Here is a 226435-nt window from a genome sequence, read left to right as displayed (position 1 = left end):
CCAGTCGGGGACGAGTCCGGGGGCGTCGAACAGGTCGGCGGCGGTGGCGAGGAGTCCGGGGCGCAGCAGGACGGCCGCGGCGGCGAGGTCCTCGCGGGCGGCGGGTCCGGCGTGGGCGAGGTGCCGTCCGGCCAGCCGCAGGGCGCGCTGCTGGAGGGCGGTGTCGGCGTGTCCGAAGACATCGCCGAGGGTGGGCAGCAGGACGGGGGCGTCGTCCCGCGTGCGGCGCAGGGCGGTCTCCAGCCAGGAGAGCTGGGTGCGCACGAGGTGCTTCTCGGTGCGGAAGAACACCCCACGGGCGGTCTCGGCGAATTGCGGTGTGCTGAGCCGCCCGGCGTCCCACAGGGCGCGCAGCCCGTCCAGGGCGTACCCGGCGGCCACGGACGGGGCGTCGGCGGCGACGCGTATCCAGTCGCCGGTGCGCTCGGTGTGTTCGTCGGCGGTCAGGTCCAGGGCGCGCAGCAGGGCGACGCAGAACCGGACGCCGCCGAGCGGCCAGGTGCCGCGCAGCAGGACGGCGACGGAGGCGTCGGTGAGGGCGCGGCGGTCCAGGACGCCGTCGGCGGCGAGGGCCGCGTAGGTGCCGTGCCAGGTGTCGATCAGGTGCCGGCCGTCGCGGCAGGCCGCCCACACCAACTGCCCGGTGAGTTCGGGGGTGTCGAGGATGAAGGGCAGCATGCGCGGGGTCAGCGGGTCCTCGCGGAGCGCGGCGAGCAGCCCGCCGCAGGGCGCGTCCGGGTCGGGGGCCTGGGCTCCGCGGCGGCGGTTCGCACGGTGCGGGCAGCGCTCGTAGTGCCGGTCGTACGCCTCGTACTGCCATTGGGCGCCGGTCGCCTCGGTGAGGGGCAGCGGGAGGTCGGCGATGTCGGCGAGGGTGCGCAGCAGCAGGAAGTCCCAGCGGCCCATGTCGGGGACGGCGGCCAGCCGTTCCAGCACCGTGCGGAGGAACTCCGGGGGGCGTCCGGCGAGTACCGCGCCCACCAGGTACGGGTCCTGTTCATGGCTGTACGGGCGCTTGAGCCAGGTGGCGCAGGCGACGGCGCCGGTGTGGCAGCCGGCCGCGGCGAGGTAGGCGGCGCGGCGGGTGTCGGTGGGCGCGGTGCCGTCCTCCCGCAGCCGTTTGAGGTCGGGGAGCAGGGCGCGGCGGGCCCGGTCGTCGAGGTCGGCCAGCAGGACCGGGATCTCGTTGCGGGCGCCGGACTCGACGGCCCGGAGCAGTGCGGCGGCCGGGTCCTTCCCCGCCTCGTGGCGGAACCGCTGGATCTTGGCGGGGCTCGCCGGGCGGGTGGAACGGGCGGGCCAGCGGATCATCGGTGCTCCAGGGGTGCGCTGTCACGGCGGTGGGCGATACGGACGGCCAGGGCGTGCTTGCAGGGTCCGCGCCCGCCCCGGTGGTCGGACCACCAGGGGCAGGTGCAGCTCAGCCCGGGTCCGTCCGGGGCGGGCCGGACGAGATGGGTACGGTCGCCGGAGCGGACGTCGGCGACCGGGCCGCCGGGGTGGCCGGGGGGCTCGCGGAAGGTGACGGCGCCGTCGGCGACCAGGGCGCGGGCGGCGACGAGGCGGGGGTTGTGGCGCTCGGCGCGGTCGGCGTCGTAGGGCAGTTCGCGGTGGAAGTAGGCGGCTTCGGCGCAGTCGTAGCCGACCCGGCCCGCCGTGCCCAGCCGGGTGAGGGCGGCCCGGACCCGGTCCCGGGTGAGGCCCGCGCGGGCGGCGAGGTCGGCCGGGTCGATCCGGGGCTCCCAGGCGAGGAGGACGCCGACGAGTTCGGCGTCGGCGGCCGTGTCGTCGCCCGCGAGCGCCTCCAGGACGCCCCCTTCGCCGCTGAAGCCGCGGCTCACGGCGGGCGACAGGACCAGGGTGAGCCGCATACCGGGCAGGTCGACCTCCCAACCGGAGGCCAGCGGGGGGCTGTCGGCGGCGGCGGGCGGGCCGTAGAGGCGCAGTCCCGTGGCGTGGCGCAGGACGCGGTGCAGGGTGGCGAGGCGCCAGGGGCCGGGCAGGCAGACCGCGCCGGGCGCGGGGCGGCTGGTGGGGCGCAGGGCGCGCCCGGCGAGCAGCAGCCACTGGACGGCGGCGCCGGGGCGTCCGGTGCGGGGCAGCCCGCGCAGGAAGCGGAGGGTCTCGGCGGCGCCGAGTTCGGCACGCGGCTCGAACGCGGCGGAGATCACCTGGGTCTCGGCGAAGCCGCGCAGCCAGCGGTCGGGCAGCGGCACCTTCTTCTCCACCACCCGGCCGCCCAGGGTGGTCACCGCCAACTCCTCCGGGCCGACCCGCAGATGGAGCGGGTCGTCGGCGCCGATCCTGGTCAGGGCGTCCCGCAGCGGGTTGTTGACGTCGACATTGGTCGTGCCGTGCAACACCTCGCCGCCGTCGAGACCGTCGCCCAGGACGTCGAGCCGGGCGTAGACCCCGCAGCAGCCGGAGAACGACTCGAACCGCAGCCGGTCGCCCTGCGCGGTGACCACCGGGTCGAGCAGCCGGGCCAGTTCCGGCCGGTAGTAGCGCGCGCCCGCCACGTCGGCCACCGCCAGCAGTCCCGCCGCGGCGGTCCACGGGCGGGTCAGGAAACCGGAGAAGAACCGCGGCCGGGCCACGGGTCCGGCGGGGGTCAGCCCGCCGGAGGTCTCCAGTCCGAGTGCCGTCCCCCGTGCGGTCGTCCGCACGGCGGAGGGCTGGGCGTAGGTGTACGCCTGAAGATTCGACGCCATGCCCAGAACGCTACGGGCTGCCACTGACAACGCCGTTCGACCTGCGGATCTACGCCGGTGGCGACGGGATCGCGGTGGTCGTCACGCCGGGAGCCGGGCACCTCGCCGACACGGGCGGCCGGCGTCGGCGGAGGCGTACGCGTCCTTCTGCGGCCCGCGGAGGCGTACGAGTCCCCCCTTTCCCCACGGCACGCTCGCCCCGCCCCTCACGCCGACTCCCGTGGGATCAGCCGCTGGGCCAGGATCACCTCGCGGGCGGCGCCGTCCTCCCCGTCCTCCAGGCGTTCCAGCAGGAGGCGGGCCGCCGCGCGGCCCATGTCGCGGCCGGGGTTGAAGACCGTGGTGAGGGCCGGGGAGACCAGGGACGCGGCCTCGATGTCGTCGTAGCCGGTGATCGCGAGGTCGCCGGGTACGGTCAGACCGCGCTCGCGGGCCACGTCCAGCGCGCCGATGGCGATCAGGTCGTTGGCGCACACCAGGGCCTGCGGGGGCGAGTCGGCGGCGAGCAGCGAACGCGCTCCGGTCCGGCCTCCCTCGCGGGTGAAGCCGGTCCAGGCCACCAGGTCCTCGGGGACGTCGAGCCCGGCCTCGGTGAGCGCCCGCCGGTAGCCCTCGTGGCGTTCGCCGCCCGGCTCCACGCCGGGTTCGCCGCCGATGAAGCCGACCCGGCGGCAGCCGCGGGTGCGGATGAGGTGCTGGACGAGGGTGCGGGTGCCCTCGGTCTCGTCGGCGCGGACCACGTCGCCGGGGCCCTCGGACAGCCGGCGGCCGAAGCGGACCAGCTTGGTGCCGGTGGCGGCGATCCGGTTCAGGTCGCGGCGGGTGGCGCCGTACCGGCCGAGGACGATGCCGTCGACCCGGCGGTCGGTCAACTGGCGCAGCACATCGGGCAGATGGCGTCCGTTCATGGGGGCCTCGCACACCACGGTCAGGTAGTCGCGGGCCAGCGCCACCTCCTGCATCCCGGCGGCCACCTCCGTGTTGAACGGGTTGGTGATGTCGGGCACGACCAGCGCGAGGGTGGCCGTGCGCCGGGTGCGCAGACCGCGGGCCGTGGGGTTCGCCTGGTAGCCGAGGCGCCGTATGACGTCCTCGACGCGGGCCCGGGTCGTCGGTGAGACCGGGCGCCGGCCACTGATCACATGGGAGACCGTGGTCACGCTGACGCCCGCTTCGCTCGCCACGTCGACGATCTTGACGCGCCCCGAGTCCCGCACATCCACCTCCCCGGCCGCCGGACGGCCCGCTGCGGCCCGGTCCGGCTGAACTCTACCCAGAATACAAATCGTTTTGTATTCTTCCTCGCCATCGGGTCCGATGCCCTGGCCCGCCCTCCCAGTCTGACGCGCCCGTCCTCCCGTGCGACACATCGCAAAACGATTTGCTAAGTGATCTGGATGTGCTCATGCCCCTCTCCTCGAAGTACCGGCCGTGAACGGCCGCCTCAGCCATCCCGGCCATCCCAGCCGCCCCACCCGACCGACCCGCAGAAGCGTGGCGCGCTCGCCGGTGCCGCGGGGGTGGCCCTCGCCGGGTGCGGCGCGGACGGCGGCGGCTCCGGCGGCCGTAGCGCCGTACGGTTCCTCGGGCCCGAGACACCGGCCACCTTCCAGCCGGTGATCAGCGCCTTCGAGCGGGCCCATCCCGGGCTGCGGGTCGCTGCATCTCGCGGTCGGGTGCACTGACACCGTGGTGACGTGGGAGGTCGCCCCGTAGCCGACCGCCGTATCGCCCCTCTCGCCTCCGGGTGGGAGGGGCGCAGTCCTTGTTCGTGCGACGCTATCCGAGCGGCACCCTGGCGAAGGGTTCCCATTCGTACATGAAGTTGTCGCGATTGATCAGAATCAGTTCGGCTGCGGTGATACGGGCGCGGGCAGGCGCCACTTCGGCCGCATCCAGGGCACCGCTGATGAGTGCCGCAGGGTCGTCGCTCGCGCTGTACGCAACAGAGATGTGAGGGGTGAAGCCCTCGGCGCGTTCTGGTACCGCGTCCAAGACGTCACCGATAGCCGCACGAATCGAATCCCTGACGGCCCTCACAGGCTCGTCGGGGCGGACGGGCAGCAACACCGCCTCGGGGTCGAGGATCGCGGGCCCGATCTCCAGGTCGAAGGCGGGTACGTCCGCCATGCGGGAACGGGCCGCCTCAGTGATCGCGTGTACGTCGACTTCCTTCACCTCACCGACGAAGCCGATTCCCTGCATGGTCAGATGCAGCCACTGATCAGGGATGAGAGTCAGTGCCTTCCCCGCAGGGGCGAGAGCGGATCGATAGTCGGCAGCCAGACGATGCACGTCGGGCTGGCCCTCGAAGGTGAGATGCCAGGTGTAGAAGCGACGGCCGACGCTCCAGCCAGGGCGCCACCACCAGTGGTTCCGCATCGTCTCGGGATGAGTCGTCATGCCCGAGATCCAATCAGGGCCGACCATCTCCTGACGAGAGGGCAAGATGCCGTGGAGCGGAGTCCAGGCAGAAATCCTCGACGGCGGCACGAAGCGTCGCCGCGTGCCCGGATTCGGAGGGTCGCAACGATGTGATGGGGAGCTCGCCAAGTCGTTGGATCACCGGCGCGAGCCGCTGGTCGGGGGGCAGCGCGAGCACTGGGGCCAGTGCTTCAATCGCACCCTCGATTTCGCCAGCGTCAAGGTGCGCGGCAGCCTCACTGATGTGGATCTGCGCCTCTGTTCCGTAGGCTCGGACCGGCTGTGACGAGAGTAGAGCCGTAGCGCGTACTGCGGAGGACAGCGCGTCGGCTGAGCGGCCGAGGCGCAGGTAGACGGCTGCCGCATAGTTCTCCTGACGGGCTGGCGCGCAGGCAAAGATGCCACCGATCTGGTCCTCACCGCTCATGGCGTCGCGGGCGTCGTGGGTGCGGGCGAGGGCGGACAGGGCCTCGTCGTTGGCGCCGAGCTGGGACCATGCGTCGGCTTCCTGGCAGGCCAGGAGGACCGTGACGGTTCCTGAGGGCCGGTAGGTGGCACCGTGCCGGGCGTAGTTGATGGCGTCCCGCATGCGCCCGTCCCAGAACGCGACCTTGGACCGGGTGGACAGGACCCAGGCGCGCAGGTCGTTGTGTCCGGAGAGTTCGGCGCAGAGCCACGCCGTGCGGCCCTGGGTGTCAGCGTCGCGGAGGTGCCCGAGGTCGGAGGACATCCATGCAAGCAGTCCGCACAGGTATCCAGCTGCCTGATACAGGTCAGCTGACTGACGTGGGTACTGCTGACCTTCGAGTAGTGCGAACACCCGGTCGCGGAGAGTCCGGGTGCGCAGGAACAGCGGGACAGGGTCCGAGGTGAGGTAGTCGGAGGCGAGCGCGCGGGTGTCCGCCAGGATCTGCTCCAGCGCTATGTCGCCGACGTTGGAGGCTTCCGCCCACCGGGCCCACATGGCTGATTCGTCCGCGGCCAGCCGTACGAGCTCACGGCCGGTCGGTGCCGGGGGCGCCGGTGCTGAGCCAGATGGAGTTGGACTGAGTTCACGCTCCGGGGACTTCAGCGCAAGCAAGTCTGACGGCGAGAGCTCGCGTCGGTCCTCCAGGTCCAGGAGGTCATCCACCTGGCACCCGAAGGCGGCCGACATCGCGACCAGGACCGGCCCGGTGGGGCGCCGGGAGGATGGGCCGGGCCATTTCTCCCACTTGCCCGCCAGGGACGCGTCTGCGGCGACGAACTGTCGTCCGGGCCCTTCACTGCTGGCTTGCGTGAAGTGATCCGCAGCCTCTTGCAGCGTCCATCCATGGGCGTGCCGCCACGCCTCGCGGGGGCGCATCCGGAATCGGGTCCGCATTTCGACGGCGATGTCGGCGGCCGTGCATCCAGCGGCTGCCATCTCGCGGCGAAGAGCGTCCCGGTCTGCCTTGGAGCCGGGCTTGGGGAGGGCGTTCATAGGGCGGACTCCCTGTGCGGTGTCGTGGACTCACCGTAGCCGCGGTGTCGCTGAACCGGGCGACGCGTGCCGAAGCAGCAGCCTTCAGGACGCCCATGGTCCTGCCCAAAAGCGACTGCCGTGCCTGATCGGAGTGCTGAGCCGTGTCCATGAAAGTTGGTCACGGCCGCCCGTGACGGTGGCGTCCGACGCTGAAACCCTCTAGGTGACTCGGAGGGCGCACAGGCCAGGACCACAAACCCGGCGACCGTGCAACCGGCCCCGGGTGTGGACGACGCTGTGAAGGAGCGCCGACGTGAAACACGGTACCGCCCGGCCGCCCGAGGGGGCGACGGCATGAGCAGCATCGTCCACGCCATCCCGCCCGACGTGCTCGACCTCCTCGCGCTCCCGCTGCTGGAGTCCCTGACGCCCGACCAGGCGCGCGGCGCGGTCTGCGTCTGGGGCCCCACCGAGGAACCCCTCACCGCCGAAACCGCCATCGACCTCGGCGAGCAGCACGACGACGGCCGCCACTGGTTCCCCCGCGCCTGCCGACAGCACACCGGGAAGCACGCCTACCGGGCACTCCAGGACCACGCACCTCAGTGCCAGCCCTGCGTCCACGACGCGGGCGGCTGCACGACCGGCGCGGCACTCCGCTACCTCATGCGCGGATGGCGGCCGTGAGCCCCCGCAGATTCCAGGAGCCGCCGGTCACACTCGGCCTGCCCCTGCCCCCGGTCGACCCGCCCCCCGACTGCCAGGAGTGCGTGCAGCGGGCCGCCGACCGGGACCGCGCGACAGCGGCCGGGGATCTGGCCCGCGCGATCGACATGACCGTCCTCATCAAACGCCACCACCCGCGGGGGCCGGCATGAGCCCTGCCGTCTGGGAGTGGCGAGACGGCAGCGGGGGCGGCGCCGGCTACCTGCAGCGCGTCGGCGCGGACATCGAGTACACCGCCACCCAGCGGGCATACCTCGCCTACGGCGATCACCTGCGGGACTGCCCGGTCTGCGCGGTGGACGGCGAGGTGTGCGCGACGGCCGAGCAACTGTGGGAGGCGTACCGGGCGGCGAAGGACCCGACGGCCGCCCCATGAACGCCGTCCGCCCCTCAGGTCGGCGAGGGGCGGACGGTACCGACAAGCCTGAGCTGTGTTGGGGAGAGGCCGCAGCCGACGCGGGTGTCGCGGATGCATGCCCCGGTGGCCCAACGGCGGGGTTGTACCCAGTCGGGCACACGGTCACCGACTTCCTGGTCTTCGCCCCCGGCCAGGTGCCTCACCGGAGGCGGACCGGAGGGCTCCACGAACCTGCTGATGTACGTGGACCGGTTTCACCGGGGAGGGCTGAAGCGTCCCGCACGGCCCCATCACGGTGCTGTCCCTGCTGCGCCCCGGCCTGTACGAGACGCGGCGCGGCCGGGTGAAGGTCACCGACGCCGGGGTCACCCACTTCCACCCGGACGCCGATCTCAGGGTGGCGGCTCCGCCCCCGAGGGCAGCCGCTGCTCGGTCCAGATGATCTTCCCGTCCGGGGTGTAGCGGGTGCCCCAGCGCTCGGAGAGCTGGGCGACCAGGAACAGTCCGCGTCCGCCCTCGTCCGCCTCCTCCGCCCGGCGCAGCCGGGGGGACGTCCCGCTGCCGTCCCGGACCTCGCAGATCAGGGCGTTGTCGTCGCGCAGCAGCCGGAGCGAGATGGGCTCGCCGCCATAGCGGATGGCGTTGGTCACCAGCTCGCTGACGACCAGCTCGACGCTGAAGCCGTACTCTTCGAGGCCCCACTCCTCCAGTTGCTTGAGGACCCGTTCCCGGACCGCCGAGACCGCCGCCGGGTCGTCGGGGACCTCCCAGCCGGTGCAGTGGTCGGCGGCGACACCCAGGGTGCGGACGACGAGCAGGGCCACGTCGTCGCGGGAGCGGCTGTCCGGCATCGCCGCCATGACCCTCCGGCAGGTCTCCTCCGGGGAGGCGTCCGGGACGCTCTCCAGCGCCTGGCGGAGCAGGTCCATCCCGGTGCCGAGATCACGGTCGGGCCCCGCGACGAGGCCGTCGGTGTACAGCACCAGCCTGCTGCCGTCGGGCACGGGGATCTCGACCGGCTCGAAGGGCGCCCCGCCGACGCCGAGCGGGGGCGCGGCCGGGACATCGGGGAAGCGCACGGTGCCGTCGGGCAGGACCAGGGCGAGCGGCGGGTGACCGGCGGAGGCGAGGCTGATCCGGCGGGCGACGGGGTCGTACACGGCGTAGAGGCAGGTGGCGATGTACTCCCCGTACGTCTCGTACGTCTCGTACGTCTCGTACGTCTCGCGCCCCGGGCCCGCCTCCGCGCCCTCGGGTCCCTCGGGTCCCTCAGCGGCCTCCGGCCCCTCCCGTACCACGTATCCCTCGGAGCCGAGGCGGCCGACGAGGTCGGCGAGGTGGGTGAGCACGTCCTCGGGCGGCAGGTCGAGGGCGGCGTAGTTGTGGACGGTGGTGCGCAGCCGTCCCATGGTGGCGGCGGCGTAGACGCCGTGCCCCATGACGTCCCCCGCGACCAGCGCCACCCGGGCGCCGGAGAGCGGGATGACGTCGTACCAGTCGCCGCCCGCCCCGGACTGGGCGGGGAGATAGCGGTAGGCGGCCTCGACGGCGCTCTGCTCGGGCAGGCCGGACGGCAGCAGACTGTGCTGGAGGGCCAGGGCGGTGAGGTGTTCCCGGGCGTAGCGGCGGGCGTTGTCGACGCAGACCGCGGAGCGTGCCCCGATCTCCTCGGCCAGCAGCAGGTCGTCGGCGTCGAAGGGCGCCCGGCCCGCCTCGCGGACGAAGGTCGCGGCACCGAGGGTGATGCCCCGGGCGCGCAGCGGTACGACGAGCGCCGAGCCGCCGCGGTAGGCGGCCGGGACGCCGAGCCCGGCGAAGCGGTGGCCGATGCCGTCCGTGTCGGTGATCGTGCCGTGGGCCGGGCGGCCGGAGAGCAGGGCACCGCCGGGCAGGGACCCGGGCGGGTAGGTGTGCGGTCCGCCGGTTCCGGGCGCGGGGTCCTCGACCGGTGCCGGTCCGCCCGTTCCGGACGCGAGGTCCTCCACCGGTCCCGGTCCGGCCGTTCCGGGCGTGAGGTTCTCGGCCGGTGCCGGTCCGGTGGCGACGCAGGCGACCCGTTGGAGGGTGACCGGTTCGGCGGTGGGCATGGCGGGCGGTTCGTCGCCGGACAGGATGGTGCCGAAGAGGTCGACGGCGGCGGCGTCGGCGAACCGGGGCACGGCCACATCGACCAGTTCCCGGGCCGTACGGGTCACGTCGAGGGTCGAGCCGATCTGCTCCCCGGCGGCGGTGAGCAGGCTGAGCCGGTCGCGGGCGATCATCAGCCGCTGGATACGGCTCTCGTGGTCGAGGCGGATACGGCAGACCAGGAGGCTGGCGCCGGTGCCGAGCGCGACGAGCAGGATCGTGACGACGCGCTGGAGCGCCGGGACGTCCGGGATGACACCGCCGTAGACGATCACGACGGCCGCCATGGTGAGCGCGCAGATGATCAGCGCCCGCCGGTACGACAGCAGGGCGCTGGCCACCAGGGGGGCCAGGAGGGAGAACCCTCCGAGCCGGATCACCCCGCCCTGCGAGGTGGGGATCTGAGCGGCCGAGACCACGGCGATGTAGACGATGAGGACGACGAAGACCCCGGTCCTCCCGCCCGGCTGTGACCGGGCCACCTCCGCTCACCTCCCCGGACCGGGCCGCGCACCCGTCCGGGTCCGGACCGGGGTGCGAGGCCGGGGCCTCTTGGAGTTCACTGTGGATCAACCGTAACGCGCATATCGGAAGGAATGACCTCATTCAGGGACGCCGACACGCGGTCCGGGCCTCCTCCCCCGCCCCGCCGCCGGGGAAGTCCGTAAAGAATTCGCCAACCCGGACGGCCGGGTGTCGATCCGGCGGCCGTCCCGTTCGACGTACGTGACGCACGGCCCCCACCGGGCGGCGGTGCACCGTACGGATGAGAGAGCGAGCAGGCACATGGATCAGTTGCTGCGTTTGATGAACTTCTCCGTCTCCGAGGACGGGACCGCCGCCGGGGAGGACCAGACCCTGGAGCGGCCGTTCGGCTTCGAGAACCCCGAGCGGCTGTTCTCCTGGGCCGGGGCCACGGCGAGCTGGCCCCGGCGTACGGAGCCCGGCGGCACCCGGGGGCTGGACGACTACTTCACCCGGGACTTCGACCACAACATCGGCGCCGAGATCATGGGCCGCAACAAGTTCGGACCCCAGCGCGGGCCCTGGCAGGACCATGAGTGGCAGGGCTGGTGGGGTGACGAGCCCCCCTTCCACACCCCGGTGTTCGTGATGACCCACCACCACCGGCCGTCGTTCTCGCTGTCCGACACGACGTTCCACTTCGTGTCCGGGGACCCGGCGACGGTCCTGGCGCAGGCCCGGGAAGCGGCCCAGGGCAAGGATGTCCGGCTGGGCGGCGGGGTCACCACCGTCCGGCAGTTCCTCGACGCGGACCTGGTCGACACCCTGCATGTGGCGGTCTCACCGGTACGGCTCGGACCGGGGCTGCGGCTGTGGGACTCCCCCGACGAGCTGCTCGACCGCTTCCACCTGGAGGTCGTCCCGAGCCCGAGCGGGGTACGGCACCACCTGTTCTGGAGGAGGTGAGCGGAGGCGGGGCGAGGGGGCTGGGTGTCCTCGATCGCGGGCGTCTTCTCCCTGCCGGGCCTCGGGATCCACCACGCCTCCACGTACGGCCTGGAGGGATTCACGGGGCTCATGACGCGGCGCCGGGCCGCCCGGCGGTGGGCGGCCCGGCGCGTACGTGGGGGTCGGTGCTGCGTGGGGGTCGGTGCTGCGTGGGGGTCAGGTGTCGCGTCCCCGAGGGTCAGTCGGCGAAGTTCGCGCCGAGGTACGGGGTTCCGGCGGCCGAGACGCCCGCGGCGGCGACGGTGATCAGCCGGGCGCCGGTCGTCGTGATCCGGGAGCCGTTGGACGGGAGGTAGGTCACCGCTCCGTCGCCGCCGTCCTCGCCGGAGCCCACCACCAGGTCGGCCCGGCGGTCGCCGGTGACGTCGTCGAGCTTGACGTCCATGCCGAACCGGTCGTGGTCCTCGTTGACGCCGGGGACGCCCGGCGCGTCCTGGGTGAACCACTGGCCGCCGCTGGTCCGCAGCCCGCTCGCGCTGCCGTACAGGACGGTGACCATGCCGGTGTCGACATCGTCCTTGACGTTCTCCAGGACGGTGCCGATGGCCAGGTCCAGATAGCCGTCGCCGTTGATGTCACCGAGGTCCAGCTCATGCCCGAACCGGTCCTGGCTCTCGGCGGCGTCGGGGATGCCCGCCGTGTCCTGGGTGATCCCGGTGCTGCGGCCGGGGCCGGTCGCCGTGCCGTACGTCACCCAGACCCGGCCGCCCTTGGCGCTGCCCTCGGGATGGACATAGCCGTCGGCGGAGTCCCAGATGGCGCCGCTGACGATGTCGCCGTAGCCGTCCTTGTCGATGTCGCCGATGGCGGTGACGACACCGGCCTTGATCAGGCGTCCGGTGTTGTTCACCAGGCCGTCCGGGCCGCCCTGGAAGTAGTAGTTGCGGTTCCAGCCCTGGCTGCTCGCCGTCTCGAAGCCGTCGACCACCAGGTCGGTGACCAGGTCGCCGTCGATATCGCCCGCGGTGAGGTTGACCGGTCCGAGGCCCGTGCCCGACAGGATGGGGGGCGTGAGGGTGGTGCGTCCCTTGCCGGGCTTACCGGTGGAGCTGAAGCCGCCCTTGAAGATGTGCACGGTGGCGGAGGTGCTGCCGACGACGAGGTCGGCGCGGCCGTCGCCGTCGAAGTCGCCCGCGGCGAGCGTCTCGCCCCAGCGGTCGTGGGAACCGGGCGCCGGGTCGGCGATGGTGACGCTCCGTCCGGTGAGCCCGGCGGCCGAGCCCCACAGCAGGATGACGGTCCCGCCGTCCTTGTCGGCGCCCATGTCCTCGCCGGGGGCGTTCACCACGAGGTCGTGGTAGCCGTCGCCGTTGAAATCGGCGTAAGCGCTCCGCGTGCCGAACCCGTCGCCCGCCTCGGCCGAGCCGGGGACACCGGTGGTGTTCTGGCTGATCACCGAGCGCTTGGCGCCGGTGACACCGGTGGAGGTGCCGTACAGGACGACGAGTTGCCCCGCCTCCTTCTTGCCCGCCACATACGCGGCCTGGGCCGAGGCGGCCAGGTCGGCCCTGCCGTCCTTGTTGAAGTCGGCCCCGGGTACGTGCGTGGCGTCCGCGGCGACCGCCGGGCCCGCCGCGAAGGTGAGCAGACCGCCGGTCAGCGCCGCGGCGGTGGCCGTGGCGAGGACGAGTCTGGCGTTCTGTCTCGGTCTCGGTCTTGGATGCATGCTTCTCCTGCTGCACGGGGGGACGCCTGGCGGGGCGTCCACGAAAGGTGGGTCACGAACCATGAGCGCGGACCGCGGCACGCGTCCACCGGGACGACTCCCGAATGCCCGGCGCGGTCGGCGATCAAGAGACCAGCATGGGGGGTCAAGGGTTGTACGCGACAACGGATTTACTGGGGGGACGGGTATGCGGGTGACGGAGCCGGGATCGGTGACCCTGAGCGGCATCCGGCCGGCGGACTGGCGAGCCGTCCACTCCTGGGCTTCGCTGGCCGAGGTCGGTGGCGGCACATGAACCACCCGGGCTCACCGGGCTAGTTGGACAGCCAGTACCGCCGAGGTGATCCGTGAGGTGGGCCATGAGGTGGGGTCCATGAGGTGGGTCCATGAGCTGGTGTCCCTTTGCCGCAACCCCCGCACCACCCCCCGTCGTCCTGACCCTCTGGAGCGCACCGACGACCATGGTGGGTGCGCTCCCGTCCCGGCGTGCGCGCCGGCTCTGCCAGAAGGGACCGACGGGTGCGGAAAGCGGCGAGGAACGAACGGGAACGGCTGCCCCACTGGCTGCGGGGCCTGATCCTGCTCATGGTCGCCTGCGGAGCCCTGCTCTGCGGCCTGCGCGCGGCCGACGGGTACGGCGCGGCCATGGCGCACCATGACGCGCCGGTCTGCGCGGCCGGGGACGACGGTGGGACATGTGTGCGGCGCGAACAGGGCACGGTGGTCGACCGCCGGACGGGCCAGGACTGCTCGGGCGAGGACGGCACCTGCACGACGTACTACGAGGTCTCCGTCCGGTGGCCCGACCGCACCGCCTGGCTGGAGGTGGGGTCGGGGATGTACGCCGAGGTCAGGACGGACGACCGGGCGGAGGTCGGTCTGTGGCGGGACGAGGTCGTGGAGCTGGAGGTGCGTGATCGCACCCGTTCCTACGCGACCTCCGCGCAGGACGGGGTCCTGTGGTGGCTGGCGCTGGGCTCGCTGCTGCTGGCGGTGGGCGCGTGGGCGGTGCTCAGCGGACGGCCCGCGACACTCCTGCACCTGTCCGTCCTCGGCTGGCCACTGGCGGCGGTCGGTCTCGGATGGCTCGGCTCCATGGCCCTGTTCGGCGGACATCCGGCGCTCTGGGCCTTCGCGATCGTGTGGACGGGGTTCGCGATCCTGTGGTCGGTGGGCGCGCGCCGAGTCCGCTGAGGAGCAGACGGCCGGGCTCAGCCGGTGCCCGAAAGCCCCTGGCTGAGCGGTCGTGTCCGGCCGTACCGTGGCGCCATGAACGATCACTCCCCGGTTCCCGCCGCGGCTCCTCTCACGCCGATCGGGGTGTTCGAGCCCCCTTACCACATCGTCGTCTTCTCCACCGTGCGCACCGAGCGGCAGGACGGGTACGCCGAGACCAACGCCCGGATGGAGGAGCTGGTGAAGGAGATCCCCGGCTTCCTGGGCCTGGACCACGCCCAGACCCCGGGCGGACTGGGCATCACCGTGGGGTACTTCCGTGACGCCGACGCCATCGCGCGGTGGCGGTCCGACGACGAGCACCGCGCGGCGCAGCGGCGGGGGATGTCCGAGTGGTACGAGAGGTACACCGTGCAGGTGGCGAAGGTGGAACGGAGCCAGGAGTTCCAGCGGCGGTAGGCCGCACGGCGGCATGGGAGTCCAGGCCACCGGCGGCCCCGGATCAGGCGACGGCGGTCGCCTCCAGCTCCACCAGTTGCCCGGGAACCGCCAGCCGTGTCACCCCGAGCATCGTGGTCGTGGGCGCCACTCCGGCCGCGCCCAGCCGGGCCGCGAGCACGCCGTAGTGCTGGAGGAGCAGATCGACGTCGGTGGTGTAGACGTTGAGGCGGACGACGTCGGGGAGGGACATCCCGGCCGCGGCGAGAACGCCCTCCACGTTGTCCAGGCTCAGGGCCACTTGGGCGGCCATGTCACCGGTGTGCAGGGGCTCGCCGTCCTCGCTCATCGCGGTCTGCCCGGAGCAGTACAGGGTGCGGGTCTGTCCCGAGACGACCTCGCCCTGGTTGAACCCCCTCTCCACCGACCACCGCACCGGGTTCACCACGGTTCGCTGCACTGCCACTTCGGTTCCCTTCCGTAGCGGCGGAGGCGCTTCCCTCGTCTCGGTGGCGCCCCGCCTCCGACCTTGTACGGAAAGCCTCTCAGCGATACATGACACCCTGTGTCATGTATGAGGGACGGATGATCGAGGAAGGCGTTTCCCGTGCGTGCCGACCGACTGGTCTCGCTGGTGCTGCTCCTTCGGCAGCGCGGCCGGCTCTCCGCCGCCACGCTCGCCGACGAGTTGGAGGTGTCCACCCGTACGGTGCTGCGGGACATCGAGGCGCTCTCCGCGGCCGGGGTCCCGGTCTACGCCGTACGCGGCCGGCACGGCGGGTTCGCGCTCCTGCCGGGCTTCCGGACGGAACTGACCGGGCTGAGTCATGACGAGGCCCTCGCCCTGCTGATCGCCGGAGCACGGCGCGGCGCGCAGGTGTTCGGGCTCGGCTCGGCCCTCGCCTCCGCCATGCTCAAGGTGGTCGACGCCCTGCCCGACGGTCACCGGGACATCGCGGCCGGTGCGGCACAGCGCCTGCTCATCGACCCGGAGACCGATCTCCTCGCGCGCCGCGTCCCGGCCGGGGAACTGCCCGACGCGGTGGCGGCGGAGGTCAGACGGGCGGTGTTCGCCGGGCACAAGCTCCGCATCCACTACGCCTCGGCCGCCGACCGGGCCCCGAAGTGGCGCACGGTGGACCCGATCGGCCTGGTCACCGTACGCGGCCAGGGCTATCTGCTGGCGACGCGCTCGGGCGAGGACCGCACCTACCGGCTGGACCGGGTCCGGGCCGCCGAGGAACTCGGCGAACCCGCCGAGCGCCCGGACCGGGTCGACCTCGGCCGCGCCTGGCAGGACCGCGGCACCCGCTTCCGTACCAGTGGCGACCAGGTCGCCGTGCTGGTCCGGGTACGTCCGGCACGGCGTGCGGAACTGGTCGGCACCGCGCTGGCCGTCCGGTCCGAAGAACTCGAGGAACCCGAGGAACCCGAGGGCGCCGACGGGAACGGCGGCTGGCTGCGGCTTGAGGTGACCTTCCAGGACGCCCGGCACGCGGAATGGGCCCTGTGGCAGCTCACGTCGGACGCGGAGGCCCTCACCCCGGGGTGGCTGCGCACCTCGTTGCACGACCGCGCCGCGGCCTTGGTCGACCGCTATCGAGACGGGCGGTGACCTGCGGGGACGCGGGTGCCTAGGTGTGTCCGGGGGAATCCGGCGATCAGGTCCGCCGTGGTGGTCGTGGTCCGCCCGTCGGCTGCCCGGAGTGCTCTCCGGCGGAGGGGCAGGCGGTGCCGTCAGGCGGGGCCCGGCGTGGTGAGGAACGTGTCGAGGAGGTGGTTGACCGCTTCGGGGCGGGTCGCGAAGGCGAAGTGGTCGGCGCCGGGGAGCTCCGCGAGCCGGGCGTCTGGGATGGTGTCGCGCATCCAGCGGGCCACGCCCGTGGGCACCTCCTGGCCCAGCGCGCTGGCCAGCAGCAGCGTCGGCACGGTGATCCGGGGCAGCAGCGCGCGGTCGTCGTCCCGGGCGATGCTCTCGAAGAAGCCGAGCAGGGTGTCGACGCCCGCCTGACGGCTCATCTCCCGGAACCAGGCGCCCAGATCCTCGGCACGCCGCTGCGGGACGTCGGCGAAGACGACCTTGGGGTCCAGCAGGGCGTCGGTGAGCGCCTCGATGCCGCCGTGCGCGGCGAGCGCGGTGAACCGCTCGATGGTCGGCTCCTGGAAGCCGTACGGCCAGTCCGGGCCGGTCAGGAAGCGCGGGGAGCCGTTGATGACGGCGAGGCGGCCGAGCAGGGCGGGGTGCTGGGCGGCGAAGCGCAGGGCGACATGCCCGGCGGAGGCGAAGCCGACCACCATCGGCCGGTCCAGGCCGAGATGGCGGATCAGGGCGGCGAGGTCGGAGACGTACAGCGCGGTGACGCTGGAAGCGCTGGCGGGCAGTTTGTCTGAGGCGCCGTAGCCGCGCAGGTCGAGGAAGACATTGCGGGCGCGGGGGTCGAAGAAGTCCTGCTGGGCGGCCCAGGAACGGGAGTCGAGCGGCAGTCCGTGGACCCAGACGATGGTGTGGTCGCCGCCGCCTGTCTCGTAGTAGGCGATGCGGCCGTCGTCTAGGTCGAGGAAGCGGGCCTGGTTCAGGGTGAGTGTGGACATGGGTGGGCGCTCCGTGGGCGGCTTACAGGTCGGTGGGGTAGGTGACGCCGTCGAGGCCCGGCACCACGACCTTGGCGGGATGGTTGTCGGCGGCCACCAGTTGGCTGACCGCGTAGTCGGTGACACAGCCGGACAGCAGTTGGCGGGGGTCCTCCAGCACCATCCGCAGCCGGGTGACCAGGGCCCGCCAGTCGTCGGGGCCGTGGATGACGGGCATCTCGCCGATCTCGGTGACGGCGGGGTCGCTGACGTCCGGGGCGTGGGTGCCGTCGGGCGTGTAGCGGGGGTAGCCGGTGAACATCAGCTCACCGAGTACGACGGTGGCGCGGGTGTGGCTCCAGATCCGGCGCAGCGGCTCCTCCAGCGCGGCCACCGCCGACAGGTCGCCGTCGACGGGGGTGTCGAAGGTGGGCGCGTGGGGGGCCATGTACAGCCGGTCCAGGGCGAGTTCGTAGCGGGAGGCGCCGAGGAGCAGGGCGGCGACGCTGGAGGTGTTCCAGGTGACTCCGGCGGTGGGGCGGCCCTGCTGGCCCGCGACCACCACCATGGCCCGGGACCAGTCGACGCGCTGCTCGGCGAACCAGCGCAGGACGCGGTGGGCGACATCCATCCCGGCCAGGAAGAACGTGGCGATCATCAGCGCGTTGAGCGGCACCGGCGGAGGTGCGCCGCCACCGCCGTCCAGGTAGTCCTCGCGCAGCGTACGGGCGCTGAGGTAGTCGCGGTCGGCGAGCGCGGCCCGCAGATAGCGGGCGGTCATGGCACAGCCGTAGTCGACCATGTCGGCGATGGCCTGCTCCCGGCCCTCGTACGCCTCGACGGCGATGACGTCCCGCCACAGCTCCGCGCTGTTGGCCGCCCGGCTGCGCTCGACCTGGCCCAGCAGCCGTGCGGCCGAGGCGCGCCAGGTGTCGTCGCCGTATGTCTCGGCCAGTTCGACCAGGGTGGCGAGGGCGGGTCCGAGGTGGGAGATCCCGGCGAGTTCCTTGAAGCCGCGGGTGGAGAGGCGGAATCCCTCGACGGTGGGCGGTCGGCCGCCGCCGGGGTACAGGGCGAAGTCCCGGGCGGTGGCCACGATCAGCGGATCGTCCGCCCGCCGCCGGGAGGTGACGGCGGTGAGCCGCGCGCCGATGCTGTCGGCGGAGGAGGTGTAGGTGGTGAAGAGGTCGACGAGTTCGGGACTGGCGTGCGCGGTCATGGCTGCTCCAGCGGGGGGGGAGGGGCGGGGGGCGTCCGGCTTCCAGCCGTGGAAGACGACTCGGCCGTCAGCCGTGGAAGCGGTAGAAGACGGTCCGGGCGGCGAACCGGACGTCGGCGGTGAGGCCCTGCGAGACGGCGACCAGTGGCCCGTCCCGGTCCCGCAGGACGGCGGCGTCCGTGGCCCCGGTGGTCGGGAACTCCTGGACGACTTCCAGCCGCCCCCGCCGCCAGTGGTAGACCTGGGAGTCGAGTGCGGTGGTGGGGTCGGCGGGTGTGCCCCGTACGAAGTTGACCCGGATCACATACAGACCCCGCTCGCCGCGGGCGACGGCGAACTCCCGGCCGCCGGGCCCGTGCAGCGTCTGGTGGGCGGCGAACCGCTCACCGTCCCAGCGCAGCAGCGCGGAGTCGCCCGGGAGCCGCGCCACCAGCAGATACGTCCCGCCGTCGGCCGTGAAGTGCGCGAACGCCCGCCCGCCGAAGCCGGTCAGCTCCTGGTGCGGCGTGAACGACCGCCCGTTCCACCGGTACAGCAGGGACGGCTGTACATGGTCGGCGTGGGCCAGGAAGTGCCGGCCGTCGACCTCGAACGCGTGCCAGTTGTAGGCCCACCGGGAGTCGATGTCCTGGAAGGGCGCGAACCGGGTGCCGTCCCAGGCGTAGATCCGGGACGGCCGGTTCTCGTCCTCGTGGCCGGGTACGGCGACGCCCTGGGCGAGGGCGAGGAAGTGCCGTGTGCCGACGGTGAAGTGCGTCCACTGCTTGGCCGCGAACCCCTCGAACTCCTGGAAGACCTCGAAGGAGCCCCCGGTCCACTCGTAGACCCGGGAGTACGTGGTGAAGTCGTACGCCCCCGTGCGGGAGCCGGTGCGGATGCTCGCCACGGCGAGGAAGGCGCGGTCGCCGACGCGGAAGAACTCGGCGTCCTCCCCGCCGGGGGCGTTCAGCGACCGCCAGCGCCGGTAGCCCTTGCCGTCGCGGTGGTCGCGGAGCAGCAGGAGTTCGGTGTCGCTGTCGCCGCCGTTCATGTCGGCGGGGGTGCCGGGCACGTCGTAGGCGAGCTGGGGGACGGCGAGCAGGTGCATCCCGTCCAGGGCGAAGGGTTCGACGGCGCGGGCGCCGGAGGTCGGGACCGAGGCGGACTCCGTCAGCGGGTCCGGGTGCACCGGCGGTGTCGCGTTCATCCGCGCGCCTCTCTCCATCCGAACAGCCCCGAAAAGTGAAGGTGAATTCAGCTTTACTTCTATGGGCGTGGATGTCAAGCGCGACGGGGCGCAAGGGCGGGCGCCGACTGGACGGTCGGCCGGGTGGCTCATGTGGTGGCCGCCGACGGCACCCGCAGCCCGGTGCGGCGCACTCTGGGCATCACCGAGGACGCGGGCCCGGTGTTCGGCGAGTCCGTCAATGTCTGCTTCCGCAGCGCGGCGCTCACCCGCTCGATGGCGGACTCGCCGCACATGACGCACTGGGTCGTCGACGCGGAGCTGAGCGGCGCGGTCTACATCACGGGCCGTGACGACCGCTGGATCCTGAACGTCGAACGCGATCCCGCCCTCCCCGACTCCGCGTACGACGACGCGCGCCGCGTCGACATGGTCCGCCGCGCGGTCGGCGACCCGGATCTGGACGTGGAGGTACTCACCACCCTGCGCTGGCTGCACGAGTCCGCGGTGGCGGACACCTGGCGGGTGGGCCGGGTGCTGCTGGCCGGGGACGCGGTGCGCCGCTTCCCGCCGCACGGCGGTTTCGGGATGAACAGCGGCATCCAGGACACCCACAACCTGGTCTGGAAGCTGGTCCGGGTGCTGCGCGGCGACGCGTCCGACGGACTCCTCGACACCTATGAACAGGAGCGCAAACCCGTCGCCGTCCACAACCGCGATCAGGTCATGCTCAACACCGAGCGGCTGGCGGAGACCGGCTGGCTCGCCGACGCGGCGGAGGAGATCGCCGGGATCGAACTCCCGGAGGGCGAGGCCATCCGGCGGCGCATCCGCGACGGTGTGCCCGCCCAGCGTGAGCAGTTCTGGACCAGCGGACAGCAGTTCGGCTACCTCTGCACCTCCTCCGCCGTCATCGCGGACGGCACCGCTCCCGAGGTGTCCACCGTCAGCGACTACCGGCCCACCGGCCATCCGGGCGCCCGCGCGCCGCACCTGTGGCTGCGGGACCGGCAGGACCGGCGGTGCTCCACCGTCGATCTGCCCGCGGCCGGCTTCGTGCTGCTGACCGGCGCCGAGGGCGAGCCGTGGCGGGAGCCAGCGGACCGGCTCGGCATCCGCCGCGTGGTGATCGGGCGGGACCTGGTCCCCGAGCGCGTCGACCTCCATCGGCATCCGCCGCGTGGTGATCGGCCGGAACCTGGTCCCCGAGCGCGTCGACTTCCACGCGCTGTACGGCATCGGGCCGAAGGGAGCCGTTCTGGTCAGGCCGGATGGCCACATCACCCTGCGCAGCCCGGATGGGGAGACCGCACGCGGACGCTTGTCGACGCCTGGAACCGTGTGCGCCGCTGACACCCCGGTCGCCCCGCACGGCCGGGAGGAGCCGACTGGGACGGGAGGGCCGCGTGCTCGATGTGCGGAAGCCTCTGATGCTGCGGGAGGAGGTGGTCCGGAGCGGCTCCATCGCCGCGGCGGCACGGACCATGAACTTCGCCCGGTCGGCGGTCTCCCAGCAGATCGCCGCCCTGGAGACGACCGCCGGGGTGCCGCTGCTCCAGCGCCAGGGGCCGGTGACCACACCGACCCCGGCGGGCGAGGACCTGGTCCGGCACACCGAGCGGGTGCTCGACGGACTCCGGGCGGCGGAACTCTCCCTAGCGGCCCGGCGGGGCAGCATCGAAGGCTCGGTCCGCATCGGCCTCCCGGTGCGGGACAGCGCGGCCTCCCTCGGCCAGGCCCTGGCCCAGGTCCGTGAACGCCACCCGGGGCTCACCATCGAACTGCGGGCCCTGCCACCGGCCGACGCGGTCGGTGAGCTGCGGCGCGGGCTTCGAACCCCGGGTGATCGCCTCGGCCGACGACCTCGTCACCGCGCTGCGCCTGGTGAACAGCGGCTGGGGGTGAACCTGGCCCCGGAGGGCACGCCCCGTCCGCCGGACGCCCGGCTGGCGCACCTGCCGGTGACGGATCTCCACATCCGGCGGACGGCACAGATCCTGATCCGCGAGGAGGACCGAGCCACACCGCGGATCGGGGTCGTGGTGACGGCGGTCCAGGAGACCAACCGCCTCCCGGACGACCCGGTGGGCGACGGCCCAGGGGAGGCGGCGCGCCGAGGAACCGTCCGTTCCTCGCCCTGAGCGAGCGGCGTCCCCGCCCCGCACGACCCCTGCGCATCCCGCACACTTCTGCCCACCCGCACACCATCGAACTGAGCATTCTGCTTCATCGAAGGTCCGACTCTTGCCCGGAATGGCAGATCCGCGCTCCCATCGTGGCCGACCCCCTTCCACGACAGGAGGCGTCCACGATGCCCCTCACCCCCGGTGAAGCCCTCACGCTCGCGGAACTCGAACACGACCCGTACCCGGTCTACGCGCGGCTGCGGGCCCACCAGCCGGTGGCCTGGGTGCCGGTGGCGCACGCGACCTTCATCACCCGGTGGGACGACGTGGTGCGGGTGGCCCGGGACGCGGAGACATTCAGCGCCGCCGTCCACGACTCCCCGCTCACCGAGGCCATCGGCCCGAACCTGCTGCACAGCGACGGCCCTTATCACGCCACCCGCCGGGCGCCGCTGACGGCGGCGCTGCGGCCGTCGTCGCTGCTGCTGAACGCCGAGCCCGTGGTGCGGTCCCTGGTCGCCGGGCTCGTCGACACGCTGCGCTCCGGTCCCCGGCGGGGGGCCGATCTGATCGCCGACTTCGCGGTGCCGCTGTGTGTGCGCACCCTGTGCGCGGTCACGGGGCTGCCCGCCGATCTGCCCGAGGAGCGGGTGTGGGGCTGGATCACCGCGATCACCCGGGGCGCCGCCAACTACGAGCGGGACCCGGCGAAGAAGGCCGCGGCGCTCGCGGTCCGCGCGGAGATCACCGCCGTGGTGCGCGAGGCCCTCGCCGCGGGCCCACCGCCCGGCTCCCTGCTCGAAGGACTCGCGGCGACCGAGACCGAATCCGGCGCGATGACCCTCGCGGAGATCGTCTCCACCGTGCAACTGCTGGTCATCGGCGGAATGCAGGAGCCACGCGACCTCTTCGGCATCGCCCTGGGCGCCTGTCTGGCCGACCCCGCACTCATGGCGGAGACCCGCACCGGGCCGGACGCCGTCACCCGGCTCGTGGAGGAGTCCCTGCGCTGGGGCTCCCCGGTGGGCACCCTGACCAGGCGGGTCGTCCACCCGGTGGAGATCGCGGGCGTACGGCTGTCCGAGGGCACCGTCGTCGCGGCGGTCCTGGCGTCCGCCAACCGGGACGAGGCGCACTGGGAGTCCCCCGACACCTTCGACCCGCACCGGCGCCAGAGCCACCATCTCGCCTTCGGCGGCGGGGTGCACGCCTGCGTCGGCGCGCCCCTCGCCCGGACCGTGGTCACCACGGCGCTCACCGCACTGCTCGACGCGTTCCCCGCCCTGCGCGGCACGGCCGAACCGCCGTACCACGGCTGGGAGTTCAGAGGCCCGACCAGCCTGACGGTCGACTGGTCGGGACCGACACCGGCACCGGCACCGGCACCGGCTCCGGCGCGCGCACCGGCACCGCGTCCCGCCGCGCCACTCCGCCGGCAGTCGGCCGAGCCGCTGCGCCTGACGGTGAGCCAGATCACCGAGGAGGCGCCCGGTGTCCGTTCCCTCTGGCTGGTCCGGCCGGACGGCGGCGACCTCCCCGCATGGCAGCCCGGCGCGCACATCGACGTCCAGCCACCGGCCGAGGGAGGCGAGCCGCCCGCCCGCTCGTACTCCCTGTGCGGGCCGGTGGGCGACCCCGGCCGCTGGCGGATCGCCGTACGGGTCGACGAGGGCGGCCGGGGCGGTTCGCGCCGGATGCACCGGCTCCGGACCGGGGACACCGTACGGGTGCGCGGACCGCGCCGGCACTTCGCGCTCCCGGACCGCCCCACGTACCTGTTCCTCGCGGGCGGCATCGGGATCACTCCGCTGCTGCCCATGCTGGAGACGGTGACGGCGGCGGGACGCCCCTGGCGGCTCGTCCATGTCCTGCGCGACGCCGCGCGGGCCCCGTTCCGGGCGGAACTCGCGCGCTACGGCGACCGGGTGCGGTGGTGGGACACGGCGGAGCGGGGCCGCCCGGACCTGGCGGGGCTGCTCACCGACGGGGGCGGGGCGGTCCTGTGCTGCGGTCCGGAGAGCCTGATGAGCGCGGTGGAAAGACTGGCCGAGGCGGGACCGGAGCGCTGGCGGTCGAGCGAGGTCCGCACGGAACGGTTCCGCCCCCGGCCCCGGACCCCCGGCGCCCCCGACCGCCCCTTCGACCTGCTCCTCGACCGCACGGGTCAGGTCGTACGCGTGCCGTCCGGCCGTTCCGCGCTGGCCGCGCTGGAGGAGGCGGGGGTACTGGTGCCGTCCACCTGCCGCGAGGGCACCTGTGGATCGTGCGAGGTCCGGGTGCTGGCCGGGGACGTCGACCACCGCGACAGCCTGCTGACCGCGCGGGAACGGGCCGACGGCGCTCTGATGCTGGTCTGTGTGTCACGGGCGGCCGGTGCGGAACTCGTCGTGGACCTGTGAACCCCACCGGCGCCCGTGGCACATTGCCGCACCGGTTTCAGCCGCGCGCCCCGATGCTGAGGGCGCTGGCGAGCTGCTCGGTGTTCTTGGCGAAGGACGGGTCGAGGTTCTGCACCGACCGGAAGACATCGACGGTCTTCTCGTCGTCGTAGGTGACCTGCAACTCCGCCGCGAGGGACAGCCAGGTGGTGAAGTTGACCCCGTACCGGCCGAGGGTGGTGAGCGCGGTGTCATGGCCCACCTGGGTGGCACCAGCGCTGGCGTCCACGACGACGGTGACACCGTAGTCCCGCTGGAGCGCGCCCACCGAGGTGCGCAGGACGCAGCCCTCGGTGGTGAGTCCGGCGAGGACCAGGTGACGCACGCCGAGATCGGCGACGGCCCGCTCGAACCCGGGGTCGCCCGGCACCGACGATCACCACATCGTGGTCTGTCCTGTTTTCATGCATCTTTTCATGCATCGAGAACCTCACTTCCGTCGGCACTGACGGTGGGTGACGGCGGCTAGCACTGGGCGAAACATGAGACATGAGATTTCATTTTCACGTTACTCATGTCTTACTTCTGTTTAGACGTGGTTACGGCGGAGCGTCAAGGGGGGTGGCGTGTTTCGATCGGTGGGAGGTGGGTGGGGAGGGGTGGGGAGCGGTGCGTAGGGTCCGGGGGACGGGGGCCGGGGCGCGCGGGGCTGGGGTCAGCTCTCCGGGTCGGTGTCCTCGATCATGCGGGCCCAGCATCGGTTCGCGTCCCGTTCGACGCGGGCGGCGAGCCGCGCGTACACGGCCGCCGGAGGCTCACCGGTCCACTCGGCCGGTTCGTAGTCCCGGGGCAGACCGGGGTCGCGCAGGGGCAGATGGCGCCAGGCGTGGACGATCCTGGTCCGCGCGGCGAACGGGTCGTCGTCGCGGGCCGCGCACTCGGCCTCCGCGACGAACGACCGGCGCGCGGCGGCGATCTCGTCCAGATCCCACGCCTGCTCCACCAGGGCCCGGGGATCGCCGATCGCCCCCAGCCGGGACTGGAAGGAGGCGGCCCGGTCGCGCAGCCCCAACTCGTCGAGGGCGATCACCGCCTGACCCTCCGCACGGCGGTCGAAGCTGAGGTGCAGCGACGGCGACAGCTGGCCGAAACCCGACCACCGCAGCCGGTTGCGGACCTCCTCCCGGCGGGCGGGCGCCATGCCTCCGGTGTCCAGGGACAGCAGGGTGATGTTCCCGTCCCAGCGGTCGGCCTGCCGGGCGAACTCCGCGAGCCGGTCGTTGCCCTCACGCAGCAGTTCCGCCCCGCCCGGGGTGAGCGCGAGCAGGACCCTGCGGCCCACGGGGGTCGTGATGATCCAGCCGTCGGCCCGGGTCCGCGTGATCGCCTGCCGGGCGGACGTCTCGTCGAAGCCGAGCCGCTCCAGGGCCGTGATCATCGTGCGGGCCCAGATCGGCTGACCCCAGGGCAGTGCGTACTCGCCGAGCACGGTCAGCAACATGCTGCGGGCACCGCTCGCGTTCAGCAGCCGACGGCCGGGGCGGTGCCCGGCCGAGGCCAGCATCTCGGACCGCGCGCTGAGCACGGCACGCGCGGTCGGATCGGCCTGCGGCCCGCAATCGGACGCTTGCGAGTCCGGCCGCGAATCCGGCCGCGAGTCCGGCCGCGTGTCCGGCTGCGAGTCCGGCCGCGTGTCCGGTCCGTTGCTGCTCAAGGCCGTGCCCCTTCCCGTCTCGTGCCGAACCCACCCTACGGGCCGCCACCGGAGGCGGTGATCTTCGCTCCACCCGCGCCGACCAGCGCGCCTCCGCCAACCAGTACGGCTACTCGTCGCTCTCGGCCGTCTCACGGAGCAGCGGCGCCATCCGCAACCGCACCACCTCCACCATGGACAGCATGGTGTTCGACCGGACCACACCACTGCACGACAGCAGCGCCCGGGTCACCCGGTACAGATCCTCACTGTCCCGCGCCACCACACGCACCAGCAGATCCGCGCCCCCCGTGATCGCGTGCACCTCGCACACCTCCGGCACGGCCGAGATCTCCCGGAGTGTGCGCCGCCCCTCCACCTGCCCGATCTCCAGCGTGACGAAGGCCAGCACCGGCCGACCTAGCCGGTCCGCCCGCACCCGCACACTCGGTGCGGCCAGCGTGCCGTCCGACTCCATCCGGCGCTGCCGGTTCTGGACCGTGTTCCGGGCCAGCCCCAGCTTGTCCGCCAGCGCCACCGTCGTCGCCAGCGGGTCGTCGTCCAGAGCGAGCAGAATCCTCGCCCCCGTACGGTCCACACCGCGCATCGCGCACCTCCCTGCCCACCACACGCCACTGAGCATTCTGCTGCATCGGCCCGCTCCATCAGCGAAGGTGCGCCCTCGACCTCGGGACGTCAGGCGCATGACGGATTTACGGGGCCGTTTTCATCCGGGCGGACGGGTCCGGCTCACGGCGGACCCTCCGCCCGAACCGCCGTAGCCCGACCGCCGAAACAGCCCCGGTCACCAGTCACCATCACCACGGACCGCTGGAAGAACCTTCCGCTGGGGCTCGCCGGATTCCAGTCGGCGAACAGCACCAACACGCCGTTGCTGATGGCCGCCACGCTCGTGGTGACCCTGCCGTGCGTGCTCATCTTCTTCGCCCAACGCCACATCATCGGCGGCATCTCCTTCTCGGGAAACAAATGACCGCCCCCCCGGAGACACCGATCGCCCTCGGCCCGTCCGCGACGGCCCGCGGTCTGCGCCTCCAGATCACCGCACCGGACGGCACGACCGGGACCCCGACCGTCAGCGAGATCGGGGACGGCGTCTGGCAGACAGCCCTGCGGACCGACCGTCAACCCTTCACCTTCACCGCGGTGGTGCCCGCCGTGGACGCGGTCACCTGGTGGAGTCCGGGCAGCACCGTCCTGCACGCCACCATCCCGCCGTCCTGGGCCGATCCGGTCGACACCACCGCGCTCTCCGGCATCCCGATCGGCGCGCTGCTGCTGCGCGGCGACCGTCCGGGCCTGGATTACGCCCTGGACGCGCGCACCGCCGCCACCTCGGTGCGCGCCGGACTGGTCGAGGAGACCGCCTCGTTCGTGGTCGTGGGAACCGTCTCGGACACGGTGCTGGAACAGGCCGACCGGGCCGCCGCGCTGGGCTTCGGCACGGTCATCGTCGACGACGGCTGGCAAACCACGTCGTCGGCGCGCGGCTACGGCACCTGCGGCGACTGGGAGGTGGCCACGGAGAAGTTCCCCGACCCGGCCGCCCTGGTGGCCGGACTGCGGGCGCGCGGACTGCGCACCCTGTGGTGGATCGGCACCCCGTTCGCCGGCCACTCCTCCCGACTACGCGCAGAGGGCCTGCCCACCCTCTACGGCGAGCCGGGCCTCGACGCGGACGTCCTCGACCCCCGCTCCCCCGCCACCCGCCGCCACCTCGTGGACCGCATCACCCATCTCATCGGGCACACCGGCGCGGAAGGCCTGAAGCTGGACTTCCTGGAGCGCTTCGCGGGCCCGACCGGCACACCCGACGACTCCACGATCACCGCGACCGCACAACTCCTGGACGAGATAGTGACCCAGGTGGCGTCGGTCGGCCAGGACCCCCTGATCGAGTTCCGCGAGCCCTACGTCCATCCGGCGGTCGCCCGTCACTCCACCATGCTCCGGGTGGGCGACTGCCCGCTCAGCGCCAGCCAGAACCGGGTCGGCATCCTCGACCTCCGTCTGGCCCGGCCCGGCACCCCCATCCACAGCGACCCCATCATGTGGGCCGACGACGACTCGGCGGAACGCGTCGCCCACCACCTGATCAACGCGCTGCCGGGCGTGCCGCAGATCTCCATGGACGTACTGCGCCTGAGCACCGGCCAGGACGAGGCGCTGGAGTTCTGGCTGGGCGTCTGGACCACTCACCGCGAGGTCCTCCTCCACGGCGACCTGACCCCCGAACGCCCCGACCTCCTCTACCCCCTGGTCACCGCCAGCGCGGCAGGCCGCACCTTCGTCTGCCGCTACGCCCCGCAGCCGGTACGGCTCCCCACCGGAACCTGGCGGGACCTGCTGATCGCCAACGGCGACGACAGCACCCCGCTGCTCCTCGACGGCCCTCCCGTCGCCGTCCACATCCAGCTCCGCGACGCCCGGGGCCGCGTCACCCAGGAGTCGGACACCCACCTCCCCGAGCGCCCGACACCGCTCCCGGTCCCGTCCGGGGGTCTGGCTCACCTCACCCGGGCCGAGCGGGAGTCCTGAGGCGGACGGCGGTGGTGGGTGCGCGCGGCAGGCCCCACCACCGCCGTGCGACCGCCGCCCCGGGACGACTAGCGAGGGTCGGAACGATCCGGGTGCTCAAGGCCGTCGAGACGTCCCCTCAGCTCCCTCACCTCGGCCTGGAGACTCTCCACGAGGCGCAGCAGTGCCTGCACCGCGACGACGGAGACCCCATTGGCGTCGACCGACTGGATGGTGCGGTCGTCGGCGCCGACCCCGAGTGCCGCCTGCCAGTCCTGGGCCATCGGCCCGATGTGCCGGACGTGTTCCTCACCCCGGTAGCTCCATGTACTGACCGGCATCGAGGCGACGGCACGCAGGACTGCGAATCCGTCTACCTCATGGCTGGGGGGAGTCACTGTGCCTTCCGGCGGAAGCGGGTCCCTCTCAGCGCCGGGCCGCGAACTCCACCTCACCGGAGTGATCGCGCATTTCAGAGCCCGGTCGCTCGCAGAACCCTCGCCACCGCCGCCGCCCGAGAAGGTGTGGTAGCCGGTGCTCGATCGAGTCGCGGCACCGTGGCCGACCGCGCTGGAGTACCGCGATTCGATGTCCGTATGGAGGTTCTGCGCCCACACGGTGTCCGGGTGCTCGCTCCCCAGCACCCGGCGGAGCGAGTCGAAGGCCGCGAAACACAGCCTCCGGGCCGTACCGGGGCCCGTGGCGGACATCGTGGCGAGGGCCAGGTTCACTTGGATACGCAGCGTCTCCGGGTGTTCCCTGCCCAGCACGCGGCCCATCTGCTCGTACAGCTCGGTGAATCGCTCGACCGCCAAGGCCGGCCCCTCGACGGCGCTCAGCACCACGGCGTGGTTGGACGCCGTCTGCAAGGTGTCGGGATGCTCGGGTCCGAGAACGCGCTCCCTTCGGCCGCGAATGTCGGCCAACGCCTCCAGCGCCGCTTCCTTCTCCCCTCGTTCGAAGCGGCACAGAGCCTCGGTCTCGGCCGCGTTGATACTGACCGGGTCGTCCAGTCCCAGGAGGACCGCGCAGTCCTCGCGTGCCTCGCAGGCCAGCGAGAACGCCTCATCCGTGGCACCGCTGTACAGGGCCCAGCAGGCCAGGGCGATGCCGATACGCAGCGTGGAGTGGTGCTCGGACCCCAGCGCGACGACAGCCCGGTCGTGGAGTTCCTTGAACAGGCGATGCGCGGCGTCGGGATCGCCCGCCACTCCGACGGCGCGTGCGTGGGCACAGCCTGCCGCGAGAGCTGCCGGGTGATCCGGTCCGAGGGTCTCGTTCATCCTCGGGAGCAGTTCTTCGAGTTCGGCGTGGGCATGGATCCAGTTGCCCGACCGGCCCCCGGTCCGTGCCATGCCCCAACGGGCGAGCAACCAGAGTGCCTCGTCATGGTCCGGCTGGGCGGCTTCCGCCCGGAGTGCCTCGGCGTAGAGCCGGTTCGCCTCCCGCCACTGCCCCATGTGGCCGGTCCACCACGCCTGACGCAACACGGCGAGCCGGCTCAGGACATGGTGCGCACCGAGATGCTCTCCGCAGTCTCCGCGCAGGTCGGACGTCAGCTCCAGCGCGCGGGGGAACTGGCCGCTCTGACCGGTCCAGAAGGCGAGTCCATGCCGCGCCGCCAGCGTCCTGGGATCGGTCTCACCGAAGTTCTGGGTCGCCTTGGTGACGAGATCCACGGCGGCCCGTCGGGCGGCCTCGATATCCGATGCCCGGCTCGCCGCGGCGGTCTTCCTGCGCCGGGCGATGACGCCGGGCAGTTCCTGCCCGGGGAACCACTCCGTGAACTCCCGTGCCGAGAGATGGAAGAGGACGGCGTCGCCGACTCCGTCCGACCCTCCGATCCAGTTGTCGGACGTCAGATGGAGATCAAACCGGCTCAGGCGCCATTTTGCGTCACGGAGCCGCTCCCAGGCGCCGCACGCCTTGGCGTAGTCGATGAAGACGGGCTTGTCTCTCCGTCGAGCCAGCTCTTCGATGCAGCGCAGAAGATTCCTGGTCTTCTCCCAGTCGTCGCTGACCGCGCTGTCGCTGTCCTGGTTCAGCCACTCATAGACAGTGGTCCGTGCGAGGGCGCCGAAATCCGGGGTGCCGTCGGCGCCGGTCCTGCCCCGCTGTCCGTGGGCACGCTTGGCCTTGGCCGCTTTCGAGGCAGCGAGCAAGTGCTTCTTCTCGACGCCTCCCCTCTCCATGAGCCGGTTCAGCGCCACCCGGTACTGCCGCCATGTGCTCACGCTGTCCCACGGAGTCACGTGTCCCCCCGACCTCTCCAGGACCGGCGTCCATGATGTCCGGGCGTTCCGGAGGGTGTCCAGCGAAGTCCGGGAACCCGGGCCCGGGTCACCGGACTTCCGGGAATACGGTCCCGCCGTCCGGGAATCCCCCGAGGCCCACCGTCGGGGCCTGTAATCGGATCAGTCGCTCGATCGGCTCCTCGACACGGTTCCGGGAGGTTCCCGTGATGTCTTTCTTCCTTCGCCTCGCAGACCCGTGGGCGCTCGTGGGTCTGGCGATGCTCATCGTCCTGGCAGCCCCCGTCCTGCTCCGGCAGTTGCTGCTCTTCCTCGGCTACCAGCGGGCGCTGCGCGGAGTGCTCAGGTCCTCGGACCGGGTGTCGCTGTTCACCGCGTTCTCCGCGGCGCTGGGCCCGCACCAGGGTCCGGACCGAGGCAGCGGCCCACCAGCGCGGCGCCCCGCCCGGACCCGCACCCCGGGCGCCCGCCGACCCGCTGATCCGTGAGCGGGCCACGGGCCCGACGGCCAGGCGTCCGCGTCGCTCAGCGCGTCCTCCCCCGCCGCTTCAAGCGAACCGCCGGCAGCTCAGGCGCCGGAAGCGGTGCGCCGTCGTAGCCCTTCACCTCGCCGAAACGTGTCCCCTCCATCCAGTCCCGGCGTGCCTCCTCGATCTCCTCCTGGGACCGCCCGATCCAGTTCCAGAACATGATCAGCTCCTCCTCGAACGGCTCGCCGCCCAGCAGCATCAGCGCCGCGTCCGTGTCCGTGCGCAGCGGGAGTTCGGTGCGTCCGCAGCCGAGGTAGAGCATGGAGCCGGGGAGGACGGGGACGCCGTCCACATGCGCCTCGCCGGACATCACCAGGACCGCGTACTCGAAGTCCCGTTCCAGCGGCAGTCGTACGTCCGCTCCGGCGGTCAGGGTGAGATCGGCGCCGACGAGGGGGGTGTAGGTCGTCCCGGGGGAGACCGCCCCGTCGAGGCTGCCGAGGATCAGCCGGGCCGTCAGGCCGGGTGCGGTGACGACCGGCAGGTCCGGGTGGTGTTCGAAGTGCGGGTCCGTGTTCCGGTGGGCGTCGGGCAGGGCCACCCACAGCTGCGCCCCGTGCAGGAGGCGGGCGTGCGAGCGGGGGCTCTCCTCGGAGTGGCTGATCGCCCGGCCGGAGGTCATGAGGCCCAGCTCGCGCGGGCGGATGGTCTGGAGGCTGCCCGTGGAGTCGCGGTGCAGCACCTCCCCATCGTGCAGCCAGCTCACCGTCTGGAGCCCCATATGGGGGTGCGGCGGCACCTGCATGCCGGGCTCATCCGCGATGTCGTCGGGGCCGTAGTGGTCGACGAAGCACCACGCGCCCACCATCCTGCGGCCCAGGTTCGGCAGCAGTCGGCGGACCTCCGTGGACTCTCCGAGCTGGACGCGGCGGGGGCTGAGGAGTTCGCGCACCGGCTCCGCGACGACGAACCCACGGCCGCCGCACACGGCGGGCACCGCCTCGCGATCAAGATTGCTCATGGCCGACAACCTAGTCCCGCCGGGGACGCCACGTCAGTCCGTCGGTACGGCCTTACCGGCGCACTTGACTCAGTCGCGGCGCACTCCCCCGGCCGCCACGGACCGCCTCACTCGTTCGGCTCTTGCGCGGACGGATCGGCGGTCCGGGCCGCAGGGGCGCATCGGCGCCCGTCAAAAATAGTAGCCATGTACATAATCGCCATGTACTGTATCCGTCATGAGCCCCCCGATGAGCCCGAAGAGCCCGAAGAGTTCGATTCCCGAGCGCGCCACCCCCGGCTTCCTCGTCTGGCGGCTCTCCATGAAGTGGCGGGTCGCCGTCGACCGCGCGGTCGCCCCGCTGGGACTGACCCACGCCCAGTACTCCCTGGTCGCGTCGCTGTACGGCATGCAGCGCGCCGGGGTGCGGCCCAGTCAGCGGCAGCTCGCCGACCACACCGGACTCGAAGCGCTCTATGTGTCCAAGCTGGCCCGTGCCCTGGAGTCCGCCGGGCTCCTGGAGCGCACCCGCGACCCCAAGGACCCCCGCGCGGTGCGGCTGGCGCTCACCGACGCGGGGCGGGCGGTCACCGCGCAGGCCATCGAGGTCGTCCAGGGGCTGTTGCGGCAGCTCCTCGCTCCCCTCGGCGGCCTCGACAGCGACCGTACCCAGCACTTCGTACGGGATCTTGTCGCGCTGCTCGACGCGCCGCTCGACGGGGACGACCGGGAGGCCGAGGAGGAAGCCAGCAAGGGAGCCGCGCAGGAATAGGGCCGCAGGCACAGACACCGGCACAGACACCGGCACCGGCACGCATAGGAACACGCAAAGACACAGGTCCAGGAACCCGCAGCAACGCGAACAGGAGCACTCCCTCATGACCCGTCACACGACAACCGCACCCTCCACATCCCCCGCCCCCCTCCTCGACGCCCGGCTCATCGGGCTCGCCCACTACGCCGGGCGCGGGATCCTCGAAGCCGTGCTGGCGCGGCACGGGATCGCGTTCCAGGAACAGATCACCCTGCGGCCGGTCGCCCTCGCCGAAGGGCCCGTGGAGCGGGACGCCCTGGTCCGGCAGATCGTCGGCGCGCTCAAGGTGACCGAGGCCGAGGTCGGGGCCACCGTCGACGCACTGATCGGCAGGGGGCTGCTCGCCGCCGAGGGGGCCTGCGTGCGGCTCACCGACGACGGGCGGGCGCTGCACGAGACCGCCACCGCCGAGGTCCGGCCGATCAGCGAGCGGATCTACGCCGGGCTCCCGGCCGAGGATCTCGCCGTCGCCGGGCGGCTGCTCACCCTCATCACCGAGCGGGCCGACGCCGAGCTGGCCGCACTGCGCTGAATCCGGCGGCACCGGCCGCAGGTCATGGAATATTCAACTAACCACTCATGGTTCTCCCGGGCGAAGGAGGTCCCGCAGTGAAGACCACGACGAACACGAGCACGAAGACCACCAGGACCGACACCCACGCCTACTACGACCGGGGGACACCGGCCGAGCGCTGGACCCGCGCCGAGGCGTACTTCGAGGCCAAGGACTACACCGCCGCCGCGCGGGTCCTCAGCCGGCTGGTCGAGGAGGTGCCGGAGCAGACGGGACCGCGGCTGCTGCTGGCGCGGGCCTACTACCACTCCGCCCAGCTCGGCCGCGCGGAGCGGGAGCTGCGGGTGATCGTCGAGCGTGACCCGGTCGAGCACTACGCCCGGCTCATGCTGGGCCGCACGCTCGAACGGCAGGGACGGCACGACGAGGCCGGGCCGCATCTGCGGCTGGCCTCCGCGCTGAACGGCGACTTCGCCGCCCTCTGACAGACAGCCGTCCATATGGGGCGGGTCCCCGGTGCTTGCGCGCACCGGAGACCCGCCCCGCGTCATGCCGCCGCGCCCCTCCGGTGGGCCACCGCCCCCAGGATCACGTCCACCGCCAGGAACACGGCCAGCGGGATGCCCAGCAGCGGCACGAAGTAGCCGACGACGGCGACCACGGCGAGGAGGGGGACCAGGACATACGGGGGGACGTGCGCCCAGGCGCCGCGCGGGATGGGGCTGCCGAAGGCGTTGCCCCGGCCGCGCTGCCACCACAGGCGGTAGCCGAGGACGATCAGGACCATCAAGGCGAGCGCCAGCAGCATCAGGGCGATCTGGTTGGCCAGCCCGAACAGGGAGCCGGTGTGCAGGTCGATGCCCCAGCGGGTGAGCTTGGCCAGCACCGGGTAGTCGGCGAACCGCAGGACGTCGAGGACCTGGCCGGAGCCGGGGTCCACGGCGACCGAGTCCTGCTTCTCCGGCCAGCTGCGCTGGATCTGCTTGACCACATACGCGGAGGACGCGTCGGCGGGCGGGATGATCTCCACCGGGTCGCCGAGCCCTTCGGCGCGGGCGGCGGCGAGGACGCGGTCGAGGCCGACACCGTGGTCGGCGTCACCGCCCGCCGCGGCACCGTGGCCGCCGTGGTCATTGCCCGCCGACGCGGCGACGGAGGGCGTGGACTGGCCCAGTGAGGTGCGCAGTTCGTCGATGTTGGCGCCCGCGTACTGGGACCAGGTCAGTCCGGTCGCGGAGAGGAAGACGAAACCGGCGGCGGCCCAGACGCCGATGGTGCCGTGCAGTGAGAGGACCCGGCGGCGCCCGCTGGTGCCGCGCAGCTTGCGCAGGGCGCGGCGGCGGGAGAACCAGAGGACCACACCGCCGAGCGCGATCACCCACAGCCAGCTCGCGGCGAGTTCGCTGTAGAGGCGGCCGGTGTCACCGAGGTGCAGATCGCGGTGGAACTCGTCGATCCAGGTGCGCAGCGGCAGCGCCCCGGTCGATCCGTACTGCTCCAGCGCGCCGCGCACTTCGGCGGTGTAGGGGTCGACGAATACGGCGAGGGTGTGGGTGGGGTCGACCCCGTCGACCCCGGCGAGCAGGACGCGGGTGGAGGCGTCGTCGGCCGGGGAGGGGCGGACCGCGCTGACCGAGCCCTCGGGGTGGGCCTCGCGGGCGGCGGCGACCTGCTGGGATATGGGGAGTTTGGTGTCGCCCACGGGGACGGTGAGTTCGTCGGCGTAGACGAGCTTCTCGACCTGGAAGGAGGCGGCGTAGAGGAATCCGGTCAGGGCGGCGATCAGGAGGAACGGGGCGACCAGGAGTCCGGCGTAGAAGTGCAGGCGGAGGATCAGGGGGCGCAGGGCGGCGCCGGGGGCGGCGGGGGACGGGGGCGCGGTGGGGGACGGCGCCTCGTCCGTGCGGTTCGGCGGAGCGGTGGTCATCGGGCGGTCTCCGGGGATCGGCGGAAGGGACGCGGGGGGGCGGTGCAGTGGTCGGCCCGTCCCCGCGCCGAGTTCCCTGCGCCTCTAGTGACCCCCGTCACACCGTGGGGTCTGGCATTCTGGCGGGATGCCCGCACTTCCCGAGCCCGGTACCGGCTCCGCGCATGTGTCACTCGTCGACCGGGTCGAGGAACTCCTCGCCGCCGACGGCCCGTTGCCGATCGTCGCGGCCGGTGATCCGGTGCTGCGGCACACCACCGCACCCTACGACGGAGAGCTGGGGCCCGCGCTGCTGGCCCGGTTCGTGGCGGCACTGCGGCTGACGATGCGGGCGGCCCCGGGGGTAGGACTGGCGGCGCCGCAGGTCGGGGTTCCGCTGCGGATCGCGGTGATCGAGGACCCGGCCCCGGTGCCACCGGAGATGGCGCTCGTACGGGGGCGGGTGCCGCAGCCGTTCCGGGTGCTGGTGAACCCGTCCTACGCGCCTCTCGGGGCGGAGCGGATCGCGTTCTTCGAGGGGTGTCTGAGCGTGCCGGGGTGGCAGGCGGTGGTGGCCCGGCCCACCGAGGTGCGGCTGACCGGGCTGGACGAGACGGGGAACGCGGTCGACGAGGTGTTCCGGGGATGGCCGGCCCGGATCGTGCAGCACGAGACCGACCACCTCGACGGAGTGCTCTATCTCGACCGCGCGGAGCCGCGCTCGCTGGCCTCCAACGAGGCGGTGGCGGAACGCTGGTCGCAGCCGACCCCACGGACGGCGGCCGAGGCACTGGGGTTCCCGCTGCCGCCGGGGCCGGTGACCGGCTGAGCGTTCGCGCTACCGCCGGGGCGGGAGTCACGGCCGGTGAGCGGCTGACGGCTCGCGCTGCCAGAGCCACGACCCGTCAGCGGCCGACGGTTCGCACTGCCACCGGAGCCGGAACCGACGCCGACGCCGACGCCGCTCAGCAGCTGAACACCCCCGAGAACTCCCCGTAGTTCTCCAGCGTGGCGCTGGTCGTGGCGGTGCTGGTGCCGCTGCCGCGGGCGTGCGCCAGGTGGCCGGTGCCGGAGCCCGGGACGATCCGCCAGGTGCCGCCGTCCATGGTGTGGCCGGTGCCGGTCCAGGTGAACGAGCCCGTCCCGCATCCGGCGACCTCGCCGGTCAGGGTCTCGGTGCCCTCGTAGGTGTACTCGTCGGGGGTGTCCGTGGGGTAGAGGCAGAAGTCGTAGGACGTCGTGCCGCTCCAGCGGTCGCCGGGCTCGGTGCCGAAGGTGGCGGTGCCCTCGATCGCCGTACCGCCGGGGTCGCACACGATGTCCGTGGACGGGACGATCTCCTGGCCGGAGTCGTAGTAGTGGCCGAGGACCTCGGGGGTGGTGGCGGTGGCGGGGGCCGCCGTGAGGGCGGGCCCGATCAGGGCGGCCAGCAGGGGGGCGATCATGAGGGAGCTGCGGTGCATGGGGTCACGACCTCGGTACCGATAGCCGGAGGGGGGAACTCCACTATGCGCGCGGGCGCCGCGCGCGGTGAAGTCCCGCCGTCCGGACTGCCTCTCCGTGCACCGGTAACTGCCCGTCAGGGCAGTCGGGTTCAGCCCCGGTACGCCTCCAGCAGCCGCAGCCACACCTCGCTCAGCGTCGGGTACGAGGGAACGGCGTGCCACAGGCGGGAGATGGGGACCTCTCCGGCCACGGCGATGGTCGCCGAGTGGATGAGTTCGCCGACGCCGGGGCCGACGAAGGTGACACCGAGGAGGGTCTCCCGGTCGAGGTCGACGATCATGCGGGCGTGGCCGTCGTAGCCGTCCGCGTAGAGCCCGGCACCGGCGACCGAGGAGAACTCGACGTCCACGGCGCGGACCTGGCGGCCCGTCCGTTCCGCCTCGGCCAGGGAGAGGCCGACGGCGGCGGCCTCGGGGTCGGTGAACACGACCTGCGGTACGGCGGCGTGGTCGGCGGTGGCGGTGTGGGCGCCCCAGGGGTCGGTCTCCAGCAGGGGGACGCCCTGGGCGCGGGCGGCGATGGCGGCGCCCGCGATCCGGGCCTGGTACTTGCCCTGGTGGGTGAGGAGCGCCCGGTGGTTGGCGTCGCCGACGGCGTAGAGCCAGTCGCTGCCGGTGACGCGGAGGCTGTCGTCCACGGGCAGCCAGTCGCCGGGGGTCAGTCCGACGGTGTCCAGGCCGATGTCGTCGGTGCGCGGGGCGCGTCCGGTGGCGAACAGGATCTCGTCGGCCTCGACGCGGTCGCCCTGGTCGGTGTCCACCAGGACGGTGCCGCCGTCGCGGGCTACGGCGGTGACGCTGGTGCCGGTGCGCAGGTCCACGCCGGCTTCGGTGAGCGCGCGGGCGACGAGTTCCCCGGCGAACGGTTCCATCCGGGGCAGCAGGCCCTTGCCGCGCACCAGCAGGGTGACCGTGGAGCCCAGTGCCTGGTAGGCGGTGGCCATCTCGGCGGCGACCACTCCCCCGCCGACCACCACCAGGCGGTCCGGCACGGTCGGTGAGCTGGTGGCCTCCCGGCTGGTCCAGGGCCGTACGGCGGCCAGGCCCGGCAGGTCGGGCAGCAGGGCGCGGGTGCCGGTGGCCACGGCGACGGCGTGCCGGGCCCGCAGGGTGGTCTCGGTGCCGTCGGGGCCGGTCACGGTGACCGCCCGGGGTCCGGCGAGGCGGCCGTGGCCGCGGTACAGGTCGGCGCCGATGCCCTCGATCCAGGCGACCTGGCCGTCGTCCTTCCAGTGGGAGGTGTAGTCGTCGCGGTGGGCGAGCACCGCGGGTGCGTCGAGGTCGCCCTGGACCAGCTGGCGCAGTCCGGGCACCTTGCGGGCGTCGGAGCGGGCGATGACCGGGCGCAGCAGGGCCTTGCTGGGCATACAGGCCCAGTAGGAGCATTCGCCGCCGACCAGTTCGCTCTCCACGACCGCGGTGGAGAGTCCGGCCGCCCGGGTGCGGTCGGCCACGTTCTCCCCCACGGGACCGGCTCCGAGCACCACGACGTCGTACAGGTTGGCTTCCGTTTCCGTCATGGGGCCAGTCTGGTGGGTGGTGTGCGCGGTGGCCACATGGGTACGCGGGCCGGTACGTGCGGGTACGCGCGTGGGGCACGGGCGGGCAGGTCGAACCTGCCGGGCGCGTGCCACCGTGGAATAAGGCGACGGTCCGGCGGTGTTCCCCCGGGCGACCCCCCGACCCCAGGAAGCAGGGATTCAGGCCATGAGCAGCACTGTCGAGCTGACCAAGGAGAACTTCGACCAGACGGTCACGGAGAACGAGTTCGTGCTGATCGACTTCTGGGCGTCGTGGTGCGGGCCGTGCCGTCAGTTCGCGCCGGTCTACGAGCGGGCCGCGGCGGACAACCCGGATCTGCTGTTCGCCAAGGTGGACACGGAGGCCCAGCCGGAGCTGGCCGCGGCCTTCGAGATCCGTTCGATCCCGACGCTGATGATCGTCCGTGACCAGGTCGCCGTGTTCGCGCAGCCCGGCGCGCTGCCGGAGGCCGCGCTGAAGGACGTCATCGGCCAGGCGCGGCAGCTGGACATGGACGAGGTGCGCAAGGCGGTGGCCGCCGAGCAGGCGAAGGCGGCGCAGCAGAGCGACGGCCAGTAGGTCGCCGGGCGGGCGGCGGCCGGGTCCGGCCGCCGTCAGCTGGAGTCGCGGTGCACCACCGCGGCTCCCAGTACTTTGCGGGTCTCGGGCGCGGTGCCGGGGTCACGGACCGCGCGGTCGACGAGTTCGGCGATGATCCGCCCGGCGGGCAGATCGATGTGCACGGTGCTGAGGCGGGGCCGCAGCAGTCTGCCGAGCATCAGGTCGTCCGCGCCGATCAGCGCGGTGTCCTCGGGGACCCGGACGCCTTCGTCCTGGAGGGCCCGCATCAGCAGCATCGCGTATTCGTCGTTGTAGGTGAACACGCCGTCCAGGCCGAGGGCCGCCCAGTCGGCGGCGAGGGAGGCCGCGGACTCCTCGGTGTAGGCCAGCGGCAGGGCCGTGACGGTCGCTCCGCTGCCGTCGAGGGCGCGGCGGACCCCGGCGAGCCGGGGCCGGGCGAAGCCGTCGAGGCCGGGTTCGGCGGGCACCACCACCCCGATCCGGCGCCGGCCGCGGGCCAGCAGATGGGCTCCGGCCGCGTGGCCCACCTCGTCCTGGTCCATCAGCAGCGCGTGGGCGCCCTCGACGGACTCCGGTCCGAGGGTGACGACGGCACGCGCCCCGGCCCGTTTCAGGATCGCCACCGCCTCCGGTCCCAGCGAGGTGTCGGGCACCAGGACGGCGACCGGCCGCAGCTCGGCCCAGGCGCGGGCGGCCTCGTCGCCGCCGAGGCCGAGCGTGCCGTACTGGACGACGGTGTAGTCGAGACGGCTCACCGCCCATTGGAGTTCGCTGAGGAACTGGCTGTAGAGCGGGCCGACCGGGATGGTCGGGGCGGGCATCAGGACGATCCGGCTGTGTCCGGCGCGCAGGCTGCGGGCCGCCGCGTGCGGGACATAGCCGAGTTCCTTGGCCGCCTCATGCACCCGGCGGCGCGTGGGCTCGCTGATGCGGACGGCACTGGTGTTGTTGAGTACGTACGAGACGGTCGCTCGCGAGACTCCGGCGAGACGAGCCACGTCGGCACTCGTCGGGACGGATCGAGGCGTGGGCGTATTCGGTATCTGCACCATGACGTACGGCATCTTGGCAGAGGCCGGAGGCCGGGTTTCGCGCGGGATCGAGTTGTTTTCCCTTGGACTTTCCACGCGCGTAAACGGGGTGTCATCCGCCGGGAACGAGAGGTTCGTCCGCTCTGGGAGGGGCGGGTCCGGCCAGGATTGGTTTAGTCCCGAACTACTTCTCCACTGTAGAGACACAACAGAAGGCGCGGCCCGGGACGGCTCCGGTCAGGAGGCGCTGCCGAGGTCCACCGAGGCCGGGAGGTGCTCCAGGCAGGGGCTCCCGGTCACCGGCTCGCCGCCGGCCACCCGGGACACCAGATCGCTCCAGCCCGCCTCCAGCCGCTCCAGCGGCATCCCGCGCTCACGGGTCAGATGGTGGATCAGCCCGGGGGCGAGATGGGCCAGCAGGACGTGGGCCAGCAGATCGGCGTCGCCGTCGGGGACGGTCTCGCGCAGCAGCAGGACGAGGTGGCCGTGCAGCAGCCTGCGGGCCGGTACCGCGTAGCGGCGCTCGGGGCTGGGGGGCTCGGCGGCCAGCTGGAGGTCGAGTTCATCGACCGCGCGGCGGAGCAGGGCGAGGCCGAAGGCGTGCAGCCGCTCCTCGGCGGGGGCGCCGGGGCCGAGCGGCGGCGGGCCGCTGAGGAAGGCCGCCTGGAACTTCTTCTCCGAGTGGTCGAGCAGGGCGTTGAGCAGTCCGGTGCGGTCGCCGAAGCGGCGGAAGACCGTCCCCTTGCCGACCGAGGCCGCGGCGGCGACCGCCTCCATGGTGAGCCCGGCCGCACCGTGCTCGGCGACCAGCCGGGCGGCGGCCTCCAGCAGCCGGGCCCGGTTGCGGGCCGCGTCGGCGCGCAGACAGGGCTGGTCGCCGACCGGCCCGAGCTGGAGCAGTTCGGCGTCGTCGGCGGTGCGCTCCGGAGGCGCCCCGAAGGGCGGGGTGGTGGCGGACATGAAGCCAGCGTAAAGCATCGGGAATGAAACTGGACCGTGGTCCGCTTAGGGTGCTACAACATAAACGGACCTCGGTCCGGATATGACAGCAGTGTTTCCACCGCGTTACGCCCCCATGGAGTTCCCCATGTCCGTTCAGTTCCTCGCGCTCGTCGGCAGCCTCCGCGCCGGCTCCCACAACCGCCAGCTCGCCGAGACCGCGGTGAAGCTGGCCCCGGCGGGCAGCACCGTCACGCTGTACGAGGGTCTCGCCGACGTCCCGTTCTACAACGAGGACATCGACGTACCGGGCAGCGTCCCCGCCGCCGCCCAGCGGCTGCGGGACGCCGCCGCCGAGGCGGACGCCTTCCTCTTCTTCACCCCCGAGTACAACGGCACGATCCCGGCCGTGCTGAAGAACGCCATCGACTGGCTGTCCCGCCCCTACGGCGGTGGCGCGCTCAGCGCGAAGCCGGTCGCCGTGCTCGGCACCGCCTTCGGACAGTACGGCGGCGTCTGGGCGCAGGACGAGGCCCGCAAGGCGGTCGGCATCGCGGGCGGCAAGGTGCTGGAGGACGTGAAGCTGTCCATCCCCGGCTCGGTCACCCGGTTCGCCGAGACCCACCCGGGCGACGACGCCGAGATCGTCGCCCAGCTGACCGAGGTCATCGAGCGCGTCCACGGACACGCGGGGACGGCCGCCGCCGCGTAACCCACGCCGGGCGCGGGACGGGAGAAGGGCCGGAGTACGCCGCTCCGGCCCTTTTCGACGTGCCGTCACGCGTCAATCACCGCTCGGGGAAGGGCAGTTCAGGCACCTCTGTGACCGAGGTCACGTCTGCGAAAGCGAACTCATCGGGGGATCGGGCGTCTTGTGGGCGTCCCTCGCTCACAGACGTTAGAAATCAGCAGAAAATGCCTGAATTGCAGAGACTCACTCCGTCCCCCCGCCGGGCGTCACGCCCCGACCGGCCCCTGCCCGACCGGCACACCCGCGGCGGCGACCGCGGCCCTCGGAAGGGATAGGCGCATGTTCCACCGAGTGGCAGAACTGGCCGTCCGCCGCCCCAAGGCCATCCTGATCGTGGCGGCGCTGCTCGTCGCCGCCATGGCGGCGGTCGGCGCGGGCGCGTTCGGCAAGCTCGTCGGCGGCGGCTTCGACGACCCCGGCTCCCCGTCCAGCCGCGCCCGGCAGATCATCGACGACCGGTTCGGCGGCGAGACCAACCTCGTCCTGCTGGTCACCAGCCGCGACGGCCGGGTCACCGCGGCCACCGCCCGGCAGGACGGCGAGAAACTCGTCGCCGCCCTGCGCGCGGAGGACGCCCTCTCCAACGTCATGTCGTACTGGGACACCGGCGGCGAGGCCCTGCTGTCCACCGACGGCACCGCGGCACTGGTGCTCGCGCATGTCGAGGGCGACGAATCCACCCGCGACCAGCACGCACGGGACGTCATCGACACCTACACCGGCCAGCGCGACGGCCTCACCGTCCGCGCGGGCGGCGGTACGGCGGTCAGCGCGGACCTGTCCGACCAGGTGCTGGAGGACCTGCTGATCGCGGAGATCATCGCGGTGCCGCTGACCCTGCTGTTGCTGCTGATCGTGTTCGGCGGGGTCGTCGCCGCGCTGCTCCCGCTGGTGGTCGGCACCATCGCGGTGGCCGGCACCTTCGCCGAGCTGTCACTGCTGGGCGGCGCGACCGATGTGTCGATCTTCGCCGTCAACCTCACCACCGCGCTCGGACTCGGCCTCGGCATCGACTACGCACTGCTCATGATCAGCCGGTTCCGGGAGCAGCTGGCCGCCGGGGAGCCGGTGGCGGACGCGGTCCGGGCGACCGTGCACACCGCCGGACGGACCGTCATGTTCTCGGCGGCGACCGTGGCCGTGGCGCTGACCGCGCTGCTGGTGTTCCCGCAGTACTTCCTGCGGTCGTTCGCCTACGCCGGGGTCGGGGTCGTGGTGATCGCCGCGATCGGCACGCTGTTCGTGATGCCGGCGCTGCTGATGCTGCTGGGCCACCGGATCAACAAGGGGCGCGTCCCGCTGCCCCGCCGGTCCGCCAGCCGCCATCGGGCGCCGTTCTGGGGCCGTCTCGCCGGTGCCGTGATGCGCCGCCCCGCGCTGACCGGGCTGCCGGTGCTGGCCGTGCTGCTGCTGGCCGCCGCCCCGCTGCTCGGTGTCACCTTCGGCACCCCCGACGAACGTGTGCTGCCCGAGGACGCCGGGAGCCGCCAGGTCTCCAGCGCCCTGCGCGACGGCTTCGCCGGGGGCGACGAGTCCGCCGTCCAGATCGTCGCCGACGGCACGATCGGCTACCAGGCGCTCGACGCCTACGCCGAGTCCCTCGTCGCGCTGCCCGGAGTACGCCGGGTCGAGGCGGCCACCGGCACCTACACCCCGGACGCCTGGCAGCCCCCCGGCCCGGCGGCACAGGCCCTGGAGCGGCCGGACGCCATGCGGATCAGCGTCGTCGGCACCGCCGCCCCCGCCTCCGAGGACGCCCAGGACCTGGTCGGCACGGTCCGCGCGCTCCCCGGCCCCGAGGGCGCCACCCGCACCCTGGTGGGCGGCGACGACGCCGAACTCGTCGACACCAAGGACTCCATCGCCGGACGGCTGCCGCTCGCCGCCGGGCTGGTCGCGCTCACCACGTTCGTCCTGCTCTTCCTGTTCACCGGGAGCGTCGTCCAGCCGGTGCGGGCGCTGCTGCTGAACATCGTCAGTCTCGCCGCCGCGATCGGCGCGATGACCTGGATCTTCCAGGACGGTCATCTCAGCTCCCTGCTCGGCTTCACCCCGCAGCCGATGGACACCTCCATGACGGTGCTGCTGTTCTGCATCGCCTTCGGTCTGTCCATGGACTACGAGGTGTTCGTCACCAGCCGGGTCAAGGAACTCCACGACCAGGGCGCGGACACCCGCACCGCCGTCGTCGACGGTCTCGGCCACACCGGGCGGATCGTCAGCGCCGCGGCCTGTCTGCTCGCCGTCGGCTTCTTCGCCTTCGCCAGCGCGAAGGTCAGCTTCATGCAGATGTTCGGCCTCGGCAGCGGACTGGCCATCCTCATCGACGCGGTCGCGGTGCGCGGGGTGCTGCTCCCGGCGGCGATGCGGCTGCTGGGCCGCACGGCCTGGTACGCGCCCGGCCCACTGCGCCGGTTCCACGCGCGGTTCGGCCTCAGCGAGGGCGGGCCCGTGGCGGCCGGTCCGGACGGTCGGGGTTCGGACGGGCACGGTCCGGACCGGCGGCAGCCCGAGGTCCCGACGGGGGTGTGACGCCGGGCACGGCCCGGACCGGCGGCAGCCCGGCGTCCTGACCGGGGTGTGACGCACGGCGGCCGGGCGTCGCGACGGGAGTCCGACCCACCCCCACCTCCATCCCGCCCCACCTCACCTCACCTCACCTCATCTCACCTAGCTCACACGGGCGGCGATTCCGCACGCCCTCGACCACCCGGAGATCTCTCCCATGCGCAAGTCGACCCTCCTCGCCCTCGCCACCACCGGCCTCGGCGCCCTGCTGCTGACCGGCTGCGGCGGTGACTCCACCGAGGACACCGCGGCCTCCTCCCCCACGCCGACGGCGTCCGCCGAGAGCCCGGCCGCCTCGCCCAGCACCCCCGCGTCCCCGGCGTCCCCGGCGTCTCCCGCGGCGACCGGCGCCAGCGGTGCCGCCGCCCTGGACGGCGGCTGGCTCGGTGAGTCGGACGTGGACCAGGTGGCCATGATCATCCAGGCGGGCACGGTGATGCTGGCCTACCAGAGCAACGACGGCACGGCCCGGCACGCCTGCGACGGCACGCTCAAGGACACCGCGATCAAGGTGAGCTGTGTCGACAAGAACAGCACCGACCGGACCACGGGGACGGTCGAGATCTCGGACGGCGAGAAGATCGCCATCTCCTGGGCCTCGGGGAAGAAGGACCTGCTGACCAAGAGCGGTGACGGACAGCTGGACTACTCCCAGTGGGGTCTGCCCTCGCCGCCCGCCGCGAGCTGACGGACGCGGGCGAAGCACCGGGGCTGGCCGGGCACGGGAGCGACGACTCCCGGCCCGGCAAGGCCGTTTGACGGACACTCACCCTATTGTGTGATGCAGTTCACAGGAAATTCGCCGAACTTTCTCCCTCCTCCACCGTCCTGTCGCCGAACCAGCTCGACCACGACGGGAGGCGCCATGTCGTCCCATTCACCGTCGGCCACGGCGGACGGCCGGTGCGGCGCCCCGGCCACCGGCGCCGACGACACCGACGGGCCCGCCGTGCCCACGGCGGTCCGGCTGGTGGGCCGCGCGGCGGAACTGGCCCTGTTCGACACGCTGCTCGGCTCCGCCGCCGTACGGGGAGCCGCGCTGCTGCTCACCGGGGAGGCGGGGGTGGGCAAGAGCGCGCTGCTGGACGCGGCGGCGGTCCGCGCCGACCGGGCCGGTTTCCGGGTGATGCGGGTGGTCGGCACGCAGTTCGAGCGCAGCGTCAGCTTCTCGGCGCTCAACCAGCTACTCCAGCCCCTCGCGGCGGGGATCGACGCGTTGCCCGAACGGCAGGCGCGCATTCTCCAGGCGATCCGCGGACTGTCCGACGAACAGCCCGCCGAACTCCTCGCGGTGGCCAACGCCGTCCAGGTGCTGCTGTCCCGCAGCGCCGCCGCCGACCGGCCGCTGGCGCTGGTCATCGACGACGCGGCCTGGCTGGACCGGCCCAGCGCGGCCGTGCTGGCGACGGTCGGCCGCTACGCCCGCTCCAACGCCATGGTGCTGTTCGCGGCGGCCCGCAGCGGCGACGAGTCGTTCCTCAGCGGTTCCGGCATCCCCCGGCACGAGGTCCGGCCCCTGGACGAGCACGCGGCACACACGCTGGTCGAGGAGCGGTTCCCGGCGATGACCGCCCGGGTCCGGCACCGGCTGGTCACCGAGGCGGGCGGCAATCCGCTCGCGCTGCTGGAGCTGCCGGTCACCCTCAACGAGGCGCAGCAGACCGAGCGCGGCCCGCTGCCCGCGGTGCTGCCGCTGACCGAACGGCTCAAGGCGGTCTTCGCCGTACGGGTGGGAGCGCTTCCCGAGGCCACCCGCAAGCTGCTGCTGCTCGCCGTGCTGGACGGCTCCGGCGATCTGCACACCCTGGAGCGGGCCGCGCGGGGCGGTGCCGGTCTCGCGGCGCTGGGCCCGGCCGAGCGGGCGGGTCTGGTGCAGGTGGACGTGGTGACCGGACGGCTGGTGTTCCGGCATCCGCTGACCCGCTCGGCGGTCATGGAGTGGTCGACCAGCGCGGAGCGCCGCTGGGGGCATCTGGCGCTGGCCGGGGAGTTCCCGGAGGGGTCCGAACGCCGGGCGCGGCATCTGGCCGACGCCGCGGTGGGCCCCGACGACGAGGTGGCGGCGCTGCTGCACGAGGTCGCCTACAGCACCCTGCGCCGGGGCGACGCGGTCGGCGCCATCACCACGCTGCTGCGCGCGGCCGAACTGTCCAGCACGGGCCCGCTCAAGGGGCGCCGGCTCGCCGAGGCGGCCTGTATGGGCGTTAACATCACCGGTGATCTGCGCAGTGTCCGCGCGCTGCTGGACAACGCGGCCCTGGCCGACCCGGTGGGCGCCGACTCGCTGGCCGCGGCGGTCGCGGCGGCCGGTCAGCTGCTCAACGGCGAGGGCGACGCCGACACCGCCCACCGGCTGCTCGTCGTCGCCATCGACACCCATGTCCAGGGCGGTGGCGGGGACGACGACGTCGTCCGGGACGCCTTGCATGTGCTGCTGATGCTCTGTCACTTCAGCGGGCGGCCCGAGCTGTGGGAGTCCTGGGAGAACGCGGTGTCCCGGATCGGGCCGGTGTCCTCGGACACCTTGCTGCCCGTGGTGTTCGGCGCGTTCGGCGACCCCGCGCACAGCGGGTCCGCCGTGCTCGCCGACCTCGACCGGCTGATCCCCGGCCTGTACCGGGAGACCGACCCGCGCCGGATCGTCCGTACGGCCGTCGCCGCCTCGTACGTCGACCGGCTGGCGGGGTGCCGCAGCGCGCTGCGCCGGGTCATCGACGACGGGCGGGACGGCGGGGCCATCACCCTGGCGATCGAGGCGCTGTTCCTGCTGGGCAACGACGCCTACCACACCGGGCAGTGGGACGAGCTGACGGAGACCGTGGACGAGGGGCTGCGCTGGTGCACGGCGTACAGCTATCGCATGACGGGCCATGTGGGGCACTATCTGCGCGGGTTGCTGTGCGCCGCGCGGGGCGGGGAGCAGGACGCGCGGGAGCTGGCGGACCGGCTGGTGTCGTGGGGCAATCCCCGGGGGCTCGGCGCGCTGCGGCTGTACGGGGCGCACATCCGGGCGCTGTCGGCGCTGGGCGGCGCGGACTTCGAGACGGCCTACCGCCAGTTGCGGTCGGTGATCACGCCGGGTGAGGTGCCCCGGCATCTGGCGCACGCGCTGTGGCTGTTCTTCGACTTCACCGAGGCGGCGGCGCGGACCGGACGGCACGGCGAGGCGCTCGCGCACATCACGGCGGTCAGGGAGAGCGGTGTTCCGGAGCTGTCGCCGCGGCTGGCGATGCTGACCGCCGCCGCCGAGGCGATGGCCCGGCCGGACACCGTCGACCATGAGCGGTTCACGGCCGCCATCGGCTCCCCCGGCGCGGAGCGCTGGCCGTTCGACTGGGCGCGGATCTGTCTGGCGTACGGGGAGCGGCTGCGCCGGGCGAAGGCGGCGGTGGCGGCGCGCACCCATCTGGACGCGGCGCTGAGCACGTTCCAGCGGCTGGGCGCGGAGCCGTGGAGCGCGCGGGCGGCGGGCGAACTGCGGGCCACCGGGGTGGCGGTGCGGACGACGGAGCCGGGCGCGGAGCGGCTGGCGCTGCTCACTCCGCAGGAGCAGCAGGTGGCGCAGTTGGCGGCCACGGGGCTGACCAACAAGCAGATCGCCGCGCAGTTGTTCCTGTCGCCGCGCACGGTGGCGGCGCATCTGCGCAATGTGTTCCCCAAGCTGAATGTGACGTCCCGGGCGGGGCTGCGGGACGCGCTGAGCGGGCAGCGGGGGTGAAGACGCGAGAATACACGAACAGACGCGGACAGACGCGGACAGACGCGGACAGCCCGTCCGGTGGACGGGCTGTCGTGCGGGGGGGGTGTGGGGTGTCAGCGGGTGGCGCGGTCGGCGGCCTTGATGACCTTGGTGACGGTGCCGGGGTTGCTGATCATCACCGAGTGGGAGGCGCCCTTGACCTCGACGGTGTCCCGGGCGTCGGCGCGGTCGTACTCGAAGCGCTGGAGGGCCGGCGGGATGGCCTTGTCGGCACCGGCGACGATGCCCCAGGAGGGGATGTCGTGCCAGGCGGCGGCGCCGGTGACATCGGTGAACGAGGAGGCGCTGAACGGCCGCTGGGCCGCGTGCATGACATTGGTGACCGAGCGGGGCAGGTCCGCGGCGAAGGCGCTGCGGAACTTGTCGGCCTTCAGATAGAGGTCGGTGCCGGTGGTGCCGTCGGGGAGGGGGAAGGGCACCTCGTCGACGGCCTGGGGGATCTCCGTGCCCGGGTACTTGCCGATCAGCGCGCCGAGTTGCTCGCCCTCGTCGGGCACGAACGCGGCGACGTACACCAGCGCCTTGACCTGGGGGTTCCCGGCAGCGGCGTTGGTGATGACCGCGCCGCCGTAGGAGTGTCCGGCGAGCACGACCGGGCCCTTGACGGACTTCAGGACGCTCTGGAGGTAGGGCACGTCGGTGGGCAGTCCGCGCAGCGGGTTGGCGGGTGCGATCACCCGGTAGCCGTCGTCCTGGAGCCGCTCGATCACGCCCTGCCAGCTGGCCGAGGCGTCGGCGAAGCCGCCGTGCACCAGGACCACGGTCGGCTTGGTGCCGGTGTCGTGGCCGGTCGCCGGGGCGGCCGAGGCCGTGGTGCCCAGCAGGGCGGCGACCACGGCGGCGGTGGCGCCGGTGGCGATGAGGCCGTTGCGTACGACCGTTCTTCGCATGTCGTTCTCTTCTCGTTCCGGGGGTTGCGGGTGGGGCGGGGAGGGCTCAGCCCTGGGCGGTGGCGGCCTGCTTGATGATCTCGGCGACGGCCTCGGGCCGGGAGACATAGACCGCGTGGCTGCCGGGGACCTCGGTGACGGTGGCACCGGCGCGCTCGGCCATGACGCGCTGGACGGGCGGCGGGATCATGCGGTCGTCGCCCGCGACCAGGTACCAGCTCGGGCTGGTGTGCCAGGCCGCCTCGGTGACCGTGCCGTTGAGGGCGTCGAGACCCCACGGCACCTGGGAGTCGGCGAGGAACCTGGCGTCCTCGGCGTCGAGATCGGCGGCGAACGCCTCGGCGAACTTCTCCCGGTCCAGGAACAGCTGTCCGTTGCGCGGAGGCAGGATCGGCGGCACCGGGGCGCCGGGGGGCGGGTCGGCGATCAGGCTGCCGACGGACTCGCCCTTGTCGGGGGCGAACGCGGCGATGTAGACGAGCGCGGCGACCTGGTCGTGCCGTCCGGCCTCGGTGACGACGACACCGCCGTAGGAGTGGCCGACGAGCACGACGGGCCCGTCCTGGGCCTCGATGACCTGGTGGGTGGCGGTGACATCGCCCGCGAGGGACTCGGTGGGGTTCTGCACGACACTGACGGTGAACCCCTCGCGGGTGAGGATGCGGTGCACCCCCTGCCAGCCGGAGCCGTCGACGAATCCTCCGTGCACGAGGACGATGTTCTTGACGGTTGACATGAGATGGCTCCTTTGTGCGGTGAATCGGTAAAGGCAGGAACAAGTTAGGACCCGCCGACTGGGAAGGCTTCGTCAAAATGGCCTAGTTGAGCGGCCGAAATACGCCGGTCGATTCCGCGTTCTGTACGGCGGCTGAACAATGGCCCAAGAACTGGCAAAACCGATCCAGTCCATGCCGTCCGCTCTCTCCGTGCGTACGGTCTACGCGTTCCAGCCGCCGTCGACATCGAGATCGGTACCGGTGATGTACGACGCCTCGGGACCGGCCAGGAACCCCACGGCGGCGGCCACTTCGGCGGGCCGGGCATAACGGTGGAAAGGCGCGAGGGAAAGCAGTACCTTTCCGATCTCGCTGTCCTGTGGAATGGCCATGTCGGTGAGCGCGAAGGCGGACACCACGGTGTTCACGGTGATCTGACGCGGGGCCAGTTCATGCGCCCAGGAACGCCCGTACGCGCTGATGGCGGCCTTGGTCGCGGAGTAGTCGCCGAATCCGGCGGCGAACGCGCGCCGGGCGGTGATGGTGCCGATGGAGATGATCCGGCCGCCGTCCGGCATATGTTTCAGCGCCTCGGTGGTGGTGGTCACGACACCGTGCACATTGATGTCCCACAGGCGCCGCGACTCCTCCTGGCCCAGCGATCCCAGCGGACCGCCGCCGAGGAACACGGCCGCGTTGTTGACCAGGATGTCGATGCGCCCGAAACGCTCGGCCACATCGGCGACCAGTGCGACCACCTCGTCCCGGTTGCCCTGATCCGCGCGCCGGGCGTGGGCCCGTACGCCGAATTCCTCGATTTCCTCGGCGACGGCCGCCGCCTTTTCCGCGGACCGTTCGTAGCTGATCGCCACATCCGCTCCGGCGGCGGCCAGCCGTCGCGCCGCAGCCGCGCCCAGCCCACGGCTTCCGCCGGTGACGAGGGCGGTCTTCCCCCGCAGATTCTGTTCCATGGAATGCCTCGGACTTTCGCATGTGGCAACGGGCCGCGCGGAACCGCTCCGCGCCCCTCCCATGCTCGGCGGCGGCCCGTCGGCCGTCTTTCGTGGCGGCGCGCGGACCTTGTCCTGCCGCGCACCCGGCCAGAACCGGCGCCCGCCGAACAGCCGTTCGCTACGATGAGGTGTGTACTCCTGTGATGAGAGAGCGGGGATCTCCTCGGTCGGCGACTGGGACGAGGTCTTCTCCGCGGTGCACGGCGCGGGCCGGATCAGCGTGTGTGATCCGGCGGCGCCCTGGTCCGGACGTCTGGACTGGCAGCGGTCCGGCGCCTACGGTCTCGCGCTGTGCGCCAGCGGCCAGGCGAAGGTCGTCCGCGACACCCGGCACATCCGCACCGACCCCCGGGGCACGTACGAACTGCTGGTGCCGCTCGCCGGAGCGGCGTGGGTGGAGCAGGGGGACGCCGCCACCGAGATCGGCGCGGGCACCATGGTGCTGTGCGACATCGACCGGCCCCTGACGTTCGCCCATGACGCCGGTTTCCGGTCCGTCTCGCTGATCATGCGGGGCGACAGCGTCACCCGGCGCAGTGCGGCGGTGGCCCGCGAGCCCCGGGCGATCCTCGGCGACCGCGGCCTCGGGCGGGTCGTCCGGCAGGTGGTGGCGACCCTCCAGGAGGAGCGGGCCGCGTTCTCGGAGGCCACCTTCGACCTCGCCTGCGACCGGCTGCTGGACCTGGTCTGCCTGGCCGCCGAGGGCGGCACCGACTCGGCGCCGGTGGGCCAGCGAGCCCTGGTGGAGGCGTCGATCCGGCGCCATGTGCGCGAGCACGCGACCGAGGACGGCCTCGGCGCCACCGGTATCGCGCGGGCGCTCGGCTGGTCGACCCGCTATGTGCAGCAGGTGCTGCGCGACGCGGGCACCACCCCCCGGGACCTGATCCGCCAGGAGCGGCTGAACCTCGCCAGGACCCGGCTGGCCAGCCCGGAGTGGGGCGCGCACTCGATCGCCCGGATCGCCCACTCCTGCGGCTTCGGCAGCCATGCCTCGTTCGCCACGGCGTTCCGGCAGGAGTTCGGCACGACACCGACGGAGGCCCGGCGCGGGGCGGGCGGCCCACGGCCGGATGGGGCGGGGAGAGCGGGGGCGGCGCTGAGCTGACACCTGGCCACGTGGACCGGGGGAACCTTATGGGGACCGACCCCACCTTGGCCACGTCGACCGGGGGGGGGAATCTCATGGGGACCGACCCCACCTTGGCCACGTCGACCGGGGGAACCTCATGGGGACCCACCCCACCTTGGCCACGTCGACCGGGAGGGGGACGCCCCGCGCCCCGCCGAAACGCCCCGCCCAAGCCCCCACTTCACCAAACCCCACCCCCACGCCCCCCTTCTGACGTTACCGTTCGGTAGAACCCGTGCTACCGGAGGTAACCCCATGTCCCTCACCCCCACCGACCGCGCCGCCGGACTCCAGGAGACCGCCCGTGCCCTGGCCGCCGGTGAGGTCACCGCGCGGGCCCTGGTGGAGCGGACCCTCGCCCGGATCGAGGCGAGTCAGGACACGCTGAACGCCTTCCGGATCGTGCGGGCCGAGGCCGCGCTCGCGGAGGCGGACGCGGCCGACCGCGCACGCGCCACGGGCGACCGGCGTCCGCTGCTCGGGGTCCCGCTGGCGGTCAAGGACGACATGGACGTGGCCGGCGAGCCCACCGCGTTCGGCTGCCCGGGACCGTTCCCGCCCGTCGCCGAGGACGGCGAGGCGGTGCGGCGGCTGCGCGCGGCCGGGGCGATCGTGGTCGGCAAGACCAACACCTGTGAGCTGGGCCAGTGGCCGTTCACCGAGGGACCCGCGTTCGGCGCCACCCGCAACCCCTGGCACCCGGGGCACACTCCGGGCGGCTCGTCGGGCGGTTCGGCCGCCGCCGTCGCCGCCGGGCTGGTCCCCGCGGCGCTCGGCTCGGACGGCGCGGGCTCGGTACGCATCCCGGCCGCCTGGACGGGGCTCGTCGGCATCAAGCCGCAGCGCGGACGGATCTCCACCTGGCCGCGCGGCGAGTCCTTCCACGGCGTCACCGTCAACGGCACCCTCGCCCGCACGGTCGCGGACGCGGCCCTGCTGCTGGACGCGGCGAGCGGCAACCACCGGGACGACCCGCACCGCCCGGCGCCCATCGGGGCGTTGGACGCGGTGGGCCGCGACCCCGGTCGGCTGCGGATCGCGCTCGCGCTGAAGCCGCCGTTCACCGCGCTCCCGGCCCGGCTGCACCCCGAGATCCGCGCCCGGGTCACCCAACTCGCCCAGACGCTGGCCGGGCTTGGCCATGACGTGACGGTGGCGGACCCGCCGTACGGGCAGATCGGGCTGACGTTCATGCCACGGGCCACGGCGGGGATCGCCGAGCGGGTGCGGGAGGTGCCCGCGCCCGGACTGCTCGACAAGCGGACCCGGGACGCCGCCCGGCTGGGCCGGTTGCTCGGCGGGGCGGCGCTGCGGGCGGCCCGCCGGGCGGAACCGGCCCTGCACCGCCGGATCGGGAGGTTCTTCACCGGGTACGACGTGGCGCTGGCGCCGACCACCGCCATTCCGCCGCCGCAGATCGGCGCGATCCTGGGGCTCGGCGGGACGGCCACCAACCGGGCGATCGTCGCCGCGTGCCCCTACGCCTGGCCGTGGAACGTGCTGGGCTGGCCCGGGGTGAACGTCCCGGCCGGATTCACCGGGGACGGGCTGCCGGTGGGGGCGCAGTTGCTGGGGCCCGCCGGGAGCGAGCCGCTGCTGATCTCGCTGGCCGCCCAGGTGGAGGCGGAGCTGCGCTGGCACGAGCGGTGGCCGGGCGCCGGGATCAGCTCGGATTCCCCGGCCGTCTGAGCGAGTTCGCCCCTTAGGGTGTGACCATGGACGATACGTCGATGGTCGGGCTCATGGGACGGGTCACCGGCACGATCGGTCCCGGGCTCGTCGGCGAGGTGATCGTCCGGGTGCGCGGCGGCGCGGAGCACTTCCTCGCCTACCCGGCCACCGGCGCCGACCGGATCGAGCCGGGCACGGTGGTGACGGTGGTGGAGTATCTGCCGCCGCGCACGGTGTATGTCTCGGCCATGTACGGGAGCTGACCCGCCCGGCCGGTTCGCATCAAGGGGCACACAACTGTGTCCCGAGCGCGCAACAGCCTCAACCCCCTTCTAGGCAGGGCGCGTTGGGCGGCTTCACACTCCCCTTACATCCGGTGCCCCGACCTGGGCGCCACCCGGCACCTGGGGGGTGCTTTGCCGATGTCCGTCGGCCTGCTGGCGGGGGCGGCGTTCGCCGTCGTCGTCGTCCTGATCGTCATCTTCAAACTGATGTGGCGTGTCGCCGAACCCAATGAGGCGCTCATCATCTCCGGCTCCCAGCACGCTCTGGAGGGGCTGGAGGAGGGAATGGGATTCCGTATCGTCACCGGGCGGGGCACGCTGGTGCTGCCCGGGGTGCAGGCGGTGCGCAAGTTGTCCCTCGACCTGAACCAGACCGAACTGCATGTGGACTGCGTGACCCATCAGGGCATTCCGCTGAAGGTGCGGGGTGTCGTCATCTTCAAGGTCGGCGACGACTTCGTGTCCATCGCCAACGCCGCCCGCCGCTTCCTGGACCAGCAGAAGCTGATGGCGGAGCGGGTGCACACGGTGTTCGCCGGGCATCTGCGGGCCATCGTCGGCGGGCTGACCGTCGAGGACATGATCCGCGACCGGGAGAAACTGACCGGTCAGGCGCGGGCGGCCTGCGGTACGGAGATGGAGAAGCTGGGGCTGATCGTGGACTCGCTCCAGATCCATGAGATCGAGGACCCGACCGGCTACATCAAGAACCTGTCGGCGCCGCACACCGCCGCCGTGCAGCGGGACGCCCGGATCGCGCAGGCGCACGCCGACCGGCTGGCCACCGAGGCCGAGCAGCAGGCGTTCGCGCGGATGGCGGAGGCGACCCGGGACAGCGAGATCCTGAAGGCGGGCTACCAGGCCGAGCAGGACAAGGCGGCGGCGACGGCCCGGCAGGCGGGGCCGCTGGCCGAGGCCGGGGCCCGGCAGGAGGTGGTGATCGAGGAGACCAAGGTCGCCGAACTGGAGGCCCGGCGCCGGGAGCAGCAGCTCCAGGCGGACGTCCGCAAACCGGCCGACGCCCGCGCCTACGAGCAGCGCACACTCGCCGAGGCCGAGCGGGACGCGATGATCTCGGTGGCCGAGGCACGGGCCAAGGAGACCCGGGCGACCGGTGAGGCGGAGGCCGCCGCCGCCCAGGCCAAGGGGCTCGCGGAGGCGGAGGCGATGCGGGCGAAGGGGCTCGCCGAGGCCGAGGCGATCAAGGCGCGGGCGGCGGCGCTGGCCGAGAACCAGGAGGCGGTGGTCGCCCAGCAGCTCGCCGAGAAGTGGCCGGAGATCGTCCAGGCGGGCGCGTCGGCGTTCGGCAATGTGGACAACATGGTGCTGCTCAACGGCGCCGACGGCATGGGCGAGTTGTTCGCCAAGGCCCTGACCATGGGCGGTACGGGGCTGGGTCTGGCCAGGCAGTTGCTGGCGACGATGAACCAGAACCCGCCCGACGGGCCCGCCCTGAACGGCAGTTCGCCCGGCACCCCGCCGGTCCAGAAGGTGAGCGTGGACGACGTGTGACGGGGTGAGCGGGTGAGCGGGTGAGCGGGGGCGCCCCTTAGGGTGCCCCCGTGACTGCGTACACCGACGAGAACGTCCCGGGCCGGTACGGGCCCTTCGCGACCATCGAGACCGATCCGCACGCCATCGGGCCGGTGCGGACCGAGTACTCCCCCGCCCACGACGGCGACCCCGACCCGGGTGAGGTGGTGTGGACCTGGGTGCCGTACGAGGAGAACGACGGGCGGGGCAAGGACCGGCCCGTGCTGGTGGTGGCGCGGGAGCCGGGCGGGAGTTTTCTCGCCGTGCGGCTGTCCAGCAAGCGGCATGACAGCGAGCGGGACTGGGTGCCGATCGGGAGCGGGCCGTGGGACCGGTCGGGACGGGAGTCCTGGGTGGATGTGGACCGGGTGCTGCGGCTGTTCGAGGCGGGGATGCGCCGGGAGGCGTGCGCGCTGGACCGGATGCGTTTCAACGCGGTACGGCGCAGGCTCCAGGAGCGGTATGGGTGGGACTGACGGTGACCGGGGGGCGCCGGGTCGGTCGGGCGAGGGCCGTCTCTGAGGCGGCCGGGGCGCCGGGCCTCTCGGGCGAGGCCCGTCTCCAATGCGGCCGGAGCGCCGGGTCGGTCGGACGAGGGCCGTCTCTGAGGCGGCCGGAGCGCCGGGCCTCTCGGGCGAGGCCCGTCTCCAAGGCGGCCGGGGCACGGGGCCGGTCGGGCGCGGGCCGTCACGAAGGCGGCCGGGGCGCCGGGCCGGTCAGCCTAAGGCCGCTTCGGAGGCGGCCGGGGCGCCGCGCCGGTCAGGCGAAGGTCGTCTCGAAAGCGGCCAGGGTCGACCGGCCCTTGGTGCGGTCCAGGACGGCGAAGGTCACCGTGGCGAAGCGGTCCTTGAAGGGGCCGTCGAGCAGCAGGGCGCGGAAGGTGCCCGCGACCGTCGCCGGGTCGTTCTGGAAGACTCCGCAGCCCCAGGCGCCCAGCACCAGACGGCGGTGTCCCCCGGCCGCCGCGACCTCCAGGACCCGTTCGGCGCGGACGGCCAGGGCGCGCGGGATCCGGTCGGCGCGGTCCGGGGCCGTACGGCGGATCACTCCCGCGTTGGGCGCCGGTGAGGTGAGGAAGCTGGCGGTGAACGGGGTGTCCAGGAGGGCGCCCCGGTCGTCGCGGAAGACCGGGACGTCGGGGGCGTGGATGACGCGGTCCGTGTAGAACGGGTCCCGGTGGGCGCGGTGGTGGTCGTAGTACGCGGGGGCGCGCAGCAGACAGGTGTGGAGCGCGGAGGCCCGGCACAGGGCCTCCTCCTGGGCCTGGGCGCCGTTGAGATAGCCGCCGCCGGGGTTGCGGGCCGAGGCGAAGTTCAGCACCGCCGTGCCGTCACCCAGGCGGCGGGCGGCCTCCAGGCTGCTTTCGCCGGTCACCTCGATGGTGGTGGCGGTGGCGGGCGCGGCGGGTACGGCGACCGGTTCCGGGCCGTGCAGCCGGGTGCCTTCGGCGGCGCGGGCGACCAGGTCGGCGAGATCGATGTCACGCCCGGTCGCCGTGCGGTAGCCGCCCGCGGCGACGATCCGCTCGGTCTCCCGGGCCAGGGCGCGCAGCCGGGCGCTCATGGCGCCACCCCCGTGGACGCCATGACCGCGCAGGCCGGTGCCCGGCCGTACACACCGTGACCGGTGCCGTACTCCCCCGTCGTGCTCATGGACCGATCCTGAGCGATGCTGGGAGGCGCTGCAACGGAGTTTCCCGCCCGGCGACGGTGACCCGACCCAGGGACACCAGCACCCGAACGGCGCGATACGCACTCTTGTGCGAGACGCCGGAAAGGTTTTGGGTGGGACGGGTGCGCCGCGCCGGGCGAAGGGTCCGGAGCGGCGTGTTGGTGAACATCTCAGGAGGATCACCACATGTCCGATTCGGTAAGTGACTGTACGGAGACCCATACCGCGGTCACGGAGGCCGACGTCGAGGCATTGGTCCGCGGTATCTGTTTCAAGACCGGACCGCCCCGGACCATCGGCGTCGAAGTGGAATGGCTCGTCCACGAGCTGCGCACCCCGTGGCTCCCCGTGACACCCGAACGACTCGAAGCGGCCTACGCCGCACTGCGGACCCTGCCTCTGAGGTCGGCGCTCACCATCGAGCCCGGCGGTCAGCTGGAACTCAGCTCACCGCCCGCCGCCTCCCTGATGGAGTGCATCGGTACCGTGTCCGCCGATCTGGACGCCGTCCGCGCGGTCCTGCGCGAGGACGGTCTGGCGCTGATCGGCTTCGGCAGTGACCCCTGGCATCCCCCGCGGCGCTTTCTGCGCGAGGCGCGCTACGACGCCATGGAGACCTGTCTCGACCGCACCGGCCCGGCGGGCCGGGCCATGATGTGCACCTCGGCCTCGGTACAGGTGTGCCTGGACGCCGGGTACGAGGAGCCGGGGCCGCTCGGCCACGGACGGCGCTGGTGGCTCGCCCACCAGCTCGGCGCGGTCCTGGTGGCGGCGTTCGCGCACTCCCCGCTCGCCGGGCGCGAGCCCACCGGCTGGCGCTCCACCCGGCAGCGGATGTGGATGGAGATCGGCGCCGGACGCGCGGGCGCCCCGCCGCCGGACGGCGCCCCGCGCGCCGCCTGGGCCCGGCATGTGCTGGACGCCCCGGTGATGTGCGTACGCCGGGACGGCGGACCGTGGGACGTCCCGGAGGGGCTGTCGTTCCGGGAGTGGACCCGGTCGGCGGCGCCGCCCACCCGCGGCGACCTCGACTACCACATCTCGACGCTGTTCCCGCCGGTCCGCCCGCGCGGCCATCTGGAGCTGCGGATGATCGACGCGCAGCCCGGCGACGACGGCTGGCGGGTGCCGCTGGCGGTGACGGCGGCGCTGTTCGACGACCCGGCGGCGGCCGAGACCGCCTACCGGGCGGTGAAGCCGCTCGCGGAGCGGACCCTCGGGCTGCCCGCGCCGCACAATCCGCTGTGGACCGCCGCCGCCCGGGAGGCGCTCGCCGATCCCGAGCTGCACGAGGCGGCGCGGATCTGCTTCGCGGCGGCGCTGGAGGCACTGCCCCGGCTCGGCGCCACGACCGCGCTCACCGACGCCGTACGGGCGTACCAGGACCGTTATGTGATTCCGGGCCGTACCCCGGCCGACGAGCTGCTCGCACGGGAGGGCGGCGCGGCGGACGGCCCGCACGGGGAGGACCACCGACCATGACCACCGAACCCGCCTTCGATGTGGAGGCGTACCGCGAGCGCGCCCTGAACTCGCTGCTCACCGCCCGGGACCGGACCACCTTGCTCACCTCGTGCGTGGAGGAGCCGGAGCTGACCGCGCAGCACTCCCCGCTGATGTCGCCGCTGGTGTGGGACCTGGCGCACATCGGCAACCAGGAGGAGCTGTGGCTGCTGCGGGCGGTGGCCGGGCAGGACGCCATCCGCCCCGAGATCGACAGCCTGTACGACGCCTTCGAGCATCCCCGCTCGGCGCGTCCGACGCTGCCGCTGCTGGCGCCCGAGGAGGCCCGGCGGTACGCGGCCGAGGTGCGCGGACGGGCCCTGGACGTGCTGGGGTCGGCCGCGTTCCACGGCACGACCCGGCTGACCGAGGCCGGTTTCGCGTTCGGGATGATCGCCCAGCATGAGCAGCAGCACGACGAGACCATGCTGATCACCCATCAGCTGCGCCGGGGCCCGCGGGCCCTGACCGCGCCCGACCCGGCGCCCGCGCCGCTGGCGACCGGCCCCGCCGAGGTGCTGATCCCCGGCGGCCCGTTCACCATGGGCACCTCCACCGAGCCCTGGGCGCTGGACAACGAACGCCCCGCGCACCGCCGCGAGGTGCCCGCCTTCCACATCGACACCGCGCCCGTCACCAATGGCGCCTACCTCCGCTTCATCGAGGACGGCGGCTACGACGACCCGCGCTGGTGGACACCGGACGGCTGGACCCACATCCGCCGCCACGAGATCCACGCCCCGCTGTTCTGGAGACGGGACGCCGGACACTGGCTGCGCCGCCGCTTCGGCACGGTCGAGCCGGTGCCGCCCGAGGAACCGGTCGTCCATGTGTGCTGGTACGAGGCGGACGCGTACGCCCGCTGGGCCGGGCGGCGGCTGCCCACCGAGGCCGAGTGGGAGAAGGCCGCCCGCCACGACCCGGCGACCGGCGCCTCCCGGCGCTACCCGTGGGGCGACGCCGACCCGGCGCCCGAGCACGCCAACCTGGGGCAGCGGCATCTGCGCCCGGCACCGGCCGGGAGCTATCCGGCCGGTGAGTCGCCGTACGGGGTGCGGCAGCTGATCGGGGACGTGTGGGAGTGGACGGCGAGCGACTTCCTGCCGTACCCGGGCTTCAGCGCGTTCCCGTACAAGGAGTACTCGGAGGTGTTCTTCGGGCCGGACCACAAGGTGCTGCGCGGCGGTTCGTTCGCGGTGGACGAGGTGGCCTGCCGGGGCACCTTCCGCAACTGGGACTATCCGATCCGGCGGCAGATCTTCTCCGGGTTCCGCACGGCCCGCTCGGGGGCCGTCTGATGTGCCGCCATCTGGCCTATCTGGGCCCGCCGGTGCCGCTCAAGGCGCTGCTGAGCGAGCCGGAGCACAGTCTGCTGCGCCAGTCGTGGGAGCCGCGCCGCCAGCGCCACGGGACCGTCAACGCCGACGGTTTCGGGGTCGGCTGGTACGCGGACGGCGACCCGGTCCCGGCCCGCTACCGCCGGTCGGGGCCGATCTGGGCGGATGTCACCCTGCCGGACCTCGCCCGGGTGGTCCGGACGACCGCGCTGATCGGCGCGGTCCGGGACGCCACCCTGCCGGGCCCCGACGGGGAGGCCGCCGCCGCTCCGTTCGCCGCCGGGCGCTGGCTGTTCAGCCACAACGGGTCGGTGCCCGGCTGGCCCGACGCGCTCGCGCCGCTGGCCCGCGCGGTGCCGCCGGTGGCGCTGCTGTCGCTGGAGGCGCGCAGCGACTCGGCGTTCGTGTGGGCGCTGGTCCTGGACCGGCTGCGCGCCGGACGGAAGCTGGGCGCGGCGCTCACCGAGACAGTCCGGGACGTCGCCGCGGCGGCGCCCGCGGCCCGGCTGAACCTGCTGCTCACCGACGGCACCGCGATCGCCGCGACCGCCTGGGGCGACAGCCTCTGGTACCTGACCCGGCCGGGCCACGGCACGGTCGTCGCCTCCGAGCCCTACGACGACGATCCGGGCTGGCGGGAGGTGCCCGACCGGACCCTGCTGGTCGCGCGCCGCGCCGATGTGCTGCTCACCCCGCTCAGGGAACGGCGGCCGGGCCCCGAGCCCGGCGCCGCCTCCGCACCCCGCAAGGAGTCCCGCACGTGAGTCCGTTCACTGTCACCCGCGTCCTGCCCGAGGACGCCACCGGGGCCGCGCTGCGCGCGGATGTCCTGCACGGTCTGACCGGCACCCCGAAGACCCTGCCGCCGAAGTGGTTCTACGACGCCCGGGGCAGCGAGCTGTTCGACCGGATCACCGAGCTGCCCGAGTACTACCCGACCCGTGCCGAGCGGGAGATCCTGCTCGGCCGGGGCGGCGAGATCGCCGCCGCGTCCGGCGCCCGCACCCTGGTGGAGCTGGGCTCGGGCTCCTCGGACAAGACCCGCCATCTGCTCGACGCGCTCACCGGCGTCGAGGTGTACGTCCCCGTCGACGTCAGCGAGAGCGCGCTGACCTCGGCGGGTCAGGCGCTGGTGGCCGAGCGGCCGGGGCTGCGGGTGCACGCCCTGATCGCCGACTTCACCGCGGCGCTGACCCTGCCGGACACGCCGGGGCCGCGGCTGCTGGCGTTCCTCGGCGGCACCATCGGCAATCTGCTGCCGCCGGAGCGCGCGGAGTTCCTGGCGTCGGTACGGGCGATGCTGGCGCCGGGCGACGCCCTGCTGCTGGGCACCGACCTGGTGAAGGACGAGGGCGTCCTGGTCCGCGCCTACGACGACACGGCCGGGGTGACGGCCGCGTTCAACAAGAACGTCCTGCTGGTCGTCAACCGGGAGCTGGGCGCCGACTTCGACCCCGGCGCCTACGACCATGTGGCGCTCTGGGATCGGGAACAGGAGTGGATCGAGATGCGGCTGCGGGCCCGTACCGCGCAGACCGTGAAGCTGCCCGCGCTCGGCCTCGCCGTGGACTTCACGGCGGGCGAGGAGCTGCGTACGGAGGTGTCGGCGAAGTTCCGCGAGGACGGCGTCCGCGCGGAACTGGCCGCCGCCGGGCTGGACCTGACCCACTGGTGGACGGACGAGGAGGGCCGTTTCGCGCTGTCGCTGAGCGTGGCGCGCTGAGCGGAGCCCGGTGAGCCGGGGGCGCACCGCGCCGGAGTTCTCACGGCGCGGTGCGCGGATCGGGTCGGGGCGGATCGGATCGAGTCGGGTCGGGTCGGGTCGGGTCAGGTCACCCGGGGCTGGAGAGCGACTCGGTGATCTCGTCGGACGCCTGCTTGGCGGCGGTCTCCGGGTCGGTGCCGGTGAGCACCTTGGTCATGTACGTCTTGATCGGGTTGTCCGCCTCGACCTTGGCCCACTCCGGGGTGGAGGGGGTCGCCCGGCCCTGGGCGGCGCCCTCGGCCATCGCGGCGGCGCCCTCCTCGCCGGACAGCGCGGAGGCGAGCTTGGCCTTGTTGGGCACGTAGTTCATGGTGTTGGCCAGTTCGGTGTTCCACTTGGCGCCGGCCAGCGCCTCGATCACCGCGATGGCACCGTCCCGTTCGTCGGCGTGGCGCGGGATGATCAGGTCGGAGCCGCCGGTGAACACCGCGCCCGGCGTACCGGCCTCCTTGCCCGGCACCGGGAAGTAGCCCAGCTTGCCCTTCAGCTCGGGGTTGGTGTCCAGGATGGCCTGGGCGCTGCCCGGGACGGCGATGATCTGGGCGACCTGGCCCTTGGCGAACACATCGGTCAGCGGCGGGGTCTGCTCGTCGGCGTCCACCGGACCGGCGCCGAGCCCCTGCAACTCCTGGTAGAACTCCATGCCGCTGAGCGCGGCGTCGGTGTGCAGGGAGCCCTCCCAGACGGCGCCGTTCTCGACGGCGAGGTCGCCGTCCTCGTCCCAGATGAATCCGGCGAGGGTGTACCAGTCCTGTCCGGCGAGGTAGATGCCCTGGTTGCCGTCGGTGTTGAGTTCCTCGGTGGCGGCGAGCCACTCCTCACGGTCCTTGGGCAGGTCCTCGATACCGGCGGCCTCGAAGAGGTCCTTGCGGTAGATGACCACCCGGTTGGCCGCGTACCAGGGGATGCCGTACTGGTGGGAGCGGAGCTGGCCGGGCTCGGCGAGACCCGGCAGCCAGTCCTTGCTGCCCCAGTCGCGCACCGACTCCAGCGTCAGGTCCAGCAGCCGTCCCCCGTCGACGTACTGCGGTACCTGGGTGTTGCCGACCTCGATGACATCGGGCCCGTCCGTGGCGTCGGAGCCGGCCTTCAGCGCCTCCTCCACCTTGGGGCCGATGCCGGTCCACTGCTGGATCTGGATGTCCAGGTCGAAGTCGGGGTGCTGTTTCTCGAAGTCCTCGCTGAAGCGGTCCAGGAACTGCTGTGACGCGCTGTCCTTCATCAGCCACACGGTCACGGTGCGGCGGTCTCCGTCGGAGCCGGGCAGCAGACCGCAGCCGCTCACCAGGGAGGCGGATACGCACACGATGGCCAGTAGGCGTCGTCTCACGGGGGTCGTGTCCTGTTCTTTCTGTCACACAGGGGAAAAGACCCGACGTGGGGGGACGAGCCAGGCTCGCACGGGCGTGGATGGATTTTGGTATGTACCAATGCCGAGGTCAAGTGGCGTTTGGTATCGATCCGATGTCTCGCGCTCCGCACCAGCTTGCGGGAGTGTGGAGTGACGCGTGACACATCCGTCACGGCCTCCACAGCGCCGAGAGGAACACTCTCATGTCGGACCACACCTACCGCATCACGGAAATCGTCGGCAGCTCGCACGAGGGCGTGGACCAGGCTATCCGCAACGGGGTCGCCCGCGCAGCGCGAACGCTGCGCAATCTCGACTGGTTCGAGGTGACCCAGGTCCGGGGGCAGATCGCCGACGGACGGATCGAGCACTGGCAGGTCGGCCTCAAGCTGGGCTTCCGACTGGAGGACCCGGACGGCTCGTAGACGGCTGTACAGGGCTCAGGGCACGGATGACCCCCCTCAGGTCCGGCCCTCGCGTTCCTGTGCCTCGCCCAGCGCGGCGGACGGGGCGGTCCAGCGGGCCCGGACGACCCGGAAACCGGCCTGTTCGGCGGCGTCGCAGACCAGTTCGTCGTCGTCCACCAGCATCCGCACCTCACGGGTACGGGCCAGCCGGCGCAGGGCCTCCAGCTTGGTGACCCGGGCCGGGCGACGGTCGTCGTTGCGGCGCATGTGGACCTTCCCCTCGGGCAGCCCCTGCGCGGTCAGCCAGTCCAGGGTGTCCCGGCGGCAGCGCTCGGGCCGTCCGGTGAGATAGACCACCTCGCACTCCTGAGCGCTCGTCAGCGCCAGCGCCACCCCCTCGGCGATCGGCGGGTCCTGGGGCGCGGCGTCGAAGAACCCGGCCCAGTCACGCGGCCGGGCCTCCAGGAAGTGCTGGCGGTGGGCGGTGTCGGCCAGGGTGTTGTCCAGGTCGAACACGGCGAGCGGGGGTCGGCTGTCGGCGGTCACGCCCCCAGGGTAGAGCGTGCGGTGAGCGGACCCGGCGCCGGGAATGCCCTGGCGTCCCAGGCGTTGAACCCGCTGTGACCTCGCTGCTTTCGCGTATCCCGTTCTCCGTCCTCGACCGCTCCCGCACCCGCGAGGGGCGTCCGGACGCCGAGGCGCTGCGGGACACCGTGGACTTCGCGCGGGAGGCGGAGCGGCTCGGGTACCACCGGTTCTGGGTGTCGGAGCACCACGGGGTGCCCGGGGTCGCCGGGTCCGCGCCGACCGTGCTGGCGGCGGCGGTCGCGGCGGCCACCACCGCGATCCGGGTCGGCACCGGCGGGGTCATGCTGCCCAACCACCAGCCCCTGGTCGTCGCCGAGCAGTTCGGGGTGCTGGAGTCGCTGTTCCCGGGGCGGATCGACATGGGACTCGGCCGGTCCGTCGGGTTCACCCCGGGCGTGCGCAAGGCGCTGGGCCGGGACAAGGACGTGGCCGAGGACTTCGAGGGGCAACTCGGCGAGCTGCTCGGCTGGTTCCGCGGCACCTCGCCGACCGGGGTACGGGCCCGGCCGTCCGACGGGCTGACCGTGCCGCCGTTCGTGCTGGCGATGGGCGAGGGCGCGGCGATCGCCGCCCGCGCGGGGCTGCCGATGGTGATCGGCGATCTGCGGGACCGGGACCGGATGCGGCGGGGCGTCGACCAGTACCGCGCCCTCTTCCGCCCCTCGGACTGGTCCGCCGAGCCCTATGTCGTCGTCTCGGGCACGGTCGCCGTGGCCGGGACCCCCGAGGAGGCGCGGCGGCTGCTGATCCCGGAGGCGTGGTCGATGGCGTACTCCCGCACCCATGGCACCTTCCCGCCGCTGCCGCCCGCCGAGCGGGTCGAGGCGCTGCGGATGACGGACAAGGAGCGCGGCTTCTACGCGTCCGGGCTGACCGGCCAGCTCGCGGGCACCGAGGACGAGGTGACCCACGCGCTGGAGACGGTGGTGAAGGAGACCGGCGCGGACGAGGTGCTGGTGACGACCAGTACGTACGACCGGGGCGCGCTGCTGGACTCGTACCGGCGGCTGGCCCGGCTCAGCGGGCGGACGGGCCGGTGAGCCTGGTCGGGCGGACGGAAGGGGCGGGGAGCCCGGTCGGGCGGACGGAAAGGGCGGGGAGCCCGGTCGGGCGGGTGGCACGGGCTGTGAGGTGCGCGCCCGGGTGCTCCAGGTCGGAGGCTTACCGTGCGCCCGGCGTCGTAGGCTCGCGGGCTGACCGGGCGCCCGGCGGCATGGCTTCGCGGGGCGAACGCGCGCCCGGCGTCTCAGGGGCGCGGGCGGAACGCGCGCCCGGCGTCACAAGGGCGCGGGCGGAACGCGCGTCCGGTGTCATAGCTTCGCGGGCTGCTCCGCCGTCACCTCCAGGGCCCCGTCGACCGCGTCCACCCGGGCCCGGTCGCCCTCGCTGAGCTGGCCCGACAGCAGCAGGTCGGCGAGCCGGTCGTCGACCTCGCGCTGGATGGTGCGGCGCAGCGGACGGGCGCCGAAGTCGGGCTGGTGGCCGAGGTTGGCCAGCAGGTCGGCCGCCGCGTCGGTGATCTCCAGCTCCACGTCCTGGGCGCGCAGCCGCCGCCGGGTGTGGTCGAGGAGGAGTTCCACGATCTGCCGGAGCTGGGCGCGGTCGAGGCCGCGGAAGAGGATGATCTCGTCGATGCGGTTGAGGAACTCGGGGCGGAAGTAGTCGTTCAGGACCGGCAGCACCTGCTCGCGCATGATGTCGTAGTCCTCGACCCCGGCGGCCAGGATGCGGTCGGCGCCGATGTTGGACGTCATGATGATCACGGTGTTCTTGAAGTCGACCGTGCGGCCCTGGGCGTCGGTGAGCCGTCCGTCGTCCAGGATCTGGAGCAGCGCGTTGAAGACATCCGGGTGCGCCTTCTCCACCTCGTCGAACAGCACCACGGAGTACGGCTGTCTGCGCACCGCCTCGGTGAGCTGACCGGCCTCGTCGTGGCCGACGTAGCCGGGCGGGGCGCCGACCAGCCGGGAGACGGTGTGCCGCTCCTGGAACTCGCTCATGTCGAGGCGGATCATGCGGTGTTCGTCGCCGAACAGGGCGGCGGCCAGCGCGCGGGCCAGCTCGGTCTTGCCGACGCCGGTCGGGCCGAGGAAGAGGAAGCTGCCGACGGGGCGGTCGGGGTCGGCCATCCCGGCGCGGGCGCGGCGCACCGCGCGGGAGACGGCGGTGATGGCCTCGTCCTGGCCGACGACCCGCTCGTGGAGGTGGTCCTCCAGCTTCATCAGCCGTTCCCGCTCCTCCTCGGTGAGCTGGGCGACCGGGATGCCGGTGGAGCGGGCGACGACCTCGGCGATGTCGTCGGCGGTGACCTTCGGGGTCTCCTCCTCGGCGCCGTCGCTCTCGGCGAGCCGGTCCTCGGCCTCCTTGATCCGGTCCCGCAGCTCCTTGGCCCGCTCGTACTCCTCGTCGGCGACCGCCTGGTCCTTCTCCCGGTTCAGGGCGGCGACGGTCTCCTCGATCTCCCGGGTGTCGTCGAGCGGGGTCTTGGCGCGCAGCCGGACCCGGGCGGCGGCCTGGTCCATCAGGTCGATGGCCTTGTCCGGCAGGAACCGGGAGGTGATGTACCGGTCGGACAGCTCGGCGGCGGCGACCACCGCCTCGTCGGTGATCCGGACCTGGTGGTGGGCCTCGTAGCGGTCGCGCAGTCCGCGCAGGATCTCGATGGTGTCGTCCACGGACGGCTCGCCGACCAGGATCGGGGCGAAGCGGCGCTCCAGGGCGGCGTCCTTCTCGATGTGTTTGCGGTACTCGTCGATGGTGGTGGCGCCGATGAGATGGAGTTCGCCACGGGCGAGGGCGGGCTTGAGCATGTTCCCGGCGTCCATGGCGCCCTCTCCGCCGCCGCCCGCGCCGACCACGGTGTGCAGTTCGTCCAGGAAGAGGATCAGTTCCTCGCCGTGCTCACGGACCTCTTCGAGCAGCTTCTTCAGCCGCTCCTCGAACTCGCCGCGGTACTTGGTCCCGGCCACCATGCCGGGCAGGTCCAGGGAGACCAGCCGCTTCCCGGCGAGAGTGCGGGGCACGTCCCCGGCGACGATCCGCTGGGCGATGCCCTCCACGATGGCGGTCTTGCCGACGCCGGGGTCGCCGATCAGCACGGGGTTGTTCTTGCTGCGCCGGGAGAGCACCTCGATGGTCTGCTCGACCTCGTCGTCCCGGCCGATCACCGGGTCCAGGCGCCCGGCGCGGGCGTCCTCGGTGAGATCGCGCCCGAACTCGTCGATGGTCGGGGTGGTGCTGGGCTTGGTCCGCTCGGCGCCGCCGCTCTCCGCCACCGGCATGCGTCCGCCCTCCCAGCCGCTGTCGGCGAGGGCCTGCCCCGCGGACGACTCGGGGTTCGCGGCGAGGGCGCGCAGCAGATGCTCGGGGCCGATGTACGAGACGCCGTCGGCGCGGGATATCCGGTAGGCGTCGAGCAGGGCGCGCTTGGCGGCGGGGGTGAGGGCGGCGGGCTCGGTCCGCTCGCCGGAGGCGGGATGCGCGGCGAGCCGGGCGCGGATACGGTCCGGGTCGGCCCCGGCCTCGGCCAGCAGCCGCCGGGTGGAGTCCTGCTCGGTGGCGGCGGCCAGCAGATGCCGGGCGTCCAGGTCCTCGCTGCCCTCGGCGGCGGCGATGTCCCGGGCGCGCGCCACCAGCTCGCGGGAGCGCTCGGAGAGCAGACTGCCGATGTCGACGTTCTGCGGCCGGCGGGTGGTGGCCGGTGCGCCGCCCGCCGGGCCGAAGAAGCGGGACATGAGCGCGTCGAACTCCTCGAAGGGACTGCGACCGCCGAATCCGAAACCGGGAGTAGTCATGATGGACGGGCCCTCCGTACGTACGTCACCTCGCCAGGCATTCCCGTCTACCAACGTCGCACAGCGCGCCGGGGCCCGCACCCGCGCGGAGGGCACGGGGGGCGTGCCGGGCCGGTGCGGCAGCGTGCCGCAGGGTCCGCGTCCGGGGGGGGCGGTGCGACAGCGGGCCGCAAGGTCCGCGACCGAGGCCGGTACGACAGCGCGCCACAAGCTCCGCGACCGGAGCCGGGACGGCAGCGCGCCGCAAGCTCCGCGACCGGGGCCGGGGCGCCCGCGAGGGCCGTGCGCGCGGGCGGGGTCGCCGTCGTCGCGGCGCCGCTCCCCTGGGGGCACGGTGGCCCGGTGGTCCGACTCCCCGCGGTGCTGTGGGCGTTGCGGCACCGCGGGTGCGGGCCGGACGGGACTTCACGGGCGGGACCGCGCGGGTCCGCCTCGGTCGGGGGTCAGCGCGGCGGCCGGTTCCCGCGTGTCGCGGCGGGTCGCCAGGGTCGTGTGGAGCCAGTCGGGTTCGCCGGTCCGGGCGGGCTGCGCGGCGCGGGCGAGGGTGCGGCGGTCGGGGTGGGTGCCCGGCGGGATGAGGGGGCGGAGGTCGACCTCGGCGACCAGGCCGCGGGTGGTCACCACCCGCCACAGGGAGGTGACGAGGGAGTCCTCGCCGATGAAGGCGGGGACGGTGGTGGCGGGGCCGCCGGTGACGCGGTAGTGCAGCCGGACCGGCTGGACGGGGACCCCGGCGTCGAGGGCGGCCTGGAACGCGGCCCGGCGGAAGGTGCCCTGGGCCCGGCCGCACCAGGTGCTGCCCTCGGGGAAGACCCCGACGGCGGCGCCGTGCCGCAGGATGTCGGCGAGGGCGGCGACGGTCCGGGGCAGCGCCTTGAGGCGGTCACGGTCGATGAACAGGGTGCCGCCCCGGGCGGCGAGGGCGCCCGCGACCGGCCAGTGCCGGATCTCGGTCTTGGCGAGCATCCGGGCCGGGCGGACCGCGGCCAGCAGCGGGATGTCCAGCCAGGAGATGTGGTTGGCGACGATCAGCACACCGCCCGTGGCGGGCGGCGCGGCGCCGGTGACGGCCGGGCGGACCCCGGCGGCGCGGACCAGGGTCCGGCACCACCAGCGGATCGCGTCGGCGGGGAGCCACCGCCCCAGCGGCAGGGCGAGGACGGCCAGCAGGACCAGGCCGACGACGGCCGTGAACCGCAGGACGGCCCGCGGCAGGGCCGCCGCCCGCCCCGCCGGGTCGATGCACGCCGCCGGGGTGCACGGCGCGCTCGGCTGCCAGCCGCTCATCAGGCCGGGACGAGCGAGAGGAAGTGCTTGAGGTAGCGCGGGTTGACCCGGCGCATGGACAGCAGCACATAGAGGTCGGCGACGCCGAAGTCCGGGTCGTGGGCGGGCTCGCCGCAGACCCAGGCGCCGAGCCGGAGGTAGCCGCGCAGCAGCGGCGGCAGCTCGGTGCGGCCCTCCGGGCGGGTGACGCCGTCGGCGCTCCACGGCAGCAGCGGGCGGACCCGGTACTCCTCGGGGGCCAGGTGCCTGCCCTGGACCCGGTCCCAGGTGGCGGCGGCGAGGGCGCCGCCGTCGGCGAGCGGGACGGAGCAGCAGCCCGCCAGCCACTCATGGCCGCCCGCGACCATGTACCGGGCGATGCCCGCCCAGATCAGGCCGATGACGGTGCCGTCGCGGTGGTCGGGGTGGACGCAGGAGCGGCCGACCTCGACCAGTTGAGGCCGGATCGGGGCAAGGCCGCCGAGGTCGAACTCGCCCTCGGAGTAGAGCCGCCCGGCGACGGCCGCGCGGTCGGGCGGGAGCAGCCGGTAGGTGCCGACGACCTCGCCGCTGAGCGTGTCGCGGACCAGCAGATGGTCGCAGTAGGCGTCGAAGGGGTCGATGTCGAGGCCGGGCTGCGGGCCGGACAGCAGGGCGCCCATCTCCCCGGCGAAGACGTCGTGGCGCAGCTTCTGGGCGGCGCGGACGTCGGCCTCGTCACGGGCGAGGGTGACGGTGTACCGCGTGGGGGCCGCCGGCTGCGGCGGTCGGTCGAGCGTGGTGACGCCGGTCATGGCTCTCTCCTGGTCACAGGGCCTGGTCACGAGCCTGGTCACGGGCCTGGTCACGGACGTGATGGCAGACCTGGTGGCAGACCTGGTGGCAGACGTGGTGGCAGACGTGGTGGCAGACGTGGTCGCGGGCCGGGTTCGGCGGGTGCGTCGGTCGGGGCCGGTCGCCAGGACCGGCCGCCACAGTTCTTCCGACGCCGGCTGACCGGCGCGTGACCCCGGAGGGGAGAGCGGGTGTGAGGTAGTTGAATGCCCGGTGTGCGGCCCCTGTGGGCCGGAAATGCCTGGCGGGACCGGGGAGAGCACCCCTCCCGGTCCCGCCCGTCCGCACCCTTGTGGCGAACGGTCTGTGAGCTGCGGCGGCTTACCGCTTGGCCACCTTGCGGGTCGCCCGCAGCCATTCCTTGTTCATGCCGGTGATGGACACCAGCGGGATGCCCTTGGGGCAGGCGGTGGCACACTCCCCGGCGAGAGTGCAGCCGCCGAAGCCCTCCTCGTCCATCTGCGCCACCATGTCCAGGACGCGCGTCTCACGCTCCGGCGCGCCCTGCGGGAGCACATTCAGATGGTTGATCTTGGCGGAGGTGAAGAGCATCGCGGCCCCGTTGGGGCAGGCGGCGACACAGGCGCCGCAGCCGATGCACTCGGCGTGCTCGAAGGCGAAGTCGGCGTCCGGCTTCGGTACCGGCGTGGCGTGCGCCTCGGGGGCGGCGCCGGTGGGCGCGGTGATGTAGCCGCCCGCCTGGATGATCCGGTCGAAGGCGGAGCGGTCGACGACGAGATCCTTCACCACCGGGAACGCGGCGGCCCGCCAGGGCTCGATGTCGATGGTGTCGCCGTCGGCGAAGGAGCGCATGTGCAGCTGGCAGGTGGTGGTGCGCTCGGGGCCGTGCGCGTCGCCGTTGATGACCAGGCTGCACGCGCCGCAGATGCCCTCGCGGCAGTCGTGGTCGAAGGCGACCGGGTCCTCGCCCTGGAGGATGAGGTCCTCGTTGAGGGTGTCGAGCATCTCCAGGAACGACATGTCGGGTGAGACGCCGTCGACCTGGTAGGTGGACATCGTGCCGTCGGCGTCGGCGTTCCGCTGCCGCCAGACGCGCAGGGTGAGCTTCATGCGTAGCTCCGCTGGGTGGGGTGGACGTACTCGAAGACCAGGTCTTCCTTGTGCAGGACGGGGGCCTCACCGGTGGTGGTGAACTCCCAGGCCGCCGCGTAGGAGAACTCCTCGTCGCGGCGGGCGGCCTCGCCGTCCGGGGTCTGGGACTCCTCGCGGAAGTGGCCGCCGCAGGACTCCTCGCGGTGCAGCGCGTCGAGGCACATCAGCTCGGCGAGTTCCAGGTAGTCGACGATCCGGTTGGCCTTCTCCAGGGACTGGTTGAACTCCTCGCCGGTGCCGGGGACCTTGATCCGGCGCCAGAACTCCTCGCGGATCTGCGGAATCCGCTCCAGTGCCTTGCGCAGTCCGGCGTCGGTGCGGGCCATGCCGCAGAACTCCCACATGAGTTCGCCGAGTTCGCGGTGGAAGGAGTCGGGGGTGCGGTCGCCGTCGACGGAGAGCAGCAGGTTGAGCCGGTCCTCGGTCTCGGCGATCACCTCCTGGACGACGGGGTGGGCGTCGGTGACGGGCTCGCTGTGCGGATGGCGGGCGAGATAGTCGTTGATGGTGGCCGGGAGCACGAAGTAGCCGTCGGCGAGCCCCTGCATCAGGGCGGACGCGCCGAGCCGGTTGGCCCCGTGGTCGGAGAAGTTGGCCTCGCCGACGGCGAACAGTCCGGGGATGGTGGTCTGGAGGTCGTAGTCGACCCAGAGTCCGCCCATCGTGTAGTGCACAGCCGGGTAGATCCGCATCGGCACCTCGTACGGATCCTCGTCGGTGATCCGCTGGTACATGTCGAAGAGGTTGCCGTACTTGGCCTCGACGGCGGCGCGGCCCATGCGGCGGATCGCGTCCGCGAAGTCCAGGTAGACGCCCTGGCCGCCGGGTCCGACGCCGCGGCCCTCGTCACAGACGTTCTTGGCGGCGCGGGAGGCGATGTCGCGGGGGACGAGGTTGCCGAAGGCGGGGTAGATCCGCTCCAGGTAGTAGTCCCGCTCGTCCTCGGGGATCTGGTGGGCGGGGCGGGTGTCGCCCTTGGCCTTCGGTACCCAGATCCGGCCGTCGTTGCGCAGCGACTCGCTCATCAGGGTCAGCTTGGACTGGTGGTCGCCGGTGCGCGGGATGCAGGTGGGGTGGATCTGGGTGAAGCAGGGGTTGGCGAAGTAGGCGCCGCGCCGGTGCGCCCGCCATACGGCGGTGGCGTTGGAGTTCATGGCGTTGGTCGACAGGTAGAACACATTGCCGTAGCCGCCGGAGGCGAGGACGACGGCGTCCGCGAAGTAGGTGTCGATCTTGCCGGTGATCAGGTCCCGGGCGACGATCCCCCGGGCGCGGCCGTCGATCACGATCACGTCGAGCATCTCGGTGCGGGCGTGCAGTTCGACGTTCCCGGCGGCGATCTGCCGGGACAGCGCCTGGTAGGCGCCCAGCAGCAGTTGCTGGCCCGTCTGTCCGCGGGCGTAGAAGGTGCGGGAGACCTGGACGCCGCCGAAGGAGCGGGTGTCGAGGAGTCCGCCGTACTCGCGGGCGAAGGGCACGCCCTGGGCGACGCACTGGTCGATGATCTCCACGGAGATCTGGGCGAGCCGGTGGACATTGGACTCACGGGCCCGGAAGTCGCCGCCCTTGACGGTGTCGTAGAACAGCCGGTGCACGGAGTCGCCGTCGTTGCGGTAGTTCTTCGCCGCGTTGATGCCGCCCTGCGCGGCGATGGAGTGGGCGCGGCGCGGGGAGTCCTGGTAGCAGAACTGGACGACGTGGTAGCCCTGTTCGGCGAGGGTGGCCCCGGCGGAGCCGCCCGCGAGACCGGTGCCGACCACGATCACGGTGTGCTTGCGCCGGTTGGCGGGGTTGACCAGCTTGGCCTCGAAGCGGCGGGTGTCCCAGCGCTCGTGGACGGGTCCGGCGGGCGCCTTGGTGTCCCGGACCGGCGTACCGGCGGTGTACTCGGAGTAGGTCATCTCAGCTCACCAATCCGGTCATGACGCCCACGGGCACGGCGATGAATCCGAGCGTGAGCACTGCGGCGAGAACGTTCGCGGTGGTCTTCAGGGCGCGGTCGCGGCTGCGGCTGCCGGCGCCGAGGGTCTGGGCGGCGCTCCAGAACCCGTGCCGCACATGCAGCCCGAGCGCGAGCACCGCGGCGATGTAGACGACGTTCCCGTACCAGGTGGAGAACGTGTCGATGATGTTCTGGTACGGCTTGAGGTGCTCGAAGCCGCCCGGGTGCACGGTGCCGGTGGTCAGGTCGAGGATGTGCCAGACGATGAACAGCCCGAGGATGACCCCGCCCCAGCGCATGGTGCGGGTGGCGTAGCTGGCGCGCTTCTTCTGGTGGACGTACTTGCTGGGCCGCGCCTTGATGTCGCGGCGGCTGAGCTGGTAGGCGCAGACCGCGTGCGCCACGACGGCGACGACGAGGACGATCCGGACGAGCCACAGCGCCCACTCGTAGTGCAGGACCGGTTCGCCCAGGGTGCGCAGCCAGTGGGCGTAGCCGTTGAGGTCTGCCGGGCCGAAGAAGATCTTCAGGTTCCCGATCATGTGCGCGACCAGGTAGAGCAGCATCACCAGGCCGCTGACGGCCATGACGGTCTTCTTGCCGACGGAGCTGTCCCACATCGTGCGCGCCATGGACGGCCGTTTGTCCGTCCGCGTTGCCAGAGCCATGTCAGGCACGCTAGGGCCGGTCGGCCCCATCGGTCCAAGACATGGTGCAGCTTGATTCGATAGATAGCGCCTATAATGCCTGGATGCAGTTCCAGCAGCTCCAGTACTTCGTGGCCGTCGCCGAGACCCGGCACTTCACCCGGGCCGCCGAGCAGGTCCATGTGGCCCAGCCTTCGCTGTCGCAGCAGATCAAGGCGCTGGAGCGGGAGCTGGGCGCGGACCTGTTCCTGCGCGCCCGGGGCAACATCTCGCTCACCGACGCGGGCGAGGCGCTGCTGCCGCTGGCCCGCCGTATCCTCGCCGACGCCGACACCGCCCGGATCGAGGTGCAGGAGCTGGTGCAGCTACGGCGGGGCCGGGTCCGGCTGGGCGCCACCCCGAGCCTGTGCACGGGCCTCCTCCCGGACGTGCTGCACGCCTTCCACGACCGCTACCCCGGTATCCAGCTGCTGATCGAGGAGGGCGGCTCCCACGACCTGGTACGGCTGCTGGCACGCGGCGCGCTGGATCTGGCGCTGGTGGTGCTGCCGCTGCCGGCCGCGTCCCCGGCGCTGACCACGGTGGAGCTGCTGCGGGAGGACCTGGTGGTGGTGTCGGCGCCGGACGCGCCCCGGCCGGGCGGGGACCGGCGGGCCGTGCGGATCGCCGATCTGGAGGGGGAGCGGCTGGTGATGTTCCGGCACGGGTACGACCTGCGGGAGCTGACCGTCGCCGCGTGCCGCTCCGCGGGGTTCGAGCCGGACTTCGCGGTGGAGGGCGGGGAGATGGACGCGGTGCTGGGGTTCGTGCGGGCGGGGCTGGGGGTGGCGGTGGTGCCGCGGATGGTGGCGGCGCGGTCGGGGCGGGGGTTGCGGGTGACGCCACTGGCCCGTCCCGGGTTGCATCGGGTGATCGCGCTGGCCCACCGCAGCGACGTGGCGCCGCCGCGCGCGGCGAGGGAACTCCAGCGGATGCTGCTGGAACGGTGACGCCCGGTTTTTCGGCGGGGTGCGTCTGCCGGGTTGCTGTGCGATGCCGGGTGCCGGATGGCGTCTGCCGGGTTGCTGTGCGATGCCGGGTGCGGGTGGTGGGGGGTTGCTCGCGCAGTTCCCCGCGCCCCTAAAAGCATACGACCCGCCCGCCCCTTCCCAGGCACCCCGGCGCACCTGAAAGGCACGGCGACCCCGAGGTTCTTAGGGGCGCTGGGGGTACCCCCTCTGGGGGAGGAACTGCGCGACCGGCCACAGAGCACCCGCACCCGGCGTCACACCGTCACCACCCCGCCCCTCACCCGGTCGCGTCGACCAACGCCAAGTCATGGAGCCGGTCGGGAGGGCCGGGTCTCGCGTAATACCAGCCCTGCGCCGTGTCGCAGCCCAGTATCCGCAACTGCTCCGCCTGCGCGCCCGTCTCGACGCCCTCCACCGTGACCGCGAGGTCCAGGCTGTGGGCCAGCGAGACGATCCCCTCGACGATCTTCAGATCCACCGGGTCCGCCGGGAACTGCTGCATGCTCTGGGTGAAGGACCGGTCCAGCTTCAGCACACTCACCGGCAGCCGCCGCAGATTGGCCAGGTTGGAGTACCCCGTGCCGAAGTCGTCCAGCGCGATGTCGACCCCCATCTCGGCGAGCCGCCGCAGCGGCTTGAGGAGATCGTCGTCCGCGCCGATCAGCGCGGACTCGGTGACCTCCAGGCAGAGCGCGTCCGGCGCGACCCCCGTCGACTCCAGGATGTCCACCGTGTCCTGCACCAGCCCGGGATGGGTCAGCTGGCACGGGGACAGGTTGACGTTGATCCGCAGGGGCGTGTCCGCGCCGTGCCGCTGCCGCCACTCGTGCGCCTGGCGGACCGACTGCTCCAGCACCCAGCGCCCCAGCGGGACGATCAGCCCGGTGTGCTCGGCGAGCGGGATGAACCGGTCGGGGCCGAGGACGCCGTGCTGCGGGTGCAGCCACCGCACCAGCGCCTCGGCGCCGCGCACACTGCCGTCCCCGAGATGCACCAGCGGCTGGTACTCGATGAAGAACTCACCGCGTTCCAGCGCGGCGGGCAGCGAGTTGGTCAGCCCGTGCCGGGTGATCGCGCGGGCGTCGGCCTCCGGGTCGGCCAGCTCGAACCGGTTGCCGCCCGCGTTCTTCGCCCGGTACATCGTGATGTCGGCGCTGCGCAGCACCTCCGCCGCGCTGCGCTCCCCGGCGGGGCCCTCGACGATGCCGATGGAGCCGCGCACGGTCAGTTCACGGCCCTCGATACGGACCGGGGCGAGCAGCGCGTTCATGATGCGCCCGGCGAGTTCGTCGACTTCGCGCTGGGTGTGCGGGCCGGTGGTGAGCGCCACGAACTCGTCGCCGCCGAGCCGGGCCACCATCTCGCCGGGCGCGGTGGCGCAGGACTGGAGCCGGTCGGCGATCTCCACCAGCAGCCGGTCACCGGCCGCGTGGCCGAGGCTGTCGTTGATGGTCTTGAAGCCGTCGAGGTCCAGGTAGCACAGTCCGAAGCGCTGGCCAGGACCGGCGCCCATCGCCTTCTCCAGGCGCTCGAAGAACAGGGTGCGGTTGGGCAGTCCGGTGAGCGCGTCGTGGGTGGCCTCGTAGCGCAGCCGCAGGTTGAGCAGCCGCCGCTCGGTGGTGTCCTCCATCAGGGCCAGCTGGTACTGCGGGGCGCCGTCGGCGTCACGCAGGAGGGAGACGGTGAGGTTGGTCCACAGGACCGTTCCGTCGGGCCGGTAGAACGCCTTCTCGACGTGGTAGTGCTCGCGTTCGCCGCGGACGAGTTCGTCGTAGAGCCGCCACATCTGGGGGGCGTCGTCGACATGGGTCCAGTCGCGGACGTTGCGACTGCGTACGGTGTGCTCGCCGCCGCCGAACATCCGCAGCAGCGCCGCGTTGGTCTCCAGGACATTGCCGTCGAGGTCGGCGATGCCGATCCCTATGGCGGCGCCCTCGAACACCGCGCGGAACCGGGCCTCGCTGGCGTGCAGCGCCTGGGCGACCACGCCCTGGGCGCGCAGCGCGGCCTGGGCGATGGACTCCTGCTCGGCGAGGGTGCGGGCGCGCAGCGCCTGGGCGAACCCGGCGGCCATGGCGTGCTGGATACGGGAGGAGCGGGCCCGCAGATCGTCCTGGGGGCCGTCGTCGCCGCAGTAGAGGACGAGATACGCGTCGACGCAGTCGAGGGTGCGGCTGAGCGCCTCGGGGTCGGTGCAATGCGCGTCGACCAGCGCCGCACCGAGGGCGCGGCCTTCGGCGGCGTCGTAGCTCCGGGCGCGCAGCGCCTCGCTCATCCGGCGGGCGAGCGGCAGCAGTTGGTCCTCGAACTCGGGGCGGGTCAGCGAGGTCGGCGACACCGGGAAGACGGCCCGGCTCCAGATCGTCGCGAACCGCCGCAGACGGTCCTCCGGCCCGTCCGGCTCCGCGCTCACGCCGTACGTCCCACGCCGGCGAATCCGGAGAACGCGTAGGGATCCTCGTCCTCCGGTGCGGTGTCCGGGCGCCAGGAGGCCGTCGGCACCAGTCCGGGTTCCACCATGTCGTACCCCTCGAAGAACCGCGCGATCTCGTCGCGCGAGCGCATGATCAGCGGGTTGCGAATGTCCTTGTATACGTCGACCACACCACCGGCCCGCTCCGGCGGCACGGGGATTCCCTCGTACGAGGCATGGGTGAGCACCAGCATGCTGCCGGGCGCGAGCGCGTCACGCAGCTCGGCCACCACCGCGCCGGGGTCGTCGGCGTCCTCCACGAAGTGCAGGATCGCGACGAGCATCAGGGCCACCGGACGGTCCAGGTCGAGCAGCCGCTCCACCTGGGGGCTGCGCAGAATCTCCTGCGGCTTGCGCAGATCGGCGGCGACCACGTCCGCCTCGGCATGGCCGGCCAGCACCTGCTGGCTGTGCGCGACGGCCACCGGATCGTGGTCGACATAGATCACCCGGGCGCCGGGACAGGCGTCCTGGGCGACCTCGTGGACATTGCCGAACGTGGGAATGCCGGAGCCGATGTCGAGGAACTGGGTGACCCCCTCGGCGACGGCGTACCGGACCGCCCGGCGCATGAACGCGCGGTTCGCCTGCATGATCTTCGGAAGTCCCGGCATGAACTCCATCGCCTTGCGGGCCGCCTCCCGGTCGACCTCGAAGTTGTGCGAACCGCCCAGGTAGTAGTCGTAGATACGCGAAACGCTCGGCACCGAGATGTCGATGCTCCGTGGTGCCCAGGGGGGACGTTCCATGTATCTCTCCAGGCGTTGGCGATCCGGTGTTCGAGCTGAGGCTACTGATCGCCCGCCAAAGGAGCGAGCCGAAACGGAAATTGACCATCCGTTCCCGGTCACTGCCGTTGGCACGTGCCGTATCGGTGCGGTGCCGTTGTCTCACGAAAAGTATCGGAAAGTATCGGAGGGAATTCGCTCAGTGCGCTTCGGTGCTAGGCATAGGCGTACACAACGAAGCAGTCCATCACTCCGCGGAGTGTTCCTCGGAACACGGAGTGATGGACTGCCCGGAAGCCGGGGGAAGGGCCGCTACTCCTTGTCGGGGGCGCCGATCGGCTTTCCGTCGGGGGCCACCGCGTACCAGGTGCCGCCCACGCCCTGGCCCTTGGTGTCGCCCGGGGCCTTGTCACCGGCGAAGGTGTAGATGGGCCAGCAGTTGACCGTCTGCTGCTTGGTGCCGTCGGGGCGGGTGAAGCTCATCAGGCCCTTCTTCTGGACGCCCTCGGTGTCGTCGTTGGCGACGGGCGCGACCACCGGCCACTTCGCCAGGCACTCGCCGGTGCAGGCCGAGACCGGCTCGGGCCATGCCTCGTCCTTCATGAAGCGGTAGACGGTCATGCCGTTCTTGTCGACGACGTGTTCACCGAGCTTGGCGTCCTCGCGGGTGGACAGGCCGGGCAGAGCGGCCAGTTCGGCCTTCTTGCCGTCGGCGGCCAGCGCGAACCAGGTGCCGTTGACGCCCTGGCCCTCGATGTCCCCCGCCTTGGCGTCCTTGGCGAAGCGGTAGGCGGGCCAGCCGCCGACGGTGAGCTGCTTGGTGCCGTCGGGGCGGGTGATCTCCCCGAGGAGTTCGGCGTCGACGCCGTCGCCCGCGCTGGCGTCGTTCGCCGGGACCGGCGGCCAGGCGGTGGCGCAGTCGCCGTCGCAGTTGGTCTTGGGCGGCTCCGCGGTGTCCTGGTCGAAGCGGTAGAGGGTCCGGCCGTCGGCGTCGGTGAGGATGCTGCCGAGTTCCGCGTTCGCGGCGACCGTGAGTTGTCCTGCGGGGGTGTTGGGGGCGGCGGCCTGCTGGCCCGCCTGCCCACCCGCCTGGGCGTCGGTACCGGCGCCCGGCGTGGCGTATCCCGGCGCGGGGGCCGTGGCTCCCACGTTCTGGCTGGCCGACTGGCCGCCGTTGTCCTGACCGCACGCCGTGGTCAGCGCCAGCACGGCCGCGGCGCTTGCCACGAGAGAGGCGGTCCGCCAGGTGTTCATCGTCAACTCCCCATCATCACCACGGTGCTCGGCGCCGTTCTGCGCCGCACGACCAGGGGTACGCGGGGCGGTGGACCGGTGTTCAAGCCCGGTGCGGATTTCTTTCCGCACCCGGTGGAACGGGGCGGCTGGGGCGGGAGCGTTCCCCGGACGGCGCCATGGGCCCGCAAACCTCACGGCCTGGGAATCCCTCTTTCGGGCCAATCCCTCCGTACCCGGGCGTGCCGTCCGGCGCGGGCGTCATGATTCGCGTCGTGCATGGACCCGAACGGACCCGATCCGCCGTCGCCCCGAGGGCGCTGGCCGTGCTGTCACTGACATGGGCGCTGGCCGGAGCGCCCGCGGGGACGGCCGCCGCGACGAGCTGCGCAGGGGCCTCGACCGGCCCCGGCGGCTCCGGCGCGGTGGCCGTCGCGGGCGGCGGCACGGGCGCGGTGGCGGTCGTCGGCAGTGGCACGGGTGCGGTGGCGGTCGCGGTCGCCACGGGCGGCGGACTGACCTGGCCGATACCGCCGACGTGCCCGCCGCCTCCGCCGCCACCGCCCCCGTGTCCGCCGAAACCGACGCCGACGCCCACACCGACCCCGACACCTACGCCCACGCCCACGCCTACCCCGACGCCGACGCCTACCCCGACACCTACGCCTTCGCCGAAACCCACGCCGCCGAAGCCCACCCCGACCCCGCAGCCGCCTCCGCCTCCCCCACCGCCCCCGGAACCGGCGCCCGCACCACCTCCGCCGCCCCCACCGCCACCGCCACCGCCTCCGCCGCCCCCACCGGCACCCCGCCCGAGTCCCACACCGTCACCGATCTCGACCCCGACCCCGACTCCGACCCCGTCGCCGTCGGCGGCGCCGGTGAGTTATCCGCCGTACCGGCCCGCGAATCATCAGCGGGTCACCCACGGCGGTACGTCGCCGGTCACCTTCGTCCTGCTCATCACCGCACCCGCAGTGATCGCCGTTGCCGCGCTGCGACCGCGCTGATACTGGAGGCTTGTCTTGCCCGAATGGCTTGTTCTCACGCTCGCGATGCTGGCCGCGTGTTCCGTGGTGGTCGTCATCACGCTGGTCCGCAGTCGCGCCGCGTCCGACGACGAGGACCCGTCCGAGACGCCCGATGTCATCGAGTACATGACGATGTGGATCGGTGTCGTGTACGCCATCGTGCTGGGCCTGGCCATCGCCGGGGTGTGGGAGGGGCGCAGCGTCGCGCAGGACCACGTCCAGGCCGAGGCACAGGCGCTGAACGAGATCTCGCAGCGGGTCCGGGTCTATCCGGCGGAGGTGCGTGACCGTATCCGGGACGATGTCAACACCTATGTCGGACACGTGGTCACCGTCGAGTGGAAGGCGATGTCCGACCAGGGGAAGATCACCGAGCGTGGTACGGAGCTGATGGAACGTATCCGCACCGATGTCACCGACTACGAGCCGCGTGACGACTTCGAGGCCCAGGCGTATCAGCCGCTGCTCGACCAGGTGACCGCCGCCGACCAGGCGCGCAACTCCCGGGCGGACTCACTGGGCGCCACCATGCCGGGGGTGGTGTGGTTCGGGCTGATCGGCGGGGCCGTGATCACCGTCGGCATGGTGCTGGCGCTCCAGATCCGGCGCACGCTGAGAGAGCTGGTGCTCGCCGGGCTGTTCTCCGCGCTGATCGCGTTCCTGCTCTTCCTGATCTGGGACTTCGACTCGCCCTACAGCCGGGGGGTGACGGCGTCGGTCGACCCGTTCCTCAACCTCTTCCCGGGCGCGGGCGGCTGACGGGGGCTCGCCCCGGGGTCCGGCGCGGCGGACGGCCGCCACGCCGGGCCCGTCGCCCGACCGTACGAACGCCGTCGCTCCAGCGGCCCACAGTCGTGCCCCATTCGCCCGACAGCGTTCGCGCGCCTGTACGGATCTTCCTAGCGTTTCGGTCATCGAGGTGCATTTCTGGCGCCCGCGGAACAGGTCCGCGGCTGCTCCTCGGGGACCCGGAGGATTCACCATGCGCGCGATACGCGTCGGCTCGGCCGCCCTGCTGGCGGTCGGTGCCCTCAGCCTCACCGCTCCCGTCGCGCAGGCGCGCGGCGAGGAGGAGTCCCGTCTGCGGGTGTCGGTGGCCCCCCAGACCATCGCCGCGGGCGGCCGGGTGACCCTGCGCGCCGAGGGCTGCGAGCGCACGGTCCATGTCTCCTCGGGCGTCTTCGACGATGTGACCATCGAACGGGGCCGGGGCACCGCGACGGCCACCGTCGACCGGGAGGTCAGAAAAGGGGCCGTGTACGAAGTGACGTTCCACTGCGGGAACATCCGTGAGCGGGCCGAACTCGCCATCGCCGAGGGCCGTGAGTCCGACCGGGACTCGTCCTGGGACTCCTCGCGGGACTCGTCCTGGGACTCCGACGACGGGTACCCGCAGCGCGGGGTGCACGCCGGTGAGGGCGGCAGCGTCGGCGGGTTCGACCTCAAGGAGATCGGCCTCGGGGCCGCGCTGATCGCGGGGTCGGTCGGGGTCGCGTACCACCTCGCGCGGCGGCGCTCCGGCGAGCAGGGCGGCTGATCCCGCCGGGCCACGCGCACAGGGCTTCGCCCCGGATTCCCCTCGGGGGTCCGGGGCGAAGCCCTGTGCGCGTGCGGGTCTCTCGCCGGGGGAAGCGGACGGGGCCGCCGCCCGGGGTCAGTAGCGCCGCTCGGCGCGCCGCCGCATCCAGAACACGCCGCCGCCCAGCAGCGCCGCGCCGACCAGGCCGCCGCCGATGGCCATGTCGGTCGGGGTGGCCCCGCTGGTGGTGGCACCGCCGACACCGCCGCGCACACCGCCGATGACGGTGAAGGCGGCGGGCCGGGTCAGCGTGCGGCCGTCGCAGTTGACCCGGATGTCGTACCGGCCGGGCCGGGCGTCGCGGTGCACGGTGGCGTGCGCCCGTGAGGTGTCGTGGGCGCCGCGGACCGGGTTGAGGGTGGTCATACGGAAGGCATGCGAGGACGCGGTGCCGCCGTTGCGGCAGCCGTCGACCGTGATGGTCAGCTGACCGCCGCGGGCGATGACTCCGGGCATGGCGACGATGTTGCGGGGGGCGGCGCCCTGACCGGGCCGGTCCCCGAGACCGCCTCGGTCGGTGAGGTCGCCCCGGTCCGACAGGACATCGCCCCGGTCGGACAGCGAGTCGCCCCGGTCGGACAGCGAGTCGCCCCGGTCGGACAGGGAGTCGCCGCGGTCGCCGAGCGCGTCACCCCGCTCGCCGAAGGCGTCGCCCTGGTCGCCGAGTCCGCCCCGGTCCTCCAGCCCTGAACTGTCCCCTTGGCCCGGGTTCTCCCAGGCGACGGCCGCGGGGGCGGCGAGCCCCACGACGGCGACCGCGGCGACCGAGGCCGCCAGGGTTCTGGCAGTACGCATATGCTCCTCCGCGGAAGGCGCCCCGGGAATCCGTTCCCGGTCTTTGAGCGAGAAAGCACCTCCCAGAAAGACCCTCAGATGCCCTGCTCACCCGCGCATTTCGGCGATGGTCCGTCCTGGTGAGGCAACACGCCGGGGGAATTCCACGCAATCGGATATTGCCGCAGGTCACGGACCGTCAGAAAAATCCTGTCGGCGCCGACTCGGATGGCGCACCGGGAAAGCGCGGCGGCCACCCGTTCGCATCTGTCCCCGCGCCGGTTCGCGCCCCTGCATTTAGCGTTTTCCCATGCGCGACTGACGTGGCGACGGCCGCGTCGAGAGGGGATGTCGAATGTCTGCTGCCGAGCTGGCCGAGCTGGCGGAAGAGGAGGAGCGGCGCAAGAAGCGCGCACCGTGGGGTGTGATAGCGCTGGTGCTGCTGACCGGTCTCGCGCTCCTCCGCAACGGCTCGGGGGAATTCGACGAGGGTCCGCCGCAGCCCGCGTCCGCCGCGGCCGGCACGCAGTCGCCGACGCCCGGCACCACCTTCGGCCGACAGGTCTCGCCGCTGCCGTACGCGATTCCGGACCGGGTGCGGATTCCGGGGATTCAGGTGGACGCGCCGATGATGCCGGTGGGGCTGGACGCGGCCGGCTGGGTCGACGCGCCGCCGCCGGAGGACCCGAATCTCGCGGGCTGGTTCACCGGGGCGGTCTCCCCCGGCGAGAAGGGCACGGCGGTGGTCGTCGGGCATGTCGACAACAGCCGCGGCCCCGCCGTCTTCTACGGCCTCGGCGCGCTGAAGCAGGGAAATCACGTCGAGGTGACCCGCAAGGACGGAAAGACCGCCGTGTTCGAGATCTACGGCATCGAGGTCTTCGAGAAGAACAATTTCCCCGGCGACCGGGTGTACGCCGCGAAGGGCGGTGCCGAACTCCGGGTCATCACCTGCGGCGGCGGCTTTTCCCAGCAGAACGGCTACGACGGGAATGTCGTCGTCTTCGCCCGCCTGGCCGAGGTCCGCTGAGGGACCCCGACCGGACGGGACCCTGCGGGGTCAGACGGGGCGGCGGCGGGGCACGGTCAGGTGGTAGCCCGCGTCGAGCAGCTGGGGGAGGTAGTCGCGCAGCGCGCGCACGCTCTGCGAGCGGTCGCCGCCGGCGTCGTGGGAGAGCACCACGACCCCGGGTCCGGCGCCCTCGTGGACCCGGTCGACGATGGTGCGGGTACCGGGCTCCATCCAGTCGAGGGTGTCGACGGTCCAGGCCAGCGGCTCCATGCCGAACTCCGCGCCGAGCTGGAACGCGGCCCGGTTCCAGGCGCCGTAGGGGGCGCGGAACCAGCGCGGCCACTCGCCGACCGCCTTCTCCACCACCTCGCAGGTGCTCTCCATCTCGGCGCGGATCGCGGCCCGGTCCAGCCGGGTGAGGAGCGGATGCGACCAGGTGTGGTTGCCGATGACATGACCGGCGTCCGCCATCCGCTCCAGCAGTCCCCGGTTCTCCGCGGCCATCTCGCCGCAGACGAAGAACATCGCGGGGACGTCGTAGGCGGCGAGGGTGTCGAGGATGTCGGGGGTGTAGCGGGGGTCCGGTCCGTCGTCGAAGGTCAGCACCATGGTGTGGCCCATGTCGTCCATGCTCAGCAGGGGTTCGGTGCGGACCGGGGGGCGGGCGCGGGCGGGGCGCGGGGCGGTGTGGCCGGTGATCGGCTGGAGGCGGTAGGCGGACGGTTTCTGCGGAAGGCGGGCCTGAGGGCCGGGTGCGCCCAGCGCGGAGGTGGCGGGAGTGGTGGGGGTGGTGGGGGTGTCGGTGGAGCGCAGGGAGAACAGGCCCGCCGTTCCGGCCGCGCCGAGCGCGGCGAGGCCGGTGATCAGGGTGCGGCGGCGGGTGAGGAAGTGGTCCTTCGTCTCCTTCGTCATATGTCATGGGTCGCCCAGGAGGGGGCGGGTGCTTTGCAGCGACACCGGGGTGGGGGGTGTTTTGTACCCGGGCGGCGCAGCGGGGTGGTGGCGGTGGGGGTGTCTGTGCGGGTTCGTTGTGGCTGGTCGCGCAGTTCCCCGCGCCCCTGGAGGGGGGAGGGTGGTGGCGGTCGTCCCATGTGTGCGGGAGCGTCGTGGCTGGTCGCGCAGTTCCCCGCGCCCCTGAAAGGCCCCTGGCGGGGCCCTGATGGGGGGGCTGGCTAGTGGTGGCGGGTGAAAGGGAAAGGGAGGGTTTCTCTGATGGGGTGGGCTGTTAGGAACATGATCAGGCGGTCTACTCCTAGGCCCAGGCCGCCGGTGGGGGGCATGGCGTACTCCAGGGCGTCCAGGAAGTCCTCGTCCAGTTCCATGGCCTCGGGGTCGCCGCCCGCGGCGCGCAGGGACTGGGCGGTCAGGCGGCGGCGCTGTTCGACCGGGTCGGTGAGTTCGGAGTAGGCCGTGCCGAGTTCCGTGCCGAAGGCGACCAGGTCCCAGCGTTCGGCCAGGCGCGGGTCGGTGCGGTGCTGCCGGGTCAGCGGGGAGACGTCGGTCGGGAAGTCCTTGTAGAAGGTGGGCAGCAGGGTGCGGGCCTCGACCAGCCGTTCGTACATCTCCAGGACGATCTCGCCATGGCCACCGTCGGTGGTGTACGGGACGTCCGCGTGGTCGCAGAGGCGGCGCAGGGCGGGCAGGCCGGTGTCCGGGGTGATCTCCTCGCCGAGGGCCTCGGAGAGCGCGCCGTAGACCGTTCTGACCGGCCAGGGGCCGGAGATGTCGTGCTCCGTGCCGTCCCGGTGGACGACCGGGCGGCCGAGGGCGGCGACGGCGGCGGACTGGACGAGGTCGCGGGCGAGGTCGAGCATCACGTCGTAGTCGGCGTACGCCTGGTAGACCTCCAGCATGGTGAACTCGGGGTTGTGCTTCGGGGAGACGCCCTCGTTGCGGAAGGTGCGGCCGAGTTCGAAGACCTTCTCCAGACCGCCGACGCAGAGCCGTTTGAGGTACAGCTCGGGGGCGATGCGGAGATACAGGTCCAGGTCGTAGGCGTTGCTGTGGGTGGTGAAGGGGCGGGCGTTGGCGCCGCCGTGGATCTGCTGGAGCATCGGGGTCTCGACCTCCAGGAAGCCCCGGTCCAGCAGGGTGCGGCGTAGTGCCCGGACGGCGGTGGAGCGGGTGACCAGCATCGCGCGGGCGGCGGGGCTCGCCACGAGGTCGAGGGAGCGCATCCGGACCCGGGCCTCCGGGTCGGTCAGCCCGCGGCGCTTGTCGGGCAGCGGGCGCAGGCACTTCCCGGTGAGCTGCCAGGAGGTGACGAAGACGGTGGGTTCGCCGTGGTCGCTGACGCCCGCCCGGCCGGTGGCGGTGATCTGGTCGCCGGTGTCGGTGTCCGCGCGGAACGCGGTGAGGGCGGCCGGGGCGCCGTCGCGGGTGAGGGCCAGCTGACCGTCGCCCGACCAATCGCGCAGGGTGAGGAAGAGGATGCCGCCGAAGTCCCGGACGCGCATGACCCGCCCGGCGACGGTGACCTCGCCGTCGGCGGGCAGTTCCGCGAGGGCGTGGGTGCGGGGCGGGACGCCGACCGGGTAGGGGTCGATGCCGTCGGCGCGCAGCCGCGCCAGCTTGCGGTGGCGCAGCCGGACCTGTTCGGGGAGGGCGGCGAGGGGGTCGGCGGGCGCGGTGCCGTCGTCCGGGGCGCCGGGAGCGGGCGGTGGGAGGGCGGGTGCCGCGGGCCGGACGGCGGCCCGGGGGCGGACCTCGCCGCGGAGCCGCCGCAGCGAGAGTACGGGGACGAAGCCCTCGGCGATGCCGGAGGCCAGGCCGATCCGGGCGAGGGAGGCGGCCTCGCCCCAGCAGATGAAGCGCGGGTACCACTCGGGCCGGTACTTGGCGTTGGAGCGGTACAGGGCCTCCAGCTGCCACCAGCGCGAGAAGAACAGCAGCAGGCGCCGCCAGAGCCGCAGCACGGGTCCGGCGCCGATCCGGCCGCCCTCCTCGAACACCGAGCGGAACACGGCGAAGTTGAGGGAGATCCGGCGGACGCCCAGCGCGGGGGCGGCGGCGCACACCTCGGCCACCATGAACTCCATGACCCCGTTGGGCGCGCCGCGGTCCCGGCGCATCAGGTCCAGGGAGACCCCGTCACGGCCCCAGGGCACGAAGGACAGCAGCGCCAGCGGCCTGCCGTCCGGGCCGAGCGCCTCGGCGAGCAGACAGTCGCCGTCGGCGGGGTCGCCGAGCCGGTCCAGAGCCATGGAGAAGCCGCGCTCGGACTCGGTGTCGCGCCAGGCGTCGGCCTTGTCGACGACCTCGCGCATCTCCTCCTCGCCGAGGTCGCGGTGGCGCCGGATACGGCTGGTGACACCGGTACGGCGGACCCGGCGCACGGCCTGCCGGGTGGCCCGCATGTCCCGGCCGTCCAGATCGAAGGCGGCGGTGTGGAGGATCGCCTCGTCACCGAGTTGGAGGGCGCCGAGCCCGGCGCGGGCGAACGCCTTGGCCCCGTCCTCGGAGGCGCCCATCACGGCGGGCGCCCAGGCGTGCCGCCGGGCCAGGTCCAGCCAGGCGGCGATGGCGGGCGGCCATGCCTCCCGGTCGCCGACCGGGTCGCCGCTGGCCAGACAGACACCGGTCTCCACCCGGTAGGTGACGGCCGCCTTGCCGCTGGGCGAGAAGACGACGGCCTTGTCGCGCCGGGTGGCGAAGTAGCCGAGGGAGTCCTGACCGCCGTAGCGGGCGAGCAGGGCGCGGATGCGGTCCTCCTCGTCGCCGTGCAGGGCGGCCTCCAGCCGCTGGGAGCGGAACAGCGCGGCGGCGGCGTTCAGCAGGGCGAGCGCGCCGAAGAGGCCGAGCAGGAAGGCCAGCTGATGGGGCGGATGGCCGTCGAAGGCGGTCCCGGCGACCAGTCCGCCGCACACCCGGTCGGCGGCCCAGGCCAGCCGCTGGCTCTCCGGGAGACCGCCGGGGAACAGCTCCACCAGGCCCCAGCCGGCCAGGATCGCCACGGCGAGCCCGGCGGCCAGCACGGCGAGCGCCCGCCACACCGCGCCGCGCCGGGAGGCGGCGTAGAACTCGTCGCGGGCCACGATCAGCAAGGTCAGGGCGAGACCGCAGACGATCAGCGACGCCAGGGAGTCGGCGTACAGACCGAGCGCCACCCCGAGCGCGTCGATCAGCACCAGCAGCCCGAGGTAGACCACGACCAGCCACCAGGCGACCTTCTTGCGGGCGGCGGTGGCGGCGGCGAGCAGGAAGAGGAAGACGGCGTACGCGAGGTTGGCGCTGACCGGGACGATCACCGCGTCCAGGACATGGACGACGGGGCGCAGCGCGGTCCGCAGCGGGGGGATCAGCGCGAGCAGGGCGCAGAGCAGACCGAGCGCGCCGAAGAAGGTGGCGAAGCCCTCGGGGACCTTGCCGCGGGCACCGCGGCCGGGTGGCCGGGTGGCACCGTCCGGTGGGGTCGGGGACCTGACGGCGTCCGGGGTGGTGCTCATGCTCCCGACTCTAGAAAGCGCGGGCCCGGCGCGCCCGTCGGCGGGGGGCGGGGGGCGTGCTCGGCGGGGGCGGGGCCGGGGGCCGGGAGGGGGGGCGGAGCGGGGCCGGGCCGGGGGCCGGAGTGGGGGCCGGAGCAGGGGCCGGAGCAGGGGCCGGGCCGGGGGCCGGGAGGAGGCCGGAGCAGGGGCCGGGCGGGGGGCCGGAGTGGGGGCTTCCGATAGCCTCGGGGCGTGACCGAACAGGAATCCAGACGGTTCGAACGGTTCGAGCGGGGCACCGACGGGCCGAAGGTGATCGTCGTCGGTGTGGACGGCTCCGACTCCTCGCTGCGGGCCGCCGCGTACGCCGCTGGGCTCGCCCGCCGCCAGGGCGCGCTGCTGGCCGTGGTGTACGTGCAGCCGATGATCGCGGCGGGGACGGCGCTGGGGGCGCCGGTCGCCGACACCACCGGGGAGATCGCGGAGGACCTGGTGGCGCAGATCCGGGAGGCGACCGAACGGATGCGCGGGATATTCGATGTGCGGTGGGAGTTCCACACGTTCCGCGGGGACGCGTACAGCGGTCTGGTGCGGGCGGCGGACGAACTGAAGGCCGACGCGGTGGTGGTGGGGGCGTCCGAGCAGGCGGGCCACCGGATCGTGGGGTCGGTGGCGATCCGGCTGGTGAAGGCGGGACGCTGGCCGGTGACGGTGGTTCCGTAGGCGTCGGGGCGGGCTCAGTGGGTTCGGCAACCCGGGTGTCATGATGGCCGGGTGAAGCCGAGCGACGCCCCTGACGCCTCTGCCCCCAGTCAGCACGGAACTCCCCTCCCGCCGGACGAACTCGGTGCGCGGCTGCGTGAGGTCTTCGACCTCGTCGGGCCGCTGTACCGGCGGGTGCAGCGCAAGGTGGAGCAGTCCGAGCCGGTCGAGGGGCTGTCGGTCGGGGTGCGGGCGGTGCTCGATCTGCTGTACCGGCACGGTCCGCTGACCGTGCCGCAGATGGGCCGGGCACAGGCGATCAGCCGGCAGTTCGTACAGCGGATGGTCAACGAGGCGGCCGGGCGGGGCCTGGTGGAGGCCGTACCGAACCCGGCGCACCGCCGGTCCTCGCTGATCCGGCTGACCGACGGCGGCCGGACCGTGATCGCCGCCGCGCTGGCCCGGGAGCACGCGCTGCTCCGGGAGGTCGGCGGCGGACTGACCGATGCCGAGGTACGGGCATGTGTCCGGGTGCTGGGCGAGATGCTCGGCGCGTTCCGGGACGTAGACGTCCCCTAGGCAACCGGCTACCCACCCTCTACTTCCCCATCACCAGCCCGTCCTGGTCCGCGCCCCGGCTGAGGACCACGTCCCGGATGCCGTCCCGGACCGAGACGAGGTCCGCGCCCTGTTCCAGGGCCCGGTTGAGTTCGACCACCCGTCCGGCGTCGATGTCGTACATCTGGGGGATGAACTCGGCCTTGGTGACCTGCCAGCGGGTGCCCTGGCGGGCCGGTGGGGCGAAGGTGAAGCGGCCCAGCGTGGACTGGTTGCCGCGCGGGTCGAAGGCGCCGTCCGGGTTGAACATCTCGCCCGCGACCTGGTCGCCCATGCCGTAGATCACCCAGGTGCCGTTGACCTTCTGGTACGCCTGCGGGACATGGGCGTGGGTGCCCAGGATCAGATCGATGTCGGGGCGGCCCTTGGTGCGGGAGGCGGTGAGCCGGTCGGCGAGGGTGATCTGCTCCTCGTCCGGGTCGTCCTGCCATTCGGTGCCCCAGTGCAGGGAGACCACGACCACGTCGGCACCGGCCCGGCGGGCGGCGCGGGCGTCGGCGACGACCCTGGCCGGGTCGGTGAGGGCGACCGCCCAGGGCTGGTCGGGCGGGAGCGGGATGCCGTTGGTGCCGTAGGTGTAGGCGAGGTGGGCGACCTTGGCGGAGCCCGCGTCGTAGAGCGTGACGGTGGCGGCCTCCGTCTTCGTGCGGGCGGTGCCGGAGTGGCGCAGGCCCGCGCGGTCCATGGCGTCCAGGGTGCGGGTGATGCCTTCGGCGCCGTCGTCGAGGCTGTGGTTGGAGGCGGTGGAGCAGCCGTCGTAGCCGGTGCGGGCCACTCCGGCGGCGACCTCGGGCGGGGACTTGAAGCTGGGGTAGCCGGTGTAGTCGCCGTCCTCGCCGTAGACCGTCTCCATGTGACACAGGGCCAGGTCGGCGCGTTCGGCGACCGGGCGGACACCGGCGAACATGGGGGCGAAGTCATAGCCGCCGTCGCCCGCGTCGTACCGGGCGCGGGCGATCACCGACTCGTGCGGGAGGACGTCGCCGGAGGCGACCAGGGTGAAGCCGCGGGGGGCGGCGGACGGCGCCGGCTGTCCGGACCGGTCGCCCGGTTCCCGTTGCTGGGCCTGGCATGCGGCACCGGCGGCGAGTACCACCGTCAGGGCGAGGGCCACCTGCCGACTGCGTGCGATCATCTCGGGCCACCTCAGTGTGGGCATATTTTCATATGAATAGGTACGAAAGTGGCCACCCTTCCAAACGGCCCCACCGGGTCCGTTAACCGTTCGTCGTACCGTTCGCCGACCGGTTCGACCGTCCGCCGCAGGACCGCGTGCCTCCTCTGGGCGGATCGGGACGGCTGCGGTGCCATACCGGCATGACGGCCGCAACCACCCTGATGCACGGGACACCCGGGACGACCGCCGAGCACGAACTCGCCCAGGTGCAGCGCGAGCACGGCCGGCCCCTCTTCGCGCTGCTGCTGAGGCTCTGCGACGGCGACCGGCAGCGGGCCGAGGATCTCGTCCAGGAGACCCTGGTCCGCGCCTGGCAGCACCCCGAGGCGCTGCGCACGGACGCCTTCGACTCCATTCGGCCCTGGCTGCTGACGGTGGGCCGGCGGCTCGCCATAGACGCCCGGCGAGCCCGGCAGGCCCGGCCGCCGGAGGTGGGCGACGCGATCCTGGAGAACGCCCGGGTGAGCGCCGACCACGCCGAGCGGTCGACCGCCGCGCTCGATGTCCGCAAGGCTGTGAAGACACTCACGCCCGAGCACCGTGAAGTCCTGGTGCTGGTGTACTTCCAGGGGGCGAGTGTGGCGGAGGCCGCCGCGACCCTCGGCATCCCGGCCGGTACCGTGAAGTCCCGCGCGTACTACGCGCTGCGCGCCCTGCGTCGGGTGCTTCCGGGATATGCGACTGACCTGCATTGAAACCGACTGCCGGGTCAAACCTTCGTAAAGCGCCTTGCTGAGTACCCCGGTTGAGTAATCCGCTGTCCCTATCCGTGTTCCGGATCGGGGGGCCGGCCGCCCGACCGGGCCCGGCCGACCGTGGGCCACGCGCACGCACCGGAGGAAGGCAGGAAGGGATGCAGCACAGAGGTCATCAGAGCACCGACGGCACCGACGGCGGAGAACTCACCGTCCCCATGGCCTGGTTGTACGCCGAGTACATCGCCGACGAACTGCTGCGGACCGGCGACCTCATGCCGCCGACCTCGTTCGAGTTCCGGGCCGGGCGGGACGCGCTCGCGCTGACCGTCTTCCTGTCGGACACCGACGGCGAACTCTCCGGCATCCGGGTGGTCACCCAGTTGGAGACCTGGCTGTCGCTGACCGCGTACGACCAGCCCTGGCAGGACTGGGTGCGCGAGCGGATGGACCAGGTGGCCGCCGAGACGGCCGCGTCCGGGCGCCCCTCGGTGGATCTGGAGCTGGCGGCGGCGGCCTGGCGCTGGCTCCAGGAGACCGAGCTGCTCGCCCCCGACCTGAACGCCGTGCCCGGCGGGGCGGCACCGGGCGGTGAGGACGAGGGGCCCAAGGTGTGGACCCCGGCGTGGCAGCTGGGGCTGCCGCTGGGGCATCTCGCGATCCATCTGTTCTGAGCGGCGGGGTCCGAGGGGCCGTTCTGGACGGCCGTTCTGGACGGCCGTTCTGGACGGCCGTTCTGGACGGCTGCTCCGAGCGGCTGTTCCGGGCGGCGCTCCGAGCGGCGCTCCGAGCGGCTGGCGGTGGGAGTGGTCCGTGGGGCGTCGGTATCCGGCCGTTTCCGGATCGGGTGCCGACCCCACCCATCCGGGCACGCCACCGCTCCGAATCCCGGGGTTCACGATTCCGTCTGTGACTTGAGTGATTCGGCGGTGCGGTGCGTATCGGTGGGGGAGCAACGCGTGACCCCCACCCGCACCCGACGGCACGAGGATTCGCATGAGGTCCCTGGAACGGCATCGCGACGTCGCCGCCTACGCGCTCGGCGTGCTGAACGAGGCGGACGCCTTCCGCTTCGAGGACCACCTCATGGAATGCCCCATGTGCACGGCCCATGTCACCGAGTTCGGGCCGGTGTCACGGCAGTTGATGCTCTACCGCCGGGCCACCCCGCGGACCGTGCACCCGCTGGCCGGACCCGGCCCCCGGATGCTGGACCGGCTGCTCGCCGAGGTCACCGCCCGCCGCCGGGCCGGACGCCGCCGGATGCTGTACGCGGTGGCCGCCTCCGTGGTGTTCGCGGTGGCCGGACCCGCGCTCGCGGTGCTGGCGGGCGGCGGGGAGCAGAAGCTGACGGTCGAGGCGACCGACCCGCGCTCCGGGGTCTGGGCACAGGTCACCGCCGAGGACGAGCCGTGGGGCAGCGAGGTGGAGCTGAGGGTCAAGGACGCGGCGGGCCCGCGCCCGTGCCGTCTGGTCGCCGTCGGCCGGGACGGCACCGAGGAGACGGTGACCAACTGGACCACTCCCCGGCACGACGCCCGGCCCAACACCATGCGGGGCGGCGCGGCCCTGCACCCCGACGAGGTGCTGCGCTACGAGGTGCGCTCGGCGGACGGCGAGACCCTGGTGACGCTGCCGGGCGGCTGAGACGGCGCGCGCGCTGACACCGGGCGGCGGATGGGGCGGGGCCGCCCTGACACCGGCCGCATGAGGCGGGCGCCGCCTGACACCGGGCGACGGACGGGACGACCGGGCGCCGGACCCGACGACCCGGCGGCCAGGCAGCGAGGCGCCCACACGGCCAGGCGCGGGCGACGGCAACCAGGCACCGGCCAGGGCTACTTGAGCAACCGGGACATCCGGCGGTCGGCCAGCGGTTTGCCGCCGGTCTGGCAGGTGGGGCAGTACTGGAGCGAGGAGTCGCTGAACGACACCTCGCGGATGGTGTCCCCGCACACCGGACAGGGCTTCCCCGCGCGGCCGTGCACCCGCAGCCCGCTCTTCTTCTCCGCCTTGAGCCGCCCCGCCGCCACCCCCCGGGAGCGCTCGACCGCCTCGGTCAGGGTCGACCGCAGGGCGGTGTACAGCCGGGTGGTCTCCTCCGGGGTGAGGGAGGCGGCCAGCTTGAAGGGGGACATCTTCGCGGCGTGCAGGATCTCGTCGCTGTACGCGTTGCCGACCCCGGCGATCAGGCTCTGGTCGCGCAGGGCGCCCTTGAGCTGGCGCCGCTCGTCCCCCAGCAGCGCGGCGAGCCGGACCTCGTCGAAGTCGTCGGCCAGCGGATCGGGGCCGAGCCGGGCGATACCGGGAACCTCCTGCGGATCGTGGACGACGTACACCGCGAGGCGCTTCTGGGTCCCGGCCTCGGTGAGGTCGAAGCCCTCGCCGGTCTCCAGGGCGACCCGCAGGGCGAGGGGGCCCTTGCCGGGCTTGGGCGGGCCGTCGGGCAGCCGGTCGCGCCAGTGCAGCCAGCCCGCGCGGGCCAGATGGGTGATCAGCCGGGGCCCGCCGTCGGTCGCCAGGTCCAGGAACTTGCCGTGCCGCCGCACGGCGACGACCTCGCGGCCCTCCAGCGCGGTCGGCGGCGGGTCGTACGTCTTCAGGACGCTGATGGCGACCGGCAGGACGCGGACGATCTCATGGCCGACCAGATGTCCGGTCAGGAAGTCCTTCAGCGCCTCTACCTCGGGTAGCTCCGGCATACGTCCAGAGTGCCACCCGGGCCACCCGAGCACCCTCCGCAGCGGGACCGTCAGTGCCGGCCGCGTCACCCGCGCACCCTCCGCAGCGGGACCGTCAGTGCCACCCGCGTCACCCGCGCACCCTCCGCAGCGGGACCGTCAGTGCCACCCCCGCCACCCGCGCACCCTCCGCAGCGGGACCGTCAGTGCCACCCCCGCCACCCGCGCACCCTCCGCAAGGGGACCGTCAGTGCCACCCGCGTCACCGCGCACCCCCCGCAGCGGGACCGTCAGCGCCGCAGCGGCACCCCGAACTCGCACCACACGCACTTCCCGCCGCCCCGCGCCTCCACCCCCCACACATCGGCGAGCAGGTCCACCAGCATCAGTCCGCGCCCGGAGACCCCGGACGTCCCGGCCTCGCGGCGCCGGGGCAGGGCGCTGGAGGTGTCCTCCACCTCGACGCGCAGCCGCCGTTCGGCGCCGCCGAGCACCCGCAGGGTGACGATCGCGGCGCCCTCGGTGTGCATCAGGGCGTTGGTCATCAGCTCGTCGGCGACCAGTTCGACCTCGTCGGCCCGGTCCCCCGCGCCCCAGGCGCGCACGGCCGCCCGGATCAGATGGCGGGCCTCGGCGAGCGCCTCCGGGTCGCCCGGCGCCACATGCTGCTGGAGCCGTCCGCCGGACTGCGGGGCGTCCAGCCCCCGGCGGCGCAGCACCAGCAGCGCCACATCGTCGTCGCCGCCGCGCTCGTCGGCCTCGTCGATCAGCAGATCGGCCAGCGCGCGCACATCGTGCGGACCGGCCGCGATCAGTCCGGTGAGGATCTGCATCCCGTCGTCGAGATCGGTGCCGGGCTGCTCGACCAGTCCGTCGGTGCACAGCAGCAGGGTGTGCCCGGGGTCCAGCTCTATCGTCCCGACCGGGTACTCAAGACGCCCGAACTCCGCCGACAGCCCGAGCGGCAGCCCGCCCTCGACGGGGACCCGGCGGCAGCTGCCGTCGGAGGCACGCAGCAGGGGGTCGATATGTCCGGCGCGGACCACCTGGACCACCCCGGTGGCGAGGTCCGCCTCCGCGTACAGACAGGTCGCGAAGCGGTCGGTGTCCAGCTCGTGCAGGAAGACGGAGGCACGGGCCATCACGGTGGCCGGATTGTGCCCCTCGGCGGCGTAGGCGCGCAGCACGATCCGGAGCTGGCCCATGACGGCGGCTGCGTGGGTGTCATGGCCCTGGACATCACCGATGACCGCGCCGACCCGGCCGCCCGGCAGCGGGATCAGGTCGTACCAGTCGCCGCCGATGTCCCGGCCCTTGGCGCCCCCGATGGCGGCGGCCCGGTAGCGCACGGCGACATCGGCGCCGGGCACGCTGGGGATGGTGCGCGGCAGCATGGCCTGCTGGAGGCCCTCGGCGATGTCCTTCTCCTGCTCGTAGAACATCGCCCGCTGGAGGCTCTGGGCGATGCTGCTGCCGAGCGCGACCAGGATGTCCCGCTCCTCGTGGGTGAAGCCCCGGCGGTCGCTGTAGAGCAGTCCCATGGCGCCGATCGGACGGGCCTGGACGATCAGCGGGAGATAGGCGGCGGCGGTGATGTCGAGTTCCGTGATGTGCGGCCAGAGGATCGGATAGCCCTCGGCGAACTCCTCCGGTGACTCGATGAACCGCGGGGTGAGGGTCCGCACCACCTCGCTCATCGGGTACGGCTCGTCCATCCGGGTGACCCGGGTGCCGGGCACGAAGCTGCCTTCGGGGCCCTCCGCAATCAGCCGGATGCGGCCGGCCTCGACCAGGCCCATCACCAGGCTGGTCGCGCCCAGATGGGTGACGCCCTGGGTGTCCTTGAGCACGTCGATGACGTCCTCGACGGTCCGGGCGTGGGCCAGGGCGGCGGTCGTCACCTGGACGACATTGCCCTGGCGGCGGCGCGGATCGTCCGGGAGGGCGGGGGCCCTGCCGTCGTGTTCCGACAGCTCCCGCAGTTCGTCGGTGGCGTCCCGGACGATGCCGACGATCCGGCTGGGCCGGCCCCCGGTGCCGTCGCGCCGGATGTAGCCCTGGGTGTGGGTCCAGCGCAGGGTGCCGTCGCGGCGGCGGATACGGAAGTAGGCGCCGTAGTTCTCGCTGCCGTCCTTGAGGGCCTGGGCGACCAGCGCGTCCAGGCGCAGCCCCTCGCTCGGCGGGACCCGGACCCCGAGCGAGTCGGGATCGCCGTCGAACTCACCGGGCCGCAGGTCGAAGATCTCGTGCGCCCGTGCGTCCATGTGGAAGAGCCCGGCCTCCAGGTCCCAGTCGAAGGTGCCCATGCGGTTGAGCGCCAGGATCGGTTCCGGGTGGGCGGGCCAGTCGTCCGGGAGTGACAGGGCGCTCGCTCCCCGATCAACCATGCGCCCACCTTGTCAGGATTCAACCGATTTTTCGACCCGTCCTCGCGGGGGTCGGGCCCTGGGGGTCACTCGTCCACCAGACCGTCGGGGTCGTCCGGTATGCGCCCGCCGCCGTCCCGGACGTCCGGGACCTCGGGGACTCGGTCGGGACCGATCTCGTCGGGCGAGCCGTCCTCCGGTGCGCCCTCGTCCGGTGGGGACGCCTCGTCCGGCGGGGCGGCCTCCGACCAGGGGTCACCCGCCTCGCACAGCCCCCCGTCCCCACCCCCGTCCCCGTCCTGGACTTCTTCCTCGTCCCCCCAGGTCTCGTCGGAGCGGCTCACCGGTGTCTGGGGCGGCCGGGTCTCCGGGTCGGCCGCGCCCGCCGCCGTCGCCGTGTATCCGGCGACCATCAGGGCCGCCAGGGTCGCCGAGAGGGCACCCGCGAGCCGGGCTCCGCTCCTCGGTGCGCGGCGGTCGCCGCCCGTCCGGTCTCCGTGGTCAGCCTCATGTATGTCGTCACTCACCGCGTCCTCCCGACTCCTCCGGGGTATTTCGTCACCATTGTCTGCTTCACCCGCCCGGGTCACGCAAATGGAAGCACCGGCCACGTGCGGTGACGGGACCCGGGGCGGCCCGGACGGCAGAATGCGGGCGCAGCAGAATGGGACGGGAGGCGCGCACGGCCGTGGACTGGTTCACCGCATCCGGGTACGAACTGAGCCGGCTGGTATTCCAGCGGGCGCTGGCCGCCGTGTATCTCGTGGCGTTCCTGACCGCCGCGCTCCAGTTCCGCGCGCTGCTCGGGCGGCGCGGGATGCTGCCGGTGCCCGCCTTCACCGCGCGGGTGCCGTTCCGGCGGGCGCCCAGCGTGTTCCACCTGCACTACTCCGACCGGTTCTTCGCGGGGTGGGCGTGGTCCGGGGCGGCGGTGTCGCTGGCGCTGCTGGCGGGCGTGGACGCGCTGGTGCCGCTGTGGGCGGGACTGCTGCTGTGGCTGCTGCCCTGGCTGATGTACCTGTCGATCGTGAACGTGGGCCAGACCTGGTACGCGTTCGGCTGGGAGTCGCTGCTGCTGGAGGTGGGCTTCCTCGCGGTGTTCCTCGGCAACGACGAGGTGGGGCCGCCGGTCGTGGTGCTGTTCCTGCTGCGCTGGATCCTGTTCCGGGTGGAGTTCGGCGCCGGGCTGATCAAGCTGCGCGGGGACGCCTGCTGGCGGAATCTGACCTGTCTCTACCACCACCATGAGACCCAGCCGATGCCCGGCCCGCTGAGCTGGTTCTTCCACCGGCTGCCGAAGCCGCTGCACCGGGTGGAGGCGGCGGCGAACCATGTCACCCAACTGGTCGTCCCGGTGCTGCTGTTCGCCCCGCAGCCGGTCGCCTCGGCCGCCGCCGCGCTGATGATCCTCACCCAGCTCTGGCTGGTCCTGTCGGGGAACTTCTCCTGGCTGAACTGGATCACCATCGTGCTCGCCCTGTCCGCGCTGCGCTTCCCGACCGGCCCGGCGTCCACGCCCGCCCCGGCGGCGCCGCTCTGGTACGAGGTGCTGGTCCTCGCGGTGTCCGCGCTGCTGCTGGCGCTCAGCTACCGTCCGGTGGCGAACATGGTCTCCCGCCGCCAGGTGATGAACCGCTCCTTCGACCCGCTCCACCTCGTCAACACCTACGGCGCCTTCGGCAGTGTCAGCCGGGTGCGGTACGAGGTGGTGATCGAGGGCACCGCCGACCCGGAGCCCGGCCCGGACGCCGACTGGCGGGCGTACGAGTTCCGGGGCAAGCCCGGTGATCCCCGGCGCTGGCCGCGCCAGTTCGCCCCGTACCATCTGCGGCTCGACTGGATGATGTGGTTCGCGGCGCTGTCGCCCGGGTACGCCGGGGACTGGTTCGGGGGGCTGGTGGAACGGCTGCTGGAGGGCGACCGGGACACCCTGCGGCTGCTGCGCCGCTCCCCGTTCCCGCCGGACGCCCCGCCCCGCCATGTCCGCGCCCGGCTCTTCCGCTACCGGTTCACCACCTGGCGGGAGCTGCGCGAGACGGGCGCCTGCTGGGAGCGGACGTACGTCCGGGAGTATCTGCCGCCGACCCGGCTGCGGTAGCGGCTCATAGGCGGTAGACGCGGGTCGCCGTGCCCGTGAAGAGGGCGTCCCGCTCCCCCGCGCTCAGCCCCGCCGTCAGCTCCCGCGCCGCCGACAGCACCCGGCCGTACGGGGCGGCCAGTGTGCAGACCGGCCAGTCCGAGCCGAACATCAGCCGGTCCGGGCCGAAGGCGTCCAGCACGGTGTCGGTGTACGGGCGCAGGTCCGCGACCGTCCAGGCGGCGAGGTCGGCCTCGGTGACCAGGCCGGACACCTTGCACACGGTGTGGGGCAGGGCGGCCAGCGCGCGGACCGCCGTCGCCCAGGGTTCGAGGTCCCCGGCGGCGACGGGGGGTTTGCCGAGGTGGTCCAGGACGAAGGTGAGGCCGGGGTGGGCGGCGGCGGCCCGGACGGCGGCGGGCAGTTGGCGCGGGACGACGAGCAGGTCGTAGACCAGTCCGGCGGCGGCGACGGCGGACAGGCCCCGGTGGACGTCGGGGCGCAGCAGCCATTCGGGGTCGGGTTCGCCCTGCACCTGGTGGCGGATGCCCCTGAGGCGGTCGCCGCCGGGGAGTGCGCGCAGGGCGGCGAGGGCGTCGGCGGCGCCGGGCGCGGTGAGGTCGGTCCAGCCGACGACCCCGGCGATCAGCTCGTGCCGGGCGGCGAGGGCGAGCAGCTCGGGGGTCTCCTCGGCGACGGTGACCGTCTGGACCAGCACCGTGCGGTCGACCCCGGCGGCGCGGGCCTCGGGGGCGAGGTCGGCGACGGTGAAGGTGCGGCGCAGCGGGGCGAGCGCCGGTCCGGTGATCCAGTCCTGATCACGGACCGTCAGGTCCCAGAGGTGGTGATGGGCGTCGACGGTCATGGCGACTCCTGGCGGATGGGACGTACGTGGACAAAACGTGCCTCGGCGCTCACGGCAGCTCCCAGACGACCGGCAGCACGGCGTCCCCGCCGTCCCCGGAGTAGTCGTGGACGACATCGAGGAGTTCCGCCATCCGCGCCTGCCAGGCCACATTGACGGGCAGCCGCTCCAGCTCGGCGAGCAGCCGGGCGTAGTCCTCGCACTCCAGGACATGGAACAGATCGGTGCCGCTGCGCCAGATCGTCCAGGAGGTGACCCCGGCGGCGCGGATGGCGTCCGTCAGCTCTGCCGGGACCGCGCGGTGAGCGGCCTCGTACGGCTCGATGCGGTCGGCGCGGACCTTGGTGTGCAGCGCGACTCTCATGTCCCTCCCTCCGATGTCCCCGGTACGCCCCTGACTCCGTCCTCCCGCAGCTCCGCCCAGAACGCCGCCGGGACGGTCGTCCGGAACTGCTCGGCGCAGTCGTCGGCCTCGGCGGGCGAGCGGGCGCCGACCAGGACGGTCGTGACGGCCGGGTGCGCGGCGCAGTAGGCGAGGGCGGCGGCGCGCAGGGTGATGCCATGGCGTGCGGCGGTGGCCTTGAGGCGCAGGGCGCGGTCGAGGAGGGCGGGGGGCGCGGCGGTGTAGTCGTAGGTACTGCCGGGGCGCGGGTCGGCCAGCAGACCGGAGTTGAAGGGGCCGCCGACGACGACCGCGACCCCGCGTTCCCGGGCGGCGGGGAGGAGGTCGGTCAGGGCGCTCTGGTCGAGCAGGGTGTAGCGCCCGGCGCACAGCACCACGTCGACGTCGGTGTCGCGGACGAACCGGGTCAGCATCGCGGACTGGTTCATGCCCGCGCCGATCGCGCCGACGACCCCCTCGGAGCGGAGCCGCTCAAGCGCGGGGTAGCCCTCGCGGAACGCCTGCTCGGCGTGGTCGTCGGGGTCGTGGAGGTAGACGGTGTCGACGTGGTCGAGGCCGAGGCGTTCGAGGCTGGCCTCCAGGGTGCGGCGGACGCCGTCGGCGGTGAAGTCCCAGACCCGGCGGTGGCTGGCGGGCACGGCGAAGCCATGGGCGAGGTCGTCGCCGGTGGCCGTGCCGGTGGGTTCCAGGCGGCGGCCGACCTTGGTGGAGACGGTGAACCCGGCACGGGGGCGGTCCCGCAGGGCGGCGCCGAGGCGGCGTTCGGCGAGGCCGAGGCCGTAGTGCGGGGCGGTGTCGAAGGCGCGGACGCCCTGGCGCCAGGCGGCGGCGACGGTGTCGTACGCCTGGTGGTCGGTGATCTCGGTGAAGAGGTTGCCGAGGGGGGCGGTGCCGAGGGCGAGTACGGCGGTCACCGGTCGGCCGCCGGGCGCAGCCGGAGGCCCTGCATCCCGCCGTCGACGGCGAGGGAGGTGCCGGTGGTGGCGCCGGAGTGGGGACCGGCGAGGTAGGCGATGGCGGCGGCCACCTCGGCGGCGGTGACCAGCCGTCCGGTGGGCTGACGGGCCTGGAGCGCGGCGCGTTCGGCGCCCGGGTCGTCCGCCGCCGCCAGCAGCCGGCCGACCCAGGGGGTGTCGACCGTGCCGGGGTTGACGCAGTTCACCCGGACGCCCTCGCGGACGTGGTCGGCGGCCATGGCGAGGGTGAGGGAGTACACCGCGCCCTTGGTGGCGCTGTACAGGGCGCGCCGGGGCAGCCCGGCGGTGGCGGCGATGGAGCAGGTGTTGACGATCGCGGCGTGCGCGGAGGCCCGCAGATGCGGCAGACAGGCGCGGGCGGCGCGGACCATGCCGAGCACATTGACGTCCATGACCCGCAGCCATTCGGCGTCGTCGTTGTCCTCGACGGTGCCCTGGGCGCCGATACCCGCGTTGTTGACCAGGATGTCGAGGCCGCCGAGGTCGGCGACGGCCGCCGCGACCGCCGTCCGCACGGAGGTGTCGTCGGTGACGTCGGCGCGGTAGCCGAGGAGTGGCTGCCCGACCGGCGACGGGTCCAGGTCGAGGACGGCGACCCGGGCGCCCCGCGCGGCGAGCAGTTCGGCGGTGGCCCGTCCGATGCCGGAGGCCCCGCCGGTCACCAGGGCCCTGAGTCCCGCGAAGTCGGTCATGCCGCCCGTCCCTTCCGCTCGTCGTCGGCCTTGAGGTCGGCGGCCCAGAAGGTGCCGCCGGGGAACGTGTAGCGCTCGATGGACTCGGGCCGCATCTCGGCCGAGAACCCGGGTGCCGTGGGTGCCCGGTAGTGACCCCGGCCGATCACCACGGGGTCGCGGAAGTGCTCGTGCAGATGGTCGACGTACTCGATGACGCGGTCCTCGGTGGTGCCGGACAGGGCGAGGTAGTCGAACATCGACAGATGCTGGACGAGTTCGCACAGTCCGACGCCGCCCGCGTGCGGGCAGACCGGGACGCCGAACTTGGCGGCCAGCAGCAGGATCGCCAGGTTCTCGTTGACGCCGCCGACCCGGGCCGCGTCGAGCTGGAGGATGTCGATGGCCCCGGCCTGGAGGAGCTGTTTGAAGACGATGCGGTTCTGTACGTGTTCCCCGGTGGCGACCTTCACGGGGGCGACGGCGGCCCGGATCGCGGCATGGCCGAGGACGTCGTCGGGGCTGGTGGGCTCCTCGATCCAGTACGGGTCGAACGCGGCGAGCGCCTTGGTCCAGCGGATCGCCTCGGCCACGTCCCAGCGCTGGTTGGCGTCGATCGCCAGCCGGATGTCCGGGCCGATCACCGCGCGGGCGACCCGGCAGCGCCGGATGTCGTCGGCGAGGTCGGCGCCCACCTTCAGCTTGATCTGCCGGTAGCCGTCGGCGACGGCCTCGGTGGCGAGCCGGGTGAGTTTGGCGTCGTCGTAGCCGAGCCAGCCGGGGGACGTGGTGTAGGCGGGGTAGCCGTGCTCCAGCAGGTGGGCGCGGCGCTCCTCGACGCCCTCGCGGCCTTGGCGCAGCAGGGCGAGGGCGTCCTCGGGGGTGAGGGCGTCGGAGAGGTAGCGGAAGTCGATCTGCCGTACCAGCCACTCGGGTTCGGCGTCGGCGAGGAACTGCCACAGGGGTTTGGCGGCGCGTTTGGCGGCGAGGTCCCAGACCGCGTTGACGACCGCGCCGATCGCCATGTGCATCACGCCCTTCTCGGGCCCGAGCCAGCGCAGTTGGCTGTCGCCGACGAGGTCGCGGAAGAGCGAGCCGGGGTCGGCGCACAGCTCGTCGACGGACCGGCCGACGACATGGTGGCGCAGCGCGTGGATCGCGGCGACCTGGACGTCGTTGCCCCGGCCGATGGTGAAGCAGAAGCCGTGCCCCTCCGGCTCCCCACCGTCGCCGTCGCCGTCGTCGGTGCGCAGGACGACGTACGCGGCCGAGTAGTCGGGGTCCGGGTTCATCGCGTCGGAGCCGTCCAGCTCACGGGAGGTGGGGAACCGGATGTCGTGGGTGTCGACCGCGGTGATGCGGGCGGGCGTCGGGCTCACGGAGGGCCTTTCGGACGGCGACGGGGGCGGGTGTGCGGGGTGCGGGTGCGAGTGCCGCACGGCTGCGGGTGCGGTGGGCGGGTGCGGTGCGCTGGACTCGGCTCATGTGCGCCCGGTCCAGGGCCTGCGCGGAACTCGGGGTCGGTGCGCGGAGCGCGCGGGTCAGTCCTGGGCCCGTCCGGTGGTCACCCGGGCGATCATCAGCGCGACCAGGATGATCCCGCCGTAGATGGCCTGGATCCAGAAGGACGGGACCTGCGCCAGGGTGAGCAGGTTCTGCACCACGCCGAGCAGCAGGACGCCGGTCAGGGCGCCGAACATGGTGCCCTTGCCGCCGTCGAGGCTGATGCCGCCGATGACGGCTGCCGCGAACACCGTGAAGATCATGTTGTTGCCCTGGTTGGCGCTGATCGCGCCGACGTACCCGGTCTGCATGATGCCGCCGACGGCGGCCAGCACCCCGGCGGCGACGAACACCCCGAGCATCACCCGCTCGACCCGGATTCCGGCGGCGCGGGCGGCCTCGGGGTTGCCGCCGATGGCGTACAGGGCGCGGCCGACGCGGTGGTACCTGAGGATCAGTCCGGCGCCCGCGAAGGCGAGCGCGGCGAGCCACACCGACAGCGGGACGCCGACGAACGTGGTGGTGGCCAGCGTGTAGAAGGCGTCGGGCATCCCGAAGAGGGTCTTGCCCTCGGTGGCGCCGACCAGCAGTCCGCGCAGCACGATCAGCATCGCCAGGGTGACGATGAACGCGTTCAGCTTGAACCGGACGACGAGGACGCCGTTGAAGGCGCCGACGACCGCGCCCGCGACCAGCACGGCGAACAGGGCGAGCCAGGCGGGGAGTTCGGTGCCCCAGCCGGAGGCGGCGGCGGGCAGCACCAGCAGCGCGCCGACGGCGGGCGCGATCCCGACGACGGACTCCAGGGACAGATCGAACTTGCCGGTGATCAGCACCAGTGACTCGGCGAGCACCACCATGGCGAGGGCGGCGGAGGCGCCCAGGATGGAGATCAGGTTGCGCTCGGTGAGGAACGAGTCGTTGACCAGCGCGCCCAGGATCAGCAGCAGTACCAGGGCGGGCAGCAGGGCGAGTTCCCGGGCCCGGCGCAGCAGGACCGTCCGGCCAGGGGCGGCCGGGAGGGGGGCGCCCGGGGGCGCGAGCGGACCGACCGCCTTGGTCGCCTCGGTGTCAGCCATGGTGGTCCACTCCTTCGATGGAGGCGATCAGCCGGTGGTCGTGCCAGCCCGCCGGGTGCTCGGCGACGATCCGGCCGTGGAAGAGGACGAGGACCCGGTCGCAGCGGCGCAGGTCGTCGAGTTCGTCGGAGACGACGAGCACCGCGGTCCCGTCGTCGCGGGCGCTGTCCATCCGGGCCAGCAGGGATTCCTTGGACTTCACGTCCACGCCGGCGGTGGGGTTGATCAGCACCAGCAGCCGGGGGTCGGAGGCGAGGGCGCGGGCCATGACGACCTTCTGCGCGTTGCCGCCGGACAGATCGGAGACGGGCTGGTCGGGTCCCTCGGTGTGGATGTCGAGCCGCTGGACCAGTTCGGCGGCGACCGTCCGGCGCCGCTCACCGCCGACGAACCCGAACCGGCCGAGCCGGTCCAGCACGCTGAGGGTGGCGTTGTCGCCGACGGTCATCCCGGGCACCAGTCCCTGGTCGTGGCGGTCGCGCGGCACCCAGCCGACCCCGGCGTCCAGCGCGGCCCGGACATCGCCGAACGGCAGCGGCTCCCCGCCGATCAGCGCGGTCCCGGCCGTCGGGGTGTGCAGTCCGGCGAGGGTCTCGGCCAGTTCGACCTTCCCGCTGCCGCTGATCCCGGCGAGCCCGACGACCTCCCCCTCCCGCACCCGCAGCTCGATGCCGTCGTACGCCAGTGAGGTGAGCCCCCGTACGTCGAGGAGGACCGGGGCGGTGGTGGGCGCGGGGGCGGTGCGGTGCCGGTCGGCGCGGTCCTCGACGCTCTCCCCGGCCATGGCCTCCACCAGGGCGCGCTGCGGGAGGTCGGCGACGGGGGCGGTGGTGATCCAGCGGGCGTCGCGCAGCACGGTGACGGTCTGGCAGACCTCGTAGACCTCCTGGAGGTGGTGGGAGATGAACAGGAAGGTGACCCCGGAGTCCTGGAGCGTCCGCATCCGGGCGAACAGGCGCTCGATCTCCCGTTTGTCGAGCTGGGCGGTGGGCTCGTCGAGGATGATGAACCGGGCGCCGAAGCTGAGCGCGCGGGCGATCTCGACGAGTTGCCGGTCCTCGACCCTGAGGTCGGCGGTGCGGGCGTCCGGGTCGACCCGGACGTCCCAGGTGGCGAGCAGTTCGGCGGCCTCGGCGCGCAGCCGGCGCCAGCTGATCAGGCCCCGGTGCAGCGGCTGCCGGTTGATGCTGTGTTGTCCCGGGGGACGACCCCCGGACCCCCGGCCGGACCTCGGCGCCGAGCGGGACGGTCGCGCGGCGTGGATCTCGGCGAGGAAGAGATTCTCGGCGACCGTCATGTCCGGGACGAGGGTCGGTTTCTGGTAGACGCAGGCCACCTTGCGGCGCCAGGCGTCCCGGTCGGCGAGCGGGGGCGCGGGTTCGCCGTCGAAGCGGACCGTGCCCTCGTCGGCGGCCTGGAGGCCGGTGAGGATCGACACCAGGGTGGACTTCCCGGCGCCGTTGCGGCCGACGACCGCGTGCGACTCGCCGGGCAGCACGGTGATCCGGCCGTCGCGCAGGGCGGTGGTGGGGCCGTAGCGCTTGACGATGTCCCGGGCCTCCACCAAGGGTGTGGGGCGGCTGCCGGGGTGGCCGTTCGGGTGGCCGCTGGGTTGGCTGCTGGGGTGGCTGCTCATCCGACCGTGTTGCCCCACAGCTCGGGGTCGTCCACGTTCTCCTTGGTGACCAGCGGGGCGGGCAGTTGGTCCTCCAGGATGCCGCTGGGCAGCTTCACGATCTCGGAGCCGTGGTCGGTGGGGCCGGGCTCGAAGGTCTTCCCCTGCATCGCGGCCTTGATGTAGTACATGCCGTACTGGGCGTACAGGTCGGCGGGCTGGGAGACGGTGGCGTCGATCTCGCCGTTGCGGATGGCCTCGTACTCCTGGGGGATGCCGTCGTTGGAGACGATGGTGATGTGGCCGCTCTCGCCGGTCTTCTTCAGCATTCCCTTGGACTTGAGGGTCTGGAGGGTGGGCGCGAGATAGACCCCGCCCGCCTGCAGGTAGATGCCCTTGATGTCGGGGTTGGCGTTGAGCAGCGTGTCGAGTTTAGAGGCGGCGGTGTCGGACTCCCACTTGGCCGGGATCTCCAGGACCTCCAGCTTCGGGAACTTCTCCTTCACGCAGGAGCGGAACGCCTCCGAGCGCTCCCGGCCGTTGACCGAGGCGAGATCGCCCATGATCTGCACGACCTTGCCGGAGGGGATCTGCCCACCGAGGTACTCACACGCCTTCTCGCCGTACGCCACGTTGTTGGCGCGCACCACCATGGCGACCTTGCCCTTGTCGGGCGCCACGTCCACGGCGACGACCGGGACGCCCTTGCGTTCGGCCTGGTCGAGTCCGGCCTCGATGGCGGCGCTGTCCAGCGGCGCCACGACCAGGCCCTTGACGCCCTGGTTGAGCTGGTTGTTGATGTCGGTGATCTGCTGGGAGGGGTCACTGTTGGAGTTGACCGTCTTCAGCGCGTCGACGCCCTCCGCGTCGGCCATCTTCGGCACATAGTCGTTGTACGACTGCCAGAAGGGCGAGGTCAGCAGGGGCAGGATCACCCCGACCTGACCCTCGCCACCGCCACCGGCCGCGCCCGCGGCGCCGGTGTCCTCGGTGCTGCCGCACGCGGCGAGCACCAGGGCGGCGCAGCCCGCCACCGCCAGGGCGCGTGCCGCGCGCGAGGGTACGAAACGCCAACGACAGGTCCTAGTTCCGTCGGCCATCTGCCAGCTCCTCAAGAAGCGTGATCGAGCAGTTGCCCGCATATTTATCAGACCACTTCAGGCCGTCAACACCCTTGGGACGCCAGATTCCTTGATTTCTGCCCTCAGTGGTCCGACCACCTCCATAGTGGTCGGACCACTTGCCCGGTTAGACTGCGGCGCACCCGGCGACAGGAGGAGTGGCGTGGACGAGACGGCTGCGACGGAGTCCGGGGCGGGTCCCGAGGCGACGGCCCCCCAGAAGGGCACGGTCACCCAGCGGGCCATCGAGCGGATCAAGGCGATGATCACGGACGGGCTGCTGGAGCCGGGCCAACGGCTGCCGACCGAGCGTGATCTCGCGGTCCAGCTCGGCATCTCCCGCAGCTCGATGCGCGAGGCGATACGCGCGCTCACCGTGCTCGGCGTCCTGGAGGCCCGGCACGGCTCCGGCATCTACGTCACCCAGCTCCAGGCCGGTGATCTGCTGGAGACCTTCGGGGTGGTCGCCGATCTCTCCCGGGGGCCCCGGCTGGTGGAACTCCTGGAGGTGCGCCGGGTCCTGGAGTCCACGGCGACCGCGCTGGCCGCCGCCCGGATCACCCCGGCCGCGCTCGCCGAGGTCGAGCGGCATCTCGCGGCGATGAACGCCACCGACGACCCGGAGCAGATCCTCGCCCACGATCTCGCCTTCCACCGGGAGATCGCGCTCGCCGCCGGGAACGAGACCATGGCCGCGATCCTGGAGGGCCTGTCGTCGCGCACCTTCCGCGCCCGGGTCTGGCGCGGCTACCAGGAGGAGGGCGCCTTCGCCCGCACCCGGCGCGAGCACGCCGCGATCCACCGCGCGCTGGCGGCCCGCGACCCGGAGGCGGCCCGCACCGCGGCGGCGGCCCACGTCGGAGAGGTGGAGGAGTGGCTCCGGGCACGGCTACGGGCACAGGGGCGGGGCTGAGCGGGCGCGGAGGAGGACCGGGACGCGTGCACGTGCCCCGGTCCTCGACCGACCCGGCCGGCGTCCTGGCTACGCCCGCTTCAGCCGCAGCGTGACCAGCTCGAACGGCCGCAGCCGTACGGCGATCCGCGGGCCGTCCGCCTCCGGTGCCGGGGTGTCGGCGAGGGGGCGCTCCAGCAGGTCGGTGACCGCCACCCCGGCGATGTCGAAACCGGCGGTGAGGGTGGCGCGGGCCCGGCCGCCGTGCGCCTCGTGGAAGCGGACCACGACATCACCGCTGCCGTCGTCGGCCAGCTTGACAGCGGTGACGACCACCGCGTCCTGGTCGACCGAGATCAGCGGCGCCACCTCCCCGGCGCCGGTCAGCGCCCGTTCGGGCTGGTTGATCCGCCAGCCCTCGCGGACCGCGTCGCCGATGGAGGCGCCGGGCACCAGCGCGTGCCGGAAGCGGTGCACGCCCTGGTCGGTCTCGGGGTCGGGGAAGCGCGGGGCGCGCAGCAGGGAGACCCGGACCGTGGTGGTCGTCCCGGGGTCGGCGCCGGTGCGGACCGCGCGGGTGACGTCATGGCCGTATGTGGAGTCGTTGACGACGGCGACGCCGAAGCCGGGCTCCTCCAGGTGGACGAAGCGGTGGTTGCACGCCTCGAACTTGGCGGCCTCCCAGGAGGTGTTGGTGTGGGTGGGGCGGTGGAAGTGCCCGAACTGGGTCTCGGAGGCGTAGCGCTCGGCGTGCACGTCCAGCGGGAAGGCCAGCTTGAGGAACTTCTCCGTCTCGTGCCAGTCGACCTCGGTGTCGATCAGCAGGCGCCGCTCCCCCGCCGCCAGGGTGAGCACCTGGGTGACCCGGGAGGCGCCGAAGGTCCGCACGATCCGGACGGAGCAGCCGTCCTCGCCGGGGGCGACCTCGTCGGCGCCGGTCAAGTCGGTGACGGTGTTGCGGTAGAACTCGTCGACGTCCCAGGCGTCCCACATGTTGGGGAAGTCGGGGTGCAGTTGGAGCAGGTTGGCGGCCCGGCCGGGGGCGATGGTCTCGCGCCCGGCATCGATGTCATAGGCGGAGACGACAAGACCGGAGGCGTCGACGCCGATGCGCAGCAGACCGTTGTCGACGATGTGGCCGCCGGCCTCGCGGGCGGTCACGGTGGTGCCGGTGGCCGTGACCGGGGTGAGCGCGCCGCCCGCCGGGACGCCCCGGCGGGGGTGCGGGGCGGCGTTGAAGACCAGCGGGGTGGTGCCCTCACCGGCGAGCGCGGTCTGCGCGGCGGTGATGACCGCCTCCAGTTCGGCGGCGACCCGGTCGTAGGTGGCGCGGGCCTCGCGGTGCACCCAGGCGATGGAGGACCCGGGCAGGATGTCGTGGAACTGGTGCAGCAGCACCGTCTTCCAGATCCGGTCCAGGTCGTCGTACGGGTAGGCGGCCCCGGTGCGTACGGCGGCGGTGGCCGCCCATAGTTCGGCCTCGCGGAGCAGGTGTTCGCTGCGGCGGTTGCCCTGCTTGGTCCTGGCCTGGCTGGTGAGGGTGGCGCGGTGGAGTTCGAGGTACAGCTCGCCGACCCAGACGGGCGGTTCGGGGTACTCGGCGACGGCCTGGGCGAAGAACGCGGCGGGGGTCTCCCAGGTGACGGTGGCGGAGCCTTCGAGGTCGCGCAGCCGGGCCGCCTTGGCGATCATCTCGCGGGTGGTGCCGCCGCCTCCGTCGCCCCAGCCGGTGGGGGCCAGGGAGTGCCGGGCGCGGCCCTTGTCCTTGAAGTTGCGGGCCGCGTGGGCGATCTCGCTGCCCTTCATGGAGCAGTTGTACGTGTCGACGGGCGGGAAGTGGGTGAAGATCCGGGTGCCGTCGATGCCCTCCCAGCGGAAGGTGTGGTGCGGGAACTTGTTGGTCTGCGACCAGGAGATCTTCTGGGTCAGCAGATACTTGGCGCCCGCCGCCTTGATGATCTGCGGGAGCCCGGCGGCGAAGCCGAAGGTGTCGGGCAGCCACGCCTCGTCGTTCTCGATGCCGAACTCGTCCAGGAAGAACCGCTTGCCGTGCACGAACTGCCGGGCCATGGCCTCGGAGCCGGGCATGTTGGTGTCCGACTCGACCCACATGCCGCCGGTGGGCACGAACCGTCCCTCGGCGACCGCCTCCTTGACCCGCGCCCACACCTCGGGCCGGTGGTCCCTGATCCACGCCCACTGCTGCGCCTGGGACATGGCGAACACGAAGTCCGGCTCGTCCTCCAGCAGTGCAGTCATGTTGGAGGTGGTGCGGGCCACCTTGCGGACCGTCTCGCGCAGCGGCCACAGCCACGCCGAGTCGATGTGGGCGTGCCCGACGGCGCTGATCCGGTGGGCGGACGGCACGGCGGGCGCGGACAGGACGCCTTCGAGGCGGGCGCGGGCCTCGGCGGCGGTGGAGCCCACGTCCTGGAGGTCGACGGCGTCCAGGGCCCGTTCGACCGCGCGGACGATGTCATGGCGGCGGGCGGAGTCGACGGGCAGCTCGGCCATCAGCTCACCGAGCACCTCCAGGTCGATGACGAGCTGCCACACGGTCTCGTCGAAGACGGCGAGGTCCATGCGGGTCAGCGTGTACTGGGGTTCGCTGCCTGCGGTCTCCTTGTCGCCGAGTTGGGTGGGCAGGAAGGGGTGGTAGTCGAGGATGACGGGGTTGGAGGCGGCCTCGATGTGCAGGGCGACCGGTTCGCCGCCCTCGACGGGGGCGCCGATCCTGACCCACTGGTTACGCGGGTTGAGGCCCTTCACCGGGGTGCCGTCGGGGCGGTAGACGAGGCCCTCGCACTGGAAGCCGGGCATGTTCTCGTCGAACCCGAGGTCGAGGAGCGCCTCGACGGTCCTCCCGGCCCAGTGCTCCGGGACGGTGCCGGTGACCTTGAACCAGCTGGTGCCCCACGGAGCACCCCACTTGGCGCCGACCGCGATCGGCGCGGGCTCGGCCGCGAGGCCCTCGGCGACCGGTACCGGCTCGTCGGGGGCGTGCCACACCGCCACGTCGAGCGGTACGGACTCGGGGTGGACGGCGGGGCGGATGCGTTCGTCGAGGACGCGCTTGAGACGGCCTTCGACCAGGCTGCGGTCGTCATGCATGCGGGGTGCTCCGTAGTTCGTTGTGTGCTGCGGTGGTCTTACCAGGTGTGCGTCACGACGGCGGGTGCCGACGACGAGTACAGCTCCCCTACCGAGCGCACTTCGAACCGTGCCGCCGTCTCCCCCGCCTCCGGCGTGAGGCCGCCCGCGAACCAGGCGAGCTGGCAGGTGCCGCCGAGGAAGCGCCGGGTGCCGTCGGGCAGGACGCGGTGCACGGCGTAGTGGCGCACGGTGCCGGGTGCCGCGTCCCAGCCGAGGCGCAGGTCACCGCCGGACGCGGCGACGACCCGGGCTCCGGTCGGGGCGGCGGGGGCGGCGGCGGGTGTGTCCCGTACGGCGAGCGCGCCGAGCCGCCAGCGGACGGGACCGGTGCCGGTGGGCGTGAGCCGGACCCCGAGCGCCCGTATCGTGCCGGTGAGCCCGGCGAGCCGGGTGGCCACCGTCTGCCAGCCGCCCGCCGAGGCCACCGGAATGTATGTGTACGGGGGTGCCGCGCCCGGTGCGGTGGGTTCGGCGGTGGCGACGGCGAGTTCGACGGTCACACCGCCGGTCTCGGTGCGGGCGGTCAGGTCGACCACCGACTCCGGTCCGATCGGCAGCCGGGTCGCGTACAGGTCGAGGGTCACCGGGGCGGTCAGGGTGCCCTCGACCAGGACGCTGCTGCCGCCCCGCCAGGCGTCCGCGAAGTCGAACGCCACGGCCGGCCGCTGCCCCGAGGTCCGCACCACCCACTGCCGGGACGGCAGCCGGTCCTGGAGCCCGAGATGGTTCCAGGGCCGGTCGGAGGTGATCCGGCCGTCCTCGTACCAGCGCAGCCCGTGCCCGGTGTTGAACGCGCTGGCGAACGGCACGGACGTCACCGTGGACCGGTCCGCGACCACCACGGCCGGGGCGCGCCACGGGTCGGCGGTGTCGGGGCGGGCGGGGTCCAGGGACCGGCCGCTCCAGAACCGGGTGTCGGCGGCGTGGAAGTCCTTGGGGGCGCGGGCGTTCGCGGGCAGGTGGTTGCGGGTCCACTCGGGCCGGTAGAAGCCGAGGGAGGTGAGGTGGGCGGAGGTGCGGGGCACGATCGCGTCCCAGTTCACGGAGGTGTTGGAGCCGTTCGACTCGACATCGACGCCCGCCCACAGCTCGTAGCGGCTGCGGCCGAGCTGCTGGGCCCGGTTGCCGGAGGACACCAGGCTGCTCGCGGACCAGCGGAAGTCGAGGAACATGTCGTCGGCGGCCTGGAAGAAGGGTTCGTTACGGGTGTTGAGGGCGCCCTGCCAGCTCACCGAACCGCTGGTGGTCATGGAGTCGTACCAGGTCACCCGCTGTCCCTCGGCGGCGGCGAGGGTCTTCAGCTCGCGCAGGAAGCCCTGCGTGGCGGTGGCGAGGGCGGTGTCCCCGCCGCCGGTCTCGGCGTTCACGAACCAGCCGTCGAAGCCGTACGCCTTGGCGACCGCGACGAGTTGCGCGGCGAGCGGGAAGCGGCCCGTGGTGTCCTTCTGGACCAGGTCGCGGGTCCACTGGAGCTGGCCGCCGTAGGCGGCGGGCGGCAGGAAGACATTGCCGAGGACGCGGACGCCGTGCCGGTGGGCGGCGTCCACGATCGGCGCGTTGGGGGCGAGGATCAGGCCCTCGCCGGAGGAGCCGCCCCAGAAGACCAGTTCGTCGAAGTACGACCAGTGGGTGGGGGCGTAGTAGTCGGCGGTGGCGGCGCCCTGGGACGGGTTGGCGGAGGTCGGGCCGAACGACACCAGGGACTGGATGCGCGCCTGGTCGCCGCGGGCGGTGGTGTTGGCGGGTACGGGGGTGAAGCGGGGGGCGAGCGGGACGCGTGAGGCGTTGAAGGCGAGGTCGGGGTCGTCGGTGGCGCGCCAGGTCTTCAGGCCGCGCCAGGTGATGCCGGTGCCGGGGGTCCCGGCGGGCAGCGAGTCGGGGTACCAGTACGAGGCGTAGGGCTGGAGCGGGGTGGCGAGGGCGCCGGACGGGCCGGGGCCGGTGGCCGGGGCGGCGGTGGCGGGGAGCGCGGGCAGCGCCGGGAGCAGCGCGGCGCCGGCTCCGGCGATCAGCAGGGTGCGTCGGGTGGGGTTCACGAGCGGGTGCCTCCTTGTGGGGTGGGGAGTACCTGGTCGGACGTGATGACGTCGGTGATGCCCCGCGCCGCCAGATGGCGCTGGTCGGCGGTGCGGGAGTCGAGGACGGTGGTGGGGCGGGCGCCGTCGGCGGTGAGCCGGAAGAAGGCGTCGTAGACATCGCCGCCGGGGGCGCAGCGGGAGCGGGCGGCGGGATCGGCGGGGACCACCAGCGCGGTGGTGCGGGGGGCCGGTGTCCGGGGGGCTGCGGCGTGGGCGCGGGCGGCGCGGGCGAGGACCCGGGCGCTGTCCTTGGGGACGCGGTCGTTGGTGAGCAGGCCCAGGCCGTACTCCAGTTCGGGGAAGTCGGCGAGGTCGCGGGAGACGTCGTGGGAGCACCACCAGGTGATCCCGAAGAGGTCCGGGCAGTCGAGGGCGTGCTCGATGGTGGCCTCGGTGAACGCGGCGGCGTGCTCGGGCGGGATCAGCGGCGCGGGCGCGCCGACCTCCTGGAGCCAGACCGGGCGCCGGGGCGCGTCGGCCCACGCCTTGCTCAGCTCGATGAGATACGCGGCGTGGTGCTCGGTCGGTACGGAGACCCGGCCGTGGCGCTGGGCGGTGCCGTTGAAGACCCAGGAGTGGACGGCGGTCATGGTGCCGTGCCGGGCGGCCTGGCCGGGGGTGAAGGGCTGGTCGTCCTGGTACCAGGTGGCGTCGTACTCGGCGTGCAGATGCAGCTTGCCGGGGGCGCCCTCCTCGCAGGCGGCGAGCATCCGGGTGAGCCAGGCGTCGATCTCGTCGGCGCTCGCCCGGTCGGGGTCGGGGTGGGGTCCGGCGGAGAACTGGTTGATCTCGTTGCCGAGGGTCATGCCGAGGAAGTTGGGCCGGTCGGCGAGGGCGGCGGCGAGGGTGCGCAGCAGCGCGGCCTGTCCGTCGAGGATCCGCGGGTCGGTGAAGAGGTTGCGGCGGTGCCAGGTGCGGGTCCAGGCGGGCAGGAAGTCGAAGCTGCTGAGGTGGCCCTGGAGGCCGTCCACATTGACGTCGAGTCCGCGTTCGGCGGCGGCGTCCACGAGCGTGACCAGGTGTTCGACCGCGCGGGGCCGGATCAGGGTCCGGTTCGGCTGGAAGTACGGCCACAGCGGGAAGACCCGGATGTGATCGAGCCCGAGCGCGGCGATCGAGTCGAGATCGGCCCGTACGGAGTCCGCGTCGAAGTCGAGCCAGTGGTGGAACCACCCTTCGCTGGGGGTGTAGTTGACGCCGAAGCGCACGGCAGAAGTCATGGGGGTCCCGGTTCGGTTGTTCGTACGTCCAGTGGTATGGACGCCCGATGTGCGTACGGTGTTCGTACGGTCGTTTCTGTTCGGGTGATCAGCGCTTGACCGCTCTGTTCAGGTGATCAGCCCGTGATGCTTTCCGGTGATCAGCCCTTGACCGCGCCCTCCCCCACCCCCCTGAAGAAGTACCGCTGGAGACAGGCGAACAGCAGGATCAGCGGGGCGACGGCGATGATCGTTCCGGCGGCGACCAGCCGTTCGTCGTTGGCGAAGGTGCCGTGCAGATAGTTCAGTCCGATGGTGAGGGTGAACTTGGACGGGTCGCTCAGCACGATCAGCGGCCACAGGAAGTCGTCCCAGGCGCCCATGAAGGCGAAGATCGCGACGACCGCGAGGGTCCCCTTGACGGACGGCAGCGCGATCCGCAGGAACCGCTGCCAGACGTTGGCGCCGTCCACGAAGGCGGCTTCCTCGATCTCGTAGGGCACGTTCAGGAACGCGTTGCGCATCAGCAGCACGTTCAGGGAGGCGATACTGCCGGGCAGCACCACACCGATCAGGGTGTTGTTGAGGCCCAGCTCCCGCATGGTGGTGAACTGGGCGATGATGATGCCCTCCACGGGCACCAGCATCGCCAGTACGAAGGCGAGGGTGGCGGCGCGGCGGCCCCGGTAGCGCAGCCGGGCCAGGGCGTATCCGGCGAGGGCGGCACCCACGCAGTTGGTGACCACGTTGGCGACGGCGACCTTGAGCGAGTTCAGGGCGTAGTCCCAGACGGGGATGGTGTCGGCGACCCGCTCGTAGTTGTGCAGGGTCGGCTCACCGGGCAGGAACTTGGGCGGCGAGCTGAAGATGTCCTCGGTCGGCCCCTTCAGCGAGGTCGACAGCTGCCACAGGAACGGGCCGATCATCAGCGCGAGCACCGCGAGCAGCAGTCCGTAGCGCAGCACGAGTTCCCAGCCGGGGATACGGCGGCCGTTCTCGTCGGTGAACCGGCGGCGGCGTGCGGGCCGGCGCGGTGCGGGCGGCGGCGCGGCGGGGCGGGTCTTCTCGATCACGCTCACCGGTCCTCCTTACGGTCGGCGCGCAGCACGAGCAGCATGAGGATCACGGTGACCACGAACACCACCACGCTGATCGCGGAGGCGTAGCCGACCCGGCCGGTGAGTCCGGTGCCGGTGCGCTGGACGAGCATGACGAGGGTGGTGTCCTCACCGGCCGGTCCGCCGCTGGGTCCGGCCATCAGATAGACCTCGGAGAACACCTTGAAGGCGGCGACCGAGGAGAGCGCGCCGACCAGGACCATGGTGGAGCGCACGGCGGGCACGGTGACGGTCAGGAAGCGGCGGACCGCTCCGGCGCCGTCGACGGCGGCGGCCTCGTGGAGTTCGCGCGGGACGTTCCCGAGCGCCGCCAGATAGATGATCATGTAGTAGCCGAGGCCCTTCCAGACCGTGACGGCCATGGCGCTGAACAGCAGCAGCCACTGGTCGCTGAGGAAGCCGACCCGGCCGACGCCGATCGTCTCCAGCACCGCGTTGACCAGACCGCGGTCGTCCAGCAGCCAGACCCAGATCAGTCCGACCACGACGATCGAGGCGACGACCGGGGTGTAGAAGGCGGAGCGGAAGAAGGTGATGCCGGGGAGGGTCTTCTGCACCAGCAGGGCGAGCAGCAGGGGCAGGATCACCAGCGCCGGGACCACGCCGAGGACATAGAGGGAGCTGTTGCGCAGGCCGATCCAGAACATGTCGTCCTGGAGCATCTCGCGGTAGTTCGCCAGGCCGACGAACTCGCCGGGGATCAGGGTGCGGCGGTCGGTCAGTGAGTTGATCAGCGTGGAGACGAACGGGTACAGCACGAACGCGCCGATGACGAGCAGTCCGGGCGCGGCGAACAGCCAGGGACTGGTCGGCAGCTGGCGCCGCACCCGGGAGACGGGGCGCTCGGCCCCGGAGAGGGCGGAACTGGCCATGGTGACTCAGCCCTGCTGCTGGAGGAGCCGGTCGCACGCCTTGACAGCGTTGTCAAGGGCTTCCTGGGGGCTCTCCTTGCCCTGGAGCGCACGGGCGACCGCGTTGCGCAGCTCGACCTTCATCTGCTCGCTGAACAGCACCGGTGTGTAGTTGACCGCGTTCTTCAGGGACTGGGCGGCGGCCACCCGGACCCGGGTCTCGTCGGTGCCGTCCTCCTTGGTGAAGTACGGGTCGTCCAGCGAACCGGCGGTGCTGGGGAAGATCGCGACCTGCTTCGCGAAGGACATCTGCCGGGTGGCGTCGGTGATGTAGTGCGCGAACGCGACCGCCGCGGGCTTCTTCTGCGTCTGCGCGTTCACCATCACACCCATCACATACATGTTCACCTGACCGGTACTGGTGATCTGATCAGTGATCCCGATGTTCTTGTAAAGATTCGGCGCCTGCTTCTGGAAGTTGCCGAGATCGAGCGCGCTGCCCGGGTTCATCGCCACGGCCTCGGTGAGGAACTTCTTCCCCGACGACTCCGGCGTCGCGGTGAGCGCCTGTGTGTCGAGCGCCTTGGCGTCGTACAACTCCTTGTATTTGCCGAGGAGTTCGACGCCCTTCGCGTCATTGAAGGTGAAGCCGGTGCCCTCGCCGTTCATCAGGGGGACGCCGTAGCGGCCGAAGTCCTCGATGGTGGGGACATTGGCGAGGGTCGCGACCTCGCCGTCCGTCCGCTCGGCGATCTGGAGCGCGTCCGCGAAGAGTTCGTCGTACGTCTTCGGCGGCTGGTCGGGGTCGAGTCCGGCTTCCTCGAAGAGCGCCTTGTTGTAGAAGAGCGGGCCGGTGTTGAGGTACCAGGGGAAGGCGAACGTGCCGGTCAGACCGGGTATCTGGTGGCTGGCCCAGGCGCCTTCCAGATACTCCTTCCGGTACTGCGGCGCGGCCTTGTCCAGGTCCAGCGCGAGCCCGGCCTTGGCGAGCGGCGCGGCGAGGTCCGGGGAGACGTTCACGACGTCGGGCAGGGTGCCGCCGGCCGCGTCCGCGCTGATCTTGTCGGCATAGCCCTCGGCGGGCTGGTCGACCCACTTCACCTCGGTGCCGGGGTACTCCTTCTCGAAGTCCGCGATCACGCCCTCGAAGTAGTCCTTGAAGTTGGCGCGGAGGTTCCAGGTCTGGAAGGTGATGTCGCCCTCGACCTTGCCCGAGGCGTCCGTGGAGCCACCGCCGTCCGACCCGGAACCGCAGGCACTGAGCGGCACGAGGACGACGGCGACGGCAGCGGCGGCGAAGGTCCGGCGGGAGATGCGCACGACGATGTGCTCCTTTGCGGCGGTGAGGTCCGGCGACGGCCGGGAGGGACCGGAGGCGTCGGCCAGACCTTGCAATACGTTCCGGGGAAAAGTCAATGCATTACGCTGCGCACATCCATTCTCCGTCATGAACACGCAGGTCAGTGTGGGTTGTTGTGGGTTCGCTGTGGGTGATTGCGGAGTCTTGCGGGAGATCACTAATGCGCTTTAGGGTGGAAGCACTCAAGCGCATTAGTGTTCAGTGTCCGGACCGTGCTGGGCGGCCGGTCTTTCGAGTGGGGAGCAGCAGGTGACGGGCAGGCGGTCTCCCGCGCGCCGGCCGACGATGAAGGACATCGCTCGGCGCGCCGGGGTCTCCGAGAGCGCGGTCTCGTTCGCGCTGAACGGTCGTCCGGGCGTGTCGGAGGTGACCCGTGACCGGGTGCGCCGGGTCGCCGAGCAACTGGGCTGGCGGCCCTCCACGGCGGCCCGCGCGCTGTCCGGCGAGGGCGCCGCGACGGTCGGTTTCGTACTGGCCCGGCCCGCGGGCACGCTCGGCGTGGACTCCTTCTTCCTCCAGCTCGTCTCCGGCATCCAGGAGGTGCTGGCCGAGCGTCACCTCGGGCTGCTGTTCCAGATCGCCCGGGACACCGACGACGAGTGCGAGGTCTACCGCCGCTGGTGGGCCGAGCACCGGGTGGACGGGGTCCTGGTGGTCGACCCGCGCACCGACGACCCGCGCCCCGCCCTGCTGGACGAACTGGGCCTGCCCGGCGTGGTCATCGGCGGCCCGCCGGAAGCGGACCACCCGGCGCTGTCCACGGTCTGGGCGGACGACGCCGGCGCGATGGCCGCGGTCGTGGACGAGCTGTACGCCCTCGGGCACCGCCGGATCGTGCACATCGCGGGGCTGGCCGGGCTCGCCCACACCGAGCGCCGCATCCGCACCCTGCGCGCGGAGGCCGAGCGGCGCGGGCTCACCGAGGTGCGGTCGGTGACCACCGACTACTCGGACGCGGAGGGCGCGGCGGCGACCCGCCGGGTGCTGTCCGGCGCCGCTCCCCCGACGGCGCTGGTCTACGACAACGACGTGATGGCCGTCGCCGGGGTCGCCGCCGCCTCGGGGCTGGGCTTCTCGGTGCCGGGCGAGGTGTCGGTGGTGGCCTGGGAGGACTCCGCGCTGTGCCGGATGGTCAAGCCGTGGCTGTCCGCGCTGTCCCGGGACACGGTGGAGTTCGGCCGCACGGCGGCGCGTGAGCTGACCGCGCTGCTGGACGGGGGTCCGGCACGGACCGTGCAGGTACCGGTGCCGCGGTTGATCGAACGGGAGAGCACGGGGCCGGTACGGGGCGGGGGGTAGGGGGGCCGGGTAGGGGGCGGGTCTCTGGGCCGGTACGGGGCGGGTTCGGGACCGGTATGGGGTGGATTCGGGGCGGGTTCGGGGCCGGTACGGGGCGGGTTCGGGGCCGGTACCGGGCATGTACGGGGCGGGTTCGGGGTCGGTACGGAGCGGGTGATCAAACGGACCTCGGCTGATCGAACGATCAGCGGGGGTGCCGCGCTCTGGCGGAGGGCCGCTCAGATGGAGGCTCGCCCTCACGGAGCCCCTCTTATGGAGCCCCGCTCCACTCGAACCCCGCTCATGGAGCCCCGCTCCGATGGAGCCGCTCCCCATGGAGCCCCGCTCCGCTGGAACCCTTCCCATGGAGCCCCGCCCGGCTAGAGCCCCGCTCGGCAATTAATTTTGCATACCATGCATGTTTGCATACCATGCAACTTATGCCGGACAAGAGTGCCCCCGCGGGCGGTGGGCTGCGGGAGCGGAAGAAGCGGGCGACCCGTGCCGCGCTCGCGGAGGCGGCGGTGCGCCTGGCCGCCGAACACGGAGTGGAACAGGTCACCGTCGAAGCGATCAGCGCCGCGGCGGGCGTCTCCGTACGCACGTTCTTCAACTACTTCGACACCCGCGACGACGTGTTCGTGGTCGCCGACTCGGAGCTGAGCACCCGGGTGCGCGCCGCCATCCTGGCCGCCCCGCCCGAGATCCCGCCGCTCGACGCGGTACGGGACGCCATCGCGGCCGAACTCGCCGAGGCGGAGGAGCAGCACGAGGTGTGGCAGTTGCACCTCACGGTGCTGCGGGCCGCCCCACATCTGCTGGTGCGCAGCCTCGGCGCGCACACCGCGGAGGAGACCGGACTCGCGCTGACCGTCGCCGAGCGGCTGCGGGGCGGCACGGCCGCCGTCGCCACACCGGTCGACGCCTGCGGCGAGGAGCGCCGGAGTCTGGAGCTGTATCCCCGACTGCTGGCCGCCGTCGCCGGTACGGCGGTCCGGATCGCCGCGGAGCACTGGAGCGCCCGCCCCGAGGAGCGCCGCTTCGCTGAGGTGTTCCGGGAGACGTTCAGCCTGCTCGCGGCCGGGCTGCCGGCCCCACCGGACTGACCGCCCCGCGCACCCGCCCGCGTACTCCGCCGTCCCCAGGTCCCTCTCGCGCGCCGCCCGAGCGGCCCCTCCCCTCCCCGGGTCCGCCCCCTCGCGCGATCACCTGTTCGTTCGATCGTCCGATCACCAACGATCATCACCGTGGAAAGAGCCGTCGTGACCGCACCGCCCAAGACGCTGGAACCGGCGTCGCCCACCGCCATGACCCAACGGCAGATACTCCAGGCCATGTCCGGTCTGATGGCCGGCATGTTCGTCGCGATCCTGGCGGGCACCGTCGTGGCGAACGCGCTGCCCCGGATCATCGCCGACCTGGGCGCCAGCCAGTCCGCCTACACCTGGGTCGTCACCTCCGAACTGCTGGCGATGACCGCCACCGTCCCCCTGTGGGGCAAGCTCTCCGACCTCTACAACAAGAAGCTGCTGCTCCAACTGTCGCTGGCGATGTTCGTCGTCGGCTCACTGCTGGCCGGTTTCTCGCACGACGTCGATCTGCTGATCTTCAGCCGGGTGATCCAGGGCATCGGCGCGGGTGGTCTCACCGCGCTGGCCCAGGTCGTGATGGCCGCCGTCATCCCGCCCCGGGAACTCGGCCGGTACGCGGGCATCTTCGGTGCCGTGTTCGCCGTGGGCACGGTCGCGGGGCCGCTGATCGGCGGGGTGCTGGTCGACACCGAGTGGCTGGGCTGGCGCTGGTGCTTCTTCATCGGTGTGCCGTTCGCGCTGCTGGCGATCGTGCTGCTCCAGCGCACCCTGCGGCTGCCGACCGTACGGCGCAAGGTGCGGATCGACTGGCTGGGCGCGTTCCTCATCGTCGCCGGGGTCTGCGCCCTGCTGATCTGGGTGTCGCTCGCGGGCAACCAGTTCGACTGGGCGTCCTGGCAGACCGCCGCGCTCACCGTCGGCGGCGCCGCGCTGCTGGTCGCCGCGGTGTTCGTGGAGGCGCGCACGCCCGAGCCGGTCATCCCGCTGGACATCTTCCGCAACCGCACGGTCACCCTCACCACCGTGGCCAGCCTGTTCGTCGGTGTCGCCATGTTCGGCGGCACGGTGTTCCTGTCCCAGTACTTCCAGGTCGCCCTGGGCAAGTCGCCGACCGTCGCCGGTCTGATGAGCCTGCCGATGATCCTCGGTCTGCTGGTCTCCTCGACCGTCGCCGGTCAGGTGATCAGCAAGACGGGCAAGTGGAAGCGGTACCTGGTCGCGGGGGCGGTCATCATGACCGCGGGCCTCGGGATGCTCGCCACCATCGGCGCCGACACCCACTTCGCCCTGCTCAGCCTCTACATGGCCGTCCTCGGCGTCGGCGTCGGCATGCTGATGCAGAACCTGGTGCTCGCCGCGCAGAACGACGTCCCCGCCGCCGAACTGGGCGCGGCCACCTCCGTGCTGTCCTTCTTCCGCAGCATGGGCGGCACCATCGGCACCAGTGTGCTCGGCGCGATCCTCGCCAACCGGGTCGCGAGCGAGATCACCAAGGGCCTCCAGGAGTCCGGCGCGGCCGGAGCGGCGGCGGGCGGCCCCGGCGGCGAGTCCTCGCACGTGGTACCGGACATGACGACCCTGCCCGAGCCGATGCGCGAGATCGTCGAGCACGCGTACGGGGTCGCCACCGCCGATCTCTTCCTGATCGCCACGCCGTTCGCCCTGCTGGCGCTGATCGCCGTGCTCTTCATCAAGGAGAAGCCGCTGAAGACGACCAGCGGCATGGAGCGGCTCGCGGAGGAGTCGGCGGAGCAAGCGGTCAACTGAGCGAGCGGTTCATGGAACGAACATCTGGCTGAAAGAACATCCTGCTGAGAGAACGCCGCTGAAAGAACGCCAGAATGAACGCCTGACTGAACGCCTGACTGAACGAACATCCGGCTGAGCGCATGTCCGCCTGAGCGCCTGCCCGGCCGAGCGAGCGATCAGCCACACCGAGTCGGCAGTCAGCCAGAGCGCACATCCGGCTCCATGAACATCTGGCTGATCGAAGCATCACGGAATGATCGGGTGAAGGGCCGTCCCGCACCTCGCGGGGCGGCCCTCCGTCGTCACCGGCGCGCGCTCGTCACCGAGCCCGAACGCTCATCGTCATGCCCGAACGCTCACCGCCACTCCACCTTGAACACCCACACATGCTCCCCCGCCCTCCGGGCCGCCTCCGGCACGTCGATCACCAGCGATCCGGCGCGGACCGTCCAGTTCAGCGGGCGTGGATGGCCGAGCATGGTCACCCGGTCGCCGTTGCGGATCGGCACCGGGGCGGTCACCGTGAGCCGGGGACCGGGCCGGGCCAGCGAGTGGATGTAGAACGCCTCGTCCTGCCGCACGGTGAACCGCAGATCCTCGCCGAGCTGCGCCATCCGCGCCCAGTACGTGGTCCCGTAGATCGCCTCGCCGTTGACCTGGAGCCAGCGCCCGGTCTCCCGTAGCCGGCGTTCCATGATCTCCGGGATGGTGCCGTCCGCGCGGGGCCCGATGTCGAGCAGGAAGTTGCCGTTCTTGGCGACGATGTCGACCAGACTGTGCACCACGTCCTCGGTCGTCATGTACATCGAGTCGGGCGTGGCCCGGTTGTAGCCGTAGCTGCGCGGATCGAGCCCCCGGCTGGCCTCCCACTTGGCGACGACGGTGTTGTCGTAGGTCGTGTACTCGGGCGTGGTGAAGTCGTGGAAGCCGATGCCCGCCCGGTCGTTCACGGTGACCTCGATCGGTTTCCGGCGGTTCTTGGCGTGGTTGAAGTACTCGGCGAGCACCGGCACGCTGTCGTTCGTGCCGCCGATGTCGCACCACAGCACCTCTGTGTCGTAGCCGTGGATCAGCTCCAGCATCTGCGGCGCCTGGTAGTCCTTCACATAGTCCTTGCCCGCGGTGTAGCCGAGGTACGGCTCCGGGGCGTGGGTGTAGGGGTTGCGTGGGGCGTGGCCCATCCACGGGTGGTCCGGGTTGAACCACTCCGGCATGGAGAAGTACAGCCCCCGGTGGAGTTCGGGTGTGTACCGCTTGGACGCGTCGAACAGTTCCCGGACCAGGTCGCGGCGCGGCCCCATCCGCACCGAGCTGCGCTCGGAGACCTTGGTGTCCCACAGTGCGAAGCCCTCATGGTGCTTGGAGGTGAGGACGTGGTATTGGGCGCCCGCGTCCCGGAAGAGTTCGACCCAGGCGCGCGGGTCGAAGCGCTCGGCGCGGAACATCGGGATGAAGTCGTCGTACGCGAAGTCCTCGCCATAGGTGGCGCGGTGGTGGGCGTACACGGTGTTGTCGGGGCGCTGGAGCCACTCCCAGTACCACTCGGCGTACTGCTCACCGGGCGGTGACCAGGCGGGCACGGAGTAGACGCCCCAGTGGATGAAGATGCCGAACTTGGCGTCCTGGAACCAGTAGGGCGCCTGGTGGGTGGAGAGGGACGACTCGGTGGCGCGGTAGTCGGGGAGGCCGAGGGTCAGGGCGGTGTCGCGCCGGTGGGCGGTGGCGCCCCGGCCGGTGACGGCGACCGTGCCGTCCTGACGGGTGCCGGGCGCGGTTCCGGCCCGGTTGCGGATGCCGACGCGCACCCGGGCCTGTTCCCCGGGGTCGAGTCGGCGGACCCGGACGGGGCCGACCGTACGGGCGCCGGGCACCGACACGTTCACGGTCACGTCGTCCGAGGCGAGCACGGGCGTGCTGCCCGCGTTGAGCAGGGTGGCCTCGACGCTCTGCGCGCCTGATCGTTCGATCAGCGAATTGGTCGATCGCGCAGAGCGGATCGCGAGGGCGCGTCCGTCGGCCCGGGGTTGCAGGGAGAGCGCGAAGACGTGCAGGGACGTCCTGCCCTCCTGGGCAGGCTGTGTGGTCGGCAGGGTGAGAGCGACCGCCTCACGGGAGCTGTCGAGCCAGACCTCGGCGACGCCGATGCCGACGCCGTGCGGGTCCTTGCCGCCGTCGGGCTGGTAGCGGTAGGGCGCCGACACCGGGCCGCCGCCCGCCTGGTACCAGTCGGTGCCGCCGAGCCCCGCGGAGGTGGTGGTGCCGTCGGCGTAGTGCGCGGTGAGGGTGCCGGAGGCGCTGCCGTAGCTGCCGGCGGTCAGGAAGAGGGCGGACAGGTAGCGGCCCGGGGGCAGCGTGATGCGCTGGCCCAGCGCGACAACGTTGTTCTTGGCCCCGGCGGCGGCCGACGGGAACAGGAACGGGATGCCGTCGGCCTCGATCGGTCCCGCGGGGAGTTCCTCGCCGGGGAAGGTGTAGCCGGAGCCGTCGAAGTTCCCGCCGCGCGCGTCGGCGGTGTCGATGCCGTCGTTGTCGAAGTACGCGTCCAGGGGGACCGGTACCGGGTCGGGCACGGGTACCCACGGTCCGGCCGCGCCCTCCGTGCCGGAGTCTGTGCCGGGGCCCGTGCCGCCGTCCGTGGCCGTCATCGTGTCCGTCTCCCCGTCCGCCGCGTACGCTCCGCCCGCCCCGGCGAGCGGAAGGGCCGCTCCGGCGGCGGCCCCCGCCGCGGCACCCAGCACCGTGCGTCTTGGATATCTGGCCATGAACAGCTCCAAGCGGCTCGATTCATCGGATGTCTTGAGAGTGAGCGGAGTTCGCAGGGCTGTCAACGGGGTGTGCACGGACCTGAGTTGAAGAAGTCGTCGGATGTCAGCTGTGGAGGGGGCACATGGGGGGCGGGTTCGCGTGCGCGGGTCCGCGCGGAGCCGCACGGAGCCGCATGGAGCGCACGGAGAGGCCGATGCGGTGTCGGCCGCCCGAAGGGGGGCGCGGTGGGGCATCGGGGAGGGGCGGAGGGGGGCTCTGGGCCGTATACGGCCAGCACGCACGTCAGGGGAGCGACCGCTCTGGGAGTGGCCCGCCTGGAAGTGGCCCCGTCCTGGGAGTGGCTGCCCTGCGGGTGGCCGTGCCGTGAGTGACCGCCAGGGAGTGGCTGCCCTCGCCGTGGCCTCGGGGAGCGATGACACCCGAAGGCGCGAAGGGAGCGCTGCGGCGGCGGGGCCGGGACCGCACCAAGGGTCCGGGGAGACGGGAGCACCGGAGACGCCAGGAGGCGTCGGGAGAGGGAAGGGGTCCGGCGGGGCGTCCCGCGCGGACCCCCGTCGGTCAGTCCACGCTGGGCAGGATGTGCGGCTCAGCGAGGTCGTCCTCGTAGCCCGCGAGGCGGATGGGGGCGGACCTGGCCCACACGTCCAGGCTGCCGATGTCGCCGGGCTTGCGGCCCGTGCGCTGCGGACGTTCCTTGGGGCGTTGATCGCGATCGGTCTTCTCCGGTGTCACCGCGCACTCCTTATGTGTCGGATCACCCGCGGGGCGTGGCCGGCCATGTCGTACGTCCGGCGCCTGACGCCCGCTCGGGTCTGTCTTGAACGGTCGGACGCGGTGGCGCCGGCAACTGTGAGAGAGCAGGCCGTGATGGACCGGCTTGTCCCGGGACGGACCGTGGGTGTGGGTAGGACCCCTTGGTGCTGTCCGTCGTCCTCAGATTAACCAGATGAGCGGCCTACCGCTCTATAGGGCTGAAAACAACGGGTAACTATCGGACATCGCCACGTGGCCAATCAATCCATTTCTACACCCATTCATTACATAATGCGTCATTTTGGAGTCACCCGATCGGCGGAGCGTGACGAACAGAGCCGCGAGCCGGTCACGCAGTTCAAGTGCCGTTGGCGGGGCCGAAAGCTCGCCATGATCTGCTGCGACGCGGTACGGCCGTCTCGCGGGAGGACTGACGCATGGAGCTGCGCAGCGTCGACGAGCTGATGGACCTGCTGTACGCGTGCCGGGGCGCCTGGGACACCCCCGACGGCAGCGGCGACCCGGTCGATCTGCACGATCACGCCCTCCAGACCGCCGCACTGCTGCGCCGTGGCCGCCCCGCGGACAAGGAGCTCCAGGTGGCCGGTCTGGTGCACGACCTCGGGCATCTGCTCCGCCCCGGCGACGACGCCGGTCACGCGGACCGCGCCGCCGACGCGGTCCGCGGCCTGCTCGGCGCACGGGTCGCCCGCCTGGTATGGCTCCATGTGCCCGCCAAGCGCTATCTCAGCGCCGTGTCGCCGGACCGGGGACTGTCGCCGCAGAGCGCGCTGACCCTGCGGGCGCAGGGCGGTCCCATGAGCCCGGCCGAGGCCGACGCGTTCGCCCGCGACCCCCTCGCCGAGGACGCCGTCGCCCTGCGCCAGGCCGACGACGCGGGCAAGGTCGTGGGGCTGGACGCGGGGGTGCTGGAGGACTGGCGGACGGTGCTGGAGCTGGTCGCGGAGCGGCATTCGCGGCTGGGCGCGATGGACTGACACGCCGGGAACGGCTCGTGGAGGGGCGGCATGGGGGCCGGCTTGGAGGGGCGGCCTCCCGCGAATGGCAGCCCCCATGACCCGATGCGATCGTGGAGGGAGCGTTCGCCGGCAGGCACACCCCCGGCGCATCGACCGGGACGCTCCGGTGGACGGTCGCGGAAGGTGGACCGACATGAGCGACATCACCCCGCCGCCCCCCACGCACCAGGCGCCCCCGCCACCTCCCCCGCCGACCCCGCCCACGGCCAAGGGCACCGACCACCGGGACCTCTCCCGGACGGTCCTCTTCTACGCGCTGGCGCTGGCCGCCCTGCTGCTGGGCATCGGCGCACTGCTGATCGGCATCGCCTGGTCCGACCTCGCGGACACGGCGGGCAACAGCCGTTCCTTCTGGTGACGGTCAGCCGGTCGAACGTGGCGCCAGGGAACCCGGTGCCAAGGAACCCGATATCAGGGAACCCGGTGACGGCGAGCCTGGTGACGCCGAGCGCCGCGCCCTACCACTTCCCGGGCGCGTAGTCCTTCAGGAAGACGCCGTACAGGTCCTCGCCCGCCTCGCCGCGCACGATCGGGTCGTAGACCCGCGCCGCGCCGTCCACCAGGTCGAGCGGGGCGTGGAAGCCTTCGTCGGCCAGTCGCAGCTTGTCGTAGTGGGGGCGTTCGTCGGTGATCCAGCCGGTGTCGACCGAGGTCATGAGGATGCCGTCGGTCTGGAACATCTCGGCCGCGCTGGTGCGGGTCACCATGTTCATCGCGGCCTTGGCGGCGTTGGTGTTGGGGTGTCCCGCGCCCTTGTAGCCCCGGTTGAACACGCCCTCCATCGCCGACACGTTGACGACGTAGGCGCGTCCGCTCGCGGCCTTGCGGGCGGCGTCGGCCATCGCCGCGCGGAGCTTGCTGATCAGGATGAACGGGGCGGTGTAGTTGCAGAGCTGGGTCTCCAGGAGCTCGATCGGGGAGATCTGCTCGATGCTCTGCACCCATGTGTTGGAGTCCACGACGTCCGGCACCAGGCCGCCCGCGTCGATGGCGGTGCCCGCGCGGTGCCGCTCCACGCTGGCGTTGCCCGCGACGAGCGCGAGGTCGGCGACCCGCTGGGCGTCGAGCCCCGAGGTGCCCAGCGGCAGGGCGGCGAGTCCGTCGACCGCCCCGGAGTTGAAGGCGCCGATGACCTGGTGGGCGGGGAGTTCCCCGGCGGGCAGCGGGGCGCTCTCGCCGTCGACGAGGGCCGCGTAGGCGGCCGGGAGGCGCCGTACGGTCTGGGTGGCGTTGTTGATCAGGATGTCGAGGGGGCCCTGTGCGGCGACCTGGTCGGCGAGGGCGACGGCCTGGGCGGGGTCGCGCAGGTCGATGCCGACGACCTCCAGCCGGTGCAGCCAGTCCGCGGAGTCGTCCATGGCCTTGAAGCGGCGGATGGCGTCCTTGGGGAACCGGGTGGTGACGGTGGTGTGGGCGCCGTCGCGCAGCAGCCGCAGCGCGATGTACATGCCGATCTTGGCCCGGCCGCCGGTGAGCAGGGCGCGCTTGCCGGTGAGGTCGGCGGCGGCTTCCCGCTTGGTCCGGTTCTCGGCGGCGCAGGGCTGGCAGAGCTGGTGGTAGAAGTAGTCGACCTCGGTGTAGCGGGTCTTGCAGACGTAGCAGGAGCGGGGGCGCTGGAGTATTCCGGCGATCCGGCCCTGCTCGGTGCGGGAGGAGGGCAGCAGGCCCTCGGTCTCGTCGTCGATGCGTTCGGCGGAGCCGGTCGCGGTGGCCTCGGTGACCGCCTTGTCGTTGGCGGTCTTGGAGGCCCGGCGCTCCTGGCGGCGGCGCTGCTTCACGGTGCGGTAGATCCCGGCGGTGGCGCGGCGCACGGTGATGGCGTCGGGGTGGTCGACGTCCAGCAGGTCCAGCTCGGCCAGCACGCTCAGGCAGACGGCGAGCCGCTCGGGGTCGATGCCGGGCCCGTGGACCCCCTCGTCCGGGGTCGTCGAGCCGTGCTGTGTCACCGTCATCGCCGCTGCCGTTTCCCTGCTGCCCGCGCGGCGCGCCGTCCGCGTCCGCTGTCCGAACCGCGAATTTTACGGAGCGCCGGGCCCGGTCTCCAAACCGATGGGCGGGCGGTGAGGGCGGGCTCGCGCGCCGTGACGGACGCTCTGTGCGCGCGGTGGCCCCCTGGTGCCCGTTACGGCCCGCCGCCCGCGCCCGGCGCGGGGTCGGGGGACGGCGGGGGGCGGGATCACACCGTGACCGGCGTCCCCTGTGCCGGGTCCGGCCCGGTGGCCGTACCGGGCACACATGTCCGCGCCTCGCCCTCGGTCAGCCCCTCGCCCTCGGTCGGTCCCTCGTCCTCGGTCGGCCCCTCGCCCCGTTCCGGCTCGCACGCCGTGATGAGTGCGGCCACCTCCTCCCGTACCGCCTCCGCCAGCCGGTCCAGGTCGGGGACGGCCTCGGCGTCGGCGACCAGGCCGAAGTGGATATGGCCCCGGTAGGTCGACATGGCGACGGCGAGGGACTGGCCGCGGGCGAGCGGGGCGTAGGGGTGGACGGCGGTGAGCGGGTTGCCGCCGAGCTTCAGGGTGAGGCTGGGCAGCGGCACGCTGGTGACCAGGATGTCGAACCAGAGCCGGGCGGCCTGCGCGGCGAGCGGTCCGCCGAGGCGGTGGCCGAGCGCCGGGACATGGTCGGCGAGCAGGGCGACCGCGCCCGCGCCGCGCCCGGGTCCGGCGTCCTTGTTGCGGTCCATGGCGGCGCGGACGGAGCCGAGCCGGGCGAGCGGGTCGGGGTCGTCGACGGGGAGCCGTATCAGGTAGCCGGAGAGGCGGTTGCCCTGAGGGTGGGCGGTGCGCGGGCGGCGTTTGGAGACCGGGATCAGGGCGCGGGGGCGCACGCCCTCGCTGCCGTCGCCGCGGGCGTCGAGCCAGCGCCGCAGGGCCCCGGCGACGATGGCGATCAGGACGTCGTTGACGGTCCCGCCGACGGTCTTGCGGACCCGGTGGACGTCGTCGAGGTCGATGACGGCCCCGGCGGTGCGGCGGGTGCCGCTGGGGTCGGCGGTGAGACCGGGCGCGGGGCGGGCGGTGAGGGTGGAGAAGGCGACGGAGGCGCCGATGTCGACGGCCCGGCCGACGTCGTCCAGAGCGCCACGGACCAGGCCGGGGAGCTTGCGGACGTCGGGCAGCAGGGAGCGGCGGGGTGCGGGGCGGCGCGGACGCGGGGCGGGCAGGTCCAGGGGGTCGAGGATCGCGGCGGCCAGGGTGAGGGCGCGCAGTCCGTCGGCGAGGGCGTGGTGGAACTTGAACAGGACGGCGAAGCCGGTGCCGTCGGCGCCGGGCAGCACATGGGCCTCCCAGGGCGGGCGGCCACGCCGCAGCGGGCGTTCCATGAGCCGCCCGGCCTCGCCCTGGAAGTCGGCGGTGGGGGCGTGCAGCCGGACGTGGTCCAAGGGGTCGAAGCCCGGGTCGGGTTCGCGGGTGGCGCCGCCGACGGCGAGCGGGCGGCGCAGTCCCGGCGGCTGCCAGCGGTCCCGGATCCGCATGCGCAGTCCGGGGACTCCGGCGGCGCGGGCGGCGAGCAGGTCGGCCGCGTGGGCGCCGGCGGTGGGTGAGTGCGCGGCGAACACGCCGAGGGCGCCCAGGTGCATGGGGTGCCGGTCGGTCTCGATGTTCCAGAACGCCAGATCGAGGGGTGCGAGCAGGTCAGGGGTCACGGCTTGCCTCGCGTCGTGGACGGGTGAGCAAGCAGTGAACAACGATCGAGCGATTACGGTCAAGTACGATCAGGCTACGCTCAGTTAACAGCGGATTACGTCATAGGGCGTTCCGTCTCCTCGATCACGCAGGTCACAGCCGTCACATGACCCGTTCGGCGGTGCCGCCGCACCGGTCCGCCCGGGGGCGTACGCGGGCGTGCCGCGGGAGCGCGAAAGGAGTGAATCTCGGCCGCCGCACCCACCGCGGCACCCGCGCGGGCGCCGTCCCGTACGGCGGCTACGACACCCGCTGGCCCTTGCCCAGCGCGATCACGCCGCTCTTGGACACGGTGTACAACTCGGCGTCCCGGTGCGGGTTGACCCCGATCGTCGCGCCCGGCGGGACCTCCACGTTCTTGTCCAGCACCGCCCCGCGCACCACAGCGCCACGCCCGATGTGCACGTTGTCGTGCAGCACGGAGCCCTGCACCACCGCCCCTGGATCGACGACCACCCCGGGCGACAGGACCGACCGGGTGACCTGCCCCCGGATCAGACAGCCCGCGCTGATGATCGACTCGCTGGCCATCCCGCCCGCGTTGAACCGGGCCGGGGAGAGCTGGTTGGAGTGGGTGTAGACCGGCCACTGCCGGTTGAAGAGGTTGAACGCCGGGCGCTCGGCGATCAGGTCCATATGGGCGTCGTAGTACGCGTCGAGGCTGCCCACGTCCCGCCAGTAGCCCTGGTCCCGGGTGGTCTCGCCGGGGACGTGGTTCTCATGGAAGTCGTACAGCTGGGCCTCGCCCCGGTCGGTGAGCTGGGGCAGGATGGAGCCGCCCATGTCATGGACCGAGCGGGGGTCCTCGGCGTCCCGCTGGAGCGCCTCGATCAGCGCCTTGGTGGTGAAGACGTAGTTGCCCATGGAGGCGAACACCCGCTCGGGGTCGTCGGCCAGACCGGGCGGGTCGGCGGGCTTCTCCAGGAACCGGTCCACGGTACGGCCGTCCGAGCCGGGCGAGATCACCCCGAACGACGACGACTGCGCGCGGGGCACCCGCATCCCGGCCACGGTGACGCCCGCGCCGCTGTCGATGTGCTGGGCGAGCATCTGGCGCGGGTCCATCCGGTACACATGATCGGCGCCGAACACCGCCACGTACTCGGGCTGTTCGTCGTAGATCAGGTTCAGCGACTGGAGGATGGCGTCGGCGCTGCCCAGGTACCAGCGCGGGCCGAGCCGCTGCTGGGCGGGGACCGGCGTGATGTAGTTGCCGAGCAGACTGGACATCCGCCAGGTGGTGGTGATGTGCCGGTCCAGCGAGTGGGACTTGTACTGCGTGAGCACACAGATCCGCAGGATGTCGGCGTTGACGAGATTCGACAGGACGAAGTCGACGAGCCGGTAGGTGCCGCCGAAGGTGACCGCGGGTTTCGCGCGGTCCGTGGTGAGCGGCATCAGGCGCTTGCCCTCGCCGCCCGCCAGTACGATCCCGAGCACGGAAGGCCCTCCACGACGCATGGCCGCTCCCCTCACCCTGGTTGTGACCCATCCATGCCCTCGCCCCGGGCGTACTACGCCTGTTCGAGGACCTCCTGGTAGAGCCGGACGGTGCGGCGGGCCACGGCGTCCCAGCCGAACTCCCCGACCGCCCGCGCGCGTCCGGCCTCGCCCATCCGCCGGGCCCGGCCGGGGTCGGCGAGCACGGTGTCCAGCGCGGTCGCCAGGCCCGTCTCGAAGTCGTCGTCCAGGTCCACCAGCAGTCCCGTCTCGCCGTGCGCGACGACCTCCGGGATGCCGCCCACCCGTGATGCCACCACGGGGGTGCCGCAGGCCATCGCCTCCAGATTGACGATACCCAGCGGTTCGTACACGGACGGGCAGACGAACACGGCCGCATGGGTAAGGAGTTGGATCACCTCGCCGCGCGGCAGCATCTGCGGAATCCAGTGCAGTCCCGCGCGGGCGTGGCTCAGCTCCTGGAACAGCTCACGGAACTCGCGGGCGATCTCGGGCGTGTCGGGAGCACCCGCGCACAGCACGACCTGCGCGGCCGGGTCGATGCCGCGCACCGCGCGGAGCAGGTGGTCCACGCCCTTCTGGCGGGTGATCCGGCCGACGAACAGCACATAGGGCCGTTCCCGGTCCAGGCCGACGCGGTCCAGGACGTCGGTGGCGGGGTCGGGCCGGTACAGGGTGGTGTCGATGCCGTTGTGCACGACATGGACGCGGGTCTTGTCGAGCGCCGGATAGCAGCCCAGGATGTCGTCGCGCATGGCGCCGGACACGGCGATCACCGCGTCGGCGGCCTCCACCGCCGTACGCTCGGCCCAGCTCGACAGGGCGTAGCCGCCGCCCAGTTGCTCGGCCTTCCAGGGGCGCAGCGGCTCCAGCGAGTGCGCGGTCAGCACGTGCGGGACGCCGTAGAGCAGCTTGGCGAGATGCCCGGCGAGATTGGCGTACCAGGTGTGGGAGTGGACCAGTTCGCGGTCCTCGAGGCCGGCGGTCATCGCGAGGTCGACGGAGAAGGTGCGCAGCGCGTCGTTGGCGCCGTCGAGCAGGGACCAGGGCCGGTGACGCAGGACGCCGTCGCTGCGGCCCTCGCCCCAGGAGTGCACGTCCAGGTCGACCAGGCCGCTCAACTCACGGGCCAGGAACTCGACATGCACACCCGCTCCGCCGTACACGTCCGGGGGGTACTCCCGGCTCAGCAGTCCCACACGCACCCAGAACCCCCAGTCGCCGCGGCCGGTGCAGCCATGGTCACCCACAAGGAGCCCCCGGGGAAGAGCACACGAGCACGTGAGACGACGATTACAGCGCGGCCGTACGCGGGTCCCGGCGCGGTGTGACCGGTCGGGCAGATTCCCCTGCCCTTGAAGGCACCGCGCGATCACGCCCGCCTTTCAGGGGCGCTGGGGGTGCCCCCTCTGGGGGAGGAACTGCGCGACCAGCCCCCACTCGGCCGCACCCGAAGACGATGCCCACGGGGGGGGACCAGGGAGACGCCACACATGCAGGGGCCAACCAACAGGGGACACCTCACAGACCGGGGTCAGCGCCCCGGCGGACGGCCAAGGCAGCAGTCCCCGCACAGCCCCCCACCCGGCACCCGGTAGTAGAGACAGCAACTACGACGCCGGAACCCGGTCCCCTGGAACGTGCCGGTGCCGACCAACGGCGGCTGGCCGAACAGCGCCCGGGTCAGCTCGCGGCAGCGCACCGCGGCGTCGGGGCGCCCGGCGGCCCGAGCCCACCGCTCCAGTTCGCGCGCGGCCCCCGCGAGCGCGGACGCGGCGTTGCCCCACAGCAGACCGTCGGCGAGCCGCACCCGGGCGCGCAGGGCGGTGTGCAGGGGCGCCAGATGCCCGCCCAGCACGCTGTCGGCGAGGGTGGCCGGGTCGGCGGGGCGGGGACGCACCTCGGTGAGCAGCAGGTCGCCGGGGGCGCTCGCGTCGGGGTCCCAGCGCAGCAGCCGGGGGGCCAGATCGGGGACGGCACCGTACAGGGCGGCACAGCCCAGCGCCACCGACCAGAGCCGGGCGGCGAGGCCCAGCTGGGCGATCGAGGCGGCGATCCGGGGCTCGGGCGCCCGCAAGGAGCGCTCCACCTTCCGCAGCCGAGAAGTCAGCGAATCCGGGTAAACATCCGATGCGGGCTCGGCGTAGACCTGGGCGAGTGTCGGCGAGGCGGCGACGGGGCCGGGGTCCGGGTCCACGACCGTGCGCAGTACGAAGAAGCCGCCGAGCGGCCGGAGCGCGGCGAGCGCCGGGTCGAGTTCCACGAAGAGCAGTAGTACCAAGGGTTCCGAGGGCCACGCACCCCGAGTGTCCCCCGGAGGTCGCCACCCTCTGGGATGACGGGGCGCGAAGAGTACTCCAACGGTAGTAGGACGCATTGCGTGCTCAGGTACGACGACGGGAAGCGATCGAGGGGGCATCGTGTTGGGTATGAAAGCCGATCGTTCGCCGCGCCGGGCTTCACGCCCCCGCCTGACGCAGAGGAGCCGCCCATGAGCGCCCTCGCGTTCTCCGTGCTGCTGTCGCTGGTGTCCGCCGTCGCGTACGCGGGCGGGGCCATCGTGCAGGAGCGCGTCGCGGAGGCCGGACCCGCGTCGGCCGGGCAGCAGTTCGCCCCGCTGCGCCGCCCGGCGTGGTGGTTCGCGGTCGGGCTGAACGGTCTCGGTGGACTGCTCCATGTGATCGCCCTGGCCTATGGGCCGCTGAGCGTGGTCCAGCCGCTGGGCGCGCTCACCATAGTGTTCGCGCTGCCCATGGCCGCCATGTTCGTCGGCCGCCGGGCGGGGGCGACGGCCTGGCGGGGCGCCTTGATGGCGACGCTGGGTCTGGCGGGCCTGCTGTCCCTGGTGGGGAGCGCGGGCTCGCGCTCGCTCAGCGACGACCAGCAGATAGCGGCGTTCACGGCCACCGTCGTGGTGGTGGCGGGTCTGATGGCCGCCGCGCGGGCGTCCGCGCGGCATCCGATGGCCCGCAGTGTGCTGCTCGCGCTGGGCTCCGGTATCGCCTTCGGCATGTCGTCGGTGTTCACCAAGACCGTCGCCGTGGAGTGGGCCGGCGGCCCGGCCCTCACCGAGTTGCCCGCCCTGTCGGCGATCGGTGTGCTGGCGGTCGCCGGACTGCTGCTGTCCCAGGCGTCCTACCGGGGCGCCGGGCTGGCCGCTCCGCTGGCCACGCTGACCGTGGTGAACCCGGTCGTCGCGGCGGCCGTGGGCATCACGATGTTCGGCGAGACCTTCCGCTACGGCTCCACGGGCGCCGCCGTGGCGCTCGGCTGCGGTGTGGCGGCGGCGGGCGGGCTGATCCTGCTGACCACCGAGCGGGTGCAGCGCACCGCGCAGCTGTCGCCGGACACGGCCGAGCCGGTCACGCCCCAGGGCCCGGACATCGGCGCCCAGCGGCTCGCGGTCCGCGCGGGGGACGCCCTCGAAGAGGCGCTGGACGCGTTCGTGCCGGGCCCGTCGCCCGACGGCGACGGACGGATCGACGGCTTCGGCGGACCGGTGCGGGCGAGCCGCACGGCCGCGCCGGGGGCCCCGCGCAAGCCGGTCACCTCGTCGTTCCCGGCCGCACCGGCGGCTCGGGCCGTCCCGGACCGCCCGGCGGGTCCGGTGAGCCGCCCGGCCCCGGTGTACGGCGGGCCGTTCATGCCGCTTCCGCTGCTGGACCGGCACCGTACGAGGGTCAGATCCTGACCCCCGCCGGTTCCGGCGCCCGGGTCGGGCGTCGGGCTCAGAGCTTGACGCCGCCCGCCCGGAGGTAGGCCAGGGGGTCGACGTCCGTGCCGAAGCCGGGTCCGGTGCGCACCTCGAAGTGCAGATGCGGGCCCGTGCTGTTGCCGGTGTTGCCGGAGCGCCCGATGCGCTGCCCGGCCGTCACGGACTGTCCGTCCTTCACATTGATCGCGGAGAGATGGGCGTACTGGCTGTAGCGGCCGTCGGTGTGCCGGACGACCACCTCGTAGCCGAAGGAGCCGGACCAGCCCGCGCTGACCACCGTGCCCGCGCCGACGGCCTTCACGGAGGTGCCGGTGGGTACGGGGAAGTCGACGCCGGTGTGGTAGCCCTTCGACCAGGACGAGCCGCTCACGCGGTAGCTGGTGCCGGTGGAGGCGGCTACGGGGGCGACCCGCGAGGGCTGGGTGTCGCCGCTGGTGGCGGGCTTGTCGTCGGTGTCGGTGCTCGCGGCCTTCTTGGGGGCCGGAGCCGCCTTCTTGGGCTCCGTGGCCTGCTTCTTGGGGGCCGCCGTCTCCTTCTTGGCGGGCGCGGGCGCGGTCGCCGCGGCCTTGCCAGACAGGGTCAGCCGCTGGCCGGGCAGGATCAGGTCCGGGTCGGTGCCGATGGTGGAGCGGTTGGCGGCGTAAAGGCCCTGCCAGCCGCCGCCGACCTCGCGCTCCCCGGCGATCCCGGACAGCGTGTCGCCGCGCACCACGGTGTACATCTCGGCCTTGCCCGCGCGGGACTGCGGGGTGGTCTGCGGCTGGACGTCCGGCACGGCCGCCGGGAGCGTCTGCTGCCGCGCCGCGCGGGGCGTGTTCCCGCCGGGGTCGATGTCCGGCTCGGCGCCGTCCCGGGTGAGTCCGGCGCGCTGGGAGCAGGTCGGCCAGGCGCCGGGGCCCTGTCCGTCGAGGACCTTCTCGGCGACGGCGATCTGCTGGTCCTTGGAGGCGAGGTCGGCGCGCGGGGCGTACCGGGTGCCGCCGTACGCCTCCCAGGTGGACTGGCTGAACTGGAGCCCGCCGAAGTAGCCGTTGCCGGTGTTGATGGACCAGTTGCTGGTCGACTCACAGGCGGCGACCTTGTTCCAGGTCGCCACATCCGCGCCGTGCGCGACGCCGGTGCCGATGAGCGGAAGGGCCATACCGGCGCCACCGGCGGTGACGGTCAGTGAGGCACGGTTGATCCTGTTGGGCTGATACCGGCGGTGCCGGCCGCGTACGGCCATGAAGTGCCCCCTAGACATATGTCAGCGGCCCAAAAGTAGGGGGGAAGAACAGGCCATGACAAGACGGCGATCGGGGCCCCGAAGGTTCAAATGGCGCGGAACAGTCGTTGGTTGACCGGTTTCCGTATGCGGAGGGTGAGGCGGAGGGGTCCTGTGCCACGTACTGAGACGTGTCGGACCCCGAAGGTGCGCCCAGAGTGGCGGGACGTCAGGATGGCGAGGAGAGGTACCTTCGCAGATGTTCGGCAGGACATTGTTCAGGATCGACGCATTCGATCGGATCGGTCCCCGGGGACGTTCCGGGCCTTCCCGGTCGAATGCTTACCGACCGGATGGTTGAGGAGCAGGCGGACATGAGCAACACAGCCCAGATCGGCGTCACGGGACTCGCGGTGATGGGCCGCAATCTCGCCCGCAACTTCGCCCGCAACGGCTACACCGTCGCGGTGCACAACCGGACCGCGGCGAAGACGCGCGCCCTGGTGGAGGAGTTCGGCGGCGAGGGCGAGTTCATCGCGGCCGAGACGGCGAAGGACTTCGTCGCCGCCCTGGAGCGGCCCCGCCGCCTGGTCGTCATGGTCAAGGCGGGCGACCCCACGGACGCGGTGATCGAGGAGTTCGCACCGCTGCTGGAGCCCGGTGACATGATCATCGACGGCGGGAACGCGCACTTCGCGGACACCCGGCGCCGGGAGCGCGACCTGCGCGAGCAGGGCATCCACTTCGTCGGCATGGGCGTCTCCGGCGGCGAGGAGGGCGCGCTGCTCGGCCCGAGCATCATGCCGGGCGGCCCGAAGGAGTCGTACGACTCGCTGGGGCCGATGCTGGAGAAGATCTCCGCGAAAGCGGCCGACGGGGCGCCCTGTGTCACCCATGTCGGCCCCGACGGCGCCGGGCACTTCGTGAAGATGGTGCACAACGGCATCGAGTACGCCGACATGCAGCTGATCGGCGAGGCGTACCAGCTGCTCCGCGAGGTCGCCGGGTACGAGCCCGCGCAGATCGCGGAGATCTTCCGCACCTGGAACCAGGGGCGGCTGGACTCGTATCTGATCGAGATCACCGCCGAGGTGCTGTCCCATGTGGACGCCGCGACGGGTAAGCCGTTCGTGGATGTGGTGGTCGACCAGGCGGAGCAGAAGGGCACCGGGCGCTGGACCGTGCAGATCGCGCTCGACCTGGGGGTTCCGGTCTCCGGGATCGCCGAGGCGGTGTTCGCGCGCTCCCTGTCCGGGCATGCGGCGCTGCGGGACGCGTCCCGCGGGCTGGCGGGGCCGAAGGCGACGGCGCTGGGCGCGGCCGAGGCGGCGGCGTTCGCGGACCGGGTCGAGCAGGCGTTGTACGCGTCGAAGATCGTCTCGTACACGCAGGGCTTCCATCAGATCGCCGCGGGCAGCGACGAGTACGGGTGGGATGTCGACCTGGGGGCGGTGTCGTCGATCTGGCGGGGCGGCTGCATCATCCGGGCGGCCTTCCTGGACCGTATCCGGGCCGCGTACGACGCGCGGCCGGATCTGCCGAGTCTGCTGTCCGACGGGACGTTCGCGCAGGAGATCGCCGACGCGCAGGACGACTGGCGTGAGGTGGTGATCGCGGCGACGCGGGAGGGGGTGCCGACGCCGGGGTTCGGGGCGGCGCTGGCGTACTACGACGCGTTGCGGGCCGAGCGGTTGCCTGCGGCGCTTACTCAGGGGCAGCGGGACTTTTTTGGGGCGCACACGTATCGGAGGGTGGATCGGGAGGGGGCGTTTCACACGGTGTGGGGTGGGGGGCGGGAGGAAGTCTCTTCGTAGTTCCGCTGCGTGGGGGGGTGCGGGTGCGGGTGCGGGTTCGTGGGGGTTGAGCGCGCAGTTCCCCGCGCCCCTCAGCGAGTGGGGGGCAGGGCCGGTTTCATGCTGCGGGTTCGTGGGGGCTGGGCGCGCAGTTCCCCGCGCCCCTTAGGGAGTGGGGGGCAGGGCCCGGTTTCATGCTGCGGGTTCGTGGGGGTTGAGCGCGCAGTTCCCCGCGCCCCTCAGGGGGTGGGGGGCAGGGCCCGGTTTCATCGGGCGGGTTCGTGGGGGCTGGGTGCGCAGTTCCCCGCGCCCCTTAGGGGGTGGGGGTCAGGGTCGGTTTCCGTGTGTGGGGGTGTTGGGTCCCATACACGGGCCTGCCGGGGGTCAGGTCAGGGGGCGGCCCGGTTCTGGGGTGGGGGGTGGCTCTGGGGGTGGGGGGATGGGGGGTGGGTTGGGGTCGGGGAGGGGTGGGGGTGGGGTCGGATATGGGTCCGGTGGGGGGTGGGTCATCGGGGCCTCCGGGGTGTGTGGGGCGGTCGGTCCTCCGGGTACCCGGTGTCGCCGTGTTCAGTCGCCTGTGCTGAGGCGGGCCGCTGCCGTCAGGCCCAGGCGGGGGCTGGCCAGGACCGGTACGGGTGTGCTGGTGAGGCGGGTCGCCGGGGCCATGGACGCCTGGGCCAGGACGATGCTGTCGGTGTCCGTCAGGGCGTCCGCGGCCGTTGCCACCAGACGGGCCGCGGTGTCCTGATCGCCCGCCGTGAAGTGGTCCCAGGCATCCGGCACCAGGCGTACGTCGAGCCGGACCGGGCGGCCTGCGCGGCGGGCCTCCTCCTCGATCAGCGCGGCCGTGGGCGCGAGGGTGCTCTCCACCGTGGCGAGGACCGTGACCCGGGGACCGGCGGCGACCGCGGCGGCGGCCATCGGCCGGTCCACCCGCAGCACCGGGACCGGGACACGGACGGACTCGGCGACCGCGCCGATCGTGGAGCAGGTGCACAGCACCGCCGTGGCGCCGTCCGCGACCGCCCCCGCCACGGCCGCGCGCACCTCCGCCGTCACCGCCTCCGGGCCTTCGGCGCGGGCCCGGTCCAGCAGGCGCTCGTCGACCAGGTGGCGTAGGCGCAGGGCGGGGTGGTCCAGGTCCCGTAGGGCGTCGAACACCGGGACATGGACGGGCGAGGTGTGCAGCAGGGCGAGCACGGGCACGGTCGCGCCGCGTCTCAGAAGCGGCCGGGGTGGGCCCGCAGCCACTCCATCGCCGCCCGCAGCAGAGCCGGGTCGGCCGCCGGAGCCTCCTCGGGGTGGCGCTCCGCCCACTTGACGACGTACGGGCACAGCGGCGCCACGGGGACGCCCTCGCGCGCGGCGACGGCGTACAGCTCGCGGGCCAGCGAACCGGCGATGCCCTGGCCCTCGTAGGCGGGCTCGACGATGGTGTGCACGGGCACCAGGGCGGGCGCCGGGGAGTCGAGCACGAAGTACTCGATCCGGCCCGCGACCTCCTCGCCCTGTACGGCCTCCAGCCGGCCGGCGGCCCGGTCGTCGCGGATCTCGGTCTCGCTCATGGGGCTCCCTCTTCGCAGCTTCGGGTCGTCAGGTCGTCAGGTCGTCTGATCGTTAGGTCTTCAGGTCGCCAGGTCGCCAGGTCGTCAGGTGTCATCAGATGTCGTCAGGTGTCGTCAGGCAGGACTTGGGTCGGTGGCGGCTCGGGCGAGCGTAACCGATGGTGATCACCGGGTCCCCCGGCTGGACCAGGCACACTCCCCCGCAGCCGCTCCCCTCACTCCCGCCGGAGGCGCCCGTACCTTTGCCTCTTGTTGCGTAAGTGTGCAAGTATGAGGAACGTACTTGGCCCGGTCGGTGATTTCTGCCCGTCCGCCGACCCCTGTGCGCCAAGTCGACTGGTTCCGCGCGGTGTCGTCCGCGCCCGGCTGCGAGAGGGGGCGGTCATGGACAGTTCTGATCCGGGTCATAGTCCGGCCCTTCAGGCCCCGCACGCGCTTCAGGCCCTTCATCCGGCCGCCCTCGGCGTTCGCGCCGCTCTCTGACCGCGCGCTCCCTCCCCGTGAGCGGCCCCGCGCGACCCCACCCGTTCTGAGCCAGTAGGCGCACCCGCGCCCACACCCGCCCCACCCTGTCCTGCCGCGGCGTCGCCGCACGTCCGCCAGGGTGCTCGTCCTGCCCTCGGCGCATCACGCCACGCCATACCCAGCACACAACAACACCACCAGGGGGCTTCCATGGTCATGCTCAGCAAAGCCGCCGTACCGAAGAAGAAGCGGCCCCATCTGGAGCGTCAGGCGATCGCCTTCACCATCGCCCTGTACCTGTTCATCTGCGCCGGGCTGCTCATCGTCCACTACGGCGTCCCCGAGCCGGGGCAGGACGGGCCGGGCTCGTCCTCCACCTCGCCGTACAACCCGTGAACCCGCCACCGAGGGAAGCGCTCAACCGTCACCCGCAGCCAAGGAAGAGGAAGGGGAGCTACATGGACAGCCGGACGGTCGCGGCCAGTTATGACGTCGGTGTGCTGCGCAGCCACTGGGTCCAGGTCGCCGCCGGTGACCAGGAGGCCCTGGCGGCGGCGCGGCAGGTCACCGGGGTCGACTTCGACACCGCGGGCAGCCGCGTCTGGGAGTCCGACGCGTTCGTCTCCCTGCCCCTCGTGGTCAATGTCCGCAAGGACGATGTGATCCGCCGCGAACGTCTGGTCTTCGCCCTCGGGGACGAGGTGCTCGTCACGCTCCAGCCCGAGACGCCGTTCGGCCCGTTCCACAAGGCACTGGCGCGGCTGCGACGCCTTCCGCATCTGGCCGAGAGCCCGCACGGCGTGATGTACGCACTGCTGTACGCCCTCAACGAGGCGCAGGAGCGGGTCATCGACTACGCCAGCGACGTCCTGGAGGACATGAGCGACGAGATCACGCTCGCCACCGAGGGCTACGACGAGCGCGGCACCGAGATCGGGGTCAGCGACATGCGGGACACCATCAAGCGGATGAACCTGGCCGAGGAGATCGTCTCCCGTACCCAGGAGTCCCAGTTGATGCTGGCGCGCGCCGCCCGGCATCTGCGCGCCGAGGTCGGCACCGCCGATCCCCGGCTGGCCGGGATGATCGATGTGCTGGTCGCGGACATCAACGGGGTGAAGGACCACGCCAGTTACGAGCACGACAAGGTCCGCTATCTCCAGCAGTCCATCATGACCTCGCTCGATGTGAAGCAGAACCAGATCGTCAAGGTGTTCACCATCATCACGGCGGTGTTCCTGCCGCCCACCCTGATCGCCACGTTCTACGGCATGAACTTCACCAACATGCCCGAACTGAACTGGGAGCACGGCTTCCTGGTCACCACCCTGCTGACCTTCGTCGCCGCGCTGATCCCGCTCTGGTACATCCGCCGCCGCGGTTGGTTGCGCTGACGGTGAACGCCGGGCAGCCCTCTTCCCGTTCCCCTGTATGCCCCTCCCTTCCCCCCTCTTCCTCAGCGGAGGTGAACCGCATGACGATCCTCGTGCGCCCCGTCGTCGACAGCCCGTCGGAGCATCCCGTGCTCACGGTCCTGGACGGCCCGGCCCCCCGCCCGGCGTCCGCGTCCGATGCCCGGGACCGCCGTCCGCACGCCCACTGGCACCTGGTGCCCGGTCCGGACGGCGTCCCGCGCCTCGAAGCGATCTGGCACACCGATCACCACAGGACCTGACCCGGCGGGAGGCGCCGCCGTGGCGCGGCGCCTCCGGGACCCGCAGCGCCACCGCCGTCGGCAGCAGGCGGTCAGGCCAGTGCGCGTACCGCCCGGACCAGTGCCGCGTTGTCGGGGGCGGTCGTGCCGTCGGGCAGGTCCGTGCCGTCCTCGAAGCCGATCCGGGCCTGGTGGCCGTCCTCGGCGGCGGCGCGGACCAGCGGCCAGACCGTGGGGCCGTCGCCGTGGTACAGGATCGGGCAGGTGACGCCCGCGGCGAGGATGCGCTCGGCCATCGCGCGGGCCGCCGCCACCGCCTCCTCGGGGTCCTCCTCCACCGGCTCGATCAGGATGCGGACGTTGTCGTGGAGGGTGGGGGACGCCAGCAGGGCCGGGACGTCGTCCATCGTCCACACGGCGCTCTCCAGCACCATCCCGCGCTCCAGGACCAGTTCGGCGGTCTCGGCGGCGCCCTCCTCGCTGAACGCGACGGACGCGAAGTCGGGCAGCACCTCCCATGACTTGACCAGCTCGTAGCGCTCCTCGGGGCCGGAGCAGGTCCACAGTCCGGTGGTGGTGCCGACCACCGCGCCGGGGGCGGTGGCGCGGATCGCCGCCAGTACCTCGGCGAGCGCGTCGGGGCGGATGGTCTGGCCGCCGTCCGGGGTGCGGACGTGGAAGTGGACGACGTCCGCCCCGGCGGCGAGCACCGCGGCGGTGTCGGCGGCGATCTGCTCCGCGGTGACCGGGACGGTGGGGTGCTCGGTCCGGGAGCGCCCGCCGTTGACGGCGGCTTTCAGAAACACGATGGTCCTTTCAGCGGGAGTTGCAGAAAAGTGGGCGGTCAGGCGAAGGCGCCCAGGGCGCGCAACGTCTCCGTCGCGCCGGTGAGGGAGCCGAGCGGCTTGCCCTCGGTGACCTCGGCGATCAGCGCCGGTTCCTCGGCGTCGTCCTCGACGGCCTCGTCCAGGACGGCGGCCAGCCGCCCGGCCGGGGCGACGATCAGGCCGTTGGCGTCACCGAGCACCAGGTCACCGGCGTGCACGGGGACGCCGCCGCAGGTGATCGGCGCGCAGAAGGAGCCGTCGGCGAGGCCGTGCAGTTTGGTGGTGAGCGGGGTGCGGCCGTAGGCGTACACCGGCAGCCCGACCTCGCGGAGCGCGTCGATGTCGGTGCAGAGACCGTCGACCACGGCACCGGCGGCGCCGCGCGCGGCCAGCGCGTTGGCGACGACCTCGCCGAGCGGGGCGTGGCGGCGGTCGCCGCCGGTGTCGATGACGACCACGTCACCGGGTCCGACCAGACCGGCCGCGTGGTGCAGCACGGTGGAGTCGGTCGCGGTGATCCGGACCGTCACCGCCCGGCCGACGAGCTTGCCGGTGCCCGCCATGCGCTGGAGCGCGGGGTCGCAGAACCCCTCCTCCAGATAGTGGCCGAGGGTGGGGAAGTCGACCTGGTGGAGCCGGGCGACGAGGGCGGCGTCCGGCGCGGGCAGGGCGCGGATGTCACGGATGTCCAGGGGCATGGGGGCGGGTCACCTCGGTCCGATGATGATGCGGCGGTTGCGGAGCACGGGCAGGACCGTGCGGGCCCGGTCGATACGGTCCTTGTCGGCGTCGGCGACGAGCAGCGAGCGCTCCTCCTCGCCGAGCGCGGCACGCACCACGCCGAGCGGGTCGACGGCCATCGACATGCCGATGCAGTCGGGGGTGGTGAGCGAGGACGCCACGACCCAGCAGGTGTTCTCGATGGCGCGGGTGCGCAGCAGGGTCTGCCAGTGGTCCTCCTTCAGCGGGCCCTTGACCCAGGCGGCGGAGACCGCGAGCAGATCGGCGCCCATCTCCACCAGGGAGCGGGTGAACTCGGGGAAGCGGATGTCGTAGCAGTTGACGAGGCCGACGTTGAAGTCGCCGATGCGGACCACGACGGGGCCGGTGTCGCCGCGCTGGATGCGGCGCGACTCCTTGTAGTCGAAGGCGTCGTACAGATGCATCTTGCGGTAGAGGCCGAGCACCTCCCCGTCGGCGTCGACGGCGGCCATGGTGTTGTACGGCAGGGCCGTGCCGCTGTCCTCGTAGCCGGCGGCGATGACGGCGATGCCATGGGTGCGGGCGATGCGGGCGAGGCCCTGGAGGAAGGGTTCCCAGTGGGCGACGGCGAGTTCTCTGAGCTGGGCGTCGGTCTCGTCGCCGAAGTCGGACGGGAGCATCGACTCCTCGGGGAAGACGACCAGTTCGGCACCGGCGGCCACGGCCTCGGCGGTCATCTCCTCGATGACGGCGAGATTGGCGGCGGCGTCACCGGTCGGGGCGAATTGTGCTGCGGCGACCTTCACGGTCGTATCTCCTTGATGGGGGGTGTGGGGCGGGGTTGCGGGGTCAGTCCGTGAGGAGGCGGGAGCGGGCGGGCGCCCATCCGGCCCGGACGGGGGCACCGGCCGTCAGTCCGCCGCGGTCGGCGCCGCGGGACTCGGCGACGAGTTCGGTGCCGTCGGCCAGGGTGAGGTGGTAGCGGGTGGCGTTGCCCAGGTAGACGATCTGCTGGAGCGTGCCGTCCAGGACGGTCGCGCAGTCCGGCAGATCGGTGTCCGGGGCGGCGAGGCGGACGTTCTCGGGCCGGACCGCGAGATGGGCGGCGGTGCCCCGGGCGAGCCCATGGCCCTCGGGCGCGGCGAACCTGCCGAGTCCGGGGACGTCGAGGAAGCCGCCGTCGACGGTCCCGGTGACGAAGTTCGATGTGCCGATGAAGTCGGCGACGAACCGGGTCGCGGGGCGTTCGTAGATCGCCTCGGGGCTGTCGACCTGGAGGACCCGGCCGCCGTCCATGACCGCGATGCGGTCGGACATGGTCAGGGCCTCCTCCTGGTCGTGGGTGACGGTGACGAAGGTGACGCCGACCTCGCGCTGGATCTTCTTCAGCTCCAGTTGCATCTCGGCGCGCAGCTTCTGGTCGAGGGCGCCGAGGGGTTCGTCGAGCAGCAGCAGGGAGGGGCGGCCGATGAGGGCGCGGGCGATGGCGACGCGCTGGCGCTGGCCGCCGGAGAGCTGGGCGATGGAGCGGTCGCCGTAGCCTTCGAGGCGGACCAGGGCCAGGGCCTCGCGGACCGCCCCGGCGATCTCCGCCTTGGGACGGGACTTGCGTACCTTCAGTTCGAAGGCCACGTTGTCCGCGACCGACAGATGCGGGAACAGGGCGTAGCTCTGGAAGAGCATATTGAGGTCGCGTCGGTGCGGCGGGATGGAGTTGGCGGGGGTGCCGCCGAGTTCCACCGTGCCCTCGGTCGGGGTCTCGAAGCCGGTGATCATCCGCATGAGGGTGGTCTTGCCGCAGCCGGACGGGCCGAGGATGGAGAAGAACTCGTTGCGCCGGATGTCGAGGGTGACGTCCGTGACGGCGACGGTGGTGCCGAAGCTCTTGCCGACTCCGGTGAGACGTACCGCCGGGGCGTCGGGGTTCTGGTGGGCGGCCGGGTTCACCGCCCGGCCCGCGGTCTTGGTGATGTTCATGGTCAGGACGCCTTCACCTTGGTCCAGCCCTGCTGGAAGTGGGTCATCGCCTTGCCCGGGTCCAGCAGGAAGTCCGCCTTGGCGATGGCCTCGTCGGAGGCGTAGACGGCCGGGTTGTCCAGGGCCTTCTTGTCCTTGATGAAGTCGCGGGCCTTGGCGTTGGTGCTGGCGCTGCCGCCGTCGTCGGTGGCCATGGCCGCGATCTCGGGCTGGAGCAGGTAGTTGATGAACCGGTAGGCGGCGTCGGTGTTCTTGGCGCCCTTGGGGATGGACAGGCCGTCCGTCCAGATGGAGCCGCCCTCCTCGGGCAGCACGTAGTGCACCTCGGGGTTGGCGGCGACGACCTTGGCCATCGCGGTGCCGCTCCACGCCTGGGCGGCGCACGCCTGGCCGGTGGACAGGAGCTGCGGGTAGTTGGTGGAGTTGTAGCCCGCGAGGATCTTCTTCTGGTCGGTGAGCGCGTCGGTGGCGGCCTTGATCTCGCCCTCGTCGGTGCTGGTGGCGCGGGCGCCGGTGACCTGGAGCCCGGCGATGTACGCGGCGAGCATGTTGTCCAGCATGTAGACCTTGCCCTTGTACTCCGCGTCGAAGAGCGTCTTCCAGCTGGTCGCCTCGGGGATACAGGTCTCGTTGTACGCGAAGCCGGTGGTGCCCCAGATCCACGGGATCGAGTACTTGTTGCCGGGGTCGTAGGACGGGTCGCGGAACTTGTCGGCGAGGTTGTCCAGGCCCTTGATGCGGGAGTGGTCCAGCGGCTGGATCAGCTGCTGTCCGATGAGCTGCTGCACGCTGTACTGGCTGGGCTCCACCAGGTCGTAGCCGGCCGAGCCGGAGCTGAGCTTGGCGGTCATCGTCTCGTTGCTGTCGAAGGTGTCGAGGGTGACCTTGATGCCGGTCTCCTGCTCGAACTTCTTCACCACGGTGTCCGGGATCTCCCCGGCCCAGGCGTAGATGTTCAGCTCCTTGCCGCCGCCGGAGGACGCGGAGTCCGACCCGGAGCCGCCACAGCCGGTGGCGACCAGCGCGGTGACGGTGGTGACGGCGATGGCCAGGGCGCCCTTGGAGACGGAGACACTTCTTGCACGCATGAGGGTGGTGCCTTTCACGAGGTCAGGGATGAGAAGAAGAAGACGGGGTCAGGTGCGGTCGGCACCGAGGAGGACCCGGCGCATCTGCCGCAGGCCCACGCCGACGATGATCAGCAGGGTGAAGAGCACGAGCAGCGTGCCCAGCGCGTTGATCTCGGGGGTCAGTCCGCCCTTGAGCATCGAGTACACGCGCAGCGGAAGGGTGGTGCTGCCGACGCCGTTGGTGAAGGTCGACATCACGATGTTGCCGAACGAGATGGTGAAGCTGAGCAGCCAGGCCGCCAGCAGCGGCTGGCGCAGCAGCGGCAGCGTGATCCGGCGGAACGACTGCCACGGGTTGCAGCCGAGGTCGGTGGCGGCCTCGCCGAGCGAGGGGTCGAGGGCGTTGTAGGCGCCGAGCACGATCAGTGAGGCGTACGGCAGGGTCACGACCACATGGCCGAGGACCAGGGTGGTCATCCCGAGGTCGGCGTGCAGGGCGCCGAACACGGAGAGCAGGGCCACGCCGAGGACGATCTCCGGGATGATCAGCGGCAGGAACAGTCCGCCGGAGAAGAGGGCCTTGCCGCGGGCCCGGAGCCGGGCCATGCCCATGGCGGCGAGCAGTCCGCACAGGGTGGCGAGGGTGGCCGAGATCAGCGCGGTCTCGGCGCTGATCCGCAGCGCGGCGAGGAGTTCGGTGTTGTCCGCGAGGGTGCCGTACCAGCGGGTGGAGAATCCGGCCCACTTGTAGGTGACCTCGGAGTCGTTGAAGGAGAGCACCACCACGACGACGATGGGGATGTAGAGGAAGGCGATGACACCGCGGGCGAGCCAGGCGGTGACGGTGTCCAGGGCGTGCTTCATGCCGACTTCCTCCTCAGCCGCCGGGCGGCCAGTCCGAACACCGCCATCGACGCGACCATCAGCAGCAGCAGGACCACCGAGGCGGCGGCGCCCATGGGCTGGTTACGGAACTCGGTGTAGAGGGTGACGATGAGATTGCCGACCAGTTGGTCGCGTCCGCCGCCGAGCAGGACGGGGATGACGAAGACGCCGAGGGTCGGGATGAAGGTGAGCAGCGCGGCGGCGAGCATGCCGGGCCGGGCGATGGGCAGCAGGACCCGGGTGTGCACCCGCCACCAGCCGCAGCCGAGGTCGCGGGCGGCCTCGCCGAGGGAGCCGTCGACGCCGCGCAGGGAGGCGTAGATCGGGAAGATCGCGGTGGGCAGGAAGGCATAGACCAGGCCGATGAAGGAGGCGCCCTGGCTGGGTATCCACTGCGTGGTGCCGTCGGTGAGGCCGATCGCGTCGGTGAGGCTGTTGACCGGGCCACCGGGGCTGAGCAGGTTGATCCAGGCGAAGGTCCGGACGAGGAAGTCGGTCCAGAACGGCACGATGATCAGCAGAAGCAGCAGCATCTGGCGCTGCGGGGACCGTCCGGCCAGGTAGTACGAGACGACATAGCCGAGCACCAGACAGACCGCGGTGTTCAGGGCGGCCATGCCGAGGCTGTAGCTGAAGACCTTGAGATAGACCGGGTCCATCAGGTCCTGGTAGTTGGACAGGGTCCAGCCGCCCTGGATGCCGCCGTAGGCGTCCGAGGAGGCGAAGCTGTTGCGCACCACCAGCAGCAGCGGCACCAGGACCAGTCCGAGGACGGTGATCCCGGCGGGCGCGAGCAGCAGCGTGGTCACGGCGGCGCGACGGGCGCGCGGTGTCCGTCCGTCCGCCCCGCCGGACGGGGCCCCGGCACCTGACCGGCCCGCGCGCGCCCGTCCGGCGGCCGTGCCGGTGGTGGCTGCGGTGACCGTCACCGCCGTCGCCCCCGGATGGTCGGGGCGCGGGGAGGGGTGCTGTGCATGTGCGGAACTCCTTGTCCGGGGCGGTACGAGGCGGTGATGGGCGGTACGGGGACCGGGGGGCGCGCCTCGCCGTGGGGGGCGGAGATTGCGGTTGGGAAAAGCGTGGGGGAACGGGCGAGGACCGGAAAGATCGGTCGGCAACGAATCCCGTGGAAAACGGGCCCGGTTTCCACGCGTATCGCAGGACGCCGGGGATGTGACCGACGACCTTGACACTCACCGGCGGCGCGGATAAAGGTGCATACAGCACACGTCCCGTACGGAGGTTCCCTGGTGATCGACGACCTGGACCGGCAGATCATCGACCAGCTCCGGGTCGACGGCCGCCGCTCCTTCGCCGAGATCGGCCGCACGGTGGGGCTGTCGGAAGCCTCGGTCCGGGCCCGCTACCAGCGGCTCCAGCGCAAGGGCGTGGTCCAGGTGGTGGGGATGACGGACGCGGTGCGGATGGGCGAGATGGAGGTCCATCTCGCGGTACGGGTGCACCACATCCCGGTGTCCCTGGTGGCGCGCGAGATGTCCCGGATGCCGGAGATCCGGTACGTGGCGTCCTGTGTGGGGCCCTACGACCTGATCGCGGACGTCCGCTGCCGGGATCTGGAGCACCTCGCCGAACTGCTCACCGAGCGGGTCCGCCGGGTCAACGGGGTGGCGCACGCGGAGGCGCTGACCGTGCTGGAGGTCATGAAGGACTCGTATCTGTGGGCGGGCTTCCGGGAGGTCCCGGCCCGGCCGGAGAAGCGCATCCTGCCGAACTGAACGCGGTCGGCGGTGACCGGGCTACTCCTCGGCGACGCCCTGGCCGACGGCGCTGGCCAGCCCCTGCCACGAGTAGTCCTTGAACAGCTCCAGGAGCAGCAGCACCTGTACCCGGGAGACGCCGGGCAGCATCCGGATGTCGTCGAGCAGCTGCACCAGCTGGGCCTGGTCGCGGCATGTGCCCTCCAGGAAGATGTCCTGGCTTCCGGCGCACAGCGCCACATGGTTGATCATCGGCATCCCGGACAGCGTCTTGGCGACCGCGCGGGGGGTGAGATCGCGGACCCGGATCATCAGCCGTACCGACTGATGTCCCAGCCGCAGCGGATCGCACAGCGCGACGATCCGCAGCACCCCGCTCTCCTGGAGCCGCGCCACCCGCTGCCGTACGGTCCCCTCGGAGACCCCCAGCTCACGGGCGAGCGTGGTGTAGGGCGTCCGCCCGTCGCGGGTGAGGGTACGCATGATCCGGCGGTCGGTTTCGTCGAGCACTACCCCAGACTGTCACTCAATTTCAGCCATGATGACTGAATGTGCCAGCTGTCACACATCATCCGGTACGAGGCGTTCCGTACCGGTGTCGCGTGCCGGTGCGGGGTGTTCCGTACCGGCGTCCCGTCCCGGTACGACGTGTTCTGTACCGGCGTCCCGTCGCGGTACGAGGCGTTCCGTGCCGGGACCGGGCGCCCCGCGATGGCCGCCCGGCACACGTCCGCAGCCCGTCCGTCGACCGGCGGTCGCACGGTCGCAACCCGCCGTTGATGCGCTGCGGCGACCCTCTGCCGGTGTGACCGCCGCACAGACCCCGCCGGAACCCGCTCCCCCGCCCCACCGGTCCGCCCGACTGCGCCGGGCGCTCCGCCGGCTGCCGGTGCGCCGCGTCCTGGTGCTGCTGCCGCTGCTGCTGGTGACGGCGGTGGCCGTGCGGCACCGGGAGGTGCTGGTCGCGGGGTTCGGGCATCTCGCCTCGGCGAAGTGGCCGTGGCTGGTGGCGGCGGCCGGGGCGACCTGTCTGACCTGGGTGGCGGCGGCGGTGACCCGGCAGGGCGCGGTGGTCGACCGGCTGCCCGCGCTACGGCTGCTGGTCACCCAGTTCGCCGCCGGTTCGGCCAACCAGCTGCTGCCGACCGGGCTCGGCGCGAGCGCGGTCAATCTGCGGTTCATGACGGTGTGCGGGCTGCCGCTGGCCCGCTCCTCGGCGGCGGTCGCGCTGTATCTGCTGGCCGAGTCGGTGGCCCGGGTGGGGCTGCTGGTGGCGCTGCTCATCGCGTTCCCGCACGCGCTGCGGGTGGACTCCCTGCTCCCGGACGGCACCGCGCTCCCGCTCCTCGCGGCCCTGGGCGGCACGGCGGTCCTCGCCCTCACCGTGCTCGCGCTGGTACGGCGGCTGCGCACGCCCGTCCTCACCTTCCTGCGCACCGCCCTCGGCGAGGCCCGGACGGTGCACACCCGGCCCGCGCGGGCGGTCGCGCTGTGGGGTGGGTCGCTGGCCTTCCCGGCGCTCCAGGCGGCGGGGCTCGCGGCGGTCGGGACGGCGCTGGGGCTGCCGGTCTCGCCGTGGCACATGGCGCTCGCCTATCTGGCGGCGACGGTGGCGGTGGCGGTGGTCCCGACACCGGGCGGGCTGGGCTCGGTCGAGGCGGCGCTCGTCGTGGCGCTGGTGGCGGCGGGCGGGCCGGTGGCGGTCGCCACGGCGGTGGTGCTGGCGTACCGGATCATCACGGTGTGGGTGCCGTTGGTGCCGGGGGCGTTGACGTTGGGGGCGTTGGTGCGGTTGAAGGTGATCTGAGGGTGCTTGAGGGAGTTTGGGATGGGTGAGGAGGCTTGAAGGTGGGCTGAGGGCACCGGCCGCCACACACCCGGCGCTTGAGGGTGAGCTGACGGCACCGGCCGCCACACACCCGGCGCAGCCCCGCCGAAACTCCTCACTCGCGCCCTGATCAGCGGCGCAGCCATCCGCGCCAGCCCGACCGGGGACGCCTCCGCGGGCACGGCCCGCCGTACGGCCCGACGATGGAGGGACCCCGGAGCACCTAGGAGCCCCCGTGCGTGTCTTCCTCACCGGCGCGACCGGATTCATCGGCAGCGCCCTCGTCCCGCTGTTGCAGGAGGCGGGGCACTCGGTCGTCGGACTGGCCCGCTCGGACCGGTCGGCCAGCACGCTGGCCGGGCTCGGGGCGGAGGCCCACCGCGGTGATCTCGGAGACCTCGACGCGCTGCGGGAGGCCGCCGCGGCGGCGGACGGCGTGATCCACACCGCGTTCATCCATGACTTCTCCGACTACGCGGCGGCCTCGCTCACCGATCTGCGGGCCATCGAGGCGATCGGCGCGGCGCTCGCCGGGTCCGACCGCCCGTTCGTGGTCACCTCGGGCACCGCCGGGCTCACCCCGGGCACCGTCGCCACCGAGGACACCCCGGCCGACCCCGCCGTACCGGGCGCGCTGCGGGCGCCCTCCGAGCAGGCGGCCCTGGCGCTGGCGGAGCGCGGGGTGCGGGCCAGTGTCGTACGGCTGCCGCCGTCGGTGCACGGTCCGGGCGACAAGGGGTTCGTGCCGACGCTGATCCGGATCGCCCGGGAGAAGGGGGCGTCCGCGTACCTCGGTGACGGTGGCAACCGCTGGCCTGCCGTGCACCGGCTGGACGCGGCCCGGCTGTTCCGGCTGGCGCTGGAGGAGGCCCCGGCGGGGGCGCGGCTGCACGGGGTGGCCGACGAGGGCGTCCCGTTCCGGGGCATCGCGGCGGCGATCGGACGGGGGCTGGGCGTGCCCGTGGAGTCCCTCGCCGCCGACCGCGCGCTGGACCACTTCGGCTGGCTCGGTACGTTCGCCCTGTCCGACGTCCCCGCGTCCAGCGCGCTCACCCGCGAACGCCTGGGCTGGCGCCCCCAGGAGCCGGGACTCGAGGACGATCTGGACGAGGGCTTCTACTTCCGGACGTGACGGCCACGGGGCGCCCACGACGGCCACGGGACACCCATGAGGGCACGGGGCGCCCATGACGGCCACAGGGGCACCCGTGGGCGGTCACGGGAGACACCCGTCACCCCGCCCTCGTACGAACTGGTGTGCTGCGTACGGCAGTATGAGCGCGCGCACCCGGTGGCGGCGACGCGGCCGGGCGCGCAGGCACTTCGCACTCCCCGGAACGAACAGGTGACCCCGTGACGACACTCCTCCTCCGCCCGTCGGCGCCCCCGCGCGCCGCCTCGCACCCGACCGGAGGTGGCCGATGGACCGCGCGCTGACGCTGGACGACCTGACCCTGGCCGGGGTCGCCCTGGCCGCGGGGGTGCTGGCGGCGCTGCTGCTGCGGGTGCTGCTGCGCTGGCTGGGCAAGCAGGCCGGGCGGACCCGCTGGAACGGCGACGACGTGCTGGTGGCCGCGTTGCGGATCGTGCTGCCGTGGTCGGCGGTGGTGGGCGGCGCCGCGGCCGGGGCGGCGGTGCTGCCGCTGACCCGGACCGTGCAGCACCACACCACGCAGACGCTGACCGTGCTGCTGATCCTGGTGGTGACGGTCGCGACCGCGCGGCTGATCGCCGGGACGGTGCAGTCGGTGACGCTGTCCCGGTCCGGGGTGGCCGGGTCGGCGACCATCTTCGTCAACATCACCCGCGTCCTGGTGCTGGCCCTCGGGTTCCTGGTGGTGCTCCAGACGCTGGGGGTGTCCATCGCGCCGATGATCACCGCGCTGGGCGTCGGCGGTCTGGCGGTGGCGCTGGCCCTCCAGGACACGCTGGCCAATCTCTTCGCGGGCATCCACATCCTGGCCTCCAACACCGTGCAGCGCGGCGACTACATCCGGCTCAGCAGCGGCGAGGAGGGCTATGTCGAGGACATCAACTGGCGTCAGACGACCGTGCGCAACCTCTCCAACAACCTGGTCGTGATCCCCAACGGCCAGCTCGCCAAGACCAACATGACCAACTTCATGCGCCCGGAGGAGGAACTGACGATCCTGCTCCAGGTCGGGGTGGCGTACGACAGTGATCTGGAGGTGGTCGAGCGGGTGACCAACGAGGTCATCGGGCAGGTGATGCGCGAGGTCGAGGGAGCGCTGCCGGACCACGATCCGATCGTGCGGTTCCACACCTTCGGGGACTCGCGGATCGGGTTCACGGTGATCCTGGGCGTGGGCGAGTTCAGCGACCAGTACCGGATCAAGCACGAGTTCATCAAGCGGCTGCACAAGCGGTACCGCGAGGAGGGCATCCGGATCCCGGCGCCGACCCGGACGGTGGCGCTCCAGCAGGGCGCCGTGGTGATCCCGCAGCAGCGGGGCGCGGAGAACGAGCCGGGCGAAGTGGAGGTCCCCTCCGCCCGGCACGACTGAACGGCGTTACAAGGTGGCGGAGTTGTCGTGGTGGCCGCTCCGCCGCCGCTCGGGCGCGACGGAGGCCGCGGGCGGCGGCGGGGTGACCGTCCAGTCCGGGTGGCCGGGCATCCGCGGGGTCCTGGTGCCGTACAGCCAGTCCCCGAGGAAGCCGGTCAGATCACGGCCGGAGACGTCGGAGGCGACGGCGATGTAGTCGTCGGTTCCGGCGCTGGCGTCGCGGAACCGCTCCAGGTACGCCCGCTCCACGGCGTCGAAGGCGGCCTCCCCGATCTCGTTGCGCAGGGCGTACAGGACGAGGACGCCGCCGAGGTAGCGCTGACCGTCGAAGAGGGTGGCCCGGGTCGGGGTGGCGACCGGGCCCGAGGTGCGGCGCCACTGGTCGCCGAGGGCGTAGGTGTGCTTCATCCGGGCCTCCAGCGACGTCATGCCGAGGGAGTCCGGCCAGCCGCGCTCGTAGCGGTAGAGCAGCCCGTAGAAGTCGGCGTGGCCCTCGTTGATCCACAGGTCCGCCCAGGTGGCCGGGGAGACGCTGTTGCCGAAGTAGGAGTGGACCAGCTCGTGCATCATGTGCGAGCCGATCCGGGGCTCCTCCTGGAGCAGATAGCCCGGCCGGTACACGGTGAGGGTCTGCGTCTCCAGACCGGTGAATCCGCCGGGCAACTGGGCGAGATCGGCGTTGACGGGGAGCAGCCCGTAGGTCTCGAAGGGGTAGGCGCCGAGCCGGTTCTCCAGCCAGCCGACCTGGTGCGGGGTGAGCGCGAGGGCCGGTTCGAGGGCGGCGGCCCGGGAGACCGGCACGACGTCCCGCAGCGCGAGACCGTGCGGCCCCTGCCGCTCCTTGACCACATAGTCGCCGACGGTGATCTGTACGACCTCCGTGGCGATCGGCGAACGGGAGCGGTACGTGTACGCGGTCCGGTCGCCGGGGCGGGACTCGGTGCGTATGAGGTGTCCGCTGGCCACGCCCCTGACCCCGTTCGGGACGGTCAGGCGGAAGGTGAAGTCGGCCTTGTCGGACGGGTGGTCGTTGCAGGGGAAGAGGGTGTGTGCCGACTCGGGCTGCGGACAGACCGCGAAACCGTCCGGGGTGGGCACCCACGCGGTGTGCGGCAGCGCGCGGCGCGGGTCGGCGCCGTAGCCGACACAGACGGTGACGCCGGTCCCGGCGGGGAGGGTACGGGCCGGAGTGATCCGGAGCTTCTCCCCGACCTGCTCGAAGGCGGCGGTCCGCCCGGCGACCCGCACCGTACGGATGTCGAGGCCGAGGGCGTCGAGGGAGAGGCGGGTGAGGGCCTGGGTGGTCCTGATCCGCAGGGTCGCCTCGGCGTCGACGAGCCGGGTGACGGGGTCGTAGGCGAGGTCGAGGTGGTAGGCGGAGACGCGGTATCCGTCATTGCCGAGGGAGGGGTAGACGGGGTCCTGGAGGGTCTCCGGGCCGGGCCCGGCGGTGCGTGGGGCGGCGTACGCCGCAGTTCCCCCGGTGAGCACCGCCGCCGTGCCGAGGAGCGCGGCCGGGGCGGTGACTCTGCTGCGATATCTCATGGTCCGCTTTCGGTCGTGCGGCCGGGTGGTCGGTCCGACCGCCGTCGGATGAGACCCGTCCGAGACTGCGCGCGACGACCCGAGGGTCGAACGAGCGGGTGATCGAACGGGAAGTCGATCGCTGTGCAGGACTGCGGAGGACGGGATTCGGTTGCGGGGGCGGGGGGCGGAATTCGGGCGGGGGCGCGTGGCGGGATTCGGGGGCGGGATTCGGATGGGGGGGGTCGGGAGCGGGACTCGGGTGGGGGGGCGGGGCGGGACTCGGATGGGGGGGCGGGGGCGGGACTCGGGCGGCGGGCTCGGAGGCGGGACTCGGGTCGGGGCGCGGCGGCAGGACTCGGGCGGCGGGCCCGGAGGCGGGACTCCGGGCGGGGGCGCGGCGGCAGGACTCGGCCGGCGGACTCGAAGGCGGGACTCGGGCGGGGGGTCGGGGGCGGGACTCGGGTCGGGGCGCGGCGGCAGGACTCCGGCGCCGGACTCGGAGACGGGACTCGGGTCGGGGCACGGCGGCAGGACTCCGGCGGCGGGCTCGGGAATCGACACCCGAGGTCCGACGCCCGGAACACGGCCAGGAAAGCGCCGCCCCAGGACTCGACGCCCGGAAACGGCCACGAAAGCGCCGCCCCAGGACTCGACGCCCGGAAACGGCCACGAAAGCGCCGCCCCAGGACTCGACGCCCCGAGACGGCCAGGAAAGCGCCGCCCCAGGACTCGGCGCCCGAGACACAGCAGCCGGACCCCGCGCCGGAGGCGCACCACACGACTCGGCGGGACAGCCACGGCGTCAGAAGCCCGACGCCCGGAAACGGTCAGGGGAACGCCGTGCCAGGACTCGGCGCCGGAGGCAGAGCGCGGCCCCCGCCGGAGGCGTACGGCGGGATCTCGTTGCCCCGGCGTTCTCCTCGTCCCACCCCTGTCGAGCCGCCCCCGGGCACGAGATATCTTGATGTCGAGCAATGTTGCAGACGTGGAGCGGAGCACCCGGTGACTGACTCGACCATCATCTATACGCACACTGACGAGGCCCCGGCCCTGGCGACGTATTCCTTCCTGCCGGTGGTCACGACGTACGCCTCGCAGGCCGGTGTCCCCGTGGAGACGCGGGACATCTCGCTGGCCGGACGGATCATCGCCGTGTTCCCGGAGTACCTCACCGAGGACCAGCGCATCCCGGACGCGCTCGCCGAGCTGGGCGAACTGGCCAAGACGCCCGAGGCCAACATCATCAAGCTGCCGAACATCTCGGCGTCGATCCCGCAGCTCAAGGCGGCCGTCGCGGAGCTCCAGGGCCAGGGCTACGCGCTGCCCGAGTACCCGGACGACCCCAAGACCGACGAGGAGCGCGACATCCGCGCCCGCTACGACAAGGTCAAGGGCTCCGCCGTGAACCCGGTGCTGCGCGAGGGCAACTCCGACCGCCGCGCCCCCGCGTCGGTCAAGAACTACGCCAAGACCCACCCGCACCGCATGGGCGCCTGGAGCGGCGACTCCCGGACCGACGTGGCCACCATGGGCGTGGACGACTTCCGCTCCACCGAGAAGTCCGTGGTCATCTCCGAGGCCGGTGCCCTGCGCATCGAGCTGGTCGGCGACGACGGCTCCACGACCGTGCTGCGCGAGTCCGTACCCGTCCTCGCGGGCGAGGTCGTCGACGCCTCCGTGATGCGGGTCGGCGCGCTGCGCGAGTTCCTCACCGCGCAGGTCGCGCGGGCCAAGGCCGAGGGCGTGCTGTTCTCCGTGCACCTCAAGGCGACCATGATGAAGGTCTCCGACCCGATCATCTTCGGCCATGTCGTGCGCGCCTTCTTCCCGGACACGTTCGCCCGCTACGGCGCCCAGCTCACCGCCGCCGGTCTCACCCCGAACGACGGTCTGGGCGGTATCTACAAGGGCCTGGAGGCGCTGCCCGAGGGCGCCGAGATCAAGGCGTCCTTCGACGCCGAGCTGGCCGCGGGCCCGGCGCTGGCGATGGTCGACTCCGACAAGGGCATCACCAACCTGCACGTGCCGTCCGATGTCATCGTGGACGCGTCGATGCCCGCGATGATCCGCACCTCGGGTCACATGTGGGGCCCGGACGGGCAGGAGGCCGACACCCTCGCCGTCCTCCCGGACTCCTCCTACTCCGGCGTCTACCAGGCCGTCATCGACGACTGCCGCGCCCACGGCGCCTACGACCCGGCCACCATGGGCTCGGTCCCGAACGTCGGCCTGATGGCGCAGAAGGCCGAGGAGTACGGCAGCCACGACAAGACGTTCGAGATCCCGGTCACCGGCACGGTCCGGCTGGTCGACGCCGCCGGGAACGCCGTCATCGAGCAGGCCGTCTCCGCCGGGGACATCTTCCGCGCCTGCCAGACCAAGGACGCCCCGATCAAGGACTGGGTGAAGCTGGCCGTCACCCGCGCCCGCGCCACCGGCGACCCGGCCGTCTTCTGGCTGGACGAGACCCGCGCGCACGACGCCAACCTGATCGCCAAGGTGAACAGCTACCTCACGGAGCACGACACCGAGGGCCTGGACATCCGGATTCTCGCGCCGGTCGACGCGACCAAGCTGTCGGTGGAGCGCATCCGCCGCGGCGAGAACACCATCTCCGTCACCGGCAATGTGCTGCGCGACTACCTCACCGACCTGTTCCCGATCCTGGAGCTGGGCACCAGCGCCAAGATGCTGTCGGTGGTCCCGCTGATGGCGGGCGGCGGTCTGTTCGAGACCGGCGCGGGCGGCTCCGCCCCCAAGCACGTCCAGCAGCTGGTCAAGGAGAACTACCTGCGCTGGGACTCCCTCGGCGAGTTCTTCGCCCTGGTCCCGTCCCTGGAGCAGTACGCCAAGACCACCGGCAACACCCGTGCCCAGGTGCTGGCCGACACCCTGGACCGGGCCACGGCGACCTTCCTCAACGAGGACAAGTCCCCGACCCGCCGCGTCGGCGGCATCGACAACCGCGGCAGCCACTTCTATCTGTCCCTGTACTGGGCGCAGGAGCTGGCCCGGCAGACCGACGACGCCGAGCTGGCCAAGGTGTTCGCGCCGCTCGCCGAGTCGCTGGCCGCCGGTGAGCAGACGATCGTGGCGGAGCTGAACGCCGTGCAGGGCTCCCCCGCGGAGATCGGCGGCTACTACCAGCCCGACCCGGCGAAGGCGGCGCGGATCATGCGTCCGTCCGCCACGTGGAACGCGGCGCTGGCCTCGCTGAGCTGACGCCGTACGGCAGTTGATCCGTCCTCCGAGCCCCGGTCGGCCCACCCGACCGGGGCTCAGCCCTGTCCGGACGGCCTACGCGTCCTCCACGCCTGCGCGTGCTCCGCGCCTGCGCGTGCTCCACGTCCCGGCTGCTCGCTATCCGCGTCCGGGGCACCGGCCAGCCGCGCCCCGACCGCCCGCCACCCTCGCCCCGGCCGCTCGTCAGTGGCACGTCTGTCATTGGCCAGCCGCGTCCCCCCTCGCTCGCCGTCCGCCGCCGGACCACACGTCACCCACACCCCGGCCCCACCCCCGCACCCCACACCGCGCCCCCGCGCCCCACACCGCGCCCCACCTTGCGCCCCGTCCCGCCCCCCTCCCTCGCCCCGGCCCGCCCGCGCCACACTGCGGGAACATTGCCCGCACGTGTCATGTGTGACGCCGTGTGACGTACTCGTTGCGCCTCGCGCGCGCCCCTGTGCCGTGCCCGCGCCACCTGCTTACCTCGTCGCAGGCCACCCCTCGCGCCCGCACCGCTCGCGCGAGCCCCCGCTCTCCCCCGCCGCACGAGGAGCACCACCATGACGAGCCAGCCCATCGACTCGGTCACCGCCGGTCACACCCCCGAGGAGACCCCGGCCGGACCCGACACCTCGGCCTGGTCGTTCGAGACCCGGCAGATCCACGCCGGTGCCGCGCCCGACCCGACGACCGGCGCCCGCGCGACCCCGATCTACCAGACCACGTCCTTCGTGTTCCGGGACACCCAGCACGCGGCCGACCTGTTCTCGCTCGCCGAGCCCGGCAACATCTACACCCGTATCCACAACCCCACCCAGGACGTCTTCGAGCAGCGGATCGCCGCGCTGGAGGGCGGTGTCGCGGCGGTCGCGCTGGCCTCGGGCCAGGCGGCGGAGACCCTGGCGATCCTGACCGTGGCGGGCGCGGGCGACCACATCGTCTCCAGCACATCCCTGTACGGCGGTACGTACAACCTGCTGCGGCACACCCTGCCCCGGTTCGGCATCGAGGTGTCCTTCGTGGACGACCCCGACGACAGCGAGGCGTGGCGGGCGGCGATCCGGCCGAACACCAAGGCCCTGTTCGCGGAGACGCTGGGCAATCCGCGCGGCAACGTCCTGGACATCCGGGCGGTCGCCGACGTGGCGCACACGGCCGGGGTCCCGCTGATCGTGGACAACACCGTGCCGACCCCCTATCTGCTGCGGCCGATCGAGCACGGCGCGGACATCGTGGTGCACTCGGCGACCAAGTTCCTCGGCGGACACGGCACCGCCATCGCCGGTGTGGTGGTGGACGGCGGCACCTTCGACTTCGGCGCCCACCCGGACCGCTTCCCCGGCTTCACCGAGCCCGACCCCAGCTACCACGGCCTCCAGTACTGGCCCGCGCTCGGCCCCGGCGCCTTCGCCATCAAGCTGCGGGTGCAGTTGCTGCGCGACCTCGGCCCGGCGCTCGCCCCGCACTCGGCGTTCCTGCTGCTCCAGGGCGTGGAGACACTGAGCCTGCGGCTGGAGCGGCACTCCGCCAACGCGCTGGCGCTCGCCGAGTGGCTGGAGCAGCGCGACGAGGTCGCCGCCGTCCACTACCCGGGACTGCCGTCCAGCCGCTGGTACGAGGCCGGCCGGACGTACCTCCCGCGGGGCGCGGGCGCGATCGTCTCCTTCGAGCTGCGCGACGGTATCGAGGCGGGCAAGCGGTTCGTGGACGCGGTCGAGCTGTTCAGCCATCTCGCCAATATCGGTGACGTCCGCAGCCTGATCATCCACCCGGCGTCCACCACCCACAGCCAGTTGGACGACGCCCAGCTCACGGCGACCGGCACCACGCCCGGTCTGGTGCGGCTGTCGGTCGGCATCGAGAACCTGGCCGACCTCAAGGCGGACCTGGAGGCCGGTTTCCGTGCCGCCAAGGGCGCGTCCTGAACCCGGTGGCCACTGCCGAGTTCCCCCTCCCGCCGGTCTTGGGGGGCTGGCGGGAGGGGGACCCGCCGGGGCGGCGCCGCTGGTGGGCGGCGCCGGGACCGCTACCGCTGGAGGCGGGCGGTGAACTGCCCGGCGTACGCCTGGCGTTCGAGACCTGGGGCACCCTCGCGCCGGACGCCGGGAACGCCGTCCTGGTGCTGCACGCGCTGACCGGGGACAGCCATGTCACCGGGGAGGCCGGGCCCGGTCATCCCACCGCTGGCTGGTGGCGGGGCCTGGTGGGACCGGGCCTGGCCCTGGACACCGACCGCTGGTTCGTGGTCGCGCCGAACGTACTGGGCGGCTGCCAGGGCAGCACGGGCCCGTCGTCGACCCGGCCGGACGGCACGGCGGGCTCAGCGGACTCGAAGGGCCTGGCGGACTCGATGGACTCAGCCGGCTCGACGGCGGAGAGGGCGGGGGCAGCGGGGTCGGGGGCGATCGGCGCCGCCCGGTCCCCAGACGGCCCCGCCACCACCGGAGTCCCCACCACCGCAAGCCCCATCACCGCAAGCCACACCCCCGGAATCCCCACCGCCCCCGCCCTCGTCACCCCCCGCCCCTGGGGCGCGGCCTTCCCCTTCCTCACCCAGCGCGACCAGGTCGCCGCCGAGACCGGTCTCGCGGACGCCCTCGGCATCGACCGGTGGGCGCTGGTGATCGGCGGCTCGATGGGCGGTATGCGGGCCCTGGAGTGGGCGGTGACCCACCCTGCCCGGGTGGACGCGCTGCTGCTGCTCGCCACCACCGCCGCAGCCGGCGCCGAGCAGATCGCCTGGGCCGACGCCCAGCTCTCCGCGATCCGCGCCGACCCCGACTGGTGCGGCGGCGACTACCACGGCACCGGACGCGCCCCGTACACCGGACTCGGCCTCGCCCGCCGCATCGCCCATGTCACCTACCGCAGCGAACCGGAGCTGGCGCTGCGCTTCGGCCGGGTGCCCCAGGGCGCCGAGGACCCCTGGCGGGGCGGTCGCTACCAGGTCGAGTCATATCTCGACCACCACGCCAGAAAGCTGATCCGCCGCTTCGACGCGGGCAGTTACGTCACCCTGACCGAGGCCATGAACGCGCACGACGTGGGCCGCGGCCGGGGCGGGACACGCTCCGCGCTCGGCCGGGTCACCGCGCGTACCCTGGTCGCCGCCGTGGACTCCGACCGGCTCTATCCCCCGGCCCAGCAGTCGGAGCTGGCGACGCTGATCCCGTCCGCCGACCGGCTCCGGGTGATCGAGTCGCCCTACGGCCACGACGGGTTCCTGATCGAGACGGGGCAGGTCGGGGAACTGGTGACGGAGCTACTGGGCTGACGGGGCTGCGGCACTGACAGAGCCTCAGGGCTGAGGGAGCCGCTGGACCGACAGAGCGCCGCCCCGGGACACCTCACCAGTCCCGGGGTCCGACCACCTCCTCCAGATCCGCCCCCTCGAAGCCGTACGTCTGCGCGATGAACCAGAAATCCTTCGCTATCTCGTCCCGCGCCATCGTCTCGATCTCGCTGCCCGCCGCCCAGAACTCCTCCTGGAGCGCGTTGAACTCCTCGGTCGCGGCATGGGTCAGCGTGTAGAAGGCGTCGAGGTCGGCGGGGGGCTCCGTCTCGATCCGCTCGCACAGCCGCACCAGGATGTCCCGACCCTTGTCCACCAGGTTCTGCGGGAAGTAGGTGTCGCCGTACAGCAGCGCCAGGAACTCGCGGGCGCTGGCCTGCTCATGGGCGATCGGCATGGGGGTTCCCCCTCGTTCGGGCACGTTCGGGCCTGTGACACCGTGCGTGTCACCATCACCTCGATCCTGCCGTACGCCACTGACAACGCCCCCGACGCAAGCCCACCGGAGCCACCCGTGTCCCCTCTCTCCGATCCCTCCGATCCCTCCGATCCCTCCGATCCCGCCCCCTTCACCCTGCTCCCCGGCGACCCCGCCTCCCCCGTGCTGCTGCACGTCCCGCACGCCGCCCGGGACATCCCTCCGGAGGTGCGCGCCGGGATCGTGCTGGACGACCGGGCGCTGGAGCGCGAGCTGGACCATCTCACCGACGCCCACACCGACCGGATCGCGGCCGGGGCCGCCGCGCTCGCCGGGGTGACCCCCTGGCGGTTCGTCAACCGGCTGTCCCGGCTGGTCGTGGACCCCGAGCGGTTCCCGGACGAGCGGGAGGAGATGCTCGCCGCGGGCATGGGGGCCGTCTACACCCGGACCACGCACCGCGCGGTGCTGCGTCCGGCGGACACCGACCCCGGTCCGCTGGTCGAGCGGTACTTCCGGCCCTACGCGCGGGCCGTGCGGGAGGCGGTCGCGGACCGGCTGGCGGCCACCGGACGGGCCGTCGTCGTCGATGTGCACTCCTATCCGACCGCCGCGCTCCCCTACGAGCTGCACGGCGACGGGCCGCGCCCGCCGGTCTGCCTGGGCACGGACGCCTTCCACACCCCGCCCGAACTGCTGGCGGCGGCCCAAGAGGCGTTCTCCGGCTTCGGCGGGACGGGGCTGGACACTCCGTTCGCCGGGACCTATGTACCGCTCGCGTACTACGGGCGCGATCCGCGGGTGAGCGCGCTGATGGTGGAGATCCGGCGGGACACGTACATGACCGAGCCGGGCGGGCCCGCGACGGAGGGCCTGGAGCGGCTCGCGCGGGCGCTGGCGGCGCTGGTGGACGCCGTACCTGTGTGACGGGCGCGGGGTGACTCCGGCTGGAGCACTTGAGCGCGACAGGCCGCGTCCGCCGGGTCAGGGTGAGGGCATGACCGAGGACACCAGCACGCTGACCGGACAGGACCTGCCGCCGGTCCGGGACTGGCCCACGCCCGATCTCGACGGCACCGCCTTCGACCCGGTCCTCGCGGACCTGATGCGGGAGGGGCCGCTGCACCGCGTCCGGCTGCCGTTCGGCGAGGGCTGGGCCTGGCTCGCGACCCGCTACGAGGACGTCCGGACGATCACCAACGACCCGCGGTTCGGCCGCGCCGAGGTCACCCGGCGTCAGGTGACCCGGATGGCGCCGCACTTCAAGCCGCGGCCCGGTTCGCTGGCCTTCGCCGACCAGCCGGACCACAACCGGCTGCGCAAGGCGGTGGCGGGGGCGTTCACCGTCGGCGCCACCAAACGGCTGCGCCCCCGCGCGCAGGAGCTGCTGGACAGGCTGGTGGACGGCGTCGTACAGGACGGGCCGCCCGCCGAGCTGATCGGGCGCGTTCTGGAGCCGTTCCCGATCACGCTGGTCAGCGAGGTGATGGGGGTACCGGCCGAGGACCGGGAGCGGGTGCACTCCTGGACCCGGGAGATCATCTCCACCTCGGGCGGCGCGGCGGGCGCCGAGCGGGCCAAGCAGGGGCTGTACGGCTGGATCACCGACACCATCCGGGCCCGCGCCGAGGACGGCGGCGACGATGTGTACGCGCTGCTGGGCGGGGCGGTGGCGCGCGGCGAGGTGGCCGAGGAGGAGGCGATCGGGCTGGCCGGTCCGCTCCAGATCGGCGGCGAGGCGGTCACCCACAACTGCGGTCAGATGCTGTTCCTGCTGCTGACCCGGCCGGAGCTGATGTCCCGGTGGCGGAGCGACGAGCCGGGGCGCGGCCGGCTGATCGAGGAGCTGCTGCGGTTCGTCCCGCACCGCAGTTCGGTGGGGCTGGCCCGGATCGCGCTGGAGGATGTGGAGCTGGGCGGAAGGGTGATCCGCGCGGGTGACCCGGTGTATGTGTCGTATCTCGCGGCGAACCGGGACCCGGACGTGTTTCCCGACCCGGAGCTGATCGACCCGGACCGGTCGGTCAATCCGCATCTGGCGTTCGGCAACGGGTCGCACTTCTGCACCGGTGCGATGCTCGCCAGGCTCCAGACGGAGCTGCTGCTGGAGACGCTGCTGAGGCGGCTGCCGGGGCTGCGGCTCGCGGTGCCCGCCGATCAGGTGGAGTGGCGGAAGAAGACGATGATCCGGGGTCCGAAGACCCTGCCGTGCGCCTGGGGGTAGCCGGACGGAGGCCGGTGGGCGGTCCTGTCATCGACGGACGGGACCGCTCACCGGTCTGTGCCTTTCGCCCTCGGGCCCGGTCAGGCCCGCAGCCACTCCGTCACGACCACGTCCGCGCCGGTCCGCAGCCGTAGCGCGAACGGGCCCATGGGCGGTGCCTCGCTGGTGAAGCGGCCCATGGTGTCGGCGGTCAGTACGTCCGGGGCGGACAGCTGGGGGCCGCCGAGGACCTCGATCCGGGCGGTCTGGGGCGGCAGTACCTGCCCCATCAGTCCGTGCGCGGTCACCTCCACGTCCACGGTCAGCTCCCCGGTGCGGAAGGTGAGCATCCGCGGCGGGTCCGTCACCCCCCGGACGGGGATGGCGTCCACCAGGGAGTCGAAGGTCAGCTCGGCGATCCGGGCGTCCAGGTCGCGCAGGACGAACGCCTCGACCGCGAGCATCCGCAGCTCGGGCGGGACCGGGTCGAGGACGGCCGCGGCCCGCCGCAGTTCCGCCTCCAGCGGGCTGGTGTCGAACTCCTCGAGGTGTGCCTCGGGCCCCTCCGTGCCCTGCCGTCCGTCCCCCGCGGCGGGGCCGCCGCGGTCGTCGTGGACCCCGTCGCCCCCTATGCCTCCGAGGCCGCCGGTGTCTGCGTGGTCGTCGTTGCGGTTCACGATGCTCCCCGTGCGTCGAGTCGGGCCCTCAGGCGGCGCAGACAGCGCTGGCGCAGCGGGCCGATGCTGCCGACGGCGATGCCGAGCGAGGCCGAGACCTCCTGATAGCTGGGCGGCGGCGAGGCCATGAGCACGCGCAGCAGTTGCCGGCAGCGCTCACCGAGTCCCTCGAACTCCTGCCACACCCGGCGGACCCGCTCGCTCTGGGCGGCGGCCTCCTCGGCGTCGAGCAGCGACTCCTCGGGCGTGGGTTCCTCGCTGACCCGGTCCAGCAGGACCGGGTCGTCGGTCGGCATCAGCCGCCGGGTGCTCTTGATGACTTTCAGGCTCTCGTGCCGCGCGGTGCTCGCCAGCCACGATCCGGTCTTCTGCGGTTCACGGATGCGCCCCAGATTCTGGGCGAAGCGGAACCACACCGTCTGGTAGACCTCGTGGGCGTCGGCGTCGGAGAGCCGGTGGGCGCGCACCACCGACCACACGAGCGGGCTGAGCCCCTCCACCAGTGCCTTCCAGGCCGCCGCGTCGCCGTCGACGGCGGATTCTACGAGCGCGCCGACCTCTGCACGATCCACGGACCCACCCCTCGTGTACGGCCTGTCATCGTACGCCGTGGAGGGGTGGGGCCCGGCACTCACCCGGAATCCCGCGTTCAGGGTGATGTTCATGCCGGTGCGGCCGGGTTCGCGACGGGAACCGGCTGCCAGGTGGGCGGCAGCAGGGCGGGCACATGACCGCCGCGCACCTCGGCCAACTCCGTGTTCAGCTCCATGAGGTGACGGGCGGCGGCGCGCGGGTCGCGCTCCCCGGTGGCGGTCATGTGGGCGGCGACGAGCCCGGCGACGACCGGGGTGGCGAAGGAGGTGCCGCTCCACTGGGCGAGCCCTTCGAACATCACCTGGTCCGGCTTGCCGCCGGTGCTCTCGCCGTCCTCGCTGAGCACCCCGGTGTGATGCGGATGGGTGCAGGTGCAGCCATAGCCGAACCCGAACCGGCAGGCTTCGTACGTGGAGTGCTGGTACACGTACGGCACCGGGGAGCCGAAGCCGGTCAGGGGGGCCGTGACGCGCTCGCCGGGGGCGAAGACGGTGACCCAGGGGCCGTGGTTGCTGAAGCAGGCGCCGAACTCGCCGTCGCTGCGCAGCGCGCCCACCGACAGCACCGCCTCCTCGAAGGCGGGGCGGGTGGCGTAGGCGGCGGGCCAGAACGGGGTGGCGCTGCCGTTGTTCCCGGCGGCGGCGACCAGCAGGGTGGGCTGCTCACGCAGTTCCCGCATGAAGCTCTCCAGGCCGAGCAGCCCGTCCAGACGGCCGTTGGTGGTACCCGCGGACAGGCTGAGGATGTCCGGCCAGCCGCCCTCGTCGACCGCCTCGAAGAGCTTGTCGCCGAACTCCGACTCCAGGATGGCGCCGACGTCGGTGAGGGTGTTGCGGACGGTGATCCGGGTGTTGGGCGCGACGGCGGCGACCAGGCCCGCGATGAACGTGCCGTGCCCCACATAGAGCTTCAGCAGGCCCTCGGGGTCGGTCTCCTGGTCGTGCAGATCGCCCTCGGTGCGGGCCAGCGCCGGGTACGACCGGTAGTCGTGGGTGAGCCCGTTGTCGATCACCAGGACACGGACCGCCGTCTCCTCCGCGTACGGGGTCGGTGCGAGGGCCGGGTTGGGCTGCGGGTTGATCTGGGCGGGCAGCGGCTCGTCGCCGGGGCAGCAGTTGACCGGGGAGATGTGCACGACGTGGTTGCGGGAGACGAGGCGGCGCCCGGCGCGGCCCTCGGCGGTCCGCATGGCGCGCAGCGCCCCCGCCACGTTCTGGTCGAGGACCGGCCCGCCGTCGCCGGGGTCGCCGACCCGGATGCGGGTGATGCCGGAGCGGTTGGTCTGCGGGCTCGCCCGGCGGACGTTCTCCGGGAGCAGCCCCTCGGTCGCGGTGAAGTGCGCGCGGACGGCGTCCTCGACGGCGAGGGCCTCCTCGCCGTCACGCGCGATGACGATCCCCTTCTCGTAGATGAACTCGGCGGAGTCGTCCGGGCCCATCGCCAGGGGTACGTCGGGCAGCGCCCGCTGGATCTGTGCGAACTGCTCGCGGAATCGCTGTGGTGCCATGGCGTGTCCTCCCACTGAGGCGGCGTACATGAATCAGAGCCGGGGGGTGGCCGATTGATACAGACACAAAGTGGTGTGACGTGGTTCCGCTCGCACTACCATCCCTGGAGTGACAGCGGGAAGCGACACGGTCCTCGAACTGCTGCCGATGGTGTTCGCCGCGCCGAACGACGCCCTGGCGCGGGCGCGGCGGGTGCTGGACGACCCGGCGCCACCGCTGCACGCCTCCGTGGCCCATCAGGTGATCGGGATCTGGCAGCGGGACTTCGGCGACACCAGGCTGGCCCTGCACCATCTGCGCCGGGCCCGGGACTACGCGGTGCGCGCCGACTCGCCCGAGCGGGAGGCGGACGTGCTGGGCACCCTCGGCGTGGCGCTGATCCACGCGGGGCAGACCCGGCAGGGCCAGGAGGCCCTGGAGCGGGGCGTGGCCCGGGGCAGCGGGCACACCCGCGCGCGGGTGCTGTTCCGGCGGGCGTACGCGGGCTGGGTGCTGGGACATCACCGGGCGGCGCTGGAGGACGTACGGCGGGCCATCCCGGTGCTGCGGCAGGCCGACGACGTGATCTGGACGGCGCGGGCGCTGACCCTGCGCGCGACGGTCCATCTGGCGCTGGGCGCGGTGGACCGCGCGGAGCAGGACTTCACGGCGGCGGAGTCGCTGTGGGAGATCACCGGCCAGGAGCACGACAAGGCGGACGCGGTGGAGAGCCGGGGGCTGGCGGCGTTCCGGTCCGGGGACGTGCCGGTGGCGCTGCGCCTGCTCGCCGAGGCGGAGGAGCGGTACGCGAAGCTGGGCACGCCGATCTTCCAGCTGATCGTGCGCCGCTGCGAGGTACTGATGGCGGCCGGTCTGGCGCCGGAGGCGCTGTCCGAGGCGGACGCGGCCATCGCCCAGCTCGACGGCATCGGCGGCCAGTCCACGCGCAAGGCGGAGCTGCTGCTGACGGCCGCCCGCGCGGCGCGGCTCGCCGGGGACCCGCACACGGCCACCGCGCGGGCGGCGCTCGCGGTACGGCTGTTCGCGGCGCAGCGGCGCTCCTGGTGGGAGACGCACGCGCGGCTGGTGCTGATCGAGTCACGGGTGGCGACCGGGCGGGGTTCGGGCCGGATGGTCGCGGACGCGGCGGCGGTCGCCGACCGGCTGACGTCGTTCGGGGCGCCCGCCGCCCCGGAGGCGTCGCTGCTGGCGGGCCGGATCGCGCTGCGGCTGGGCTGGCGCACGGACGCGGAGCGGCATCTCGCGCTGGCGGCACGCAGCCGGCACAGCGGGCCGCCGCTGGCCCGGCTCACCGGCTGGGTGGCGCAGGCGCTGCGGGCGGAGGCGGCCGGGTTCCGGCGGGGCGTCCTGGAGGCGTGCCGGCGCGGCCTCGACGTGCTGGACGACCACCGGATGACGCTGGGCGCCTCGGAGCTGCGGGCGCGGGCGACCGAGCAGGGCGCGGAGCTGGCGGCGCTGGCGCAGGGCGCGAGCCTGGCGCAGGGCGGGCCGCGGCGGATGCTGGAGTGGAGCGAGCGGTGGCGGGCGACCGCGCTGAGCACCCCGCCGACCCGGCCGCCCGCCGACCCGGAGCTGCTCGGCGACCTCACCGCGTTCCGGGAGATAGCGGCCCGCGCGGAGGACGCCCGCCGCGACGGGCGCCCGGTACCGGCTCTGGAGCGCGAGCAGCGCCGCCTGGAGAAGGCGATCCGCTCACGCACCCTGCATCTGCGCGGCGAGACCCCGGGCGGCGGGCACCGCGTGGACGTGGGCCGCCTCCTGGACCGGCTGGGCACGACCCGGCTGGTGGAGCTGGCGGTGGTGGACGGCCGGGTGCAGGTGCTGCTGTGCGGGGACGGGCGGGTGCGGCGGTTCGCGGCCGGGCTGCTCGCGGAGGCCGAGGCGGAGGCGGAGCACATACAGGCGGGTCTGAGGCGGCTCGCGCATCCCGGCGCGGAGGCCCGGCTGCCGCTGGTGGAGGCCATGGGGCGGCGCCTGGAGGAGATCCTGCTGGGTCCGGCGGCGGACCAGCTGGGCGGCGGACCGGTCGTCGTCGTCCCGCCGGGGCGGCTGCACCGGGTGCCGTGGGCGCTGCTGCCGTCGCTGCGGGAGCGGGTGGTGAACGTGTCGCCGTCGGCGAGCGCCTGGCTGCGGGCGCACGAGACCGCGCCCCCGCCGGGCGGACGGCAGGTCCTGGTGCGCGGCCCGGGTCTGGCCACGGAGGGCGCCGAGGTCCCCGAACTCGCCGCCCGCTACCGGGCTCCCGTGGTCCTGGAGGGCGTCCACGCGCGGGTGCCGCGGGTCCTGGAGGAGCTGAACGGGGCCGCGCTCGCGCATATCGCCGCGCACGGCACGTTCCGCGCGGACAGCCCCCTGTTCTCGTCCCTCGGCATGTCGGACGGCCCGCTGATCGTGCACGACCTCGAACGCCTGGACCGCAGCCCCTACCGGATCATCCTGTCCTGCTGCGACACGGCCCGCTTCGCCTCGGTCGGCGCCGACGAACTCCTCGGCCTGGTCACCGCGCTGCTCCCGCACGGCACCGCCGGAGTGGTGGCGTGCAGCGCGCCCGTCAACGACGCGGCCGTGGTCCCGCTCATGCTGGCCCTGCACAAGGGCATCGACGCGGGCCTCCCCCTCGCGGAGGCCCTCCGCGACGCGAGAGCAGCCCTCCCGGGCGACGCGACCCACCAGGCGACGGGGTGGGCGTTCTCGGCATTCGGCGCGGCGTAGGGCTCCACCGGGGCACAGGGGGCTGGAGGGAACGCCTCCGGGTGAGGCGGGGCGGGCCCGAGGGAACGCCCCCAGCGCGCGGCGGGGCGAGGCCGAGGAAGCGCCCCCAGCGTGCGGCGGGGCGGGCGTAGGACCCGTCCCCGGCAGGGCAGGTCGGACGCGGAGGCCGCACCCGGGCACAGCAGCGCCGACGCGGAAGCCGCCCCCGGGTACGTCGGGCAGGCGGAGAGGACCGCCCCCGGGTACGCCAGCCAAGGCGGAAGCAGCCACCCCGAGAATCGGCGCCCCACCGGTCAACGGCCCCCATAGGGACGCCTCCACGGGGCAGGGACAGAGAGCCGCCCCCGGCACGGCAGGGCGGGCGGAGGCAGCCGCCCCAAGACCCGACACTCGCCGGTCGACAGCCGCCTATAGGGGCCGCTCCGGGGACCGGCCCCCACGCGGGGCAGGCGGAAGGCGACGGGACACGCGCAGACGCCGCCCCGGGCACGGCAGAACAGGCAGAAGGCGCGCACCCCAGGACGCAGCGCCCGCCGGCCAACGGCCCCCATGGGGAACGTTCCAGGGCACCGCACCTGGTCACCCGTCACGCCGACCGCGTACCCGGCAGGTCCGTCAGCCGGGGCAGCGCGCCCCGGTCGCTGGCGCCGAGCCGGGTGTAGGCGCCGTACAGGTGGTTGCCCACCGTGCGGATGGACAGGGTCAGGCGGTCGGCGATCTCCCGGTTGCTCAGGCCCGCCGCCGCGAGGGTGACGATCTGGCGCTGGCGTGCGGTGAGTTCGCCGAGGGCGAGTCCGGCGAGGGCCGGGGTGCGGGCGCCCTGGCAGCGGCGGGCCAGCGTGATGGCCCGGGTGCGGGAGAGCCGGGCGGCGCTCGGGTCGCGGTGCGCGGCGACGGCCTGGGCGTGGGCCTCGGCCGCGAACAGCAGAAAGCCACGCGCCTCCAGCAGCGCCGCCGCCCGGTCCAGCGCGGGCCCGTCCGCGCGGGCCAGCGCCTCCGCGTGCCGCGCGAAGGGGCTGCCGGGCGGCAACGACCCGTCCGCCGGTGGCGCGACCCCTCGGCGTACGGCGTCGTAGGCGGCGGTCCAGTCCTCGTACGGCCCGTCCACCGCGGTCCCGATACGACCGCCGGGCGGCGTCGCCGATGGTCCGGGGCACGGCTCGCCCACGGCGGCCCCCGAACGGTCACCGGACCCCACCACAGGTGACCCGGAGCACGCCACGCCCACCGCCGCCGCCCCCTCACAGTCGCCGGGCCGCATGTGCGGCTCGCCCACCGCGGCCCCCGTACCGTCACCGGACCCCACCACAGGTGACCCAGAGCCCGCCACGCCCGCCACCGCCCCCGTACCGTCACCGGACCCCACCACGAATGACCCCGGATGTGGCTCGCCCAGTTGGGTCGTGGACAAGGACAGTTCTCGGTGGCAGAGGGCGTCGTCCGGGGTCGTGCGCAGGCCCTCGCGGGCCCAGGACGCCGCCTCGCGCAGGGCGCCGCGCAGTCGGTCGTACCGGGCGCGGAGCGCGGCGTAGTCGGCGGGTACGGCGGCGGTCTCGGCGAGCAGCCAGTCGCCCACCGGGAGCGGCACGGGCCGGACGTCGGCGGCCTGGAGGCGGTCCTCCAGGGCGGCGGACTCGGACTTGAGGGCGGCGGTGTACTCGTCGGGGGTGCGGGTGAGGCGGCGGGTGCGCAGGGTGCCGGCGGCGGCGCGGAGCACCGGGCCGTACAGCGGGTGGGCGAGGGTGACCTCGCCCGAGGGGCTGATGGTGACCAGGCCGTCGGCCTCCAGGCGTTCGAGGGACGGCAGGTCGAAGTCGTCGTCCAGGTGGGGGGCGAGGGGGTCGGTGAAGGCGAGGCGGTCGAGGGTCTCGCGGTCGGTGGGGTCGGTACGGCCGAGGACGGCGGCGGCGCGCAGCCGGACCGTCTCGGTGAGCGGGACCGGGCCGCGCCAGGCGGCGGTGGGGGTGCCGGGCACGGGGGTGAGCAGGGCGTGTTCGCCGAGCGCGGCGGACAGGTCGCGCAGCAGCCGCAGATCGCCCGCGGCGAGACGGCGGAGCCGGTTCATGGTGAGGGGTTCGAGCCGTCCGCCGGTGCCCGCGGTGAGCAGGTCGGCGAGGTCGTCGTCGGGGAGCGGCTCCAGGGCGAGGCGGGGCAGCACCTCGCCGGTCCACAGCCGGGAGACGGCTCCGGGCAGCGGTCCGGTGTCCCGGGCGACGACGACCAGCCGGGTCCGGCCGTGCACGGCGAGGTGGTGGACCAGGGCGGCGGAGGAGTCGTCCAGGAGGTGGGCGTCGTCCACCAGCAGCAGGCGTACGCCGGACAGGAGTTGGACCGCGCGGTGCAGGGAGACCGGTTCGGGCAGGAGATGGGCGAAGGCGGCGAACGGGATGCGGTGGGTGCCGGGCGTGCCGGAGACCTTGGCGCAGCCGGTGCCGCGCAGCGCCTCGGTGGCGAGCCGGGTCTTGCCGCAGCCCGCCGGTCCGGTCACCACGATGCCGTGCCGCCCGGCGGCCAGGGAGCGGCGGACCAGCTCCAGTTCACCGGCCCGGCCGGTGAACGGCCAGGGGAGTTCCAGCATGTGCGCGTCCCGTTCGATTTTCATCACGCTGTCATGAGCGCGGTTGCTCAGATCTGATACAGGGCGACTTGAGTAGACCTCGACTCAGGCGGCGCGCCCGCCCGGGACGGCAGGCTGTGCGCATGACCGGTCGCTACTGCTCGCTCGCGCAGCAGCCCGCCCCCGCCTTCGCGCCGGGGCTGGCCGCGGAGCGGCTCGGCGCGCTCGTCGACGGCCGGGCGAAGTGGGTCAACGGCACGGTGCTGCACTACTACTTCTTCGACCGGGACACCGACTCCTCCGTCATCCCGGTGCCGGGCACCGTGGAGACCCGGCGGGTGAGCTGGGTGGGGGCCGAGAAGCAGCGGGCCGTGGTGCGGGAGTGCTTCGCGGAGTGGCAGGGGCTCGGTATCGGGCTGTCGTTCACCGAGGTGGACGACCGTTCGGAGGCCGAGTTGCGGATCGGGTTCCAGCGCGGCGACGGCTCGTGGTCGGCGCTGGGCCGGGACGCGCTGCGGCTCGGGCAGAACGAGCGGACGGCGAACTTCGGCTGGGACCTGACGACGGGCGGCGAGCGGGTGACCGCGCTGCACGAGATCGGGCACGCCCTGGGCATGTTGCATGAACACCAGAGTCCGTGCGCCGGGATCCACTGGGACGACGAGGCGGTCTACGCGGAGTTGGCGGGTCCGCCGAACTTCTGGGACCGGGACACCACGTACCACAACATTCTGCGCAAGCTGGACCGTGACGAGGTCAACGGTTCGGTGTGGGACCCGCAGTCGATCATGGAGTATCCGTTCGCGGCGGGACTGATCCTGGAGCCGGAGCAGTTCCGGGCCGGGGTGCATCCGCCGGGCACCCTGTCGGCGCTGGACAAGGAGTTCGTGCTGCGCTGGTATCCGTCGGTGGGTACGGGGCTGCCCGCCGAGCTGGTGCCGTTCCGCTCGGCGGCGCTGAGCCTCGGGCCGGGCGAGCAGGCGGACTTCCGGATCGAGCCGACGCAGACCCGCGAGTACACGGTGGGGGTGTTCGGCGACGGGGACGCCGTGGCCGTGCTCTTCGAGGAGCGTGAGGGCGTGCCCCGCTTCGTCGCCGGGGACGACGACGGGGGCGCCCCGCACAACGCCGCGGTCCGGGCCCGACTGGTCAAGGGCCGCCGCTACTTCGTCCGCGTGCGCCTTTACTCCGGCTGGGGTTCGGGCGAGACGGCGGTCATGTGCTGGTGAGAGCACATGGCCGCCTCACGCGGACGGCTGGACCACTGTCCGGCGCCGGGGGAAGCGGGCGCGAGTGTCGCCTTCGGGGGAGGGCGGCGCTTCGCGCCCGCGCCGGGTCCGCTGTGCGGGGGTAGCAGCGGACCCGGCAAGGCGCCCCCCGCGCCCCACGGGCGGCCCGCACCCGGTTCCCCGGGCGCGGGCCCACTGGCACGATGGTCACCCGCAGTTCAGGGGGGTCCCATGCCGCTCGACGTCGTCGTGATCGTCGCGCTCTTCACCGGTCTCGGCGTCTGGCGGGCGAGGAGCGACGACACCGGATGCGCGTTCCCGGTCGCGCTGATCCTGCTGACGGGGGCGACCCTCCTGTACGTCGGCCACCAGATGCAGATGCCGTAGCCACGTTCAGGACGCGGCCCGCTCCCCCGGACCCGTCCCGCCGATCTCGTCGGGGTGGTCGAGTCCGAGGTGGTGGCGCAGGGTCGTGCCCTCGTAGTCGGCGCGGAACACGCCCTTCTCCTGGAGCAGCGGCACCACCTGGTCGGCGAAGGCGTCGAGGCCGCCGGGGGTGAGGTGCGGGACCAGGATGAAACCGTCGGAGGCGTCGGCCTGGACGTAGTCGTCGATCGTCCGGGCCACGGTCTGCGGGGAGCCGATGAAGCTCTGCCGGTTGCCGGTCTCGATGACCAGGTCCCGGATCGACCAGTTGTTGGCCTCGGCCAGCTCCCGCCACTCACGGGCGGTGGCCTGCGGGTCGCGGTACATCCGCACCTGGGCGCGGCCCTGGGAGACGGTGTGCTCACCGGGCAGCGGGTCCACCTCGGGCAGCGGGCCCTCGGGGTCGTACGCGGACAGGTCACGGTTCCACACCCACTCCAGGTGCTTGAGCGCGGTGGCGCCGCTGACCTGTTGGCGGCGGACCTCCTTGGCGATCTCCTCGGCCTCGGCGTCGGTGTCGCCGAGCACGAAGCTGGCGGCGGGCAGGATCAGCAGCTGGTCGGCGCGGCGGCCGTACGTGGGCAGGCGGGACTTGACGTCGGCGTAGAAGGCGCGTCCGGCGTCCAGGGTGGCGTGTCTGCTGAAGATCGCGTCGGCGCCCGAGGCGGCGAACTCGCGGCCCTCCTCGGAGTCCCCGGCCTGGAAGATCACCGGGCGGCCCTGCGGGGAGCGCGGCACGTTGAACTGCCCGTGGATGTCGAAGTGCTGCCCCTGGTGGACGAAGGCGCCCGCCTTGGCGTCCCGCAGGAAGGTGCCGGTGTCCTGGTCGGCGAGGATCTCGTCGCCGTGCCAGGAGTCGAAGAGTTCATGGGCGGTGGCGAGGAACTCCTTGGCGCGGGAGTAGCGCTCCTCCTGGGGCAGGAAGCCGCCGCGGCGGAAGTTCTCGCCGGTGAAGGCGTCCCAGGAGGTGACCACGTTCCAGGCGGCGCGGCCCGCGGAGAGATGGTCGAGGCTGGCGAACTGGCGGGCCACCTCATAGGGCTCGTTGAAGGTGGAGTTGATGGTGCCGGTCAGACCGAGGCGGTCGGTGACGGCGGCGAGCGCGGAGAGCACGGTGAAGGTGTCGGGGCGGCCGACGACGTCCAGGTCGTAGATCCGGCCGCCCTGTTCGCGCAGGCGCAGGCCCTCGGCGAGGAACAGGAAGTCGAACTTGGCGCGTTCGGCGGTGCGCGCGAAGTGCGCGAAGGAGCTGAACTCGATATGGCTCCCGGCCCGTGGATCGCTCCACACGGTGGTGTTGTTGACGCCGGGGAAGTGGGCGGCCAGATGGATCTGCTTCTGCGGCTTGCTCATGGCGGGGTCCCTCCGGCTCAGACGGTCGTGGCGGCGTAGCGGTTGGCGGGGCGGGGCAGGCCCAGGAGGCCGCGCAGGGTGTCGGCCTCATAGGCGGTGCGGAAGGCGCCCCGGCGCTGGAGTTCGGGCACCAGGGCGCGGGTGATGGCGGGGAGGTCGTGTCCGGTGACGGCGGGGCGCAGCCGGAAGCCGGTCGCTCCGGCGGACGCGAAGTCCTGGAGCAGATCGGCGAGCTGGGCCGCCGTACCGGCGAAGATCAGGGCGTCGCTGGTGTACTCCTCGCCCGCGAGGGTGTCGAGGCGGTCGCGCCGGGCGCGGGCGCCGGCCTCGTCGTCGTCCAGGAGGACCACCAGGTCGGCGAAGACGTGCAGGGTCTCCTCAGCGCGTCCGGCGGCGGTCTGCTCCGCCCGGACGCGGGCGACGGTGGCGCGGGCCTCACCGGTGTCGTGCGGGGTGATGTAGCCGACGTCGGCGGCCCGGCCGACCAGGCGGTAGGGGACGGTGTCGTGGGCGAGGGCGGTGACGAGCGGCTGGCCCTGGGGCGGCCGGGGGGTGATGGAGGGGCCCTTGACGCTGAAGTGACGGCCCTCGAAGTCGATGTAGTGGAGCCGGTCGCGGTCGATGAAGCGGCCGGTGGCGGCGGACCGGATCTCGGCGTCGTCCTCCCAGCTGTCCCAGAGCCGCCGGACCACCTCCACGTAGTCCGCGGCCTCCTCGAAGAGTTCGGTCACGATCTCCTGCGCGGCGGGGCTCGGGTAGTCGTCGATCCGGCGGACGGTACGGCGGCCGAAGTGGGCGGCCTCGTTCGGGCGGGCGGTGACCTGGACGCGCAGTCCGGCGCGGCCGGTGCTGACGTAGTCGAGGGTGGCGATGGCCTTGGAGAGGTGGAAGGGCTCGGTGTGGGTGGTGACGACGGTCGGCACCAGCCCTATGTGACGGGTGAGCGGGGCGACCCGGGAGGCGATCAGGACGGCGTCGAGGCGTCCGCGGACCTGGTCGGTGCGCTCGTCGGGGTCGAGGAAGCGGGACGACTGGGGGCCGAGGCCGTCCTCGATGGTGACGAAGTCGAGCAGTCCGCGCTCGGCCTCGGTCACCTGGTCCAGCCAGTAGGGGGCGGTGAAAAGGTCCCGGGGGCGGGACACCGGCTCGCGCCAGGACGCGGGGTGCCAGCCGGTGCCGTCCAGGGCGACGGCCAGTCGCGGGAAGGAGAAGGGGTCTTCGGGGGTGGGGTGGGGTGCTGAGGACACGGGCGGTGCCTTCCTGGAGGTCGACGGGGGCGGCGGCGAGGAGGGGCCGGGCGGTGGTCAGGAGTTGGTCAGGGGCAGGCCGGGCGGGTCGATCTCCGATGTCTCGACGGCTTCGGAGGACAGGTTCCACGCCGTCAGCCACTGGGCGTACTGACCGTTCTCGATCAGATGGTCGATCGCGGCGGCGAGCGGTTCGGCGAGTCCGCTGTCCTTCTTGGCGGTCGCGGCGATCAGGCCCTGGAGGGACGTTCCGGCGCCGGAGAAGGTGCCCGCGATCCGGGTCGCCTGGGGTGTTCCGGCGGTCTGGGTGGTGTGGTAGGCGAGGTTGGGGCTGGGGCCGAAGTAGGCGTCTATCTTGCCGCTGGCCAGGGCCAGATAGAGGCTGTTGGTCTCCTGGTAGTACTTGACCGTCAGCGGGTCCGCGCCCTCCTCGGCCAGCTTGTCCTTCCACTCCAGCAGGATCTTCTCCTGGTTGGTGCCGCTGCCGACGCTGACCGTCTTCCCGGCGAGCGCCCGGTGGTCGCCGGTGAAGGACCAGTCGCTGTCCTCGGTGGTCTCGAAGGCGAGGTCGTCCTTGCGGTAGCTGGCGAACTCGTACTTCTGCTTGCGCTCCTCGGTGACGGTGACGTTCGAGATCGCCACGTCGACCTTGCCGCCGTCCAGGCCGATGAACATGTTCTCCCAGGTGGACGGGGAGATCTCGGGCTCAAGGCCGAGGACGGCGGCGATCAGCCGGGCAAGGTCGGGCTCGGAGCCGGTGAGGGTCTTCTGGTCGTCGCCGATGTAGCCGAGCGGCGGGGAGCCGGAGGGCAGGGTGCCGGAGCCGACGACCAGGGTGCCCTTCTTCCGTACGGCGTCCGGCAGCAGGGCGCTGATCGACGCCACCTCCGTGACCTCGACGGTGGTCTCCTTGGCGGCTCCGTTGGACAGCGCGCCCACCGTGACGGTCCCGGCGGCGGCCGAGGTGGTGGCGGCGTCGCTCTCCCCGCCGCAGGCGGCGAGGGTGGTGCCGAGCGCGGCGAGGACGGTCGCGGCGGTGATGCCGCGCAGGAGGCGGCGGCGGGGGAAGGTGGTGGACATGGCTGTTCCTTGTCTGTGCTTCGAGGGGGCGGGGGGTTGCGGGGCGGCGGCCCGGGTCACAGCACCTTGCTGAGGAAGTCGCGGGTGCGGGCGTTGCGCGGGTTGTCGAGGACCTCGGCGGGCGGGCCCTGCTCGACGATCCGGCCGGCGTCCAGGAAGACGACCCGGTCGGCGACCTCACGGGCGAAGCCGATCTCATGGGTGACCACCACGAGGGTGGTGCCGCTGGTCGCCAGATCCTTGATCACGGCGAGCACCTCGCCGACGAGTTCCGGGTCGAGGGCCGAGGTCGGTTCGTCGAAGAGGATCACTCCGGGCCGCAGGGCGAGCGCGCGGGCGATGGCGATCCGCTGCTGCTGACCGCCGGAGAGCTGCCTCGGGTAGGCGCCCGCCTTGTCCGCGAGCCCGACCCGGTCCAGCAGCGACAGCGCCAGTTCCCCGGCCGCCGGTGTGGTGAGCCGGCCGGTGGCGACCGGCGCGGCGGCCACGTTCTCCAGCGCCGTCAGATGCGGGAAGAGGTTGAAGTTCTGGAAGACGAAGCCGATCCGCCGCCGCTGGACGAGGATGGCCCGCTCGCTCAGCTCCTTGAGCCGCCCGCTGACCCGTCGTACGCCGATGGGTTCGCCGCCCAGCGTGACATACCCGATGTCGGGTTTCTCCAGGTGGTTGATGGCCCGCAGCAGGGTGGACTTCCCGGAGCCGGACGGGCCGAGGATCGCGGTGACCTCGCCGGGCGCCACGGTCAGATCGATGCCGTCGAGGACCCGGTGGGCGCCGTACCACTTGTGGACGCCGTGCAGTTGGACGGCGACGGCCTCGACCGGGGCGTCGGTCTTCTCAGTGACCGTCGTGACCGTCGTGCCACTCGTGCCACTCGTGGCGCTCATACGGCGGTCTCCCTGCGGGCGCGGTCGCGGACCTCGCGCAGGCTTGCGCGCAGGCGTTGCAGCGGGGTCGGCGGCAGGGTGCGGGTGGCGCCCCGGGCGTAGTGCCGCTCGACGTAGTACTGGACGACGGAGACGACGCTGGTCAGGATCAGGTACCAGACGGTGACGACCAGCAGCAGCGGCACGATGTCGCCGGGGTAGGTGGCGCCCATGGTCTGCGCGGTGCCGAAGAGGTCGAGCAGCGAGACATAGAAGACCAGTGAGGTGCTCTTGATGAGGCCGATGAGCTGGTTGACGTAGTTCGGTGTGATGGAGCGCAGGGCCTGCGGGAACACGATCCGCAGGAACTGGTAGCGCTTGGGCAGGCCCAGCGCGGAGGCCGCCTCGTGCTGGCCCTGGTCGACGGAGAGGATGCCGCCGCGGACCACTTCGGCGGCGTAGGCGGCCTCGTTGAGGCTGAGTCCGATGATGGCGACCACCATGTCGGTGGCGAGGCGGGACTCGTCGAAGGTGAAGAAGGCCGGGCCGAAGGGGACGCCGACGCTGAGGGTCTGGTAGAGGGCGCTGAAGTTGTAGAGGAAGAGCAGCACCACGATCAGCGGGATGGAGCGGAAGGCCCAGATGTAGGTCCAGCTGACCGCGCGCAGGACCGGGCTCCCGGACAGCCGCATCAGGGCGAGGACGATCCCGCCGAGCAGCCCGAACAGCGCGCTGTAGGCGGCGACTTCGAGGGTGATCAGCAGCCCGTCGAGGATGGTGGGGCGCAGGAACCAGTACCCGAAGCGGTCCCACTGGTAGAAGGGGTTGGTCGCCAGTCCGTGCACGAACTGGGCGGCCAGCACGAGGACGATCGCGGTGGCGATCCAGCGTCCGGGGCGGCGCGGCGGCTGGACCCGCTGGGCGGTGAGGGGCGGTGACGGGGGGTCGGCGCGGGGGCCCGGCGGGGGCGCGGCCGGTGGGTCCGCCTCCGTCGGCTCCGGTTTCTGCTGGTGGTGCTGCGTCGCGGCGAGGGACACGCCCGCGCCAGGGGATTCACTCATCGGGGGCTCCGGCGGGAAGGGGGAACCTCCCGGAGCCGCGGTGGGCCGCGCGCCGCCGCACCGCGCCGACGGGCCGGGGCGGCACGGCGGTACGGGCGGGGGGCGCGCGCTGGGCGCACGGGACCGGGGGTTCGGGCGGCGGGGACGGCACACCGGGAAGGGGTGTGCGTCGGGTGCGGTGGCCGGGCGGGATCGCTGAGAGGCGGTCAGACCCGGCGACGGGCTCGGCCCGGTGCGGTACACAGTGCGCTGCTGACGCGGAGCAGATCGACGGCGCGGTCGGCGACGAGACGGTCGGCGCGCGGACGGACACGGCCCACATGACGGCCCTGGGCCGTCCTGGTGGCTGCGCGCATGTCGGTCGTCCTTCGTCGTCCCGGCCCCGGCGGGGGCCCGTCGTGCCGCGGGCGCCGCCGCCATCCCGGATCCACACACGTGTCCGAAAGGGCGGCAGGTGCCCGAAGGTTAAGGGCGTGACCCGAGGCCATGTCAATGCCGGTCCACTGGATGGGACGGCATCAGGGCCGGTCGGCGCGGACCCGGGGGCCGTACGGGACGGCCGCGTGGGCGGCCCAGTCCAGGATCTGGACAGCGGCTCCGGCGGCCTCCAGGCCCCGGCAATGGGCCTCGTGGCGGCGGGCGATGCCGTCGAGGTCGAGGTGCGCGGCGAACGCCGGGCGGGCGGTCAGCCGGCGGGCGAAATCCCACACCGCGGGATGGTCGGCGACCCGGTGCACCGCCCCGGCGTCGAGGTGGTGGCGGTGGACCGTGTCGAGCTGCACCAGGGTGACCCAGAGCGCCACATCGGCGGCGGTGAGCCGATCGCCCGTCACATACGGCTGGACGGCGAGCCGTCGCTCCAGTGCGGCGAGCGCGCTGAGCAGCTCGGCCCCGGCCGCGGCCCGCTCCTCGGGGTCGGCCCCGGCCCGGCCCGCGCGCTGGGCGGCGGCGTCGATCCGGTCGGCGCACAGCCGCTCCACGGTCTCGATGTCGGCGTCCAGGGCGGGCGGGAAGAGGTCCGGGCGGTCGGCGCCGAAGTGCCGGGCGAGGTCGCGCACGATGTCGGGGGCGTGCGCGCTGACGATCCGGCCGGACCAGTCGTCGACGAGGACGGGCGCGAGGGCGGGACCGGTGTAGCGGTGGGCCGTGGCCTCGTAGAGCGGGCGCAGCGCGGAGTGACCGCCGCCGGGACAGTCGGGGACGGGGGGCAGCCCGGAGACCGGACAGGTGTCGCCGAGGCCGAGCAGGTGGTGGACGACGGCGATCCGCAGTCCGTCGGGGTCGGCGGTCGACAGATGCAGCCGGTAGCGGCCGGGCACGGCGTAGTGCCCGCTGCGGGCGTCCCGCCCGATCCGGCCCCGGAACACGGGGGTCTCGGCGGTGGCGATCCGCAGGGGCGCGGGCGGTGCGACGGGTGTGACGGGCGTGACGGGTGTGATGGGCGTGACGGTCATGGGTCTCCCCGGAATCGGGCGCGCGGACGTCCGCGCGGCGGGCGGGACACGCGGGTGGGCCTGGCACTGGCACTGGCACTGGCAGGGGACGGGCCGACCGGGCGCGGGCGCCGGGTGGTGTCGGTGGGGGCTGGGTGGGCGCGTGCGCCAGGCGGTGTCGGTGGGGCTGGTCGGGGGCGGGCGCCGGGACGCGTCGGTGCGGGTGGTGGTCGGGAGCGGGCCTGGGAGGGAGGTGCCGCAGCGCCAGGGGCGGCGGGGGCGCAAGGCGCGTCAGGGCACCGGAGGCGCCGGGCGCGGCAGGAGGCGTCAGCCCTGTGAGCTACGGCTGATCGCGCTGCACACCCGCTGGAGGTCGATGTGCCTGCGGGAGGTGAGCAGGGGCGAGCGCGGAGGTCTGCGGCAGGTCCGGCCGACGGCCGGTGCTAGGCGCCTCATATTCCCTACCCATTCACTAGGATTCCCTACGGGAGTGTCGATCGCGCCCGGCGCGGCGTCAAGACCACGTCCACCAGACGGTCATGCCACATGGACGGCACGGTCGTTGCCCGCGCGGTGGGCGGGGGGGCGCACAGAAGACCGCCCCGGGTCCCGCGCGGGGTGCGCGGAGTCCGGGGCGGTACGGGTGGGGTGCCGGTCGGAACCGTTGCCTCTCCTTCCAGTCAAGGCGGGTCGTGGTGCGACCGGCGTGTCCGGTCCGGTCCGTCCTGGACGTCAGGACGTCGATGCTTCAGGACGCCAGGACGCCGGACGGTGAGGACGCCGAGGGGTTGGTCAGGACGTGGGGAAGTTGTCGGGGGTCCGCATCCGGTCGCGAATCCAGACGCCCGCCTGCTTCAGCCGGGACGTGCCGGCCCACGGTCCGCCCGCGTTGCACGTGCCCTCGGTGAAGACGGCACCGGAGCGGCCGTCGTCGGAGTAGTTCCAGTTGACCCAAGAGATCTTCTTCGCGGCCATCAGATCGAGGTACCGCTGGGACATGGCGAAGTCGTTGCTCCCCTCACCCGCGTAGTTCTGGGTGCCGAACTCGGTGACGAACATCGGGATGCGGTCGGCGGCGCGGGACAGGGTGTTCAGGTACTCGTCGCGGTGCGAGTCGGCGTAGAAGTGGAACGTGTACATGACGTTGGAGGCGTTGACCTGGTTGTTGACGACCTCGGTCTCATTGGCCCCGTCGGAGACCCCGAGCGAGGACCAGGCGCGTGTGCCGATCAGCACGGGGGCGTCGGAGTCGATGGCCCGGATGACCGGGATGATCTTCTCGGCGTAGGACTTGACGGTGCTCCAGGAGACACCGGAGGGCTCGTTGGCGATCTCATAGAAGACGTTGGGCTTGCCCTTGTGCCGGTTGGCGATCTCCGTGAAGAAGGTGCGGGCACGGGACAGGTTGTAGTTGGGGTCGCCCGGGGTCAGCATGTGCCAGTCGACGATGACATACATGCCCCGGCTGGTGGCCTCCTCGATGAGCCGGTGGACGAGGTCGGTGAACTTGCGCGGGTCGGTCTCGTAGCCGCCTTCCTGGACGTAGGTCGACACGCGGAGCACATCGGCGTTCCAGTCCTTGGCGAGGGCGTCCAGCGAGCCCGACGTCAGACACTGGGGGTACCACTGGGTGCCGTGGCTGGACATGCCGCGCAGTTGGATGGGCTTGCCGTACTGGTTGCAGAGCTTGGTGCCGCAGACCTTGAGCTGGCCGTTGATGCCGACGGGGGTCGTGCCGGGGGTGGGGCCGCCCTGGGTGTCGACGGTGAGGTGGTCCACGTTGGGCCCGCCGCCCGCGGTGGTGGCCGTGGCGCGGACCGTGTTGGCGCCCGCCTTGAGCGCGGCGGTGACGGTGGTGGTGGTCCAGCCGGTCCAGGTGCCGGTGGAGCCGAACGTCTTGCCGGACGCCACCAGGCTGCCGTTGACCCGGATGTCCATCGGGCGGTCGACGGTGGTGCCGTTGGCGTAGCGCAGGCCCAGGGTGGCGTTTCCGGCGGTGGCGGCGGTGACCGTCCACTCGACGGAACTGCCGGTGGTGTTGGTGTAGTTGACGAATCCGCTGCCGGTGAACCCGGTGTGGTTGGACTCGACGGCTCCCTGGGAGACAGCCGCGTTCTCGGCCTCGTAGGTCTGCGGGGCCAGGGCGGCGGCGGGGGCGGGCTCGGAGGCGGGTCGCGCCTCGGGGGTGGCCGCGGCCTGGGGCGCGAGGAGCGCGCCGGTCAGGGCCGTGGCCAGGAGAACGGAACGCGCCCACAGGCGCGATCGGGTGGTGCGTGGGGGCTTCACCATGATCTCCGTCTCGGTTGGAACGATCGGGATTGGTAAGGAAACTTTCCTAACAGTGAGATAGCAGTGGAGACGGAGCGGGGGCAAGAGGTGTGACACGGATACACGCACGGGGTTGCGGTGACCGATCGCCTCCGACAGGGGCCCGATCCGCCCTCCACGGCACGTCTGATCAGCGGCGAAACCCGGCCATGGCATGGGGTAGTCTTGATCCGCACGTTCACGCGATTCCACCGGTGGTTCAACTGGCGGGCGTGACACGCAGCGTGGAACCCACGCGAAGACACCGGGACGTGGCGCAGCTTGGTAGCGCACTTGACTGGGGGTCAAGGGGTCGCAGGTTCAAATCCTGTCGTCCCGACTCGCGAGAGTCACAGACCGAGGGCCGCCGCCCGGAGAAATCCGGACGGCGGCCCTCGGTCATGTTCCTTCTTCAGTCCTGCCCGTCCCCCCGCGCGCCCTCCATCCCCGGACCCTCCCCCCGGTAGAACGCCGATGTGCGGTCCGCTGCCGCGCGGGCGGCGTTCGTGTCCTCGCCGGAGGCCACGCTCGCCGTGTACCAGCTCTCGCTGGCGGCCGTGACGAACTCCTTGCCCTCGTCGGAGGCGCCCCAGGTCTCGAACTCGGCCGGGGTGACGGCCGGGGCGCCGCTGAGGTGGCGGAACAGGCCCATGAGGGAGAGGTCCCAGCCGACGCCGACCGCGCCGGGGCCGAACCGCGCCCACCGCTCGTCGTCCACATGGGCGATGTGCTCCAGCTCGAAGCGGGTGCGCTCGTCGCCCTCCGGGGTCAGCCGCAGTTCGATCCAGCTGACCTCGCCGCCGAACTCCCAGGTGGCGAAGAAGCCCTTGGGCGGGTCGCAGCGCTCGATGGTGCCGGAGGCGTTGCCCTCGACCGCGTACCGGCCGCCGAGCGTGAGGTCGCCGGTGACCGGGGCGAACCAGCGGGGCAGCCGCTCCGGGTTGGTGCAGGCGTCCCACAGATCGTCCAGCGGGGTGTCGTAGGTCTGGCCGATGGTGACGATCCGGGCCTCGCCCGCCTTGAAGGCGCGGCGGCCGACCTGCCGCCGTACGGCGTTGATCTGGTGGTGGACATCGATCATGGGGTACTCCTCGGTGGTTCCTCGTCGCGCAGGCGGCGTTCACGTCTGCCCCGGGCCAGTTCGGTGGCCAGGGCGTCCAGTCGGGGGGTCCAGAAGCGGCGGAAGCGGTCGAGCCAGACGTCGACGTCCCGCAGCGGCTCGGAGTTCACCGCGTACAGCCGCCGGGTCCCCTCGGGCCGTACCGTCGCGAAGCCGTTCTCGCGCAGCACCTTCAGATGCTGGGAGACGGCCGGCTGCGTTATCCCGAACTCCGCGCGGATGACCTCGCTGACCGCCCCGGAGGTCATCTCGCCGTCGGCGAGCAGCTCCAGAATCCGGCGACGTACGGGGTCGCCGAGCACATCGAAGGCGTGCATGGCCACAATCTATCACCGTTCACTTATATAAGCCAGGACTGAAGGAAGAGGCTCGCTTACGGGGTGCGGTACAAGGTGCTGAGGAGTTCGAGCACACCGGGGGTCGCCGGGGGTGGGTCGTCGCGCCACCAGGCCAGCCGTACCGCGACGGGTTCCGCGTCCCGCACCGGGCGGTAGACCACACCGGGGCGCCGGTACTGGTGGGCCGTGGACTCGGCGGTGACGCCCACGCCGCGGCCGGTCGCGATGACGGTGAGCCAGTCGTCCACGTCATGGATCTCCTCGGTGCGGGGCCGGGCCCCCGGCGGCCACAGCTCCTCGGTGGTGGTGCCGGTACGGCGGTCGATCAGCAGCGTGCGTCCGGAGAGGTCCGCCAGCCGTACCGAGCGGCGGCGGGCGAGCGGGTCGTCGGCGGGCAGCGCGCACATCCGCCGCTCCAGGCCGACCAGCGCGGTCTCGAAGCGCCGCCCGGTGACGTCCCGGCGTATCACCGCGAGGTCGCAGCCGCCCTCCAGGAGCCCGGCCGTGGGCGAGTTGACCCGCACCAGGTGCAGTTCGGTCTCCGGGTGGGCGGCGCTCCACCGCCGCTGGAAGGGCACGGTGTGCCGGCCGAGCGCCGCCCAGGCGTAGCCGATCCGCAGCCGGACGTGACCCGTGGTCGCCTCGCCGACCAGGTCGTCCACCTCGGCCAGCACCCGGCGGGCGTGCGCGACGACCCGTACGCCGGTCGGCGTCGGGGTCACCTCGCGTGAGGTGCGGCGCAGCAGCCGTACCCCGAGGGCGCGTTCCAGGGCGGCCAGGGTGCGGGAGACGGCGGCCTGGGAGACGCCGAGGGCGTGCGCCGCGTCGGTGAAGCCGCCCTCGTCGACGATGGCGACCAGGCAGCGGAGTTGGCGCAGTTCCAGGTCCTTGGCGGCCGGACCGGCGGCGGTCTCCTCCAGGCGGCGTCCGGTCGCCTCCAGACTTCCGGTGTCGTTCGCGCGTCCGGTGTCGTCGACGCTTCCGGTGTCGTCCCTGCGTCCGGTTTCGTCCATACGGTCAGCGTATAGACCGGCTGGTTCATGCATTTTGCGCAAGGCGGGGGCGGGCGCACGATCGGGGGATGCGTTCTCCCGTCCTGCGCGCCCGGCCCTCGCGCCGCCCGCCCGGTACGTCCGTGTCCCGGTCCGCCGACGGGCGGCTCGCCGGGGTGGTGACCATGACCGGCAGCGGGCTGTCCAACCAGTTCGGCGCCGCGATCGGCGCGCTGGCCTTCCCGGTGCTCGGACCGCTCGGTGTGGTCGCGGTCCGGCAGTACGTGGCGGCGGCCGTGCTGCTGGCCGTCGGGCGGCCGAGGCTACGGGAGTTCACCTGGCGGCAGTGGTGGCCGGTGCTGCTGCTGGCGCTGGTCTTCGGCACGATGAACCTCAGCCTCTACACCGCCGTCGACCGGATCGGGCTCGGGCTGGCCGTCACCCTGGAGTTCCTCGGACCGCTGGCGATAGCGCTGGCCGCAGCGCGCCGCAGGCTGGACGCGTGCTGTGCGCTGATCGCGGCGGCGGGCGTGGTGGTGCTGATGCGCCCGAGGCCCTCGGCGGACTACACGGGCATGGCCCTGGGGCTGCTCGCGGCCTGCTGCTGGGCGGCGTACATCCTGCTCAACCGGACCGTGGGGCGGCGGCTGCCCGGTGCGCAGGGGTCCGGCGCCGCGGCGGCCGTTTCGGCGCTGATGTTCCTGCCGGTCGGGGTGCTGGTGGTGCTGCACCGGCCGCCGACCGCGGCGGCGCTGGGGTGCGCGGTGGTGGCGGGGGTGCTGTCGTCGGCGGTGCCGTACCTCGCGGATCTGTTCACGCTGCGCCGGGTGCCCGCGCAGACCTTCGGTCTGTTCATGAGCGTCAATCCGGTGCTCGCCGCGCTCGTCGGTCTGCTGGTGCTGGGGCAGGGGCTGGGCGCGGCCGAGTGGGCGGGTATCGGGGCGGTGGTCGCCGCCAACGCCCTGAGCATGGCGGTACGGCCCCCGGGCGCCCGTACCCGGTCGATCTGAGTACGGCTACTCACGCCCGGCCCGGCCTCGGGCGCCCACGATGGGGGAGCCACAGCAGCCCGGTCCCAGGCAGACTCAGGAGTCATGATGAACCGTCGTACGCTGTACCGCTTCGCCGTCGGCAACCCCGCGTCGGCGGTGTATCTGGGCGCGGTGGGGCTGTCGATCGCCGCGGCCACCGGGGTGACCCTGTTCAGCAGCGACCCCGGGTTCGTCTGGGTGTGGCCCGCCTTCCTCACCGCCCCGCTGTCGCTGCTCGGCGCGATGCCGCTGGCGGCGACGGAGACGGACCTTCCGGCGGCGCTGTACGTCGGCGGGATCGCCGTGGCGGCGCTGGCGCAGTCCCTGGTCGTCGGGACCTGCTTCGAACTGCTGCGCGGCCGGGGCGCGGGGCGACCCCAGACGCAGTGACCGCGGCGGCGTACGGCGTGCGACACGCCGCCGCGCGACGAAGTGTCCCGCCGTGGCGGCCGATCAAGGACACAGTGTCGGCGTCGCCGCCGGGCGGCGCTGACTAGGGTCGCGGTATGGACCACAGTTTCGCCGTACACGTCCCGGACGCCGTACTCGAACCCGATCCGCTCGAACCCGCCCAGATCGTCTCCGGCTCCCCCGAGGTGAGCGGGAAGGTCGTCTGGGAGTCGGCGGACGGGCGGCAGATCCGCGGCATCTGGCAGATCACCCCCGGGGTGGTCACCGACACCGAGGCGGACGAGGTCTTCGTCGTGCTCAGCGGGTCGGCCACGATCGTGTTCGAGGACGGACCGACACTGACCGTCGGTCCCGGTGACATGGCGGTGCTGCGGCAGGGCGACCGTACGACCTGGACCGTGCACGAGACGCTGCGCAAGGTGTACGCGATCAACCTCTGACGCACGGGGTACGCGATCAACCTCTGAATCGGCGCACGGGCGGACCGGTTCAGCGGGGACGGCCCGTGGTGCCGCGCACCTCCAGCCGGGGCACCGTCAGATGCCGCCGCCCCGCACTTGCGCCCGCTTCCGCTCCGGCTCCCGCTCCCCCGCCCGGTGTGCCCGACAGCCGGTCCAGCAGACAGCGCGCCGCCCGCTGGCCCATCTCCCGCGCCGCGTTGTCGACCGTGGTGAGCCAGATGTGCCGGAGCCGGGCGGTGCTGGTGTTGTCGTAGCCCGCCACCGAGATGTCCCCGGGCACATCGAGGCCAAGGTCACGGGCGGCCGACAGCGCGCCGACGGCGGCGATGTCATTGGCGGCGAGCACGGCGGTGGGCCGGTCGGGACGGGCCAGCAGCCGGACCGCGGCGCGATGTCCGCCCTCCTCGGTGAGATCGCAGGGCTCGACCCGGAGCCGGTCGGCCAGCCCGTGCGCCCGCATGGTCGCCTCGAAGGCGCGCAGCCGCAGCTCCCCGACCGCGCCGTACCCCGCGAGATGCGCGATGTCCCGGTGGCCGAGCCCGATCAGGTGTTCGGTGAGCAGCCGGACGCCCCGCTCGTCGTCCCCGGCGACCAGGTCCACACCGTCCGGCACCGGTTCGCGGGCGCCCACGACGACCACCGGCAGCAGCCCGGCCACCCGGTCCAGCGCGGCCGGGTCCGGCAGCGTGCCCACGACCACCAGCGCGTCGGCGCCGATGTCCAGGAACGGGCCGGTGGGATCGTCCCCGGTGTGGCGGCCGAGCCGGGCGTCGGCGAGCAGCAGCCGTAGACCCGCGGCGTGCAGCGGGGCGTCGAGGGCGTCGAGCAGTTCCACGAACCAGGGGTTGCGCAGATCGTTCAGGAGGACGCCGACCACGCGGGTCCCGCCCCGCGCGCCGCCTGCCACGGGGGTCCCGCCCCGCGCGGAGGGCCGTTCGGGCGGCAGGGCCCGGCGTTCGCTGAGGCTGCGGGCGGCGGCGTTGGGCCGGTAGCCCAGGGCGCGGGCGGAGCGCAGTACGGCGTCCCGGCGTTCGGGACTCACCTGGCCGGAGCCGCGCAGCACCAGGGAGACCAGGGACTTGGAGACTCCGGCGTGCTCGGCGACATCGCGGATGGTCGGCGGTCGGGACATGATTGGACCGTTCCATGCGCCACCCGTAATTGTCAAAGGGCGGAACACGCCGAAAAGGGTTGACACCTGCGACGACTGGCGCCGATCGTGGCCGGGAACGTTCCAGGACCGGTCCAAAGGAAGTGTCATGGTGGAAGCGCTGGGTGTGGCCGTCGTCGGTTTCGGCTGGATGGGGCGGGTGCACACCCAGGCGTACGCGCGGGTGCCGCACCACTTCCCGGGGCTGGCGCTGCGGCCGGAACTCGTGACGGTGGCGGACGAGGTGCCTGGGCGGGCCGAGGAGGCGGCGGAGCGGTTCGGGTTCGCCTCGGCCACCCGGGACTGGCGTGCGGTGCTGACCGATCCCCGGGTGCGGGCGGTCAGTGTCACCGCGCCGAACTTCCTGCACCGGGAGATCGGGGTCGCGGTGGCCGCGGCGGGCCGGCATCTGTGGATCGAGAAGCCGGTCGGGCTGAACGCGGAGGACACCGGGGCGGTCGCCGACGCCGTCGCCACGGCGGGCGTCCAGGCCGCGGTGGGCTTCAACTACCGGAACGCGCCCGCCGTGGAGGCGGCCCGCGCGCTCATCGCGGACGGGGACATCGGCCGGGTCACCCATGTCCGGGTACGGCTGTTCAGCGACTACGCGGCCCATCCGGACGGGGCGCTGACCTGGCGGTACGAGCGGGCGCGGGGCGGCAGCGGGGTCCTGGGCGACCTGGCCTCGCACGGCGCCGACCTGGCCCGCCATCTGCTCGGCGAGATCACCTCGCTGACCGCGGACACGGCCGTGTTCGTCCCCGAGCGGGCCCGGCCCACCGGGGCGACCGCGGGCCACGCGCTGGCGGCGGGCGGCGAGACGGGCCGGGTCGAGAACGACGACTACGTGAGCTGTCTGCTGCGCTTCGCCTCCGGGGCGCGCGGGGTGCTGGAGGCGTGCCGGGTCTCGGTCGGCGAGCAGAACGCGTACGGCTTCGAGGTGCACGGCACGAAGGGCGCGGTGTTCTGGGACTTCCGCCGGATGAACGAACTCGGCGTCAGCCGCGGCACCGGCTACCAGGACCAGCCGGTGAGCACGGTGTACGTCGGTCCGGGCGCGGGCGAGTTCGCCGCGTTCCAGCCGGGCGCGGCCAACGCCATGGGCTACGACGACCTCAAGGTGATCGAGGCGTACCGGTTCCTGCGCTCGATCGCCGAGGGCACGCCGTACGGGGCGACGCTGCGGGACGCGGTGCGCTCGGCGCTCGTCCTGGACGCGATGGAGCGGTCCGCGCGGCGGGGGGAGTGGGTGGACGTGCCGCGGGAGTGAGCGGCCTGTCGGCGCCGCGGGGGCGGGCGTTCCGGGGGTTGCCGTAGGGGTGGGCGTCCTGGGGGCTGCCGCAAGGGTGGCGGTCCCGGGGGGTGCCGCAAGGGTGGGCCGTCCCCGGGGGGGTGCCGCGAGGGTGGTGGTCCGGGGGCTGCCGCAGGGGGGAGCGCCCCTGAGCCCGCCACACACTCGCGCACCCCCGAACCCGCCACACACATGCGCGCGCCCCCGAACCCGCCACACACGCGCGCGCCCCCGAACCCGCCACATACGCGCGCACCCCTGAGCCGGCCACAGACGCGCGCACCCCTGAGCCAGCCGCATATGTGCGCGCCTCCGAGCCGGGCACACACGTGCGCGCCCCCGCGACCGCCCCTGGCCCGCCACATACGCGCCGCCCCCAGCCCGCCACATACGCGCGAGCGTCCCGGCCCGGTGCTCAGCGCGGCATGTTGTACGGCGTCACGACCTGGATGGCGGACGGTGGGGTGGGACCGGCGGGCGGCAGCGCACCATGCGCCCGCATCACCAGATGGCAGGCTTCCCGCAGATCCTGCCGGAGGTCGTGGTGGAGGACGGCGGAGAGCCGCTGTTCGCCCAGCAGCCGGGTGTTGTCCTGGTCCAGGTCGTGGGCGATGAACACCGCGCAGTCCCGCCCGAGGTCGGCGAACGCCTGGAGCGTGGCGATGTTGCCGCCGCCGATGGAGTACACGGCCCGGATGCCGGGGTCCCGGTCGAGGGCGGCGCGGACCAGGTCGTACTGGTCGGCGTCCAGGCCCTGGCCCTCGGTGATCTCGGCGAGGGGGCGGTCGGGGTGCCGGGTGCGCATGGCGGCCCGGAAGCCCATCTCGCGCTCCTCCTCGTTGCGGAAGAACCCGCTGCTGAGGCTGGTGAGGACGGTGCCGGGCCGGTCGCCCAGCCACTGGCCCATCAGATACGCGGCGGTCGCCCCGGCCGCCCGGTCGTCGATGCCGACATAGCCGAGGCGGCTGCTGGTGGGCAGATCGGTGACCAGCGTGACGACCGGGACACCGGCCGTCGCCAGCCGGGCGACCGCCGCCACCACCTCGGGCACGTCGGGCGCCTTGAGGATCACGCCCTGGGAGCCGCGCCGGGCGATCCGGTCCAGGGTGCGGACCAGTTCCCGTACGGGTCCGGTCTCCCGGAAGTGGAAGCGCGAGCGCAGCACCGCCGGGTGCAGGGCGGGCAGTTCGGCCTCCAGGGCGGCGCGCACGGCGGTGGAGAACCGCTCGGGAGCCTGCATCACGATGTCGACCATGAAGGTGCGGCCGACCAGCCGTACCTGGGTGCGCTGGCGGTCGAGGTCGGCGATGGCCCGGCGGACCTCGTCCGCGGTGCTGGTCCTGACCCCGCCCCGGCCGTTGAGGACCCGGTCCACGGTGGCCTCGCTGAGCCCTGCCTGACGTGCGATCTCCCGGATCGGGAAGGGGTGGCCCACGGGCTTCGGCCTCCTTGCGCTGATGAGGGGTTTTTGATGGCTTGCTGCTGGTTGTTCGAGGGGTTTGTCATGACAACAATGACAGGACCGTGACACTGCTGTCAGGGAGATGGACCCGGCGAGACACCGAGACGTACCGCCCACCGAAAGAAGGACGACGATGTCCCCGACGGCTTCCCGCGTCTGGCTCACCGAGGGCGACTGCTCCCTCGACGCCTTCCGCGCGCTGGTGGAGCGCACCACCGACCCCGCCGACTACCCGTACGCGGCGGCGGTGGACCGGAACGTCCCGCTCTACGACGCCGGACGGCTGCCCGGCGACCGGCGGGCGCTCCAGACGGAGCTGGTGCGGGCCCTCACCGACGGCCCCGGTGTCGTCGTGCTGCGCGGGGCGTTCCCCGACCCGGCGGTGGTGGACCGGATGACCGGGGTCTTCGAGGCGCTGATCGCCGCACAGCGCGCCTCGGGCGGCGGCGCCGGGGACCACTTCGCCCGGCAGGGCGCCAACGACCGGGTGTGGAACGCGCTGGAGAAGGCCGCGCTGTACGACGCGGAGGCGTTCGCCGACTACTACGCCAACGAGGTGCTCGCGCTGGTCGCGGACGCCTGGCTGGGCCCCGGCCACCAGGTCACCTCGCAGGTGAACGTGGTCAACCCGGGCGGTGCCGCGCAGACCGTCCACCGTGACTACCACCTCGGTTTCCTGCCCGCCGCCACCGCCGCCCGCTATCCGGCGCACGTCCACCGCCTCTCCCCCGTGCTGACCCTCCAGGGCGCGATCGCGCACTGCGACATGCCGGTGGAGACCGGGCCGACCATGTACCTGCCGTACTCACAGGCGTACGAGCCCGGCTATCTGGCCTGGCGGCTGCCGGAGTTCCAGGCGTACTTCGAGCAGCGGTATGTGCAGTTGCCGCTGGCCAAGGGCGACGCGGTGTTCTTCAACCCGGCGCTGTTCCACGCGGCGGGCACCAACCGCTCGGCGGATGTGCGGCGGACGGCCAATCTGCTCCAGATCTCCTCCGCGTTCGGCCGGGCCATGGAGACGGTGGACCGGGAGGCCGTGGTGAACGCGGTCTATCCGGTGCTGCTGCGCCGCCTGGAGCGGGGCGCGGACCCGGACCGGCTGGAGCGGGTGATCGCGGTGAGCGCGGAGGGCTATCCCTTCCCCACCAACCTGGACACCGATCCCCCGGCCGACGGTCTCGCCCCGGCGGCGGCGACCGATCTGGTACGGCGGGCCCTCGCCGCGCGATGGCCGCCGGAGACCCTGCGGACCGCGCTGCGGACGGCCGCGGAACGCCGTACGAGCTGAGCACACAGGACGAGGAGAGCGACGCACGATGACAACAACGACGGCCGAGGGGCTGCTGGAGGGCAAGGTCGTCCTGGTGGGCGGCGGCAGCCAGGGCGTGGGCGCGGCCATCGCGCGGGCCGCCGTACGGGCGGGCGCGGTGGTCGCCGTGTCCGGGCGGCGGACCGGGCCCGGCGAGGCACTGGTGGCGGAGCTGACGGCGGCGGGCGGCGAGGCGCTGTTCGTCCGGGCGGACCTCGCCGACCCGGACCAGGCGAAGGGGTCGGTGGCGCGGACCGTCGAGGCGTACGGCCGGGTCGACTGTCTGGTCAACTCGGCGGGGCTGACCACCCGGGGCACACTGCTGGACACCACTCCGGAGCTGTTCGACGCGCATGTGGCGATCAATCTGAAGGCGCCGTTCTTCACCATGCAGGCGGCGGTGGCCGACATGGTGGCGCGGGAGGCGCCGGGCACGATCGTCAACATCATCACGTCCTCCGCGCACGGCGGGCAGCCCTTCCTGGCGCCCTATGTCGCCGCCAAGGCCGGGCTGATCGGGCTGACCCGCAACGCGGCGCACGCGCACCGCTGGGACCGGGTGCGGATCAACGGTCTGAACATCGGCTGGACGGAGACGGAGGGCGAGGACGCCACCCAGCGCGCCTTCCACGGGGCGGGCGACGACTGGCGGGAACGGGCCGCCGACCGACTGCCGATGGGCAAGCTCGGCCAGCCCGACGAGATCGCCGACTTCGTGGTCTTCCTGCTCTCGGACCGCTCCGGCGTGGTCACCGGCTCGATCGTCGACTGGGACCAGAACGTGCTCGGCGGACTGGACTGACCCGCCCCATCCCCCTATCTCTTGAGGAGTTGCACCCCATGCGTATCGGAATCCTCGGCCTCGGCCGGATCGGCGCCTTCCACGCCGAGACCCTGTCCGGGCTGGCCGCGGTCACCTCGCTGGTCGTCGCCGATCCCGTCGCGGCGGCGGCGAAGACCGCGGCGGAGCGGTTCGGCGCGCAGGTCGCCGACTCGCCCGAGGCACTGCTCGCCACCGGGGTGGACGGCGTGGTGATCGCCGCCGCCACCGACGCCCACCCGGGGCTGATCCGCGCCGCCGTGCACGCGGGCGTACCGGTGTTCTGCGAGAAGCCGGTGGCCCGCACGATGGCCGAGGGCGTCGCCGTGCTCAAGGACGTCGACGGCACCGGCGTACCGGTGCAGATCGGGTACAACCGGCGGTTCGACGCCGGGTTCGTGGCCGCGCGGGACGCGGTGCGCGCCGGTGAGCTGGGCACCCTGCACACCGTACGGTCCACGACGCTGGACCCGGCGCCGCCGCCCGCCGGGTACGTGGCGGCGTCCGGCGGGATCTTCCGGGACTGCTCGGTGCACGACTTCGACATCATCCGCTGGGTGACCGGCCGTGAGGTGACCGAGGTGTACGCGGTCGGCGGCAACCGGGGCGCCGACTACATCCGGGAGGCCGGGGACGCCGACACCACCGGCGCGGTGCTCACCCTGGACGACGGCACGATCGCGGTGGTGTCCAACAGCCGGCACAACGGCCGGGGCTACGACGTCCGGATGGAGCTGCACGGCTTCACCGACTCGATCGCCGTCGGTCTGGAGGACAAGCTGCCGCTGCGGTCCGTGGAGCCCGGGGTGACCTTCCCGGCGGGCGTGCCGCACGACTTCTTCATGGACCGGTTCACCGCCGCCTACCGGGCCGAGCTGACCGCGTTCACCGAGGTGGTCGCGGGTAGCAGGCCCTCGCCGTGCACGGTCGCGGACGCGCTGGAGGCGGGCTGGATCGCGGAGGCGTGCACGCTGTCGCTGCACGAGCACCGCCCGGTGCGGATCGCGGAGGTCAGGCTCGGCTGAGCCATCGCCGGGGCCCGTCAGTGGTGGAAGCCGGGCTGTTCCGCCACATGGCCGGCCCGGCCCTCGGCGAGCAGATCGACGGCCTTGCGGATGTCCTCGGCGAGCAGCACCACCTTGTCGTAGCCGATGCCGTGCCGGACCAGGACGCGGGCGATGACCGTGTCGTCGCGGCTGGCCGGGAGCGGGTACGCCGGGACCTGCCAGCCGCGGCGGCGCAGCTGGTCGGTGAGGTCGTAGAGGGTGAAGGGGCTGTTCGACGGGTCGGTGAGGGTCCAGGAGACGGCGGGCAGGGCCTCGCTGCCGTCGTGCAGCACAGTGAACGGGCCCATCTCGCGCAGCTTCCCGGCCAGCATCTGGGCCGTGGTGGCACAGGAGCCGTGCACCTGGGCGTAGCCCTCGCGGCCGAGGCGCAGCAGGTTGTAGTACTGGGCGACGACCTCGCCGCCGGGGCGGGAGAAGTTCAGGGCGAAGGTGGGCAGGTCGCCGCCGAGGTAGTCGACCCGGAACACCAGGTCGTCGGGGAGGAGGTCGGCCTCGCGCCAGACGATCCAGCCGACGCCGAGCGGGGCCATGCCGTACTTGTGGCCGGAGGCGTTGATGGACGCGACGCGCGGCAGCCGGAAGTCCCAGACCAGGTCGGGCTGGAGGAACGGGGCGACGAAGGCGCCGCTGGCCCCGTCGACATGGATCGGGACATCGAGGCCGGTCTCCCGCTGGATGCGGTCGAGTTCGGCGGCGATCTCGGCGACCGGCTCGTAGACACAGGTGTAGGTGACGCCGAGGATGGCCACGACGCCGATGGTGTTCTCGTCCACGTAGTCGCGCAGTTGGTGCGGGCGCAGGCCCAGGGCGTCCGGTTCCAGGGGGACCTGGCGCAGTTCGACGTCGAAGTAGCGGGCGAACTTCTCCCAGCAGACCTGGACCGGGCCGGTGATGATGTTGGGCCGGTCGGTGGGTTTCCCGGCGGCGCGCCGCCGCTGCCGCCAGCGCCACTTCAGGGCGAGGCCGCCGAGCATGCACGCCTCGCTGGAGCCGGTGGTGGAGCAGCCTAGGGTCTTGGCGCCCTGGGGTGAGTTCCACAGGTCGGCGAGCATATGGACGCAGCGGTTCTCGATCTCCGCGGTCTGCGGGTACTCGTCCTTGTCGATCATGTTCTTGTCGAGGCACTCGTCCATCAGCACATGCACCTCGGGCTCGGCCCAGGTGGTGCAGAAGGTGGCGAGATTCTGCGAGGCGTTGCCGTCCAGGGTCAGCTCGTCATGGATCAGCGCCTTGACCGCGCGGGCGTCGGACACGCCCCGGGGCACCTGGTACTTCGGCAGCTCGCGCCCGCTGATGGGCAGCGAGTAGACGTCGTCGAAGGGCAGCTCGTCATCGCGGTTGGTCTGGTGCAGGGCCATCGGGCCACCCCCGGGCAGCGAGTACGGCGTGGGTCAGGGCTCCGGCCCGCCGGACACCGGACCGCACTGTGGAATCTGCCACGCCGCAGGGTCCGCCGCGCGCCGGGCGCATCCGGACGAGGGGCGGGGACCGGCCGCTCCCCCGGTGTTCGCCCCCGTTTTGTCATCCACGTGCGTAGACGCGCCCCCACGGCTGCTCCTACGGTCACCGGGCGGCGTGGTCGCCGGCCATGTGCCGACCTGGCGGCGGCCGAGCGGTCGCTGAGCGGTGATCGCACGGTGAGCGATCGAGCAGTGATCGCTCAGTGGTCGCGTAGTGATCGAGCAGTAGTCGAGTAGTGGTCGAGTGTTGAACGGGAGTACCGGATGCGCCGGAGTGCCTCACCCCTCTCCCTGGTCCTGCTGGGCATCGGTGTGTTCCTGCTGGTGCTGGCGCCGATGCTGGTCTGGTATGTGAAGCCGCGGGCCGCGGTGAACCCGATCGACATCGATGTGACGGCGGTGTACCAGGGCAGCGGCAGCTACTTCGACGCGGGCGAGGCCGCGACGGTGGACGGTGAGCGGATCACCGTCACCCAGCGGGTGCGCGGGGACGTGGCCGCCAGTGAGCGCGCCGACGCGGCCGTGTGGGACGTGGTGACGACCGTGGACACGGAGAAGTCGCTGCCCGCCGCCGATCCGCATGACGCGCTGGACTTCGCCACCGCCCGCTGGGTCACCGACCGGCGCACCAATAAGCCCGTGCACTGCTGCGACGAGCAGCCGTACCACGAGGGCGAGGCGTACCTGAAGTTCCCGTTCGACGTGCAGGAGCGGTCCTACCGCTGGTGGGACAGCACCGGCGACACCACGGTGATGCTCCGCTTCAAGGGCGAGGAGAAGGTGCGCGGCTACGAGGGCCTCGCCTTCGTCGGCGAGGTCGCCCCGATGAAGGTCGGTACCCGGCAGGTGCCGGGCGCGCTGGTGGGGCGCACGGAGTCACCGCAGGTCCTGGCCGAGGAGTGGTACTCCAACCAGGGCATCAAGCTGGTCGTCGACCAGGCGACCGGCCGTACGCTCTACGCCGAGCTGGGTCCGAAGCGCACCCTGCGCGCCCCCGGCTCCAGCGAGGACGCGGTGACCCTGCTGAACGTGGAGCGGCTGGCGTTCACCCCGGACACCCAGCAGTTCGCGGTGGACAAGGCCAAGGCCGACGCCGCCCAGTTGCGCGCGGTGGGCTTCACCGTCCCGATCGCGGCGGTGGCCGTGGGGGCGCTGCTCACGGCGGCGGGCCTGTTCCGGCTGGTCCGGGGCCGGTGGGGGCGGGGCCGGGACGAGGAGCCGCCGGTCCCCGCGGAGCAGCCGCTGTCCCCCGTGGGCGCGGGCCCGGCGTGACCTGACCTGACCGCCGGACCGTCGGCGCCCGGCCCCTCCCTCAGGCTCCGCAGGAGCGCAGGAACTTCCGGGTGCGGACCGCGATCGGCAGGGGCTTGTCCGGTTCGCACGGGTACATGTCCTGCTCCACGATGGCGAACAGGTCGACGCCGAGCCGCTGTGCCGCGGCGAGGACCGGCTCCAGCTCGGGCACCCCGGACGGCGGCTCGCACATCACGCCCCGGGCGACGGCCGGGCCGAAGGGCACGCCGTTCGCCACCACGTCCTTGAGGATGTCCGGGTCGACCTGCTTGAGGTGCAGATAGCCGATGCGCTCGCCGTAGGTCTCGATCAGCTTGACGCTGTCGCCGCCGCAGTAGGCGTAGTGCCCGGTGTCCAGGCAGAGGTTCACCAGGCCGGAGTCGGTCGCGTCGAGGAAGCGCTCGACATGGGTCTCGGTGTCGATATGGGTGTCGGCGTGCGGGTGGACGACGATGTCCAGGCCGTACGTGTCCCGTACCTCGCGGCCGAGGCGTTCCATGCCCCGGGTGAGGTGGCCCCACTGCTCGGCGGTCAGCTCGGCCGGTTCCAGGATCTCGGCGGTCTTGTCGTCGCGCCAGAAGGACGGGATGACGACGAGGTGGCGGGCGCCCATGGCCTGGGTGAGCGCGGCGACCTCGCTGACGTGCTGCCAGGTGGCGTCCCAGACGTCAGGGCCGCGGTGCAGTCCGGTGAAGACGGTTCCGGCGGAGACCTGGAGGCCGCGCCGGGTCACCTCGTCGGTGAGGCGGGCGGGGTCGGTGGGGAGGTAGCCGTGCGGGCCGAGTTCGATCCAGGAGTACCCGGCGTCGGCGACCTCGTCGAGGAAGCGCTGCCAGGGGACCTGCTGGGGGTCGTCGGGGAACCAGACGCCCCAGGAGTCGGGGGCGGAGCCGACCCTGATCCGGTCGAGCACGGGGGACGCCGGGGACGCGGACGGCACCGGGGACGCCGGGGACTCGGGGGACATGGTCAGGACTTCCCTTCGGAGGGGCGTGCGGGGGGATCGGCGGGGCCATCGGCGGGGGCGGCGGCGTCCGAGGGGGCGTCGGGCGCGTCCGGGAGTTCGTCCACGTCGACGCCGGTGACCTGGGACAGCTCGTGCTTGAGCGCGGCGAGTTCGGCGCCGCCCGCCATGTGGTTGGTGAGCTGTTCGAGGCTGACCTCGCTGCGGTCGGCGGAGAGTTCCAGGGTGCCCAGGCGCAGCACGCTGAAGTGGTCGCCGACCATATAGGCGTGGTGCGGGTTGTGGGTGATGAAGATGACGCCGAGGCCGCGGTCGCGGGCGGCGGCGATGTACTTGAGGACCACGCCGGACTGCTTGACGCCGAGGGCGGCGGTGGGCTCGTCCAGGATGAGCACCCGGGCGCCGAAGTAGACGGCGCGGGCGATGGCGACACACTGGCGCTGGCCGCCGGAGAGGGTGCCGATGGGCTGTTCGAGGTCGTCGAGGACGATGCCCATGTTGCGCAGCTCCTCGTCGGCGGTGCGCTTCATCCGGGCGATGTCGAGCCGGCGGACCGGCCAGGGTCCCTTGGTCATCTCGGAGCCGAGGAAGAAGTTGCGCCACACCGGCATCAGCGGCACGGTCGCCAGGTCCTGGTAGACGGTGGCGATGCCCCGGTCCAGGGCCTCGCGGGGGCTGCTGAAGCGGACGGGCCCGCCGTCCACCAGGAACTCGCCCTCGGTGTGCTGGTGCAGCCCGGAGATGATTTTGATCAGGGTGGACTTGCCCGCCCCGTTGTCGCCGAGGACGCAGGTCACCCGGCCGGGGTGGACGGCGAGATCGACGCCGTGCAGGGCGCGGATGTTGCCGTAGGACTTGCCCGCTCCGCGCAGTTCCACGATCGGGCGGTCCTGGGCGGGCGGGGAGTCGGGGAGGACGGCCCCGTGGGTGCCGGCGGCGTTGCTGGTCATTTCTTCCGTCACCTCCGGGTCGCCGTACGGCTGACCCACAGATTGATGAGCACGGCCCCGAGCAGCATCACACCGAGGAACGCCTTGAACCAGTCGGGGTTCCACCCGGCGTAGACGATGCCCTGGTTCACCATGCCGAACATGAAGGCGCCGAAGACCGGGCCGATGGCCGAGCCGTAGCCGCCGGTGAGGAGGCAGCCGCCGATGACGGCCGCGGCGATGTAGATGAGTTCCTGGCCGACGCCCTCACCGGACTGCACGGTGTTGAAGGAGAACAGGTTGTGCATACCGATGAACCAGGCGCCGAGGCCGACCAGCATGAACAGGGTGATCTTGGTGAAGGTGACCGGGACGCCGACGGCCCGCGCGGACTCCTTGTTGCCGCCGACGGCGAAGATCCAGTTGCCGTACCGGGTGCGCAGCAGGACCCAGGTGGCGAGGGCGGCGAAGACCAGCCACCACACGACGGTGATCTTCACCTCGACGCCGCCGACGTCGAAGGACGAGGCGAAGAGGGCCTTGGCCTGCTCGAAGCCGTCCATGTTCGAGATGTCGTCGGTGGCGACGTTGCCGGTGACCCATTTGGTGACGGCGAGGTTCACGCCCTGGAGGATCAGGAAGGTGCCCAGGGTGATCAGGAAGCTGGGCAGTCCGGTCTTCACCAGCATCCAGCCGTTGAACGCGCCGACGGCGAGCGAGACCACGAGGGCGGCGATCACACCCACCCAGATGTTCATGGTGAGCTGGTAGCTGAGCATGCTCGCGGTGAGCGCGGAGGTGATGACCGCGACCCCGGCGGACAGGTCGAACTCGCCGCCGATCATCAGCAGGGCGACCGGCAGCGCCATGATGCCGATGGTGGACGCCTGGTAGAGGATCGTGGCCATCGAGCCGCCCTGGCGGACCGAGGGCGCGGCGATCAGGAAGAAGACCAGGACGGCGACGGCGCCGAGGAACACCCCGACCTCGGGCCGGGCGAGCAGCCGCAGGGCCAGCGGGCGCTGCCGGGTGCGGCCGTCGGCGGGGCGTGGGCCGGGGACCGGCGGTGTGGTCACCGCCGGTGCGGCCTGCGGGGTCGTACTGCTCATCGGGTGCCCTTCTCGGCGAACTGGGCGACGGCCTCGACGTTGGACTGGTCGACGAAGGCCGGTCCGGTGAGCACGGGCTGCTCGCCGCCGCCGCTGTAGTTGCCGTTGTTCTTGTAGAGCCACAGTCCGTCGACGGCGAGGTAGCCCTGGAGGTAGGGCTGCTGGTCGACGGCGAACGCGATGTCGCCCTTCTGGATGGCGCCGGTGAGCTGCTTGTTGAGGTCGAAGGTGGCGACCTTGGCCTTGCTGCCCGCCTCGTCCACCGACTGCACGGCGGTCAGCGCGAACGGGGCGCCGAGGGTGACGACATGGTCGACGGCGGTGTTCTCGGTGAGCTTGGCGGTGATGGTGGCCTTCACGGACGGCATGTCGGTGCCGTTGACGTTGAGGATCTCGGTGGTGCCGGAGAAGGTCTTCTTCACCCCGTCGCAGCGCTGGGTGAGTCCGACGTTGCCCTGCTCCTGGATGACACAGACCACGTTCTTCGCGCCGTCGTCGTTGAGCCGCTTGCCGAGCGCCTCACCGGCCACGGTCTCGTCCTGGCCGAAGAACTCCATCAGGCCGAGTTCCTTCCAGTCGCTGAGCCCGGAGTTGATCCCGACCACGGGTATCCCGGCCTCGCGCGCCTTGGCGATGACCCCCTTGAGGGCGTCCGGCTTGGCGAGGGTCACGGCGATCCCGTCGACCTTCTGGTCGATGGCGTTCTGCACCAGGTTGGCCTGGTTCCCGGCGTTGGGGTCGGCGGAGTAGACCAGCTTGACGTTGTCCTTGTCGGCGGCGGTCTGCGCGCCCTTGCGGACGATGTCCCAGAAGGTGTCGCCGGGCGCCTGATGAGTGACCAGGGCGACGGTCATCCGGGGGGTGGTGGCCTTGCCCGCGCCGGTGCCCTCCCCCGCCGTCTCCTCGGCCTTCTTGCCGCCGGAGCCGCTGGAGCAGCCGGCGAGGACGAGGGCCGCCGCCGCGGCGAGCGCGAGGGCGGGGGTGATTCTGCGGGTGCGAGAAGAGCGGTCCATCGTTGCTGCACCTCACTGTGCGGCCGGGGAAAGGGCGGGGTGGGACGGGCGGGTTCCGCGCAATCCGCCGGGCTCCGTGGAACCCGCGGGGTTGTCCAGAACCCGCTGACCGGGATGCACCCGGTGCCCGGGATCAAATCCGCTCAGGCGCCCGCTGTCAATACTTTGTTAGGACATCATTGCAGAACAAGGTCCGAATGTAAGTACAAACCATTGACAGTGCCCGCTTCCGGCACTAGACCTGACCCCACCAACGACCGCCTCACTAGGAGGTGCCCGTGGCGACGACCGGAGCCCCGCCCGTCTCCGCCCTCGCTTCCCTGGACTTCACGCTGGACCGCGCGAGCCCGGTACCGCTCTACCACCAGCTCGCCCAGCAGTTGGAGGCCGCCATCGAACGCGGTGAGCTGCCACCCGGCAATCTGCTGGGCAACGAGGTCGACCTCTCCAGCCGCCTGGGCCTGTCCCGCCCCACGGTCCGCCAGGCCATCCAGTCCCTGGTCGACAAGGGCCTGCTGGTCCGCCGCCGCGGCGTCGGCACCCAGGTCGTCCACCGCAAGGTCAAACGCCCCCTGGAGCTGAGCAGCCTCTACGACGACCTGGAGGCGGCCGGACAGCAGCCCACCACCCGCGTACTGCGGGGCGAACTGGTCCCCGCCCCCGCCGAGGCGGCCACCGCCCTCGGACTGCCCGAGGGCACCCCGGTCACCCTGCTCGAACGGCTCCGGCTGACCCACGACCTCCCGGTCGCGTTCCTCGTCAACTACCTCCCGGCGGACCTGCTGCCCCCCGACCCGCCCCGGCTGGAGACCACCGGTCTGTACCGCGCGCTGCGCACCGCGGGCATCACCCTGCACAGCGCCCACCAGACCGTCGGCGCCCGCTCCGCCACCCCCGAGGAGGGCGCCCTGCTCGACGAACCCGCGGGCGCGGCCCTGCTCACCATGAGACGCACCGCCTACGACGTCACCGGCCGCCCGGTCGAGTACGGCACCCATATCTACCGGGCGTCCCGCTACGCCTTCGACTTCCAGCTCCTGGTACGGGGCTGAACGGGGTTGTACCGAGTTTTATGGGGCCAGCGGGCCCGGTCCGGTTCAGTGCGCCGCGTCGAGCCGGGCCAGCTGGTCCGCCGTCAGCTCCAGCTCCACCGCCGCGAGGTTCTCCTCCAGTTGCGCCAGGGAGGAGGCCCCGGCGAGCGGCAGCACCGCCGGTTCGGCGGCCAGCTGCCAGGCCAGTACCACCTGGTTGAGGGTGGCGCCGGTCTCCCGGGCCACCTCCCGCAGCACGGCGAGCCGTACCGGGTTGCCCGGGTGGTCGTAGTCCGCGGGCAGCGGCTTGTCGTCCCGGGTGTACGCGCCGGCCAGCAGCGGTGAGTAGGCGACCAGGGTGAGGCCGGGCTCCGCGCGCAGATAGGCGGCCAGTTCGGGCCCGGCGTGGCCGAGGCTGCCCTGCGGGAACATCGGGGTGGGCACGTCGTAGCGCGGGCGCAGCAGGCTGTGCTGGTACTGGAGCACCTCGTAGCCCGGCAGTCCGGCGGCGGTGGCCAGCGCGCGGGCCCGCTCCACCCGCCAGATGGCGTGGTTGCTGACCCCGAGCAGCCCGACGGTCCCCTCGGCGACCAGCTCAGCGAACCCCTCGACGGTCTCCTGGAGCGGGACGGTCCGGTCCTCGACATGGGCGTAGAGCAGATCCAGCTTCGCCACGCCGAGCCGCTCCCGGCTGCGCTCGGCGGACTCCCGGATCACCTTGGCGGACAGCCCCTCGGGGTTGTCGACGTATCCGGTGCCCGGGGCGAGCGGCCGGGCGCCGAGCTTGGTGGCGACGACGATCTCCTCGCCCACTCCCCGGCTGCGCCGCCAGCGGCCGATGACCTCCTCGCTCTGGCCGCCCTGTCCGCCGTCCTCCCAGTAGGCGTAGGCGTTCGAGGTGTCGATGAAGGTGCCCCCGGCCGCCACGTACCGGTCGAGGATCGCGAAGGAGGTCGCCTCGTCGGTCCGGGTGCCGAACAGCATGGCGCCGAGCGCGAGCACGCTCACCTCACGGCGGTGGGCGGGGTCGGTGCCGATCGTGCGGTACTTCATGGGGTTCCTTCCCTTTCGAGCCTGGTTGTCCGGGCTCGAAAGGGAGTCTCGGTGTTGAAGCGCACTTCAGGTCAAGGCGGTTCGTCACGCGGGGGGTGCGAAGGGGCCGTCCAGCGCCGCCCACTGGAGCAGCATGATCGTCTTGGCGTCGGCGATCTCCCCCGAGCGGATCATCTCCAGGGCCCGCCCGAAGGGCAGTTCGAGGATCTGGATGTCCTCGCCCTCCTCGTCCAGCCCACCGCCCTCATGGGTCCGGGTCGAGGCCCCGTACTCGGCGGCGTAGAAACTGACCCGCTCGGTCACCGATCCCGGGCTCATGTACACATCGAAGACATGGCGGACCTCACCGATGGTGTGCCCGGTCTCCTCCACCACCTCACGCCGTACGGCCAGTTCGGGATGCTCGTCCTCGTCGTCGAGCAGCCCGCCCGGTGTCTCGATCAGCATCCCGTCGGGGTGCCCGTTGACATACACCGGGAACCGGAACTGCCGGGTGAGCAGCACGGTCCGCCGCTCGGCGGAGTACAGCAGCATGGTGGCGCCGTTGCCCCGGTCGTGCGTCTCACGCTGCTGACTGCTCCAGGAGCCGTCGGCCCGCTGGAGATCGAAGGTGGTGGCCCGCTCCACGTACCAGTGGCTGGACAGCAGCCGTACGTCCCGCACCCTGACCCGGGGATTGCGGTCGAGGTCCAGTCCGGTGCGGTCCAGTCCGGTACGGCCACGGCTGTCGGGGGTGTCGGCACCGGCGGTCATCGGGCACCCGCCCCGCGGGCCGGGACCGGGACAAGGGCTTGGTCATGATCCATGCCCGCTTTCTAGCATCCGGAGGTGACGCGAGCGGCCCCGCCCGACCGGCGGGAACCGGCCGCGGCCCGGTCGTCATACGACGATGCAGGTCATCGCGGCCCACAGCAGCGGGGAGTCCTCGACCCGGCCGTGGGCGCGCCACCGGTCGAGACGCTCCTGCTGCCAGCGGGCGATCCGGCCCACGGGGTCCGCGTCCTCATGTGCGGCGTCCACGGCGACGATCGCGTCCGAGAGCGGGCGCACGGACGCGGGGACGCCGGCCAGCTGGTGGTACGCGAAGCTGGTGGGGAGGGTCCAGCGGGTGGCGGTGACCAGTTCGGCGCCGTTGTGGAGCATGGCCGTGGCCAGGCCGAACGGTTCCGCGAACCGCAGATCGCCGCCGCTCTCGCAGCCGATCAGGGCGACCCGTGGCGGGGCGGGCCACACATGTGCGCCCGGTTCGCCGTCGCCGCGCAGGGGCAGGGTGCCGAGCAGCAGGTCCTTGGCGGACAGCGGGCGGTGCGCGCGGACCGTCCCGGTCAGCCCGGTGGTCTCCGCCCCGCAGCACAGATGCAGGGTGCCGTCCTCGCTCTGCCCGCCCGCCACGGGAGCGCCGCTCACATGTCCGACGTACAGGAGCCTGCGCGCGCCAGCGCGGAGCACCCCGCCGAGCCAGTCGCGGTCGAGGTCGGTGCGGCGGAAGAACTCCGCGGGGGTGGCGGGGGACGGCTGGACGGCGCCCGTGTCCAGGTGGCGCCGGACGAGGTCGAGCAGTGCGGGGTCCGCACCGGGCGGCCCCAGGACCGAGCCGAGGGGGGAGTCCGCGCGGAAGCCGGGGACGCGGGGGTCGAGGACGAGGACGACCGGGGTGGGGGGTGGGGCTGGGGCCTCGGTGGGGCCGGTTCTTGGCGGGGGCGCGCCCCGACGGTCCGTGGGGCCGGGGTGCGGCGGGGCCGCGCCCCCACCGTCGGTGGGGCCTGGCTGAGCCGGGGCCGCTCCCCCGCCCTCCGCCGGGCCGCCGGGCTGCCTCGGCGTCGCTCCCCCGCCGTCGGTGGGTATGCGGCGTCGCAGGGATGTCGGCGCGGTGGTCACCACGTCCGCCAGGTCCAGGAGCCGGGTGCCGGAGTCGTCGACGGCCAGGAGTTCCCAGGGGACCTGGGCGACCCGGGGGGACGGCTGGACCCGTACCAGGGGACGTCCCACGCGGTCCGCCACCTGGCGGAGCTGCCCGGTCAGCCCCTCCGGCCAGAGCGCCTGGCCCAGCGTCCGGGCGAGCCGCAGCTCGGCGCCGGGGTCGGTCAGCGCGCCCGACGCGAAGGCGCGGCGTATGCCCGCCCCGCCCGCACCGAGGCCCGGCAGTGCCTCGGCCAGCTCCCGCACCGCCGTGTCGACCTCGGCGGCGGGCCCGTACCCGGTCCCGTACCCCTCGACGCCACCGGCCCAGATCCACGTCATGTACAGGTCCCCGGCGTCGGCCAGCCGGACCTGGACCACCGGTCGGGCGGGCAGTGCGGCGGTGTCCCAGAACGGGACCTCCCGCTCGTCGACGATCCGCCGCCGGTAGCGGTGCTCGGCGGTCGCGATGTACTCCTGGAGCGCGACCCGGCCGGAGTCCGCCGACACCTGGACCCTGGGCGGCGGTGCGACCCGCAGCCCGGCGGAGACGGCGGCCTCGGCGGCGAACCCGCCGAGCGTCAGGGCGCCGCCGCGCCCGCCGTACGCCTTCCTGGCGGGGTCGGGGAAGACCGGCGGGCGGGACATCGGGGGCATCGGGGCGGGGGCCGGGTCGAGGGCCAGGGCGGCGCCCGCGCAGCGGTGTTCGACCAGTTCGAAGAGGAGCCCCTGGTCCTGGCGGCGCAGGGCGAGCCGGAAGGCCAGCCCCAGGGCGTCGTCGGCGAGTTCCAGCCACTGGGCACGGGCGTGGGCGGTGGCGAAGTCGTGGCGGGCGGCGGCGAGGGCGAGTGCGGCGGGGAGGGCGAGGGAGAGTGCGGTGTCGACGAGCGCCCGCTCGTGGTCGCCGTGGTCCGTCCGGTTCAGATGGTCCTCGAGGGCCCGCGCGAGGAGCAGGTCGGCCTGCGCGCACCGCTCGTGGATCGCGCGCGCCTGGTAGACCTCCCGGGCCTGCTGGACCAGCCGGTTCATCTCCTCGGCGGCACCCCGTTCATAGGCTTGCTGGGCGCCCATCAGCAGACTGTCCGCGGCGGCGACGGCGGCACCGAGCCGCTCGAACCGCTCCAGGCTCGACGCCACCAGGTCCCGCGCCCCCGCGGAGTCGCCGCGCAGCGCGGCGAGATGGCTGCGGGCCTGTTCGCAGGCGGCCAGGTCACCGAACCGCCGCTGCTGTTCGAACAGGGCGGACGCCTCGGCGAACAGCTCCTCCGCCCGGTCGAGTTCGCCCCGTTCCATCGCGAGGAACGCGCGGTGCGCGAGCATCGTCCGCCCCTGATGGGCGTCGCCCAGGGCACGGAAGCCGTCCTCGGCTCGGGCGAAGTAGTCCTCGGCGGCGTCGTAGCGGCCGGTCGTGCAGCAGATCGAGCCGAGCGCGGTGAGCAGGGCGGGGAGGGTCTCCGCGGCGGTCGCGGGGGTGGTGGACAGGAGCAGCGTGGCCTGTTCCTCGGCGGTGCCCCACTCACCGCGCGCCATCAGCAGCAGGACGCGGTTCAGACCGAGTTCGGCGGCGCGCAGCCCGTCGGGGTCGGTGAACTCGGCGAGGGGGGCCGTGGCCTCGTCCAGACAGGCCAGGGCCTCGTCCAGGCGTCCGGTGCCGTTCAGCACGGCGGACCGGGCCGTGATCGTCCGCAGCAGGATCTCCAGCCACATCTGACGGCCCCGGGGACCCATCGGCTCCGCCGCGACGCTGTCGAGCAGCGCGCGGGAGCGGTCGTTGGCGTCCTCGGCCCCGGGCAGGTCCGAGGCGGCGAGGAGCACGCTCGTGAGGTCGGCCAGCAGATGGGCGCGCAGGAACCGGACGTCCGGGACGTCCTCCAGGGACTCGGCGGCGGTGAGCAGTTCGCCGTACAGGGCGCGGGCCGACTGGAGGTCGGCGGCCATGTGGTGGGCGTGGGCCCGCGCGAGACCGGTGTCGAAGGGCTCGCCGTACAGCGGGACCGGTGGGATGCCGGCGGTGTCCGTCATGTGTGCGTCGTCCCTTCCGGGGTGGCCCATGGGTCAGTAGTCCTGGGCGGTGGCGGCGAGGATCTCGGCGAGGAACGGCCCGGTCGGGCCCTCATGTCCGCCGTCCCCCGGGTGCCCCGGTCCGCCGCTCGGCGTGTCGTCGCTTCCGGCCGCCGACGCGGTCGTCAGGCGGTGGTGGGCGAGGGCGCGGATCGCGTCCCGGTCCGCGCGGGTCGTGGGACCGGGGCCCGGGTCGAACCCGGGGAGCAGGACATGGACGTCGACACGCGGCGCCTCCGTACGCCCCGCCGTGAGGTCCAGGTCCGCGCGGCCGGTCCACAGGTCGTCCCGCCGGGCGAGCGGCACGCGGACGGGGGGACCGCCGTCCGCCCGGACCTCCGCGACGAGGGGCGCCCCGGTGGCGGGGGCGGCGACATGGGCGACGACCTCGACCTCGATCCGCCGTCGCCCGCCCAGCGCGCGGGCGGTCCAGGACACGGCGTGCTCGGCGGCGTCGACGAGGCCGGGCGGGTAGCGGCGCCAGTCGTTGGTGCCGGTCCCCCGGGCGATCACCCGGCCGCCCCCGGCGGAGTGATCGCCTGCGGCGAGGGCGTAACCGGACGGCTCGGCGAAGAGGGTCGCGAGGTCGGTCCATGCCCAGGGACCGGGGTCCGGACCGGCGTCGAGGGCCGAACGCAGCCCGCGCAGGGCCGGGCCGTCCTGTCCGGCGCAGTCCGCCGCGGCGTCGATCAGCCGCAGCACGGCGTCCAGGTGGCGGGCCGTGCCGGACGGCCGCGGTGCCGTGCGCCACCAGTGGAGGAGCGGATCGAGTGCGCCGCCGTGTTCCTCGATCAGTTCGGCCGCGCAGTCGTCGGGCTGGTCGTCGTGGTCGTCGAAGAGCTGCTGGCAGCGGTGGGTGAGCGCGGCCGACTCCAGGCCCAGCACGTCCGGTTCGAGCGCCCCGATGCCGTCCGGGTACGACGCCGGCCACCAGCGGGCCGCCCAGTGCGCGTGGCCGAGCCGGGCGGCGGCGCCCGCGAGGGCGGACGGGTCCGCGGCGACGGACACGCCGGGGCGCGTTCCCGGCGCGCTGTGGTGCACGGCTGCGGCGACGCGTTCGCCGTACACCGCCCACAGCCAGTGCTGGGCCCGCCCCACGTCATGGATCCGCGCCGTCGGCAGCCGGGGCGCGCCGAGCACGGACCAGGTGACGACGGCTCCCGCGGCGTCGAGCACGGAGCGGGTGAAGTCGGGCGCGCGGTCGGACTCGGCGGCGGGGGCGGCCTCCGGGACGGCCCCAGCTTCGGTCACGACCCTGGGGGTGACATCGGGCGCGCGGTCGAACCCGGCGGGGGCGGCCCCTGGGACGGCCCCGGCTTCGGGCACGACCATGGGGACGACCGTCACCGTGCCGTCCGCCTCCCGCGTGACGCGGACGACGTGCCTAGCGTCCCCGTCCCTCCCGTCGCCGTCCCTCGCGTCCCCGGGCCTTCCGTCCCCGGTCATCACGCGCTCCTCGGTTCGGCCGTGTCCAGCGGGCCCGGCGGCGCCGACAGGGCGCGCAGCGCCGCCCGGACGCGGGCGCGGTGGTCCATCATCACCGAGCGGGCGACCCCGTCGAGGACGCTCCACGCCGACGCGAGGTCCGTCAGCGGCGCGCCGCGCACGTCCCGCCCGTGCAGCCGCACCCAGAGCCGCCGCATGTAGGCCGCCCACGGCGTGCGAAGGTCCTGGGCGAGGGCCTCCAGGGGGCCGCCGTCCGGGTCGGGTCGGGCGGAGACGGTCATCCGGCGGGCGCGCAGCACCGACGCCTCCCGCCGCCAGCGGCTGTTGACGGCCCGGTGCGCCGAGGTCCGCCCGGTCCCGGCGGCGCCGGTGCCCAGCGGGTCGAGGCCGAGGGCGAGCACACCGCCGAGGACGACGGTGACGCGCAGGCTCTCGTCGTACAGCCCGAGCGGCGCGCAGGCGCGGCCGGTCTCGCGGGCCACCAGCTCCGGGACAGGCGGCAGTTCCTCACGCCGGGCGGACGACTGGAGCACGACGAACAGCCGCTCGAAGAGCGTGCGGTCCAGCGGTGCGGGCAGCGTGGCGGTCGAGGCGCTCCGGCCGACCTCCGGGCGTGGCGGCACCGGGTGCGCGGTCAGCCCGAGGGACGCCGGTGGCCCCTCGACACGCCCGAGCCCGCCCTCACCGGTCCACAGCTCCACCCCGAACCGTCCCCCATGTCCCGCCTTGACCATCCGCCCGTACGCCGATAGGTCCCCCAGGTCCCCGGATGCGGCGGCACAGGCGTCCAGGGCATCGAACGCGAGCGCGACCATGCCGTCCAGGACACCACCCTCGGCCGCCGCACCGCCCCCGGCACCCCCTCCCGCCCGCCGGACCCGGCCCTCCCACCGCTCCGCCAGTTCCGCGGCGAGCCGCTCCCGTCGGCCGGTGTCGGCGAGATGGTCGCGCAGCGCCTCCACGGTCCGTCCGCCGCCCGCCTCCGCCACCTCCAGGACGACCGCCTCGGCGACCGCCAGCGCCGCCGCGCCGTCCGGCGGGTCCGCGGCGTGCTCGACGGCCAGTTCGAAGCAGCGCTGGAAGTAGAGATCCTGAGGATGGCCCGCGACGACGCCCAGCGCCCGGCGCGCCTTCTTGAGCAGCGTGAACCAGCGTGCCGTGGCCACGAGTCCCGGGCCGGACTCCCGGATCAGCGCGTCGAGGCGGGCGGCGTCCTCGTCGCCGAGGAAGTCCACGGCGAGTTCGGGCCGCAGCGCGGGCCGGACGATCAGCGGCAGCACGATCAGTTTGACGGTCCGGGTCAGGGGCGCCCCGCCGGGACCGCTGAGCGGTTCGAGCCCGGGACCGAGGCCGCGCCAGGCCCGGTCGATGACCAGAGCACGTGACCGCAACCCGGCACGCGCGGCGCTCGGTGCGGGCGGACGGCGCGGGGGCGGCGGCATGCGGGGAGCGTACGTCGTCCCCGGGCGGGCGGGCGAACCTGGGATCGGTAGGCGCCACCGGGCCGCCTACCGTCCCCTCTGTGCACCGCGTCGGCTCACCACAAGGAGAAGCGGTCATGGGAATCTTCGGGAAGCGCGGCCGGAACCGCGAGCAGCAGGCAGCCGAGATCGCCGAGCAGGTGGCGAGCGGCAAGGGCTTCTACGGCCGTAGCGCACGCGCGTTCCTCGGTCGGGAGGACTTCGCCCGGGTCCAGCAGTCGTTGGGCACCTACCGGTCGGGCCAGGACGTCCAGCGGCTGCTGGCCGCGGGGGCGCACACCGTGCCCGCCATCGTGGTGTCGCTCGCCGACACCGGCCAACTCATCAACCACGACCCGGTGGTCGACCTGGTCGTCCACCCGCACGGCGCGCCCGCGCCGATCACGCTGCGCACCATCGTCTCCAAGCTGCGTGTCCCGCGCCCCGGCGACCAGGTGTTCCTGATCGCGGACCCGGACCAGCCGGGCGCGTATCTGTACGCCGGGGACGGCGTGGCCCGGTGACTCCGGGCGGCCCGCACATGTCCCGGACACAGCGGAAGGCCGGTCTCGGATGGCTCCGAAACCGGCCCTGATCTGCGACTCTCACGAGTCGGGACGACAGGATTTGAACCTGCGACCCCTTGACCCCCAGTCAAGTGCGCTACCAAGCTGCGCCACGTCCCGCCGCGCCGCCCGCAGTGAGCTGTGGGATGGCGCGGGCAGTACTTTACCCCACTCCCGGGGGCGCCCCGCGCGGGTGATCGCCGACAATCGTCGTATGGAGCAGCGCGGCAGGACCGGCGGACGTGACCGCGACGACGAGGGACGGGCCCGCAACGCCCGCCCCCGGGACGGACTGGGCCGACCGCTGCCGTACGGGACGCCCGGGGTGGCGCGGCAGCCCGAGGGGGTCGTGAGATCGCCGGAGCGGACGGTCGCCGAGGCGCAGGCGCTGCTGGACGCGGGGAAGCCGTTCCACGCGCACGAGGTGTTCGAGGACGCCTGGAAGTCCCGGCCGGACGGCGAGCGCGGGCTGTGGCGGGGGCTCGCCCAGCTCGCGGTGGGGCTCACCCACGCCGCCCGTGGCAATCCGACCGGCGGTGCCCGGCTGCTGCGGCGCGGCGCCGACGCCGTCGAGGAGTGGGCGACGGTGTCGGGGCGTACGGCGCCGTTCGGGATGGACGCCACCGGGCTGGTCCGCTGGGGCCGGGACCTGGCGGCGGAGGTGACACGGGACGCGGCGAAGGTGGACGCGGTGGAGCGGGCGCCACGGCTGAGGGGGTAGACGGCCGGGCGGGTGGGCGGCTCTAGGGGGAGCTGCCCTGGGGGCCGGGGGGGGCCGGGCGGGTACGCGGCTCCGGAGCCGTCCTGGCGGCCTGGCGCGTACCCGGCCTTCGGGGATGAGCCGTCCTGGCAGCCGGGCAACGGGGAAGGCGGCCGGGACATCTCCGCGCGGAGATGTCCGGAAGGCCGGGCGCGCCGAACCCGCCCCGTACCGCCCGGGATCGGATTGTCAGTGCCGTACGGCAGACTCGACGGCGTGCGAAGGATTCATGTCATCGGTATCGGTGCGGGCGACCCCGAGCAGCTCACGCTCCAGGCGGTGCGGGCGCTGCGGGGCACGGATGTGTTCTTCCTGCTCGACAAGGGGGCGGCGAAGGCCGATCTGACCCGGCTGCGCAGAGACATCCTGGACACCCACATCCCGGAAGGCACCTACCGGCTGGTGTCGGCCCCGGACCCGGAGCGGGACCGCGCGGCGGGCGGCGCCGCGTACGCACCGGCCGTCGAGGACTGGCGGGGCGCGCGGGCGGCGCTCTATGAGCGGCTGATCGCCGAGGAGCTGGGCGAGGACGAGAGGGGGGCGTTCCTGGTCTGGGGCGATCCGGCGCTGTACGACAGCACGCTGGGGATTCTGGAGGAGGTGCTGGAGCGCGGCTCCGTCACCTTCGCCTACGACGTGGTGCCCGGCATCAGCAGCGTCTCGGCGCTGGCCGCCCGGCATCGCACGGGGCTGAGCGGAGTGGGCCGCCCGGTCCAGATCACCACCGGGCGGCGGCTGTCCGGGGGCTTCCCGGAAGGCGTGGAGGACGTGGTGGTGATGCTGGACGCCCACCAGGTCTTCCGCCGGTTCGCGGACGAGGACGTCGACATCTACTGGGGCGCGTACATCGGGACGCCGGACGAGATCCTCGTCTCCGGGCCGATCGCCGAGGCCGCGCCCCGGATCGAGCGGCTGCGGGCGGAGGCGCGCGAGCGCAAGGGCTGGATCATGGACACGTATCTGCTGCGGCGCAGACCGGGAAAGCCGTCCGGCGACCCGCGCTAGGCGCCCCATCCGCGCGGGGCTAGGCGCCCCATCCGCGCGGGGCTGGGCGCCCCACCCGCGCGGGGCTGGGCGCACCATGCGAGCGGGGCTGGCCGCACCAACCGGGCGAGCCCGACCCCGCCGCCGGGCGAGCCGTGGCGCCCCATCCGCGCGAGCCCGCCCGCCCCACCCAAGCGGGCTTGGCCCCGCCACCCGGGCAAGCCCGGCCGCGCCACCCAAGCGGGCCTCGGCGCCCCCCGGGCGAGCCATGCCGCCCCACCCGCGCCCCCGCTGCCCGCCCCACCCACGCGGGCCGTCCTGGCGTGCGGCGACCGGGCCCCGGTGTGATCGTGGCCCCGTGACAGTCGCCGAGGAGACCGCCCCGACCGAGGCCCAGCCGCCCGTGCTCGACAAACGGCGCCGCAATGTCGTCTTCGTGACGGTCATGCTGGGGGTGCTGCTGGCGGCGCTCGACCAGACCATCGTGGGCACGGCCCTGCCCACGATCGTCTCGGACCTCGGCGGTGCCGAGCACATGTCGTGGGTGGTCACGGCGTATCTCCTCGCGGAGACCGTGGCGACCGTGCTGGTCGGCAAGTTCGGTGATCTGTTCGGCCGCAAGGTGGTCTTCCAGGTCTCGGCGGTCGTCTTCATCACCGGCTCGTTCCTGTGCGGTCTGGCGTCCAACATGACGCTGCTCATCCTGTGGCGCGGTGTGCAGGGCATCGGCGCGGGCGGGCTGATGGTGACGGCGATGGCGCTGATCGCCGATGTGATCCCGCTGCGCGAGCGCGGCAAGTACCAGGGCGCGATCGGCGCGGTGTTCGGGGTGGCCACGGTCATCGGGCCGCTGCTCGGCGGGCTGTTCACCGACCATCTGACCTGGCGCTGGGCGTTCTACATCAATGTGCCCATCGCCATCGCGGTCGTCGTCGCCGCGGCCCGGACCATCCCGGTGGTGAAGTCGGCGTCCCGGCCGGTCATCGACTATCTCGGCATCGCGCTGGTCGCGGTGGGCGCGAGCGCGCTGATCCTGGCGACCAGTTGGGGCGGCAACGAGTACGCGTGGGGCTCCGGCGTCATCGTCGGGCTGTTCGCGGGCGGGGTGGTGGCGCTCGGGCTGTTCTGCTGGGTGGAGACCCGGGCGGCGGAGCCCATGCTGCCGATGCGCCTGTTCGGCAACCCGGTGTTCACGGTGTGCTCGGTGCTCAGCTTCATCGTCGGCTTCGCCATGCTCGGCGCGATGACCTATCTGCCGACCTACCTCCAGTACGTCGACGGCGACTCGGCGACGATCTCCGGGGTGCGGACGCTGCCGATGGTGTTCGGGCTGCTGATCGCGTCCGTGTTCAGCGGCAGCGTGGTGAGCCGGACCGGCCGGTACCGCGTCTTCCCGATCGCCGGGACGCTGGTGATGGGATGCGGGCTGTACCTGATGTCCCTGATGGGGCCCGGCACCGGCGTCTGGCTGGAGTCGCTGTACATGTTCGTGCTGGGCACCGGCATCGGCCTGGGCATGCAGGTGCTGACCATCGCCGTACAGAACACCGTCGACTACGCCGACCTCGGCACCGCCACCTCCGGGGGCACCTTCTTCCGCACCCTGGGCAGTTCCTTCGGCACCGCAGTGTTCGGCACGATCTACACCAACTCCCTCACTCCCAGGCTCCAGGACGGCATCGCCTCCGCCACGGCCACCGGCACCGCCGATCCGGCGGCCGTCGGCCACGCGGCCACCAGCCCCGAGGGACTGCACCGGCTGCCCGTCGAGGCGGCGGCACCGATCATCCAGGCGTACGCCGACACCATCCAGACCGTGTTCCGGTGGACGGTGCCGGTCGCGGCCCTCGGACTCGTCGTCGCCCTGTTCCTCAAGCAGGTGCCGCTGCGGGACAGCGCCCGGCTCTCCTCGACCGACATGGGCGACGGTTTCGCCCAGCCGCACGACGCCGACTCGCAACGGGTCCTGGAGGCGTCCGTCGGCCGGATCATCAGTTCGACCGATCTGGACACCGCGCGGCGGCTGGTACTCGACTCCGACACCCGGCTCGACCCGGCGGGCGCGTGGGCGGTGATGCAGGTGGAGCTGTTCACCCGCATGGTCGGCCACGCCAGCCTGGGGCTGATCGCGGCCCGCCGCCACATGCCGCCGGAGGTACTGCTGCCGGTCTTCGAGCGGATGGTGGCGGAGGGGTATCTCAGCCGTCATGGCTCGCTGTTCCAGCACACCGAGGCCGGTGCCCGCGAGGCCCAGGTGATCACCCGGGCCTGGGCGCACTGGCTGGAGCGGCGCGTCCAGGCCGACATCGGCCGCCCCACCGGCAAGGAGCTGAGAGCCGCGGTCGACACCATCGCCAAACGTCTGCTGGTGGAGGACCTGAGCCAGGTGCTCCCGGCGGGACCGGCGAGCCGGCGGGAGCCCCGTACGGCGACGGTGTGACCGACGCGCGGGTCAGCAGCCGTACGCACACCTCGGGGTCACGCCAGTCCCCGACCCCCTTCCCACCACCCCACCGCCTCCGCCACATCCCCCACCACGACCGCCCCCGCCGGCAGCTCCGGCCGGTCCACCACGATCACCGGCACCCCCACCGTCCGCGCCGCCACCAGCTTCGCCGCCGTCGCCGCTCCCCCGCTGTCCTTGGTCACCAGCACCTCGATCCGCCGTTCCCGCAGCAGCGCCACCTCCTCGGCCACGGTGAACGGCCCCCGCGCGAGGACCACCTCCAGCCGCGGCGGCACCGGCGGCTCGGGCGGCTCCACCGACCGGACGACGCAGCGGACATCGGTCAGACCGGCGAAGGCGGCCAGTCCGAGCCGTCCGGTGGTGAGCAGCGCACGGCGGCCCAGCGCGGGCACCAGCGCGGCGGCGGACTCCAGGGAGGGGACCCGGTGCCAGCGGTCCCCGTCCTCCCGTACCCACCCGGGGCGCCGCAGCACGGCATACGGAACGCCTACCTCCGCCGCCGCCCGTACCCCGTGGGCGGTGATCCGCGCGGCGAAGGGATGGGTGGCGTCGATCACCGCGTCCACGGCGTGCTCCCGCAGCCACCGGGCGAGTCCCCGCGCGCCGCCGAACCCCCCGGTCCGTACCTCCCCGGCGAGCGCGCCGGGCCGGGTGACCCGCCCGGCGAGGGAGGTGGTGACCCGCAGCCCGGGGCGGGCGCCCAGCAGCGCGGCCAGCTCACGCGCCTCGGTCGTACCGCCGAGGACGAGGAGGTGCGCGGACAGCCGAGAGGACATGGACCGAGCAGACATGGACCGAGCGTACGGCCCGCCTCAGTGCCCTCCCCCGCACGCGAAACCGCAAGCGGCACAGCCCACCGACCCGGCCCCGCAAACGGACCCCGAGGACCGACCCCGAGCCGCTCACGTCAGCAGCAGCTGCACCCCGCCGATCACCGTCGCCGCGATCACCAACTGCTCGAACAGCCGCTGGTCGATCCGGTGCACCGCCCATTTCCCGATCACCGCGCCCGGCACCACGAACGCCACCAGCGCGGCGTCCAGCAGGAGCGACCGTGCGTCGATCAGCCCCAGCCCCACACTGAACGGCACCTTCGACACATTCACGATCAGGAAGAAGAACGCCGACGTCCCCAGGAAGCCCAGCTTCCGGAATCCCGCCGACAGCAGATACATCGCCATCACCGGACCCCCGGCGTTGGCGACCATGGTCGTGAATCCCCCGAGCACTCCGTACGACCGCGCCTTGATCCGCCCCGTCCGTGTCCGGATCTCGTCGGGGTCGGACTCCCGCTCGCCCTCCCGGCGCCGTCGCCACACCGTGACCGCCGCCATCAGCAGCAGGATCGCCCCGATCGACGTCCGGACCTGGGCGTCGTCCGCCCACATCAGATAGACCGTGCCGACCACGACCCCCGCCGCCACCGCCGGGAACAGCCGCCACAGCGTGGGCCAGTGAGCGTGCCGCCGGTAGGTGAGCACGGCCAGCACATCACCGGCGATGAGCACCGGCAGCAGGATGCCGGTCGAGGCGCGGGCCGGCAGCACCGCCGCGAAGATGGCGAGACTCACGGTGTTGGCGCCACTCACCGCGGTCTTGGAGAAGCCGACCAGGAGCGCGGCGACGGCGAGCGCCGCGAACTCCCAGCCGGATATGTGCCAGAGCGTCATCGTGTCCATGCGGACACCGATGCTAGGCCCACGCAACTCCCCGAAGTAAGGAGCGTCCACCGCACGTGACCCTGATCACGCCCGCCGGGGACGCCCCATCGAACCCCGCCACACCCCGTCCACGCGTGGCCGAAGACCGACTCCGAACGACCGGCGCACCGTGCCAGACTGCGCCGGAACGCCTCAGGACCCCGCGCCGAGCCAACCCGAGCACCGGAACCAGCCAGCACACCGAGAACCCCCCGTACACCCCGTACACCCCGTACACCCCGTACACCGAGCAACGAGGAGCGCCCCTTGACCGGGACCGAGCCGACCGGCCCGCTGATCGACACGACCAGACCCCACCCCGCACGGGTGTACGACTGGTTCCTCGGCGGCAAGGACAACTACCCGGTCGACGAGGAACTCGGCCACCGGATCATGTCCATCGACACCGGTGCCCCACGAGCCGCCCGCAGCAACCGCTGGTTCATGCAGCGGGCGACCCGGCTGCTGGCGCGACAGCTCGGAATCAGCCAGTTCCTGGACATCGGCTCCGGGATACCCACCGAGCCCAACCTCCACCAACTGGCCCAGGCCGTCACGCCCGAGGCGCGGATCGTGTACGTCGACAACGACCCGATCGTCCTCGCGCACGCCGCCGCCCTGCTGCGCGGCACCCCGCACGGGAAGACGCACTACGTCCAGGCGGACGCCCGGGACCCGCGCCGGATCATCGACCAGGCCGCGCACACCCTCGACCTCGACCGTCCCGTGGCCCTGTCCCTGATCGCCCTGCTGCACTTCATCGCCGACGAGGACGGCGCCCACGACCTGGTGAGCACACTGCTGGACGCGCTGGCGCCGGGCAGCTTCCTCGTCCTGTCCGCGCTGACCGCCGACTTCGAGCCGGAGAACGTACGGCGCGGGATCGCGGCGTACACGGCGGGCGGGGTCACGCTGGTGGCGCGGTCGCGGAGCGAGTTCGGCGCGTTCTTCACGGGGCTGGACGTGATGGCGCCGGGGATCGTGCCGCTGCCCGCCTGGCATCCCGAACTGGCCGAGGACGAGTCGGACATCGGCGACGGCCCGATCTCGCTGTACGGCGCGGTGGCCCGCAAGCCCTGACGGCGGGCACACGGCACCGGGTCATGGCGACCGGCCGTGTCGACCGGCCGGGTCGTCAGGGCCGGGTCGACAGGCCCCCGCAGACCACCAGCCCCCGCGCAACCGCCCCCGCCCTCACACCAGCCGACTCAGCGCCGCCCCCACCAACGTCCGCACCCCCGGCACCAGCGCCGCCAGGTCGGGCGCGAAGGCGGGACTGTGATTGCTGGGCACGCGCGCGAACTTCTCCATGAGCCCGTCGCCGGGCGCCGCCGCCCAGACGTCCGGCGGGGTCGTGGTGACGTACCAGTAGTCGTACGGCACACCGTCCGGGGCGAGCCGGGAGAAGTCCTCGCTGCCCATCAGCGGGCCGAAGTCGAAGACCGTGTCCGCGCCGAAGAGTTCGCGGTGGACGGCGGCGATCTCGGTGTCGAGGGCGGCGTCGTTCACGAGGACCGGATAGCCGGACCGGACGGTGACATCGGGTGGCGCGGGGCAGCCGGCCGCCGCGCACTCGCTCCGCACGATCCGCTCGATCGTGTCCAGGGCCCGCGCCCGTACGGCGCCGTCCTGGGTCCGCAGACTCAGTCCGAGCCGGGCCTCGGCGGGAATGATGTTGGATTTGGTCCCGGCGTGGAACTCCCCCACGGTCAGCACCACCGAGTCCCGCGCGGCGACCTCCCGGGCGACGACGGTCTGGAGCCGCGTGACGATGTACGCCGCCGTCACCACCGGGTCGACGGTGGACTCGGGGCGTGAACCGTGCCCGCCGACGCCGTGCACCACCACGTCGATGTCGTCGGCGGCGGACATGGTCAGTCCGGGGGTGTGCGGATAGCAGCCGACGACCCCGGGCGCGGCGTGCTGGGCGAACAGCACGTCGGGGCGGGGGAACCGGGTGTGCAGTCCGTCGGCCACCATGGCGCGCGCTCCGTCGCCGTCCTCCTCGGCGGGCTGGCCGACCACCAGCAGCGTGCCGGACCAGGTGTCCCGGGCGGCGGCCAGACACGCGGCGGCCGACGCGAGCCAGGTGACATGCAGATCGTGGCCGCAGGCGTGCATCACACCGTCGACGGTGGAGGCGTACGGCAGACCGGTCGCCTCGGTGACGGGCAGGGCGTCGAGGTCGGCGCGGAGCAGCACCACCGGTCCGTCGCCGTTGGCCAGTACGCCGACCACGCCGGTGCCGCCGACGTTCTCGGTGACCTGGAGACCGGCCGCCCGCAGCCGGTCGGTGAGCCGGGCGGCGGTGCGGTGCTCCTCGAAGGCCAGTTCGGGATGGCGGTGCAGATCGCGGTAGAAGTCCGCCAGCCGCGCGGGGTCGAGGCCGGAGGTGATGTCGTGTGTCAGTCCGGCGACGGAGGACGACTCGCTCATATCGCTCCCCACTCGTGTGTCTCGCGCGGTGGGCTACCGCTCGACCCCGGGCAGGTCCAGCACCCGCGCGATCGTGCGCAGCACTCCATTGTCGTTGTTGGACGGGGCCTGGTGGCGGGCCCGCGCCAGGATCTCGGGGTGGGCGTTGGCCATGGCGTACGACCACTCGGCGGTGTCCAGCATCTCCAGGTCGTTGAGGTAGTCGCCGAAGACCATGGTCTGCGCGGGGGTGATGCCCAGTTCACGCTGGAGGCGGCGGACGGCGGCGCCCTTGTCGGCGGTGCGGTTCATGACGTCGACCCAGTGCGCGCCGGACACCACCACCTGGTGGGTCGCCGCGAACGGCGTCAGGGCCGGGACGGTGGCCCGCTCCACGGCGCCGAAGTCGAACAGGGCCACCTTGAGGATGTCGTCGTCGACGGCGGTCACGTCCTGGACGATCCGGTGGCGCAGGTAGTACCGGCGCACCTCGGCGAGAAACGGTGCGTCGCCCCGTTCCACGTACGCCGCGTCCTTGCCGCAGACGACGGCGCCCACGTCGGCGCCGGACGCCGCCAGGTCCCGTACCGTCGCCACGAGGCGGGTCACGGCGGTCGGGTCCAGGGGGTCGGAGCTGAGTTCGACACCGTCGCGGACCACATAGGTGCCGTTCTCGGCGATGAAGGCCATGCCCTCGGCGGCCGGGGCGAACTCGTGGGCCAGGGTCGCGTACTGGCGTCCGCTGGCCGGGCTGAACAGCACCCCGCGCTCGCGCAGCAGGTCCAGGACCGTCCACAGCTGGTCCGGCAGGCGCTTGGCGTCGTCCAGCAGCGTGCCGTCCATGTCGGTGACGATCAGCCGGATGCCGGTGGACCGTCCCTCGTCCGGGGTGCGGGGGCGCAGCGGCGCGGGGGCGTGGGAGGAGGGGGACGAGGGGGACGAGGGGGGCATGGACCGCTTCCTGTGGAGGCGCCGGGGGCGACGGGACCGTCCGACAGTGGACTGGTGTTCGGTCGCCCAGCGTACCGGGCGGTTCCGTCCCGGCCGGGAGCGGCGAGACGCTCGTCGCATTCAGGGGACAGCCGATCTTGAGCCGTGCACAATGACGGCGACGACCGGCCGGGGGCGGCGGCCCCCCGGTGCGAGGAGGGCGGACGACGTGAGCGAGAGCGGCATCCCGGCCGGCAGATCCACGGGGCCGAGAACCCCGGTGGCGCACAGCGCGCGGGTCTGGAACTACTGGGCGGGCGGCCAGGACAACTACGAGGTGGACGAACGGGTCGGCGCGTCCGTCGCCGCGATGTTCCCGGTGATCCGTGAGGTGGCGCTCGCCAACCGGGCGTTCCTGGGCCGCGCGGTGGGCTTCCTGGCCGCCGAGCGGGGGACGCGCCAGTTCCTGGACATCGGCACGGGCCTGCCGGCGTCCGAGAACACCCATGAGATGGCCCAGCGCGTCGACCCCGGGGCACGGGTCGTGTACGTCGACAACGACCCGCTCGTCCTGATGTACGCCCGCGCGCTGCTGACCGGGACCGGTGAGGGCGCCACCGACTGTGTGGAGGCGGACGTGCGCGACCCGGACACGGTCATCGAGCGGGCCGCCACGACCCTGGACCTGTCCCGCCCGGTCGCGGTGCTGATGCTGGGCATCCTCAACTTCGTGCTGGACGGCGGCGAGGCGCGGGACATCGTGCGCCGGGTGATGGCGGCGGTGCCGTCCGGGAGCCATCTGGTGCTGACCCATCCGACCGACGAACCCGAGCTGGGCGGTGTGGGCCAGCGCGCGGCGATGACGTACTGGAACGCGCACGCGCGGCCCGCGATCACCGCCCGGGGGCGGGCCGAGATCGAGGGCCTGTTCGAGGGTCTTGAGCTGCTCGAACCGGGACTGGTGTCGTGTTCGGCGTGGCGCGCGGACGGCCAAGCTGCGCCCGTGGTACCGCAGTTGGCAGCGGTGGCCGTGAAGCCCTGACCCGCGGCGCCGCCGGACCGCGCACCACCCAGGAGGACGTATGACCACCCTTGCCGACCCCGTACCCGGCGGCCGACCCGGTGAGGCGGAACGGGCCGTGGCGCTGGCCGCGGAGCTGGCCGGACGCGGGGTGCACGGGATCGTGCTCGCCTATGTCGACACCGCCGGGGTGGCCCGGGTCAAGACGGTCCCGGTGGGCAAGCTGGCCGCGGCGGTGAGCTGGGGCGTCGGGATGTCCCCGGTGTTCGACACGTTCCTCGCGAATGACGCGATCGTCGCCACGGACGTCCTCGGCTCCCCGGACGGCGATCTGCGGCTGTTCCCGGATCTGGACCAGCTCACCGTGCTGGCCGCGCAGCCCGGCTGGGCCTGGGCGCCGGTGGACCGGATCACCCAGGACGGCGCGCCGCACCCGGGCTGTTCCCGCACCTTCCTGCGCCGGATGGTGACCGACGCCGGGGCCGGTCACGGGCTGGAGTTCCGGGCGGGCATCGAGATCGAGTGGGCGGTCGCCCGCGCGGACACCGCACCGGACGGCTTCGAACCGGCGTCGACGGCCCCCGCGTACAGCGCGATCCGGCAGATCGAGCTGAGCGACTACGCGGCCGAGCTGCTGGCGGCCTGCGCGGCGCAGGGGCTGGACGTGGACCAGTTCCACCCGGAGTACGCGGCGGGGCAGTTCGAGCTGTCGGTGGCCCCGCTGGACCCGGTCGCGGCGGCCGACCGCAGTGTCCTGGTCCGGCAGACGGTCCGGGCGGTGGCCCAGCGGCACGGGCTGCGGGTGTCCTTCGCCCCGGCGCTCCGCGGCCAGGGCGTCGGCAACGGCGGACATGTGCACCTCTCCGCCTGGCGCGACGGCGAGAACCTGCACTCCGGCGGCGACCGGCGGCACGGGATGACGGCCACCGCCGAGTCCTTCACGGCCGGTGTCCTCGCCCATCTGCCCGCGCTGACCGCGGTCACCGCGCCCTGCCCGGCGAGCTATCTGCGGCTACGGCCGTCCCAGTGGGCCGGGGTGTTCACCGCGTGGGGGCTGGAGACCCGGGAGGCGGGGCTGCGGGTGATCCGGGGCACCGCCGGGCAGCGCGGCCAGGCCGCCAACCTGGAGATCAAGCCGGTCGACCTGGCCGCCAACCCGTATCTCGCGCTGGGCTGCGCCCTCGCCGCCGGGCTCGACGGGGTCGGCGGCGAGGCCGTCCTGCCCGAGGAGATCACCGGCGACCCGGCCGGGTTCGACCCGGCCGACGCCGAGGCGCGGGGCGTGCGCCGGCTGCCGGTGTCGCTGGCCGAGGCGGTCGGCGAGTTCCGCGCGGACCCGGTCCTGCACAAGGCACTGGGCACGGTCCTCACGGACGCGGTGACGGCCGTACGGGAAGGGGAGATCATGGCGGTGGACGGGCTGGACGACGAACATGTGGCGGCGGCCTACCGCTGGAAGTACTGACATGACGGCCGTGCGCGAGGCGCTGGACGGGCTGGGCCTGGTGGACCACCACTGCCACGGGGTGGTCACCGCCGTTCTGACACGCCCGGACTACGAGGCACTGCTCACCGAGGGCGACCCCTGGCCCGGCGTGTCGCTGTTCGACACGCCGGTCGGCACCGCCGTACGGCGGCACTGCGCCCCGCTGCTCGACCTGCCCGCGCACACCGCGCCCGGCACCTATGTGCGGCGCCGGGCCGAACTGGGCGCGGCCGAGGTCAACAGGCGGTTCCTGGCCGCCGCGCGCACGGCCGTGTTCGCCGTCGACACCGGCTTCGGAGCCGACCGGCTGACCCCGCCGCAGGCACTCGCCACAGCGGCGGGCGGCGGGGCGACGGCGTACGAGGTGGTGCGGCTGGAGAGCGTCGCCGAACGGATCGCGGCGGACGGGGTGGAGCCGGACGCGTACGGCGACGCCTTCCGCGAGGCCGCGCGGACGGCGGTACGGCGGCCGGGGGTGGTGGCGGTGAAGTCGGTGGCGGCGTACCGCACCGGCTTCGCTCTGGACCCGGAACGGCCCGGTGCCGCCGAGGTGACGGCGGCGGCCCGGCGCTGGCTGGCGGACGGCGGCCCCCGGCTGGCGGACCCGGTGCTGGTCCGGCATCTGCTGTGGACCGCCGCCGACCTGGGGCTGCCCCTCCAGTTGCACACCGGGTTCGGGGACAGCGACCTGCGGCTGCACCACGCCGACCCCGCCCTGCTCACCGACTGGCTGCGGCGCACGGCGGGCGCGCTGCCCGTCCTGCTGCTGCACTGCTGGCCCTACCAGCGGCAGGCCGCCTATCTGACCGCCGTGTTCGAACATGTGTATCTCGACGTCGGCCTCACCCTGCACCATGTGGGCCCGGCGCGGGCGCGCGCGGTGCTGGAGGAGGCCCTGGAGATCACCCCGTACCGGAAACTGCTGTACAGCTCCGACGCCTATGGGCTCGCGGAGTTCTACCATCTCGGCGCGCTCGCCTTCCGGCGCGGGCTCGCCGAACTGCTCCAGGACCGCGTGGACACCGGCGAGCTGGCCCTGTCCGACGCGCTGCGGCTCGCCTCCTGGGCGGGCCGGGACAACGCACGCCGGATCTACCGGTTTTCCGACGACAACTGAAAGTATGATCTAGCAATGTCTGACATGACCGAGACCACGCCCGGCTGGCTCACCAGCGACGAGCTGGAACTCGCCCGCGCCCAGATGCCGATCCTGTACGTCGAGGCGGTTCCGGTGCGGGTCGACGACAGCGGTGAGGTCGTCAGCATCGGCCTGCTCCTGCGCATCGGCCCGGACGGCACGGTCAGCCGCACCCTGGTGTCCGGCCGGGTGCTGCTCCACGAGCGGGTGCGGGACGCCCTGCTGCGCCATCTGGAGAAGGACCTCGGCCCGGTGGCCCTGCCCCGGGTCCCGGCCTCCCTCCAGCCCTTCACAGTCGCCGAGTACTTCCCGACCCAGGGCATCACGCCGTACCACGACCCGCGCCAGCACGCCGTGTCGCTGGCCTATGTGGTCCCGGTCAGCGGCGACTGCCGACCCCGGCAGGACGCCCTCGACCTGGTGTGGTTCACCCCGCAGGAGGCGGCCTCGGAGGTCGTGCACAGCGAGATGCCGGGCGGCCACAGCGCCCTGCTCCGCCAGGCCCTGTCCCACGTCGGAGTCGCCCTCTGACCGACCCACCCAGGGTTACGTTGGTCCCGCGCGCAGTGACCGAAAACCGGCCACGGACCTCTGGGAGGCCGTCATGAGCATGAGCATCCGCAACCAGTTGCCCGGCACCGTCACCTCCGTCACGCCGGGCGAGGCGATGGCGACCGTCAAGGTGCGGCTCACGGGCGGCCAGGACCTGACCGCGGCGATCACCGCCGAGGCCGTCACCGATCTGGGGCTCGCCGCGGGCAGCGGGGTCCGCGCCTTGGTCAAGTCCACCGAGGTCGCCCTCGCCACCGGGCCCGTCCCCGGGCTGTCCATCCGCAATCAGCTGCCCGGCACGGTCCGGGAGGTCGCCGAGGGCGCGGCGATGGCGTCGGTGAAGGTGGCGGTGGCGGGCGGCGAACTCACCGCCGCGGTGACCAGGGACGCGGTGGAGGATCTGGGGCTGCGGTCGGGTAGCCCGGTGGTGGCGCTGATCAAGGCGACGGAGGTTTCGCTGGCGACGGGGTAGGGGGGCGGGCGGTTCGGGGCGGGGCGGTTCGCGGGGCGGGCGGTTCGGGGCGGGTGTTTTCGGCCGCTTCGAGGGGGTCCGGCGGGGTGGTTCTGGCCGGGTGAGCGGTGTGTTTCTGCCGCGCGCGCCGGGGGTTTCTGGCCGAGCGTGTCGAGCGAGGTGCCCGTGTCGGGCGCCGCGGATCCGGCGCGCATGTCCGGCGCCGCAGGTCCAGCGCGCATGTCCGGCCTTCACGTTCCCGCTTTGGTCGCCGGGCGTGTCGGGTCAGCCTCAGCGGCCCGCCCGTCGGGCTCAGCAGCCCGCTCGTCGGGCTCGGGGCAGACCCTCGCGGACTCAGGGCAGACCCCAGCGGACTCGGGTCAGACCCCAGCGGGCCCGGCGCAGATGCCATCGGGCTCGGGTCAGATCCCATCCGACTCGGTCAGACCCATCCCGCTCGGGTCGGCACCTCCTCGCGCTCGGACCGGCCCCCGTCGGGCGTGTCGGGTCAGGCGGGCGTGCAGCGCGGCCAGCACCTCCGCGCAGATGGTGAGCGCCGTCTCGGCCGGGGTGCGCGCGCCGATGTCCAGCCCGATCGGACCGTGCACCCGGGCGAGGAGTTCCTCGCTCACGCCGGTCTCCACCAGTGCGGCGGTGCGGCGGGCCTGGGTCGGCCGGGAGCCCAGCGCGCCGACATAGGGCACGCCGGTGGTCAGGGCCGTGCGCAGGGCGGGCACATCGAGGTCGGGTTCATGGCTGAGGACGATCAGACAGGCGGCGGCCGGGCGGGCGGCGATCAGTTCGGCGACCTCCCGCGCGGTGTGCGCCTCGGTGGCCCGCCAGTCCAGCAGCCCGGCCTGCGCGGTGAGGAGCGCGGCGAGTTCACCGCCCCCGGCGATGATCAGATGCGGGACGGCCGGGCAGGTCTCGATCAGGACGGGCCCGTCGTCGGCGGCGAGCGTGGCGCGCCCCGCGCGGTGCCGGGCGAGCAGGCGCCGGGCTTCCGCGGCGGCCGGGGTCGCGTCCCCGTCGTCCGCGGTCACCGGCTCGCTCACCGCGCGGGTGCGGTCCGCGTTCAGCCGGGTGACGAGGGCGGCGTCCGCGCCGTCGGCGAGCAGCCGCCACCAGCGCTCCGGTACGGCGCTCAGGGGCTGGAGCAGCAGTTCGGCCTGTCCGCCGCAGGTGAGCCCGGCCGCCGCGACCTGATCGCCGTGGACGACGACGGCGCAGACCCGCGCGGGGGCACCGTCCTCGCTGTCACCGTTTCCCAGCAGCGCGGCGGTCTCCGCCACCAGAAGGGCGTCGAACGCGCCCCGGTAGAGCGCCCCATAGGTGGCGCCCCGCGCGTCGACGAGGAGCGCGTCGGAGGGGCGGCGGGGTCCGAAGCCCCGTTCGGTCAGCGGCCGGGCGAGTACCGCGGGCCGTCCCTCGGTGGCCCAGCGCCGTGCCGTTTCGGCCAGCTCGCGCATGATCACGTACCTCTCGTCGCCGTAGTGCGGGCGGTTTCGACGGCGAGGATTCTAGTCCGCCGGAATATCGCCCGTTTCTATGCTGAAACGGTGGAACAGCGACAAGTGACGTGGTTCCCTGGAGGGACGGTTCGCCCAGGTCACCCGGGGTGTGAGCAAGATTCTCTGGACGACGTACAAAGCTCGAACAACTTCTTTTCTTGAACCCCTCGCGTTTGAGCGGATAGGTTGGGCGCCGTGACCGCAGCCCAGCCCCCGACCCCCGCCGAGGAGCTGCGCGGAACCGGCCCGATGGGCGGGCCGACCCGCGTCGCGCTCCCCGGCACCGTCCGGGGCACCGTTCCTCCAGGGTCCGGGGCACCATCCGCCCCGGTCTCCCGGGCTCGTGTCGGCCGGACCTCCGCACGCGCGCGAGCCGTCGAGGCCCACGCGCACCGGCCCGGCACCACCGTCGGTCGCGCGACCGACGAGGACCCCCCGCCCGCCGGATCGCGCGACCGCACGGCCCGCGCGGCGCGGCAGGCCACGGCCCTCGTCGTCGAGCAGTTCTTGTTGTCAGTTCCGCGTGTCAGTTCTTCTCTGTGCCGAGTCTTCTCTGTGCCGAGCAGTTGAGTTCTTGAGCAGTTTCTTGAGCAGTTCCTGAGCACCGATCAAGCAAGTTCGGAAGGATTCCCATGGCTGAGAACCCCGAGGCGAACGTTTCCGCGGCGGAGGGCGGCTGCCCTGTCGCACACGGGCGGGCCGCGCACCCCACCCAGGGCGGTGGCAACCGCCAGTGGTGGCCGGAGCGGCTCAATCTCAAGATCCTTGCCAAGAACCCCCCGGTGGCGAACCCGCTGGGCGGGGAGTTCGACTACGCGGCGGCGTTCCAGTCCCTGGACCTGGCGGCCGTGAAGCAGGACATCGCCGAGGTGCTGACCACGTCCCAGGACTGGTGGCCGGCCGACTTCGGCAACTACGGCCCGCTGATGATCCGGATGGCCTGGCACTCCGCCGGTACGTACCGGATCAGCGACGGCCGCGGTGGCGCGGGCGCCGGTCAGCAGCGGTTCGCGCCGCTGAACAGCTGGCCGGACAACGCGAGCCTGGAC

Annotated in this window: 196 protein-coding genes and 2 tRNA genes (2 of these 198 only partly in view); 87 read left to right on the top strand and 111 right to left on the bottom strand. The window is 72.8% G+C overall.

Annotation, left to right across the window (positions count from 1 at the left end):
* From AB0D49_RS07025 to AB0D49_RS07005, 5 genes are all read right to left on the bottom strand, one after another.
* Positions 1-1311, bottom strand: partial view of a DUF6493 family protein gene (locus AB0D49_RS07025; protein ID WP_362751955.1) — the 5' end (the start) only. It extends 1443 nt beyond the left edge of the window; the window shows 1311 of its 2754 coding nt (coding positions 1-1311); its start codon is at positions 1309-1311; its stop codon lies beyond the left edge, outside the window.
* Positions 1308-2711 (bottom strand): SWIM zinc finger family protein, encoded by a 1404-nt coding sequence (locus AB0D49_RS07020; protein ID WP_362751953.1) that lies wholly within the window; start codon positions 2709-2711, stop codon positions 1308-1310. Before AB0D49_RS07020 ends, AB0D49_RS07025 begins: the two co-directional genes overlap by 4 nt.
* 206 nt (positions 2712-2917) lie before the next feature.
* A complete protein-coding gene (locus AB0D49_RS07015) occupies positions 2918-3895 on the bottom strand; it encodes a LacI family DNA-binding transcriptional regulator (RefSeq protein ID WP_362751950.1) in 978 nt (325 codons plus the stop codon).
* 595 nt (positions 3896-4490) lie between these two features.
* Positions 4491-5114: a 2'-5' RNA ligase family protein gene (locus AB0D49_RS07010; protein WP_362751947.1), complete on the bottom strand. Its 624-nt coding sequence runs from the start codon at positions 5112-5114 to the stop codon at positions 4491-4493.
* A gap of 13 nt (positions 5115-5127) precedes the next feature.
* Positions 5128-6597 carry an XRE family transcriptional regulator gene (locus AB0D49_RS07005; RefSeq protein WP_362751944.1) on the bottom strand — a complete coding sequence of 490 codons (1470 nt, stop codon included), beginning with the start codon at positions 6595-6597 and terminating at the stop codon, positions 5128-5130.
* Between the two features lie 336 nt (positions 6598-6933).
* On the opposite strand from AB0D49_RS07005, the gene AB0D49_RS07000 reads away from it, so the two are divergent.
* From AB0D49_RS07000 to AB0D49_RS06990, 3 genes are read left to right on the top strand one after another with little or no spacing between them, the layout of a single operon-like run.
* Positions 6934-7266: a hypothetical protein gene (locus AB0D49_RS07000; protein ID WP_362751941.1), complete on the top strand. Its 333-nt coding sequence runs from the start codon at positions 6934-6936 to the stop codon at positions 7264-7266.
* A complete protein-coding gene (locus AB0D49_RS06995; RefSeq protein ID WP_362751939.1) occupies positions 7263-7457 on the top strand; it encodes a hypothetical protein in 195 nt (64 codons plus the stop codon). Before AB0D49_RS07000 ends, AB0D49_RS06995 begins: the two co-directional genes overlap by 4 nt.
* On the top strand, positions 7454-7681 hold the full coding sequence (locus AB0D49_RS06990) for a hypothetical protein (RefSeq protein ID WP_362751936.1): 228 nt from the start codon (positions 7454-7456) through the stop codon (positions 7679-7681). The genes AB0D49_RS06995 and AB0D49_RS06990 overlap by 4 nt, the downstream gene beginning before the upstream one ends.
* A 374-nt stretch (positions 7682-8055) precedes the next feature.
* On the opposite strand, the gene AB0D49_RS06985 is transcribed toward AB0D49_RS06990, so the two are convergent.
* Positions 8056-10272, bottom strand: a complete 2217-nt coding sequence (locus AB0D49_RS06985) for a SpoIIE family protein phosphatase (RefSeq protein ID WP_362751933.1) — start codon at positions 10270-10272, stop codon at positions 8056-8058.
* A 304-nt stretch (positions 10273-10576) separates the two neighbouring features.
* Here AB0D49_RS06985 and AB0D49_RS06980 point away from each other — a divergent pair, with 304 nt between their 5' ends.
* Positions 10577-11221, top strand: coding sequence for a dihydrofolate reductase family protein (locus AB0D49_RS06980; protein ID WP_362751930.1), 645 nt, complete (start codon positions 10577-10579; stop codon positions 11219-11221).
* Between the two features lie 220 nt (positions 11222-11441).
* Here the strand turns inward: AB0D49_RS06980 and AB0D49_RS06975 are convergent, their stop codons facing one another.
* Positions 11442-12929: a VCBS repeat-containing protein gene (locus AB0D49_RS06975; protein ID WP_362751927.1), complete on the bottom strand. Its 1488-nt coding sequence runs from the start codon at positions 12927-12929 to the stop codon at positions 11442-11444.
* 519 nt (positions 12930-13448) lie between these two features.
* Between AB0D49_RS06975 and AB0D49_RS06970 the strand changes: the two genes are divergently transcribed.
* Together AB0D49_RS06970 and AB0D49_RS06965 are read left to right on the top strand one after the other, a co-directional pair.
* The gene (locus AB0D49_RS06970; RefSeq protein ID WP_362751924.1) at positions 13449-14123 is read left to right on the top strand and encodes a hypothetical protein; all 675 of its coding nucleotides are present in this window, start codon (positions 13449-13451) and stop codon (positions 14121-14123) included.
* A gap of 75 nt (positions 14124-14198) precedes the next feature.
* Positions 14199-14564: an antibiotic biosynthesis monooxygenase gene (locus tag AB0D49_RS06965; RefSeq protein WP_362751921.1), complete on the top strand. Its 366-nt coding sequence runs from the start codon at positions 14199-14201 to the stop codon at positions 14562-14564.
* Positions 14565-14607: 43 nt separating this feature from the next.
* Here AB0D49_RS06965 and AB0D49_RS06960 read toward each other — a convergent pair whose 3' ends face one another.
* On the bottom strand, positions 14608-15003 hold the full coding sequence (locus AB0D49_RS06960; RefSeq protein WP_362752134.1) for a RidA family protein: 396 nt from the start codon (positions 15001-15003) through the stop codon (positions 14608-14610).
* A 147-nt stretch (positions 15004-15150) separates the two neighbouring features.
* Between AB0D49_RS06960 and AB0D49_RS06955 the strand changes: the two genes are divergently transcribed.
* Positions 15151-16158 (top strand): WYL domain-containing protein, encoded by a 1008-nt coding sequence (locus tag AB0D49_RS06955; protein WP_362751918.1) that lies wholly within the window; start codon positions 15151-15153, stop codon positions 16156-16158.
* A gap of 122 nt (positions 16159-16280) precedes the next feature.
* Here the strand turns inward: AB0D49_RS06955 and AB0D49_RS06950 are convergent, their stop codons facing one another.
* The 3 genes from AB0D49_RS06950 to AB0D49_RS06940 all read right to left on the bottom strand — a co-directional run bounded on the left by AB0D49_RS06950 (position 16281) and on the right by AB0D49_RS06940 (position 19519).
* A complete protein-coding gene (locus AB0D49_RS06950; RefSeq protein WP_362751915.1) occupies positions 16281-17135 on the bottom strand; it encodes an alpha/beta hydrolase in 855 nt (284 codons plus the stop codon).
* 22 nt (positions 17136-17157) lie between these two features.
* Entirely contained in the window at positions 17158-18333 is a 1176-nt protein-coding gene (locus AB0D49_RS06945) for a DUF5624 domain-containing protein (protein WP_362751913.1), read from the bottom strand.
* Positions 18334-18400: 67 nt separating this feature from the next.
* On the bottom strand, positions 18401-19519 hold the full coding sequence (locus AB0D49_RS06940) for a hypothetical protein (protein ID WP_362751910.1): 1119 nt from the start codon (positions 19517-19519) through the stop codon (positions 18401-18403).
* 123 nt (positions 19520-19642) lie between these two features.
* Between AB0D49_RS06940 and AB0D49_RS06935 the strand changes: the two genes are divergently transcribed.
* The 3 genes from AB0D49_RS06935 (at position 19643) to AB0D49_RS06925 (ending at position 24023) form a co-directional block, all read left to right on the top strand.
* On the top strand, positions 19643-20851 hold the full coding sequence (locus AB0D49_RS06935; protein ID WP_362751907.1) for an FAD-dependent monooxygenase: 1209 nt from the start codon (positions 19643-19645) through the stop codon (positions 20849-20851).
* A 53-nt stretch (positions 20852-20904) separates the two neighbouring features.
* The gene (locus AB0D49_RS06930) at positions 20905-21639 is read left to right on the top strand and encodes a LysR family transcriptional regulator (protein ID WP_362751904.1); all 735 of its coding nucleotides are present in this window, start codon (positions 20905-20907) and stop codon (positions 21637-21639) included.
* A gap of 170 nt (positions 21640-21809) precedes the next feature.
* Complete coding sequence (locus AB0D49_RS06925; protein WP_362751902.1) at positions 21810-24023, top strand: cytochrome P450; 2214 nt, start codon at positions 21810-21812, stop codon at positions 24021-24023.
* A gap of 37 nt (positions 24024-24060) precedes the next feature.
* Here AB0D49_RS06925 and AB0D49_RS06920 read toward each other — a convergent pair whose 3' ends face one another.
* The 3 genes from AB0D49_RS06920 to AB0D49_RS06910 form a co-directional block, all read right to left on the bottom strand.
* Positions 24061-24432: an isochorismatase family protein gene (locus AB0D49_RS06920; RefSeq protein ID WP_362751899.1), complete on the bottom strand. Its 372-nt coding sequence runs from the start codon at positions 24430-24432 to the stop codon at positions 24061-24063.
* 285 nt (positions 24433-24717) lie between these two features.
* Positions 24718-25587 carry a PaaX family transcriptional regulator C-terminal domain-containing protein gene (locus AB0D49_RS06915; protein WP_362751896.1) on the bottom strand — a complete coding sequence of 290 codons (870 nt, stop codon included), beginning with the start codon at positions 25585-25587 and terminating at the stop codon, positions 24718-24720.
* Positions 25588-25825: 238 nt separating this feature from the next.
* Positions 25826-26302: an Lrp/AsnC family transcriptional regulator gene (locus tag AB0D49_RS06910; protein WP_362751893.1), complete on the bottom strand. Its 477-nt coding sequence runs from the start codon at positions 26300-26302 to the stop codon at positions 25826-25828.
* A 383-nt stretch (positions 26303-26685) separates the two neighbouring features.
* Here AB0D49_RS06910 and AB0D49_RS06905 point away from each other — a divergent pair, with 383 nt between their 5' ends.
* Positions 26686-28254 carry a hypothetical protein gene (locus AB0D49_RS06905; protein WP_362751890.1) on the top strand — a complete coding sequence of 523 codons (1569 nt, stop codon included), beginning with the start codon at positions 26686-26688 and terminating at the stop codon, positions 28252-28254.
* Positions 28255-28322: 68 nt separating this feature from the next.
* On the opposite strand, the gene AB0D49_RS06900 is transcribed toward AB0D49_RS06905, so the two are convergent.
* The gene (locus tag AB0D49_RS06900) at positions 28323-30467 is read right to left on the bottom strand and encodes a tetratricopeptide repeat protein (RefSeq protein WP_362751887.1); all 2145 of its coding nucleotides are present in this window, start codon (positions 30465-30467) and stop codon (positions 28323-28325) included.
* A gap of 227 nt (positions 30468-30694) precedes the next feature.
* Between AB0D49_RS06900 and AB0D49_RS06895 the strand changes: the two genes are divergently transcribed.
* Complete coding sequence (locus AB0D49_RS06895; RefSeq protein ID WP_362751884.1) at positions 30695-30973, top strand: hypothetical protein; 279 nt, start codon at positions 30695-30697, stop codon at positions 30971-30973.
* A gap of 37 nt (positions 30974-31010) precedes the next feature.
* Here the strand turns inward: AB0D49_RS06895 and AB0D49_RS06890 are convergent, their stop codons facing one another.
* Complete coding sequence (locus AB0D49_RS06890) at positions 31011-31976, bottom strand: pirin family protein (RefSeq protein ID WP_362751882.1); 966 nt, start codon at positions 31974-31976, stop codon at positions 31011-31013.
* A 217-nt stretch (positions 31977-32193) separates the two neighbouring features.
* Here AB0D49_RS06890 and AB0D49_RS06885 point away from each other — a divergent pair, with 217 nt between their 5' ends.
* The 3 genes from AB0D49_RS06885 (at position 32194) to AB0D49_RS06875 (ending at position 33768) form a co-directional block, all read left to right on the top strand.
* The gene (locus AB0D49_RS06885; RefSeq protein ID WP_362751879.1) at positions 32194-32727 is read left to right on the top strand and encodes a MarR family transcriptional regulator; all 534 of its coding nucleotides are present in this window, start codon (positions 32194-32196) and stop codon (positions 32725-32727) included.
* A 106-nt stretch (positions 32728-32833) separates the two neighbouring features.
* Positions 32834-33301, top strand: a complete 468-nt coding sequence (locus tag AB0D49_RS06880) for a MarR family transcriptional regulator (protein ID WP_362751876.1) — start codon at positions 32834-32836, stop codon at positions 33299-33301.
* A 77-nt stretch (positions 33302-33378) separates the two neighbouring features.
* Entirely contained in the window at positions 33379-33768 is a 390-nt protein-coding gene (locus AB0D49_RS06875; RefSeq protein ID WP_362751873.1) for a tetratricopeptide repeat protein, read from the top strand.
* Positions 33769-33830: 62 nt separating this feature from the next.
* On the opposite strand, the gene AB0D49_RS06870 is transcribed toward AB0D49_RS06875, so the two are convergent.
* Positions 33831-35210 carry a PepSY-associated TM helix domain-containing protein gene (locus AB0D49_RS06870; protein WP_362751871.1) on the bottom strand — a complete coding sequence of 460 codons (1380 nt, stop codon included), beginning with the start codon at positions 35208-35210 and terminating at the stop codon, positions 33831-33833.
* 127 nt (positions 35211-35337) lie between these two features.
* Between AB0D49_RS06870 and AB0D49_RS06865 the strand changes: the two genes are divergently transcribed.
* A complete protein-coding gene (locus AB0D49_RS06865; RefSeq protein WP_362751869.1) occupies positions 35338-36018 on the top strand; it encodes a peptide deformylase in 681 nt (226 codons plus the stop codon).
* Between the two features lie 136 nt (positions 36019-36154).
* Here AB0D49_RS06865 and AB0D49_RS06860 read toward each other — a convergent pair whose 3' ends face one another.
* Both AB0D49_RS06860 and AB0D49_RS06855 read right to left on the bottom strand, forming a co-directional pair.
* Positions 36155-36652 carry a DUF3224 domain-containing protein gene (locus AB0D49_RS06860; RefSeq protein WP_362751866.1) on the bottom strand — a complete coding sequence of 166 codons (498 nt, stop codon included), beginning with the start codon at positions 36650-36652 and terminating at the stop codon, positions 36155-36157.
* 131 nt (positions 36653-36783) lie between these two features.
* Complete coding sequence (locus tag AB0D49_RS06855; RefSeq protein ID WP_362751863.1) at positions 36784-38214, bottom strand: NAD(P)/FAD-dependent oxidoreductase; 1431 nt, start codon at positions 38212-38214, stop codon at positions 36784-36786.
* A 187-nt stretch (positions 38215-38401) separates the two neighbouring features.
* Between AB0D49_RS06855 and trxA the strand changes: the two genes are divergently transcribed.
* Positions 38402-38794, top strand: a complete 393-nt coding sequence (trxA, locus tag AB0D49_RS06850; protein ID WP_362751860.1) for a thioredoxin — start codon at positions 38402-38404, stop codon at positions 38792-38794.
* A gap of 35 nt (positions 38795-38829) precedes the next feature.
* Here the strand turns inward: trxA and AB0D49_RS06845 are convergent, their stop codons facing one another.
* Positions 38830-39861, bottom strand: a complete 1032-nt coding sequence (locus AB0D49_RS06845; protein ID WP_362751857.1) for a LacI family DNA-binding transcriptional regulator — start codon at positions 39859-39861, stop codon at positions 38830-38832.
* A 204-nt stretch (positions 39862-40065) separates the two neighbouring features.
* A complete protein-coding gene (locus AB0D49_RS06840; RefSeq protein ID WP_362751853.1) occupies positions 40066-40806 on the bottom strand; it encodes a helix-turn-helix domain-containing protein in 741 nt (246 codons plus the stop codon).
* A gap of 109 nt (positions 40807-40915) precedes the next feature.
* Here AB0D49_RS06840 and AB0D49_RS06835 point away from each other — a divergent pair, with 109 nt between their 5' ends.
* The 4 genes from AB0D49_RS06835 to AB0D49_RS06820 all read left to right on the top strand — a co-directional run bounded on the left by AB0D49_RS06835 (position 40916) and on the right by AB0D49_RS06820 (position 47804).
* Entirely contained in the window at positions 40916-41479 is a 564-nt protein-coding gene (locus tag AB0D49_RS06835) for an NADPH-dependent FMN reductase (protein ID WP_362751850.1), read from the top strand.
* Between the two features lie 318 nt (positions 41480-41797).
* On the top strand, positions 41798-44050 hold the full coding sequence (locus tag AB0D49_RS06830) for an MMPL family transporter (protein ID WP_362751847.1): 2253 nt from the start codon (positions 41798-41800) through the stop codon (positions 44048-44050).
* Between the two features lie 193 nt (positions 44051-44243).
* A complete protein-coding gene (locus AB0D49_RS06825; protein WP_362751844.1) occupies positions 44244-44774 on the top strand; it encodes a hypothetical protein in 531 nt (176 codons plus the stop codon).
* Between the two features lie 177 nt (positions 44775-44951).
* On the top strand, positions 44952-47804 hold the full coding sequence (locus AB0D49_RS06820; protein WP_362751842.1) for a LuxR family transcriptional regulator: 2853 nt from the start codon (positions 44952-44954) through the stop codon (positions 47802-47804).
* Between the two features lie 95 nt (positions 47805-47899).
* Here AB0D49_RS06820 and AB0D49_RS06815 read toward each other — a convergent pair whose 3' ends face one another.
* The 3 genes from AB0D49_RS06815 to AB0D49_RS06805 form a co-directional block, all read right to left on the bottom strand.
* Positions 47900-48736: an alpha/beta hydrolase gene (locus AB0D49_RS06815; RefSeq protein ID WP_362751839.1), complete on the bottom strand. Its 837-nt coding sequence runs from the start codon at positions 48734-48736 to the stop codon at positions 47900-47902.
* 46 nt (positions 48737-48782) lie between these two features.
* Positions 48783-49472, bottom strand: a complete 690-nt coding sequence (locus tag AB0D49_RS06810; protein ID WP_362751836.1) for an alpha/beta hydrolase — start codon at positions 49470-49472, stop codon at positions 48783-48785.
* Positions 49473-49673: 201 nt separating this feature from the next.
* On the bottom strand, positions 49674-50423 hold the full coding sequence (locus AB0D49_RS06805) for an SDR family oxidoreductase (RefSeq protein WP_362751833.1): 750 nt from the start codon (positions 50421-50423) through the stop codon (positions 49674-49676).
* Between the two features lie 172 nt (positions 50424-50595).
* On the opposite strand from AB0D49_RS06805, the gene AB0D49_RS06800 reads away from it, so the two are divergent.
* From AB0D49_RS06800 to AB0D49_RS06780, 5 genes are all read left to right on the top strand, one after another.
* Positions 50596-51573, top strand: a complete 978-nt coding sequence (locus AB0D49_RS06800) for an AraC family transcriptional regulator (protein ID WP_362751830.1) — start codon at positions 50596-50598, stop codon at positions 51571-51573.
* Positions 51574-51852: 279 nt separating this feature from the next.
* On the top strand, positions 51853-53286 hold the full coding sequence (locus tag AB0D49_RS06795; protein WP_362751827.1) for an amidase: 1434 nt from the start codon (positions 51853-51855) through the stop codon (positions 53284-53286).
* A 26-nt stretch (positions 53287-53312) separates the two neighbouring features.
* Positions 53313-53531, top strand: a complete 219-nt coding sequence (locus tag AB0D49_RS06790; protein ID WP_362751824.1) for a hypothetical protein — start codon at positions 53313-53315, stop codon at positions 53529-53531.
* Positions 53532-53690: 159 nt separating this feature from the next.
* Positions 53691-55064 (top strand): SPFH domain-containing protein, encoded by a 1374-nt coding sequence (locus AB0D49_RS06785; protein WP_362751821.1) that lies wholly within the window; start codon positions 53691-53693, stop codon positions 55062-55064.
* A gap of 50 nt (positions 55065-55114) precedes the next feature.
* A complete protein-coding gene (locus AB0D49_RS06780) occupies positions 55115-55561 on the top strand; it encodes a type II toxin-antitoxin system PemK/MazF family toxin (RefSeq protein WP_362751819.1) in 447 nt (148 codons plus the stop codon).
* Between the two features lie 283 nt (positions 55562-55844).
* On the opposite strand, the gene AB0D49_RS06775 is transcribed toward AB0D49_RS06780, so the two are convergent.
* The gene (locus AB0D49_RS06775) at positions 55845-56648 is read right to left on the bottom strand and encodes a TIGR02452 family protein (RefSeq protein ID WP_362751816.1); all 804 of its coding nucleotides are present in this window, start codon (positions 56646-56648) and stop codon (positions 55845-55847) included.
* Between the two features lie 294 nt (positions 56649-56942).
* Here AB0D49_RS06775 and egtA point away from each other — a divergent pair, with 294 nt between their 5' ends.
* The 4 genes from egtA to egtD are packed head-to-tail and all read left to right on the top strand — an operon-like array spanning position 56943 to position 61319.
* Positions 56943-58238 (top strand): ergothioneine biosynthesis glutamate--cysteine ligase EgtA, encoded by a 1296-nt coding sequence (gene egtA, locus AB0D49_RS06770; protein WP_362751813.1) that lies wholly within the window; start codon positions 56943-56945, stop codon positions 58236-58238.
* The gene (gene egtB / locus AB0D49_RS06765) at positions 58235-59557 is read left to right on the top strand and encodes an ergothioneine biosynthesis protein EgtB (RefSeq protein ID WP_362751810.1); all 1323 of its coding nucleotides are present in this window, start codon (positions 58235-58237) and stop codon (positions 59555-59557) included. Before egtA ends, egtB begins: the two co-directional genes overlap by 4 nt.
* Positions 59557-60360 (top strand): ergothioneine biosynthesis protein EgtC, encoded by an 804-nt coding sequence (egtC, locus tag AB0D49_RS06760; RefSeq protein WP_362751807.1) that lies wholly within the window; start codon positions 59557-59559, stop codon positions 60358-60360. Before egtB ends, egtC begins: the two co-directional genes overlap by 1 nt.
* Positions 60357-61319 (top strand): L-histidine N(alpha)-methyltransferase, encoded by a 963-nt coding sequence (gene egtD / locus AB0D49_RS06755; RefSeq protein WP_362751804.1) that lies wholly within the window; start codon positions 60357-60359, stop codon positions 61317-61319. Before egtC ends, egtD begins: the two co-directional genes overlap by 4 nt.
* A 109-nt stretch (positions 61320-61428) precedes the next feature.
* Here egtD and AB0D49_RS06750 read toward each other — a convergent pair whose 3' ends face one another.
* Positions 61429-62691, bottom strand: coding sequence for an extracellular solute-binding protein (locus tag AB0D49_RS06750; RefSeq protein ID WP_362751801.1), 1263 nt, complete (start codon positions 62689-62691; stop codon positions 61429-61431).
* A 224-nt stretch (positions 62692-62915) separates the two neighbouring features.
* Here AB0D49_RS06750 and AB0D49_RS06745 point away from each other — a divergent pair, with 224 nt between their 5' ends.
* Positions 62916-63137: a dodecin gene (locus tag AB0D49_RS06745; RefSeq protein ID WP_362751799.1), complete on the top strand. Its 222-nt coding sequence runs from the start codon at positions 62916-62918 to the stop codon at positions 63135-63137.
* A 36-nt stretch (positions 63138-63173) separates the two neighbouring features.
* Here AB0D49_RS06745 and AB0D49_RS06740 read toward each other — a convergent pair whose 3' ends face one another.
* On the bottom strand, positions 63174-63665 hold the full coding sequence (locus AB0D49_RS06740) for a hypothetical protein (RefSeq protein WP_362751796.1): 492 nt from the start codon (positions 63663-63665) through the stop codon (positions 63174-63176).
* Between the two features lie 74 nt (positions 63666-63739).
* On the opposite strand from AB0D49_RS06740, the gene AB0D49_RS06735 reads away from it, so the two are divergent.
* Positions 63740-64747 carry an LLM class flavin-dependent oxidoreductase gene (locus AB0D49_RS06735; protein ID WP_362751793.1) on the top strand — a complete coding sequence of 336 codons (1008 nt, stop codon included), beginning with the start codon at positions 63740-63742 and terminating at the stop codon, positions 64745-64747.
* Between the two features lie 270 nt (positions 64748-65017).
* On the opposite strand, the gene AB0D49_RS06730 is transcribed toward AB0D49_RS06735, so the two are convergent.
* From AB0D49_RS06730 to AB0D49_RS06720, 3 genes are all read right to left on the bottom strand, one after another.
* The gene (locus AB0D49_RS06730) at positions 65018-67501 is read right to left on the bottom strand and encodes an AAA family ATPase (RefSeq protein ID WP_362751790.1); all 2484 of its coding nucleotides are present in this window, start codon (positions 67499-67501) and stop codon (positions 65018-65020) included.
* Positions 67502-67906: 405 nt separating this feature from the next.
* Entirely contained in the window at positions 67907-68788 is an 882-nt protein-coding gene (locus tag AB0D49_RS06725) for a lysophospholipid acyltransferase family protein (protein ID WP_362751787.1), read from the bottom strand.
* Entirely contained in the window at positions 68788-69561 is a 774-nt protein-coding gene (locus AB0D49_RS06720; protein WP_362751784.1) for a GNAT family N-acyltransferase, read from the bottom strand. Before AB0D49_RS06720 ends, AB0D49_RS06725 begins: the two co-directional genes overlap by 1 nt.
* Between AB0D49_RS06720 and AB0D49_RS06715 the strand changes: the two genes are divergently transcribed.
* Entirely contained in the window at positions 69560-69763 is a 204-nt protein-coding gene (locus AB0D49_RS06715; RefSeq protein ID WP_362751782.1) for a hypothetical protein, read from the top strand. The two genes, AB0D49_RS06720 and AB0D49_RS06715, sit on opposite strands and share 2 nt — an antisense overlap.
* A 159-nt stretch (positions 69764-69922) precedes the next feature.
* On the opposite strand, the gene AB0D49_RS06710 is transcribed toward AB0D49_RS06715, so the two are convergent.
* Genes AB0D49_RS06710 through AB0D49_RS06700 form a run of 3 tightly spaced genes read right to left on the bottom strand, consistent with a single transcriptional unit; the run spans position 69923 to position 73324 of the window.
* Positions 69923-70672: a succinate dehydrogenase/fumarate reductase iron-sulfur subunit gene (locus tag AB0D49_RS06710; protein WP_362751779.1), complete on the bottom strand. Its 750-nt coding sequence runs from the start codon at positions 70670-70672 to the stop codon at positions 69923-69925.
* On the bottom strand, positions 70669-72615 hold the full coding sequence (locus AB0D49_RS06705) for a fumarate reductase/succinate dehydrogenase flavoprotein subunit (protein WP_362751776.1): 1947 nt from the start codon (positions 72613-72615) through the stop codon (positions 70669-70671). The genes AB0D49_RS06710 and AB0D49_RS06705 overlap by 4 nt, the downstream gene beginning before the upstream one ends.
* Before the next feature lies 1 nt (position 72616).
* The gene (locus AB0D49_RS06700) at positions 72617-73324 is read right to left on the bottom strand and encodes a succinate dehydrogenase (RefSeq protein ID WP_362751774.1); all 708 of its coding nucleotides are present in this window, start codon (positions 73322-73324) and stop codon (positions 72617-72619) included.
* Between the two features lie 83 nt (positions 73325-73407).
* Here AB0D49_RS06700 and AB0D49_RS06695 point away from each other — a divergent pair, with 83 nt between their 5' ends.
* Complete coding sequence (locus AB0D49_RS06695; RefSeq protein WP_362751771.1) at positions 73408-74292, top strand: LysR substrate-binding domain-containing protein; 885 nt, start codon at positions 73408-73410, stop codon at positions 74290-74292.
* Between the two features lie 298 nt (positions 74293-74590).
* Here AB0D49_RS06695 and AB0D49_RS06690 read toward each other — a convergent pair whose 3' ends face one another.
* From AB0D49_RS06690 to AB0D49_RS06680, 3 genes are all read right to left on the bottom strand, one after another.
* Complete coding sequence (locus AB0D49_RS06690; protein ID WP_362751768.1) at positions 74591-76726, bottom strand: EAL domain-containing protein; 2136 nt, start codon at positions 76724-76726, stop codon at positions 74591-74593.
* Positions 76723-77535, bottom strand: a complete 813-nt coding sequence (locus AB0D49_RS06685) for an SAM-dependent methyltransferase (protein ID WP_362751765.1) — start codon at positions 77533-77535, stop codon at positions 76723-76725. Before AB0D49_RS06685 ends, AB0D49_RS06690 begins: the two co-directional genes overlap by 4 nt.
* Positions 77536-77826: 291 nt before the next feature.
* Entirely contained in the window at positions 77827-78768 is a 942-nt protein-coding gene (locus AB0D49_RS06680) for an SCO0930 family lipoprotein (RefSeq protein WP_362751762.1), read from the bottom strand.
* 1004 nt (positions 78769-79772) lie between these two features.
* Here AB0D49_RS06680 and AB0D49_RS06675 point away from each other — a divergent pair.
* Both AB0D49_RS06675 and AB0D49_RS06670 read left to right on the top strand, forming a co-directional pair.
* Positions 79773-80537 carry a hypothetical protein gene (locus AB0D49_RS06675; RefSeq protein WP_362751759.1) on the top strand — a complete coding sequence of 255 codons (765 nt, stop codon included), beginning with the start codon at positions 79773-79775 and terminating at the stop codon, positions 80535-80537.
* 223 nt (positions 80538-80760) lie between these two features.
* Entirely contained in the window at positions 80761-81315 is a 555-nt protein-coding gene (locus tag AB0D49_RS06670; RefSeq protein ID WP_362751757.1) for a hypothetical protein, read from the top strand.
* 117 nt (positions 81316-81432) lie between these two features.
* Here the strand turns inward: AB0D49_RS06670 and AB0D49_RS06665 are convergent, their stop codons facing one another.
* A complete protein-coding gene (locus AB0D49_RS06665; RefSeq protein WP_362752131.1) occupies positions 81433-81897 on the bottom strand; it encodes a hypothetical protein in 465 nt (154 codons plus the stop codon).
* A gap of 589 nt (positions 81898-82486) precedes the next feature.
* Between AB0D49_RS06665 and AB0D49_RS06660 the strand changes: the two genes are divergently transcribed.
* Positions 82487-83161 carry a class F sortase gene (locus tag AB0D49_RS06660; protein ID WP_362751754.1) on the top strand — a complete coding sequence of 225 codons (675 nt, stop codon included), beginning with the start codon at positions 82487-82489 and terminating at the stop codon, positions 83159-83161.
* A gap of 30 nt (positions 83162-83191) precedes the next feature.
* On the opposite strand, the gene AB0D49_RS06655 is transcribed toward AB0D49_RS06660, so the two are convergent.
* Positions 83192-84055, bottom strand: a complete 864-nt coding sequence (locus tag AB0D49_RS06655; RefSeq protein WP_362751751.1) for a polysaccharide deacetylase family protein — start codon at positions 84053-84055, stop codon at positions 83192-83194.
* Positions 84056-84315: 260 nt separating this feature from the next.
* Entirely contained in the window at positions 84316-87588 is a 3273-nt protein-coding gene (gene lysX, locus AB0D49_RS06650; protein WP_362751748.1) for a bifunctional lysylphosphatidylglycerol synthetase/lysine--tRNA ligase LysX, read from the bottom strand.
* 231 nt (positions 87589-87819) lie between these two features.
* On the opposite strand from lysX, the gene AB0D49_RS06645 reads away from it, so the two are divergent.
* Positions 87820-88290 (top strand): universal stress protein, encoded by a 471-nt coding sequence (locus AB0D49_RS06645; protein WP_362751742.1) that lies wholly within the window; start codon positions 87820-87822, stop codon positions 88288-88290.
* A 51-nt stretch (positions 88291-88341) separates the two neighbouring features.
* Complete coding sequence (locus tag AB0D49_RS06640; protein ID WP_362751739.1) at positions 88342-88848, top strand: MarR family transcriptional regulator; 507 nt, start codon at positions 88342-88344, stop codon at positions 88846-88848.
* A 19-nt stretch (positions 88849-88867) separates the two neighbouring features.
* Here the strand turns inward: AB0D49_RS06640 and AB0D49_RS06635 are convergent, their stop codons facing one another.
* Complete coding sequence (locus tag AB0D49_RS06635; RefSeq protein WP_362751737.1) at positions 88868-90022, bottom strand: CapA family protein; 1155 nt, start codon at positions 90020-90022, stop codon at positions 88868-88870.
* A 182-nt stretch (positions 90023-90204) separates the two neighbouring features.
* On the opposite strand from AB0D49_RS06635, the gene AB0D49_RS06630 reads away from it, so the two are divergent.
* From AB0D49_RS06630 to AB0D49_RS06620, 3 genes are all read left to right on the top strand, one after another.
* The gene (locus AB0D49_RS06630) at positions 90205-90759 is read left to right on the top strand and encodes a sigma-70 family RNA polymerase sigma factor (protein WP_362751734.1); all 555 of its coding nucleotides are present in this window, start codon (positions 90205-90207) and stop codon (positions 90757-90759) included.
* A gap of 158 nt (positions 90760-90917) precedes the next feature.
* Positions 90918-91433, top strand: coding sequence for a hypothetical protein (locus AB0D49_RS06625; RefSeq protein WP_362751731.1), 516 nt, complete (start codon positions 90918-90920; stop codon positions 91431-91433).
* Between the two features lie 322 nt (positions 91434-91755).
* Complete coding sequence (locus AB0D49_RS06620; protein WP_362751728.1) at positions 91756-92406, top strand: hypothetical protein; 651 nt, start codon at positions 91756-91758, stop codon at positions 92404-92406.
* A 191-nt stretch (positions 92407-92597) separates the two neighbouring features.
* Here the strand turns inward: AB0D49_RS06620 and AB0D49_RS06615 are convergent, their stop codons facing one another.
* The 3 genes from AB0D49_RS06615 to AB0D49_RS06605 all read right to left on the bottom strand — a co-directional run bounded on the left by AB0D49_RS06615 (position 92598) and on the right by AB0D49_RS06605 (position 96333).
* Complete coding sequence (locus tag AB0D49_RS06615; protein WP_362751725.1) at positions 92598-93461, bottom strand: DNA-formamidopyrimidine glycosylase family protein; 864 nt, start codon at positions 93459-93461, stop codon at positions 92598-92600.
* A gap of 269 nt (positions 93462-93730) precedes the next feature.
* Positions 93731-95827 carry a SpoIIE family protein phosphatase gene (locus tag AB0D49_RS06610; RefSeq protein ID WP_362751722.1) on the bottom strand — a complete coding sequence of 699 codons (2097 nt, stop codon included), beginning with the start codon at positions 95825-95827 and terminating at the stop codon, positions 93731-93733.
* A gap of 65 nt (positions 95828-95892) precedes the next feature.
* On the bottom strand, positions 95893-96333 hold the full coding sequence (locus tag AB0D49_RS06605) for a hypothetical protein (protein WP_362751720.1): 441 nt from the start codon (positions 96331-96333) through the stop codon (positions 95893-95895).
* A 161-nt stretch (positions 96334-96494) separates the two neighbouring features.
* Between AB0D49_RS06605 and AB0D49_RS06600 the strand changes: the two genes are divergently transcribed.
* Positions 96495-97904 (top strand): lipase maturation factor family protein, encoded by a 1410-nt coding sequence (locus AB0D49_RS06600; protein WP_362752128.1) that lies wholly within the window; start codon positions 96495-96497, stop codon positions 97902-97904.
* A 4-nt stretch (positions 97905-97908) separates the two neighbouring features.
* Here the strand turns inward: AB0D49_RS06600 and AB0D49_RS06595 are convergent, their stop codons facing one another.
* The 8 genes from AB0D49_RS06595 to AB0D49_RS06560 all read right to left on the bottom strand — a co-directional run bounded on the left by AB0D49_RS06595 (position 97909) and on the right by AB0D49_RS06560 (position 106096).
* On the bottom strand, positions 97909-98748 hold the full coding sequence (locus tag AB0D49_RS06595) for an amidohydrolase family protein (RefSeq protein WP_362751717.1): 840 nt from the start codon (positions 98746-98748) through the stop codon (positions 97909-97911).
* 49 nt (positions 98749-98797) lie between these two features.
* Complete coding sequence (locus AB0D49_RS06590) at positions 98798-99112, bottom strand: L-rhamnose mutarotase (RefSeq protein WP_362751714.1); 315 nt, start codon at positions 99110-99112, stop codon at positions 98798-98800.
* Complete coding sequence (locus tag AB0D49_RS06585) at positions 99109-100065, bottom strand: aldo/keto reductase (protein WP_362751711.1); 957 nt, start codon at positions 100063-100065, stop codon at positions 99109-99111. Before AB0D49_RS06585 ends, AB0D49_RS06590 begins: the two co-directional genes overlap by 4 nt.
* The gene (locus AB0D49_RS06580) at positions 100062-100820 is read right to left on the bottom strand and encodes an SDR family oxidoreductase (protein ID WP_362751708.1); all 759 of its coding nucleotides are present in this window, start codon (positions 100818-100820) and stop codon (positions 100062-100064) included. The genes AB0D49_RS06585 and AB0D49_RS06580 overlap by 4 nt, the downstream gene beginning before the upstream one ends.
* Positions 100817-102178, bottom strand: coding sequence for an L-fuconate dehydratase (locus AB0D49_RS06575; RefSeq protein ID WP_362751705.1), 1362 nt, complete (start codon positions 102176-102178; stop codon positions 100817-100819). Before AB0D49_RS06575 ends, AB0D49_RS06580 begins: the two co-directional genes overlap by 4 nt.
* 162 nt (positions 102179-102340) lie before the next feature.
* Positions 102341-103381 (bottom strand): ABC transporter permease, encoded by a 1041-nt coding sequence (locus AB0D49_RS06570; RefSeq protein ID WP_362751702.1) that lies wholly within the window; start codon positions 103379-103381, stop codon positions 102341-102343.
* Entirely contained in the window at positions 103374-105017 is a 1644-nt protein-coding gene (locus AB0D49_RS06565) for a sugar ABC transporter ATP-binding protein (protein WP_362751699.1), read from the bottom strand. Before AB0D49_RS06565 ends, AB0D49_RS06570 begins: the two co-directional genes overlap by 8 nt.
* Positions 105014-106096, bottom strand: coding sequence for a sugar ABC transporter substrate-binding protein (locus AB0D49_RS06560; RefSeq protein ID WP_362751696.1), 1083 nt, complete (start codon positions 106094-106096; stop codon positions 105014-105016). The genes AB0D49_RS06565 and AB0D49_RS06560 overlap by 4 nt, the downstream gene beginning before the upstream one ends.
* Positions 106097-106280: 184 nt before the next feature.
* On the opposite strand from AB0D49_RS06560, the gene AB0D49_RS06555 reads away from it, so the two are divergent.
* Positions 106281-107030 (top strand): FadR/GntR family transcriptional regulator, encoded by a 750-nt coding sequence (locus AB0D49_RS06555; protein WP_362751693.1) that lies wholly within the window; start codon positions 106281-106283, stop codon positions 107028-107030.
* 69 nt (positions 107031-107099) lie between these two features.
* On the opposite strand, the gene AB0D49_RS06550 is transcribed toward AB0D49_RS06555, so the two are convergent.
* The 6 genes from AB0D49_RS06550 to AB0D49_RS06525 form a co-directional block, all read right to left on the bottom strand.
* Positions 107100-110120, bottom strand: coding sequence for a glycoside hydrolase family 38 C-terminal domain-containing protein (locus tag AB0D49_RS06550; RefSeq protein ID WP_362751691.1), 3021 nt, complete (start codon positions 110118-110120; stop codon positions 107100-107102).
* 38 nt (positions 110121-110158) lie between these two features.
* Positions 110159-112198, bottom strand: coding sequence for an endo-beta-N-acetylglucosaminidase (locus tag AB0D49_RS06545; protein ID WP_362751689.1), 2040 nt, complete (start codon positions 112196-112198; stop codon positions 110159-110161).
* Positions 112195-113460: a glycosyl hydrolase gene (locus AB0D49_RS06540; RefSeq protein ID WP_362751686.1), complete on the bottom strand. Its 1266-nt coding sequence runs from the start codon at positions 113458-113460 to the stop codon at positions 112195-112197. Before AB0D49_RS06540 ends, AB0D49_RS06545 begins: the two co-directional genes overlap by 4 nt.
* Before the next feature lie 140 nt (positions 113461-113600).
* A complete protein-coding gene (locus tag AB0D49_RS06535; RefSeq protein WP_362751683.1) occupies positions 113601-114518 on the bottom strand; it encodes a carbohydrate ABC transporter permease in 918 nt (305 codons plus the stop codon).
* A complete protein-coding gene (locus AB0D49_RS06530; RefSeq protein ID WP_362751680.1) occupies positions 114515-115429 on the bottom strand; it encodes a sugar ABC transporter permease in 915 nt (304 codons plus the stop codon). The genes AB0D49_RS06535 and AB0D49_RS06530 overlap by 4 nt, the downstream gene beginning before the upstream one ends.
* Before the next feature lie 6 nt (positions 115430-115435).
* Positions 115436-116728, bottom strand: coding sequence for an extracellular solute-binding protein (locus AB0D49_RS06525; protein ID WP_362751677.1), 1293 nt, complete (start codon positions 116726-116728; stop codon positions 115436-115438).
* Between the two features lie 325 nt (positions 116729-117053).
* On the opposite strand from AB0D49_RS06525, the gene AB0D49_RS06520 reads away from it, so the two are divergent.
* From AB0D49_RS06520 to AB0D49_RS06510, 3 genes are all read left to right on the top strand, one after another.
* Positions 117054-118067, top strand: a complete 1014-nt coding sequence (locus AB0D49_RS06520; RefSeq protein ID WP_362751674.1) for a LacI family DNA-binding transcriptional regulator — start codon at positions 117054-117056, stop codon at positions 118065-118067.
* Positions 118068-118477: 410 nt separating this feature from the next.
* Complete coding sequence (locus tag AB0D49_RS06515; protein WP_362752125.1) at positions 118478-119152, top strand: TetR family transcriptional regulator; 675 nt, start codon at positions 118478-118480, stop codon at positions 119150-119152.
* Positions 119153-119353: 201 nt separating this feature from the next.
* A complete protein-coding gene (locus tag AB0D49_RS06510) occupies positions 119354-120904 on the top strand; it encodes an MDR family MFS transporter (RefSeq protein ID WP_362752122.1) in 1551 nt (516 codons plus the stop codon).
* Positions 120905-121242: 338 nt separating this feature from the next.
* Here the strand turns inward: AB0D49_RS06510 and AB0D49_RS06505 are convergent, their stop codons facing one another.
* Both AB0D49_RS06505 and AB0D49_RS06500 read right to left on the bottom strand, forming a co-directional pair.
* Entirely contained in the window at positions 121243-123648 is a 2406-nt protein-coding gene (locus AB0D49_RS06505) for an alpha-L-fucosidase (protein ID WP_362751671.1), read from the bottom strand.
* Positions 123649-124210: 562 nt separating this feature from the next.
* Positions 124211-124384 carry a hypothetical protein gene (locus AB0D49_RS06500; protein ID WP_362751668.1) on the bottom strand — a complete coding sequence of 58 codons (174 nt, stop codon included), beginning with the start codon at positions 124382-124384 and terminating at the stop codon, positions 124211-124213.
* 458 nt (positions 124385-124842) lie between these two features.
* Here AB0D49_RS06500 and AB0D49_RS06495 point away from each other — a divergent pair, with 458 nt between their 5' ends.
* The gene (locus AB0D49_RS06495) at positions 124843-125403 is read left to right on the top strand and encodes a metal-dependent phosphohydrolase (protein WP_362751665.1); all 561 of its coding nucleotides are present in this window, start codon (positions 124843-124845) and stop codon (positions 125401-125403) included.
* 175 nt (positions 125404-125578) lie between these two features.
* Positions 125579-125803, top strand: coding sequence for a hypothetical protein (locus AB0D49_RS06490; protein ID WP_362751663.1), 225 nt, complete (start codon positions 125579-125581; stop codon positions 125801-125803).
* Positions 125804-125903: 100 nt separating this feature from the next.
* Here the strand turns inward: AB0D49_RS06490 and AB0D49_RS06485 are convergent, their stop codons facing one another.
* The 5 genes from AB0D49_RS06485 to AB0D49_RS06465 form a co-directional block, all read right to left on the bottom strand.
* Positions 125904-127397 (bottom strand): SDR family NAD(P)-dependent oxidoreductase, encoded by a 1494-nt coding sequence (locus tag AB0D49_RS06485; protein ID WP_362751657.1) that lies wholly within the window; start codon positions 127395-127397, stop codon positions 125904-125906.
* 224 nt (positions 127398-127621) lie between these two features.
* Complete coding sequence (locus AB0D49_RS06480; RefSeq protein WP_362751655.1) at positions 127622-129091, bottom strand: wax ester/triacylglycerol synthase family O-acyltransferase; 1470 nt, start codon at positions 129089-129091, stop codon at positions 127622-127624.
* Between the two features lie 280 nt (positions 129092-129371).
* Positions 129372-130592: a glucose-1-phosphate adenylyltransferase gene (gene glgC, locus AB0D49_RS06475; RefSeq protein WP_362751652.1), complete on the bottom strand. Its 1221-nt coding sequence runs from the start codon at positions 130590-130592 to the stop codon at positions 129372-129374.
* Between the two features lie 53 nt (positions 130593-130645).
* Entirely contained in the window at positions 130646-131797 is a 1152-nt protein-coding gene (gene glgA / locus AB0D49_RS06470) for a glycogen synthase (RefSeq protein WP_362751649.1), read from the bottom strand.
* A 329-nt stretch (positions 131798-132126) separates the two neighbouring features.
* Positions 132127-132855: a (2Fe-2S)-binding protein gene (locus AB0D49_RS06465; protein WP_362751646.1), complete on the bottom strand. Its 729-nt coding sequence runs from the start codon at positions 132853-132855 to the stop codon at positions 132127-132129.
* Between the two features lie 228 nt (positions 132856-133083).
* On the opposite strand from AB0D49_RS06465, the gene AB0D49_RS06460 reads away from it, so the two are divergent.
* Positions 133084-134283, top strand: a complete 1200-nt coding sequence (locus AB0D49_RS06460) for a DMT family transporter (protein ID WP_362751643.1) — start codon at positions 133084-133086, stop codon at positions 134281-134283.
* Between the two features lie 37 nt (positions 134284-134320).
* Here the strand turns inward: AB0D49_RS06460 and AB0D49_RS06455 are convergent, their stop codons facing one another.
* A complete protein-coding gene (locus AB0D49_RS06455; RefSeq protein WP_362751640.1) occupies positions 134321-135532 on the bottom strand; it encodes a transglycosylase family protein in 1212 nt (403 codons plus the stop codon).
* Between the two features lie 353 nt (positions 135533-135885).
* Between AB0D49_RS06455 and gndA the strand changes: the two genes are divergently transcribed.
* Entirely contained in the window at positions 135886-137325 is a 1440-nt protein-coding gene (gene gndA / locus AB0D49_RS06450) for an NADP-dependent phosphogluconate dehydrogenase (protein WP_362751637.1), read from the top strand.
* A gap of 546 nt (positions 137326-137871) precedes the next feature.
* On the opposite strand, the gene AB0D49_RS06445 is transcribed toward gndA, so the two are convergent.
* Positions 137872-138504, bottom strand: coding sequence for an aspartate/glutamate racemase family protein (locus AB0D49_RS06445; RefSeq protein ID WP_362752119.1), 633 nt, complete (start codon positions 138502-138504; stop codon positions 137872-137874).
* A 20-nt stretch (positions 138505-138524) separates the two neighbouring features.
* A complete protein-coding gene (locus tag AB0D49_RS06440) occupies positions 138525-138869 on the bottom strand; it encodes a GNAT family N-acetyltransferase (RefSeq protein ID WP_362751634.1) in 345 nt (114 codons plus the stop codon).
* Between the two features lie 681 nt (positions 138870-139550).
* On the opposite strand from AB0D49_RS06440, the gene AB0D49_RS06435 reads away from it, so the two are divergent.
* The 3 genes from AB0D49_RS06435 to AB0D49_RS06425 all read left to right on the top strand — a co-directional run bounded on the left by AB0D49_RS06435 (position 139551) and on the right by AB0D49_RS06425 (position 141009).
* Entirely contained in the window at positions 139551-139730 is a 180-nt protein-coding gene (locus AB0D49_RS06435) for a hypothetical protein (protein WP_362751631.1), read from the top strand.
* 62 nt (positions 139731-139792) lie between these two features.
* A complete protein-coding gene (locus AB0D49_RS06430; RefSeq protein ID WP_362751628.1) occupies positions 139793-140728 on the top strand; it encodes a CorA family divalent cation transporter in 936 nt (311 codons plus the stop codon).
* 80 nt (positions 140729-140808) lie between these two features.
* Positions 140809-141009: a hypothetical protein gene (locus tag AB0D49_RS06425; protein WP_362751625.1), complete on the top strand. Its 201-nt coding sequence runs from the start codon at positions 140809-140811 to the stop codon at positions 141007-141009.
* A gap of 71 nt (positions 141010-141080) precedes the next feature.
* Here the strand turns inward: AB0D49_RS06425 and AB0D49_RS06420 are convergent, their stop codons facing one another.
* The 7 genes from AB0D49_RS06420 to AB0D49_RS06390 are packed head-to-tail and all read right to left on the bottom strand — an operon-like array spanning position 141081 to position 147378.
* Positions 141081-141794: a 3-keto-5-aminohexanoate cleavage protein gene (locus AB0D49_RS06420; protein WP_362751622.1), complete on the bottom strand. Its 714-nt coding sequence runs from the start codon at positions 141792-141794 to the stop codon at positions 141081-141083.
* A 38-nt stretch (positions 141795-141832) separates the two neighbouring features.
* Positions 141833-142513 (bottom strand): RraA family protein, encoded by a 681-nt coding sequence (locus AB0D49_RS06415; RefSeq protein WP_362751619.1) that lies wholly within the window; start codon positions 142511-142513, stop codon positions 141833-141835.
* A 9-nt stretch (positions 142514-142522) separates the two neighbouring features.
* The gene (locus AB0D49_RS06410) at positions 142523-143323 is read right to left on the bottom strand and encodes a carbon-nitrogen hydrolase family protein (RefSeq protein WP_362751616.1); all 801 of its coding nucleotides are present in this window, start codon (positions 143321-143323) and stop codon (positions 142523-142525) included.
* 43 nt (positions 143324-143366) lie between these two features.
* Positions 143367-144494 carry an ABC transporter ATP-binding protein gene (locus AB0D49_RS06405; protein WP_362751613.1) on the bottom strand — a complete coding sequence of 376 codons (1128 nt, stop codon included), beginning with the start codon at positions 144492-144494 and terminating at the stop codon, positions 143367-143369.
* 2 nt (positions 144495-144496) lie between these two features.
* Positions 144497-145582, bottom strand: coding sequence for a spermidine/putrescine ABC transporter substrate-binding protein (locus AB0D49_RS06400; RefSeq protein WP_362751610.1), 1086 nt, complete (start codon positions 145580-145582; stop codon positions 144497-144499).
* A 48-nt stretch (positions 145583-145630) separates the two neighbouring features.
* Entirely contained in the window at positions 145631-146428 is a 798-nt protein-coding gene (locus AB0D49_RS06395) for an ABC transporter permease (protein WP_362751607.1), read from the bottom strand.
* Positions 146425-147378: an ABC transporter permease gene (locus AB0D49_RS06390; protein WP_362751604.1), complete on the bottom strand. Its 954-nt coding sequence runs from the start codon at positions 147376-147378 to the stop codon at positions 146425-146427. The genes AB0D49_RS06395 and AB0D49_RS06390 overlap by 4 nt, the downstream gene beginning before the upstream one ends.
* Before the next feature lie 321 nt (positions 147379-147699).
* Between AB0D49_RS06390 and AB0D49_RS06385 the strand changes: the two genes are divergently transcribed.
* On the top strand, positions 147700-148185 hold the full coding sequence (locus tag AB0D49_RS06385; RefSeq protein WP_362751601.1) for an Lrp/AsnC family transcriptional regulator: 486 nt from the start codon (positions 147700-147702) through the stop codon (positions 148183-148185).
* Positions 148186-148206: 21 nt separating this feature from the next.
* On the opposite strand, the gene AB0D49_RS06380 is transcribed toward AB0D49_RS06385, so the two are convergent.
* Positions 148207-148677, bottom strand: a complete 471-nt coding sequence (locus tag AB0D49_RS06380) for an Lrp/AsnC family transcriptional regulator (RefSeq protein WP_362751598.1) — start codon at positions 148675-148677, stop codon at positions 148207-148209.
* A 373-nt stretch (positions 148678-149050) separates the two neighbouring features.
* On the opposite strand from AB0D49_RS06380, the gene AB0D49_RS06375 reads away from it, so the two are divergent.
* From AB0D49_RS06375 to AB0D49_RS06365, 3 genes are all read left to right on the top strand, one after another.
* Entirely contained in the window at positions 149051-149974 is a 924-nt protein-coding gene (locus tag AB0D49_RS06375) for a lysylphosphatidylglycerol synthase domain-containing protein (protein WP_362752116.1), read from the top strand.
* Between the two features lie 256 nt (positions 149975-150230).
* A complete protein-coding gene (locus AB0D49_RS06370) occupies positions 150231-151127 on the top strand; it encodes an SDR family oxidoreductase (protein ID WP_362751595.1) in 897 nt (298 codons plus the stop codon).
* Between the two features lie 289 nt (positions 151128-151416).
* On the top strand, positions 151417-152520 hold the full coding sequence (locus AB0D49_RS06365) for a mechanosensitive ion channel family protein (RefSeq protein ID WP_362751592.1): 1104 nt from the start codon (positions 151417-151419) through the stop codon (positions 152518-152520).
* Between the two features lie 6 nt (positions 152521-152526).
* Here AB0D49_RS06365 and AB0D49_RS06360 read toward each other — a convergent pair whose 3' ends face one another.
* The gene (locus AB0D49_RS06360; RefSeq protein ID WP_362751589.1) at positions 152527-154065 is read right to left on the bottom strand and encodes a M1 family metallopeptidase; all 1539 of its coding nucleotides are present in this window, start codon (positions 154063-154065) and stop codon (positions 152527-152529) included.
* 984 nt (positions 154066-155049) lie between these two features.
* On the opposite strand from AB0D49_RS06360, the gene AB0D49_RS06355 reads away from it, so the two are divergent.
* From AB0D49_RS06355 to metX, 3 genes are all read left to right on the top strand, one after another.
* Positions 155050-157269, top strand: a complete 2220-nt coding sequence (locus tag AB0D49_RS06355; RefSeq protein WP_362751586.1) for an NADP-dependent isocitrate dehydrogenase — start codon at positions 155050-155052, stop codon at positions 157267-157269.
* A 563-nt stretch (positions 157270-157832) separates the two neighbouring features.
* On the top strand, positions 157833-159197 hold the full coding sequence (locus AB0D49_RS06350) for a bifunctional o-acetylhomoserine/o-acetylserine sulfhydrylase (RefSeq protein WP_362751584.1): 1365 nt from the start codon (positions 157833-157835) through the stop codon (positions 159195-159197).
* Positions 159194-160546, top strand: coding sequence for a homoserine O-acetyltransferase (metX, locus tag AB0D49_RS06345; RefSeq protein WP_362752113.1), 1353 nt, complete (start codon positions 159194-159196; stop codon positions 160544-160546). The genes AB0D49_RS06350 and metX overlap by 4 nt, the downstream gene beginning before the upstream one ends.
* 73 nt (positions 160547-160619) lie before the next feature.
* Here the strand turns inward: metX and AB0D49_RS06340 are convergent, their stop codons facing one another.
* Positions 160620-160961, bottom strand: a complete 342-nt coding sequence (locus AB0D49_RS06340) for a DUF5713 family protein (RefSeq protein WP_362751581.1) — start codon at positions 160959-160961, stop codon at positions 160620-160622.
* Positions 160962-161078: 117 nt separating this feature from the next.
* Here AB0D49_RS06340 and AB0D49_RS06335 point away from each other — a divergent pair, with 117 nt between their 5' ends.
* Positions 161079-161909, top strand: a complete 831-nt coding sequence (locus tag AB0D49_RS06335) for an N-formylglutamate amidohydrolase (protein WP_362751578.1) — start codon at positions 161079-161081, stop codon at positions 161907-161909.
* Between the two features lie 70 nt (positions 161910-161979).
* On the top strand, positions 161980-163206 hold the full coding sequence (locus AB0D49_RS06330; RefSeq protein WP_362751575.1) for a cytochrome P450: 1227 nt from the start codon (positions 161980-161982) through the stop codon (positions 163204-163206).
* An 80-nt stretch (positions 163207-163286) separates the two neighbouring features.
* Here AB0D49_RS06330 and AB0D49_RS06325 read toward each other — a convergent pair whose 3' ends face one another.
* The 3 genes from AB0D49_RS06325 to AB0D49_RS06315 all read right to left on the bottom strand — a co-directional run bounded on the left by AB0D49_RS06325 (position 163287) and on the right by AB0D49_RS06315 (position 165963).
* Entirely contained in the window at positions 163287-163709 is a 423-nt protein-coding gene (locus tag AB0D49_RS06325) for a hypothetical protein (protein WP_362752111.1), read from the bottom strand.
* A 149-nt stretch (positions 163710-163858) separates the two neighbouring features.
* Positions 163859-164527, bottom strand: a complete 669-nt coding sequence (locus AB0D49_RS06320; RefSeq protein ID WP_362751572.1) for a sigma-70 family RNA polymerase sigma factor — start codon at positions 164525-164527, stop codon at positions 163859-163861.
* Positions 164524-165963 (bottom strand): S8/S53 family peptidase, encoded by a 1440-nt coding sequence (locus AB0D49_RS06315; RefSeq protein WP_362751570.1) that lies wholly within the window; start codon positions 165961-165963, stop codon positions 164524-164526. Before AB0D49_RS06315 ends, AB0D49_RS06320 begins: the two co-directional genes overlap by 4 nt.
* 148 nt (positions 165964-166111) lie before the next feature.
* On the opposite strand from AB0D49_RS06315, the gene AB0D49_RS06310 reads away from it, so the two are divergent.
* Positions 166112-168676, top strand: a complete 2565-nt coding sequence (locus AB0D49_RS06310; protein ID WP_362752108.1) for a CHAT domain-containing protein — start codon at positions 166112-166114, stop codon at positions 168674-168676.
* 586 nt (positions 168677-169262) lie between these two features.
* On the opposite strand, the gene AB0D49_RS06305 is transcribed toward AB0D49_RS06310, so the two are convergent.
* A complete protein-coding gene (locus AB0D49_RS06305) occupies positions 169263-171278 on the bottom strand; it encodes a LuxR C-terminal-related transcriptional regulator (protein WP_362751567.1) in 2016 nt (671 codons plus the stop codon).
* A 98-nt stretch (positions 171279-171376) separates the two neighbouring features.
* Here AB0D49_RS06305 and AB0D49_RS06300 point away from each other — a divergent pair, with 98 nt between their 5' ends.
* Both AB0D49_RS06300 and AB0D49_RS06295 read left to right on the top strand, forming a co-directional pair.
* Entirely contained in the window at positions 171377-172462 is a 1086-nt protein-coding gene (locus AB0D49_RS06300) for a M12 family metallopeptidase (protein ID WP_362751564.1), read from the top strand.
* Positions 172463-172693: 231 nt separating this feature from the next.
* Positions 172694-172849, top strand: a complete 156-nt coding sequence (locus tag AB0D49_RS06295; RefSeq protein ID WP_362751562.1) for a hypothetical protein — start codon at positions 172694-172696, stop codon at positions 172847-172849.
* Between the two features lie 6 nt (positions 172850-172855).
* On the opposite strand, the gene AB0D49_RS06290 is transcribed toward AB0D49_RS06295, so the two are convergent.
* From AB0D49_RS06290 to AB0D49_RS06250, 9 genes are all read right to left on the bottom strand, one after another.
* Positions 172856-174241 (bottom strand): NtaA/DmoA family FMN-dependent monooxygenase, encoded by a 1386-nt coding sequence (locus tag AB0D49_RS06290; RefSeq protein WP_362751559.1) that lies wholly within the window; start codon positions 174239-174241, stop codon positions 172856-172858.
* Between the two features lie 17 nt (positions 174242-174258).
* Positions 174259-175488, bottom strand: a complete 1230-nt coding sequence (locus tag AB0D49_RS06285) for an LLM class flavin-dependent oxidoreductase (RefSeq protein WP_362751557.1) — start codon at positions 175486-175488, stop codon at positions 174259-174261.
* 57 nt (positions 175489-175545) lie between these two features.
* Entirely contained in the window at positions 175546-176568 is a 1023-nt protein-coding gene (locus AB0D49_RS06280; RefSeq protein ID WP_362751554.1) for an ABC transporter substrate-binding protein, read from the bottom strand.
* A gap of 56 nt (positions 176569-176624) precedes the next feature.
* Positions 176625-177455 carry an amino acid ABC transporter ATP-binding protein gene (locus AB0D49_RS06275; protein ID WP_362751551.1) on the bottom strand — a complete coding sequence of 277 codons (831 nt, stop codon included), beginning with the start codon at positions 177453-177455 and terminating at the stop codon, positions 176625-176627.
* Complete coding sequence (locus AB0D49_RS06270; protein WP_362751548.1) at positions 177452-178495, bottom strand: amino acid ABC transporter permease; 1044 nt, start codon at positions 178493-178495, stop codon at positions 177452-177454. The genes AB0D49_RS06275 and AB0D49_RS06270 overlap by 4 nt, the downstream gene beginning before the upstream one ends.
* Before the next feature lie 206 nt (positions 178496-178701).
* The gene (locus tag AB0D49_RS06265) at positions 178702-178851 is read right to left on the bottom strand and encodes a hypothetical protein (RefSeq protein ID WP_362751545.1); all 150 of its coding nucleotides are present in this window, start codon (positions 178849-178851) and stop codon (positions 178702-178704) included.
* A gap of 162 nt (positions 178852-179013) precedes the next feature.
* Positions 179014-179949 carry a glutathione S-transferase C-terminal domain-containing protein gene (locus tag AB0D49_RS06260; RefSeq protein ID WP_362751542.1) on the bottom strand — a complete coding sequence of 312 codons (936 nt, stop codon included), beginning with the start codon at positions 179947-179949 and terminating at the stop codon, positions 179014-179016.
* Between the two features lie 306 nt (positions 179950-180255).
* The gene (locus AB0D49_RS06255; protein WP_362751539.1) at positions 180256-180384 is read right to left on the bottom strand and encodes a putative leader peptide; all 129 of its coding nucleotides are present in this window, start codon (positions 180382-180384) and stop codon (positions 180256-180258) included.
* Positions 180385-180720: 336 nt separating this feature from the next.
* Positions 180721-182217 carry a cellulase family glycosylhydrolase gene (locus AB0D49_RS06250; RefSeq protein WP_362751535.1) on the bottom strand — a complete coding sequence of 499 codons (1497 nt, stop codon included), beginning with the start codon at positions 182215-182217 and terminating at the stop codon, positions 180721-180723.
* 284 nt (positions 182218-182501) lie between these two features.
* Between AB0D49_RS06250 and AB0D49_RS06245 the strand changes: the two genes are divergently transcribed.
* A tRNA-Pro gene (locus tag AB0D49_RS06245) sits at positions 182502-182575 on the top strand.
* A 72-nt stretch (positions 182576-182647) separates the two neighbouring features.
* Here AB0D49_RS06245 and AB0D49_RS06240 read toward each other — a convergent pair.
* The 3 genes from AB0D49_RS06240 to AB0D49_RS06230 are packed head-to-tail and all read right to left on the bottom strand — an operon-like array spanning position 182648 to position 184706.
* Positions 182648-183316 carry an SRPBCC family protein gene (locus AB0D49_RS06240; RefSeq protein WP_362751532.1) on the bottom strand — a complete coding sequence of 223 codons (669 nt, stop codon included), beginning with the start codon at positions 183314-183316 and terminating at the stop codon, positions 182648-182650.
* Positions 183313-183672, bottom strand: coding sequence for a metalloregulator ArsR/SmtB family transcription factor (locus tag AB0D49_RS06235; protein ID WP_362751529.1), 360 nt, complete (start codon positions 183670-183672; stop codon positions 183313-183315). Before AB0D49_RS06235 ends, AB0D49_RS06240 begins: the two co-directional genes overlap by 4 nt.
* A 56-nt stretch (positions 183673-183728) precedes the next feature.
* Positions 183729-184706 carry a LysR family transcriptional regulator gene (locus AB0D49_RS06230; protein WP_362751526.1) on the bottom strand — a complete coding sequence of 326 codons (978 nt, stop codon included), beginning with the start codon at positions 184704-184706 and terminating at the stop codon, positions 183729-183731.
* Between the two features lie 68 nt (positions 184707-184774).
* On the opposite strand from AB0D49_RS06230, the gene AB0D49_RS06225 reads away from it, so the two are divergent.
* The 3 genes from AB0D49_RS06225 (at position 184775) to AB0D49_RS06215 (ending at position 186567) form a co-directional block, all read left to right on the top strand.
* Positions 184775-185695: an EamA family transporter gene (locus AB0D49_RS06225; protein WP_362751523.1), complete on the top strand. Its 921-nt coding sequence runs from the start codon at positions 184775-184777 to the stop codon at positions 185693-185695.
* A gap of 87 nt (positions 185696-185782) precedes the next feature.
* Entirely contained in the window at positions 185783-186106 is a 324-nt protein-coding gene (locus AB0D49_RS06220; protein WP_362751520.1) for a hypothetical protein, read from the top strand.
* 116 nt (positions 186107-186222) lie between these two features.
* A complete protein-coding gene (locus AB0D49_RS06215) occupies positions 186223-186567 on the top strand; it encodes a cupin domain-containing protein (protein WP_362751517.1) in 345 nt (114 codons plus the stop codon).
* Between the two features lie 49 nt (positions 186568-186616).
* On the opposite strand, the gene AB0D49_RS06210 is transcribed toward AB0D49_RS06215, so the two are convergent.
* Positions 186617-187720: a LacI family DNA-binding transcriptional regulator gene (locus AB0D49_RS06210; RefSeq protein ID WP_362751514.1), complete on the bottom strand. Its 1104-nt coding sequence runs from the start codon at positions 187718-187720 to the stop codon at positions 186617-186619.
* Between the two features lie 127 nt (positions 187721-187847).
* On the opposite strand from AB0D49_RS06210, the gene AB0D49_RS06205 reads away from it, so the two are divergent.
* Positions 187848-189008 (top strand): Gfo/Idh/MocA family oxidoreductase, encoded by a 1161-nt coding sequence (locus AB0D49_RS06205; RefSeq protein ID WP_362751511.1) that lies wholly within the window; start codon positions 187848-187850, stop codon positions 189006-189008.
* 436 nt (positions 189009-189444) lie between these two features.
* On the opposite strand, the gene AB0D49_RS06200 is transcribed toward AB0D49_RS06205, so the two are convergent.
* Positions 189445-190464 (bottom strand): LacI family DNA-binding transcriptional regulator, encoded by a 1020-nt coding sequence (locus tag AB0D49_RS06200; RefSeq protein ID WP_362751508.1) that lies wholly within the window; start codon positions 190462-190464, stop codon positions 189445-189447.
* Between the two features lie 160 nt (positions 190465-190624).
* On the opposite strand from AB0D49_RS06200, the gene AB0D49_RS06195 reads away from it, so the two are divergent.
* Genes AB0D49_RS06195 through AB0D49_RS06185 form a run of 3 tightly spaced genes read left to right on the top strand, consistent with a single transcriptional unit; the run spans position 190625 to position 193645 of the window.
* Positions 190625-191779, top strand: coding sequence for a phytanoyl-CoA dioxygenase family protein (locus tag AB0D49_RS06195; protein WP_362751505.1), 1155 nt, complete (start codon positions 190625-190627; stop codon positions 191777-191779).
* A gap of 28 nt (positions 191780-191807) precedes the next feature.
* Positions 191808-192602, top strand: coding sequence for an SDR family oxidoreductase (locus AB0D49_RS06190; protein ID WP_362751502.1), 795 nt, complete (start codon positions 191808-191810; stop codon positions 192600-192602).
* Between the two features lie 38 nt (positions 192603-192640).
* Positions 192641-193645, top strand: coding sequence for a Gfo/Idh/MocA family oxidoreductase (locus tag AB0D49_RS06185; RefSeq protein WP_362751499.1), 1005 nt, complete (start codon positions 192641-192643; stop codon positions 193643-193645).
* A gap of 17 nt (positions 193646-193662) precedes the next feature.
* Here AB0D49_RS06185 and AB0D49_RS06180 read toward each other — a convergent pair whose 3' ends face one another.
* The gene (locus AB0D49_RS06180; protein WP_362751496.1) at positions 193663-195045 is read right to left on the bottom strand and encodes a glutamate decarboxylase; all 1383 of its coding nucleotides are present in this window, start codon (positions 195043-195045) and stop codon (positions 193663-193665) included.
* 366 nt (positions 195046-195411) lie between these two features.
* Between AB0D49_RS06180 and AB0D49_RS06175 the strand changes: the two genes are divergently transcribed.
* A complete protein-coding gene (locus tag AB0D49_RS06175) occupies positions 195412-196419 on the top strand; it encodes a DUF3068 domain-containing protein (RefSeq protein ID WP_362751493.1) in 1008 nt (335 codons plus the stop codon).
* Between the two features lie 40 nt (positions 196420-196459).
* Here AB0D49_RS06175 and AB0D49_RS06170 read toward each other — a convergent pair whose 3' ends face one another.
* From AB0D49_RS06170 to AB0D49_RS06155, 4 genes are read right to left on the bottom strand one after another with little or no spacing between them, the layout of a single operon-like run.
* Positions 196460-197407, bottom strand: coding sequence for a sugar phosphate isomerase/epimerase (locus AB0D49_RS06170; RefSeq protein WP_362751490.1), 948 nt, complete (start codon positions 197405-197407; stop codon positions 196460-196462).
* A gap of 2 nt (positions 197408-197409) precedes the next feature.
* On the bottom strand, positions 197410-198354 hold the full coding sequence (locus AB0D49_RS06165; protein WP_362751487.1) for an ATP-binding cassette domain-containing protein: 945 nt from the start codon (positions 198352-198354) through the stop codon (positions 197410-197412).
* A gap of 8 nt (positions 198355-198362) precedes the next feature.
* The gene (locus AB0D49_RS06160; protein WP_362751484.1) at positions 198363-199442 is read right to left on the bottom strand and encodes an ABC transporter permease; all 1080 of its coding nucleotides are present in this window, start codon (positions 199440-199442) and stop codon (positions 198363-198365) included.
* On the bottom strand, positions 199439-200455 hold the full coding sequence (locus tag AB0D49_RS06155; RefSeq protein ID WP_362751481.1) for a sugar ABC transporter substrate-binding protein: 1017 nt from the start codon (positions 200453-200455) through the stop codon (positions 199439-199441). Before AB0D49_RS06155 ends, AB0D49_RS06160 begins: the two co-directional genes overlap by 4 nt.
* A 278-nt stretch (positions 200456-200733) precedes the next feature.
* Here AB0D49_RS06155 and AB0D49_RS06150 point away from each other — a divergent pair, with 278 nt between their 5' ends.
* The gene (locus tag AB0D49_RS06150) at positions 200734-201507 is read left to right on the top strand and encodes a GntR family transcriptional regulator (RefSeq protein ID WP_362751478.1); all 774 of its coding nucleotides are present in this window, start codon (positions 200734-200736) and stop codon (positions 201505-201507) included.
* 45 nt (positions 201508-201552) lie between these two features.
* Here AB0D49_RS06150 and AB0D49_RS06145 read toward each other — a convergent pair whose 3' ends face one another.
* The 5 genes from AB0D49_RS06145 to AB0D49_RS06125 form a co-directional block, all read right to left on the bottom strand.
* Positions 201553-202539 carry an aldo/keto reductase gene (locus tag AB0D49_RS06145; protein ID WP_362751475.1) on the bottom strand — a complete coding sequence of 329 codons (987 nt, stop codon included), beginning with the start codon at positions 202537-202539 and terminating at the stop codon, positions 201553-201555.
* A gap of 84 nt (positions 202540-202623) precedes the next feature.
* Positions 202624-203292, bottom strand: a complete 669-nt coding sequence (locus tag AB0D49_RS06140) for an NUDIX domain-containing protein (RefSeq protein ID WP_362751472.1) — start codon at positions 203290-203292, stop codon at positions 202624-202626.
* Between the two features lie 126 nt (positions 203293-203418).
* The gene (locus AB0D49_RS06135; RefSeq protein ID WP_362751469.1) at positions 203419-206460 is read right to left on the bottom strand and encodes a tetratricopeptide repeat protein; all 3042 of its coding nucleotides are present in this window, start codon (positions 206458-206460) and stop codon (positions 203419-203421) included.
* A 33-nt stretch (positions 206461-206493) separates the two neighbouring features.
* Entirely contained in the window at positions 206494-207945 is a 1452-nt protein-coding gene (locus tag AB0D49_RS06130) for a hypothetical protein (protein ID WP_362751466.1), read from the bottom strand.
* On the bottom strand, positions 207945-209387 hold the full coding sequence (locus AB0D49_RS06125) for a hypothetical protein (protein ID WP_362751463.1): 1443 nt from the start codon (positions 209385-209387) through the stop codon (positions 207945-207947). Before AB0D49_RS06125 ends, AB0D49_RS06130 begins: the two co-directional genes overlap by 1 nt.
* A 116-nt stretch (positions 209388-209503) precedes the next feature.
* Here AB0D49_RS06125 and AB0D49_RS06120 point away from each other — a divergent pair, with 116 nt between their 5' ends.
* On the top strand, positions 209504-209929 hold the full coding sequence (locus tag AB0D49_RS06120) for a hypothetical protein (protein ID WP_362751460.1): 426 nt from the start codon (positions 209504-209506) through the stop codon (positions 209927-209929).
* Between the two features lie 88 nt (positions 209930-210017).
* On the opposite strand, the gene AB0D49_RS06115 is transcribed toward AB0D49_RS06120, so the two are convergent.
* Positions 210018-210091, bottom strand: a tRNA-Pro gene (locus AB0D49_RS06115).
* A gap of 94 nt (positions 210092-210185) precedes the next feature.
* On the opposite strand from AB0D49_RS06115, the gene AB0D49_RS06110 reads away from it, so the two are divergent.
* From AB0D49_RS06110 to AB0D49_RS06100, 3 genes are all read left to right on the top strand, one after another.
* Complete coding sequence (locus AB0D49_RS06110) at positions 210186-210692, top strand: DUF309 domain-containing protein (protein WP_362751456.1); 507 nt, start codon at positions 210186-210188, stop codon at positions 210690-210692.
* Positions 210693-210947: 255 nt separating this feature from the next.
* Entirely contained in the window at positions 210948-211736 is a 789-nt protein-coding gene (gene cobF, locus AB0D49_RS06105) for a precorrin-6A synthase (deacetylating) (protein WP_362751454.1), read from the top strand.
* Between the two features lie 337 nt (positions 211737-212073).
* The gene (locus tag AB0D49_RS06100) at positions 212074-214155 is read left to right on the top strand and encodes an MDR family MFS transporter (protein WP_362751452.1); all 2082 of its coding nucleotides are present in this window, start codon (positions 212074-212076) and stop codon (positions 214153-214155) included.
* A gap of 38 nt (positions 214156-214193) precedes the next feature.
* On the opposite strand, the gene AB0D49_RS06095 is transcribed toward AB0D49_RS06100, so the two are convergent.
* Positions 214194-214946: a cobalt-precorrin-6A reductase gene (locus tag AB0D49_RS06095; protein ID WP_362752105.1), complete on the bottom strand. Its 753-nt coding sequence runs from the start codon at positions 214944-214946 to the stop codon at positions 214194-214196.
* A gap of 138 nt (positions 214947-215084) precedes the next feature.
* A complete protein-coding gene (locus AB0D49_RS06090; protein ID WP_362751449.1) occupies positions 215085-215861 on the bottom strand; it encodes a sulfite exporter TauE/SafE family protein in 777 nt (258 codons plus the stop codon).
* A 288-nt stretch (positions 215862-216149) separates the two neighbouring features.
* Between AB0D49_RS06090 and AB0D49_RS06085 the strand changes: the two genes are divergently transcribed.
* Positions 216150-216962: an SAM-dependent methyltransferase gene (locus AB0D49_RS06085; RefSeq protein ID WP_362751446.1), complete on the top strand. Its 813-nt coding sequence runs from the start codon at positions 216150-216152 to the stop codon at positions 216960-216962.
* A 114-nt stretch (positions 216963-217076) separates the two neighbouring features.
* On the opposite strand, the gene AB0D49_RS06080 is transcribed toward AB0D49_RS06085, so the two are convergent.
* Together AB0D49_RS06080 and AB0D49_RS06075 are read right to left on the bottom strand one after the other, a co-directional pair.
* Positions 217077-218318, bottom strand: a complete 1242-nt coding sequence (locus AB0D49_RS06080) for an amidohydrolase (protein WP_362751443.1) — start codon at positions 218316-218318, stop codon at positions 217077-217079.
* A 33-nt stretch (positions 218319-218351) separates the two neighbouring features.
* A complete protein-coding gene (locus AB0D49_RS06075) occupies positions 218352-219248 on the bottom strand; it encodes a Cof-type HAD-IIB family hydrolase (protein WP_362751440.1) in 897 nt (298 codons plus the stop codon).
* A 208-nt stretch (positions 219249-219456) separates the two neighbouring features.
* On the opposite strand from AB0D49_RS06075, the gene AB0D49_RS06070 reads away from it, so the two are divergent.
* From AB0D49_RS06070 to AB0D49_RS06050, 5 genes are all read left to right on the top strand, one after another.
* Positions 219457-220269: an SAM-dependent methyltransferase gene (locus AB0D49_RS06070; protein ID WP_362751436.1), complete on the top strand. Its 813-nt coding sequence runs from the start codon at positions 219457-219459 to the stop codon at positions 220267-220269.
* 40 nt (positions 220270-220309) lie between these two features.
* A complete protein-coding gene (locus AB0D49_RS06065) occupies positions 220310-221713 on the top strand; it encodes a glutamine synthetase family protein (RefSeq protein WP_362751433.1) in 1404 nt (467 codons plus the stop codon).
* A 1-nt stretch (position 221714) separates the two neighbouring features.
* On the top strand, positions 221715-222851 hold the full coding sequence (locus tag AB0D49_RS06060; RefSeq protein ID WP_362751430.1) for an amidohydrolase family protein: 1137 nt from the start codon (positions 221715-221717) through the stop codon (positions 222849-222851).
* 24 nt (positions 222852-222875) lie between these two features.
* Complete coding sequence (locus tag AB0D49_RS06055) at positions 222876-223403, top strand: NUDIX hydrolase family protein (protein ID WP_362752102.1); 528 nt, start codon at positions 222876-222878, stop codon at positions 223401-223403.
* 73 nt (positions 223404-223476) lie between these two features.
* The gene (locus AB0D49_RS06050; RefSeq protein ID WP_362751427.1) at positions 223477-223896 is read left to right on the top strand and encodes a TOBE domain-containing protein; all 420 of its coding nucleotides are present in this window, start codon (positions 223477-223479) and stop codon (positions 223894-223896) included.
* Positions 223897-224297: 401 nt separating this feature from the next.
* On the opposite strand, the gene AB0D49_RS06045 is transcribed toward AB0D49_RS06050, so the two are convergent.
* The gene (locus tag AB0D49_RS06045; RefSeq protein WP_362751424.1) at positions 224298-225344 is read right to left on the bottom strand and encodes an XdhC family protein; all 1047 of its coding nucleotides are present in this window, start codon (positions 225342-225344) and stop codon (positions 224298-224300) included.
* A gap of 674 nt (positions 225345-226018) precedes the next feature.
* On the opposite strand from AB0D49_RS06045, the gene katG reads away from it, so the two are divergent.
* Positions 226019-226435 carry the start of a catalase/peroxidase HPI gene (katG, locus tag AB0D49_RS06040; protein ID WP_362751421.1) on the top strand. Its footprint extends 1785 nt past the window's final position, so only the first 417 of its 2202 coding nucleotides appear in the window; its start codon is at positions 226019-226021; the stop codon falls past the right edge of the window.

This window comes from Streptomyces sp. NPDC048290, from assembly GCF_040652095.1.
Taxonomy (GTDB): Bacteria; Actinomycetota; Actinomycetes; order Streptomycetales; family Streptomycetaceae; genus Streptomyces.
This window is presented reverse-complemented; position numbering and strand designations above follow the sequence as displayed.

Bases quoted from the DNA above. Each gene is read 5' to 3' on its own strand.
- AB0D49_RS07020 (WP_362751953.1), bottom strand. From the start codon at position 2,711: ATGGCGTCGAATCTTCAGGCGTACACCTACGCCCAGCCCTCCGCCGTG.
- AB0D49_RS07010 (WP_362751947.1), bottom strand. From the start codon at position 5,114: ATGACGACTCATCCCGAGACGATGCGGAACCACTGGTGGTGGCGCCCT.
- AB0D49_RS07005 (WP_362751944.1), bottom strand. From the start codon at position 6,597: ATGAACGCCCTCCCCAAGCCCGGCTCCAAGGCAGACCGGGACGCTCTT.
- AB0D49_RS07000 (WP_362751941.1), top strand. From the start codon at position 6,934: ATGAGCAGCATCGTCCACGCCATCCCGCCCGACGTGCTCGACCTCCTC.
- AB0D49_RS06990 (WP_362751936.1), top strand. From the start codon at position 7,454: ATGAGCCCTGCCGTCTGGGAGTGGCGAGACGGCAGCGGGGGCGGCGCC.
- AB0D49_RS06980 (WP_362751930.1), top strand. From the start codon at position 10,577: ATGGATCAGTTGCTGCGTTTGATGAACTTCTCCGTCTCCGAGGACGGG.
- AB0D49_RS06975 (WP_362751927.1), bottom strand. From the start codon at position 12,929: ATGCATCCAAGACCGAGACCGAGACAGAACGCCAGACTCGTCCTCGCC.
- AB0D49_RS06965 (WP_362751921.1), top strand. From the start codon at position 14,199: ATGAACGATCACTCCCCGGTTCCCGCCGCGGCTCCTCTCACGCCGATC.
- AB0D49_RS06950 (WP_362751915.1), bottom strand. From the start codon at position 17,135: ATGTCCACACTCACCCTGAACCAGGCCCGCTTCCTCGACCTAGACGAC.
- AB0D49_RS06945 (WP_362751913.1), bottom strand. From the start codon at position 18,333: ATGACCGCGCACGCCAGTCCCGAACTCGTCGACCTCTTCACCACCTAC.
- AB0D49_RS06940 (WP_362751910.1), bottom strand. From the start codon at position 19,519: ATGAACGCGACACCGCCGGTGCACCCGGACCCGCTGACGGAGTCCGCC.
- AB0D49_RS06925 (WP_362751902.1), top strand. From the start codon at position 21,810: ATGCCCCTCACCCCCGGTGAAGCCCTCACGCTCGCGGAACTCGAACAC.
- AB0D49_RS06910 (WP_362751893.1), bottom strand. From the start codon at position 26,302: ATGCGCGGTGTGGACCGTACGGGGGCGAGGATTCTGCTCGCTCTGGAC.
- AB0D49_RS06905 (WP_362751890.1), top strand. From the start codon at position 26,686: ATGACCGCCCCCCCGGAGACACCGATCGCCCTCGGCCCGTCCGCGACG.
- AB0D49_RS06895 (WP_362751884.1), top strand. From the start codon at position 30,695: ATGTCTTTCTTCCTTCGCCTCGCAGACCCGTGGGCGCTCGTGGGTCTG.
- AB0D49_RS06890 (WP_362751882.1), bottom strand. From the start codon at position 31,976: ATGAGCAATCTTGATCGCGAGGCGGTGCCCGCCGTGTGCGGCGGCCGT.
- AB0D49_RS06885 (WP_362751879.1), top strand. From the start codon at position 32,194: ATGAGCCCCCCGATGAGCCCGAAGAGCCCGAAGAGTTCGATTCCCGAG.
- AB0D49_RS06880 (WP_362751876.1), top strand. From the start codon at position 32,834: ATGACCCGTCACACGACAACCGCACCCTCCACATCCCCCGCCCCCCTC.
- AB0D49_RS06870 (WP_362751871.1), bottom strand. From the start codon at position 35,210: ATGACCACCGCTCCGCCGAACCGCACGGACGAGGCGCCGTCCCCCACC.
- AB0D49_RS06865 (WP_362751869.1), top strand. From the start codon at position 35,338: ATGCCCGCACTTCCCGAGCCCGGTACCGGCTCCGCGCATGTGTCACTC.
- AB0D49_RS06860 (WP_362751866.1), bottom strand. From the start codon at position 36,652: ATGCACCGCAGCTCCCTCATGATCGCCCCCCTGCTGGCCGCCCTGATC.
- AB0D49_RS06855 (WP_362751863.1), bottom strand. From the start codon at position 38,214: ATGACGGAAACGGAAGCCAACCTGTACGACGTCGTGGTGCTCGGAGCC.
- trxA (WP_362751860.1), top strand. From the start codon at position 38,402: ATGAGCAGCACTGTCGAGCTGACCAAGGAGAACTTCGACCAGACGGTC.
- AB0D49_RS06845 (WP_362751857.1), bottom strand. From the start codon at position 39,861: ATGCCGTACGTCATGGTGCAGATACCGAATACGCCCACGCCTCGATCC.
- AB0D49_RS06840 (WP_362751853.1), bottom strand. From the start codon at position 40,806: ATGCTTTACGCTGGCTTCATGTCCGCCACCACCCCGCCCTTCGGGGCG.
- AB0D49_RS06835 (WP_362751850.1), top strand. From the start codon at position 40,916: ATGTCCGTTCAGTTCCTCGCGCTCGTCGGCAGCCTCCGCGCCGGCTCC.
- AB0D49_RS06830 (WP_362751847.1), top strand. From the start codon at position 41,798: ATGTTCCACCGAGTGGCAGAACTGGCCGTCCGCCGCCCCAAGGCCATC.
- AB0D49_RS06825 (WP_362751844.1), top strand. From the start codon at position 44,244: ATGCGCAAGTCGACCCTCCTCGCCCTCGCCACCACCGGCCTCGGCGCC.
- AB0D49_RS06820 (WP_362751842.1), top strand. From the start codon at position 44,952: ATGTCGTCCCATTCACCGTCGGCCACGGCGGACGGCCGGTGCGGCGCC.
- AB0D49_RS06815 (WP_362751839.1), bottom strand. From the start codon at position 48,736: ATGCGAAGAACGGTCGTACGCAACGGCCTCATCGCCACCGGCGCCACC.
- AB0D49_RS06810 (WP_362751836.1), bottom strand. From the start codon at position 49,472: ATGTCAACCGTCAAGAACATCGTCCTCGTGCACGGAGGATTCGTCGAC.
- AB0D49_RS06805 (WP_362751833.1), bottom strand. From the start codon at position 50,423: ATGGAACAGAATCTGCGGGGGAAGACCGCCCTCGTCACCGGCGGAAGC.
- AB0D49_RS06795 (WP_362751827.1), top strand. From the start codon at position 51,853: ATGTCCCTCACCCCCACCGACCGCGCCGCCGGACTCCAGGAGACCGCC.
- AB0D49_RS06790 (WP_362751824.1), top strand. From the start codon at position 53,313: ATGGACGATACGTCGATGGTCGGGCTCATGGGACGGGTCACCGGCACG.
- AB0D49_RS06785 (WP_362751821.1), top strand. From the start codon at position 53,691: ATGTCCGTCGGCCTGCTGGCGGGGGCGGCGTTCGCCGTCGTCGTCGTC.
- AB0D49_RS06775 (WP_362751816.1), bottom strand. From the start codon at position 56,648: ATGAGCGCCCGGCTGCGCGCCCTGGCCCGGGAGACCGAGCGGATCGTC.
- egtA (WP_362751813.1), top strand. From the start codon at position 56,943: ATGTCCGATTCGGTAAGTGACTGTACGGAGACCCATACCGCGGTCACG.
- egtB (WP_362751810.1), top strand. From the start codon at position 58,235: ATGACCACCGAACCCGCCTTCGATGTGGAGGCGTACCGCGAGCGCGCC.
- egtC (WP_362751807.1), top strand. From the start codon at position 59,557: ATGTGCCGCCATCTGGCCTATCTGGGCCCGCCGGTGCCGCTCAAGGCG.
- AB0D49_RS06745 (WP_362751799.1), top strand. From the start codon at position 62,916: ATGTCGGACCACACCTACCGCATCACGGAAATCGTCGGCAGCTCGCAC.
- AB0D49_RS06730 (WP_362751790.1), bottom strand. From the start codon at position 67,501: ATGACTACTCCCGGTTTCGGATTCGGCGGTCGCAGTCCCTTCGAGGAG.
- AB0D49_RS06725 (WP_362751787.1), bottom strand. From the start codon at position 68,788: ATGAGCGGCTGGCAGCCGAGCGCGCCGTGCACCCCGGCGGCGTGCATC.
- AB0D49_RS06715 (WP_362751782.1), top strand. From the start codon at position 69,560: ATGGCTCTCTCCTGGTCACAGGGCCTGGTCACGAGCCTGGTCACGGGC.
- AB0D49_RS06720 (WP_362751784.1), bottom strand. From the start codon at position 69,561: ATGACCGGCGTCACCACGCTCGACCGACCGCCGCAGCCGGCGGCCCCC.
- AB0D49_RS06710 (WP_362751779.1), bottom strand. From the start codon at position 70,672: ATGAAGCTCACCCTGCGCGTCTGGCGGCAGCGGAACGCCGACGCCGAC.
- AB0D49_RS06705 (WP_362751776.1), bottom strand. From the start codon at position 72,615: ATGACCTACTCCGAGTACACCGCCGGTACGCCGGTCCGGGACACCAAG.
- AB0D49_RS06700 (WP_362751774.1), bottom strand. From the start codon at position 73,324: ATGGCTCTGGCAACGCGGACGGACAAACGGCCGTCCATGGCGCGCACG.
- AB0D49_RS06695 (WP_362751771.1), top strand. From the start codon at position 73,408: ATGCAGTTCCAGCAGCTCCAGTACTTCGTGGCCGTCGCCGAGACCCGG.
- AB0D49_RS06685 (WP_362751765.1), bottom strand. From the start codon at position 77,535: ATGGAACGTCCCCCCTGGGCACCACGGAGCATCGACATCTCGGTGCCG.
- AB0D49_RS06680 (WP_362751762.1), bottom strand. From the start codon at position 78,768: ATGAACACCTGGCGGACCGCCTCTCTCGTGGCAAGCGCCGCGGCCGTG.
- AB0D49_RS06670 (WP_362751757.1), top strand. From the start codon at position 80,761: ATGCGCGCGATACGCGTCGGCTCGGCCGCCCTGCTGGCGGTCGGTGCC.
- AB0D49_RS06660 (WP_362751754.1), top strand. From the start codon at position 82,487: ATGTCTGCTGCCGAGCTGGCCGAGCTGGCGGAAGAGGAGGAGCGGCGC.
- AB0D49_RS06655 (WP_362751751.1), bottom strand. From the start codon at position 84,055: ATGACGAAGGAGACGAAGGACCACTTCCTCACCCGCCGCCGCACCCTG.
- lysX (WP_362751748.1), bottom strand. From the start codon at position 87,588: ATGAGCACCACCCCGGACGCCGTCAGGTCCCCGACCCCACCGGACGGT.
- AB0D49_RS06635 (WP_362751737.1), bottom strand. From the start codon at position 90,022: ATGATCGCACGCAGTCGGCAGGTGGCCCTCGCCCTGACGGTGGTACTC.
- AB0D49_RS06630 (WP_362751734.1), top strand. From the start codon at position 90,205: ATGACGGCCGCAACCACCCTGATGCACGGGACACCCGGGACGACCGCC.
- AB0D49_RS06625 (WP_362751731.1), top strand. From the start codon at position 90,918: ATGCAGCACAGAGGTCATCAGAGCACCGACGGCACCGACGGCGGAGAA.
- AB0D49_RS06620 (WP_362751728.1), top strand. From the start codon at position 91,756: ATGAGGTCCCTGGAACGGCATCGCGACGTCGCCGCCTACGCGCTCGGC.
- AB0D49_RS06615 (WP_362751725.1), bottom strand. From the start codon at position 93,461: ATGCCGGAGCTACCCGAGGTAGAGGCGCTGAAGGACTTCCTGACCGGA.
- AB0D49_RS06610 (WP_362751722.1), bottom strand. From the start codon at position 95,827: ATGGTTGATCGGGGAGCGAGCGCCCTGTCACTCCCGGACGACTGGCCC.
- AB0D49_RS06595 (WP_362751717.1), bottom strand. From the start codon at position 98,748: ATGACCGTCGACGCCCATCACCACCTCTGGGACCTGACGGTCCGTGAT.
- AB0D49_RS06590 (WP_362751714.1), bottom strand. From the start codon at position 99,112: ATGAGAGTCGCGCTGCACACCAAGGTCCGCGCCGACCGCATCGAGCCG.
- AB0D49_RS06580 (WP_362751708.1), bottom strand. From the start codon at position 100,820: ATGACCGACTTCGCGGGACTCAGGGCCCTGGTGACCGGCGGGGCCTCC.
- AB0D49_RS06570 (WP_362751702.1), bottom strand. From the start codon at position 103,381: ATGGCTGACACCGAGGCGACCAAGGCGGTCGGTCCGCTCGCGCCCCCG.
- AB0D49_RS06565 (WP_362751699.1), bottom strand. From the start codon at position 105,017: ATGAGCAGCCACCCCAGCAGCCAACCCAGCGGCCACCCGAACGGCCAC.
- AB0D49_RS06560 (WP_362751696.1), bottom strand. From the start codon at position 106,096: ATGGCCGACGGAACTAGGACCTGTCGTTGGCGTTTCGTACCCTCGCGC.
- AB0D49_RS06550 (WP_362751691.1), bottom strand. From the start codon at position 110,120: ATGCATGACGACCGCAGCCTGGTCGAAGGCCGTCTCAAGCGCGTCCTC.
- AB0D49_RS06540 (WP_362751686.1), bottom strand. From the start codon at position 113,460: ATGACTTCTGCCGTGCGCTTCGGCGTCAACTACACCCCCAGCGAAGGG.
- AB0D49_RS06530 (WP_362751680.1), bottom strand. From the start codon at position 115,429: ATGGCCAGTTCCGCCCTCTCCGGGGCCGAGCGCCCCGTCTCCCGGGTG.
- AB0D49_RS06520 (WP_362751674.1), top strand. From the start codon at position 117,054: ATGAAGGACATCGCTCGGCGCGCCGGGGTCTCCGAGAGCGCGGTCTCG.
- AB0D49_RS06515 (WP_362752125.1), top strand. From the start codon at position 118,478: ATGCAACTTATGCCGGACAAGAGTGCCCCCGCGGGCGGTGGGCTGCGG.
- AB0D49_RS06510 (WP_362752122.1), top strand. From the start codon at position 119,354: ATGACCCAACGGCAGATACTCCAGGCCATGTCCGGTCTGATGGCCGGC.
- AB0D49_RS06505 (WP_362751671.1), bottom strand. From the start codon at position 123,648: ATGGCCAGATATCCAAGACGCACGGTGCTGGGTGCCGCGGCGGGGGCC.
- AB0D49_RS06495 (WP_362751665.1), top strand. From the start codon at position 124,843: ATGGAGCTGCGCAGCGTCGACGAGCTGATGGACCTGCTGTACGCGTGC.
- AB0D49_RS06490 (WP_362751663.1), top strand. From the start codon at position 125,579: ATGAGCGACATCACCCCGCCGCCCCCCACGCACCAGGCGCCCCCGCCA.
- AB0D49_RS06485 (WP_362751657.1), bottom strand. From the start codon at position 127,397: ATGACGGTGACACAGCACGGCTCGACGACCCCGGACGAGGGGGTCCAC.
- glgC (WP_362751652.1), bottom strand. From the start codon at position 130,592: ATGCGTCGTGGAGGGCCTTCCGTGCTCGGGATCGTACTGGCGGGCGGC.
- AB0D49_RS06460 (WP_362751643.1), top strand. From the start codon at position 133,084: ATGAGCGCCCTCGCGTTCTCCGTGCTGCTGTCGCTGGTGTCCGCCGTC.
- AB0D49_RS06455 (WP_362751640.1), bottom strand. From the start codon at position 135,532: ATGGCCGTACGCGGCCGGCACCGCCGGTATCAGCCCAACAGGATCAAC.
- gndA (WP_362751637.1), top strand. From the start codon at position 135,886: ATGAGCAACACAGCCCAGATCGGCGTCACGGGACTCGCGGTGATGGGC.
- AB0D49_RS06440 (WP_362751634.1), bottom strand. From the start codon at position 138,869: ATGAGCGAGACCGAGATCCGCGACGACCGGGCCGCCGGCCGGCTGGAG.
- AB0D49_RS06435 (WP_362751631.1), top strand. From the start codon at position 139,551: ATGCTCAGCAAAGCCGCCGTACCGAAGAAGAAGCGGCCCCATCTGGAG.
- AB0D49_RS06430 (WP_362751628.1), top strand. From the start codon at position 139,793: ATGGACAGCCGGACGGTCGCGGCCAGTTATGACGTCGGTGTGCTGCGC.
- AB0D49_RS06425 (WP_362751625.1), top strand. From the start codon at position 140,809: ATGACGATCCTCGTGCGCCCCGTCGTCGACAGCCCGTCGGAGCATCCC.
- AB0D49_RS06415 (WP_362751619.1), bottom strand. From the start codon at position 142,513: ATGCCCCTGGACATCCGTGACATCCGCGCCCTGCCCGCGCCGGACGCC.
- AB0D49_RS06405 (WP_362751613.1), bottom strand. From the start codon at position 144,494: ATGAACATCACCAAGACCGCGGGCCGGGCGGTGAACCCGGCCGCCCAC.
- AB0D49_RS06400 (WP_362751610.1), bottom strand. From the start codon at position 145,582: ATGCGTGCAAGAAGTGTCTCCGTCTCCAAGGGCGCCCTGGCCATCGCC.
- AB0D49_RS06395 (WP_362751607.1), bottom strand. From the start codon at position 146,428: ATGAAGCACGCCCTGGACACCGTCACCGCCTGGCTCGCCCGCGGTGTC.
- AB0D49_RS06365 (WP_362751592.1), top strand. From the start codon at position 151,417: ATGGACCGCGCGCTGACGCTGGACGACCTGACCCTGGCCGGGGTCGCC.
- AB0D49_RS06360 (WP_362751589.1), bottom strand. From the start codon at position 154,065: ATGAGATATCGCAGCAGAGTCACCGCCCCGGCCGCGCTCCTCGGCACG.
- AB0D49_RS06350 (WP_362751584.1), top strand. From the start codon at position 157,833: ATGACGAGCCAGCCCATCGACTCGGTCACCGCCGGTCACACCCCCGAG.
- AB0D49_RS06340 (WP_362751581.1), bottom strand. From the start codon at position 160,961: ATGCCGATCGCCCATGAGCAGGCCAGCGCCCGCGAGTTCCTGGCGCTG.
- AB0D49_RS06330 (WP_362751575.1), top strand. From the start codon at position 161,980: ATGACCGAGGACACCAGCACGCTGACCGGACAGGACCTGCCGCCGGTC.
- AB0D49_RS06320 (WP_362751572.1), bottom strand. From the start codon at position 164,527: ATGAACATCACCCTGAACGCGGGATTCCGGGTGAGTGCCGGGCCCCAC.
- AB0D49_RS06315 (WP_362751570.1), bottom strand. From the start codon at position 165,963: ATGGCACCACAGCGATTCCGCGAGCAGTTCGCACAGATCCAGCGGGCG.
- AB0D49_RS06310 (WP_362752108.1), top strand. From the start codon at position 166,112: ATGGTGTTCGCCGCGCCGAACGACGCCCTGGCGCGGGCGCGGCGGGTG.
- AB0D49_RS06305 (WP_362751567.1), bottom strand. From the start codon at position 171,278: ATGAAAATCGAACGGGACGCGCACATGCTGGAACTCCCCTGGCCGTTC.
- AB0D49_RS06300 (WP_362751564.1), top strand. From the start codon at position 171,377: ATGACCGGTCGCTACTGCTCGCTCGCGCAGCAGCCCGCCCCCGCCTTC.
- AB0D49_RS06295 (WP_362751562.1), top strand. From the start codon at position 172,694: ATGCCGCTCGACGTCGTCGTGATCGTCGCGCTCTTCACCGGTCTCGGC.
- AB0D49_RS06290 (WP_362751559.1), bottom strand. From the start codon at position 174,241: ATGAGCAAGCCGCAGAAGCAGATCCATCTGGCCGCCCACTTCCCCGGC.
- AB0D49_RS06280 (WP_362751554.1), bottom strand. From the start codon at position 176,568: ATGTCCACCACCTTCCCCCGCCGCCGCCTCCTGCGCGGCATCACCGCC.
- AB0D49_RS06275 (WP_362751551.1), bottom strand. From the start codon at position 177,455: ATGAGCGCCACGAGTGGCACGAGTGGCACGACGGTCACGACGGTCACT.
- AB0D49_RS06270 (WP_362751548.1), bottom strand. From the start codon at position 178,495: ATGAGTGAATCCCCTGGCGCGGGCGTGTCCCTCGCCGCGACGCAGCAC.
- AB0D49_RS06265 (WP_362751545.1), bottom strand. From the start codon at position 178,851: ATGCGCGCAGCCACCAGGACGGCCCAGGGCCGTCATGTGGGCCGTGTC.
- AB0D49_RS06260 (WP_362751542.1), bottom strand. From the start codon at position 179,949: ATGACCGTCACGCCCATCACACCCGTCACGCCCGTCACACCCGTCGCA.
- AB0D49_RS06255 (WP_362751539.1), bottom strand. From the start codon at position 180,384: ATGAGGCGCCTAGCACCGGCCGTCGGCCGGACCTGCCGCAGACCTCCG.
- AB0D49_RS06250 (WP_362751535.1), bottom strand. From the start codon at position 182,217: ATGGTGAAGCCCCCACGCACCACCCGATCGCGCCTGTGGGCGCGTTCC.
- AB0D49_RS06240 (WP_362751532.1), bottom strand. From the start codon at position 183,316: ATGATCGATGTCCACCACCAGATCAACGCCGTACGGCGGCAGGTCGGC.
- AB0D49_RS06235 (WP_362751529.1), bottom strand. From the start codon at position 183,672: ATGCACGCCTTCGATGTGCTCGGCGACCCCGTACGTCGCCGGATTCTG.
- AB0D49_RS06230 (WP_362751526.1), bottom strand. From the start codon at position 184,706: ATGGACGAAACCGGACGCAGGGACGACACCGGAAGCGTCGACGACACC.
- AB0D49_RS06225 (WP_362751523.1), top strand. From the start codon at position 184,775: ATGCGTTCTCCCGTCCTGCGCGCCCGGCCCTCGCGCCGCCCGCCCGGT.
- AB0D49_RS06220 (WP_362751520.1), top strand. From the start codon at position 185,783: ATGAACCGTCGTACGCTGTACCGCTTCGCCGTCGGCAACCCCGCGTCG.
- AB0D49_RS06215 (WP_362751517.1), top strand. From the start codon at position 186,223: ATGGACCACAGTTTCGCCGTACACGTCCCGGACGCCGTACTCGAACCC.
- AB0D49_RS06210 (WP_362751514.1), bottom strand. From the start codon at position 187,720: ATGTCCCGACCGCCGACCATCCGCGATGTCGCCGAGCACGCCGGAGTC.
- AB0D49_RS06205 (WP_362751511.1), top strand. From the start codon at position 187,848: ATGGTGGAAGCGCTGGGTGTGGCCGTCGTCGGTTTCGGCTGGATGGGG.
- AB0D49_RS06195 (WP_362751505.1), top strand. From the start codon at position 190,625: ATGTCCCCGACGGCTTCCCGCGTCTGGCTCACCGAGGGCGACTGCTCC.
- AB0D49_RS06190 (WP_362751502.1), top strand. From the start codon at position 191,808: ATGACAACAACGACGGCCGAGGGGCTGCTGGAGGGCAAGGTCGTCCTG.
- AB0D49_RS06185 (WP_362751499.1), top strand. From the start codon at position 192,641: ATGCGTATCGGAATCCTCGGCCTCGGCCGGATCGGCGCCTTCCACGCC.
- AB0D49_RS06180 (WP_362751496.1), bottom strand. From the start codon at position 195,045: ATGGCCCTGCACCAGACCAACCGCGATGACGAGCTGCCCTTCGACGAC.
- AB0D49_RS06175 (WP_362751493.1), top strand. From the start codon at position 195,412: ATGCGCCGGAGTGCCTCACCCCTCTCCCTGGTCCTGCTGGGCATCGGT.
- AB0D49_RS06170 (WP_362751490.1), bottom strand. From the start codon at position 197,407: ATGTCCCCCGAGTCCCCGGCGTCCCCGGTGCCGTCCGCGTCCCCGGCG.
- AB0D49_RS06165 (WP_362751487.1), bottom strand. From the start codon at position 198,354: ATGACCAGCAACGCCGCCGGCACCCACGGGGCCGTCCTCCCCGACTCC.
- AB0D49_RS06160 (WP_362751484.1), bottom strand. From the start codon at position 199,442: ATGAGCAGTACGACCCCGCAGGCCGCACCGGCGGTGACCACACCGCCG.
- AB0D49_RS06155 (WP_362751481.1), bottom strand. From the start codon at position 200,455: ATGGACCGCTCTTCTCGCACCCGCAGAATCACCCCCGCCCTCGCGCTC.
- AB0D49_RS06145 (WP_362751475.1), bottom strand. From the start codon at position 202,539: ATGAAGTACCGCACGATCGGCACCGACCCCGCCCACCGCCGTGAGGTG.
- AB0D49_RS06140 (WP_362751472.1), bottom strand. From the start codon at position 203,292: ATGACCGCCGGTGCCGACACCCCCGACAGCCGTGGCCGTACCGGACTG.
- AB0D49_RS06135 (WP_362751469.1), bottom strand. From the start codon at position 206,460: ATGACGGACACCGCCGGCATCCCACCGGTCCCGCTGTACGGCGAGCCC.
- AB0D49_RS06130 (WP_362751466.1), bottom strand. From the start codon at position 207,945: ATGACCGGGGACGGAAGGCCCGGGGACGCGAGGGACGGCGACGGGAGG.
- AB0D49_RS06125 (WP_362751463.1), bottom strand. From the start codon at position 209,387: ATGCCGCCGCCCCCGCGCCGTCCGCCCGCACCGAGCGCCGCGCGTGCC.
- AB0D49_RS06120 (WP_362751460.1), top strand. From the start codon at position 209,504: ATGGGAATCTTCGGGAAGCGCGGCCGGAACCGCGAGCAGCAGGCAGCC.
- AB0D49_RS06110 (WP_362751456.1), top strand. From the start codon at position 210,186: ATGGAGCAGCGCGGCAGGACCGGCGGACGTGACCGCGACGACGAGGGA.
- AB0D49_RS06090 (WP_362751449.1), bottom strand. From the start codon at position 215,861: ATGGACACGATGACGCTCTGGCACATATCCGGCTGGGAGTTCGCGGCG.
- AB0D49_RS06080 (WP_362751443.1), bottom strand. From the start codon at position 218,318: ATGAGCGAGTCGTCCTCCGTCGCCGGACTGACACACGACATCACCTCC.
- AB0D49_RS06075 (WP_362751440.1), bottom strand. From the start codon at position 219,248: ATGCCCCCCTCGTCCCCCTCGTCCCCCTCCTCCCACGCCCCCGCGCCG.
- AB0D49_RS06065 (WP_362751433.1), top strand. From the start codon at position 220,310: ATGACCACCCTTGCCGACCCCGTACCCGGCGGCCGACCCGGTGAGGCG.
- AB0D49_RS06060 (WP_362751430.1), top strand. From the start codon at position 221,715: ATGACGGCCGTGCGCGAGGCGCTGGACGGGCTGGGCCTGGTGGACCAC.
- AB0D49_RS06055 (WP_362752102.1), top strand. From the start codon at position 222,876: ATGACCGAGACCACGCCCGGCTGGCTCACCAGCGACGAGCTGGAACTC.
- AB0D49_RS06050 (WP_362751427.1), top strand. From the start codon at position 223,477: ATGAGCATGAGCATCCGCAACCAGTTGCCCGGCACCGTCACCTCCGTC.
- AB0D49_RS06045 (WP_362751424.1), bottom strand. From the start codon at position 225,344: ATGCGCGAGCTGGCCGAAACGGCACGGCGCTGGGCCACCGAGGGACGG.